This is a genomic window from Flavobacterium frigoris, from assembly GCF_900111075.1.
Lineage (GTDB): Bacteria > Bacteroidota > Bacteroidia > Flavobacteriales > Flavobacteriaceae > Flavobacterium > Flavobacterium frigoris.
In genome coordinates, this window is record NZ_FOFZ01000002.1 from 230,687 (window position 1) to 461,372 (window position 230,686).

The 230,686-nt window shown below is 34.4% G+C and carries 193 protein-coding genes, 5 tRNA genes and 1 riboswitch (2 of these 199 cut by a window edge); of the genes, 83 read left to right on the forward strand and 115 right to left on the reverse strand.

From position 1 onward, the window contains the following. The 11 genes in view from BMW63_RS04145 to BMW63_RS04195 are tightly spaced (at most 46 nt apart) and all read right to left on the reverse strand, a layout consistent with a single transcriptional unit that may run on beyond the window. Positions 1-135 carry the start of a cell division protein FtsQ/DivIB gene (locus BMW63_RS04145; protein WP_074721534.1) on the reverse strand. Its footprint begins 588 nt before the window's first position, so only the first 135 of its 723 coding nucleotides appear in the window; it begins with the start codon at positions 133-135; its stop codon lies off the left edge, out of view. Continuing rightward, on the reverse strand, positions 122-1,471 hold the full coding sequence (gene murC / locus BMW63_RS04150; protein WP_074721536.1) for a UDP-N-acetylmuramate--L-alanine ligase: 1,350 nt from the start codon (positions 1,469-1,471) through the stop codon (positions 122-124). Before murC ends, BMW63_RS04145 begins: the two co-directional genes overlap by 14 nt. A gap of 18 nt (positions 1,472-1,489) precedes the next feature. Beyond that, positions 1,490-2,584 carry an undecaprenyldiphospho-muramoylpentapeptide beta-N-acetylglucosaminyltransferase gene (gene murG / locus BMW63_RS04155; RefSeq protein WP_074721538.1) on the reverse strand — a complete coding sequence of 365 codons (1,095 nt, stop codon included), beginning with the start codon at positions 2,582-2,584 and terminating at the stop codon, positions 1,490-1,492. 46 nt (positions 2,585-2,630) lie between these two features. Further along, positions 2,631-3,920, reverse strand: a complete 1,290-nt coding sequence (locus BMW63_RS04160; protein ID WP_074721540.1) for an FtsW/RodA/SpoVE family cell cycle protein — start codon at positions 3,918-3,920, stop codon at positions 2,631-2,633. A 39-nt stretch (positions 3,921-3,959) separates the two neighbouring features. Then, positions 3,960-5,291, reverse strand: a complete 1,332-nt coding sequence (gene murD / locus BMW63_RS04165; RefSeq protein ID WP_074721542.1) for a UDP-N-acetylmuramoyl-L-alanine--D-glutamate ligase — start codon at positions 5,289-5,291, stop codon at positions 3,960-3,962. Between the two features lies 1 nt (position 5,292). Next, positions 5,293-6,522, reverse strand: coding sequence for a phospho-N-acetylmuramoyl-pentapeptide-transferase (gene mraY, locus BMW63_RS04170; protein WP_074721544.1), 1,230 nt, complete (start codon positions 6,520-6,522; stop codon positions 5,293-5,295). 7 nt (positions 6,523-6,529) lie between these two features. After that, positions 6,530-7,993 (reverse strand): UDP-N-acetylmuramoyl-L-alanyl-D-glutamate--2,6-diaminopimelate ligase, encoded by a 1,464-nt coding sequence (locus tag BMW63_RS04175; protein ID WP_074721546.1) that lies wholly within the window; start codon positions 7,991-7,993, stop codon positions 6,530-6,532. Beyond that, positions 7,990-9,996 carry a penicillin-binding transpeptidase domain-containing protein gene (locus BMW63_RS04180; RefSeq protein ID WP_074721548.1) on the reverse strand — a complete coding sequence of 669 codons (2,007 nt, stop codon included), beginning with the start codon at positions 9,994-9,996 and terminating at the stop codon, positions 7,990-7,992. Before BMW63_RS04180 ends, BMW63_RS04175 begins: the two co-directional genes overlap by 4 nt. Then, positions 9,987-10,334 carry an FtsL-like putative cell division protein gene (locus tag BMW63_RS04185; protein ID WP_074721550.1) on the reverse strand — a complete coding sequence of 116 codons (348 nt, stop codon included), beginning with the start codon at positions 10,332-10,334 and terminating at the stop codon, positions 9,987-9,989. Before BMW63_RS04185 ends, BMW63_RS04180 begins: the two co-directional genes overlap by 10 nt. Positions 10,335-10,340: 6 nt before the next feature. Beyond that, positions 10,341-11,249, reverse strand: a complete 909-nt coding sequence (gene rsmH, locus BMW63_RS04190) for a 16S rRNA (cytosine(1402)-N(4))-methyltransferase RsmH (RefSeq protein WP_175460255.1) — start codon at positions 11,247-11,249, stop codon at positions 10,341-10,343. Then, positions 11,224-11,697, reverse strand: coding sequence for a division/cell wall cluster transcriptional repressor MraZ (locus BMW63_RS04195; RefSeq protein WP_074722046.1), 474 nt, complete (start codon positions 11,695-11,697; stop codon positions 11,224-11,226). Before BMW63_RS04195 ends, rsmH begins: the two co-directional genes overlap by 26 nt. 396 nt (positions 11,698-12,093) lie before the next feature. Between BMW63_RS04195 and BMW63_RS04200 the strand changes: the two genes are divergently transcribed. After that, positions 12,094-12,858 (forward strand): alpha/beta fold hydrolase, encoded by a 765-nt coding sequence (locus BMW63_RS04200; protein ID WP_074721554.1) that lies wholly within the window; start codon positions 12,094-12,096, stop codon positions 12,856-12,858. A 39-nt stretch (positions 12,859-12,897) separates the two neighbouring features. Beyond that, positions 12,898-13,518, forward strand: coding sequence for a ribosome biogenesis GTP-binding protein YihA/YsxC (gene yihA / locus BMW63_RS04205; protein ID WP_074721556.1), 621 nt, complete (start codon positions 12,898-12,900; stop codon positions 13,516-13,518). Between the two features lie 91 nt (positions 13,519-13,609). Here yihA and gldC read toward each other — a convergent pair whose 3' ends face one another. Both gldC and gldB read right to left on the reverse strand, forming a co-directional pair. Continuing rightward, entirely contained in the window at positions 13,610-13,945 is a 336-nt protein-coding gene (gene gldC / locus BMW63_RS04210; RefSeq protein ID WP_074721558.1) for a gliding motility protein GldC, read from the reverse strand. After that, a complete protein-coding gene (gldB, locus tag BMW63_RS04215) occupies positions 13,945-14,901 on the reverse strand; it encodes a gliding motility lipoprotein GldB (protein ID WP_074722048.1) in 957 nt (318 codons plus the stop codon). Before gldB ends, gldC begins: the two co-directional genes overlap by 1 nt. A 101-nt stretch (positions 14,902-15,002) precedes the next feature. Here gldB and nadE point away from each other — a divergent pair, with 101 nt between their 5' ends. Then, the gene (gene nadE / locus BMW63_RS04220) at positions 15,003-15,803 is read left to right on the forward strand and encodes an NAD(+) synthase (RefSeq protein WP_074721560.1); all 801 of its coding nucleotides are present in this window, start codon (positions 15,003-15,005) and stop codon (positions 15,801-15,803) included. Between the two features lie 90 nt (positions 15,804-15,893). After that, positions 15,894-16,523, forward strand: a complete 630-nt coding sequence (locus BMW63_RS04225; protein WP_074721562.1) for a response regulator transcription factor — start codon at positions 15,894-15,896, stop codon at positions 16,521-16,523. Here the strand turns inward: BMW63_RS04225 and dnaG are convergent, their stop codons facing one another. From dnaG to BMW63_RS04250, 5 genes are all read right to left on the reverse strand, one after another. Next, entirely contained in the window at positions 16,524-18,491 is a 1,968-nt protein-coding gene (gene dnaG, locus BMW63_RS04230) for a DNA primase (protein ID WP_074721564.1), read from the reverse strand. It abuts the gene before it with no gap. Between the two features lie 111 nt (positions 18,492-18,602). After that, positions 18,603-19,706, reverse strand: a complete 1,104-nt coding sequence (locus BMW63_RS04235; protein ID WP_074721566.1) for a hypothetical protein — start codon at positions 19,704-19,706, stop codon at positions 18,603-18,605. Between the two features lie 30 nt (positions 19,707-19,736). Then, on the reverse strand, positions 19,737-20,438 hold the full coding sequence (locus BMW63_RS04240; protein WP_074721568.1) for a hypothetical protein: 702 nt from the start codon (positions 20,436-20,438) through the stop codon (positions 19,737-19,739). Further along, on the reverse strand, positions 20,425-20,985 hold the full coding sequence (locus BMW63_RS04245) for an RNA polymerase sigma factor (protein ID WP_074721570.1): 561 nt from the start codon (positions 20,983-20,985) through the stop codon (positions 20,425-20,427). The genes BMW63_RS04240 and BMW63_RS04245 overlap by 14 nt, the downstream gene beginning before the upstream one ends. A 208-nt stretch (positions 20,986-21,193) precedes the next feature. Continuing rightward, positions 21,194-22,171, reverse strand: a complete 978-nt coding sequence (locus BMW63_RS04250) for a polyprenyl synthetase family protein (RefSeq protein ID WP_074721572.1) — start codon at positions 22,169-22,171, stop codon at positions 21,194-21,196. Between the two features lie 219 nt (positions 22,172-22,390). Between BMW63_RS04250 and BMW63_RS04255 the strand changes: the two genes are divergently transcribed. From BMW63_RS04255 to BMW63_RS04265, 3 genes are read left to right on the forward strand one after another with little or no spacing between them, the layout of a single operon-like run. Further along, positions 22,391-25,480, forward strand: a complete 3,090-nt coding sequence (locus BMW63_RS04255) for a SusC/RagA family TonB-linked outer membrane protein (RefSeq protein WP_083380342.1) — start codon at positions 22,391-22,393, stop codon at positions 25,478-25,480. A gap of 10 nt (positions 25,481-25,490) precedes the next feature. Next, complete coding sequence (locus BMW63_RS04260) at positions 25,491-26,897, forward strand: SusD/RagB family nutrient-binding outer membrane lipoprotein (RefSeq protein ID WP_175460256.1); 1,407 nt, start codon at positions 25,491-25,493, stop codon at positions 26,895-26,897. 17 nt (positions 26,898-26,914) lie between these two features. Continuing rightward, the gene (locus BMW63_RS04265; RefSeq protein ID WP_074721576.1) at positions 26,915-27,997 is read left to right on the forward strand and encodes an alkaline phosphatase family protein; all 1,083 of its coding nucleotides are present in this window, start codon (positions 26,915-26,917) and stop codon (positions 27,995-27,997) included. Positions 27,998-28,079: 82 nt separating this feature from the next. Here the strand turns inward: BMW63_RS04265 and rlmN are convergent, their stop codons facing one another. Next, positions 28,080-29,123, reverse strand: coding sequence for a dual-specificity RNA methyltransferase RlmN (gene rlmN / locus BMW63_RS04270; protein WP_074721578.1), 1,044 nt, complete (start codon positions 29,121-29,123; stop codon positions 28,080-28,082). Between the two features lie 81 nt (positions 29,124-29,204). Between rlmN and BMW63_RS04275 the strand changes: the two genes are divergently transcribed. Continuing rightward, the gene (locus BMW63_RS04275; protein ID WP_074722052.1) at positions 29,205-29,846 is read left to right on the forward strand and encodes an O-methyltransferase; all 642 of its coding nucleotides are present in this window, start codon (positions 29,205-29,207) and stop codon (positions 29,844-29,846) included. A 158-nt stretch (positions 29,847-30,004) separates the two neighbouring features. Here the strand turns inward: BMW63_RS04275 and BMW63_RS04280 are convergent, their stop codons facing one another. The 7 genes from BMW63_RS04280 to BMW63_RS04310 form a co-directional block, all read right to left on the reverse strand. Further along, the gene (locus BMW63_RS04280) at positions 30,005-30,568 is read right to left on the reverse strand and encodes a phosphatase PAP2 family protein (RefSeq protein WP_074721580.1); all 564 of its coding nucleotides are present in this window, start codon (positions 30,566-30,568) and stop codon (positions 30,005-30,007) included. Further along, a complete protein-coding gene (locus BMW63_RS04285) occupies positions 30,568-30,894 on the reverse strand; it encodes a Sec-independent protein translocase subunit TatA/TatB (RefSeq protein WP_074721582.1) in 327 nt (108 codons plus the stop codon). Before BMW63_RS04285 ends, BMW63_RS04280 begins: the two co-directional genes overlap by 1 nt. A 108-nt stretch (positions 30,895-31,002) precedes the next feature. Then, entirely contained in the window at positions 31,003-33,243 is a 2,241-nt protein-coding gene (locus BMW63_RS04290) for a M1 family metallopeptidase (RefSeq protein WP_074721584.1), read from the reverse strand. 64 nt (positions 33,244-33,307) lie between these two features. Then, positions 33,308-33,811, reverse strand: a complete 504-nt coding sequence (locus BMW63_RS04295) for a DUF6702 family protein (protein ID WP_074721586.1) — start codon at positions 33,809-33,811, stop codon at positions 33,308-33,310. A 135-nt stretch (positions 33,812-33,946) separates the two neighbouring features. Then, the gene (locus tag BMW63_RS04300) at positions 33,947-34,696 is read right to left on the reverse strand and encodes a BamP family beta-barrel-assembly machinery protein (RefSeq protein ID WP_074721588.1); all 750 of its coding nucleotides are present in this window, start codon (positions 34,694-34,696) and stop codon (positions 33,947-33,949) included. Beyond that, on the reverse strand, positions 34,686-35,429 hold the full coding sequence (locus BMW63_RS04305; RefSeq protein WP_074721590.1) for a peptidase associated/transthyretin-like domain-containing protein: 744 nt from the start codon (positions 35,427-35,429) through the stop codon (positions 34,686-34,688). The genes BMW63_RS04300 and BMW63_RS04305 overlap by 11 nt, the downstream gene beginning before the upstream one ends. Continuing rightward, positions 35,401-36,138 (reverse strand): peptidase associated/transthyretin-like domain-containing protein, encoded by a 738-nt coding sequence (locus tag BMW63_RS04310; RefSeq protein ID WP_074721592.1) that lies wholly within the window; start codon positions 36,136-36,138, stop codon positions 35,401-35,403. The genes BMW63_RS04305 and BMW63_RS04310 overlap by 29 nt, the downstream gene beginning before the upstream one ends. A gap of 164 nt (positions 36,139-36,302) precedes the next feature. Between BMW63_RS04310 and pepE the strand changes: the two genes are divergently transcribed. Beyond that, positions 36,303-37,010: a dipeptidase PepE gene (pepE, locus tag BMW63_RS04315; RefSeq protein ID WP_074721594.1), complete on the forward strand. Its 708-nt coding sequence runs from the start codon at positions 36,303-36,305 to the stop codon at positions 37,008-37,010. 33 nt (positions 37,011-37,043) lie between these two features. Here pepE and BMW63_RS04320 read toward each other — a convergent pair. The 3 genes from BMW63_RS04320 to BMW63_RS04330 all read right to left on the reverse strand — a co-directional run bounded on the left by BMW63_RS04320 (position 37,044) and on the right by BMW63_RS04330 (position 38,566). Beyond that, positions 37,044-37,116 (reverse strand) — tRNA-Gly (locus BMW63_RS04320). A 186-nt stretch (positions 37,117-37,302) separates the two neighbouring features. Continuing rightward, positions 37,303-37,375, reverse strand: a tRNA-Gly gene (locus tag BMW63_RS04325). Positions 37,376-37,852: 477 nt separating this feature from the next. Beyond that, complete coding sequence (locus tag BMW63_RS04330; protein WP_074721596.1) at positions 37,853-38,566, reverse strand: murein L,D-transpeptidase catalytic domain family protein; 714 nt, start codon at positions 38,564-38,566, stop codon at positions 37,853-37,855. 191 nt (positions 38,567-38,757) lie between these two features. Here BMW63_RS04330 and BMW63_RS04335 point away from each other — a divergent pair, with 191 nt between their 5' ends. From BMW63_RS04335 to pruA, 15 genes are all read left to right on the forward strand, one after another. Continuing rightward, complete coding sequence (locus BMW63_RS04335; protein WP_074721598.1) at positions 38,758-41,154, forward strand: DUF5916 domain-containing protein; 2,397 nt, start codon at positions 38,758-38,760, stop codon at positions 41,152-41,154. A 137-nt stretch (positions 41,155-41,291) separates the two neighbouring features. Then, positions 41,292-43,706 (forward strand): DUF5916 domain-containing protein, encoded by a 2,415-nt coding sequence (locus BMW63_RS04340; protein ID WP_074722054.1) that lies wholly within the window; start codon positions 41,292-41,294, stop codon positions 43,704-43,706. Between the two features lie 140 nt (positions 43,707-43,846). Further along, positions 43,847-45,364, forward strand: coding sequence for a 2,3-bisphosphoglycerate-independent phosphoglycerate mutase (gene gpmI, locus BMW63_RS04345; RefSeq protein ID WP_074721600.1), 1,518 nt, complete (start codon positions 43,847-43,849; stop codon positions 45,362-45,364). Between the two features lie 136 nt (positions 45,365-45,500). Next, entirely contained in the window at positions 45,501-46,109 is a 609-nt protein-coding gene (locus tag BMW63_RS04350) for a leucine-rich repeat domain-containing protein (RefSeq protein ID WP_074722056.1), read from the forward strand. A gap of 15 nt (positions 46,110-46,124) precedes the next feature. Continuing rightward, entirely contained in the window at positions 46,125-46,808 is a 684-nt protein-coding gene (locus BMW63_RS04355; protein ID WP_074721602.1) for a TetR/AcrR family transcriptional regulator, read from the forward strand. After that, positions 46,805-48,463, forward strand: coding sequence for a peptidase domain-containing ABC transporter (locus BMW63_RS04360; protein WP_074721603.1), 1,659 nt, complete (start codon positions 46,805-46,807; stop codon positions 48,461-48,463). The genes BMW63_RS04355 and BMW63_RS04360 overlap by 4 nt, the downstream gene beginning before the upstream one ends. Before the next feature lie 4 nt (positions 48,464-48,467). After that, a complete protein-coding gene (locus tag BMW63_RS04365; protein ID WP_074721605.1) occupies positions 48,468-49,817 on the forward strand; it encodes an HlyD family secretion protein in 1,350 nt (449 codons plus the stop codon). Next, a complete protein-coding gene (locus tag BMW63_RS04370) occupies positions 49,817-51,205 on the forward strand; it encodes a TolC family protein (RefSeq protein ID WP_074721607.1) in 1,389 nt (462 codons plus the stop codon). The genes BMW63_RS04365 and BMW63_RS04370 overlap by 1 nt, the downstream gene beginning before the upstream one ends. A 43-nt stretch (positions 51,206-51,248) precedes the next feature. Beyond that, on the forward strand, positions 51,249-52,067 hold the full coding sequence (map, locus tag BMW63_RS04375; RefSeq protein ID WP_074721609.1) for a type I methionyl aminopeptidase: 819 nt from the start codon (positions 51,249-51,251) through the stop codon (positions 52,065-52,067). Positions 52,068-52,115: 48 nt separating this feature from the next. Further along, positions 52,116-52,373 carry a GxxExxY protein gene (locus BMW63_RS18595; RefSeq protein ID WP_317040258.1) on the forward strand — a complete coding sequence of 86 codons (258 nt, stop codon included), beginning with the start codon at positions 52,116-52,118 and terminating at the stop codon, positions 52,371-52,373. Continuing rightward, the gene (locus BMW63_RS18600; RefSeq protein ID WP_317040259.1) at positions 52,363-52,530 is read left to right on the forward strand and encodes a GxxExxY protein; all 168 of its coding nucleotides are present in this window, start codon (positions 52,363-52,365) and stop codon (positions 52,528-52,530) included. The genes BMW63_RS18595 and BMW63_RS18600 overlap by 11 nt, the downstream gene beginning before the upstream one ends. A 50-nt stretch (positions 52,531-52,580) precedes the next feature. Further along, positions 52,581-53,351, forward strand: coding sequence for a class I SAM-dependent methyltransferase (locus BMW63_RS04385; RefSeq protein ID WP_074721611.1), 771 nt, complete (start codon positions 52,581-52,583; stop codon positions 53,349-53,351). 82 nt (positions 53,352-53,433) lie between these two features. Then, positions 53,434-54,690, forward strand: a complete 1,257-nt coding sequence (locus tag BMW63_RS04390) for a type IX secretion system plug protein (protein ID WP_074721613.1) — start codon at positions 53,434-53,436, stop codon at positions 54,688-54,690. 81 nt (positions 54,691-54,771) lie between these two features. Beyond that, positions 54,772-55,158 carry a Co2+/Mg2+ efflux protein ApaG gene (gene apaG / locus BMW63_RS04395; protein WP_074721615.1) on the forward strand — a complete coding sequence of 129 codons (387 nt, stop codon included), beginning with the start codon at positions 54,772-54,774 and terminating at the stop codon, positions 55,156-55,158. A gap of 169 nt (positions 55,159-55,327) precedes the next feature. Continuing rightward, positions 55,328-56,956, forward strand: coding sequence for an L-glutamate gamma-semialdehyde dehydrogenase (gene pruA / locus BMW63_RS04400; protein ID WP_074721618.1), 1,629 nt, complete (start codon positions 55,328-55,330; stop codon positions 56,954-56,956). Between the two features lie 110 nt (positions 56,957-57,066). Here the strand turns inward: pruA and rsmG are convergent, their stop codons facing one another. Next, positions 57,067-57,696 (reverse strand): 16S rRNA (guanine(527)-N(7))-methyltransferase RsmG, encoded by a 630-nt coding sequence (gene rsmG / locus BMW63_RS04405; protein WP_074721620.1) that lies wholly within the window; start codon positions 57,694-57,696, stop codon positions 57,067-57,069. A gap of 108 nt (positions 57,697-57,804) precedes the next feature. Here rsmG and BMW63_RS04410 point away from each other — a divergent pair, with 108 nt between their 5' ends. The 12 genes from BMW63_RS04410 to BMW63_RS04465 all read left to right on the forward strand — a co-directional run bounded on the left by BMW63_RS04410 (position 57,805) and on the right by BMW63_RS04465 (position 66,489). Further along, positions 57,805-58,896, forward strand: coding sequence for a fatty acid desaturase family protein (locus tag BMW63_RS04410; protein WP_074721622.1), 1,092 nt, complete (start codon positions 57,805-57,807; stop codon positions 58,894-58,896). A gap of 91 nt (positions 58,897-58,987) precedes the next feature. After that, a complete protein-coding gene (locus BMW63_RS04415; RefSeq protein WP_074721624.1) occupies positions 58,988-60,175 on the forward strand; it encodes a pyridoxal phosphate-dependent aminotransferase in 1,188 nt (395 codons plus the stop codon). Between the two features lie 245 nt (positions 60,176-60,420). Beyond that, the gene (gene purT, locus BMW63_RS04420) at positions 60,421-61,581 is read left to right on the forward strand and encodes a formate-dependent phosphoribosylglycinamide formyltransferase (RefSeq protein ID WP_074721626.1); all 1,161 of its coding nucleotides are present in this window, start codon (positions 60,421-60,423) and stop codon (positions 61,579-61,581) included. 2 nt (positions 61,582-61,583) lie between these two features. Continuing rightward, complete coding sequence (locus BMW63_RS04425; RefSeq protein ID WP_074721628.1) at positions 61,584-61,919, forward strand: DUF6370 family protein; 336 nt, start codon at positions 61,584-61,586, stop codon at positions 61,917-61,919. Continuing rightward, positions 61,919-62,494: a Crp/Fnr family transcriptional regulator gene (locus tag BMW63_RS04430; protein WP_074721630.1), complete on the forward strand. Its 576-nt coding sequence runs from the start codon at positions 61,919-61,921 to the stop codon at positions 62,492-62,494. Before BMW63_RS04425 ends, BMW63_RS04430 begins: the two co-directional genes overlap by 1 nt. 210 nt (positions 62,495-62,704) lie before the next feature. Next, positions 62,705-63,421, forward strand: coding sequence for a pirin family protein (locus tag BMW63_RS04435; RefSeq protein WP_074721632.1), 717 nt, complete (start codon positions 62,705-62,707; stop codon positions 63,419-63,421). Between the two features lie 13 nt (positions 63,422-63,434). Beyond that, positions 63,435-63,719 carry a GNAT family N-acetyltransferase gene (locus BMW63_RS04440; protein ID WP_139174187.1) on the forward strand — a complete coding sequence of 95 codons (285 nt, stop codon included), beginning with the start codon at positions 63,435-63,437 and terminating at the stop codon, positions 63,717-63,719. A 35-nt stretch (positions 63,720-63,754) separates the two neighbouring features. Next, positions 63,755-64,162 (forward strand): OsmC family protein, encoded by a 408-nt coding sequence (locus BMW63_RS04445; RefSeq protein WP_074721634.1) that lies wholly within the window; start codon positions 63,755-63,757, stop codon positions 64,160-64,162. Between the two features lie 2 nt (positions 64,163-64,164). Further along, complete coding sequence (locus BMW63_RS04450; RefSeq protein ID WP_074721636.1) at positions 64,165-64,389, forward strand: (4Fe-4S)-binding protein; 225 nt, start codon at positions 64,165-64,167, stop codon at positions 64,387-64,389. Positions 64,390-64,391: 2 nt separating this feature from the next. Continuing rightward, positions 64,392-64,919 carry an NADPH-dependent FMN reductase gene (locus BMW63_RS04455; protein ID WP_074721638.1) on the forward strand — a complete coding sequence of 176 codons (528 nt, stop codon included), beginning with the start codon at positions 64,392-64,394 and terminating at the stop codon, positions 64,917-64,919. Positions 64,920-65,219: 300 nt separating this feature from the next. Next, entirely contained in the window at positions 65,220-66,095 is an 876-nt protein-coding gene (gene fabD, locus BMW63_RS04460; protein ID WP_074721640.1) for an ACP S-malonyltransferase, read from the forward strand. 139 nt (positions 66,096-66,234) lie between these two features. Then, positions 66,235-66,489, forward strand: a complete 255-nt coding sequence (locus BMW63_RS04465) for a hypothetical protein (RefSeq protein ID WP_074721642.1) — start codon at positions 66,235-66,237, stop codon at positions 66,487-66,489. A 42-nt stretch (positions 66,490-66,531) separates the two neighbouring features. Here BMW63_RS04465 and BMW63_RS04470 read toward each other — a convergent pair whose 3' ends face one another. The 3 genes from BMW63_RS04470 to BMW63_RS04480 form a co-directional block, all read right to left on the reverse strand. Beyond that, on the reverse strand, positions 66,532-67,731 hold the full coding sequence (locus tag BMW63_RS04470) for a glycerophosphodiester phosphodiesterase (protein WP_074721644.1): 1,200 nt from the start codon (positions 67,729-67,731) through the stop codon (positions 66,532-66,534). After that, positions 67,731-68,750: a UDP-glucose 4-epimerase GalE gene (gene galE, locus BMW63_RS04475; RefSeq protein WP_074721646.1), complete on the reverse strand. Its 1,020-nt coding sequence runs from the start codon at positions 68,748-68,750 to the stop codon at positions 67,731-67,733. The genes BMW63_RS04470 and galE overlap by 1 nt, the downstream gene beginning before the upstream one ends. 140 nt (positions 68,751-68,890) lie before the next feature. Continuing rightward, the gene (locus BMW63_RS04480; RefSeq protein ID WP_074721648.1) at positions 68,891-70,021 is read right to left on the reverse strand and encodes a DegT/DnrJ/EryC1/StrS family aminotransferase; all 1,131 of its coding nucleotides are present in this window, start codon (positions 70,019-70,021) and stop codon (positions 68,891-68,893) included. A 221-nt stretch (positions 70,022-70,242) separates the two neighbouring features. Between BMW63_RS04480 and BMW63_RS04485 the strand changes: the two genes are divergently transcribed. Further along, positions 70,243-71,475: a 3-deoxy-D-manno-octulosonic acid transferase gene (locus BMW63_RS04485; protein ID WP_074721650.1), complete on the forward strand. Its 1,233-nt coding sequence runs from the start codon at positions 70,243-70,245 to the stop codon at positions 71,473-71,475. Positions 71,476-71,948: 473 nt separating this feature from the next. Then, a complete protein-coding gene (locus tag BMW63_RS04490; RefSeq protein WP_074721652.1) occupies positions 71,949-72,140 on the forward strand; it encodes a hypothetical protein in 192 nt (63 codons plus the stop codon). 137 nt (positions 72,141-72,277) lie between these two features. Here BMW63_RS04490 and BMW63_RS04495 read toward each other — a convergent pair whose 3' ends face one another. The 4 genes from BMW63_RS04495 to mutS form a co-directional block, all read right to left on the reverse strand. Then, positions 72,278-72,625 (reverse strand): DUF1508 domain-containing protein, encoded by a 348-nt coding sequence (locus tag BMW63_RS04495; RefSeq protein ID WP_074721654.1) that lies wholly within the window; start codon positions 72,623-72,625, stop codon positions 72,278-72,280. Positions 72,626-72,806: 181 nt separating this feature from the next. Next, positions 72,807-72,892, reverse strand: a tRNA-Leu gene (locus tag BMW63_RS04500). Between the two features lie 14 nt (positions 72,893-72,906). Beyond that, a tRNA-Gly gene (locus BMW63_RS04505) sits at positions 72,907-72,979 on the reverse strand. Positions 72,980-73,128: 149 nt separating this feature from the next. Further along, on the reverse strand, positions 73,129-75,765 hold the full coding sequence (gene mutS / locus BMW63_RS04510; protein WP_074721656.1) for a DNA mismatch repair protein MutS: 2,637 nt from the start codon (positions 75,763-75,765) through the stop codon (positions 73,129-73,131). A 161-nt stretch (positions 75,766-75,926) separates the two neighbouring features. Here mutS and BMW63_RS04515 point away from each other — a divergent pair, with 161 nt between their 5' ends. Further along, on the forward strand, positions 75,927-76,370 hold the full coding sequence (locus BMW63_RS04515; protein ID WP_074721658.1) for a DUF1573 domain-containing protein: 444 nt from the start codon (positions 75,927-75,929) through the stop codon (positions 76,368-76,370). A 75-nt stretch (positions 76,371-76,445) separates the two neighbouring features. Next, positions 76,446-76,976: an RNA methyltransferase gene (locus tag BMW63_RS04520; protein WP_074721660.1), complete on the forward strand. Its 531-nt coding sequence runs from the start codon at positions 76,446-76,448 to the stop codon at positions 76,974-76,976. Positions 76,977-77,103: 127 nt separating this feature from the next. Here the strand turns inward: BMW63_RS04520 and folK are convergent, their stop codons facing one another. After that, a complete protein-coding gene (gene folK / locus BMW63_RS04525) occupies positions 77,104-78,240 on the reverse strand; it encodes a 2-amino-4-hydroxy-6-hydroxymethyldihydropteridine diphosphokinase (RefSeq protein WP_074721662.1) in 1,137 nt (378 codons plus the stop codon). Positions 78,241-78,377: 137 nt separating this feature from the next. Between folK and sppA the strand changes: the two genes are divergently transcribed. Continuing rightward, complete coding sequence (gene sppA, locus BMW63_RS04530) at positions 78,378-80,138, forward strand: signal peptide peptidase SppA (protein WP_074721664.1); 1,761 nt, start codon at positions 78,378-78,380, stop codon at positions 80,136-80,138. Positions 80,139-80,367: 229 nt separating this feature from the next. Further along, positions 80,368-83,007 (forward strand): AsmA-like C-terminal region-containing protein, encoded by a 2,640-nt coding sequence (locus BMW63_RS04535; protein ID WP_074721666.1) that lies wholly within the window; start codon positions 80,368-80,370, stop codon positions 83,005-83,007. A gap of 256 nt (positions 83,008-83,263) precedes the next feature. On the opposite strand, the gene BMW63_RS04540 is transcribed toward BMW63_RS04535, so the two are convergent. Further along, positions 83,264-84,058, reverse strand: a complete 795-nt coding sequence (locus tag BMW63_RS04540; RefSeq protein WP_074721668.1) for a DUF2797 domain-containing protein — start codon at positions 84,056-84,058, stop codon at positions 83,264-83,266. A 94-nt stretch (positions 84,059-84,152) separates the two neighbouring features. On the opposite strand from BMW63_RS04540, the gene BMW63_RS04545 reads away from it, so the two are divergent. The 6 genes from BMW63_RS04545 to BMW63_RS04570 all read left to right on the forward strand — a co-directional run bounded on the left by BMW63_RS04545 (position 84,153) and on the right by BMW63_RS04570 (position 90,498). Continuing rightward, positions 84,153-85,679: a GH3 auxin-responsive promoter family protein gene (locus BMW63_RS04545; protein WP_074721670.1), complete on the forward strand. Its 1,527-nt coding sequence runs from the start codon at positions 84,153-84,155 to the stop codon at positions 85,677-85,679. 140 nt (positions 85,680-85,819) lie between these two features. Continuing rightward, the gene (locus BMW63_RS04550) at positions 85,820-86,491 is read left to right on the forward strand and encodes a response regulator (RefSeq protein ID WP_083380344.1); all 672 of its coding nucleotides are present in this window, start codon (positions 85,820-85,822) and stop codon (positions 86,489-86,491) included. Positions 86,492-86,645: 154 nt separating this feature from the next. Then, positions 86,646-86,849: a hypothetical protein gene (locus tag BMW63_RS04555; protein ID WP_074721672.1), complete on the forward strand. Its 204-nt coding sequence runs from the start codon at positions 86,646-86,648 to the stop codon at positions 86,847-86,849. A 347-nt stretch (positions 86,850-87,196) separates the two neighbouring features. Then, the gene (locus BMW63_RS04560) at positions 87,197-87,736 is read left to right on the forward strand and encodes a hypothetical protein (RefSeq protein WP_175460257.1); all 540 of its coding nucleotides are present in this window, start codon (positions 87,197-87,199) and stop codon (positions 87,734-87,736) included. 9 nt (positions 87,737-87,745) lie between these two features. Beyond that, positions 87,746-88,261 carry a TlpA family protein disulfide reductase gene (locus BMW63_RS04565; RefSeq protein ID WP_074721674.1) on the forward strand — a complete coding sequence of 172 codons (516 nt, stop codon included), beginning with the start codon at positions 87,746-87,748 and terminating at the stop codon, positions 88,259-88,261. 86 nt (positions 88,262-88,347) lie between these two features. Next, a complete protein-coding gene (locus tag BMW63_RS04570) occupies positions 88,348-90,498 on the forward strand; it encodes a peptidase domain-containing ABC transporter (protein WP_074721676.1) in 2,151 nt (716 codons plus the stop codon). Between the two features lie 144 nt (positions 90,499-90,642). Here the strand turns inward: BMW63_RS04570 and serB are convergent, their stop codons facing one another. The 4 genes from serB to BMW63_RS04590 all read right to left on the reverse strand — a co-directional run bounded on the left by serB (position 90,643) and on the right by BMW63_RS04590 (position 95,660). Beyond that, positions 90,643-91,881 carry a phosphoserine phosphatase SerB gene (serB, locus tag BMW63_RS04575; protein WP_074721678.1) on the reverse strand — a complete coding sequence of 413 codons (1,239 nt, stop codon included), beginning with the start codon at positions 91,879-91,881 and terminating at the stop codon, positions 90,643-90,645. Between the two features lie 164 nt (positions 91,882-92,045). Beyond that, the gene (clpX, locus tag BMW63_RS04580; RefSeq protein ID WP_074721680.1) at positions 92,046-93,278 is read right to left on the reverse strand and encodes an ATP-dependent Clp protease ATP-binding subunit ClpX; all 1,233 of its coding nucleotides are present in this window, start codon (positions 93,276-93,278) and stop codon (positions 92,046-92,048) included. A gap of 71 nt (positions 93,279-93,349) precedes the next feature. Then, positions 93,350-94,024: an ATP-dependent Clp endopeptidase proteolytic subunit ClpP gene (clpP, locus tag BMW63_RS04585; protein WP_074721682.1), complete on the reverse strand. Its 675-nt coding sequence runs from the start codon at positions 94,022-94,024 to the stop codon at positions 93,350-93,352. 310 nt (positions 94,025-94,334) lie between these two features. Continuing rightward, positions 94,335-95,660: a trigger factor gene (locus BMW63_RS04590; RefSeq protein ID WP_074721684.1), complete on the reverse strand. Its 1,326-nt coding sequence runs from the start codon at positions 95,658-95,660 to the stop codon at positions 94,335-94,337. 419 nt (positions 95,661-96,079) lie between these two features. Between BMW63_RS04590 and BMW63_RS04600 the strand changes: the two genes are divergently transcribed. The 6 genes from BMW63_RS04600 to BMW63_RS04630 all read left to right on the forward strand — a co-directional run bounded on the left by BMW63_RS04600 (position 96,080) and on the right by BMW63_RS04630 (position 101,125). Further along, on the forward strand, positions 96,080-96,421 hold the full coding sequence (locus BMW63_RS04600) for a DUF3024 domain-containing protein (RefSeq protein WP_083380346.1): 342 nt from the start codon (positions 96,080-96,082) through the stop codon (positions 96,419-96,421). Between the two features lie 319 nt (positions 96,422-96,740). Further along, complete coding sequence (locus BMW63_RS04605) at positions 96,741-97,910, forward strand: MFS transporter (protein ID WP_074721688.1); 1,170 nt, start codon at positions 96,741-96,743, stop codon at positions 97,908-97,910. Positions 97,911-98,029: 119 nt separating this feature from the next. Then, positions 98,030-98,545, forward strand: coding sequence for a DUF2975 domain-containing protein (locus tag BMW63_RS04610; RefSeq protein WP_074722066.1), 516 nt, complete (start codon positions 98,030-98,032; stop codon positions 98,543-98,545). A gap of 2 nt (positions 98,546-98,547) precedes the next feature. Beyond that, a complete protein-coding gene (locus BMW63_RS04615) occupies positions 98,548-98,763 on the forward strand; it encodes a helix-turn-helix domain-containing protein (protein WP_074721690.1) in 216 nt (71 codons plus the stop codon). Between the two features lie 108 nt (positions 98,764-98,871). After that, positions 98,872-99,237: a hypothetical protein gene (locus tag BMW63_RS04620; RefSeq protein WP_139174188.1), complete on the forward strand. Its 366-nt coding sequence runs from the start codon at positions 98,872-98,874 to the stop codon at positions 99,235-99,237. Positions 99,238-99,517: 280 nt separating this feature from the next. After that, the gene (locus BMW63_RS04630; protein WP_245744858.1) at positions 99,518-101,125 is read left to right on the forward strand and encodes a flavin-containing monooxygenase; all 1,608 of its coding nucleotides are present in this window, start codon (positions 99,518-99,520) and stop codon (positions 101,123-101,125) included. A 237-nt stretch (positions 101,126-101,362) separates the two neighbouring features. Here BMW63_RS04630 and BMW63_RS04635 read toward each other — a convergent pair whose 3' ends face one another. The 17 genes from BMW63_RS04635 to BMW63_RS04710 all read right to left on the reverse strand — a co-directional run bounded on the left by BMW63_RS04635 (position 101,363) and on the right by BMW63_RS04710 (position 119,065). Next, on the reverse strand, positions 101,363-103,768 hold the full coding sequence (locus BMW63_RS04635) for a multicopper oxidase domain-containing protein (RefSeq protein WP_074721696.1): 2,406 nt from the start codon (positions 103,766-103,768) through the stop codon (positions 101,363-101,365). A 74-nt stretch (positions 103,769-103,842) separates the two neighbouring features. Further along, complete coding sequence (locus BMW63_RS04640) at positions 103,843-104,229, reverse strand: DUF302 domain-containing protein (protein WP_074721698.1); 387 nt, start codon at positions 104,227-104,229, stop codon at positions 103,843-103,845. Positions 104,230-104,252: 23 nt separating this feature from the next. Beyond that, positions 104,253-104,390: a hypothetical protein gene (locus BMW63_RS18085; RefSeq protein WP_175460258.1), complete on the reverse strand. Its 138-nt coding sequence runs from the start codon at positions 104,388-104,390 to the stop codon at positions 104,253-104,255. A gap of 45 nt (positions 104,391-104,435) precedes the next feature. Beyond that, a complete protein-coding gene (locus tag BMW63_RS04645; RefSeq protein ID WP_074721700.1) occupies positions 104,436-105,017 on the reverse strand; it encodes a membrane or secreted protein in 582 nt (193 codons plus the stop codon). Between the two features lie 52 nt (positions 105,018-105,069). Next, positions 105,070-107,871, reverse strand: coding sequence for a heavy metal translocating P-type ATPase (locus BMW63_RS04650; RefSeq protein ID WP_074721702.1), 2,802 nt, complete (start codon positions 107,869-107,871; stop codon positions 105,070-105,072). Positions 107,872-107,957: 86 nt separating this feature from the next. Beyond that, the gene (locus BMW63_RS04655) at positions 107,958-108,476 is read right to left on the reverse strand and encodes a helix-turn-helix domain-containing protein (RefSeq protein WP_083380348.1); all 519 of its coding nucleotides are present in this window, start codon (positions 108,474-108,476) and stop codon (positions 107,958-107,960) included. 46 nt (positions 108,477-108,522) lie between these two features. Next, positions 108,523-109,002, reverse strand: coding sequence for a DUF305 domain-containing protein (locus tag BMW63_RS04660; protein WP_074721706.1), 480 nt, complete (start codon positions 109,000-109,002; stop codon positions 108,523-108,525). A 164-nt stretch (positions 109,003-109,166) separates the two neighbouring features. Further along, complete coding sequence (locus tag BMW63_RS04665; RefSeq protein ID WP_074721708.1) at positions 109,167-110,381, reverse strand: efflux RND transporter periplasmic adaptor subunit; 1,215 nt, start codon at positions 110,379-110,381, stop codon at positions 109,167-109,169. A gap of 2 nt (positions 110,382-110,383) precedes the next feature. Further along, positions 110,384-111,631, reverse strand: a complete 1,248-nt coding sequence (locus tag BMW63_RS04670) for a heavy metal-binding domain-containing protein (protein WP_074721710.1) — start codon at positions 111,629-111,631, stop codon at positions 110,384-110,386. A gap of 2 nt (positions 111,632-111,633) precedes the next feature. Further along, positions 111,634-112,887: a TolC family protein gene (locus BMW63_RS04675; protein ID WP_074721712.1), complete on the reverse strand. Its 1,254-nt coding sequence runs from the start codon at positions 112,885-112,887 to the stop codon at positions 111,634-111,636. Further along, complete coding sequence (locus BMW63_RS18525) at positions 112,874-114,811, reverse strand: efflux RND transporter permease subunit (RefSeq protein ID WP_074722070.1); 1,938 nt, start codon at positions 114,809-114,811, stop codon at positions 112,874-112,876. Before BMW63_RS18525 ends, BMW63_RS04675 begins: the two co-directional genes overlap by 14 nt. A 7-nt stretch (positions 114,812-114,818) precedes the next feature. Further along, positions 114,819-116,099, reverse strand: coding sequence for an efflux RND transporter permease subunit (locus BMW63_RS18530; protein WP_074721714.1), 1,281 nt, complete (start codon positions 116,097-116,099; stop codon positions 114,819-114,821). A 50-nt stretch (positions 116,100-116,149) separates the two neighbouring features. Then, entirely contained in the window at positions 116,150-116,854 is a 705-nt protein-coding gene (locus tag BMW63_RS04690) for a DUF3347 domain-containing protein (protein ID WP_245744859.1), read from the reverse strand. A 72-nt stretch (positions 116,855-116,926) separates the two neighbouring features. Continuing rightward, the gene (locus BMW63_RS04695; RefSeq protein ID WP_074721716.1) at positions 116,927-117,289 is read right to left on the reverse strand and encodes a heavy-metal-associated domain-containing protein; all 363 of its coding nucleotides are present in this window, start codon (positions 117,287-117,289) and stop codon (positions 116,927-116,929) included. A 152-nt stretch (positions 117,290-117,441) separates the two neighbouring features. Next, positions 117,442-117,807 (reverse strand): hypothetical protein, encoded by a 366-nt coding sequence (locus BMW63_RS04700; RefSeq protein WP_074721718.1) that lies wholly within the window; start codon positions 117,805-117,807, stop codon positions 117,442-117,444. 96 nt (positions 117,808-117,903) lie between these two features. Continuing rightward, entirely contained in the window at positions 117,904-118,248 is a 345-nt protein-coding gene (locus BMW63_RS04705; RefSeq protein WP_074721720.1) for a phage holin family protein, read from the reverse strand. A 58-nt stretch (positions 118,249-118,306) separates the two neighbouring features. Beyond that, the gene (locus BMW63_RS04710; RefSeq protein ID WP_074721722.1) at positions 118,307-119,065 is read right to left on the reverse strand and encodes an alpha/beta fold hydrolase; all 759 of its coding nucleotides are present in this window, start codon (positions 119,063-119,065) and stop codon (positions 118,307-118,309) included. A 201-nt stretch (positions 119,066-119,266) separates the two neighbouring features. On the opposite strand from BMW63_RS04710, the gene BMW63_RS04715 reads away from it, so the two are divergent. Continuing rightward, the gene (locus BMW63_RS04715; protein ID WP_074721724.1) at positions 119,267-120,592 is read left to right on the forward strand and encodes a hypothetical protein; all 1,326 of its coding nucleotides are present in this window, start codon (positions 119,267-119,269) and stop codon (positions 120,590-120,592) included. A gap of 52 nt (positions 120,593-120,644) precedes the next feature. Here the strand turns inward: BMW63_RS04715 and BMW63_RS04720 are convergent, their stop codons facing one another. From BMW63_RS04720 to BMW63_RS04730, 3 genes are all read right to left on the reverse strand, one after another. After that, positions 120,645-121,499, reverse strand: a complete 855-nt coding sequence (locus BMW63_RS04720; RefSeq protein WP_074721726.1) for a DUF4249 domain-containing protein — start codon at positions 121,497-121,499, stop codon at positions 120,645-120,647. 6 nt (positions 121,500-121,505) lie between these two features. Continuing rightward, positions 121,506-123,797, reverse strand: a complete 2,292-nt coding sequence (locus BMW63_RS04725) for a TonB-dependent receptor (RefSeq protein WP_074721728.1) — start codon at positions 123,795-123,797, stop codon at positions 121,506-121,508. Positions 123,798-124,038: 241 nt separating this feature from the next. Next, the gene (locus BMW63_RS04730) at positions 124,039-124,752 is read right to left on the reverse strand and encodes a pyridoxine 5'-phosphate synthase (protein ID WP_074721730.1); all 714 of its coding nucleotides are present in this window, start codon (positions 124,750-124,752) and stop codon (positions 124,039-124,041) included. 116 nt (positions 124,753-124,868) lie between these two features. Between BMW63_RS04730 and BMW63_RS04735 the strand changes: the two genes are divergently transcribed. From BMW63_RS04735 to murI, 8 genes are all read left to right on the forward strand, one after another. Then, the gene (locus tag BMW63_RS04735; protein ID WP_074721732.1) at positions 124,869-125,525 is read left to right on the forward strand and encodes a CBS domain-containing protein; all 657 of its coding nucleotides are present in this window, start codon (positions 124,869-124,871) and stop codon (positions 125,523-125,525) included. 72 nt (positions 125,526-125,597) lie between these two features. Then, positions 125,598-126,482, forward strand: a complete 885-nt coding sequence (locus tag BMW63_RS04740; RefSeq protein ID WP_074721734.1) for an NAD kinase — start codon at positions 125,598-125,600, stop codon at positions 126,480-126,482. 171 nt (positions 126,483-126,653) lie between these two features. Further along, positions 126,654-127,337 (forward strand): type IX secretion system protein PorG, encoded by a 684-nt coding sequence (porG, locus tag BMW63_RS04745; RefSeq protein WP_074721736.1) that lies wholly within the window; start codon positions 126,654-126,656, stop codon positions 127,335-127,337. A 4-nt stretch (positions 127,338-127,341) separates the two neighbouring features. Further along, entirely contained in the window at positions 127,342-128,082 is a 741-nt protein-coding gene (locus BMW63_RS04750; RefSeq protein ID WP_074722074.1) for an isoprenyl transferase, read from the forward strand. Beyond that, a complete protein-coding gene (bamA, locus tag BMW63_RS04755; protein WP_074721738.1) occupies positions 128,015-130,762 on the forward strand; it encodes an outer membrane protein assembly factor BamA in 2,748 nt (915 codons plus the stop codon). Before BMW63_RS04750 ends, bamA begins: the two co-directional genes overlap by 68 nt. Before the next feature lie 37 nt (positions 130,763-130,799). Continuing rightward, positions 130,800-131,807 (forward strand): OmpH/Skp family outer membrane protein, encoded by a 1,008-nt coding sequence (locus BMW63_RS04760; RefSeq protein WP_074721740.1) that lies wholly within the window; start codon positions 130,800-130,802, stop codon positions 131,805-131,807. Between the two features lie 25 nt (positions 131,808-131,832). Next, a complete protein-coding gene (locus BMW63_RS04765; RefSeq protein WP_074721742.1) occupies positions 131,833-132,333 on the forward strand; it encodes an OmpH/Skp family outer membrane protein in 501 nt (166 codons plus the stop codon). Positions 132,334-132,445: 112 nt separating this feature from the next. Further along, positions 132,446-133,222 carry a glutamate racemase gene (murI, locus tag BMW63_RS04770; protein WP_074721744.1) on the forward strand — a complete coding sequence of 259 codons (777 nt, stop codon included), beginning with the start codon at positions 132,446-132,448 and terminating at the stop codon, positions 133,220-133,222. 10 nt (positions 133,223-133,232) lie between these two features. Here the strand turns inward: murI and BMW63_RS04775 are convergent, their stop codons facing one another. Both BMW63_RS04775 and BMW63_RS04780 read right to left on the reverse strand, forming a co-directional pair. Beyond that, a complete protein-coding gene (locus BMW63_RS04775) occupies positions 133,233-133,748 on the reverse strand; it encodes a gamma carbonic anhydrase family protein (RefSeq protein WP_074721746.1) in 516 nt (171 codons plus the stop codon). A 19-nt stretch (positions 133,749-133,767) separates the two neighbouring features. Beyond that, positions 133,768-134,766 (reverse strand): PorP/SprF family type IX secretion system membrane protein, encoded by a 999-nt coding sequence (locus tag BMW63_RS04780; RefSeq protein ID WP_074721748.1) that lies wholly within the window; start codon positions 134,764-134,766, stop codon positions 133,768-133,770. Positions 134,767-134,924: 158 nt separating this feature from the next. Here BMW63_RS04780 and BMW63_RS04785 point away from each other — a divergent pair, with 158 nt between their 5' ends. The 4 genes from BMW63_RS04785 (at position 134,925) to BMW63_RS04800 (ending at position 137,715) form a co-directional block, all read left to right on the forward strand. Then, on the forward strand, positions 134,925-135,824 hold the full coding sequence (locus BMW63_RS04785; RefSeq protein ID WP_074721750.1) for a NifU family protein: 900 nt from the start codon (positions 134,925-134,927) through the stop codon (positions 135,822-135,824). Positions 135,825-135,950: 126 nt separating this feature from the next. Continuing rightward, positions 135,951-136,151 carry a dodecin family protein gene (locus BMW63_RS04790; RefSeq protein ID WP_074721751.1) on the forward strand — a complete coding sequence of 67 codons (201 nt, stop codon included), beginning with the start codon at positions 135,951-135,953 and terminating at the stop codon, positions 136,149-136,151. Positions 136,152-136,375: 224 nt separating this feature from the next. After that, the gene (locus BMW63_RS04795) at positions 136,376-136,810 is read left to right on the forward strand and encodes a hypothetical protein (protein ID WP_074721753.1); all 435 of its coding nucleotides are present in this window, start codon (positions 136,376-136,378) and stop codon (positions 136,808-136,810) included. Positions 136,811-136,887: 77 nt separating this feature from the next. After that, entirely contained in the window at positions 136,888-137,715 is an 828-nt protein-coding gene (locus BMW63_RS04800; RefSeq protein ID WP_074721755.1) for a mechanosensitive ion channel family protein, read from the forward strand. Positions 137,716-137,724: 9 nt separating this feature from the next. Here the strand turns inward: BMW63_RS04800 and tsaB are convergent, their stop codons facing one another. The 3 genes from tsaB to BMW63_RS04815 are packed head-to-tail and all read right to left on the reverse strand — an operon-like array spanning position 137,725 to position 141,127. Continuing rightward, on the reverse strand, positions 137,725-138,393 hold the full coding sequence (gene tsaB / locus BMW63_RS04805) for a tRNA (adenosine(37)-N6)-threonylcarbamoyltransferase complex dimerization subunit type 1 TsaB (RefSeq protein ID WP_074721757.1): 669 nt from the start codon (positions 138,391-138,393) through the stop codon (positions 137,725-137,727). 58 nt (positions 138,394-138,451) lie between these two features. Further along, positions 138,452-139,750: an efflux RND transporter periplasmic adaptor subunit gene (locus BMW63_RS04810; RefSeq protein WP_074721759.1), complete on the reverse strand. Its 1,299-nt coding sequence runs from the start codon at positions 139,748-139,750 to the stop codon at positions 138,452-138,454. A 6-nt stretch (positions 139,751-139,756) separates the two neighbouring features. Then, entirely contained in the window at positions 139,757-141,127 is a 1,371-nt protein-coding gene (locus BMW63_RS04815; RefSeq protein ID WP_074721761.1) for a TolC family protein, read from the reverse strand. Between the two features lie 197 nt (positions 141,128-141,324). Between BMW63_RS04815 and BMW63_RS04820 the strand changes: the two genes are divergently transcribed. Beyond that, on the forward strand, positions 141,325-142,734 hold the full coding sequence (locus BMW63_RS04820; protein WP_074721763.1) for a DUF4403 family protein: 1,410 nt from the start codon (positions 141,325-141,327) through the stop codon (positions 142,732-142,734). A gap of 12 nt (positions 142,735-142,746) precedes the next feature. On the opposite strand, the gene BMW63_RS04825 is transcribed toward BMW63_RS04820, so the two are convergent. The 28 genes from BMW63_RS04825 to BMW63_RS04960 all read right to left on the reverse strand — a co-directional run bounded on the left by BMW63_RS04825 (position 142,747) and on the right by BMW63_RS04960 (position 186,244). Next, positions 142,747-142,974: a hypothetical protein gene (locus BMW63_RS04825; RefSeq protein WP_074722076.1), complete on the reverse strand. Its 228-nt coding sequence runs from the start codon at positions 142,972-142,974 to the stop codon at positions 142,747-142,749. 34 nt (positions 142,975-143,008) lie between these two features. Further along, positions 143,009-143,551, reverse strand: a complete 543-nt coding sequence (locus tag BMW63_RS04830) for a DUF420 domain-containing protein (protein WP_074721765.1) — start codon at positions 143,549-143,551, stop codon at positions 143,009-143,011. Positions 143,552-143,556: 5 nt separating this feature from the next. Continuing rightward, on the reverse strand, positions 143,557-144,243 hold the full coding sequence (locus BMW63_RS04835; RefSeq protein ID WP_074721767.1) for an SCO family protein: 687 nt from the start codon (positions 144,241-144,243) through the stop codon (positions 143,557-143,559). A gap of 11 nt (positions 144,244-144,254) precedes the next feature. Then, entirely contained in the window at positions 144,255-144,896 is a 642-nt protein-coding gene (locus tag BMW63_RS04840) for a hypothetical protein (protein ID WP_074722078.1), read from the reverse strand. 88 nt (positions 144,897-144,984) lie between these two features. Then, positions 144,985-145,341 carry a cytochrome C oxidase subunit IV family protein gene (locus tag BMW63_RS04845; protein WP_074721769.1) on the reverse strand — a complete coding sequence of 119 codons (357 nt, stop codon included), beginning with the start codon at positions 145,339-145,341 and terminating at the stop codon, positions 144,985-144,987. A gap of 18 nt (positions 145,342-145,359) precedes the next feature. Then, positions 145,360-146,388, reverse strand: a complete 1,029-nt coding sequence (locus tag BMW63_RS04850) for a cytochrome c oxidase subunit 3 (protein WP_074721771.1) — start codon at positions 146,386-146,388, stop codon at positions 145,360-145,362. Positions 146,389-146,430: 42 nt separating this feature from the next. Further along, positions 146,431-147,018, reverse strand: coding sequence for a cytochrome c oxidase subunit 3 (locus BMW63_RS04855; protein WP_074721773.1), 588 nt, complete (start codon positions 147,016-147,018; stop codon positions 146,431-146,433). Between the two features lie 2 nt (positions 147,019-147,020). Next, on the reverse strand, positions 147,021-147,923 hold the full coding sequence (gene cyoE / locus BMW63_RS04860; protein ID WP_175460261.1) for a heme o synthase: 903 nt from the start codon (positions 147,921-147,923) through the stop codon (positions 147,021-147,023). 175 nt (positions 147,924-148,098) lie between these two features. Then, a complete protein-coding gene (locus BMW63_RS04865; RefSeq protein WP_074722080.1) occupies positions 148,099-150,216 on the reverse strand; it encodes a capsule assembly Wzi family protein in 2,118 nt (705 codons plus the stop codon). A 19-nt stretch (positions 150,217-150,235) separates the two neighbouring features. Further along, positions 150,236-150,979 (reverse strand): deoxyribose-phosphate aldolase, encoded by a 744-nt coding sequence (deoC, locus tag BMW63_RS04870; RefSeq protein ID WP_074721780.1) that lies wholly within the window; start codon positions 150,977-150,979, stop codon positions 150,236-150,238. Positions 150,980-151,223: 244 nt separating this feature from the next. Continuing rightward, on the reverse strand, positions 151,224-151,607 hold the full coding sequence (locus BMW63_RS04875; RefSeq protein WP_074721785.1) for a VanZ family protein: 384 nt from the start codon (positions 151,605-151,607) through the stop codon (positions 151,224-151,226). Further along, a complete protein-coding gene (gene gcvH, locus BMW63_RS04880; RefSeq protein WP_074722082.1) occupies positions 151,600-151,980 on the reverse strand; it encodes a glycine cleavage system protein GcvH in 381 nt (126 codons plus the stop codon). Before gcvH ends, BMW63_RS04875 begins: the two co-directional genes overlap by 8 nt. 88 nt (positions 151,981-152,068) lie before the next feature. Continuing rightward, positions 152,069-159,226 carry a T9SS outer membrane translocon Sov/SprA gene (sov, locus tag BMW63_RS04885; protein ID WP_074721787.1) on the reverse strand — a complete coding sequence of 2,386 codons (7,158 nt, stop codon included), beginning with the start codon at positions 159,224-159,226 and terminating at the stop codon, positions 152,069-152,071. A gap of 25 nt (positions 159,227-159,251) precedes the next feature. Beyond that, a complete protein-coding gene (gene ruvA, locus BMW63_RS04890; protein WP_074721789.1) occupies positions 159,252-159,833 on the reverse strand; it encodes a Holliday junction branch migration protein RuvA in 582 nt (193 codons plus the stop codon). A gap of 93 nt (positions 159,834-159,926) precedes the next feature. Continuing rightward, positions 159,927-162,215: an NADP-dependent malic enzyme gene (locus BMW63_RS04895; RefSeq protein ID WP_074721791.1), complete on the reverse strand. Its 2,289-nt coding sequence runs from the start codon at positions 162,213-162,215 to the stop codon at positions 159,927-159,929. 155 nt (positions 162,216-162,370) lie between these two features. Next, on the reverse strand, positions 162,371-162,805 hold the full coding sequence (locus tag BMW63_RS04900; RefSeq protein WP_074721793.1) for a CBS domain-containing protein: 435 nt from the start codon (positions 162,803-162,805) through the stop codon (positions 162,371-162,373). 69 nt (positions 162,806-162,874) lie between these two features. Next, positions 162,875-164,743, reverse strand: coding sequence for a trehalase family glycosidase (locus tag BMW63_RS04905; protein ID WP_074721795.1), 1,869 nt, complete (start codon positions 164,741-164,743; stop codon positions 162,875-162,877). Beyond that, positions 164,740-165,954 carry an MFS transporter gene (locus BMW63_RS04910; RefSeq protein ID WP_074721797.1) on the reverse strand — a complete coding sequence of 405 codons (1,215 nt, stop codon included), beginning with the start codon at positions 165,952-165,954 and terminating at the stop codon, positions 164,740-164,742. The genes BMW63_RS04905 and BMW63_RS04910 overlap by 4 nt, the downstream gene beginning before the upstream one ends. Positions 165,955-166,060: 106 nt before the next feature. Beyond that, the gene (locus BMW63_RS04915) at positions 166,061-167,797 is read right to left on the reverse strand and encodes an alpha-amylase family protein (RefSeq protein ID WP_074721799.1); all 1,737 of its coding nucleotides are present in this window, start codon (positions 167,795-167,797) and stop codon (positions 166,061-166,063) included. A gap of 6 nt (positions 167,798-167,803) precedes the next feature. Continuing rightward, complete coding sequence (locus BMW63_RS04920; protein ID WP_074722084.1) at positions 167,804-168,730, reverse strand: carbohydrate kinase family protein; 927 nt, start codon at positions 168,728-168,730, stop codon at positions 167,804-167,806. A 16-nt stretch (positions 168,731-168,746) separates the two neighbouring features. Beyond that, positions 168,747-170,054 carry an MFS transporter gene (locus BMW63_RS04925; protein ID WP_074721801.1) on the reverse strand — a complete coding sequence of 436 codons (1,308 nt, stop codon included), beginning with the start codon at positions 170,052-170,054 and terminating at the stop codon, positions 168,747-168,749. Positions 170,055-170,204: 150 nt separating this feature from the next. Further along, entirely contained in the window at positions 170,205-171,122 is a 918-nt protein-coding gene (locus BMW63_RS04930) for a GyrI-like domain-containing protein (protein ID WP_074721803.1), read from the reverse strand. Further along, entirely contained in the window at positions 171,123-172,448 is a 1,326-nt protein-coding gene (locus BMW63_RS04935) for a vanadium-dependent haloperoxidase (protein ID WP_074721805.1), read from the reverse strand. 38 nt (positions 172,449-172,486) lie between these two features. Next, on the reverse strand, positions 172,487-175,753 hold the full coding sequence (locus BMW63_RS04940) for a VCBS repeat-containing protein (RefSeq protein ID WP_074722086.1): 3,267 nt from the start codon (positions 175,751-175,753) through the stop codon (positions 172,487-172,489). Then, the gene (locus BMW63_RS04945; RefSeq protein WP_074721807.1) at positions 175,746-179,063 is read right to left on the reverse strand and encodes a VCBS repeat-containing protein; all 3,318 of its coding nucleotides are present in this window, start codon (positions 179,061-179,063) and stop codon (positions 175,746-175,748) included. The genes BMW63_RS04940 and BMW63_RS04945 overlap by 8 nt, the downstream gene beginning before the upstream one ends. A 156-nt stretch (positions 179,064-179,219) precedes the next feature. After that, positions 179,220-180,761 (reverse strand): RagB/SusD family nutrient uptake outer membrane protein, encoded by a 1,542-nt coding sequence (locus tag BMW63_RS04950; RefSeq protein ID WP_074721809.1) that lies wholly within the window; start codon positions 180,759-180,761, stop codon positions 179,220-179,222. A gap of 11 nt (positions 180,762-180,772) precedes the next feature. Beyond that, positions 180,773-183,790, reverse strand: a complete 3,018-nt coding sequence (locus tag BMW63_RS04955) for a SusC/RagA family TonB-linked outer membrane protein (protein WP_245744862.1) — start codon at positions 183,788-183,790, stop codon at positions 180,773-180,775. 444 nt (positions 183,791-184,234) lie between these two features. Continuing rightward, complete coding sequence (locus BMW63_RS04960; protein WP_083380357.1) at positions 184,235-186,244, reverse strand: kojibiose hydrolase; 2,010 nt, start codon at positions 186,242-186,244, stop codon at positions 184,235-184,237. Between the two features lie 248 nt (positions 186,245-186,492). Between BMW63_RS04960 and BMW63_RS04965 the strand changes: the two genes are divergently transcribed. The 3 genes from BMW63_RS04965 to BMW63_RS04975 all read left to right on the forward strand — a co-directional run bounded on the left by BMW63_RS04965 (position 186,493) and on the right by BMW63_RS04975 (position 190,853). After that, positions 186,493-188,262, forward strand: coding sequence for a glycoside hydrolase family 13 protein (locus tag BMW63_RS04965; RefSeq protein WP_083380349.1), 1,770 nt, complete (start codon positions 186,493-186,495; stop codon positions 188,260-188,262). Between the two features lie 291 nt (positions 188,263-188,553). Further along, positions 188,554-189,573 (forward strand): LacI family DNA-binding transcriptional regulator, encoded by a 1,020-nt coding sequence (locus BMW63_RS04970; RefSeq protein WP_074721813.1) that lies wholly within the window; start codon positions 188,554-188,556, stop codon positions 189,571-189,573. A 245-nt stretch (positions 189,574-189,818) separates the two neighbouring features. Next, positions 189,819-190,853, forward strand: a complete 1,035-nt coding sequence (locus BMW63_RS04975) for a LacI family DNA-binding transcriptional regulator (protein ID WP_074721815.1) — start codon at positions 189,819-189,821, stop codon at positions 190,851-190,853. Here BMW63_RS04975 and queG read toward each other — a convergent pair whose 3' ends face one another. The 10 genes from queG to BMW63_RS05025 all read right to left on the reverse strand — a co-directional run bounded on the left by queG (position 190,854) and on the right by BMW63_RS05025 (position 204,380). Beyond that, entirely contained in the window at positions 190,854-191,774 is a 921-nt protein-coding gene (gene queG / locus BMW63_RS04980; protein WP_074721817.1) for a tRNA epoxyqueuosine(34) reductase QueG, read from the reverse strand. A gap of 34 nt (positions 191,775-191,808) precedes the next feature. Beyond that, positions 191,809-192,831, reverse strand: a complete 1,023-nt coding sequence (ruvB, locus tag BMW63_RS04985) for a Holliday junction branch migration DNA helicase RuvB (protein WP_074721819.1) — start codon at positions 192,829-192,831, stop codon at positions 191,809-191,811. Between the two features lie 156 nt (positions 192,832-192,987). Further along, positions 192,988-194,784: a cytochrome c oxidase subunit I gene (locus BMW63_RS04990; RefSeq protein ID WP_074721821.1), complete on the reverse strand. Its 1,797-nt coding sequence runs from the start codon at positions 194,782-194,784 to the stop codon at positions 192,988-192,990. A gap of 28 nt (positions 194,785-194,812) precedes the next feature. After that, positions 194,813-195,967 (reverse strand): cytochrome c oxidase subunit II, encoded by a 1,155-nt coding sequence (locus BMW63_RS04995; protein WP_074721823.1) that lies wholly within the window; start codon positions 195,965-195,967, stop codon positions 194,813-194,815. A 19-nt stretch (positions 195,968-195,986) separates the two neighbouring features. After that, positions 195,987-197,438: a cation-translocating P-type ATPase gene (locus BMW63_RS05000; protein ID WP_074721825.1), complete on the reverse strand. Its 1,452-nt coding sequence runs from the start codon at positions 197,436-197,438 to the stop codon at positions 195,987-195,989. Positions 197,439-197,465: 27 nt separating this feature from the next. After that, complete coding sequence (locus BMW63_RS05005; RefSeq protein WP_074721827.1) at positions 197,466-198,011, reverse strand: c-type cytochrome; 546 nt, start codon at positions 198,009-198,011, stop codon at positions 197,466-197,468. 7 nt (positions 198,012-198,018) lie between these two features. Continuing rightward, positions 198,019-198,543 (reverse strand): DUF3341 domain-containing protein, encoded by a 525-nt coding sequence (locus BMW63_RS05010; protein ID WP_074721829.1) that lies wholly within the window; start codon positions 198,541-198,543, stop codon positions 198,019-198,021. Continuing rightward, complete coding sequence (nrfD, locus tag BMW63_RS05015; protein ID WP_074721831.1) at positions 198,536-199,939, reverse strand: NrfD/PsrC family molybdoenzyme membrane anchor subunit; 1,404 nt, start codon at positions 199,937-199,939, stop codon at positions 198,536-198,538. Before nrfD ends, BMW63_RS05010 begins: the two co-directional genes overlap by 8 nt. A gap of 38 nt (positions 199,940-199,977) precedes the next feature. Then, positions 199,978-203,028, reverse strand: a complete 3,051-nt coding sequence (locus BMW63_RS05020; protein ID WP_074721833.1) for a TAT-variant-translocated molybdopterin oxidoreductase — start codon at positions 203,026-203,028, stop codon at positions 199,978-199,980. Positions 203,029-203,060: 32 nt separating this feature from the next. Next, the gene (locus BMW63_RS05025; RefSeq protein WP_074721835.1) at positions 203,061-204,380 is read right to left on the reverse strand and encodes a c-type cytochrome; all 1,320 of its coding nucleotides are present in this window, start codon (positions 204,378-204,380) and stop codon (positions 203,061-203,063) included. Between the two features lie 217 nt (positions 204,381-204,597). Between BMW63_RS05025 and BMW63_RS05030 the strand changes: the two genes are divergently transcribed. Beyond that, positions 204,598-204,987: an SPOR domain-containing protein gene (locus BMW63_RS05030; protein ID WP_074721837.1), complete on the forward strand. Its 390-nt coding sequence runs from the start codon at positions 204,598-204,600 to the stop codon at positions 204,985-204,987. A gap of 1,391 nt (positions 204,988-206,378) precedes the next feature. On the opposite strand, the gene BMW63_RS05035 is transcribed toward BMW63_RS05030, so the two are convergent. The 4 genes from BMW63_RS05035 to rimP form a co-directional block, all read right to left on the reverse strand. Next, entirely contained in the window at positions 206,379-207,467 is a 1,089-nt protein-coding gene (locus BMW63_RS05035; RefSeq protein ID WP_074721839.1) for a hypothetical protein, read from the reverse strand. 75 nt (positions 207,468-207,542) lie between these two features. After that, the gene (gene infB / locus BMW63_RS05040; protein WP_074721841.1) at positions 207,543-210,422 is read right to left on the reverse strand and encodes a translation initiation factor IF-2; all 2,880 of its coding nucleotides are present in this window, start codon (positions 210,420-210,422) and stop codon (positions 207,543-207,545) included. A 112-nt stretch (positions 210,423-210,534) separates the two neighbouring features. Continuing rightward, positions 210,535-211,788: a transcription termination factor NusA gene (gene nusA, locus BMW63_RS05045; protein WP_074721843.1), complete on the reverse strand. Its 1,254-nt coding sequence runs from the start codon at positions 211,786-211,788 to the stop codon at positions 210,535-210,537. A 13-nt stretch (positions 211,789-211,801) separates the two neighbouring features. Continuing rightward, positions 211,802-212,266 carry a ribosome assembly cofactor RimP gene (gene rimP, locus BMW63_RS05050; RefSeq protein WP_074721845.1) on the reverse strand — a complete coding sequence of 155 codons (465 nt, stop codon included), beginning with the start codon at positions 212,264-212,266 and terminating at the stop codon, positions 211,802-211,804. A gap of 175 nt (positions 212,267-212,441) precedes the next feature. Between rimP and BMW63_RS05055 the strand changes: the two genes are divergently transcribed. Then, the gene (locus BMW63_RS05055; RefSeq protein ID WP_074721847.1) at positions 212,442-213,266 is read left to right on the forward strand and encodes a universal stress protein; all 825 of its coding nucleotides are present in this window, start codon (positions 212,442-212,444) and stop codon (positions 213,264-213,266) included. Positions 213,267-213,367: 101 nt separating this feature from the next. Here the strand turns inward: BMW63_RS05055 and BMW63_RS05060 are convergent. After that, positions 213,368-213,438 (reverse strand) — tRNA-Gln (locus BMW63_RS05060). A 237-nt stretch (positions 213,439-213,675) separates the two neighbouring features. On the opposite strand from BMW63_RS05060, the gene BMW63_RS05065 reads away from it, so the two are divergent. Both BMW63_RS05065 and BMW63_RS05070 read left to right on the forward strand, forming a co-directional pair. Further along, the gene (locus BMW63_RS05065) at positions 213,676-216,987 is read left to right on the forward strand and encodes a glycosyltransferase family 117 protein (RefSeq protein WP_074721849.1); all 3,312 of its coding nucleotides are present in this window, start codon (positions 213,676-213,678) and stop codon (positions 216,985-216,987) included. 90 nt (positions 216,988-217,077) lie between these two features. Then, complete coding sequence (locus tag BMW63_RS05070) at positions 217,078-217,725, forward strand: polysaccharide deacetylase family protein (RefSeq protein ID WP_074722092.1); 648 nt, start codon at positions 217,078-217,080, stop codon at positions 217,723-217,725. A 17-nt stretch (positions 217,726-217,742) separates the two neighbouring features. On the opposite strand, the gene BMW63_RS05075 is transcribed toward BMW63_RS05070, so the two are convergent. The 3 genes from BMW63_RS05075 to BMW63_RS05085 all read right to left on the reverse strand — a co-directional run bounded on the left by BMW63_RS05075 (position 217,743) and on the right by BMW63_RS05085 (position 221,003). Further along, on the reverse strand, positions 217,743-218,039 hold the full coding sequence (locus tag BMW63_RS05075; RefSeq protein WP_074721851.1) for a thioredoxin family protein: 297 nt from the start codon (positions 218,037-218,039) through the stop codon (positions 217,743-217,745). Between the two features lie 75 nt (positions 218,040-218,114). Beyond that, positions 218,115-219,350 (reverse strand): metallophosphoesterase, encoded by a 1,236-nt coding sequence (locus tag BMW63_RS05080; RefSeq protein WP_074721853.1) that lies wholly within the window; start codon positions 219,348-219,350, stop codon positions 218,115-218,117. Positions 219,351-219,515: 165 nt separating this feature from the next. After that, complete coding sequence (locus tag BMW63_RS05085) at positions 219,516-221,003, reverse strand: hypothetical protein (protein WP_074722094.1); 1,488 nt, start codon at positions 221,001-221,003, stop codon at positions 219,516-219,518. A gap of 348 nt (positions 221,004-221,351) precedes the next feature. Between BMW63_RS05085 and polA the strand changes: the two genes are divergently transcribed. Continuing rightward, entirely contained in the window at positions 221,352-224,192 is a 2,841-nt protein-coding gene (polA, locus tag BMW63_RS05090; RefSeq protein WP_074721855.1) for a DNA polymerase I, read from the forward strand. 105 nt (positions 224,193-224,297) lie between these two features. On the opposite strand, the gene BMW63_RS05095 is transcribed toward polA, so the two are convergent. Further along, positions 224,298-225,323, reverse strand: coding sequence for a LacI family DNA-binding transcriptional regulator (locus BMW63_RS05095; protein WP_074721857.1), 1,026 nt, complete (start codon positions 225,321-225,323; stop codon positions 224,298-224,300). A 344-nt stretch (positions 225,324-225,667) separates the two neighbouring features. On the opposite strand from BMW63_RS05095, the gene rplM reads away from it, so the two are divergent. From rplM to thiC, 7 genes are all read left to right on the forward strand, one after another. Next, a complete protein-coding gene (gene rplM / locus BMW63_RS05100) occupies positions 225,668-226,123 on the forward strand; it encodes a 50S ribosomal protein L13 (RefSeq protein ID WP_074721859.1) in 456 nt (151 codons plus the stop codon). After that, a complete protein-coding gene (rpsI, locus tag BMW63_RS05105; protein WP_074721861.1) occupies positions 226,123-226,509 on the forward strand; it encodes a 30S ribosomal protein S9 in 387 nt (128 codons plus the stop codon). Before rplM ends, rpsI begins: the two co-directional genes overlap by 1 nt. A gap of 171 nt (positions 226,510-226,680) precedes the next feature. Next, positions 226,681-227,514 carry a 30S ribosomal protein S2 gene (gene rpsB / locus BMW63_RS05110; protein ID WP_074721863.1) on the forward strand — a complete coding sequence of 278 codons (834 nt, stop codon included), beginning with the start codon at positions 226,681-226,683 and terminating at the stop codon, positions 227,512-227,514. Between the two features lie 138 nt (positions 227,515-227,652). After that, entirely contained in the window at positions 227,653-228,477 is an 825-nt protein-coding gene (tsf, locus tag BMW63_RS05115; protein ID WP_074721865.1) for a translation elongation factor Ts, read from the forward strand. A gap of 87 nt (positions 228,478-228,564) precedes the next feature. Further along, positions 228,565-229,125 carry a DNA-3-methyladenine glycosylase I gene (locus BMW63_RS05120; RefSeq protein ID WP_074721867.1) on the forward strand — a complete coding sequence of 187 codons (561 nt, stop codon included), beginning with the start codon at positions 228,565-228,567 and terminating at the stop codon, positions 229,123-229,125. A gap of 114 nt (positions 229,126-229,239) precedes the next feature. Then, positions 229,240-229,336, forward strand: a riboswitch (TPP riboswitch). A gap of 65 nt (positions 229,337-229,401) precedes the next feature. Next, positions 229,402-229,608 (forward strand): sulfur carrier protein ThiS, encoded by a 207-nt coding sequence (gene thiS, locus BMW63_RS05125; protein ID WP_074721869.1) that lies wholly within the window; start codon positions 229,402-229,404, stop codon positions 229,606-229,608. 223 nt (positions 229,609-229,831) lie between these two features. Continuing rightward, positions 229,832-230,686 carry the start of a phosphomethylpyrimidine synthase ThiC gene (gene thiC, locus BMW63_RS05130; RefSeq protein ID WP_074721871.1) on the forward strand. 969 nt of this gene lie beyond the right edge of the window, so only the first 855 of its 1,824 coding nucleotides appear in the window; the start codon lies at positions 229,832-229,834; the stop codon falls past the right edge of the window.

Here is a 230,686-nt window from a genome sequence, read left to right on the forward strand (position 1 = left end):
ATTATCTCCAACAAAAACAACTACAGATTTAGTGAGTTTTCTTTTTTCATTTCGATTTGAAGTAAATGAAAAAAGGAAAATCACAACCCCAATCATGAGCACTAATCTCGTATTTGTCCAGTTAAATATTTTCATTGAGCACTTTTTTAATTGACCCTACTAATTCTCCAATATCTCCTGCTCCTATCGTCACGATTATTTGAGCATCACTCTCCAGAATAGTTCCTATCACGTTCTCTTTTGAAACTAATTTCTTATTTTTATTATCTACCTTACCCAATAACCATTCCGATGTTATTCCTTCCATCGGTAATTCACGAGCAGGATAAATATCCATCAACAAAAGCTCGTCAAATTGAGATAGACTCTTGGCAAAATCATCCGCAAAATCTTTTGTTCTGCTGAACAAATGGGGCTGAAATACCGCAAGAATCTTCTTATCGGGATATAATTCTCTAACCGCTTGATAGACAGCATTAATCTCAGTAGGATGATGTGCATAATCATCGATATACACTAAATCATCCGTTTTTATTTGATAAGAAAATCGTCTTCTTATCCCTTTAAATGAAGCTAAAGCTATTGCAATAGCATCGGTTGGGGTGCCGAAATTTATTGCCATTGCTATAGCCATTAGAGCGTTCATTAAATTATGTTTTCCCGGCAATCCAAAACGAAAATCTTTTAAAATTCCATTTGGCGTTTTTACATCAAAGATGTAACTCCCATTATCAATTCTAACATTTATAGCACTATAAACAGCATCTTCATTGACCGCCACAGTAACTCCTTCTAGAGGCAACTCTTTAGTTATAAATAATCTGCTTTTATCTTCTACTTTGTTTGCAAACTCCACAAATGATTCTTCTATCGCATCACTAGTCCCATAAATATCTAAATGATCTGCATCCATTGATGTAATACAAGCAATATTGGGGTGCAAATGCAAAAATGAACGGTCAAATTCATCAGCCTCAACTACGGTAACTGTTTTTCCGTCTCCTACCAAATTCGAATTATAATTTTCAACTATTCCTCCTATAAAAGCAGTAACATCTGCGCCGCTGTCATATAAAATATGACCTAAAATACTGGATGTAGTTGTTTTCCCGTGCGTTCCCGCAACCGCAAAACAAAACGTATCCTTAGTTACTATCCCTAGAACTTCTGCTCTTTTCTTAATATGATATTCACGCTCTTTAAAATAGTTCCATTCTGAATGTGTTCCAGGAACAGCAGGCGTAATAATAACTAAAGTATTTTCGACAAAATAATCTTTGGGAACCAAATCAATACTGTCTTCAAAATGAATTGCAATACCACTCTCTATCAATTCTTTTGTCAAAGTCGTAGGGGTTTTATCATAACCCGCAACTTGTTTCCCAATATTTTTAAAATACCGAGCCAAAGCACTCATTCCGATGCCACCGATGCCGATGAAGTAGACGTTATGTATTTGGTTTAAGTTCATATTGATTTAACTATGTTTTTATTTGTTTTTAATTAGTTTCACAATTTCGTCAACAATTTGTTTTGTCGCTTTCGGCATTGCTAACTGTTTAATATTTTCACTTAATTGATTTTGCTTTCCTTTATCTTTTAATAATGCTTCAAAAACCAAGCTAAACTCTGCATCAAGCTCAGATTCTTTCAATAAAAGTGCCCCTTTTTTATCAACAATAGCTTTTGCATTTTTAGTTTGATGATCTTCAGCTACATTAGGCGAAGGGATAAATAATACTGGCTTCCCTACAATACATAACTCTGACACTGACGATGCTCCCGCTCTGGAAATAATAACATCTGCAGCTGCGTACACAAAATCCATTCTTTCGATAAAAGCGACAACCTGAACAGTATTTGAATTGTATTTTTTATAATCCTCAAAATACAATTTCCCACATTGCCAGATTATCTGCACCTCTTGGTTTTGAATATTTTCTAATTCTTTTTCGATCAACTGATTTACTCTTCTTGCGCCAAGGCTTCCGCCAAGAACCAATAGTGTTTTTTTAGTAGCATCTAAATTAAAGTACTCAATAGCAGCTACTCTTTTACTTTCAATGTCAATTAAATCCTCACGAACAGGATTCCCTGTCAAGACCATTTTATCTTTGGGAAAAAATCGTTCTAAATTTTCATATGCAACACAGATTGCATCCGCTTTTTTACTTAATAACTTATTCGTAATTCCCGGAAATGAATTTTGTTCTTGAATCACCGTAGGAATTTCCATCATACTAGCCATTTTCAATAATGGTCCGCTAGCAAAACCACCGGTTCCAATCACTACATCCGGTTTAAACTCTTTTATGATTTGTTTTGCTTTCCATAAACTATCTACTAATTTCAATGGAAACATCATGTTTTCTAAAGTTATTCTTCTTTGTAAACCCGCAATCCACAATCCTTTAATTTGGAAACCGGCTTGAGGTACTTTTTGCATTTCCATTTTATCTTTGGCACCCACAAAAAGAAATTCAGCATCAGGAAAGCGTAATTTTAATTCATTGGCAATAGCAATCGCAGGATAGATATGACCACCTGTTCCTCCACCACTTAATATGAATTTATATTGCCTCATTATATTGAAATTATTTAATTTTAAATTATTTTATCCCTTAAAAATATTATCTATTCAAAACTGCGCTCATTGGGTTTGCCGCTTTGTCTGTAATCGAATAATCCTCTATGACTTCCTTTTCTGAATCTAATTCGGCATCGATTAGTTTTTGAAGCGCTTCTTCACGCTTAGCGGCAGTCTTCAGTTCTTCCTCAATTTCTTCGTCTTTCTTCGTCACACTTATAATGATTCCCAGCGCAAAACAAGTCATCCAAATCGAACTACCTCCACTACTTATCAATGGCAACGTCTGACCCGTTACCGGCAACAACTCTACCGCGACGGCCATATTAACCATAGCTTGAAAAATCATCGGAAAACCGAGACCCACAACAACTAACTTTCCAAAAAGTGTATTGGCCTTATGCGAAGCAATCACGAATCGAAACAACAATAATAAATATAAAATAAGAACTAGAAAACCACCTACAAGACCATATTCTTCTACTATAATGGCATAAATAAAATCAGACGAGGATTGCGGTAAAAAATTCTTCTGAACACTTTTACCAGGACCCAGTCCATATATTTTACCCGATGCTATAGCAATTTTTGCTTTCTCAATTTGGTAATCATCTTCATCAGGTTTGTCTGAACTGAAATTTTCGATTCTGCTTTCCCAAGTTGTTACTCTACTAAAAAATCGCGAGTCAGGAAAAGCTTTAGCTACAAGAACAAAAAAAGCAAGAAATAGAATTCCAGAACCTATAATAGCTCCAATATATTTTAATGGGTATTTTCCAATAAACACCAACATGAGTATCATTGCAAAAATTAATGCGGTAGTCGAGAAATTGGCCGGTAAAATTAGAATCAAAGTAATAAACACAGGCAACCAAAGCTCCCATAACGAGACCTTAAAAGTAATTGGCTCTTCTCTAGTTTTAGACAAATATCTAGCGACAAATATGAATAAGACAACAGATGCCAAAGTGGAAGTCTGGAATGATATTCCTATAAAAGGAACTTGAATCCATCTACTGGCATTTGCTCCAGCGATCACGGTTCCTTTGACTAATGTATAAAGCAACAAAATCCAAACAACTGGCAATGCCACTTTAGATATTGCTCTAAAATAATGATATGGCACTCGGTGTACAAGAAAAATAATTAGAAAACCAATACATATATGTGCTAAATGCTTTACCAAATAACCCAAGGTATTTCCTGTTCCATGTCCTAAATAAGCCAAATTACTACTCGCACTAAAAACAGGCATAAACGAAAACAAAGCTAATAAAGCCACGAATGACCATATTACTTTATCTCCTTTTAGATTGCTTATTAGTTGTTTCATTTTTATTATTTTATTTCCAAAAAAGACATTGTCATTCGACTATAGATTATGAACCGCTTGTTTAAATTGATTTCCTCTATCTTCATAATTCTCAAACAAATCAAAACTAGCACAGGCAGGTGACAATAAAACGGCATCCCCTTTTTCTGTTAATCGTTGTGCCATTCTAACAGCATCATTCATATTCGTAACTTCAACCATCATATCAACAACGTTACCAAAAGCATCAATTATTTTTTTATTATCAACTCCAAGACAAATGATAGCTTTCACTTTTTCACGTACTAATGACATTAATTCATTGTAATCATTTCCTTTATCAACACCTCCAACAATCCAAACTGTTGGCATGTTCATACTGTCCAATGCAAAAAAAGTAGCGTTTACATTAGTCGCTTTGGAATCATTGATATATTGTACATTCTGGATCTTCAATACTTTCTCAAGACGGTGCTCCACTCCTTGAAAATTAGATAAACTTTCACGGATTGTTGCTTTTCTTATTTGCATCAATTTTGCCACAGAGGTTGCTGCCATTGCATTTTTCATATTATGTTTTCCTTCTAATGCAATAGATTCTGTTTCCATTAAAAATTCATCTTGATTGATTTTTACTTCCATTTTATTGTTTTGTATAAAGGCTCCTTCGTTGAATGTTTTTGTCAATGAAAAAGGGATTAGTTTTGCTTTCGTTTTATTGTTTTCTAACCATGTTGTTATGGCTTCATCATCTGCGTCATAAATGAGGTAATCATCCTCGGTTTGATTCATTGTGATTCTGAACTTTGAATTAATATAATTTTGATAATTATATTCGTATCGATCTAAATGATCCGGACTAATATTCGTAATAATAGCAATGTGCGGTTTGTAATCCACGATTCCGTCCAACTGGAAACTACTCAATTCAAGTACGTACGAATCGTAGGTGTCATCTACAACTTGCTCAGCAAAACTTTTACCTATATTTCCGCCTAATCCTACATTTAATCCTGCCGATTTAAGCAAGTGATAGATTAACATAGTTGTTGTCGTCTTTCCGTTGCTTCCCGTAATTCCAATTGTAACTGCTTTTGTGAAAGGAGCCGCAAACTCTATTTCAGAAATTACCGGAATTCCTTTTTCAATCAATTTTTTAACAATCGGAGCTTTCTCTGGAATCCCTGGACTTTTCATGACTACATCAGCATTTAGAATTAAATCCTCTGTATGTCTTTCCTCTTCCCAATCAATACCGTTACTTATAAGAACTTCCTTGTAATTGTTTTTTATTTTTCCAAAATCAGATACAAAAACATCATATCCTTTTTTCTTACCTAAAATGGCAGTACCTACTCCACTTTCTCCTCCTCCTAAAACTACTAGTCTCATACTATCTTAATTTTAGAGTAATAATCGAAAGTATCGCTAACAATATCGCTACAATCCAAAATCGGGTTACAATCTTACTTTCATGATATCCCTTCTTTTGATAGTGATGATGCAACGGCGCCATCAGGAAAATCCTTCGGCCTTCGCCAAAGCGTTTTTTGGTATATTTAAAATAACTAACCTGCAATACCACAGATAAATTTTCGACTAAAAAAACACCACATAATAGCGGAATTAATAATTCTTTACGAACCGCAATTGCCAGCACCGCGATAATCCCACCGATAGTCAGACTTCCAGTATCACCCATAAACACCGATGCCGGATAGGAATTGTACCAAAGAAACCCAATAAGCGATCCCACAAATGCCGCAATAAACACCGTCATTTCTCCTGAATTAGGGATATACATGATATTTAAATAATTAGAGAAAATAATATTTCCGGAAACGAAGGTGAAAATCCCCAATGCTAAAACCGATATCGCCGAGGTGCCCGCAGCGAGTCCATCGATTCCGTCTGTTAAGTTTGCTCCGTTTGAAACCGCTGTGATGATAAAAATAACAACTGGGATAAAAATTGCCCAGGCCCATTTTTCATATCCTTCACCCGTCCAAGCCAATAATTCCGCATAGTCGAATTCATTATTTTTAAAAAACGGAATTGTAGTGGCTGTAGATTTTTCTTCAACTGGACTTTCGGTGATAACCGTTTCTGTTGTGGTTCTAAAAACATCTCCTTTTCCTGTATCCGTTCTCACGGTTACTGCAGGACTAAAATAAAGAACAGTCCCAACAATAAGACCTAACCCCACTTGTCCAAAAACTTTAAAAATCCCTTTTAATCCTTGCTTGTCTTTTTTAAATATTTTGATATAGTCATCTACAAACCCAATTGTTCCCATCCACAAAGTTGTTACAATCAGCAACAAAATGTAAATGTTTTGTAGTTTTGCAAACAGCATAACAGGCACCAGAATAGCAAATATGATGATTAAACCTCCCATAGTTGGCGTCCCCGCTTTTTCATTTTGACCCGCTAATCCCAATTCACGAACCGTCTCCCCCACTTGCTGATTTTGCAAAAAACGGATGATTCTTTTTCCATAAACTGTAGACAATAGCAAAGAAAGTATAAAGGCTAATGCCGATCTAAATGTTATGTATTGAAACACTCCAGTCCCTGGAATATTTAATGTTTTGTCTAAGTATTCAAATAAATAATACAGCATATTTTTACTATTTATGAAGTTGTTCTAATATCTCTTTCACTATTTTCATGTCGTCAAAATCATGACGCACACCATTGATTTCCTGATAGGTTTCATGTCCTTTTCCTGCAATCAAAATAATATCGTTTGGCTGCGCCAATTGACAAGCTGTTTTTATAGCTTGCTTTCTGTCCGTTATCGCCAATACTTTTTTATAATTCTCTGCCGCAACACCTACTTCCATCTCCTGGATAATCGTATCTGGATTTTCATTTCTTGGATTATCAGACGTAAGAATTACTTTATCACTCAATTCAGAGGCGATAGTCGCCATAATTGGTCGTTTGGTTTTATCTCTGTTTCCACCGCAACCTACAACAGTAATCAACTGCTCATTTTTAGTTCGAATATCATTAGTTGTTTTCAAAACATTCTCCAGCGCATCAGGAGTATGAGCATAATCGACAATTACTGTGATATTTGTAGTAGAAACAATGTATTGAAATCTTCCTGAAACACTTTCTAGCTCAGACAATAAACGAAGTGTTTCTAAACTGTCCATTCCTAATTCAACTGCAGTTCCATAAATTGCCAAAACATTATAGGCATTAAAAGTTCCTATTAGTTTAACCCAAATTTCATTCCCATCAATCTTCAAAAGCAAACCTGACAATTGATTTTCGAGAATCTGAGCTTTATAATCTGCGTATGATTTTAAAGCATAAGTTCGTTTATTCGCTACTGTATTTTGCAACATTACAGCACCATTTTTATCATCAACATTAGTTAAGACAAAAGCATTTTTTGGAAGGTTGTCAAAAAATGATTTTTTCACATCTCTATATTCAGCAAAAGTGGGATGGTAATCCAAATGATCATGTGATAAATTAGTAAAAACTCCACCTACGAAATGCAATGCTTCTGTTCGCTTTTGATGAATCCCGTGAGAACTCACTTCCATAAAACAATACTCAACACCTGCATTTCTCATTTCTGCTAAATAATGATTAATAGTGATTGAATCTGGCGTAGTATGTGTGGCTTTGTATTCGATTTCATCAACCAATATCTTAACAGTAGAAATCAATCCTACTTTAAAACCTGCTTTTTTGAATAATTGATATAATAAAGAAGCGATAGTAGTCTTCCCGTTTGTTCCGGTAATACCAACCAACTTTAAATTTTCAGATGGATTTCCAAAATAATTAGCCGCCATGAAGGCCAATGCTTTATTGGTGTCTTTCACCTGTATGTATGTGATTCCTTTTTCGAAATTTTCTGGAAAAGTATCACAAACGATTGCTATAGCCCCTAATTCGATTGCTTTTTGAATGAACTCATGTCCATCTGAAACAGAACCACGTATAGCTACAAAAATGTCGTTCTTTTCAATTTTTCTTGAATCAAATTCGATTTTACCTACAGCAACTTCAGCCGAACCATGTACGGCTTCGATTGTAACTTTGTATAATATGTCTTTTAGTATAATCACAGTAATTCTAATGTTATAGTTGTGTTATTTATTATATTGTGACCCGCTTGAAGCGATTGTGTCGTAACCTTCCCTTTACCAACTACTTTTACTTTTAAATGCAAATTTTCTAATAAAGCAATTGCATCCATTGCAGGCATACCTTTTACATTTGGAATTAGCTGCTGTGGCTTTTGTAATTTAGCAAAATAGTTGTTGTAATTATTTTCTTGTTTTGGGACTTTTCTGTTTATGTTTTTTATTTCATTTGTCGATGGCACATCTGTAAAAATCTTTTGTGCAATTCTTTTAAAAACAGGCCCCGCAACATCGGCTCCATAATAATTATTTTTTGCTGTATTAGGTTTATGTACTACTACAATACATGAATATTTAGGATGATCTGCTGGAAAATATCCAACAAAAGAAGACGCATAATACAAGGCAGACTTTCCTTCTTTCCCACCATAATTCATCTGAACTGTTCCTGTTTTTCCTGCCATAGAAAAATCTTTCGAATATAATTTAGAACCCGTTCCTTTTTTAACAACATTCTGCAAGACAGCCTTTAATTTTCTAATTGTCTCTGGCGAACAAACCTTTGCATTAATCACTTCTGTATCGAATTTCTTAATTGTTTTGTTCCATTCTTTAATTTCGGAAACAAACTGCGGCTTTACCATTACTCCATTATTTGCTACAGAGTTATAAAATGCCAATGTCTGCATTGGAGTAACTGAAACTTCGTATCCAAATGCCATCCACGGAAGTGAAATTCCTGACCAGCTTTTATCGCCAGGATGTGGAATAATCGGTTTTCCTTCTCCTTTAAGATCCAATCCTAAAGTTTTATCCAAACCAAAATTTCTAATATGATTTACAAATTTTGATGGATTGCTTTTGTAATTCTCATAAACCGCCTGAACCATAACTGTATTTGATGAAAGTTCAAATCCACGAGCTAACGAAATTTTCCCATAACCACCCGTATGTGAATCGCGTACAGATCTTCCATAATACTTAACTATACCTCCATGACTATCATAAACCGTACTCGTATCAGCTACCTTGTCTTCTAGAATTGCCATTAAATCAACTAATTTAAACGTCGACCCTGGTTCGTGGGATTCAGCAACGGCATAATTAGTAGTTTCATAATAAGTTCCATCATCGGCTCTGCCTAAATTAGAAATAGCTCGTACTTTTCCAGTTTCGGTTTCCATTACCACGACACAACCATGATCTGCCTCATACTCTTGCAATTGTTTTAATAAAGCATGATGTGCAATATCTTGTATGTAAACATCTATAGTTGAGATTACATCGTAGCCGTCTTGCGGATCCACTTCGTTAACATCACGAATGGGTTTCCACTGTCCTTTTGCTATTTTTTGTTTCAGAATTTTACCGTCTTTACCATTCAAATATTTTCTATACGCCCATTCGATTCCTTTACCGTCATAAGTCCCTGCAGGAGTCATTCTTTCATAGCCAATTGTACGTTCGGCAATTTTACCTATTGGATGTTCCCTAACCGTTTTTTGTTCGATGATAATTCCACCTTTATATGCACCTAATTTAAACAAGGGAAATCCTTTAATTTTTATATAATCTGTATAACTCAAATCCCGGGCAATTAAGTAATAACGATTATTATTTGCTCTCGCTCTTCTCAGTTCATTTTGATAAAAACTACTTGATTTACCCAAAACGAATGCCAGCGAATCAGATAGTGACTGAACATTCTTCTCAAATATTTCCATTTTTGGCGCTAAAGCATCGAAACGTATTTCATAATTAGGAATTGAAGTTGCCAATAAGCTTCCATCCGAGGAATAAATATTTCCTTTATTTGAAGGAATAACAAAATTTTTAACCGTTCTCTCTTTGGCTAATTTCCTATAATAATCCCCTTCAACCCACTGAATATTAGTTAATTTAATAGCAATAGCGATCGCTACCAAAAAGATAGCAAATGCAACGAGATAGATTCTATATGATATGTGTTTATCTTCTACTGCCATATTTTTTTTAGAAAAGTTTTCTCTTCTTCTTTTTTTACTTTTATTTTAATTGGAGGAACAGTCGATGGGAAAATTTGTTTTTCCATCATTTTTTCAGAAACAGTAGATTCCATTTTCAACTTCATCAACTGAGAACGTCTATCAACAAATTCGGATCTTAATTCTTTCACTTCGGTTGTTAATTTGGCAATTTTAAAAACTTTTTGTTCAAAACGCTGCGTATTAGCAATCATGATTATCGCTAAAAGAATAAGAAAAACGATAAAACGCCAATTTTTCATCGCGTCATCATCGATTAGAAATCTCGCTTTTAATATGTTATAAACACCGTTTTTCATTCTGAATTATATCTTTTCTGCTATTCTTAATTTAGCACTACGAGCTCTATTATTTAACTTTATCTCTTCTTTGTCTGGCACTATTAGCTTCCCGATCGTCTTAAACGGCACAGAAAAATTACCATAAAAGTCGCGCTCAGGCTCGCCTTCAAACATCCCGTTTTTTACATATCGCTTCACCAATCTATCTTCTAATGAGTGATATGAAATAACGCTTAATCGACCTCCTGGTTTTAACACTTCTAATGACTGCTCCAAGAATTCTTTTAGAACATCCATTTCTTGATTTACCTCAATTCGAATAGCTTGATAGATTTGAGCTAGTATTTTATTTCTTACTCTCTCTGGTAAATATTTTGCCAAAACCTCCTTTAACTCATCGGTAGTCTTAATAAGCTGTACTTCTCTAGCCTCAACAATGGTCCTTGCCAAAACAGGAGCATTTTTCAATTCTCCATAATCCAAAAACACTCTCTTTAAGTCTGCCTCGTCATATTCATTAACTACTTTGTAAGCATTTAAGTCATTTTTTTGACTCATTCTCATATCCAATCCAGCATCAAAACGAGTAGAAAAACCCCTTTCTGCAACATCAAATTGGTGAGAGGAAACTCCCAAATCAGCTAAAATTCCATCCACACTTTTCAAACCGTAAAAACGCAAGAAACGTTTGATGAATCTAAAATTCTCGTTAATAAGCGTAAATCGCTCATCTGGTAAAGCATTTGCCAAAGCGTCCTCATCCTGATCAAAAGCAAACAATTTCCCGTTTGGCCCTAACCTACTTAATATTTCTTTCGAATGCCCTCCTCCACCGAAGGTTACATCTACATACACGCCATCAGGCTTGATATTTAAACCATCTACTGATGCTTGAAGCAAAACCGGATTATGATATTCCATTGTCGTCGTCATTTATATTTCCCATTACCTCTTCTGCTAAATCTGCAAAATCTACGTCTTCACCATTTATCGATGTCTCGTATAAATCTTTGTCCCAAATCTCCACTATGTTAACAGCGGAAGAAAACACAACCTCTTTAGTAATACTACCAAAAGCCACTAAATCTTTAGGGATCAGCAGTCTCCCTAAAGAATCTATTTCTACCACTTTTACACCCGCGGTGAATCTTCGAATAAAATCATTATTCTTCTTTACAAAGCGATTTAACTTATTGATTTTTGCCATCATCACATTCCATTCTTCCATAGGATATAATTCCAAACAAGGCTGAAAAACAGAACGCTTCAAAACGAAACCGCTTTGAAGGGAAAGTGTCAATTGCTTTTTCAAAGGCGCCGGCAACAGCACCCTTCCTTTAGCATCGACCTTACATTCATATGTTCCAACAATTGTATTCAAAAGAATAGTTTTAAAATGATATAGAGCAAAAATATGAAAAATATCACCACTATCTACCACTATCTACCACTTTGTTAATAAGTTTAACCACATCCAAGCAAAATACCTTAGAGGCAAGACTCACAGACTGTCAGACTATTAGCTATTTTATAAGTTATTCACAACAAAGTTTAAACTATGTAAATTCCGACCTGATTATTTTCAAAATTTTAACTAAAACACCTTTTTACTTACAATAGAAAAACACCTTAAAAAGAACTTTTTTTATATAATATTCACGCTCTTAATGACAAATAAGTTCAAAAGGCATTAATAGGAGCAAAAAATGTTTTCAAAAATTCTTTTTAATTTTTTAAATACTATATTTGTGAAAATTGAAAATCCGTATTCAAAAACATGGAAAAAAACTATAAGAAGGAAGGTAAATACAGCTATTATGAAGCTGGAGAAGGAACGCCAATTGTAATCTTACACGGGCTAATGGGGGGATTGAGTAATTTTGATGCCGTAGCCAGTCATTTTTCTGAAAAAGGATACAAAATTGTTATTCCGGATCTACCTATCTATACCCAAAATATTTTAAAAACAAACGTAAAAAGTTTCGCTAAATACGTTAAGGATTTTATCACTTTTAAAGGATTTGACAGAGTAATTCTTCTTGGGAATTCACTTGGAGGACATATTGCTTTATACCATACAAAAATGTACCCTGAAAAAGTGGCAGGACTTGTAATAACAGGAAGTTCCGGATTGTATGAAAGCGCCATGGGCGATAGTTATCCAAAAAGAGGTGACTATGAGTATATCAAGAAAAAAGCTGAAGACGTATTCTACGACCCTGCAATTGCTACACCAGAATTAATTGACGAAGTTTACGCAACAGTTAACGACAGAATAAAACTGATCAAAACATTAACAATTGCCAAAAGTGCTATTCGTCATAATATGGCGAAAGATCTTCCAAAGATGCATGTACGAACTTGTATTATTTGGGGTAAAAACGACAAAGTAACCCCTCCGGATGTTGCTGAAGAATTTAATAAATTATTACCCAACTCAAGCTTATACTGGATTGACAAATGTGGTCACGCAGCAATGATGGAACATCCAGAAGAGTTCAATCGTTTGCTTGAAGAATGGCTAACTAAATCCAATTTATAAGTACCTCTCTTCCATAAAAGAAGTTTTATACAAAAAAATATGAAAATCAATACCGCCGAATTTGTAATTAGCAACTCCGATGTGAGCAAATGTCCAAAAGACCGTTTGCCAGAATACGCTTTTATAGGCAGGTCTAATGTTGGAAAGTCCTCATTAATCAATATGCTGACCAACCAAAAAAAATTAGCTAAAACATCTGGAAGACCCGGAAAAACACAGCTAATTAATCATTTCCTAATCAACAACAATTGGTTCTTAGTTGATTTACCTGGATATGGTTATGCTAAAGTATCCAAAAAAACAAAATCAGTTTTCCAACAGTTTATAACCGATTATTTTGAAACAAGAGAACAGTTGGTTTGTGCTTTTGTTTTAATCGATATCCGTCATGAAGCTCAAACAATCGATATTGAATTCATGTCTTATATGGGAGAGAGCGAAATTCCTTTTTGTATAATTTTTACTAAAGCAGACAAGATCAGTAAAGTAAAAATTGATTCGCATATTGCGGCATATAAGAAAAGTATGTTTGCTAATAATTGGGCCGAAATGCCACAATATTTCGTAACCTCTGCAACAGAATCGTTAGGAAAAGAAGATGTTTTAAACTATATCGACGAAGTAAATCAAGAAATTTTCAAGAGCGGTGGTCAGTTTTAAAAAATAGAGCACGTTCACTTCCAAATAAAAAAAACATCCCAAAACTTAAATTTAAGCTTTGGGATGTTTTGCTTTACAGAAGAATTTGATCTTACTTCTTCAATTCTAGTTTTTCTGCAAAATACTCGCAAAAATCCCTCATAGTATCCGCCATTTTTTCATCATTTGTGGCACGTTGAAAAGTATCTGACATTGCCACCAAGGTTTGATGGAAGAAAATTTTCATTTCATCTACAGGCATCTCTTTTGTCCATAAATCAATACGCATACTTTCTTTGGCTTTACCATCCCACACAGACAACATAATTGCCTTTGCCTCTTCCAACTCTACTCCTCCGTCTTTTGCCGACCACAATAGTTTTTCCGGAACACGGTTTTCATCTAATTCTACAAGAAATTTAATTTCTGATCTGTTTTTATCTGACATTACTTTTTAGGTTTGTATTTTGATTTTTCAAATATTTCTTTAGCATTTGTATCTAATAATTGCTGCAAAGATACTTCATTGTTTTTCATATAGGAGCGAACTATTTGCCATCCTATCCAACCACCAACTTGGCCCGGTGTTTCATTATCGATTTCTAAATAAAATTTAGAAAAAGGTGCTGGACTTATAAAACGCGGAATCAGTTTTTGATCATCACTATAGAGCATTTCTTTTTCGATAAAATAGCGCCACATATAACTCTCATTTTGATTACACCACTCTATCTGCTCGTTTGTATATCCCATCTTATCGGCATCGCTATAATCAGGCAGCAACACATCCTTCATGTACAATTCCTTTCCTGAATTTATCATTTTAGACAATAAATTTTTAGAAGTATCTGGCGCTACTTTTCGTTTGTAAAAACTCGCAACTACGTCAGGCATAATTTGGCTTTCCTCGAAGTTCTGCTTTATATACTTAGGAAACTGATAGAACTTATGCTCTTTTCCCAAGTACATTTCGAGCGAAATAATTACAAGACTATCCGCATAAATGACTTTATTATTATAATCCATTTCAGAAATTACAGTAATCACTTTTGGCGTCTTCGTTTCAGGAAAATAATATTTCATATGCTTAAAAAGCTCTTCCAGGTCCTTTTTGACAGGTTCGAAATTCGCATATTTTTTCTGAACTTCTGAATATAATTCTCTCCAAAGAGGATCCTGCATTTTATTTAACCACACGGCGTCATCATTTCCTGGAGGAAAGAAAAAAGGAAACTGTTTTCTTACTTTATATAGGTCTTTTGGTTCCGTTTCAAAAAACACTTTATCGAATCGCTCTACCTTTATTTCTACAGCAACATCATTGATTGCATTCTCTGTTTTGCTTTTTTTACCACATGATAGTAAAAAAAGACATATAAGCATCAAAATGTGAGATTTTTTCATTATTTTTTTTTTAAATTTGCACTCTATAGAATGAGAAAAAGAAGCGCGCACTTGAATGATTTTGCAAATATACATTCCTGCTTGTTAAAACGTAAACTATTATGATTAAAAAAAACACGCTTCAAGTTGAAAGTGCGAACACCCATATTGTCAATTGGCTAAAAACATATGCTGAAAACGCAAAAGTAAATGGCTTTGTTGTTGGGATATCCGGCGGAGTAGATTCAGCGGTAACCTCAACTTTGTGTGCACAAACGGGACTAAAGGTTTTATGTATTGAAATGCCTATTCATCAACATGAAAGCCATGTTAGCCGCGGACGTGAGCATATTCAACAATTGAAAGATAGATTTTCAAATGTTTCAGATACACTGGCAGATCTAACATCTGTTTTTGAAACTTTCAAAAATGAGGTTCCTACTGACTTTGAAGAACATAAGCTAAATCTAACACTTGCAAATACACGTGCTCGTTTGCGAATGACCACTTTATATTATTTTGCAGGAGTGCATGGATTATTAGTAGCGGGGACAGGAAATAAAGTAGAAGATTTTGGCGTTGGCTTTTTTACAAAATATGGAGATGGTGGCGTAGACCTTAGTCCAATTGCCGATTTAATGAAATCGGAAGTATTTATGTTAGCCGAATACTTAAAAGTTCCTGCTTCCATTTTAAACGCGGCTCCATCTGACGGACTGTTTGGTGACGAAAAAACGGATGAAGCACAGTTAGGTGCTACTTATGATGAATTAGAATGGGCTATGATTCAAGACCAAGAAGGAAAAGCGATCACTGACTTCTCTGCAAGAGAAAAAATAGTGTTTGAAATATACAAACGCTTGAATAAAATTAACCAACACAAAATGAAAGAAATACCTGTTTGTTTAGTTAATCGGTATTAATAGTCTTTTTATCCATATAATTAGGAATAATACCTAAATTTTTTTATATTTAATAACAATTTGTGACAAAAAACTCTAAAACTAAAAATCATGATAAAAGTATGCGTAGCAGATAACTACCCGGTAGTTCATTTCGGAGTGAAATCGTATTTTAAAGATCACGCCGAAATATCATTAGTTGCCAATGTTGGTAATTTTTTAATGATTCGTGATATTCTTCTAACCAAAGAAATTGATGTTTTAATTTTAGACTTAGAATTAGAAGGTCTTTCCAGTATTTTTGAAGTCAAATCTATTTTGAAAAACTTTCCGAAGACGAAAATTATTATATTCAGCGGTCTTTCAGAACAGATTTATGCACCAAATGCAATTAAAGCAGGTGTTTCAGGATTTGTTCACAAAACAGAAAAATTGGAGACCTTAGGTCAATCAATTATTAAAGTGAATCAAGGAAAGATCATCATGAATGAAACCGTGAAGAAAAACCTAGCCTTAATTGCGAAACAAAGCAAAAGCGAACGTTTGTATCGAAAACTTTCCAATCGTGAGGTTGAAGTGTTGCGTTATTTAAGTGGAGGTAAAAAGAATCACGAAATTGCTGAAATTCTAGGCCTTAACGAGAAAACGATAAGTACCTACAAATTGCGTTTGTTAACGAAACTCAATGTTACTAATCTAGTTGATTTAGTAAACAAAGCAAAAACATTAGAAATAGTATAATTAAAATCGAGACATAACCCGTCCTAATTTTTTCGAAAAAGCAGAAGTTAGACCGAGATAATCTCTAATCATAGTCATAGGCTCCGTATTATCTGATTCAGATGTTATGGAGCTTTTTATTTCTTCAATAATTTTACCCACTAAATACCAGCGCAGCGTTAAAATAGTCTCTGAGACATTTTGACCTATCGTGTCCTTTTTATATTTTGGAAAAATATTTTGTCCCTCCCAATTGTGCAAAACAACTCTTTCATCTTCCATTAAAATATCAGTAACCTCTTGGGCAAACTCTGGCTGCAAATGCATCAAATATTGTTCTAAACTGAATCCATCATTTTGAAGAAAATAGTTAATCAGATCATTGAATATATCCCGAAACAACGGATTTGCTAATTCAACCTCATCTTCTTGTAGGCTCAAATAGATTCTATGAAATACTTTGTATTCCTTTTTTTCAATCACATGTTCAATCTCACCTTCTCCATTTGATTTTAAAAGTACATCTTCAAATTCTTCCGTTTTATCACCATAGAGAAGCAATATCTCTATTATTTTTCGTTCTAAACGATAAAGAATATCCACCTTTTCAGCATCGGTAGGATTTTCATTTTTCACAACTTCTAACGCCTTGTATTCTTGCTTTTGTTTTTTACCAACCTCAGCATTGTCTTTCTGAACTAACTGTGCCAAAGTACTGATTAGCACCTGCTCTGAAATATCCATTATTCGGGAACATTCCTGGATGTATATTTCACGTTGGATTCTATCTGGTATTTTAGAAATACTAACTACCATATCCCGAATCAAATCGGCTTTCTTTATTGGATCATTCTTTGCTTCATTCATCAAAAGCGATGCTTTAAACTGAATGAAATCTTTTGCATTGTTTTCGAGATAAGCGACTAAATCATCATGAGATGTTTTCTTGGCAAAACTGTCTGGATCTTCTCCATCTGGAAAAGTACAAACCTTTACATTCATCCCCTCTTCCAGAATCAAATCGATTCCTCGAACGGAAGCACGCAATCCAGCAGCATCACCATCAAAAAGGACAGTAATATTTTTTGTTAGCCTATTAATTAAACGAATTTGATCTGGTGTCAATGCTGTCCCAGAAGATGCAACTACGTTCTCAATTCCAGATTGATTAAACTGAATAACGTCAGTATAACCTTCGACCAAAAAACAATTATTAAGTTTGGCAATAGACTGTTTGGCTTGAAAGATCCCGTACAATACCTTACTCTTATGGTAAATATCGCTTTCTGGTGAGTTTAAATATTTGGCTGCCTTTTTATCATTGGTCAATATTCTTCCTCCAAAACCAAGTACCCTTCCTGACATACTTTGTATCGGAAACATAACGCGGCTTTTGAAACGGTCAAAGGGTCTGTCTTCTCTAGCAATTGTTAAACCTGTACTTTCCAGAAACTCTAATTTATAACCTTTTCCAAGTGCTTCTTTCGTAAAGGCATCCCAAGTATCCGGAGAATATCCAAGACTAAACTTTTCAATGGTTTCATTAGTAAACCCTCTTTCTTTAAAATAAGAAAGACCAATAGCTTTTCCTTCTTCAGATTTTAAAAGTGTTTTATGAAAATAGTCTTTTGCAAATTCAGAAACTAAGTACATACTCTCTCGAATATCTGTATTTGCCTTTTCTTCGTTTGTCTGCTCTGTTTCCTCTATTTCTATATTGTATTTCCAGGCTAAGTACCGAATGGCTTCTGGGTAGGTAAAATGTTCGTGTTCCATCAAGAAAGCAACTGAATTACCCCCTTTTCCAGAACTAAAATCTTTCCAAATTCCTTTGGCTGGGGAAACCATAAAGGATGGAGAACGCTCGTCAGAGAACGGACTTAGTCCTTTAAAATTACTTCCTGCCCTTTTTAATTGGACAAAATCACCAATAACCTCCTCTACTCGAGCAGTTTCAAAAACAGTATCTATAGTCGCTTTAGAAATCAATTTAATTTAGGGTAAAAGTTATAAAGGCTCAAAGTTACAAAGTTTTTAAATAGCAAAAACCCTTTCCTGATTCAATATCTGAAAGGGTTTTTTAACTAACTCAAACTAAACCTAATTAAAATCAAATCGAACGCCTAACGACACATTATTTTGCTTAACAGCATTGTCTTTGAACAGAGGATTTAAATCATATTTTAAATACAAACTGGTCGCTCCATAACCCACATAACCGCTTAATCCATATATAAAACTATCCACATTAAAATCACCTTTAGTTATTTCTCTCGACTTGTATTCATCACTGTCATACTTGATATATTGCTTCGATTTCAGGTTTGTTCCAACATATCCTCCTAAACCGAATCTAAAACTGTCATGTGTTTTAAAATAAGTCTTCCCATCTCTTAATTTCGGCTTGGTGAAGTCAAATTCTAAATGCAACGGAAAAACTAAATTCACATTCTTAAAACGAGAATCCTCTTGGCGAATTGGATTTACCTCCAAATTTGTTTGCTTGCCATCTATTACAAAACGCCTATTATCAGTAACTCGTAAATTATTGTACATTAACGAAAATCCATATTTGGCATGTAACAAATTGTTGTTTTTAAAAATCCTTGTATTGTATGTCAATCCCCATTCGTAGAAATGAGAACCCCAATATCTAAAATCTGATTTAGCTGCAGTACCATCTATAACAACATTATTTAAACCCGTTGCAAGAACCACTTGAGTTGTCGTTCTTTTTGACTGACGATCTTCTTTTTCACTTTGCCCTTTATAAACCTTCATAGAAGTAAAATTAATCTCCGTTTTATTTTCCCCAATGGAATCAGTGCTACCTCCTATAATAATCATTGTCCCGCCGGACCGATCTCCATCTGATTCCATATTGCTAATTTTACCCTCCACTTGCGCTTGCACTAAATCTTTTAGTTCCTCCTGAGAAACAGCGACTTTGTTTTCAATGATTGTTGCTCTTGCCTGCGCCAATTGTTGCTTTTTTAAATCAGCCTGTTCTTGTGAAATGCTTCCTTTTTCTAATTGGAGATTTACTTCCTCTACTTCGACTTTTAAGGCTTCTTTTTGCTCCTTAGTAACATTTTCAATTTTTAAAGCAATTTTTTTCGCTTGCTTTTCAAAGGTCTCTTGCCCTAGCATTTTACTCGCCATAAGGCATAAAAAAATTGCTAAGTAAATGGTGAAATTTCTCATGATGATTTAATTTTAAAATTGATTGATGATTTATTCTAGATTACGATTGGCAAAGGCCAATTTTACAGTTTGGTAATTTTTACTCACTTTACTAATTACTTTCTCCCTGAAAGAAAGTTCTAATTCAGTATCAACTTGCGACAATAAATACGATGCATCCACAGTTACCTTGTTACTTTTCATAACGACATCGCTACTTGCTGCAACTTGAGCAATTATTTCTTCAACAGTAGGCGTTGATTTCTCTGCAATTAACACAGACTTGTTTTTATTGTTTTGCCAATGTGGTGTATTGACTTGATTGATGATTGAACGCTCCGTTTTATTATTACTATTATTAGTTACTACTCTTTCTTTCTTTATGGTTTTATCAAGTCGCTTTTCTGATACTACCACTGCTTTTTCGTCAGGGATTGAAGCTGTATTCATCAATTCTCCTTCTTCTATCACTTTCTCCTCAAGACCTCTTTTTTCATTCTCTTTATGATGTATAACTACTCCATTTCCCTGCTCTATACTTTTCGTTTCTGTTAGATAACTAAAAACTGTCCCAATCAGTAAAAACCCAAATATACTGGCTGCTATATAAATCCAAGAGAAGTTCTTCTTCCTTTTTGTGTTTTGATCTTCATCTAACATCAGATCCAGTTTTCCCCAGGCTGCGCTCGAAGGCTGAATAGTGCTACTTTCCAGCTTCTGTTTTATTTGGCTTTCCAAGTTACTTAGTTCCATACTCGTAATTTTTTATTGTATTAATCTGCTGCTGCAAAATCTTTCTAGCGTGCGACAATTGCGATTTTGATGTGCCTTCATTAATCCCTAACATCGTGGCAATTTCCTTATGCTTAAACCCTTCGATGGCATATAAATTAAAAACCATTTTACAACCATCCGGCAGACTATCGATTAAAAGTTGAATGTCCGCTGTTGAAAATTCACATTCGATTGGATTAAAACTTTCTTCAACATAAATTTCATCTTCGATAAACTTAACCTTCTTATGAGCTCTAATATAAGAAATGCATTCATTGACCATTATTCGTCTAACCCATCCTTCAAAGCTTCCCTTATGCTGGAACGCTTTTAAATTTGTAAAAACTTTCATAAAAGCAGCAATCATGACATCTTCTGCTTGTTGCAAGTCTTTAATGTATTGCCTACAAATGCCTAACATTTTAGGAGAAAACCGACTATAAATAAACTGCTGTGCCTTTCGATTATTCTCGATGGCCAACCGAATCATTTCAGTTTCTTCTTGATGTAAGTTGATTACTTTCATTGTTAGTGTTCAGTGTACAGTTTTTAGTGTTCAGTTAAAACACTAATAATAGGCTTCTATATACATAGACGAGAATGGATGCAAAAAGGTTGCATGGAAAAATATAAATTAAAAAAATTAGACGGTCACACACTTGTAATAACAACATTATCAGTCATTTAAATCGATTTAAATAATTTTACAATTATCTTATTTTCTGACTAACTAATTATTTTTTTCTTTCGATTACATAATTCACCATCAAGATTAAGGCATCTTTGAAATCTGAATTAGGATAATTATCCAATAATAAAAGTGCTTCCTGCTGAAATTCAATCATTTTATTTTCGGCATAAAGCAATCCGTCATTATTTTTCACAAAAGCAATAACTTCTTTAACGCGTTTTTTGTCTTTGTTGTGATTTTTAATCGAATTAATCAACCATGACTTTTCTTTAGAAGTACAGGTATTTAGAACATGGATTAGTGGCAAAGTCATTTTTTGTTCCTTAATGTCGATACCTGTGGGTTTCCCAATAGCATCTTCAGTATAATCAAACAAATCATCTTTAATTTGAAAAGCCATTCCAATGAGCTCGCCAAACTTTCTCATATTCTCTACCTGAATCTCATCCTCAATAACTGATTTTGCTCCAAGAGCGCAACAGGCGGCAATAAGTGTAGCCGTTTTTTTTCGAATAATTTCGTAATAAATATCTTCTGTGATATCAAGCCTTCTCGCTTTTTCTATTTGGAGTAATTCGCCTTCGCTCATTTCACGAACAGCGATTGAAATTATCTTCAACAAATCAAAATCACCGTTGTCTATAGAAAGTAACAATCCTTTGGATAATAAATAGTCGCCAACAAGTACTGCAATTTTATTTTTCCAAAGCGCATTGATAGAGAAAAAACCTCTACGACGATTACTGTCGTCCACTACGTCATCATGAACTAAGGTTGCGGTATGAATTAGTTCAATAACACAAGCACCACGATAGGTTCTTTCATTAACTATTCCTGCAGAAACCATCTTAGCGGTTAGAAAAACAAACATCGGGCGCATTTGCTTGCCCTTTCGATTCACTATATAGTATGTGATTCTGTTCAACAACGCCACTTGCGAAGTCATCGATTCATAGAACTTTTTTTCAAAAAGTTCCATTTCTTTAAAGATGGGCTGTTTTATTTGTGAAGTAACATTCATTTAGAATTCAAAGTTACACCTTTTAACAAATATATATAGCCTTACCATTAATTTTAATACAATCTGTGTTAAATAATACACATCTTACAAAGCGTCCAAATCAGAAAATTTACACAGCTAACCTATTCTTAATTGTACTGAATACTTTGTTAAACTTAACTTAATCTAACCCGACAATCGGAATTTTAAGTTTGCCCAACAAAACAAAACAACAAAAAAATGAAGATTTCAAGAAAAAATTTACTCTTTCTTTTACTTTTATTCTGTGTGCATTTAGTGAATGCCCAAACAAAATCAATATCAGGAAAAGTAACAGATTCGTCAGGTTTCCCACTTACCGGTACAACTATTTTAGTCAAAGGCACGAAAACTGCAACCATTGCAGACGGAAATGGTAATTACAACATTAAAACTGAAAAAGGAAAAACATTAGTCTTCTCATTTATGGGCTTTACTTCTAAAGAAGTATTAATTAACAATGAAGAAAACCAAAATATAGTACTTGATGACAATTCAGTATCTCTAGGAGAAGTTGTTGTAACTGCTCTTGGAATTAAAAGAGATAAACGTGCGTTAGGATATGCGTCACAAGAGTTAAAATCAGATGATATTAATAAAGTGAACTCAGCTAATTTTGTTTCAAATCTAACAGGTAAAATATCAGGGGTGCAAATTTCTGGCTCTGGTAATGGAATCGCGAGTTCGTCAAGAATTACGATTCGCGGGGACAAATCATTAAACATTAATAACAATGGCCCCTTATTTATTGTAGATGGAATTCCTATTAACAATAACGTCTATGGCGTGGGAGGCTCTTCAACAAGTCAAGCTGATTTACCTACAGATTATGGAAATGGTGCGTCAGAAATTAATCAAGAAAATATTGAAAGTGTAAATGTACTAAAAGGGGCAGCAGCATCTGCTTTATATGGTTCTCGCGCTGCTAACGGTGTTATTGTAATTACAACTAAATCAGGCAAGAAAAGCAAAGGTTTAGGGGTTTCAATTTCCTCTTCTTTTATGACAAGCGAAGCATTAAGATTACCTGAAATTCAAGGTGTGTATGGCGCTGGTTCTAAACAAATTTACGATGCAGGTGCAGATACAAATTTAGGCCCTCGTTTTGACTCTGGCATTTCATTATTACAAAACGGAAGTCCAGGATATTCTGTAGGACAAGGGCAAGTATTACCCTTTGAATTTAGATACAACCTAAATGATTTTTTTAGAAAAGGAAGTTCTATTTCAAATTCAGTTTCTGTTTCTGGTTCTGATGAAAAAACGAATTTCAGATTGAGTTACGGAAAAACAACCAGCGAAGACATTGTTCCTAACTCTAATTTAAAAAGAGAAAACATCAGTTTGAATCTTAATTATAACATTTCAAATAAGTGGAAACTGGCTACTGTAGCTACATATACTAAAAGTTCCAGTGACAATACTCCGGTTACTGGCTACGGAAGCCAAGGTATCATGTATAATTTACTTTGGAACCATACCAATGTTGACTTAGACTGGCTGAAAGATTATTGGATTGTAAAAGATGTAAAACAAAATAGCATGTTTGGCTGGGGAGACAATCCATTCAAGATTGCTTATGAAAACATCAATGCCTTTAAAAAAGGGCGCATTTTTGGAAACATTTCCTCTACTTATGAAATCAGCAATGATTTCTCATTCATGGCGAGAATAGGTATGGATAATTCAAATGATTTTAGATGGTCACGCAGACCTATTGGATCGTCACGATACACACAAGGAATGTACCGCGAGCAAACCATTGCATTTACAGAATACAATGCTGATATGTTGCTTTCTTATGATCATACTTTTGGCGATTTCTCCTTTAAAATTTCTTACGGAGCAAATAGCATGAATCAATACACGTCTGAAAGTAAAATTGAAGGACAAGGAATTAGTATTCCCGGCATTTACAATTTGCAAAATATCAATGTGATGCCTATACAATCTCGAAACATTTACAAAAAGCGCATTAATAGTATGTATAGTTTGGTAAATATAGGATATAAAGATTACTTGTATTTAGACTTAACAGCTAGAAATGACTGGTCATCAACCCTACCTGCAGACAACAACTCTTATTTTTATCCTTCTGCTTCATTAAGTTTTATTCCAACATCATTATTTGAAATGAATGAGAATATTGACTTCTTAAAATTAAGAGTAAATGCTGCCTCTGTAGGGAATGATACTGATCCGTATCGATTAGTAAAAACTTATGATAACGGCTCTTTGCCAGGAACATTAACTAATCCTAATACTATTTTAAACAGTAATCTAAAACCTGAAATTGCCACCTCATACGAAGCGGGAATTGAAGCACAATTTTTTAAAAAGAGAATAACATTAGATGCAAGTTACTATATCACCAACTCTAAAAACCAAATTGTAGGTTTAGATATTTCTCAGGCTGCAGGTTTTAATTCTAATGTGATTAATGCAGGTAAAATTCAAAACAAAGGAATCGAAATCGGTTTAGGACTTACTCCAGTTAGAACCAAAAATTTTGAATGGTCGCTTAACGCCAATTTTACTCAAAACCGAGGTACTGTAAAAGAACTAACTCCAGGAATTGATAATTATATTATCGCCCAAGGCCCCAATGGAGGTACTATTGAAGCTCGTGTAGGAGAACGAATGGGAGATTTATATGGTCGTGGTTATTTAAGAAGTCCAGACAACCAAATTGTGTATGACAATACAGGATCACCAATATTAGATACTAAAATAAAAAAAATAGGAAACTATAATCCAGATTGGATGTTAGGACTTGCTACTAATTTAAGATATAAAAACATCAGTTTAAATGCGCTGTTTGACGTAAGACATGGCGGAAAAATCTATTCAATGACAAATGCTATAGGAATGGAAAGTGGCATACTTGCCGTTTCATTACCAGGCAGAGAAACAGGAATAATAGGCGAAGGTGTTGTACAAAATACCGACGGATCTTACAGTCCTAATACTACTTCAATAAGCGCTGAAAACTGGTATTACTCTAATGCGTTTCGTAGAGACAACATAGAGGCTAATTCATTTGATGCGTCTTATGTCAAATTAAGAGAAGTGAGTTTGAATTATAGATTTTCTGAAAAATGGACTAAAGCCGTAAAAATGCAAAATGTAAGCATTGGTCTAGTAGGGAATAATTTAGCGCTTTGGACGAAAGTACCTAACATTGATCCAGAAACTCAAGCAATAAGCGGCGGTACATTACTACCTGGATTTGAAGTATTGCAACTGCCTTCATCCAGAAACTACGGAATCAAATTAAATGCTTCATTCTAAAAAAATTATCATGAAAAAAATCATATTATTTACATTATTATTAAGCGTCAGTATTTCTTGTACTGATGGTTTTGAAGAAATAAACACTAATAAAAATCAACCTACTACCTCACAATCTAAGCAGTTACTACCTAACGTTATTTTTAACTTAGCAAACACTAACGTTACAAATTCATTCAACTTTGGTGACATTCTTGCTCAATATGGCGGTAACTACGAGTACAACGAACTAGACGTTTACAACTGGGGCGCTGACAATCGTTTTTGGGGAATGTACAAATGGCTTAATGATATTTATGACATTAAAAAACAAGCAATCGCATTAAATGATAAGAACTACGAGGCTATAAGTCTTATTCTTGAAACGTATACTATGAGCATTATTACTGATTCTTATGGTTATGCGCCTTATCTTGAAGCATCAAAAGGAGAAGAAGGAATTTTGAAACCAAAATACGATTCGCAAGAAGCAATTTACACACAGCTGCTCTTAAATTTAGATCAGGCAAATGCTATCATTGATACCAAAACAAAGGTTGAAGGCGACTTATTATTTGGTGGAGACATGTTGAAATGGAAAAAATTTGCCAATTCACTTCATTTAAGACTTTTGATGCGCATTTCTAATAAAGTAAACGTGAGTACTAAACTAAACGAAATCATTTCTAAACCTGCTCAATATCCTGTATTTGCATCTAATGCTGATAATGCTACTTATTTTTATTCAGGAAGTTATCCTAATATTTCTCCAATGAGTGATGGTATAAATAGATTGTATGGGTACAATATTGTTATTCCATCTACTAATTTGGTAAACACATTGTTTGCAAATAATGACCCAAGACTTGAAGAGTGGATTGATCCAATTGTAGGAACTACAAATCATTTAGGACTTGAGCCAGGACTTACTTTAGACCAAATAGGTGAGCCAAAAAAATATTCAAGAAGAGCCGAAGATTATTTCTATACCAAAACAAAAATAACGGCAATATTCATGACGTATAGCGAGCTGAATTTCTTGTTAGCAGAAGCAAGCCAGCGCAATCTTATTACAACGGGATCTGCTCAAGCGTATTACAATACTGCGGTAGAAGCTTCTTTTAAACAATGGAATGTGCTTATTCCTACAGATTACTTGACTACTACTGCTCCATATAACGCTACTACTGAAGTTTTATATACTCAAAAATGGTTAGCTTTATATCATACCGGAGTAGAATCATGGTTTGACTGGAAGAGAACTGGAAAACCTAGTTTTATTAAAGCGGGTCCTGGAGCAAAAAATAATGGCAAAGTTCCAAGACGCATTATGTATCCTAGCTTAGAACAGTCTGTAAATGCCGAAAACAATAGTGCCGCTTTACAAAAAATGGGTGGCGATGATATTAACGCAAAAGTATGGTGGGATAATTTTTAATTTTAAAAACAACAAACATGAAAAAAATATTTTTAATTTTGATTCTTTTTAGTGCTATTGTTACAAAAGCACAACAAGCTGAAAACATAATTATCATTACAACCGATGGTTTTAGATGGCAAGAGGCCTTCAAGGGAATGGATGAAACATTGGCTAGAGATAAAAAGTTTAATCAAAATGACAGCAGCTATATCTATAAAAAATACTGGGCTGAAAACATTAATGAACGCAGGGAAAAACTAATGCCTTTTATGTGGTCTGTATTAGCAAAAAAAGGACAAATTTATGGCAATAGAAGCCTTGGAAACAAGGTTAATAATGCCAATCCATACTGGTTTAGCTATCCTGGGTACAACGAAATAATGACTGGTTATGCCGATACATTAATCAATTCTAATCACTATCCTGTAAATCCTAATGTTACTATTTTAGAATATTTAAACAAGCAAGCAAAAATAAAAGGAAAAATAGCCGCTTTTGGCGCTTGGGATGCTTTTGATAATATTTTGAATGAAAAACGAGCTGGTTTTCCTGTAATCTCAGCATTTGACAATGTAGGTGGTAAAAATCCCACAGAGAAACAAAAACTAATTAATGCCATGCTAGCCGATTCTTTTAAACCTTTCCACGAAGAAGAATGCCTAGATGTTTACACACATTATGGTGCATTGGAAGAATTAAAAACAACTAAACCACGTGTCCTCTATATTTCTTATGGAGAAACAGACGAATGGGCGCATGCTGGTTTTTACCGTTCCTATCTAGATGCGGCACATCAAGTGGATGCGTGGATAAGAGAAATTTGGAATTTTGTTCAAAATGACCCACAATACAAAGACAAAACGGCTTTAGTTTTCACTACTGATCATGGTCGTGGTGATAAAGTAAAAGCAGAATGGACGAGTCATGGTAATAAGTTTCAAGGATCTGATGAAATATGGTTTGCAGCTATGGGACCAAAAATTGAAGCTAAAGGAGAAATGAAAACAGAATCTCAATTGTACCAAAATCAATTTGCACAAACAATGGCAAAAATTATGGGATATACCTTTGAAGCGGAGCACCCAATTGCAAAAGAGATTATAGGAGTAGTGCAATAAAAAAAACACTTATCAAAAAAAAGGGTTTGACTAATCAGTCAAACCCTTTTTTATTTCGATTCCCATCCTATATTTGATAAAACTAAGCTTGTTTATTCGCTAGTTGTCCGCAGGCAGCGTCAATATCTTTTCCTCTACTTCTGCGCACTTTTACCACAATTCCGCTTGCTTCTAATGCTTTAATATAAGCATTTGTCGCTTCCTCTGAAGCTTGCTGAAATTCGCCGTCATCAATAGGGTTATACTCTATCAAGTTCACTTTACAAGGAACGTATTTACAAAATTTAACTAAGGCATCAATGGACTCTTTATTATCATTAATATCCTTCCAAACCACATATTCATAGGAAATTTTGCTTTTGGTTTTTCTGTACCAATATTCCAATGATTCGCGTAAATCAGCCAAAGGGAAATTTTTACTGAAAGGCATAATTTTAGAACGGATCTCATCAATTGCAGAATGCAGTGACACGGCCAACTTGACTTTCACATCGTCATCTGCTAATTTTTTAATCATTTTAGGCACTCCTGAGGTGGAAACCATAATTCGTTTTGGAGACATTCCTAAACCTTCTGATGAAGTAATCATTTCGATTGCTTTCATCATATTATTATAGTTCATGAGCGGTTCTCCCATTCCCATAAAAACAATATTTGACAAAGGGTGATTGTAATACAAACGACTCTCTTTATCTATCGCCAATACCTGATCGTAAATCTCATCTGGCTCTAAATTTCTCATTCTTTTTAATCGTGCTGTAGCACAAAAATTACAATCTAAACTACAACCCACCTGGCTAGAAACACAGGCTGTTGTTCTGGTATTAGTAGGAATCAAAACAGACTCTACTACTAAACCATCATGCAAACGAACTGCATTTTTTATGGTTCCGTCGTCAGAACGTTGAATTGTATCCACCTTAATGTGATTGATAACAAAGTTACTTTCTAACATGGCTCGTGTTTCCTTAGAAATATTAGTCATATCCTCAAAACTGTGAGCCCCCTTGCTCCACAACCATTCGTATACTTGATTCCCGCGAAAAGCTTTGTCCCCATGGGTAACAAAAAATTCACGTAATAATTCTTTAGATACGGCTCGAATGTCTTTTTTCTCAATTTGCATGCTGCAAATTTAATGACTATTTCTTGATTTGTTGTTTTGATAATTTAATAACTTTACACCAAATTGAAAAAACCAGTACAAATGCACTTCATTTCCCAAGACTTAGAAGATTATATTGAGCAACACTCTGAAAAAGAGCCTGAATTATTAGCCGCTTTAAATAAAGAAACCTACCAAAAAATTTTATTGCCTCGCATGTTAAGCGGGCATTTTCAGGGACGCGTTTTGAGCATGCTAGCTAAATTGATTCGCCCAGTGAATATTCTCGAAATCGGAACGTATACGGGCTATTCTGCTTTGTGTTTGTGCGAGGGAATGCAAGAAAACGGCATACTACATACCATTGACATCAAAGAAGAACTAATTGATTTCCAAAGAAAGCATTTTGACAAGTCGCCTTGGGGAAAACAAATAGTTCAGCATCTAGGTGAAGCAGTGGACATTATACCTACATTGGATGTGAAATTTGATTTGGTTTTTATTGACGCTGATAAGGAAAACTACATTAATTATTTCAATATCATTTTGCCAAAAATGAATAAAGGAGGGATTATCCTTTCGGACAATGTTTTATGGAGCGGAAAGGTTCTAGAACCAATTCATCCAAATGATCTGAGCACAAAAATACTGGTAGAATACAATGTATTATTAAAAAATGACCCAAGGGTTGAAACTGTTTTGTTGCCTATTCGTGATGGATTGACGGTAAGTCGAGTATTGTAATTTTTATTTTTAGCCCAGATGGAAATAAAAATCCTTAGGGATAAAAATGAATTTTTTCTAAACAAAAAAGAGCGACCAACGGAAGCTCCTTTATTGTTATTGAAAAAACCATTTTCATCCCTAAGATTGAAATGAACAGCTGGAATTGCTCCTGAAAATTAAAGCGGAAAATATCTTTTTTGGACTACTTGATATATTTTAAAGACTGAATACCCTGAAAATATCCCGAATAAATATCCACAAATAATATCTATCGGATAATGCAAGCCTAGGTAAATCCTACTATAAGCGAAGACTAGTGGCCATAAAAACAGTAAGTAGCCATATTTGTAATGACGGTATATAACACTATAAATAAATGTGGCAACTGCCATACTATTTGCAGCGTGACCTGAGAAAAAACTAAAGGAAGTACGACTTTGAACTACTCGTATTATGGCATTAATTTCAGGGTTACTGCAGGGACGCAGTCTTTGAAATCCATTTTTAAACAAGTTAGTTACTTGGTCCGTGAATGCAATTAAAACGGCGATAGCTAAAATAAAATAGAGCGTTTGTTTTGCTCCTAATTTATTATAAATAAAGTATAAAAGCACGAGAAAAAAAGGAGTCCAATAGAGTTGTTGGGTAATTATTAGCCATAAACCATCATACCTTTCTGAACCTAAACTATTCAAGTAGATGAGTAATTCAGTATCCAGAGACAGAATTTTATCGAGCATTATTTACTGCGTTTTACAGGTCCAGTAATCTCTTCTATATCTTCCTTAACTTTAGTAGCCTGAGTAATGGAATCACCCATAAGGTCATTCTTAACTTTATCAATCTGGGTATTAAAGTTACCCGTCATATCTGACAAGGATTTTGCATCAAGACCATTAGCCTCAACCCCTTTTTGAATTTCACTTTTTATGTCGTTAGTCGCATGTTTTAATTGCGCCATAGCCTTACCCATAGTTCGAGCCATTTCTGGTACTTTATCTGAACCAAAAAGCATTAGCACAATAAACAGTATAAAAACTAACTCTCCTCCTCCTATACCAAACATAACTATTAATTTTAATTGCTGCAAAGATACCAAATTTAGAATCCCTGACTTTTAAATTTTTCATAAAAAAAAGACTCAAAATTGAGTCTTTTTTTTTAAGCTTATTACTTAGTCAAATTTACTTTTTACTTCTCCTTTTGGCCAAGTATTATTAGTCACATCAATATCTGCTGTTTCTAATTTAGGATCAATTTGAATTTTTTTGATTGCTTTCTCAGTAGCATACACCTTTTTAGCACTCTCGTTATTCTTTCTCCAAATTTGAGCTGGATATTTGAAGTTTTCAATTGTACCATCCTCATATGTGATTTCAACTAGTATAGGCATAATCATTCCGCCTGGTTTATTGAACTCTACTTCATAAAAGTATTTTGGAGATTTAAGACTTCCTTTTTCTTCAGCTGTAAGTGTACTTACATAATCCGAAAGCAATTTTACATCCTCAATTTTAAGCGCTTTCTTTTGATTTGGTTTTAACTCTGCATTGTTCTCTGCAACTAAATAAACAAATGGTCCTTTATCCAAACCAAAACGACCTTTTCTTACCTTGGCGTCTTTTAATTCTTTTGTAGCCGTTTCAGAAACATAATATTGTTTTACTTCTTTAATACCAATATCTACAAAGTCAGTGGAGTAAAACCACCCTCTAAAGAACCAGTCCAGATCAACAGCAGAAGCGTCTTCCATTGTTCTAAAGAAGTCTTCTGGAGTAGGATGCTTGAATTTCCAACGGTTTGCATATACTTTAAAAGCATAATCAAACAATTCTCTACCCATTATCGTTTCTCTTAGAATATTCAATCCTGTCGCAGGTTTTCCGTATGCATTGTTTCCAAACTGTATGATAGTTTCTGAATTTGACATTATAGGTTCCAAGAAATTTTGATCCCCACTCATATACGGTACAATATTTTTTGCAGGACCACGTCTTGAAGGAAAGTTAGTTCCTAATTCCTGCTCTGCCATGAACTCCATAAAAGAGTTTAATCCTTCATCCATCCATGTCCATTGACGCTCGTCTGAATTCACAATCATTGGAAAAAAGTTGTGCCCTACTTCGTGAATCACAACACCCATCATCCCATTTTTAATTTGCTCGCTTGTCACTCCATTTTCATCAGGACGACCAAAATTCCAACAAATCATTGGGTATTCCATTCCTTGATCTTCTGCAGAAACTGAAACTGCTTTCGGATAAGGGTAATCAAAAGTATGTGAAGAATAGCTTTTTAATGTGTGCGCTACTGTTACTGTTGACGTTTCTCCCCAAAGCGGATTTGCTTCTTTAGGATAAATTGAAACAGCCATCGTAGTTGAATTACTTAATTGTACAGCCATTGCATCAAGAATAAATTTTCTTGAAGTTGCTATACCAAAATCTCTAACGTTTTTAGCGCTGAACTTCCATGTTTTTTTCTTGTCAGAAAACCCTTTTTCAGCTGCTTCAGCTTCCGCCTGCGTAACAATTACTACAGGTTTATCGAATGTTTTTTGAGCTAACTCATATCTTTTTACTTGAGCCGGTGTAAACACTTCGCTTCTGTTCATCAATTCTCCTGTTGCCTCCATAACGTGATCTGCAGGAACAGTTATGTTAACGTCAAAATTTCCAAAAGGCACAGCGAATTCACCACTTCCCCAGAATTGCATATTTTGCCAACCCTCAACATCATTGTAAACTGCCATTCTAGGATAGAATTGTGCAATTACATAAATCTTGTTTCCTTCTTTTTCGAATAGTTCATATCCAGAACGACCCCCTTCTTTTTGGTAATCATTGATATTATACCACCATTTAACTGAAAATGAAATTGAAGTACCCGGTTTCAATGGAGAAGCCAAATCTATCCTCATCATCGTATGATTGATAGTATAAGTCATTAGAGCTCCTTTGACATCTTTAACGTACTCAATATTAAACCCACGATCTAAATCTTTCTTTAAAAATTTATCAGCAAAACCAGAAGCTGGAAAAGTTTGTGTAATTCTCTCGCTTTCAGCTAGAGGAGATTCAGAATCTTTAGCCGCTTGATTTTGATCCAATTGAACCCATAAATAATCTAGATTATCTGGCGAATTGTTATAATAAGTAACCGTTTCAGAACCACTTAATTTAGCGTTTTTATCATCTAACTCAATGTCTATTTTATAATCTGCTTGTTGTTGGTAATAAGCTGGACCGGGAGCACCTGCAGCATTACGAAACATATTAGGCGTGGCTAATAAATCGTACATCTGACTGAACTTATTTGTATCGTACTTACCTGATTGCTTTGGAGTTACCGTTGTTGCTTTTTCTTGAGCAAATAACATTGCCGGAAGAATAAAAAATAATGTGATTTTTTTCATGGATAGAATTCGAATTATTTAAGTGCGTGAAAATACTGTTTTTTACCAAATAACGGTTATTTAATCAGAATTTTAACATTCGTTTAGTTGAAGAAGCGGTGAAAAGAAAACTCTGTTTCGTCCCTAAAACAGTGAAGTGAGCAATGTTTTGCTGCTCTGAATCCCAATCAACTAAAATAGCGTTATACACTTCTAGTGATTTTAATTTAGGAATGTCTTTTATACTTGAATAGCAAATAAGAACATCCCCTTCTAATTCTTTACTTAAGAAATTAACAGGCCTAGATTGCCCGTTGACTTTTACTGTAAAGTATTCAGATAAATACTTTTTGAGCAAAACCAGATCTTCAGGAGATTCTTTGTCTGTACCGATATAAAGCTTCTTCTTGTACTTTTTTTCCAGGGCTTTATTCAAGTCATCTACAAAAATTCTGGAGGTAATTTGTAACATTTCCTTTTCAGGCGCATAATTAATTTGATACACCGCTACATAAAATTTATGAAATCCAAAAGAAGTTAAGCTCAGGAAGAAGATTCCGAAAAAGAGATATAATATTGTTTTTTTCATTTTACAAAAATAGCAATTCTTTTGTACCCCTAGTTTACTGTAGCAAGAAAATCAATAAGTTGAAATGAATTCCCCTTACTAAAAGCAAAATCTGATTTGGAAGTACACATAAAAAAGTATATCCTCTACATTTACCTAAAAAGTGGTGATTTTTTTATATTCTTTATTTTTTGTGATTAGAAAATCCATAAGTTGAAATTCTTCACTGGGTTGCATTAACATTCTTGATTTAGGGTCGTTCTCACAAAAAACAAGAAAGAGTTTAATCTCATCATCTTTTAAATTCAACGTATTAGCAAAAAAAGAATAATTAACTTTTTTCAAAACAAGCTCTGAGAAGCTTGTATCTTTGTAAAAGTCGATTTTTTCAGGATTGTTTCTTCGCAGTATTTTTACAACATCTTTGTATATTCTAACAAAGTCCGTCCCGTACTCAATACTTCCATCTCGCGGCATCGCTGTATTTTTTAGCGCAGACTTCTCATCACCAAAATACATCAAATCGACATATTTTTGAGAGCCTCCATTAACTGGATTAAGTTCTTTTTTGGCTGCGATTAACACTTCCTTCAATTCATTTGTAAACACTTCAAGTGTTACAACAAATTGAGGGGTAATGAAATCTTTTTCAGAAAGCACAATTTTTTTTGATTTAAATGTCAAACTCGAAAAAACCAGTGTGTCATTCACTTTAGCCATAACAGTAAAAAAACCGTATTGATTGACAACGGCACCCGTTTTTGAATTAGCATCAAAAACAATTACATTTTCGACTGGCGCCAAATCATTTCTAACCTGACCTTTCAATGTTTTTCTAGATTCATTCTGCCCAAAGCAAAACTGGCAAAACAAAGAGAATAATAAGATTCCAATTTTAGTTTTCATTTGATATAATTTTATTGTATTTCTTGGCTAAAGTAATAATTAGGAATTGAGATAATGTTTTATTCCTTGAATTCAAAGACGCAACTAAATCGCTATCCTCAACACAATAATATTGAAATCCCCGGATGTACTCTTCAGGGATATTTAATGTTTCCGTATAATATTCAGCTAAAAAAAGGTAGTCTAACTTGACTAACATTTGTTCTTTATATTCCACTGCAACTTCTTTTTTAAGCATGGCTTTTCGTCCTGAAATCGCATTCAAAAGTCCGTCGATACCTCCACCAGAGGTCGCAGTATAATACTTTCTTTCGGCAGCAGTGTATTTTTTTTGTCCAAAAGGGATAATCCCTAAATTCTCTGCGCTTATCTGAGTATTTTTATCAACGACAACCTCTTTTAAGTCAATACTTTCAACAATCATTTGAAATTGAACAATCTCAGCGGACAAATCTAGTTTACTAACTCGTCTACGTAAAGTTACGAGATTTACAGCAGAAAAAACTAAAATATCCCCTTCTTTTACAAAAAGAAAAAACAATCCTTCTTTATCAGAAGCTGTCGACCGCTCTGTCGTTAAGTTTAAAATATTCACACCTTCTACAGCAATTGAAACAAAACTAATTTTTCCATGAATTCTTTTAGAATCCACACCTTGCCCTGAAACAACTTGAACAAGTAAAATCAGAAAGAAGATAAAAGTATTATTCGTTTTCACAGGCAATGATTTCATTATATTTTACAGCTAATTCCCCTAATAAGAATTCAGTGATTACTTTGTTTTTTGATTCTAAAATTACGGTGAATCTATCGTTATCTACAGCATAATATTCAAACCCTTTAACGTAGTCTGCTGGAATCTTCAGCTTATCTACAAAATGACTCCTGTCAAACATAGATTCTAGCTCCTTTATAAAAAACTCCTTCTTCTCCACCTTCATTTCTTTTTTTAGCATCGCCGTCCTGCCGCTCAGAAAATTAATCAATGGATCAAATCCCATCGGATTCATTTTACCGGAACTTGCAGTTGCATATTTACGTTCCGCAGGCGTATAGGATATTTGGTTTTCCGGAATAATACCTAGTGAAACTGCATTGATGTTATCATATCGCCGAATTACCACTTCATTTAACTGATTCATTATTGGCGTCATTTTTACAAAAAAAAGTCCTTTTGCAAAATCCTCTTCCATTAATACAATTCGTCTGCTTTTATACTGCACCGACGAAAACAACAATGTATCCCCAGCTAACCCAGGTATCACAAAATACCCTTCTCCATCTGTAATTGCTGCTTTTTCAGTGGCTAGATTAATAATATAAATTCCGTCGACGTTAAATCCATCCCCATTTACCATCCCCTTTAATTCAGGAGAAACAGATCCGTGTGCCACAGCAGCAGTCGTAAAAACTAGTAAAAAAAGAAACCTCAACCTTACCATAATAATTATTTATATCACCCAACTATTGTTAAGCAGTAAAAGTATCTTAATCCGTTCCAAATTAATTACTAAGGACTTGGTAAAAAAAAGTTAATAAAAAACGAAAAATACAAAAATAAGAAACCCGATTTTATACCTTTAGCCGGAATAAAACAACACAAAAAATGAAAAACATTATCATTGCAAGCACATCTACACTGCACGGAAGTGACTATTTAGAATACCTATTACCCGAGTTAAAAATCCATTTTAAACATTGTACAACGGTACTTTTTATTCCATACGCAAGACCTAGTGGCATTTCGCATGAAGAATACACTGCAAAGGCTGCTTCGGCTTTCGCCAAAATAAATATAGCGATAAAAGGAATTCATGAATATGATGATGCCGCATCAGCCGTCGAAAGCGCAGAAGGGATTTTTACAGGCGGAGGAAATACTTTTGTATTGGTATCTCAATTGTACAAAAACAACATCATGATCGCTCTTGCAGAAACCGTAAAAAAAGGAACTCCTTATCTAGGGACCAGCGCGGGAAGCGTTATTTGCGGGCTAAGTATGCAAACTACTAATGACATGCCTATTGTTTATCCACCAAGTTTTAAAACCTTAGGACTAATTCCTTTTGACATTAACGCACATTTTTTAGACGCAGACTTACAATCTAAACATATGGGCGAAACACGCGACACCAGAATAAAAGAATTTCATGCCTACAACAACATTCCTGTTTTAGGATTGCGAGAAGGAAGTTGGCTAAAAGTAGATGGCGATAAAATAATAGTAAAAGGAGAACTGTCAGCCAAACTTTTTATACAAAATCAGATGCCTGAAGAACTTCAAACCGGAACTGACATCAGTTATGTCAAATAAAAAAGCCGAAACAATTAAGTTTCGGCTTTAAAGAGCGAAAGACGAGGCTCGAACTCGCGACAACCAGCTTGGAAGGCTGGAGCTCTACCAACTGAGCTACTTTCGCATTAACAGGGTGCAAATATACAAACTAATTCGAACCAACGCAAGTTTTATTTAAAAAAAATTAAAAACCTTTATTTTGCGAAATTAAGAATGATCCAGTACTATTTTCAACCCTCTTCGAAATGTATAAAAACAGGGCTATTGTACCAATAAAAAAAGCCGAAACAATTAAGTTTCGGCTTTGAAGAGCGAAAGACGAGGCTCGAACTCGCGACAACCAGCTTGGAAGGCTGGAGCTCTACCAACTGAGCTACTTTCGCATTACTATGGTGCAAATATAAATAATAAGTTGGCTTTGAAACAAGTTTTTTGATGAAAATTTTACAAAAAAAATACAGTTAAATTATAACCGTTTTAAAATTAAATTGTTACAACTTATATTTTTTTACGACAGGATGCCTTTTCTTAAAAAAGTAACATTCACAACCCTATTTTTAGTCCCATAAGAAGTGTTAAGACATAGCAAGCTCATCTAAAATGGTACATTCCATCGTGATGATTTAGAAACAACGTCCCGTTTTTCGCCTGTTGTTCAATCAAGATTCAACAGAAATACTTCTTAACACACAAAAAAACTATTTATTCGAAGAAAATAATCAATCTCAAATTTAAGGAATGACCATTTTAGAAACGTGAAGGAATAAAAATTTAATACTCACTCCCCTCCAAATCTTGTTATAAAAAAAGACGCCGTTTGTAGCTTTACAAACGGCGTCTTTTTTTGTGCTTAAACAAGTTTACGAAACTAACTTGGAAGCTATTTTATAGCTATCTGAAGGATAATAAATAAACAAACAGGACTTGTCTTTAATTGTTTGTATTATATCGGAAGCAAGATTCAAGGGAATTGCAGGGCAACCCAAACTTCTCCCTAGTCGTTTATTGTTTTGTATAAAAGAACTAGAAACATAATCAGCGCCATGAATAACAACTGCTCTGTCTCTGGCATTACTATTAATTCCTTTTTCTAAGCCATCTAATCTTAGTGATTTACCGTGCTTTCCACTATATATTTCACCTGTTGCATAAAACCCTAGACTGCTTTTAAAAGATTCAGCTGAATTTGAAAAACTAGTAGCAAATTCATCTCCAGTATTTCTACCGTGAGCGACTAAAGAATTATATAAAATTGTATTAGTGGTCAGGTCAATCACCCAAAGTCTTTTAGAATTGGACGACATACTAAAGTCAATAAGAGTCAGTATATTTTTACTAACTAATCCTTTCTCTTTTAATAAGTAGAACCCTTTAAGTGCTTCTGTGAAACTTTCTTTTTGTGGTAAAGGATATTGGTCAGAGTGTAGGTTGCTGTAAACGGTCTCTTCATTGGTGTCTGAACTCGATTTGACTACTTCAATTCGGGCGACCTTTTTGGCTTCCGGAAAGAATAATTTACTTGAGGTTAATGAAATAAACAATAATAATAGAGCTGGGGAAATTTTATAAATCATTGATTTTTATTACGTTATAAACTTAAATTCTAAGATTGCAAATATAGAACTAAAAACAAGTTTTTTTAAAAAAAGAACGCTAAAAAGCTAATATTTAAGACCTTTGTAATTTTATTACTACATTAAAAACCTTGATTATATTTGCTTTAGATGTTAATTATATTATTTTTGCTTAAACATACTACTAAATTATGCATAAATCAACCTATTTACCAATATTATTTTTATTTATTTTCAATTTTACTGCCAATAGTCAAAAAAAGAGCCTTATAGCGAAATCTACTACAGAAATTATTACTATCGATGGTAAATTTAGTGAGAATTCTTGGATAACAAATACTGAAGTAGCCACTGATTTTGTGATGTTTGAACCCGACAATGGTAAGCAAATAAGCGCTGACAAAAAAACAGATATAAAAGTACTTTATGACAATGAAGCACTTTACATTCTGGCAGTAATGCATGACAATGCTCCTGAAAAAATACAAAAAGAAGTTACCAAGCGAGATGTCTTTGGGGTATCTGATCACTTTTCAGTTTCTATAAATGGATTTAATGACGGGCAACAAGATTTTAGATTTTATGTGAGTGCCGCGGGAGTACAAATGGATTGTTTAGCAACCGAAGACAATGAAGATTTTTCCTGGGATGGCATTTGGGAAAGTAAAGTGGGCTTGACGGACTTTGGATGGGTAGTAGAAATGAAAATTCCATACGCCGCTCTACGTTTTTCCAATGCACAAAAACAAACTTGGGGTTTGAATTTCATGCGGGAAATAAAACGCGATGTTCAAAAGTACACTTGGAATCGTGTTGACACAAAAATTGGAGCCGTAATTGCGCAAGAAGGAACGCTCGAAGGAATTGAGAATATAAAACCACCCATACGTCTTTTCTTTATACCTTATACTTCTGCCTATTACCAAGAAGATGATTTTACAGCCGACAGAACTGTTAAAGCTGGACTTGACATAAAGTATGGTATTAGTGACTCTTTTACACTAGACGCGATTTTAGTGCCGGATTTTGGACAAACAAAATTCGACAATGCTATTTTAAACTTAGAACCATTCGAACAAAAACTAGCGGAAAATAGACCTTTTTTTACAGAAGGAACAAATCTATTTAATATTGGAAATATATTCTATTCGAGAAGAATAGGAGGTTCACCTAGCACCGAACCGACAATAGCAGCCAATGAGGAAATTACTAAATACCCAAGCTCAGTCGATTTAATCAATGCTGTAAAAGTATCTGGCCGAACCGAGAACGGCTTAGGGATTGGGTTCTTGAATGGAATTACCGAAAAAACATATGCCACAATTCTTAACAATGACACCAAACAGACTAGAAAAGAAGTAATACAACCTTTGACTAATTATAATGTCCTCGTTTTTGATCAACGTTTCAGACAAAATTCATCAATCTCATTTGTAAACACAAACACAACCCAAAATGGTAGTTTTAGAGATGCAAATGTCTCTGCTTTATTATTTGATCTTAGCACTAAGGCAAATTCATATAATTTGTATGGAGACTTTAAATACAGTGCAATAAACGATATAGAGGATTACAATGGTTTTAAATCCTCATTAAATTTTGCCAAAACGATTGGGAAATATCGCTACGCATTTTCTGGAAGATACACCTCTAAAGAATACGATAACAACGACTTAGGTATAAATTTTTATACAAATTACTACAATTTTTACACCAATCTAAGTTACCGAATACTAAACCCAACAAAAACTTTCAATACTTTCAAGTTTTTTAATGAATTCAGTGTACTATATGACATTACTACTGGCAAACTTCAAGAGGGATACTATAAACCAACGATTAAAGCGACCTCAAAGCGAAATCATTATTATGAACTAAGTTTTAATATAAGTCCATTTGAAACATTTGATTTTTATGAACCCAGAAGCTACGGTCGATATTTACAAGTACCTAAAAGTATAGGTGGCTACTTAGGTGTCGAATTTAATCGAAACAACGCCTTTACTTTCGATTTTACGCCAAGTTTTACAAAATATGACCAAGGAGGAAGAATTAATTACGGACTTGCAATTGGCCCAAAATACAGAGTAAATGACAAGTTCTCTGTCCTTTTAGTAATCGACTATCTTCATAAAAAAAATGATATTGGATGGGTTGATTTTAAAAATTCGGATATCATAATCGCTAACCGAAATAGAGAAATTTTACAAAATGATCTTACAGGTAAATATGCCATCAATAATAAAATGACTCTTAATCTAACGGCTCGTTATTACTGGTCGTACTCTGATAACCAAGCTTTTTTTACTCTGCAAGACAATGGTGATTTATCACAAAATGACACCTACACTTTAAATCGAAACAGAAATTTTAACTCATGGAATTTTGATTTATCCTACTCCTGGTGGTTTGCACCAGGAAGTGAATTATCTGTCTTATACCGCAATTATGCACAAGAAGGCAGTCGTAATGTCGAAAAAAGATTGAACACCAACCTGAAAAATGTGTTTGATAGTAATATGACTAATATACTGTCAGTAAGCGTTCGCTATTTCATCGATTATAATGTTATAAAAAACAAATTTTGATTTTTTTCACAATAAACTGTAACAATCTGTTTTGGAATTAGTCTATTATCTAAAGTCATTTATAGTACAATTTTGGCAGCATGCTAAACATAAAAAAATGGCTTTCGACTACCTTCATTTCATCAACAGATAATTACATGAAAAACCTTTTTTTGATCTTATGCGTTTTAGTATACACTTTTGGCTACAGCCAAAAAAAAGTTTTACAAACTAAGTTCATAACTGACAACATTACAATAGACGGAAAAATAGATGAAGAAATATGGAAGTCAGCACCTATCGCCACTGATTTCATTATGTATCAACCCGATAATGGCAAAGTTATCCCTGAAAATAAAAGAACCGAAGTAAAGGTTTTATATGACAATGACGCGATTTATATCGCTGCTTTACTGTATGACAATGAGCCTACTAAAATCTTACGCGAAATCACAAAAAGAGATGACTTTGGTACATCAGATTTTTTCGGAATTTTTATTAATGGATATAATGATGGACAACAGAATTTTCAATTTTTTGTTTCAGCATCAGATGGACAAGCGGATTGTATCTCAACTGAAAGTACTGGGGAAGACTATTCATGGGATGCAATCTGGAAAAGTAAAGCGATAATAACTGATTTTGGTTGGGTTGTAGAAATGAGGATTCCTTATGCTGCATTGCGTTTCTCAGCTGAAGACAAACAAACTTGGGGGCTTAACTTTTTTAGAGAAATTAGACGTGACCGTCAAAAATATACTTGGAATTTCATTGATTCAAAAGTAGGTAGCTTTATACAGCAATCTGGAGTTCTTGAAGGAATTAAAAACATCAAGCCTCCTACTCGATTATTTCTTTTGCCCTATACTTCCTTTTATCTAAATTCAAATTCTAGCCAAAAAACAACAGGCACCTTGAAAGGAGGATTAGATATAAAATATGGAATTAATGATGCTTTCACCTTAGATGCTATGCTAATACCTGATTTTGGACAAACAAAATATGATGATAAACTATTAATTCTAGGTCCATTTGAACAGCAATTTAATGAGAATCGATCGTTTTTTACTGAAGGCACCGACTTATTTAGTAAAGGGAATTTATTGTATTCAAGAAGAATTGGCGGAAGACCTTCAATATACCCAACGACTACTGATAAGGAAACAATCACCGACAACCCATCAAGTGTGAACCTAATCAACGCTTTAAAAATTTCAGGGAGAACAAAAGGAGGGTTAGGAATTGGAATTTTAAATGCAGTAACCGAAAAAACCTATGCCACTATTGAGAATACAATAACAAAAGAAACTCGTAGGGAAGAAGTCGCGCCTTTAACTAATTATAATGTACTAGTTTTAGATCAACGCTTTAGAAAGAACTCCTCCATATCCTTTATTAATACCAATGTCACTAGAAACGCGCAATTTCGCGATGCAAATGTATCAGCCTTAGTTTGGGATTTAAACACAAAGAAAAATACTTATAACCTTTCTGGTAATTTTAAATATAGTTATATCAATGCTTTGGAAGAAAAAAAAGGTTTTTCCACCACAATGAATTTTGCGGAAACTAGCGGAAAATACAGATATAGTTTTGGTGCTGATCTAGTCACTAAAAAGTATGACAACAACGACTTGGGTATCAATTTCGAGACTAACTACTACTCAATTTATGGAAATGCGAATTATAGGATTTTAAACCCAACAAAACACTTTAACACGTTTAGAGTTAACTACAATTTATATACACAGTTTCATAAGGAAACGGGTAAAACTCAAGGAAACAACATCAACATAAACGTAAATATTGACACCAAAAAAAATCATTATGTAGGATTTGGAACCAATATAAGTCCAATTAAATCTTACGATTTCTACGAAGCCAGAGATAATAATAGATACGTAATTCTCCCTGAAAGATATAATGCTTGGCTTTATATCTCGACTAATTATAATAACAAATTCGCATTTGACTTTAATCCTTATTATGCCATCTTTAATGAAACGAATAGAAACACTTTTGAAATTTCACTAGGGCCTAGATATCGTTTTAATAACAAGTTTTCTTTAAACTACAATTTTTATTTCGAAAGAAAAAACAACGATAAAGGATTTGTAGATCGCATTGCTGATCTAAACACAACTAATCCACAAATAATAATTTTCGCTAATAGAAAAGTAGCCACCTACTCCAATACTCTTTCAGGGAAATACTCCATTAGCAGCCGAATGAATTTTGATTTAGCTATTCGTCAATATTGGTCTTATGCCGAAAATAAAAACTACTTATCATTAGAACAAAACGGAAAACTAGTCGATTATACCAATTACGCTACTAATAAAAACTCTAATTTTTATTCTTGGAATTTTGATTTATCATACTCTTGGTGGTTTGCCCCCGGTAGTCAAATTTCTGTTTTATATCGAAATAATGGAGCTAATTTTGAAAGAGAAATCAATAAAAAATTTGGCGAAAAATTCACTAATTTACTGAACAATGAGGCCTTGAATCATACCTTTTCAATAAGTGTCAAATACTTCATTGATTATAATACCATAAAAAACAAATTCTAAGGTGCATTAATTTTAAAAAAAGACACATTAAGTAGCAAAATTAACATTATTTGGGTACGTTCTTTCCTGAATGTATAATAGTGATTTTGTTCGCTTCGAAGATTTTAGAAATACTTTATCTTTGTTTAAAATAAATTATAATGAACAAAAAAGTAATACTTATGATATTAGATGGTTGGGGAAAATCCCCTGACCCTAAAGTATCTGCAATCGACAATGCTAATATTCCGTTTATAAATAGTCTTTATAAAAATTACCCAAGCGCCCAACTTCGCACCGATGGCTTAAATGTAGGTTTGCCAGATGGACAAATGGGAAATAGTGAAGTAGGACACATGAACCTTGGTGCGGGAAGAATCGTTTATCAGGATTTAGCCAAAATAAATCTGGCTGTTGCCAATAAAACATTGGCCAAAGAGCAAGTCCTTAAGGATGCCTTCCAATATGCAAAAGACAATCATAAAAAAGTGCATTTTTTAGGATTGGTTTCAGATGGAGGAGTGCATTCTCATACCTCCCATTTAAGAGGATTGATTGACGCAACCCAAGATTACGGATTGAAAGAAGTTTTTGTACATGCTTTCACTGATGGTCGTGATGTTGATCCAAAATCAGGAAAAAAATACATCCAAGATCTTGAAAATTATATCGCAAACACTACTGTAAAAATAGCCTCCATAATAGGTAGATATTACGCCATGGATCGTGATAAGCGCTGGGAAAGAGTAAAACTAGCCTACGACCTATTGGTAAACGGAAAAGGAACACCATCAAAAAACGCAGTGGTGAGTATCGAAGAAAGCTATGCAAACAATGTGACAGATGAATTTATTCATCCCATTGTAGTGACCGATTCAAATGATGAACCATTGGCGACTATTGAAGAAGATGATGTTGTTATTTTCTTTAACTTTAGAACTGACAGAGGTAGAGAATTGACAGAAGCCCTTTCTCAGCAAGATTTTCACGAAGAGAACATGCACAAATTAAATTTGTATTATGTAACCTTGACTAATTATGATGAATCGTATAACAATGTAAAAGTTGTCTATAACAAAGACAATATTACCGAAACTTTGGGAGAAGTTTTAGAAAAGGCAAACAAGACTCAAATTAGAATTGCTGAAACAGAGAAATATCCTCACGTTACATTTTTCTTTTCAGGTGGTAGAGAAATTCCATTTAGAGGCGAAAAAAGGATATTGAAAAATTCTCCAAAAGTGGCTACTTACGATTTACAGCCAGAGATGAGTGCTTTTGAATTAACTGATGCCTTAGTTCCAGAACTTGAAAAAGGAGATGTCGATTTTGTATGCCTTAATTTTGCTAATGGCGACATGGTGGGTCATACCGGAATTATGAGTGCAGCAATCAAAGCATGTGAAGCAGTTGACAAATGTGTCGAAAGAGTAGTTACAGCGGCATTAGCTAATGATTACACCACAATCGTAATTGCAGATCACGGAAACTGTGAAACGATGATCAACCCTGACGGTAGCCCAAATACGGCACATACTACCAACCCTGTCCCTATTATTTTAGTAGACAAAGAATTAAAACAAATTCAAAATGGAGTTCTAGGTGATATTGCTCCAACTATTTTAGAATTAATGGGAATTGAAAAACCCGCAGTGATGACGCAACATTCGTTGATTTAAGCCATTATTATAACTACCTGGTTTTAAGGGCTATTCATATCGAATAGCCTTTTTTATAAAAATAATCTAGGTATTACTATTATTTTCGATAGTAATACTATTATATTTGCGCTTATTAATCTCAAAAAAAAATGCTGTGAAAAATTTACTTCTTCAATGTTTGATTATAACGCTACTATTTAATAGCAATAGTAATGCTCAAAATACTACTTCACTCTCAAACCCTGAGACGATTATTCGTCTTGATTTAAGCAACAACAAAATTGATTTAGAAAAAGTAGACTTCTCTAAGTTTGTTAATTTAGAATATCTAAGTTTAAAGGATGATCATTTAAAAGAACTACCTAAAGAATTGTTCTTGCTGAAAAAATTAAAAACATTAGATTTAAGTGGAAACGATTTTAAGGTGCTACCTAAAGACTTTTCAAGACTTAAAACCCTAGAAAATTTGTATTTAAATGATGAGGAAAACTTAGACTTACCTCAATCATTAAACATTTTAGCAAAGTTGCCAAATCTAAAATCGTTATATCTCGATAATGATCGAATCAATTATATGCCTAGTGAAATGTTAAAACTTCAAAATTTAGAGTATTTGAGTTTGCGTCAAAATGAATTAAAGGAATTCCCGAAAAACATTAATTCTTTATCTCACTTAAAGCATTTATATTTGAATGAAAATAGCGTACCGCTTGACAACGTCGAACTTAAAAATATTAATTTTGGTTTTGAAATCGATTTTTAAACGTAAACAATTCAAATGCATAGTTTAATCACAAATATAAAAATTCAAATTTCAGATAAAATCTTTGTAAAAGATCCTGAAACATCAGTTCTTGGAAAAAAGATAATTAAAGAAAGTATCATTTTAATAGATGAGATAGGGTTTGATAACTTTACTTTTAAAAAATTAGGTGCAAAAATTAATTCTAACGAAAGTTCAATCTATCGATACTTTGAAAACAAACATAAATTATTGTTGTATCTTTCTTCATGGTATTGGAGTTGGATTGAGTACAAATTATTTTTTGCCACAACCAACGTTGACGATTCATTTGAAAAATTAAAAAAAGCGATAACTGTAGTAACAGAGAAAATTGAAGATGATCTGGCTACAGAACATATAAACGAATCCGTTTTAAATAAAATAGTCATTACCGAATTCACAAAAACGCTCCATACTAAAGAGGTTGACGAAGAAAACAAGGAAGGATTCTTTTTAATTTACAAACGAGTAATTACTCGATTAGTAGAATTAATAACTGAAGTAAATCCTGAATATCAATATGCTAGAAGTCTTGCGTCTTCGATCATTGAAGGGGCACTTCATCAGCATTTTTTAAGAGATCATTTAAAAACAATTACTAATTGTAACGAGGAAATCAGTCCAACTGCATTTTACCTTAACCTTATTTTAACTTTACTAAAAAAAAATAGATCATGACCCCTCTAAAACGACTTTACAACTTATTAGAGCTCGATAAGAAAGATTTAACCCAATTGTTCTTTTATGCTATCATAGCAGGATTAATAAGCTTATCATTACCTCTAGGAATTCAAGCAATTATTAATTTTATTCAATCAGGCAGAGTGAGTGTTTCATGGATTGTCCTTGTCATTCTTGTGGTTGTTGGGGTTGCTTTAGTAGGCCTACTATCCTTAATGCAATTAAGAATTACTGAAAATCTACAACAAAAAATATTTGTACGTTCTTCCTTTGAGTTTGCAGCACGGTTACCCAAAATAAAATTTGAAGAGCTATACAACCACTATCCCCCAGAATTAGCAAATCGCTTTTTTGATACGCTTACAATTCAAAAAGGGGCTTCAAAATTATTATTAGATTTTCCTGCAGCAATACTGCAAATAGCTTTCGGAATCATTCTATTATCTTTATATCACCCCTTTTTCCTTGCATTAGGAGCGCTTTTATTTTTTCTTTTATATTTTATTTTTAAATTTTCATTCAATCCAGGAGTACAAACCAGCCTAAATGAATCTAAATACAAATATAAAGTGGCAAGCTGGCTTCAAGAAATAGGCCGTAATAATTATAGTTTTAGAGACGAGCTGAATTTTAAATACGCCTTACAAAAAAATGATAATCTAGTGGGTATTTATCTAAACAACAGAGAACAGCATTTTAATATTATAAAGAGACAATTTACACAGTTAATTTTTTTCAAAATAATTATTACAGCGAGTTTATTGTCGGTGGGAGGGTATTTAGTGCTCAACCAATTAATGAATATTGGACAATTTGTTGCCTCTGAAATCATTATTTTGTTACTGATCAATTCAGTTGAAAAAATAATTATTGGGCTAGAAACCTTTTATGATGTTTTAACTGCTGTTGAAAAAATTGGACAAATCACAGACCTAGAGTTAGAAGAAGAATCAAAAACTAATGTTTTAAATTGTTTAACGAGTATCACCTTAGCGACAAATAATCTGCGATTCAAATTTCCAGATTCGAAAGACAACATTTTGAAAAACTTAAACTTGAAAATTGAACAAGGGGAAAAAATACTTCTTGAAGGAGAGAACGCTTCTGGCAAAACAACCCTAATTAGATTGTTATCCGGGTTGATACAGCCTACTTCTGGTTCTTTTTATATCAATGACGAGACCTTTCAAAAACTTGATTTACAACACTATAGATCCCATACAGGAACAATTATTAAAGGTGAAACGCCCTTTGAAGGAACGATTCTAGAAAACATTACTTTCAATGATAGTTCCATAAGTCAAGAAGATTTAAAATGGGCTTTAGATGGTGTCCAGTTAACCTCCTTTATTAAAACGTTGCCTAATGGATTAAACACCTTATTATTTCCAGAAGGCAGACAACTGTCATCGTCAAATGCACAAAAAATACTATTAGCCCGCAGTATTATTCACAAACCAAAGATCTTGTTTTATGAAGATCCTACAGATGCAATGGATGAAAAAGTCGCTAATGAAATAATTGATTTTATAACCTCTGATAAAAATAAGTGGACCATTATTACTTCGTCGAAAAATCCATATTGGAATGTGAATTGCACCCGAAAAATAATCATGCACGAAGGACAAGTACTTTTAGACACTAAAAAATAGAAAAATGCTTAATATATCTGACAATAATAAAACTCAGCTTCAATCTTTGGATAAATACAAAACCATCCAAAATTTGAGTAATAAAGTACCGTATAAAATCCTAAATCGAATAATTACGCTAATTTCAATACTTGGATTTGCTATACTTTTCTTGCCTTGGACACAAAATATCTCTGGTACTGGTGCCGTTACAACTTTGAAGCCCAACCAAAGACCGCAATCAATTCAAAGTGTAATATCTGGTCGTTTAGAAAAATGGTATGTTCAAGAAGGAGACTTTGTAAATAAAGGGGACACAATCCTTTATATCTCTGAAATTAAAGAGGATTATATGGATCCAAATTTAGTAGAAAATACCAAAAACCAAGTGAATGCAAAAAAGCAATCTTTAGAGTCTTACGGTTTTAAAGTAACTACCCTTTCTAATCAAATTCAATCTATTAAAAATGAACAAAAATTAAAAATCGAACAGGCTCAAAATAAAATTAAACAATCTGTTCTAAAAATAAAAAGCGACAGTATCGACCTAGTAGCTGTAAAAACAACCGTGAAAATTGCAAACACGCAATACAATAGATCGCTTCAACTCAATAATGAAGGTCTTAAACCCTTATCTGATGTAGAGGAAAAACGTTTAAAGCTTCAAGAAGCTGATGCAAAAATCATAACCCAAGAAAATAAGCTACTCACAAGTAAAAACGAGTACATCAATTCTAAAGTCGAAATCAATAGAATTAATGCCGAGTATGCCGAAAAGATTGCCAAAACACAAAGTGATCAATACACGGCATTAAGCAATCAGTTCGATACTGAGGCGCAGGTAAGTAAACTGGAAAACCAATACGTAAATTATAGTATTCGAAATGGTCTCTATTACATTAAAGCAGCACAAAGTGGCTATATCAATAGAGCATTGCAATCTGGTATAGGAGAAACTATTAAGGAGGGAACTCCCATTGTAACGATAATGCCCGCTGAGTATGACATCGCTGTTGAAACCTATGTCAACCCTATCGATCTTCCTTTACTGAGCACAGGCACAAAAGTTAGAGTGTGGTTTGATGGATGGCCAACGATCGTGTTTTCAGGATGGCCTGACATTTCATACGGTACCTTTGGTGGAAAAATTGTCGCAATAGGTAATTTTATAAGCCCGAACGGCCGATACAGAGTGTTGATTGCGCCAGATCAAAGCGAGGCAAAATGGCCAAAACAACTTAGCATTGGTTCAGGAGCACAAACAATTGCCTTGTTAAAAACTGTTCCTATCTGGTTTGAAGTTTGGAGAAATTTAAATGGATTCCCCCCTAATTATTACACAACAACAACTACAGAAACTAACCCAAAGAAATAATGAAATACGTACTTCTCCTTTTTCTGTTGGTAGGATTTTCTGTCTTCGGACAAAAAAACAACGCAAGTGAATTCACCTATAATGAATATCTTGCCTATGTGAAAAAATACCATCCACTAGTAAAAAATGCCAATTTAGAAATTAGTAAAGCACAGGCGAACCTCCTGATGGCTCGTGGTGGTTTTGACCCTAAAATCGAAGTTGATTTTAATAAAAAACAATTTAAAGGCACCGAGTATTATTCGATTTTGAACAGCAGCTTTAAGATCCCCACCTGGTATGGAATTGAGATTAAAGCTGGTTTTGACAATAACGAAGGGATTTACTTGAACCCTGAAAATACAGTTCCGAATAAAGGATTAACATCACTAGGAATAAGTGTTCCATTAGGACAAGGTTTGCTAATCAACCAAAGAATGGCTGATGTAAGAAAAGCCAAAATACAAATCCAACTGAGCCAAGCAGAGCGAAAACTACAAGCTATTGCTGTTTTATATGATGCTTCTCTATCTTATTTTAATTGGAAAAAAGCCCACAATGAAGTTAAATTGTATGAAAATTATAAAGTAAATGCAGAAACTCGATATAAAGGAATTCAATCTTTAATTAAACAAGGTGACAAACCGGCAATTGACAGTATAGAAGCTGGAATCATTGTGAAAAATAGATTGCTTAGTTTAGAAGATGCCCAACTTAAATTAAACAAAGCAAAACTGGAATTATCTAATTTTCTTTGGTTAGAGAACAATATTCCGCTAGAACTTTCAGATGCGCTAATTCCAGAAAGCCAATTGGAATTCACTATTCAAGAAACTTTAAAAACAAATGATTTAGTAAATCAGGACTTTGACATTGCTAATCATCCAAAAATAAACGCTCTTACTTCCAAAATCGATATTTTAACTATTGAAAAGAAATTAAAAGCGAATATGTTATTGCCCAAAATTGATATTGGTTATACTTATTTGTCTGAACCAAGCTATATTGACAACTATCAATTTCAAGATTACAAAATTGGTTTGGATTTTTATTTTCCTCTGTTTTTAAGAAAAGAGCGTGGAAGTTTAAAATTGGCCAAGTACAAAATACAGGAAACTGAGTTCGTTTTGAATTTAGAGAAAGTTCAGTTAACCAATAAAATCAATGCTCAAAAATTTGAAATCGAATCACTTTCGAAACAGAAAGCATTAATTAAGGCTCTGGTTAAAGACAATGGTACCATGCTTAATGCCGAAGAACGCTTGTTTTCTATTGGCGAAAGCTCGCTTTTTTTAATCAACACTCGCGAAAACAATTTGGTTAGCGCACAGCTTGCACAAATAATATTAGAGAATCGTTTTTACGTTTCCAATTCGGAACTTTTTAAAATCATGGCCAATCCTGATTAAATAATTTTAAAATCGTACTTTTGCCAACTGAAAATAAGAAAGTATGATTATAGTTAAATCTCGTGAAGAAATAGAATTAATGCGCGAAAGTGCTTTAATAGTATCGAAAACATTAGGAATGATTGCTTCTGAAATTAAAGAAGGAGTTACTACATTACATTTAGATAAATTAGCAGAAGAATTCATTCGTGACCATGGTGCTGTTCCTAGTTTCCTTGGTTTATATGGGTTCCCAAACTCTTTATGCATGAGTCCAAATGCGCAAGTGGTACACGGAATTCCAAACAATACGCCTCTTAAGAGTGGTGATGTTATATCAGTAGATTGTGGCGCTTACAAAAATGGATACCATGGAGATCATGCCTATTCATTCGAAATTGGCGAAGTAGATCCGGAAACAAAAAAACTATTGCAAATTACCAAAGAATCCTTGTACGTAGGTATCCGCGAATTTAAAGCTGGAAATCGCGTAGAAGATGTTGGTAATGCCATTCAAAAATATACAGAATCGTACGGATACGGAGTAGTTCGCGAATTAGTTGGACATGGACTTGGGCAAAAAATGCACGAAGATCCAGAGATGCCTAATTACGGAAAGCGCGGTCGTGGTAAACTTTTTGTCGAGGGTATGGTTGTAGCTATAGAGCCTATGATCAATCTGGGAACTAAAAACATCAAACAGCACAAGGACGGCTGGACAATAACCACCGCTGATAATAAACCAAGTGCTCATTTTGAACACGACGTAGCACTTATTAACGGCAAACCGGAAATATTATCCACATTTGCTTATGTGTATCAAGCCTTAGGAATTGTGAGTACTGAAGAGGATGAATTTAGAAAAGTGCCGTTAGTTTTATAGAATTTCGCAAAGCAGCACTAAGATTCGCTAAGTTTTAAAAGTGATTTTATGGAAAATAGCCCTCTAGAATTAAGCGAAGAGTTAAATGCGCTTTCCTATAAAGTTATAGGATTAGCTATTGAAGTACATCGCACTTTAGGGCAAGGACTTTTAGAATCAGCTTATCAAGCGTGTTTGATTTATGAACTTCAAAAAGCCGGATTAAAGGTTGAAAAAGAAATACCACTTCCTATCAACTATAAACAAATCAAACTAGAACAAGGCTATCGAATCGACTTACTGCATAGAAGGCAAGTTGGTTATTGAATTAAAAACTGTTGAAGAATTTACTTCAGTTCATTTTGCACAAATACTCACATATTTAAAATTAGGCAATTATTCATTAGGGTTATTGATTAATTTTAATTCTAAAACATTAAAAAATAACATAAAACGATTCATTAATTCACAAAATAATTTTTAATTACTTTGTGAATTTCTGTGAATCCTTAGCGAATCTCTGTGTAACAACTTATGAAAAAACTGTTTAAATTAATACTCAATACCATCCCACGCCCATTGCTTATTCGTTTAAGTTATGTCGCTAGACCTGTTTTAGCTTTAGCTTTAAAAGGAGATAAATTTACCGATCCTATTGACGGAAAAAGTTTTAAAACGTTCTTGCCTTATGGCTACGGAACGCAAAGAAACAATGTACTATCACCAAGTACACTTTCTTTAGAAAGACATCGTTTACTTTGGCTGTTTCTAAATAACGAATCTGATTTTTTTACTTCCAATGTAAAAAAGAAAGTACTTCACTTCGCTCCTGAGCAGGCATTCTATAAATTATTTAGAACCCAGAAAAATCTGGATTACACGACCACTGATTTATTCTCTCCGTTAGCAGATGTAAAAGCAGATATTTGCGATTTACCATTTGAAGACAATCAGTACGACGTTATTTTGTGTAATCATGTTTTAGAGCACATCCCAGATGACACTAAAGCAATGCAAGAACTATATCGTGTTTTAAAACCTGGCGGAATGGCGATTTTACAAATTCCACAAGACCTATCAAGAGCGACTACTTTTTCTGATGACACCATTACGGATCAAAAAGAACGCGCTAAAATATTTGGACAATACGATCATGTTCGCATATATGGCCGTGATTATTTTGATAAACTAAGAAGCATCGGATTTAAAGTAATCGAAGAAGATTATACTAATAAAATTGCTCCAGAATTAGTCGAAAAGTACTGTTTGGCAAAAGGGGAAGTCATCCCTGTTTGTTTTAAATAGCACATTTAAAACTCGGCAAGTAATTGGCATAATAATGGTGTTGCATAATTCGTTATATTTACCATTCCGCAATTTAATAATTATGCTTCATTCCTTTTTTCGAAAAATAATACTGCTATTCATTATCACTTCAGCTTCTGCACAAGTAGAAAATGAAATTGCACCTCCATTTAACATCAAGACCGTTTCGTTTATTCAGAACAATCAAAATGTTGTTCCGATATTTCAATTAGGCAGCGGATTCCAATTGCAATTTGATGATTTATATGGAAATGAAGCAGATTATTATTACGAAATCATTCATTGTGACTACAACTGGAAACATTCTGAAATCCCTAAAAACGAATACTTGCAAGGTTTTGACAACCAAAGAATTCAGAATTACACCAACTCCTTTAATACGTTACAGATTTATTCGCATTATACCTTATCTATCCCAAATCAATTTACACAACAGCTACGTTTGAGTGGGAATTACATCCTGAAAATTTTAAACAACGATAAAGAAGTTGTGTTTACAAGAAAATTCATTTTGTATGAAGACTTGGTCACGGTTCCCATTCAAGTAAAACGAGCAAGAACGGTAAGCAATTTAGAATACAAACACAACCTAGATTTTTCTATAAAATCGAATACCATTACTTTTCAAAACCCTTTAAAAAATGTAAAAGTGGTATTGCTACAAAATGGAAAGTTCAATAGTGAAATAAAAAATATTCCACCGCAATACACTATTGGTAATGATTTAATATACAAATACGATACTGAAACTCAATACTGGGCAGGCAATGAATTTTTGTATTTTGAAAATAAAGATGTTAGAGCCGCCAATAATAACATATCACGAGTTGATTCAAGTACAGAAATCTATAATTCCTCTTTATACACAAATAATGCTCGTGCAAATTTCCCTTATTCCGTTTACGAAGATGTAAATGGTAATTTTGTCGTTCGCAATTTAAACGCTGCTAATAGTGCCATTGAAGCTGATTACGCTTGGGTTTATTTTAGCCTCTCTGCTCCTGCTTTTAATAACGACAACGAAATCTACATTAACGGGATGTTTAATAATTACAGTCTGACTCCTGAATTCAAGATGGATTATAATCCAAAAAAAGGGATTTATGAAAAAGCCCTTTTGATAAAACAAGGATTTACAAATTTTGAATACGTAGTTGTTGACCGTAAAGGAGCTATCGATAATGAAAACGCAATAGACGGCAATTTTTATCAAACTGAAAATGATTATTCAATTTTAGTCTACTATCGCGAAAATACAGATCGATATGACAGAGTAGTTGGAAAAGGAAACGCTAACTCCTTAAACATCATCAATTAAAAAAATAGTTCGAAAAGCCTCGATACAAAGTCAAAATTTTGTAAATTTGTTATCTAATAGACACTTAACTACTATTTTATAATGGTATCTCAAATAACAAGAGGAATAAAAATTTCGGTATTGACTAGTTTTGAAGGCACATACTTCAAGAACTATAAGATCCACTTTGCCTTTAGTTATCAGGTAACAATAGAGAACCATAGTAAAGATTCTGTTCAACTAACTTCTCGTCATTGGGAAATTTATGATTCTTTAAACAATATCGAAGTAGTTGATGGTGAAGGGATTATTGGAAAAAAACCAGTTTTAAAACCTGGTGAACTTCATACTTATAGTTCTGGATGTCTTTTATCTTCTCCTTATGGCGCTATGAAAGGTTATTTTAATATGATTAACTTCACGAGTACAAAAAACTTTAAAGTTTTTATACCCACATTTAAATTATGTGCTCCGTTTGCATTGAATTAATCTTTGCTCTGCTGAATATATTTCTCTTTCTTATCCTTTATTTACCATATTTTTAAATTATCCTTTGTACTTTTGTTGTGAAATAAATTATTCGTAATATTTCGAATAATATATTTATTCAATTGTCTAATCTTATCTGTAAACTAACAGATTAACAAATTACAATATCATGCTAAAAGGATTTTTTCACGTACCAAAAGCGGTAAACGAACCAGTAAAAGGGTATGCACCAAATTCACCTGAAAAAGCAGCCGTTCAAGCAGCTTATACTAAAATGTGGAATTCTAAAATTGACGTACCTCTATATATTGGAAGCGAAGAAATTAGAACTGGAAACACTAAAAACATGTCGGCACCACACGACCATAAACATATCGTAGGGACTTATCATCTTGCTGAAAAATCGCATGTTGAGAAAGCCATTGCAAATGCATTGGAATCTAGAACTGCATGGGCTAATATGGCTTGGGAACAACGCGCAGCTATTTTCTTAAAAGCAGCTGAATTGATCGCAGGGCCTTACAGAGCTAGAATAAATGCTGCAACAATGATTGCACAATCTAAAAATGTACACCAAGCAGAAATTGACGCTTCTTGTGAGCTAATTGATTTTTTACGTTTTAACGTAGAATTCATGACACAAATTTATGGTGATCAACCAACGTCTACTTCAGATATGTGGAACCGTTTAGAGTACAGACCTCTTGAAGGATTTGTATATGCGATCACTCCATTTAACTTTACAGCAATTGCTGCTAATCTTCCTGCAAGTGCAGCGATGATGGGTAACGTTGTAATTTGGAAACCAAGTGATAGCCAAGTATTCTCAGCACAAATTATTATTGAAGTATTCAAAGAAGCAGGTGTTCCTGATGGAGTTATCAATGTGGTTTTTGGAGATGCTCAAATGATTACTGACACTGTTTTGGCAAGTCGTGATTTTGCCGGATTGCACTTTACAGGATCAACTCATGTATTTAAAGATATCTGGGCTAAAATAGGAACAAACATCCATCACTATAAAACATACCCAAGAATCGTAGGAGAAACTGGAGGAAAAGATTTTATTATCGCTCACTCTAGCGCTAATCCAAAACAAGTTTCTACAGGAATTGTGCGTGGTGCTTTTGAATTTCAAGGTCAAAAATGTTCAGCAGCTTCAAGAGCTTACGTACCAAAAAGTATATGGCCAGCTGTAAAAGAGCAAATTATTACTGATGTAAAATCAATGAAAATGGGATCTCCTGAAGACTTTGGTAATTTTATTACTGCAGTGATTCACGAAGGTTCATTTGATAAACTAGTTAGTTTTATTGACCAAGCTAAAAAAGATACTGACGCTGAAATCATCGTTGGAGGAAACTACGACAAATCAGTAGGATACTTTATTGAGCCTACAGTTATCGTAACTACAAACCCTCATTACTCTACAATGGAAACTGAATTATTCGGACCAGTAATGACTATTTTTGTTTACGAAGATGCTAAATGGGAAGAAACATTAGAATTGCTTGACGCTACTTCACCATATGCATTAACAGGAGCTGTTTTCAGTCAAGATCGTTATGCTATTGAAGTAGCAACTGTAAAATTACAAAACGCCGCTGGTAACTTCTATATCAATGATAAACCAACAGGTGCTGTGGTAGGACAACAACCATTTGGTGGGGCAAGAGCTTCTGGAACGAATGACAAAGCAGGTTCACCATTGAACTTATTGCGTTGGGCTTCACCTAGAACTATTAAAGAAACTTTTGTAACTCCAGTTGATTACAGATACCCATTTTTGGGAGAATAGTTTTTTAAGTACCAAGTTAGTTTACGAAGTACGTCAAATATAAAAACCCACAAGATTCAAATTAGTTTGAAATCTTGTGGGTTTTTTCTATAAATAGGAATTCTAATTCCCTAACTCGTAAACTTCAACGGTACATGCACCACTTTTTTCGTTTCAAAGAATTCATCTTCGAAGAAATCAGCCAAATCATATTGTGTCGCTTTTGGAAAATCTTTCAACTCTTCCGTTAAATCACCTCCTTTTAAATATAGAATACCATTTCTTAGCTCGTGCTTGCTTTTCTTCTTGACTTTGTCTTTTATCCAAGACACAAAATCCGGCATATTAGTCACCGCGCGACTTACAATAAAATCAAAATCACCTTTCACTAATTCTGCTCTTAACTGATCTGCCTTAACATTTTCAAGTCCTAATCCATCAACTACAGCCTGAACTACTTTAATTTTTTTAGCAATGATATCGATCAGATGAAAACGCGTTTCTGGAAAAAGAATCGCCAATGGAATTCCAGGAAATCCACCACCAGTTCCCACGTCAAGAACATACGTACCTGGCACAAAATCTATGATTTTTGCAATCCCCAACGAATGCAAAATATGCTTTGTATATAAAGCGTCAATATCTTTTCTCGAAATAACATTTATTTTTTCGTTCCAATCGTGATATAAAAAGTCTAATTTTTTGAATTGCTCCTTTTGGACATCAGTCAAATTAGGAAAATACTTAAGAATCTCGTCCATCGTTCAAATTTTTTAACAAAAGTACTGTTTTTAACTCTGAAATATTTAACTCAATTTGGCATACTTAAAATTTATAATAATTATCTTTGGAACTTATTACATTTTTATATGACCAAAACACCTCCTACATTTGCAAAGCAAGATAAATTAAAGTTCTTTAGAACACTTAACTCTCGCGTAAACAATTACTTCAAGGAAAATAATATCAAGAAAACCGGAAACTGGAAACTCCATTTGAAAACCGTTATTTTGATAACCGTTTTTCTTGCGCCTTACTTTTTAATTCTAACTCTTGATATGCCTTTCTGGGCTCACCTTCTGCTGACAATCGTTATGGGTATAGGTATGGCTGGAGTAGGTATGAATGTAATGCATGATGGAAATCATGGTTCGTATTCTAATAAAAACTGGGTAAACAAATTCATGGGCGGTACCATATACATTCTTGCTGGAAACGTACATAACTGGCAAGTACAACATAATGTATTGCACCACACTTACACGAATATCCCTGGCCATGATGAAGATCTGGATGCTGGACGTATCATACGATTTACAAAAGATGCAAAATGGCATTCTTTCCATCGCTTTCAACAATATTATTCTGTGTTTTTATATGGTTTATTAACTTTCAATTGGGCTATCACAACCGATTTTAAGCAAATGAAAAACTACCTAAAAAGAAAATTATCCTACGGTGAAGCTAAAAGTCCAAAGATACTTTGGACGACTTTGATAATCACTAAAGTAATTTACGTTTCTATTTGGATCGTATTACCAATAGTTATTGGTATCGCTTGGTGGAAAGTATTAATCGGTTTCTTTATCATGCACTACACTGCAGGATTGATTCTGAGTATCGTATTTCAATTGGCACACGTTGTCGAAGAAACAGATAACCCATCTCCAAACGAATTAGGAGAAATGGGCAACACTTGGGCAATTCACCAACTATTTACCACGACTAATTTTGCTCCAAAAAACAAAATAGTAAACTGGTACACCGGTGGTTTGAATCACCAAATTGAACATCATATTTTTCCAAATATCAGCCATATACATTATGGTAATATTGCGAAAATCGTTAAGGAAACTGCAGCTGAATGTAATTTGCCTTATTACGAATACAAAACAATGCGAAGCGCCGTTATTGCTCATTTTAAACATTTGAAAGAATTAGGAATGAAACCGGCAATGTAAGAACACAGTTACAATGCATCAACACATAAACAACTAAATAATTAACCTCCCTTATTTTCTATTACAAATTAGGGCAATCAACACTTTTTTAATGAATCATTTACTTTCAGACAGAATCAACAACCTTGCTACATCACAAACATTAGCAATGGCAGCTTTGGCTAGAGAACTAAAAGCACAAGGGAAAGACATCATCAGCTTAAGTTTAGGAGAACCTGATTTCAATACTCCTGACTTTATCAAAGAAGCGGCTAAAAAAGCGATCGATGAAAATTACAGCACCTATTCTCCAGTAGATGGATATGTTGAATTAAAAGAAGCTATTTGCAGAAAATTCAAAAGAGATAATGATTTAGATTATAAACCATCACAAATTGTAGTTTCTACAGGAGCAAAACAATCTTTATACAACATTGCACAAGTAATGTTAAACGATGGTGACGAAGTGATTTTACCAGCTCCTTACTGGGTTTCTTATTTCGAAATCGTAAAACTTTCAGGTGGAGTTCCAGTTGAAGTTCCTACTTCTATTGACACTGATTTTAAAATCACGCCAGCACAATTAGAAGCAGCGATCACACCAAAAACAAAAATGATGTGGTTCAGTTCTCCTTGTAATCCAAGTGGTTCTGTTTACAACAGAGAAGAACTAACAGCATTAGCTAAAGTATTAGAAAAATATCCTAACATAATTGTGGTTGCAGATGAAATCTACGAACACATCAATTTCTCTGGAACTTTTTGCAGTATTGCATCTATCCCAGGAATGTTAGAAAAAACAATTACCGTAAACGGAGTTGCAAAAGCATTTGCAATGACAGGATGGAGAATTGGCTATATCGGAGCACCCGAATTTATCACTAAAGCGTGTACAAAAATCCAAGGTCAAGTAACTTCTGGTGCAAATAGTATTGCGCAACGTGCTACTATCACCGCCGTAGATGCTGACCCATCAGTATTAAACGAAATGGTTCAAGCTTTCCACAGCCGTAGAGATTTAGTAGTAGGATTAATCAAAGAAATTCCAGGAATGAAAATCAACGTTCCAGAAGGTGCATTTTATGTATTTCCTGACGTATCTTCTTTCTTCGGAAAAACGCTAAGAGGAACCTTAATTAAAGACGCTAACGATTTCTCAATGTATCTTTTAGGCGAAGCAAATGTAGCAACCGTAACTGGTGACGCTTTTGGAAATCCAAATTGCATCCGTTTCTCTTACGCAACTAGCGAAGACATCTTGAAAGAAGCTTTAAAAAGAATAAAAGAAGCGGTGGCTTAATTAACACACCCTTTCCATTTTTTAAAATAGTTTAAGGTTCAGAGTTTCATAACTTTGAATTTTAAACTATTTTTGTTTTTGGGCGTGACCACAAGGGTCGGGCTATACGTTGCAATCTTTTATTCATTCCGCTAGCGCTACATGATAAAAGGATTTCCACTACCATCCCTCACGCAAAAAACATCATATACATACAATCATATGTACGGACAGGTCATCTCTTGTCCCTACGAAAAACATAACAAATGAAAATACTCTTACTAGGCTCAGGCGAATTAGGGAAAGAATTTACAATTGCCGCACAACGCATTGGTCAAACTATAATTGCGGTAGACAGTTATGAAAATGCTCCGGCTATGCAAGTCGCTCACGGTTTTGAAGTGATCAACATGCTTGATGGAGAAGCTTTGGATCGCATTGTAGCCAAGCACAATCCTGATTTTATAGTGCCTGAAATAGAAGCTATTCGAACTGAACGTTTTTATGATTATGAAAAACAAGGCATTACTGTCGTTCCCTCTGCAAAAGCAGCAAACTTTACGATGAATAGAAAAGCAATCCGTGATTTGGCTGCCAAAGAATTAGGTCTAAAAACGGCCGCTTATCGATACGCCACCACTGCCGATGAATTACGAAAAGGAGTTGAAGCCGTGGGAATGCCTTGCGTAGTAAAACCATTAATGAGTTCGTCAGGAAAAGGACAATCAACCATAAAAACAGCAGCCGATATCGAGAAAGCATGGAATTATGCCGTAGAAGGTTCTCGCGGTGATGTCGTGGAAGTGATTGTAGAAGCCTTTGTCAAATTCAATTCGGAGATTACATTGTTGACCGTTGTTCAAAATAACAATCCTACTTTATTTTGTGCGCCTATTGGTCACCGACAAGAGCGAGGCGATTATCAGGAAAGCTGGCAACCTGCCCGAATTTCAGACAAAGAATTATACGAAGCACAAGACATGGCCGAAAAAGTGACCGAAGCCCTTGGCGGCGCCGGACTTTTCGGAGTCGAATTTTTCCTTGCTGATGATGGTGTTTATTTCTCAGAACTCTCCCCTCGCCCACATGATACCGGAATGGTAACTTTGGCTGGAACACAAAACTTTAACGAGTTTGAACTGCATTTGCGCGCCATCTTAAGTCTGCCTATATTTGAAATTACCTTAGAAAAAGCGGGGGCCAGTGCCGTAATTGCGGCTTTTGAAAACTCCGCAAATCCAAGTTTTTCGGGAATAGAAAAAATCGCGTCTCTCCCTAAAACCGATTTCAGAATCTTTGGTAAACCCACTTCAAGACCGTACCGAAGAATGGGAGTTGCATTAGTCAATGATACACTAGAAACGCCAATCGAAGAAATTGTAGAAAGAGCTAAAGCAGCTGCTGCCTTAATTAAAGTAAATTCGTAATCATGAAAAAAATAATTTTAGCAACATTTTTATTCGTTACAGCCATAGTAAGTGCGCAAGACAAAAAAGAACAATCAAAATCTCAAATAGTAGAGGCTGCCTGTGGACAATGCCAGTTTGCAATGGAAGGGTACGGTTGCGAATTAGCAGTACGCATAGACGGAAAATCGTATTTTGTAGATGGTACTAGCCTCGATTCTCATGGTGATGCTCATGCCAGCGATGGCTTTTGCGCCGCTATTAGAAAAGCAGCAGTTGTAGGTGAAATAAAAAACAATCGTTTTGTAGTTTCATCATTCAAATTACTTCCTGAGGAAAAGAAAACACCGCAGAAATAGTGTCACTAATCATTCAAAATATCACAAAACATATAACACTTACTCCAGAAGAACAACTATTGTTTCTATCTAAAACTGAAACGCATACTTTTAAAGCCAAAACTATTTTATTAAATTCCGGACAAATTTGCAAACATTCCTATTTCATTAATTCGGGGATCTTAAGAAGTTTTAATATCAATGATAATATCGTCGAATATGTTTTAAGTTTCGCCTGTGAAGGTTGGTGGATTGGTGACATGTACAGCTTAATTTCGCAAAAGCCAGGCAATCTTTTTATCGAAGTTTTAGAAGATGCCGAAATTGTTACACTTTCCAAAGAAAATCAAGAGTATCTCTATGCAGCGATACCAAAACTGGAACGTTTTTTTAGAATTCTAACCGAAAATTCCTTGGTTGCAAACCAAGAACGGCTTATGGATAATTTAAGTTTATCCGCAGAAGAACGCTTTGAAAAATTTCGCAGAAAATATCCTACGCTACTTCAAAAAATACCTCAAAAACAAATTGCTTCTTATATTGGTGTTACACCAGAATTTTTTAGTAAGATGAAATCGAAGTTACTCAGAAAGTAGTAGACAGTGATCAGTTTGAATTAGTGATTAGAATTGTCTCAACGATCAAAAATCCCGAAATAAATTACGATTTAAAAAATATGCACCAAACCAAACTGAATACTAAAAAACTATAAACTGATCACTGAGTACTTTCTTAATCTACATTAAGTGCCCTCTTCATTCAATGGTTGTAAATTTGCATTATAATAATCATTAAATAATTTCAACATGTCAACTACAGTTTTACATAAAGCAGATACAAGAGGACACGCAGATCACGGCTGGTTGAATGCGTATCATAGTTTTAGTTTTGCCAGCTGGTACAATCCAGAAAGAGTTCAATTTGGCGCTTTGCGCGTATTGAATGATGATACCGTTGCTGCCGGAATGGGTTTTGGTACGCATCCACATGATAACATGGAAATTATCACCATTCCGCTGGAAGGAGATTTGGCTCACAAAGACAGCATGGGAAATACGGAAATTATCAAAAATGGTGACGTACAAGTCATGAGTGCTGGAACTGGAGTAAAGCATAGCGAATTCAATCCAAACGAAGACCAAAGAACGAAATTGTTGCAAATTTGGGTTTTCCCAAATAAAAGAGACGTAGAACCGAGATACCAACAAGTCACTTTAAACCCCGAAGAAAGAAAAAACAAACTACAACAAATTCTTTCGCCAAACGCAGAAGATGAAGGCGTTTGGATTCATCAGGATGCTTGGTTTCATTTGGGTAAATTCGATAAAGGAGTAACAGCAACTTACGATTTAAAAAAAGAAGGCAATGGTGTTTATGCATTTATACTTTCTGGGAACCTAACGATTAACGGACAAGAATTAGAAACTAGAGATGGCTTCGGAATTTGGGATGTTACTGCTCTGGATATTGAAGCAACTTCAGATGCTGAGTTTTTATTAATGGAAATCCCAATGAAACACTAATAAAAATCCAATTATGGCTGAAACAATAGAATTAGAACACAATAATCAAAAGGGGACGTTTTATTTTAAAGTAGATAATAAAACCGAAGCAAAAATGACATTTGTCTTTGCGGGTGCAACTCAAATTATCATTGACCACACTGAAGTAAATCCGGGGAACAACGGCAAAGGTTTTGGAAAGAAAATGATTCTGAAAGCAGTTGAATTTGCCCGAGAAAATGGAATTACAATTCTGCCCTTATGTCCATTTGCGAAGAGCATTTTTGACAAAACCCCTGAATACAAAGACGTTTTGTAATCTAGCCCGAAAGACCTAATTTTAAAAATTAAAGTATGGAAAATGTATTAGAAAAAGATATTACGGGACACATAGGCACTCAAAAGTATTTGTGTACTATCACTTGGAGAAACGGCCAACTTATTATGGATGAACCAGAGAGTATTGAAGGAAAAGACCTTGGCCCAGATCCTTTTTCTACACTCCTAGCCTCTTTGGCGGCGTGTACGCTCTCTACTTTGAGAATGTATATTGATCGAAAAGGATGGGATATTCCTGAAATAAACATTTCTTTGAATTTTTACCAAGAAAGCGATCCTGAACTCACTACAACAATTTCGAGATCAATTAGTTTTCCAGCAGAAATTGAAGACGACATAAAGAAGCGATTATTAATTATTGCCGAAAAATGTCCGGTGTCAAAACTATTAAAAAATAATATTGTAATTAACACAATGCTATAATTATGGACGCTAAAGACATTAAAAAGGAATATACCAATGGTGAAGTTACCGTAATATGGCAATCTGCCAAATGCGTTCATTCAGGAAACTGTGTTCGCAACAATCCTGATGTGTTCCAACCCAAAGAAAAGCCTTGGATAAAAATTGATGCTTCTTCGACGGAAAAAATTATAGATACCGTAAATAAATGCCCTTCGGGTGCATTAACCTATTTTAAAAATAAATAAAAATGAAAAAAATTATCGCTTTTGGTGCTTCATCCAGTACAGACTCTATCAATAAACAATTAGCAACTTATGCTGCCGGACAATTTGAAAATGCGTCAGTAGAAGTTTTAGACTTGAATGATTATGAAATGCCAATTTTCTCAACAGACAAAGAAACAGCAACTGGAATTCCAACATTAGCCACTGATTTTTATGCTAAATTAGGAACTGCAGACTTACTTGTGATCTCTTTTGCTGAACATAACGGTGCCTATTCTACTGCTTTTAAAAATATATTTGACTGGATTTCGAGAATTCACGCTAAAACATTCCAAGAAAAACAAACCCTCATATTAGCCACATCACCAGGGCCAAGAGGAGGAAGTTCTGTTTTAGAAATTGCAAAAAATCGTTTTCCTTTTCAAGGTGCTGTAGTCAAAGGAAGCTTCTCGTTACCGAGCTTCAATGAAAATTTTGATGCAAAGAATGGAATCACTAATGTCGATTTAAACAATCAGTTATTAGAAATCATCAATTCCATCGAATTGTAATTGACAACTACATACCTAGGATTTATTCCAATTTTATAGACAAAAGTGTTGTTATAAGCACAACGCTTTTTTTATTTATTGAAAACCCTACTGTTTCTCTCTAGCCCTGATGGAAGTGAAAATCCTTTTTATCCTGTCTCGTTTTAAAACGAGACAGGATAAAAAGATTGTAGCGCACAGCAGGACGACTGTTGATTAGAAGAACAAAAGTTGCTGCTCCTAAAAAAAATAGTATTTTTGCAGACGGTTTTATTTCAATCATCAGATAAACTTGAAACCTTAAACTTTAAACAACTTTTTATGAAAGCATATGTATTTCCAGGTCAAGGCGCGCAATTCACAGGAATGGGTAAAGACTTATACGAAAGCTCTGCATTAGCAAAGGACTTATTTGAAAAAGCAAACGAAATATTAGGTTTCCGCATCACAGACATCATGTTTGAAGGTACTGCCGAAGAATTGAAAGAAACCAAAGTAACGCAACCAGCGGTATTTTTACATTCGGTGATTTTAGCTAAAACTTTAGGTGATGATTTCAAACCAGAAATGGTAGCGGGACATTCATTAGGAGAATTTTCGGCATTAGTTGCCAACGGTGCTTTATCGTTTGAAGACGGATTGAAATTAGTTTCGCAACGTGCTCTTGCAATGCAAAAAGCGTGCGAAATAACACCTTCCACAATGGCGGCCGTTTTAGGACTTGCTGACACTATTGTAGAAGAAGTTTGTGCTTCGATCGACGGTATTGTTGTGGCTGCAAACTACAACTGTCCTGGACAATTAGTGATTTCAGGAGAAACTACAGCTGTTGAAGCGGCTTGTGTTGCTATGAAGGAAGCGGGTGCAAAACGTGCTTTGTTATTACCGGTAGGTGGCGCATTTCACTCACCAATGATGGAGCCGGCAAGAGAAGAACTAGCAGCAGCTATTGAAGCAACTACTTTCTCTACTCCTATTTGCCCAGTATATCAAAATGTAACGGCAACTGCAGTATCCTCTCCAGAAGAGATTAAGAAAAACCTAATTATCCAATTGACAGCTCCTGTAAAATGGACACAATCTGTACAGCAAATGATTGCTGATGGTGCGACTTTGTTTACTGAAGTTGGCCCAGGAAAAGTATTAGCTGGATTGATTGGAAAAATTGACAGAGAAGCAGTCACTGCAAATGCATAATTAGTATTCAGTCGCAGTTTTTAGTATTCAGTTTCAAAGATAAAAATAATCCTCACAACGAAAATTTGTGGGGATTTTTCATTTATCTTTATACAAGGAATGAATACACTCCAATCAATAATTTATAAAATACACAAACATGAAAAAAACACTTTTAGGATTAGCAGTTGTTGCAACTTTAACATTAGTTTCTTGTAAGCAGGAAACTAAAGATCAAGTGGGTGAAGCTACTGATGCAATAGGAACAGAAATGGGTGACGCAGTAGACACAGCAGCCGTTAAAGTTGATGCAGCAGTGGACTCAACCAAAGTAAAAATGGGTGAATCTCTAAAAAAAGGCGCTGAAAAAATGAGTGCTGCAGGCGAAAAAATGAAAGAAGCTGCAGAAAATTAATATTCTTAGAATAGACTGTCAATTGGCAGTCTATTTTTTTAGCTAAAAGTTTCTATTTCTTGCTTTTACCGCTGTATCAGTAAAGTCAGAGAAAACTCCATCGATTCCTAATTTATAAAAAGCTTGGTATTCTAAAATTGGGTCATTATTGTAATCGCTGAGCAAACGGTGGCTTTCGTTTCTAAAAGTATAGGTATGTACTTGCAATCCTCTTTTATGCGCTTCTGATATTAAATTTGTAGGTGATAAAGCTGTTTTATCTGCGTCATCTACTTTTCCATCCTTATTGACATCGTCTGCCTTGCCATCCTTATCTGCATCCATTCCTTTGTACGGAATAATAAAGGGTTTCCATGGAGAAATTCCTGTTGCATAGGTTTTAGCAAAATCTAATCCCGCTGCTGTTCTAAAAAAACCAAAATCTCTTTTATCGCCTTTTAAATACCAATCATAAGGCATTCCGTCCGAAATAAATTCGCCTTCAGGAACGGTGAAAATCAAATCCCCGTTTAGCGCCGCATCATAACAACTCAATAACTGGATGGTTTTTACGGTAGATTTAGACCGAATGTATTGCAAGTTTGTAACCTCAAAAGATTGTACAAAAACAGGTGCCTCTTGATTATTCCAGCCAGCAGCTGTTAATTCTTCTAATAATTTATCGGTAATGTGTAAATTTTGCGCTTCATGAAAAGAAGGATGCTTTGTTTCGGGGTAAATCCCGATGGTGCGTCTTAGTTCTTCTGATTTTTGTTTTGCCAAAGCAATCACTTCTCCAAAAGTCACTATTGCATATTGGTTGTTGTATTGTTGCGGCCTTTCGGCGAAAGCCTGTTTTGCTCGCAACTGCTTTATTTCTACTAACGTAAAATCAGACACAAACCAATCTGTAACTGCTTTACCATCTAGATTTTTGGTTGTTTTTTTTGCCGCAAATTCAGGAATCTCAGAAACATTAGTCGTGCCAGACAACATAGGCTCATGCCGCACTACTAGAAAACCATCATTTGTCATCACCAAATCAGGTTCAATGAAATCAGCGCCCATTTTTATGGCGTTAGCGTAACTTTCAATCGTATGCTCAGGCAAATAGCCTGGCGTACCGCGGTGTCCAATAATTAGGGGTTGCTCACCACTTAAAGTACGCTGTTTTTGAGTTGTAGCTATTGTTCTATTCACATCATAACTTTTGCACGACACTATTAAAATCAGACTCAAAAACAGCACACTTTTCTTTATCATTATTTTGCTTTTCTAACTTTTTGCTCCCATTTCCAGGCACTCGCTATAGCTTCTTCAAGTGTAGATTGCGCTTTCCAACCTAAAACCGTATTGGCTTTATATGTATTAGCATAAGCCGAAGTAACATCTCCTTCTCTGCGCGTTACAATTTTATAAGGTAATTTTTGTTCGCTTACTTTTTCAAAAGCTTTAATCACTTCCAATACTGAACTTCCTGTTCCTGTACCTAAGTTGAACGTTTCCACTTTAGCAACATTCTTTTTATTTAACAATCTTTGCAAAGCGATGACATGGGCTTTCGCCAAATCAACTACGTGAATATAATCCCGTACTGCTGTTCCGTCAGGCGTACGATAATCATCTCCGTAAACTGAAAGTTCTTTTCGCAATCCAAAACCAGTTTGCGTAATAAACGGAACCAAGTTTTGAGGTACGCCAATAGGCAATTCACCAATTTCGGCTGAAGGATGCGCTCCTATCGGGTTGAAATAACGCAATAAAATAGCGTTTATATTAGATACTTTAGCAACGTCAGTAATGATTTCCTCCCCTATTTGCTTGGTATTTCCATAAGGGGACATCGCAATTTGAATCGATGCATCTTCAGTAATCGGCATTTTTTCGGCTTGACCATAAACAGTGCAGGAAGAACTAAAAATAAAGTTAGCTTCTGTCATTTTCTGCAACTCTTTCAGCACATAGACCAAGGCATTGATATTGTTTTCATAATACAACAACGGATTCTCAACACTTTCACCTACCGCTTTAGAAGCTGCAAAATGGATTACGCCTGAAATATCGTGGTGTCTTTTGAAAAAATCCTGTACTTTATCTTTATCCCGTAAATCCAGTTTCTCGAATGCAGGAATTTTTCCCGTAATAGCATCGATACCGTCTAATACTTTTAATGACGTATTAGAAAGATCGTCTACAATTATCACCTCAAAGCCTTCGTTTTGCAATTCGACAACCGTGTGAGATCCTATAAAACCTAAACCTCCTGTTACTAGTATTTTCATTTTAATTTTTTATTAATCGGACTCGTTTTTATAGCCCTGATTGAAACGGCATCCTTTTTATCCTGAACTTGTTTCCAGATTCTGAAACAAGTTCAGTATAAAAAGATATAGTGGAAAGCAGGAAATAGCTCCTGGAAAAATTATTTAAAAAACTCTAAAACGCTATCCGTTATAAATTTTATTTGTTCATCATCCAATTCTGTATGCATAGGAAGCGAAATCACTTCTTTTACCAACTGATTTGTTACTGGAAAATCCTCCTCTTTGTATCTGGTATCCAAATATGCTTTTTGTGAGTGTAACGGAATTGGGTAATAAATCGCACATGGAATATCTTTACTCAACAGGTGTTTCATCAAACCATCTCTGTCTGCATCTAAAATACGCAAGGTATATTGATGAAAGACATGGCAGTCGCAGATGTCACAAATAGTTGGCGCTACGATATTTTTATGTCCTTCAAATGCTGCTGAATATTTGCGTGCTGCATCCTGTCTGGCTTTGCCATATTGATCCAACAAAGGTAATTTAGCGTTCAAAACTGCTGCTTGAATACTATCCAAACGAGAGTTTACTCCTACCACATCATGATGGTAGCGCTCATACATTCCGTGATTTACAATTCCGCGAAGTTTGTGAGCCAATGCATCATCATTAGTAAAAATGGCTCCACCATCTCCATAACATCCTAAATTTTTAGAAGGAAAAAAGGAAGTTGACCCTACATGACCAATAGTCCCGGCTTTCTTTTTGGTTCCATCAGAAAATTTACAATTGGCTCCAATGGCTTGCGCATTATCTTCGATTACATATAAATTATACTCTTTGGCAATTGCCATAATCGCCTCCATATTAGCCGCACGACCAAATAAGTGAACGGGGACGATTGCTTTTGTTTTTGGTGTAATTGCTTTCCTAATTGCATCAATGGAAATATTCATATTGTACAGATCTACATCGACCAAAACGGGAGTCAATTGCAATAAAGCAATTACCTCAACTGTTGCAGCAAAAGTAAAATCAGCAGTAATTACTTCGTCGCCTGGTTTTAAATCTAATCCCATCATCGCAATTTGCAAGGCATCCGTTCCGTTTGCACAAGGAATCACATGCTTAACATCAAGATACTCTTCTAAAGATTTTTGGAATTGGTGAACCTTTGGCCCATTGATATACGTATTGGTATCTAAAACTTCTTGAATTGAAACATTAACCGTTTCTTTTATTTTTTCGTATTGACTTTTTAGGTCAACCATTTGGATTTTTTTCATTTATATTTAATTTAAACCAATTAACCTACTTGTTCAAAAAAGATACAAAACACGCAAAAGAGGCAGATTGCTGTTTTACGATTCAGTTGTAGCGCTTTTAAAAATCGAAGTAATTTTTTTAGACTTTATTAAAACTCTTACTTGCAAAAATATGAATTTAAGCACTAAGATTTAAATGATAAACAAAAGAAACTGTATTTTAGCGAAATAAAAATTCCGGTATGTATTTTCTTTATAACATAGTAATTCAAATTACTGGTTCATTACTCAACTTCATTGCGCTGTTCAATTCAAAAATCAAGCTTTTTGTCGATGGTCGAAAAATTGTTTTCACCACTTTAGAACAAAAAATAAAGTCTTCAGATAAAACGATTTGGTTTCACGCCGCTTCATTAGGGGAATACGAGCAAGGTTTACCTGTAATAGAGAAAATCAAAGAAGAATATCCGCTGCACAAAATAGTAATCACTTTTTTCTCACCGTCTGGATATGAAGTCCGCAAAAACAACACCGCTGCAGACGCGACAGTGTATTTACCGTTAGACACCAAAAAAAATGCAAAACGATTCCTAGAACTAGTCCATCCTGATATGGTATTTTTTATCAAGTATGAATTCTGGTTGAATTATTTAAATGAACTGAGTAAACTAAACACACCTACCTATTTAATCTCTGGGATTTTTAGAGAAAAACAAATGTTCTTTAAATGGTACGGAGGCTTTTACAGAAAAGCATTAGATACTTTCAGCTACTTTTTTGTTCAAAATGAAGGCTCCAAAAAATTACTACAGCAGTTAGGAAAAACGAATGTGGCCGTTTCTGGTGACACCCGTTTTGACCGCGTTGCTGCTATTTTAGAGAAAGACAATGATTTAGATTATATTTCCCAATTCAAAAATAACACCCTAACCATTGTTGTAGGGAGTTCTTGGCCCAAAGACGAAGCCCTATTGTTGGACTTTATAAATACCAATACATTAAAGGCGAAATTTATTATCGCTCCTCACAACATCAAGGGCGACCAAATTGAACAGTTAAAAAACAGCATCACAAAAAAAACAGTCTTGTTCTCAGAAAAACAGCATAAAAATCTGGCTGATTATGATGTTTTTATCATTGACACCGTTGGTATCCTTACCAAAATATATAGTTATGCCGATATCGCGTATGTAGGCGGCGGATTCGGGAATCCTGGCGTCCACAACTTACTGGAACCGGCTACTTTTGGAGTTCCAATCGTAATTGGTCCAAATTATTCTCATTTTGCAGAAGCAACTGCTTTGGTCAATATGGGAGGATGCATCTCTGTTTCCGAAAAAACAGAATTAATTGCCGCTTTTAAAGATTTAATTGTAGATGCCAACTTCCGCAGCGAAAAAGGTCATATCTGCAGCACTTTTGTTCAGATGAATAAAGGGGCAACAAATATCATCATGAAAAATATTGCTCAATAGCTTTCAAATGCCCCCTATTCTTAATTAAATAAACGATTATTAGGAGCTTAATTTTCTTACAATTCGAGACGAGTAGTTACTCTTTTTGTGAGAGCAATAATTTTAACCATTCAACATTGAAAAATTACCATTTCTAAAATGAAAACAATCTATTAAAAAAGACACACCGGACTAATACCACTTTGTTCACTAGTAATATAATTTACTAACAATCAAATAATTAAAAAAACAAATACTTTTCAATCCTAAGAAAAAGCCTTTTATTAAATGAAAAAACAAATCGCTAAAAAAATAATATCATAATTGAAAATAACTTAACATATGGTCCTTATCACTCAGTACTACGACTGTGAAAATGACCCCTCCAAAAAAAAAGTGAAAAAAAAGTAAAAAAAAAACGAAAATATATTTTACATATCAAATATTTTATATCTTTGCGACGAATTAATAATTAACCTTTATATTAAATTAAGATGAAAAAAGTATTTTTAAGTTTAGCTGTTGTTGCTGTTTTAACTGTTGTATCTTGTAAAAAATCTGACGCTGCTGCTGAAGAAACTGTTGCTGTTGACACTACTGCTGTAGCTGTTGATTCAGTAGCTGTTGATACTACTGCATTAGCTGTTGATTCTGCTGCTGTTGTTACAGAAACTCCTGCTGAGTAATTTTAAATTACATCAAAAAAATCAAAGCCATCCGCGTAAGCGAGATGGCTTTTTTCATTTTTGATAATTTCTAAAAAAAGGTCTTTGAATTAATTAATTCAAAGACCTTTTTTTATCACGCTATTAAAACATCATAGTCAATCTTCAAAAAGAAAATTATTATTCGAAAAATCTAATATCTCTGCTTTTGAGCCATATTTAGTGATTTCAAGAATCCCTTTTTGAACCATCAACTCCGTACTATATTTTCTACTTGTCGCTACCACCTCATTTTCGACCACTACCCTAAAGAAAAACTTCCCCTTAGTGGTTTTAAACTTTACGTAAGAACACGTCTCTAAAACCGATCGTATATGCTCTACCGCTGCTTCACAATCCATACGTAGCTCATATGCATTACTCGTGAAAATTGTCTTTCCCTTTCTGGAAGTAAATTCAAACTTATAATCACCACTAAATCTTTTACTAATTACAAAAGTCGCCATAAATAATTATTAAAATAACAAACACCATCAGAGTTAAAGACTAGCTAGACTTCCCTTTGCAAAAAAACTAATCACAGAAAAATCAATTTCTCTAAAATACAATCTTAAATTAACGCCACCCTAAAGAAAGTTCAGTTTTAGACAAAAAAAAAGCTCCAAACATAGTTTGAAGCTTTCTTAGTACTCAGAGCGGGACTTGAACCCGCACGAACATTGCTGTTCACTGGATTTTAAGTCCAGCGTGTCTACCAATTTCACCATCCGAGCATTATATGGTGTCGAGCGAAAAACGGGGCTCGAACCCGCGACCTCGACCTTGGCAAGGTCGCGCTCTACCAACTGAGCTATTTTCGCATTTTCAATCCTTAAAAAGAACCGCGATACTTGTTCTGTATTGCGAGTGCAAATTTAAGACATTTATTGAATTACACAAGCCTTTTTTACAAAAAAATTCAATAAAAAAGCTAACCTTTTGATAACCTAAACTTTAAAAACAGAAAAAATTACTTTCGAGTCAACATTCTCTTTATTTCATTAAGCTTCATCAGTGCTTCTACGGGAGTTATTGTATTTATATCTAAATTTAGTATTTCTTCTTTGATTTCTTCCAGTAACGGATCGTCTAAATTAAAGAAACTCATCTGCATTCGCTCCGCCTGTTCGCCTTTCAGGCTCGAGCCGTCTTTTTCAGATTTGATTCCGTTTAACATATCGCTAGAATGATTCTTCTCTAATTTTTTCAAGAGCTTTTGCGCTTTCAAAATCACGATTTGTGGCATCCCGGCCATTTTTGCTACATGAATTCCGAAGCTGTGAGCACTTCCTCCTTTTACCAGTTTTCTAATAAAAAGAACAGTGTCCTTTAACTCCTTTACCGCTACATTATAATTCTGGATCCTAGGTAATGATTCACTCATCTCATTTAATTCATGGTAATGCGTTGCAAATAGGGTTTTAGGTTTTGATGGATGCTCATGCAAGAACTCCGCAATTGCCCAAGCAATGGATATTCCATCGTAAGTACTAGTCCCTCTTCCTATCTCGTCTAACAATACTAAACTCCTATCTGAAATATTATTCAAGATAGAAGCTGTTTCATTCATTTCGACCATAAAGGTAGACTCTCCCATCGAAATATTATCACTGGCTCCTACTCTAGTAAAAATTTTATCAACTACTCCCATTCTAACACTCTCCGCAGGAACAAAGCTCCCCATTTGAGCCAAGAGTACAATTAAAGCCGTTTGTCGTAAAATAGCTGACTTCCCAGACATATTGGGTCCAGTAATCATAATCAGTTGCTGTGTTTCTCTGTCTAAAAAAACATCATTGGCAATATAAGGCATTCCTACTGCTAGTTGTTTTTCAATAACCGGATGCCTTCCGTTCTGTATTTCCAGTTCGAACGTTTCATCTAGTTCAGGGCAGACGTATCTATTCTCGATTGCCAGCTGGGTAAAAGAACACAAACAATCCAACTGCGCCACTAAATTAGCATTTAGCTGAACCGGTTTAATATAAGTTGCAATCCAAGCAACTAATTGCTCAAACAACTCTGCTTCTATTTTTTGTATTTTCTCCTCAGCACCTAGAATCTTAGTTTCATATTCCTTTAACTCCTCGGTAATATAGCGCTCCGCATTCACTAAGGTTTGTTTTCGGATCCAGTCCGCAGGAACTTTATCTTTATGCAAGTTTCTAACTTCAATATAGTACCCAAAAACATTATTAAAGGAAATTTTTAAAGAAGAAATCCCTGTCAATTGAGACTCTCGCTTTTCGATTCCATCCAAGAATTCTTTCCCAGACGTTGAAATAGCACGCAAATCATCTAATTCAGCATTAACACCCTTTGCAATGGCATTCCCTTTAACAATAGCAACTGGCGCATCTTGATTTAAGGTAGTTTTGATTTTTTCTCTCAATAAATCGCAGCTATGCAAACTATCACCAATAATCTTCACTGCCTCTTGCGGACTTTCTAACGCCAATGTTTTTATGGGAATAATAGCGTCTAATGACTCTTTCAGATAAACCACTTCGCGTGGCGACACTTTTCCGGCTGCTATTTTGGAAATAAGCCGCTCTAAGTCAGAAATTTGCTTAATTTGATATTGCATTTTTTGCAACACTTCTTGATTTTCTTGTAAATAAGAAACAACCTGATGGCGGCTTCGTATTTTGTTGCTGTCTTTTAAAGGCAATGCAAGCCAGCGTTTCAGTAAACGACCACCCATTGGCGAAAGCGTTTTATCGATCACATCCAGCAGCGTAACTGCATTTGGATTATAACTGTGGTACAATTCAAGATTCCGAATCGTAAATCGATCCATCCATACATAAGCGTCTTCTGCTATTCGTTGAATCGCTGTGATATGTTGGACTCTATTGTGTTGTGTTTCGGACAGATAATATAAAATAGCTCCTGATGCTATAATTCCTTCTTTCAAATCAGCAATACCAAATCCCTTTAAAGAGACTGTTTGAAAATGCTTAGTTAGGATTTCGAGTGCGTAATCTTCTTTATAAATCCAGTCTTCTAAATAGAAGCAATGATAGTCGTGTCCGAAGTTTTCTTTGAAATCATTTTTATTGTTTTTCTGAATCAAAACCTCGCTAGGGCTAAAGTTTTGCAATAACTTGTCTATGTATTCCGCATTTCCCTGAGCAGTAAGAAACTCACCGGTTGAAACGTCTAAAAAAGAAATCCCGATTGATTTATTAGCAAAAAAAACGGAAGCTAAAAAATTATTTGTCTTTGATTGTAAAACCTCATCATTCATAGAAACTCCCGGCGTCACAAGCTCAGTCACTCCTCTTTTTACAATTGTTTTAGTCATTTTAGGATCTTCGAGCTGGTCACAAATTGCAACACGAAGTCCTGCTTTTACTAATTTTGGCAGATAAGTATTTATCGAATGATGTGGAAAACCAGCTAAGGCGGTCTCAGTAGCCGAACCTGCACCGCGTTTTGTAAGCGTTATCCCCAATATTTTTGAAGCCCTCACGGCATCGTCTCCAAATGTCTCGTAAAAATCACCCACTCTGAACAACAAACAAGCATCAGGATACTTCCTTTTGATTTCATTATACTGCTTCATTAATGGTGTTTCCTTAACCTCTTTATCTTTAGATGCCAACTTATATTGTGTTTAATTAATGTAAAATGTGACAGCGAATTTAAATATTTTATAGCGAATAAACATCACTTCAAAAATTAAAACCTTTTTTAAGGAAAATTTAAGTAATTGGCACGATTTTTTCTTTAAGTTTGTTGTACTAATCATAAAAAACGAATAAAATGAAGAAAATATTTTTGCTTGCGATGCTAACTGTTCTTGGAGCAGCTACTTCTAATGCACAAGAAACAACAAAAAAAATGAAAGCAACGGCTGCTAAAGTTGCTAAAGTAAACGGAGCCGGAATAGTTTTTGCTTCCGAAACAATTGATTACGGGACAATTGCACACAATGCAGACGGAAAACGCGAATTTGTTTTTACTAACAATGGTACCAAACCATTAATTATTACAAATACTCAAGGTTCATGCGGTTGTACTGTTCCTACTTCTCCAAAAGAGCCAATTGCTCCGGGAGCAAAAGGAATTATTGGTGTCAAATATGCAACTGACAGAATTGGAGCGTTCACTAAAACAGTGACAGTAACTTCAAATGCGGAAGGACAACCAACTAAGATCCTTACTATAAAAGGTACTGTTTTAGGTGATGATGCTCCAAAAAGCTAAATTTTAATTACAGTATTATAAAAAAAGCTTCCCTAATTTCGGAAGCTTTTTTTTATTTGAATAAACCCCGAAGAAATGAGAAAGTTAGAAAACAGCGAATTAGAAAGAAAATCTGTTGAAGATTTTAAAAACTCAGAAAAGACCTCGATTATTATCGTCTTAGATGATGTTCGTAGTTTACACAACATTGGTTCCGTATTTAGAACTGCCGACGCCTTTTTAATTGAAAAAATATATTTGTGCGGCATTACTGCAACACCTCCAAATAAAGAAATCCATAAAACAGCACTTGGAGCGACCGAAACCGTAACGTGGGAGCATAATGAAAATGTTCTTGAAGTAATTGAAAAATTAAAAAAAGAAGCTGTTACTACACTCGCAATCGAGCAAGTAGAAAGTGCCATCTTTCTCCAGGATTTTAAAGTCGATAAAAATAAAAAATATGCTTTGGTGTTTGGGAACGAAGTTCATGGCGTTTCTCAGGAAGCAGTTGCATTATGTGACGGTTGCATCGAAATCCCACAGTTAGGAACTAAGCATTCTTTAAACATCTCTGTGAGTGCAGGAATTGTAATTTGGGATTTGTTTGTCAAAATTAGAAAATAGGATAATAGCAATTACAGATACAATACAGATTGCTCAATTTTAATACTATATCAGTATTACAGCAGGAAGATTCTTAATTGATATAATTAGCTGAATCTCTTTTTTAATTGACTAATTGAACCATTTTCTAATTGTTAATTTTTTTTCTAATCTCCTCTAAAACAAAAAGATAATCTTCTTGATTTTTTACGAAATCTTTATCAGAAACATCAATAATTAAAACGTTCAAATCTGTTTGTGATTTAATATAATCCAAGTAGCCGCTGTTGATTTTGTCCAAATAATCCGCTGGAATTTTTTGTTCATAGTTTCTGCCCCTTTTCTTTATATTCTGTAAAAGACGTTCTGAATTTTGGTACAAATAAATATACAAGTCCGGCTTAGGCATTTCTCTATACACAATATCAAACAGATTGCGGTATAACCTGTATTCATCTTCTGCTAAAGTTATTTTAGCAAAAATTAAGGATTTAAAAATATGATAATCTGCCACCAAAAAATCTTTAAATAAATCAAATTGTGCCAAATCATCTGATAATTGCTGATACCTATCAGCCAGAAAAGACATTTCAAGCGGAAAAGCATATCGATTTTGATCTTTATAGAATTTTGGTAAAAACGGATTATCCGCAAAGCGCTCTAACACGGTTTTAGCATTAAAATCTTCCGCAATTTTGATTGCTAAAGTTGTTTTCCCTGCTCCAATATTTCCTTCTAAAGCAACATAATTGAATTGTTCCAATGCAATACTTTGCAATGGACTTTCTACCGTTTCTATCGCTTCGCACTCACTATGATCTGAAGAAACCTCTAATAACTCAGAAATATTTTTTTTTATAACAGGATGCTTCCAATCCAAATTTAAATCTTGGATCGGCAACAGCACGAATTTTCTGTCTTGCATCAATGGATGCGGAACTTGCAGCTTTTCGGAATCAATTATTTCTTCATCAAAAGCAATCAGGTCAATATCTATAATTCGAGATTGGTATCCTTTTTTGTCACTGCGAATACGCCCTAATTCCTTTTCAACCTTCAAGGCTTGAGTAAGAATCTTGTGTGGCGCACTAAAGGTGTGTAAAACTAACGCACAATTATAGAAGGCGTCACTATCAAAACCCCAAGAGGGAGTTTCAAATATCCGAGAAACTTTAATTACCGTACCAATTTTTTGATGGATTAATTCTATACAATGCTTCACGTTTTCAAGCCGATTCCCTTGATTACTGCCTATCGATAAAATAACCTGATGTTGTGATTTCATATTAAGCACAAATTAACTAAAAGAATTTTAGAATTAGCGATATATTTGTACAAAGTGTCAGCAACTAAATTCAGTTTTTTCAAATGTAAATCTGTAACATTCCACACTTTTCACTACTAATAAATAAAAATATAATTATGAAGTTTTTAGGAAATGTATTGGCGACCATCATTGGTCTATTTATTTTTTTCATGCTGTTCTTTTTTGGAGTACTAATTATCGGGGCAATCTTTGGAGGCGATAGCGAAGCAATAACAGTCAAAAATAATTCTGTAATCGAATTAAATCTCGAAGACATAAAATACGACTATGCTGGAAAATACGAAGACCCATGGATCACTATTTTTACAGATAAAAAAAGCGTCGGACTCACTGATGTTATCAAAGCGATAGAAGAAGCTAAAACGGACAATGATATCAAAGGGATATCCATCTTGAATAACGAATCTACACTAGGGATGGCGCAAAGTAAAGCCTTGAGAGATGAATTAGAAAGTTTTAAGAAGTCAGGGAAGTTTGTAATGGCCTACGCCAATTCCTACACCCAGAAAGAATACTACCTGAATTCAGTTGCCAATCCTATCTATATAAATCCTGTAGGAGATATGGATTTCAAAGGATTATCTGCTGAACTCATGTTTTTTAAGGACTTTCAGGAAAAAACTGGAGTAAAAATGGAAGTAATACGCCACGGAAAATACAAAAGTGCGGTAGAACCTTTTCTTGAAAATGAAATGAGTGACGCTAACAGAGAGCAGGTCACTGCACTGTTAAATTCAGTTTGGAATTCAGTGACAGCAGATATTTCAAAAAGTAGAAATATCTCCATTGCTAAACTAAATGAAATTGCAAACGGTCTGCTTGCCCGAACTCCAGAAATGGCAAAAGAGCAAAAACTCGTTGACATTATAGCCTATGAAGATGTCTATCATGATGCCATCAGAAAAGCGTTAAAAGTAGAAAAAGACGAAGACTACAACAAAGTCAGCATCTTTGATTACACTAAAAAGATGACAACTACCAGCGTAAGTACAGATTCTAAAAATCAAATTGCCGTTATCTATGCACAAGGAGAAATTCAAAGTGGCGAAGGAGATGTTAACACTATTGGGGAAGGATCAATGAGACGTTCTTTACAAGAAGCAAGAAAAAACAAAGATGTAAAAGCGATTGTACTTCGTATTGATAGTCCGGGTGGAAGCGCACTTACATCCGATTTAATTTGGAGAGAAATAGAATTAACTAAAAAAGTAAAACCTATCGTTGTTTCTATGGGTAATTATGCCGCTTCTGGAGGGTATTACATTGCTTGTAATGCTAATACTATTTTTGCCCAAAACAATACCATAACTGGCTCGATAGGCGTTTTTGGAATACTACCTAATTTTAGTCAACTAACAACTAAACTTGGTATCCACACAGAGCAAGTAAATACACATGAGAATTCTGCTCGATATAGCCCATTTGTACCACTAGACGAAAAATTTAAGGCAGTGACTCTGGAAGGCGTAGAACATATTTACAAAACGTTCGTAACCCATGTCGCCGAAGGACGAAAAATGACTTTCGCACAAGTAGACTCTATTGCTCAAGGAAGAGTTTGGGCAGGTTCAGAAGCCATAAAGATTGGTCTTATTGATAAAATTGGAGGTCTGGACGATGCAATAAAGGAAGCAGCCGCTTTAGCAAAAGTAAAAACCTACAAAACACAAAACTATCCTGAATATAAAAAAGATTTAAATGATCTTTTGGCCAACTTCCCTTTTGCACAGTCTAAAGAAGCTTTTATAAAAGAGGAAATAGGAGAAGAAAACTACAAATTATTGCAAGAAATAAAAAAAATAAAATCTCAAAAAGGAGTCCAAATGGCGATGCCATTTGAAATAAATATACAATAGATAAAGACACTTTAAAAATTAAATCCGTTTGATCTCTTTTTCAAACGGATTTTTTATGCTTTTTAAAATCGGAAGTACAAGGGAATTTATCTCTATATTCGATAAAAAAATAAGCAATCTATCATTTATGAAAACTTTAGAGTCTGACTAATTCATTAAAATGGTATTTTTGTAATAAATTACGGCAACATATTTGCTATATAACCAGTAAACAAAACATCTAAAACATATGTTAAGTAAAATTTTAAAAATAGTTGGAAGTATACTTATTCTACTAGCAGTAACCTTATTTGCAGTTCCTTATTTTTTCAAAGATCAAATAAAAGCAAAAATTACAGAGGCGATAAATAAAAAAGTAGATGCCAACGTCAGTTTTATAGATGCTGATTTGAGTCTCTTTAAAAACTTCCCCAATGCTAATGTTACTTTATACCAGTTGAACATTATAAATAAAGCACCTTTTAAAGGTGACACTTTAGTATCAATCGAAGAAATAGATTTGAAAATGTCTATTAAAGAACTTTTTAAAGGGAAAGACGAAGCCATGGACATTCAAGGAATAGCCACAAAAAACGGTATGATAAATATTCTTTTCAATAAAGACGGAATAGGAAATTATGACATTGCTATAAAAAACGAAGAGACTAGTGCAGGCAAACCCTTAAAATTAAATATTCAAAAGTATGAAATTGAGAACTTCAAGTTCAAGTACTTTGACGAAAGTTCAAAAATAAAAATGGTGATTGACAGTATAAACCATGAAGGAACTGGCGACTTTGCAGCATCAAAATTAGATTTGGTCACAAAATCAACTGCAAAAATCACCCTTGACATGGATAAAGTCAACTACATGAAAAATGTTCCGGTAACATTAGACGCCGTTTTAGGTATTGATTTAGACAAAAGCAAATATACTTTCAAAGAAAACAAAGCATTAATCAATCAATTACCGCTAGAATTTGATGGGTTTATTCAACTTGTTGAGGCTGGTCAGGAATATGATTTAAAATTTAAAACACCTACATCGTCCTTTAAAAATTTCCTTGGAATTATCCCGGCAGTTTACGCCGCAAATTTAGATAACGTAAAGACAACAGGTGATTTTACCGTTGTTGGTTTCGCAAAAGGATTGTATTCAGATACAACGGTACCAAAATTCAATATCGACATCGCTTCAAACAATGCTTCGGTTCAGTATCCTGATTTACCAAAATCAATTCAAAATATAATAATCGATAGTAAAATTATAAATGAAACCGGAATTTTAAACGACACTTATATCAATCTTGACAAACTTTCTTTTAGAATAGATCAAGATGTTTTTAATGCCAAAGCAAACATTAGAAATATTACTGAAAATGCACTTGTCGATGCTGTATTAAAGGGAACAATCAATTTAGCAAATGTATCAAAAGCTTATCCTATAAAATTAGAAAAGCCATTAACTGGAGTTTTAAAAGCGGATGTAACCACTAAATTTGACATGTTATCTGTGGAAAAAAGCCAATATGACAAAATCAATAATGCCGGAACTATGAGTTTATCTGGTTTTAAATATGCAGATGAAAATGGCAAAACAATGAACATCAGCAACGCCTTGATTCAGTTTAATCCTAGTCAGGTGAATTTAAAACAATTTGACGCTACAACAGGAAAAAGTGACTTAAGTGTTACTGGAATTTTAGAAAATTTTTATGGCTTTATTTTTAAGAACCAAGAGTTGAAAGGAAATTTCAATCTGAATTCAAATCAGTTGGACGTTAGCGATTTCATGACTACAGCAGAAGCTGGTAAAACAAATGAGAAAACAGAAGCGATGAAAATCCCTGCCTTTTTAAACTGTTCTCTTACCGCCAAAGCAAATACTGTACTGTATGATAATTTAACATTGAAAGACGTATCCGGAAAATTGATTGTTAAGGACGAGAAGCTGACAATGGAAAACATAAAAACTACTGTTTTTGATGGAAACATTGGTTTGAACGGAGCCGTTTCCACAAAAGGAAAAGTACCGACTTTTAACATGGATCTCTCGCTGAAGCAAGTGGACATCGCACAGTCATTTACCCAATTGGATCTATTGAAAAAACTGGCTCCTATTGCAGGAATTATTAATGGTAAATTGAATTCAACAATCAAACTGAACGGAAATCTTGACGCTACTGCCATGAGACCTGATTTAAAAACATTAACTGGAGATTTATTAGGGCAATTACTTTCGACCACCCTAAATTCTAATAACTCCACTTTGTTAACTGCATTAGGCTCTAATTTGAAATTCATTGACGTCAGTAAAATTAATTTAAACGATTTAAAGGCAGCTATTACTTTTAAAGACGGAATGGTAAGCGTAAAACCTTTTAACATCAATTACAAAGATATCAAAGCAACTATTGGTGGAACACATGGTTTTGACCAAAGCATGAAGTACAATATCAAATTTGATGTACCTGCCAAATATTTAGGATCAGAAGCCAATGCGTTAATCGCAAGACTGACTCCGGCAGAAGCCGCTAAACTAGAAAGTATCCCCGTTAATGCTTCATTGACAGGCAATTTTACGAGTCCAAAAATATCCACTGATATCGCAACTGCAGTAACTAATCTGACTAATCAATTGGTGCAGCAACAAAAAGAACGATTGGTAAAACAAGGAACATCTTCATTGACTGATTTAATCAATAAAAACAAAAAAACGGGTGACACGACTAAAACAGTGATTCCAGCAAAAAAGGAAGAAGTGAAAGCAGCCGTTCAAACAAAAGCTAAAGAAGAGGTAAAAGCTAAAGCGACCGATTTAATCAATGGTTTGTTTAAGAAAAAGAAAACTGCTGAGCCAAAACCAGCAGAACCTGAAACGACACCATAAATTTTAAGGTTTATTTCAGTGAAATAAAAAAGGAGTACTCCATACAAGTTTGTGAGTACTCCTTTTTACTTATAAAAAAAGTGTTTACAATTCTTTTGAGTGTGTGTTATTTTCAATAATTATATTTTTTCACTCGGTTTTAAATGAGGTCTATTATCAAAAATATACGATTCATACAGCTAATTATTGTGCTATATTTTGAAGAAAAATATTTTTCTTGTTTTTTCAAAATGGTCACGCCCAAATCCTAGAAATATTAAACTGAAATCTTGACTACATAACCCTCAGAACTGCGAACGTTAAACACCGTGCCATCTTCAAATAAAAGATACTGCCCTTTTATCCCTGTGAGTTTTCCTTGAAAACTGGGAGTCTTATCCAGGCTTAAGCTTTTTACTTTGATAGGGTATTGTAAAACCGGATAATGCATTTCGTATAAATCATTTTTATTCAAAAAGAAATACTCTTTAACTTCCTCTGGAATAAGGTTTTCTAGCTTTAATCTTTCGGCAACTAAATCAACATGTTCCACAGTATTGGTTAACATTTTTCTCCAATTAGTTTTATCAGCATAGTGATTTTTAAGGGCTACCTCAGTGATTCCAGCCAAATAACGATTCGGCACTTCCACAATTGAAATGGCTTCATTTGCTCCTTGATCAATCCATCGTGTAGGCATTTGAGTTTTTCGGGTTACCCCTACTTTTACCTCACTAGACAAGGCTAAATAAACAATATGGGGTTGCAATTGCACTTTTTCCTCATATGCCAAATCTCTATCCTGAATCCCGAGATGTGCGGTACTCAATTCCGGTCTCATAATCCAATCTCCCACTGCAGCGCTCGAATAAAAACAATCGTAACAACAACCTTGACGAAATATTTTTTTCTTCTTTTTACAATTTAAACATTGGTATCCCACAAAATTAATTTCAAGGCTTTTATCCAATAATTGATTCACATTTAAAAAACTATCTTCAAACACTAAATAATATTGAATTGGATTCCCAAATTCAGTTTGCATTTTAGTAAGTACACCTTCGTATTGCATTAAGTTTGATTTTTAAAGTTTGATGTATGACAAATTTTGTTATTTTTGGTAAAGTTATAATTCATAACTCATAATTCATAACTCCCATCAAATAATGCCTATTCAATTAATAAATTCATTTGCGTCCTGGGTTCTAAAACAACGAATCCATCAGATCGAACTTTTCCTGAAATACCCAAATGAGGTGCAGGATGAGCTGCTTATGAATTTAATTCAATCAGCAAAAAATACGGAGTTAGGTAAAAAATACGATTTTGATTCCACTAATTCTTATACCACTTTTGTAGATAGAGTTCCGATCAGCAGCTATGAAGAATTTCAACCTTTGATAGAACGAACCCGAAGCGGTGAACAAAATCTATTTTGGGAAACCCCTATAAAATGGTTTGCAAAATCAAGCGGAACAACTAATGCTAAAAGTAAATTTATTCCAGTAAGTCCTGAAGCATTAGAAGATTGTCATTATAAAGGAAGTAAGGATTTGCTGTGCATGTATTTAAACAACAATGAAAACTCCGAACTTTTTACAGGAAAAAGTCTCCGTTTAGGAGGGAGTTCTCAAATATACGAGGACAACAACTCCTTTTTTGGTGATTTGTCTGCCATTCTGATTGAGAACATGCCTATTTGGGCTGAATTCAGTAGTACACCGAGCAATAAAATTTCACTTATGAGTGAATGGGAAGCAAAAATTGCCGCTATCATTAATGAAACTAAAAAAGAAAATGTAACTAGTTTTGCAGGTGTTCCGTCCTGGATGTTAGTTTTAATGAATAAAATGCTCGAAAAAACCGGAAAAGGAAATCTACTTGAAATTTGGCCCAACCTAGAAGTTTATTTCCATGGCGGTGTCAATTTTGAGCCTTACCGCGATCAATACCGAAAAATACTCCCTAAAAAGGATTTTAAATATTACGAAATATACAACGCTTCCGAAGGCTTTTTTGCGATTCAGGATCTCAACAATTCCAGTGATTTATTGTTAATGCTCGATTACGGAATCTTCTATGAATTTATTCCAATGGATACTTTTGGAACTCCAAATCAAAAGGTAGTCCGTTTAGCCGATGTAGAAATTTTTAAAAATTACGCCATTGTAATAACTACAAACTCCGGTTTATGGCGTTATTTGATTGGTGACACGGTTCGTTTTACCTCTTTAAGCCCGTACCGTATTCGAGTGACAGGGAGAACAAAACACCACATCAACGTATTTGGAGAAGAATTGATGGTCGAAAACACAGATATGGCTATTGCCAAAGCTTGTAAAATGACCCAGAACGAAGTGGTAGATTACACCGTTGCCCCAGTTTTTATGATTGACAAAGAAAAAGGAGCGCATGAATGGATGATCGAATTTAAAGAAACTCCAAAATGCATTGACACGTTCCGAAATATATTAGACGAAACATTACAATCTCTTAATTCAGATTACGAGGCCAAACGCCGTAACAACATGACTCTAAACCCACTGATTATTAATGTCGCCCGCAAAAACTTGTTTTATGACTGGCTAAAAGACAGAGATAAGCTAGGTGGCCAACATAAAATCCCTAGACTGTCTAATCAAAGAGATTATTTAGAACAATTGAAAAGTATGCAAATGGAGTTAATTGGATAAGCAATTTTTATAAGATATTTAGCTAGATTGAGTAAGTATAGGAATATACTAAAGCAATTTAAACGAAAGGTGAAATTGATGTATTTTTTTTGTAAGCTAATTCTATTATTATATCTTGTGGATTATTTAAAATTCACTTCATGATTACATCCAACGTATTTCTAGTTGACGACCATCCTATGACTGTCGATAGCTATAGAAGTCTAATTTCACAAATAAAAACTAAAGCTACAGATGATAATTTTGTAACAGCATTTTCTTGTGAACAAGCATATAATAGGATTATTGAAAAACACAACGATCAAGAAAACTTTGATGTTGCCCTTGTAGATATAAGTTTGCCTGCCTATCCAGCTAAAAATCTACTTACAGGTATTGATGTAGCTAAACTCATTAGGAATTATTTCCCCGCGTGTAAAATAATATTACTCACTATGCACAGTGAACCTGCAATTGTCACAACTGCCAAACACGAAGTTAATCCAGAAGGCTTCATTTTAAAGAGTGATATAGATGCAACAAGTTTTGTAACGGCGTATCAATCTATAACGCTAGGTGCCACCTTTTACAGCGATACCATTAGTAAAACACAAAACAACACCATCATAAAGAAACTAAATTTTGATGCTATTGATTTACAAATCTTAGTTTTAATTGACAAAAAAATTAAAACCAAAGACATGCCAAATCATATAGACCTTTCCTTGAGTGCTATTGAGAAAAGGAAAGCGTGTATAAAAAACACACTATTAAAAGAAAAAAGCAGTAACAAAGAACTAATCGTAGAAGCAAAAAAATTACGACTAACTTAATTTATAGTAAAAAACCGTACTATTTTAACATAATAACCGTAAAATAGATAGCAATAAAATAATACATTTGAAAAACGCTAGTAATCCAAAATTAAGTGCACGTAATTAGCGGACTACCTAGTAAACTATTATTAACCAATTAAATTATTATTTTATGAAAACATTAGAATTAAATCAGATGGAAAATCTGGAAGGCGGAAAGTGGGCTTGTGCTGCAGGTATTGCAGGTGGATTCATGGTGGGTATGGCTTCTGCTACTGGTAACGGTATAGCGTTTGCTCTAGGGCCTGTAGGGGTTACATGGGGACTGATTGGAGGTATAGGCGGTGCCTTATTAGGTGGCTCAGCTGTATGCTAGAAAAAAAAAAACTAATTTGGTTTTGTATAAAACCAAATTAGTTATTTATAATTACAAACCATTTATAAACTTTCTTTTAAACAATAATACATAGCTATGCAAAAGATAACTCGTTTTTCAATTATAGGAATTTTAATTTCGCTAATTGTGTTAATATTTAAAGATTCTAATGTTTCTAAGGTTTTAGCACTTTGTGCTTTAATCATTTTTACGATTATGTTTTTTTCTAACGTAAAAAAAGAAAAAAAAACTAAACAATGAAAATTAAATGGTCTTTCATACTTCTTACATTTTTAACTGTATTTATAAGTTTTTTTTTAATAAAATTACTTCATATTAATCAACTTTTGAATCTTAGTTTAACAAATACTTTAAAAAGTGATGATCTTGAAAAATACCTAAATCTTAGAGAAAAATGGGCTTTTGTAAGTTACTTGTTAATTCCAGTAATTATTCTCATTAAATTGGTACTCATAAGTTCCATCTTGAATATTAGCATGTTCATGTTTAGTGAAAAAAAAATTAAATTTAAACAACTATTTCATATTATCATTAAAGCAGAATTCATTTTCTTACTAGTTCCAATATTTAAAATCATCTGGTTTTACTTTTTTAAAACAAATTACACGCTTGAAGATATACAATTTTTCTATCCATTGTCTGCATTGAGTATTGTTGGTTATAAAGGATTAGAACCATGGTTAATATATCCTTTTCAAGTAATTAATTTATTTGAGCTAGCCTACTGGCTACTTCTCGCTTATTTTATTGGTAAAATTACCGAAACGAATATGGATCACGGATTAAAAATTGTTTCGTCTAGTTATGGTAGTGCACTGTTACTTTGGGTAGTGGTCATTATGTTTTTTACTTTGAACTACTCTTAAACAATCTAAATGAAAAAAATATTTAAAATCGTACTTCCTCTGGTTTTTGTAAGCTTAATATCTTTAATGGGTTACAAGATAGTTACTAAAATCAAACATAAAAAAGAGATCGCAGCAAACATAAAAACCATTCCTGCTTTTATATACCAAAATTTAAACGGAGAGTCTTTTTCTAATAAAAATTTAAAAACGGACACCCCTACTCTTTTTATTTATTTTAATAGTGAATGCGAATACTGTAATGAAGAAGCTCACATGATTGAGGAAAGTGTAGATAAATTTAGACCGTACCAACTTGTTTTTGTTTCATTTGAGAAACCAGAACTGATAAAAACATTTGCTCAAAAACATAATCTTTTAAATTATGGTAACATTCATTTTGTATGTGACTCTAAAGTTACTTTCGCTACTACCTTTGATGTTCAATCTTTGCCTTGTTTAGTTATATATGATAAACACCAACAACTCATTGAGAAGTTGAAAGGGCAAACTAAAGTAGAAACTATCTTAAAAAAACTACAATAAAAATGATGAGATTCCTATTGGGTCGGTCTCGAGCAAAGCGAACAGGCGAAGCAATGACAAAATGAAGCAATAGCAAACTAAGAATAATGACTACAAAACATATCGAAAAAACCCATACACTACAGCTAGACCAATCTGATTGTGGTGTAGCCTGTTTATTGTCTCTTATAAAATTATATGGCGGTTTACAATCTATCGAAAAATTACGTGAATTAAGCGGAACGACTAAACAAGGCACAACCTTATTGGGCTTATATCAAGTTGCCAATGAATTAGGATTTAATGCCGAGGGCTGCGAAGCAGATATACAAGCTTTAATTGATCACAAACAACCAGTAATTCTTCACGTAGTAATAGAAGATAAACTACAACATTACGTGGTTTGTTATCACTATGATGACCAAAAAGGTTTCTTAATTGGCGATCCTGGTAAAGGAATTCATTATTTATCGACAAATGAATTAGATGAAATTTGGGTTTCAAAAAGCTGTTTAACACTAGAACCCAATGATAACTTTGTAAAAGAAACTGAAGTCAAAAATGCGCAACAGAAGTGGTTTTTAGCATTACTAGAACCAGACTATAAATTACTGTGGATTAGTGTGCTACTTGGTGTGTTTGTGGCAGGTTTAGGAATGTCCATGTCTTTGTTTTCTCAAAAACTAATTGATGATATTTTACCGTCGCATAATATCAATAAACTAATCTCTGGAATTGTATTATTGGCTATATTGCTATTGGCACGAGTTGGAATATCGGTATTACGAGAGTTTTTCCTGCTACAACAGTCTAAAGATTTCAATAATCGCATCAACAATCAGTTTTTTTCCTCTTTGCTTCATCTTCCAAAACCTTTTTTTGATACTCGAAAAATAGGAGAATTAGTTGCTCGACTAAATGACACACAAAGAGTTCAGAGAGTCATTAAAATGCTGGCAAGCAGCTTAGTAATTGATGTATTAGTTTCTATCATTTCGTTAGTTTTCTTGTTCGGTTACTCATGGAAATTAGGTTTAATTTCATTATTGACCATGCCTGTTTATTTTTATATTATTTATAGAAGTAACAAAGCCATAATTGAAGCACAAAAATCAGTCATGCAAAGTTATGCATTTAACGAAAGCAATTATATCAATACGATTCAGGGAATTGCAACTATAAAGAACGATAACAAACAAGCCGTTTTTAGCAAAACCAATGAAATGATTTTCGAGAACTTTCAAGAAAAACTATTTCATTTAGGGAAAATAAATATTCGTCTTTCCTGGCAATCAGGACTGGCCAGTGTTTTCTTTTTGACAGGAGTTTTAATTTACACCTCTAGTCAAGTTTTCAACAAAGAAATTAAATTAGGGGAATTAATGGCAATTTTAGGGATCGTAGGTTCCTTATTACCATCAATTGCAAATCTAGCATTGATATCAATACCTATTAATGAAGCCAAAATTGCATTCAATAGAATGTTTGAATTTGCTTCTATCGAAAAAGAAAAAGAAGCAGGTTTTTCAATCGATGAAATCAAAAGTGTTTCATTAACAAATCTATCTTTTCGATTCGCGGGACGAAGTGAATTATTTTCGAACGTTAATATTAAAATAGAAAAAGGAAAACTAACGGCAATTGTAGGAGAAAGCGGTAGTGGAAAAAGTACAATTGGTCAAATACTACAGCGGTTTTATAATTTTGAAAAAGGAACTATTACAGTTAATAATACATACCAACTGTCAGAAATTGAATTACACAGCTATCGCAAATTGATAGGCGTAGTTCCGCAAGAAATAATCATTTTCAATGGCAATGTAATTGATAATATTTTACTTGGAGCAACTGAAACGCCAGAAAACATAATTTCATTCCTTACCGAATATGGTTTTGACACTTATTTTAACCAATTGCCACAGGGATTCGCAACGATAGTGGGAGAAGAAGGAATTAATTTATCAGGTGGACAAAAACAAATTATAGCTTTAGCTAGAGTATTATATAAAAAACCTCAGTTTCTAATTTTAGATGAAGCGACATCGGCAATGGATAGAAACACAGAGAATTTCTCTATGGCTTTATTAGACAAAATAAAACCCAACTGTGCTATTTTCTTCATTTCACATCGCTTGAATACCTTGAAAAAAATTGCAGACACTATATACGTTCTCGAAAATGGCACATTATCAACCACTGGGAATCATGAAGAGCTGATGGAAACTACTAATTTTTATAGTGAATATTGGCAAGAATAGAATAACAAGTTGTGTATTCTAAAAAATGCTGTTAAACTTGGCATTAAACATAATATAATGAGATATTCAAATCAACACGATCAATTGAGCAGTTGAAAGAAATGCACTTGGAGTCGATTTAAAAGCTATTATGAAGTATTGCTCTTATTCTATCTCCATCATATCAATATGCCTATCGTGGTATCCTAATAAGTACAAAACACCATCTAAGCCTAAGCTGGAAATAGAACTTTCTGCGCTTTCTTTTACGGTTAGTTTTGCATGAAAAGCAATTCCTAAACCGGCTAAATTTAGCATAGGTAAATCGTTGGCACCATCACCAACAGCAATCGTTTGATTAATGTGTATCCCTTCTCTTTCAGCTATCTCTTGCAAGTATTCGGCCTTCTTAGCGCCATCAACGATTTCGCCAAGATACTTACCGGTTAATTTACCATCTATAATTTCTAATTCATTGGCATGAACATAATCAATCCCCAATTCTTTTTGCAGGTATTTACCAAAGAAGGTAAATCCTCCTGATAAAATAGCGGTTTTATATCCGTAATATTTTAGCGCTTTCATCAAACGATGCGCTCCTTTGGTGATGGGTAAATTTTCAGCCACACCTTGCAGTACTTCCTCACTTAAACCTTCTAACAAGGCCATGCGTTGTTTAAAGCTTTCTTTAAAATCAATTTCGCCATTCATCGCCGCTTCTGTAATCGCTCTTACCTGCTCTCCTACACCAGCTAGATCAGCTAATTCATCAATTACTTCGGTTTGAATCAGAGTCGAATCCATATCAAAACAAACCAAACGTCTGTTTCTTCTAAACATATTGTCCTCTTGAAAAGAAATATCCACATCCATAGTTCTGGAGATTTCCATAAAACTAGCCGTCATTAAGGCCTTGTTTTCCATAATACCTGACACAGATAACTGCACACAAGAACGAGGATATTCTTCTTTAACAACAATAGAAGCTCTACTGGTTAATCTTTTTATGGAATCAATATTTAAATGTTGGTCGGACATTATTTTAGTCACCGCAGCAATTTGTTTAGCAGCTAATTTTTCGCCTAGAATATTAATGATATAGCGTTGTTTGGATTGTGTTTTTACCCAGCTTTCGTAATCTTCAATAGTAATAGGAACGAACTTTACTTTAATTCCTAATTCATATCCTTTAAACAACAAGTCTTTTAAGACTGGGGCAGAAGTAGAACCTGCTTCAATTTCGAACAAAATCCCCAAAGAAAGTGTTTCGTGAATATCAGCCTGGCCAATGTCTAAAACAATCGCATTATAGTTAGCCAATACCGCTGTTAAGCCAGCTGTAACACCTGGTTTATCCTGCCCAGAAACTTTTAATAAAATAATCTCTTTGTCTTCTGTTGCCATTATATATCGATATTGATTTAGAAGTAACAAAAATCGGTAATCTATTTGTTTATAAAAAAGAATCTTCTTTGTTTTTTATAACAATAACAAATACCTCAAAATACCCACAAAAAAACCCGCTCAATTGAATGAACGGGCTAATGTTTTTGAGAAAAACGCAATTTCTATGATGCTATCTCTAATCGCTTCAACAAATTCTTATTTAAAGTTTCTGTTGCATAGTTCTTATCAATTTCTAATACTTTAGTATCTGAACTTGGTAATTCATACATAGCATCTGTTAAGACCGCCTCGCATAACGAACGCAATCCACGAGCTCCTAATTTGTATTCTAATGCTTTATCAACAATAAAATCCAAAGCTTCGTCAGTGATTGAAAATTCAACCTCATCCATTAAAAACAATTTTTGATATTGTTTGATTAACGCATTTTTAGGTTGAGTCAAAATCGCACGAAGCGTTTCTCTGTCTAAAGGATCCATGTGTGTCAATACCGGCAAACGGCCAATAATTTCTGGAATCAATCCGAAATCTTTGATGTCTTTAGGTATAATGTATTGTAGTAAATTCTCTTTGTCAATATTGTCCACATTTTTTGATGTAGAATATCCAACAGCTTGACGATTCAATCTTTTAGAAATAATTCTTTCGATTCCGTCAAAAGCACCACCGGCGATAAACAAGATATTCTGAGTATTTACCTCAACAAATTTTTGGTCTGGGTGCTTACGTCCTCCTTTAGGTGGCACGTTTACAACTGTTCCTTCTAATAGTTTCAACAATGCTTGTTGTACTCCTTCACCAGAAACGTCACGTGTAATAGACGGGTTGTCACTCTTACGGGCGATTTTGTCTATTTCATCAATAAAAACGATTCCGCGCTCTGCTTTGGCAACATCATAATCAGCAGCTTGTAGCAAACGTGTCAAGATACTCTCAACGTCTTCTCCTACATAACCTGCTTCTGTCAATACAGTCGCATCAACAATGGCCAAAGGAACGTCAAGCATTTTTGCAATTGTTTTTGCAACCAATGTTTTACCAGTTCCAGTTTGTCCTACCATGATGATATTACTTTTTTCAATCTCTACCTCATCGTCTTGCTGCTGTTGCATTAAACGTTTGTAGTGATTGTAAACCGCAACCGACATTACTTTTTTAGTTTGATCTTGCCCGATTACATATTGATCTAAGAACGCTCTAATTTCCTTTGGTTTCTTTAAAATAAGATCCCCAGCTAATTTTGAACTTCCACTAGATTTCAATTCTTCTAAAACAATTCCATGTGCCTGCTCAATACATTTATCGCATATGTGCGCATCAATTCCAGCAATCAATAAATTGGTGTCTGGTTTTTTCCTTCCGCAAAATGAGCATTCTAATTTTTCTTTCGCCATCTTTTATAGTTTTCAGTCTCGGCCAACAGTCACAGTACTCAATACTGCGACTGCAAACTGCCTACTGATTTTTATCCTCTTCTTAAAACTTCATCAATCATTCCGTATTCTTTTGCTTCATCAGCAATCATCCAATAGTCACGTTCGCTATCGTTATGCACTTTGTCAAATGTTTGTCCTGAGTGGTGAGAGATAATTTTATACAACTCATCTTTCAGTTTCAACATTTCTCTTAAGTTGATCTCCATATCAGTCGCAACACCTTGTGCTCCTCCTGATGGTTGGTGAATCATTACTCTTGAATGTGGCAATGCTGAACGTTTTCCCTCTGCACCTGCACATAACAGTACTGCTCCCATAGAAGCTGCCATACCTGTACAAATTGTAGCAACGTCTGGCTTGATGTATTGCATCGTGTCATAAATTCCTAATCCTGCATAAACACTTCCTCCAGGAGAATTCAAATAAATTTGAATGTCCTTAGAAGCATCAGCGCTTTCTAAGAATAATAATTGTGCTTGAACGATATTTGCAATTTGGTCATCGATTCCTGTTCCTAGGAAAATAATTCTGTCCATCATTAATCTCGAGAAAACATCTAATTGAGAGATATTCAATTGACGCTCTTCGATGATATATGGAGTCATATTAGTAGGGTTCATTGCTGCAACGATTTTATCGTAGTACATAGCATTTACTCCTTGGTGCTTTGTAGCAAACTTTTTAAATTCTTTACCGTAGTTCATATTTTATTTGTTCTAAGTTTTACGTTATATCTGTAGCCTTCTTTAATGCAAAGGTCATACCTCTTTATAAATGATGTCAAACTGTCTTATTTTTAGCCCAGGTAGCAGTGAAAAGCTTTTTGAATTCCGGTTTTTAGTTTTTTTATTCTTGTAAAGCGACCAAAGGAAGCTCTTGCAAGAATTTTAAAAAACTAAAGCGGAAGAAAAAACTTGTAACGCATAACTGGATTAGCTCCTCAAATTAATTGAAACAAAAGAGCGCCAAAAAGAATTTTCCTTTGACGCTCAAATATACTTAATTTTTTAGAAATTATTCTCCGTAAGACGCAGCAATAAATTCGTCGTAAGTAACTTCTTTAGTTGTTGGATTTGCTTTTTCTTTAAACAATTCTAACAATTTCTCAGCTACAACTTGATCAGAAAGTCTTTTTACTTCGTCTTGGTTAGACAATACTCTTGCAACAATTCCTTGAACTTCTTCGTCCGTAGGATTTGTTTGTCCGTATTGTGCCATTTGTTGACGGATATTTTTTGTAGTGAAAGTTTTCAAGTCTTCAAAAGTGATTTTGATATCAGATTGAGCCATTGCTCTACCTTCGATCAATTGAAAACGCAATCCTTTTTCAGAACGTGCATATTCAACCTCAGCTTCTTCAGGAGACAATTTTTTCTCTCCTACAGTTTGCAACCATTTTTTAAGAAATTCAGCTGGTAAATCGAATTTTGTGCTATCGATTAAAAACTCAGTAACATCTCCTAATAATTTTTGGTCTGCTTGCGTTGCAAATTGAGCTTCAGCATCTTCTTTGATCTTCGCTTTCAATTCGTCAAGAGAAGCTACTGCTCCTTCTCCGAAAAGCTTATCAAACAACTCTTGGTTTAATTCAGCCAATTCCGTTGTATTGATCGCTTCGATTCTAAAATCTACATCTACAGCAAGTGTGTGAACGTCATCATGACCTACTTTCATCACGTCCATCAATTGATGAGCATCTTCAAATAAACCGTTAGTGTTTACAGTAACAACGTCACCTACTTTTTTACCGATGAATTTATCAGCAGTCGCTTTGTCTTTGAAAATATCCAAAGAAACAGTCGTTCCACTATTGATTCCTTTTTCTTCGTTTAAGAAAGTTCCAGTTAAATCAGAACCTGCTACAACCACTTCTTGAGGAACTGCAGTACCAAATTGTTTTTGGATACGCTCCACTTGACCGTCGATTAATTTAGCATCCGCAGAAACTACATATTTCACGATGTCGTTTTTAGCCTCTAAGTCTAAAGTGAAATCAGGAACTAATCCAATTTCGTACTCAAAAACCAATTCTTCCCCATCCCAAGAAAAATCTTCGTTTACTTTAGGAAGCGGAGTCCCTAGAAGGTTTAATCTTTCAGCTTGTAAAAAACGCTCTAAAGCTAAATCAACCACTTTAGTCACTTCTTCTACTTTTATCGCTTTACCGTATTGTTTTTCAACAAGATCTTTAGGCACAGCCCCTTTTCTAAATCCTTTAACGGTAGCCAAAGGCATTTTTTCGTTTATTCTTTTTGCTACTTGACCTTTGTAATCCATGTGCACAACTGTTATTACAATCGTCTCGTTTACAGCGTCTGTTGCTACTCTTTTGATATCCATCTTGTTCTTTACTTTACATTATAAATTCAGAGTGCAAAATTATAAAATTTTTTGAAGCCAAACAAGCTTTTTACCGCCGAACCTTCAGTGCGAATTTTCATGGTGTTTTACCCTTTAAAACCAAGGGTGTTTTGCTTGTTTTGGGCGTGCCCTCGTTGCAGTACGACTAGCGGTAACGACAAGTTTATAATGCAACGAGGTCAGGCTGTTCGTTGCAATCTTTTTTATCATTCTGCTATCGCTCCATGCTATAAAAGGATTTCCACTGCCATCCTTCACGCGACACAAAATTGAAAATATTAAACGAAAGAGCTTTTTTTTGAAATACAATATTTTATACATTTGGAGTAAAAATCAGCAACCACAAAACCAACTGTACAACTAACAAAAGGGTAAGTGAAATTTATAAAACAATAAATATGAAATACGAAATAGCTAGTATCGAGATAGAAGAAATTGAAAATTACTTATCCTACATTCGTCCTAACGAAGAAATGAGATCTCAAATCGATATTGGATACCGAATTGAAAAACAAAGTGTGTTCATCTTCGAAATTAGACCCGATTGGATGGATCCTAAAAAGAAAATTGAAAGAGACATTGCCAAAGCCACCTATGTCCAAAAAGATGACCAATGGAAAGTGTTTTGGCAGAAATCCGATTTAAAATGGCATGCCTATAAACCGCAACCAATCACAAAACATTTATTAGACTTCATTCGATTAATCGAGAAAGATGAGTATAGTTGTTTTTGGGGATAGCTCCTTTCTCAAATACGAAGCTAATGCAATCATTAAGATTGATTAACAACTTTGATATATTGAACCTCACGTGATGCAGCAGCCGTGATTGCGTCCTGCGTCGCAATGACAACAACCACAAACAAAGTCATTGCGAGGAACGAAGCAAACACACAATACAAAGCTACTTAACAAGTCGTGACACAGCAGCCGTGATGGCGCACGTTCGTCGCAATGACCTACTAAACACCAAAAGAATATTAAATAAAAGTTTCAATCCTAAATAATGCTTTAATTTTGCGATCCACAGCTACAAAGTAGCTGCCAAAATAAAAACACAATGAAACCTTCAAAAACTATCCTTCCTATAATTGTCATCGCTCAGTTTTGCTGTACTTCGCTTTGGTTTGCCAGCAATGCCGTCATGAGTGATTTAGTATTGCATTTCAACCTCAACCCGAGTGTTGTGAGCTACTTAACTTCGGCGGTGCAATTTGGTTTTATCCTAGGAACATTAGTCTTTGCATTATTAGCGATAGCCGATCGGTTTTCGCCTTCAAAAGTGTTTTTAATTAGTGCTTTACTTGGCGCTGCATGCAACCTTGGAATTTTATGGGATGGCAATAATCTAGCAAGCATGTTAAGTATTCGGTTTCTAACAGGTTTCTTCCTTGCCGGAATCTATCCTGTGGGCATGAAAATTGCCGCTGATTATTTCGAAAAAGGACTAGGGAAATCACTAGGGCTTTTAGTTGGCGCGCTCGTTTTAGGAACTGCTTTTCCGCATTTCCTAAAGGGTATGACTTCTGGATTGCCTTGGGAACTTGTTATTCTTTGCACTGCTGGACTCGCTATTTTGGGTGGTTTAATGATGGTGTTTTTTGTTCCTGACGGTCCTTTTAGAAAACCAAGTCAAGGAGTCAACATCAAAGCCTTCTTTGGAATTTTCGAAAATAAAAATTTACGCACCGCTGCCTTTGGTTACTTTGGTCACATGTGGGAACTTTATGCTTTTTGGGCTTTCACACCGTTTATGCTTGCCGCTTACTCCAACCTACATCCCCAAGCACAATTCAACATTCCTATTCTATCTTTTATTATCATTGGTATTGGCGGACTCGCTTGTATTTTAAGTGGTTATTTATCAGAAAGTTTTGGAACCAAAAAAATAGCGACCATTGCTTTGTTACTGTCTTGTATTTGCTGCCTTATTTCGCCACTATTATTCATCCAACCTTCAGCTACACTATTTATTGCTTTCCTACTATTTTGGGGCATGGCCGTAGTTGCCGATTCACCCTTGCTTTCTACACTGGTAGCACAAAACGCACCCGCCGAAGTAAAAGGCACAGCACTTACCTTAGTCAACAGTATTGGCTTTGCCATTACAATAGTTAGCATCCAATTAATTAGTTGGTTGCAACTGTCGACTAACAGTAGTTTGATTTATTCATTTTTGGCAATTGGTCCTATTTTTGGATTATTGGCTTTACGCCAAAAAAACAAATGAAAGTGATTTTAAAATTCATCATAAAATAAAAAAATATTGTTTTGTATTATTTTATTATTGTTTATCGATAATTAATTGTTATGTTTGTCATGAATTATAAAAACCTAAAAGACATAATCATGAAAAAATTAACCTATTTAAAATTCTTTATTAATTTATTTTTCTTCGCATCAATCGTTTCCTCTATTTCACTTTTATTTAATTTAAGTAAAGTACTATTTGATTATAAAATTCAAAGGCCTTTTCAAATAGAAAATATAGATTTATTACTTAGTGGTGTAAATTTAAAAATCGTTTTAAGTTTTATCACAATAAGTTCTTTTGTTCTTATCTATGGTATTTATTTACTTAAAAAAGTCGTGCTTCTATTTATGGAAAACAAAATTTTTGATGATCAAGTTATTTTGCTTCTAAATAAAATCGGAAAGGTTCTAATTTTATCAACAATATTAAAAGAAATACCCATTCTATGCTTTAAAATATTCTCTTTTCAAGAGATAGGAATCGGTTCTAAAAACGTCAATTATATAGGTTTCCATTTTCCTATAATTACTTTAGCTTTGTTTTTTATGGTATTAAGTGAAGTATTTAAAATCGCAAAAAATCTTAAAGACGAAAACGAACTAACAGTATAATTATGGCTATAGTAATAAACGTTGATGTGATGCTTGCAAAAAGAAAAATGCGCTCTAATGAGCTTGCTGAAAGAATTGGCATCACCACCGCAAACCTCTCTATTTTAAAAACAGGAAAAGCCAAAGCAATTCGTTTTTCTACACTCGAATTAATTTGCGAAATTTTAGAATGTCAACCAGGAGACATTATGGAATATGTAAAAGAATCTACCTCTTAATTGAGGTAGATTCTTTTTTTTTTGAATAATCATAAACCTATTATCTTGTAGGTCGTTAATATTTAAACACAAAAATACCTACCTTCGCTCTAACTTTAGAACCATCAATTGATCAAACAACTAAAATATCTTATTGCGCTCTTTCTTGCTTTTGGCTTGATGGTAAACGATGGTGCTTTAGATTCTCAATCTAATACAGCAGCTTACGATCAAGTTTCCTCCGCTCAGGAGAGAAAAGATTTTAAAAACTCCAGAGTATACGTTTTCAATCAGATAACTTCGTCTGAGAAAACTTCATTGCCAATTCCTTTTGCACAGCTGCAATTGCAAGATATATACAGCCTTAAAACACAAGTGCTTCTAAAATCCCGAATTGCATTGTATCAAAATATCAGCGCAATCAAGGCACAACAGGTTTTTTTACGCCAAACAATCACTTCAAGCAATTCTTATTCCAGTTTATACATAGCTTAGAACAGCACTGCTTTTCTAAGCATTTATGCAATTTATTGCATACCGATGATAAAAAAATGTCTAATCATTTGTCATTTACACCATGTATAAACACAACAATACAACACGTTTAGAGTCCTCTAAACGACCAACTCTTTGGATAAAAAGAAAACTAATGCTATTTATTACTGCCTTTATGATAGGAATGTCAAACGGCATGAACGTTGAAGACGAATCTGCTCTCAGAAAACAACACCACACAGAACAACAAGATAAAAAAGATTGACTTGATGATTTGCAAATGGATTATGAAATACCAGCCCGATCAAAGCCAGCCGACTTTGCGCTTTCAACAAATCACCTCATCTATTACAAACCCATTAAGCTTGAAAATTTAATGATGTTTTTTGTTGATTCTATTTTGTATTTTGCAACAGCATTTAAATTTACAAACAACAACATGAATACGAATCATACCGATATCATTATCATAGGAGCAGGATTATCTGGTATAGGCGCCGCCTGTCATTTGTCCCGTAAAAATCCCAATAAAACCTATATTATTCTAGAAGCAAGAACGGAAGTTGGGGGCACTTGGAGTTTGTTTAAATACCCAGGAATTCGTTCTGATTCTGACATGTACACCTTTGGTTATTCCTTTAAAACCTGGGATGAGCAAAAGTCTTTCGCTGACGGGCCTTCTATCTTGAAATATATAAATGAAGCCGCTGACGAATATAAGGTACGCGATCATATCATCTACCAACAGCGTGCGCTTTCTTATAACTTCGATACAAAAGAGAAATTATGGACGGTAACTACCACAAATACGGAAACGGCAGAAGAAACAATCTATACCTGCCAGTTTATCTTTAGCTGTAGTGGCTATTACAATTATACCAAAGGCTATACCCCCGAGTTTAAGGATCAAACCAGCTTTGAAGGAGAAATAATCCATCCTCAAAAATGGCCTAAAAACTTAGATGTTACTGACAAAAAAATCATTGTAATTGGTAGCGGAGCGACTGCCGTCACCATTGTCCCCGAGCTTACCGCTGAAGCCGCAAAGGTCACTATGCTGCAACGATCGCCAACCTATATTGCTGCTTTGCCCAATAAAGATAAGGTTGCTGCACGACTGAAACGCCTATTCCCTAAAAAAGTAGCTTATCGATTAATTCGTTATAAGAATATTTTATACACTATTGTCTTTTTCAATCTCTGTAAGTACTATCCAGAAAGAATGAAAAACTTCATCATAAACGGAGCTAAAAAAGGTCTGGGAGACTTTCCCGTTGACCCTCATTTTATACCTAATTACAACCCATGGGAACAGCGTTTTTGCATCGCCCCAAACGGAGATTTTTTTAGAGCCATCAGGAAAGGGAAAGCATTAGTAGTTACAGATCATATCGATCGTTTTTTAAGCAATGGAATTTTATTAAAATCGGGGAAGACACTAAATGCTGATATTATCATCACGGCAACTGGACTTGAATTAGTGGCGTTTGGAGGGGTGAAAATTCAACTAGATTCAAAACCATTTGATGTTTCTAAATCTTTTGTCTATAAAGGCCTTATGTTAAGCGATCTGCCTAACTTCTTTATTTTTGTTGGTTATACCAATGCTTCGTGGACGTTGAAAAGTGACTTGACCAGCGAGTATATTTCTCGGGTACTGAAATATTTAGAAAAACATAATTACAAAGCAGTACAAGCAAAAGTAATTGAGACCGATTTAAAACCCGTTCCGCTACTTAACCTGAACTCTGGATACATAAACAGGGCAGCAAATACACTTCCTAGTCAAGGGAATAAAGCCCCTTGGCGCATTTATCAAAATTATATTCTGGATTATAAAATGCTTCGTGTGGACTCTGTTAAAGACAAACGTCTACGCTTTTTTTAAAATATGATAAATAAACAGTACCACAATACCGCTTGATTTCATACCGAAAGGTAGTGCGGAATTGCATACTGTGCCCACAACAGCAAGACACAAAACAAAAAAGCTATGAAACCACATCATAGCTTTTTCTTGTTTTTACAATAAGTAATGAGCACTTATTCCATTTGCTTGAAGTTTACTAAAAGACATCATTCTTGCTTTTAAATAAATCAATTTCCTTACTTAGGACAATCGCTTTTAAAACCTGACAGATAACCCGCCGCCTCCACCAAAACGGTTATCATAGCTTCCCATTACTGAAAAGTTTTTTGAGAACATATACTCGACACCCGCGCTCCAAACAGTATCTGAGGTGTAGTCTTTCGCTACCGGAAGATCATTCACCAAGCCTAAATCCAGTTTGTATTCATAATATCCAAACACTGAAAATTTAGGAAATACCATAACACTTCTTCCTAACGCAATTCGGGGTCTCAATTCATTATCAATTCTCGCATCAAGATTAAATAAATACGGAGTCAAATATCGAATCCCAACGACTGCCGTGGTCTTGAACGTATCAAAACTATCTTCCTTTTCATTTTCTATGTTTATACCACCAAAAACCCTCAAGTAATCATGTAAATATCTTTCATAGGTAATTTCTCCCTCTAGATTTTTGTTCCATCCATATTCCATAGACACGTTAAATTGGTTTCTCAGGTTGGAAGCCGTTAATTGCAAAGCCGTAAAATGAGATGCTGCATCTACCATTCCCCATGAATAATATCTGTTGGTTTCAGCTACTAACTTAGCTACAGGAAACCCTTTCATACGCGTATCTCTTAGTGTATCATAGCTAAAAACTCTTGCCATACCGCCCATCATATGGTACAATATATGACAATGGAAAAACCAGTCTCCATATTCATTTCCGTAAAATTCTATTGTGACATTCCCCATTGGTGGCACATTTACGGTATGTTTTAAAGGCGAATATTCTCCGTTTTTATTGATAACCCTAAAGAAATGACCGTGCAAGTGCATCGGGTGATGCATCATGGTCAGATTATTCAATGTTATTCTTGTCACCTGCCCTCCTTCAATTTTTATTTTATCAGTTTCAGCCAATGGAACACCGTTCATACTCCAGATATAGCGCTGCATATTTCCCGTTAGGTTCAACAGGATTTCTTTCACAGGCGCATCAGCAGAATAGTTCGTTTTTACCGGTGATCTTAGGTAATCATAATTGTATTCTGAAAACAGATCCATTCCTTCCATTTTCATTTCGCTTTCCATGCCGCTTCCCTTCTTAGAATCCGCTGCCACCGCATGGTTTTCTTGCATACCGTCCATTTTCATTTTCGAATGATCCATTTTCGAATGATCCATTTCCATTCCATTCATTTTAGAATCCTTGGACATATCCATTTGCTTTTGCTTCATGTCATCCATTTTCATCCCTTTCATTTTCGAATGATCCATTTCCATTCCTTTCATTTTAGAATCCTTGGACATATCCATTTGCATGCCATACTCTTCCTTAATTTTGAAGCGTTCGTCTTTCTTCGGACGGTACTTTATTGCATGAGCTCCCATTTTCATGTCCATCTTCGCCATCTTTTGCATCATGCCAATTTTGTCTGGTCTTGGAATAACTGGAGCCGCTAAGATTTTACCACTTCCCAGAAATGCCGAAGCGCTCCCTGAACCATCTTGTGCCGTAATTCTATATTCAATTTTACCGTTTTGTGGAATGGTAACAATAAAATCATAGGCTTCTGCGATACCAATAAATGTTTTGTTTTTTACAACTGGCACTACATCTTGACCGTCTGCTGAAACAAGTATTGGATCTTCTCCACCAAAAGTCATCCAAAAAGAAGTAGAAGCACCGCCATCAATAATCCGCACTCTTATCTTTTCTCCAGGTTTAAAATCGGGATAGTCAACGGACTGTTTTCCATTAATCAAAAATGCAGGATAGTAGATGTCGGCAATATCTGCCCCCACCATACGCTGTCTCCAAAAGTTTAACTGTGCTCCGAAGGCACCTCTTGCAATAACTCTATTAAGCGGAGTCGCAGTCCCTTTTTTTATTTGATACCACTCTGAACCCCGTTTTAAAGTCCGGAGTACGTTTAGTGGTTTCTCATTAGTCCAATCCGACAACATGAGTACCAATTCTTTATCGTACACTAATGTTTCTTTTTTGGGATGAATAACGATAGACCCATACACACCACTCTGCTCTTGCAGCATAGTATGTGAATGATACCAATACGTTCCCGCTTGTTTTATAGCAAATTCATACTTCAGCATTTGTCCCGGCTTGATAGGCGGAGTAGTCAAATAGGGAACTCCGTCATAAAAATTAGGCAGTATTATCCCGTGCCAATGAACAGATGTTTCCACAGACATTTCATTTTTCACATAAATAACAGCATATTCCCCTTCAGTAAAATCCAATACTGGACCTGGTATACGTCCATTTACAGTCATTCCTTTTACGGCTACCCCTGCTTTATTAACCATCTCCTCCTTAATAGTCAATGTATATTCTTTGACCGTAAGATTATCGACGTTACCTTCTACCTTCTGGCTAAAAATAGATTGGGATACAATCAAAACTAACAACGCTGTATATTTTAAAGTATTCATTTTATTATTTTTAATTACTAATCTTCAATGCTATTTTACTTGCTTGATACGTTTTACCGTTACAAAAAAAACGTTTACAAATTATTGATTATTTTTTTTAGGCTATCTCTGATTTCTGTTGCGATTCCCACAAGTTCAGTATTTTCTACCGCTTGCATAGAAGCAGCTGGATCAACCGCCGAAACTTCTATCTGACCTTTTACTTTTTCCTGAACAATCACATTACATGGCAACATCGTTCCTATTTTATCTTCGGCCAATAATGCTTTATATGCAAATGGCGGATTGCAGGCACCCAAAATGGTGTAATTGTAAAAGTCCACATCCAGTTTCTTCTTTAGTGTTGCTTTTAAGTCAATTTCTGTTAATATTCCAAATCCTTCCGCCTTAAGCGCTTCCGTAACTTTTTGAATTGCATTTTCGAAACTGTCGTTAATTGTTTTACTGAAATAATATTCCATGCTATTTATTTTTAACATTAAATTTATTTGTTTTTTCTGTATCGGTGAGCTACTGCTAATAATATCAATGCAAAAATCAATATTGAGCCCCACCAAAACCAATGCATTCCCATAAATGAGTAGCCATCCATATGCATTCCTCCATGTCCTGTATTATCCATAATTGTATAGTTTTAGCGTTAAATACCACTACTGTGTTTAAAATGTTATTTGGATTTTTTATCCATTTCCTTCATCTTACTCATGTCCATTTTTTCTACCTTCATTTTCTCCATCATTTTCATCATTTCTGGGCTATCCATCATTGATTTACACATATCGGACATCATAGCATCATCATTTTTGGCTTTTTCCATCATGCCCTTCATCATACCTTTCATCATATCTGGATTATCCTTCATCATTTTCATCATTTCAGGCATCATGCTTCCCATCATTTCAGGATTTTCTTTCATCTTCTCCATCATTTTAGCATGGCTTTCTTTCATCATTTCTGGATTATCCTTCATCATTTTCATCATTTCAGGCATCATGCTTTTCATCATTTCCGGATTTTCTTTCATCTTCTCCATCATTGTGACATGATGTTCTTTCATCATCATCATTTTACCGCTTTTACTTTTCATCAACGCGCCCATCATCTCTTTTGACATCATTTCGTCATTAGCGATAGTGTTCATGATTTCGGTTCTCTTCTCTGATTTTGACAGTACCTGATTCGTTGACTGACAAGAATACAATAGTCCAACTAAACCGAATGCGAATGCAAATTTCTGTAGTGTTTTCATGGTATTTTATTTAGAGATTAAAAATTTTATATTAAAAATGCACCTTAGTGTATTACAGTTTCAAATTTCGCAGTCGCAGTGCATTTGCAATAACAGAAACCGAACTAAAGCTCATCGCAAGTGCAGCAATCATTGGCGAAAGCAAAAGACCGAAAAAAGGATATAAAACCCCTGCTGCGATTGGGATTCCAAGTACATTATAAAAGAACGCAAAAAATAAATTTTGATTGATGTTTTTCATCACAGCATGGCTCAGTTCTTTAGCCTTGACAATCCCTTGCAAATCTCCTTTGACCAAAGTTATTTTGGCGCTTTCTATTGCTACATCAGTTCCGGTACCCATCGCAATTCCAATATCGGCTTGTGCCAATGCCGGTGCATCATTAATTCCGTCTCCTGCCATAGCTACAATTTTGCCTTGGTCTTGCAACCTTTTGATCTCCTTTAATTTATCCTCCGGCAGACAACCTGCTATAAACGAACTCAAATGCAATTCGTCAGCAACTGCTTTTGCGGTGTTCTCATTGTCACCAGTAAGCATAATCACTTCGACTCCTTGACTCATTAATTCCTTAATTGCAGCCACACTCGTGCTTTTAATCGCATCCGTTATCGTTACATAACCCAAAACCTGATTGTCAACCGAAATATAAGACACTGTTTTTCCTAGTTTCTGTTCGGCTATTATTTTAGCGGCTAAATCATCTGTAGTTTTCGAATTATTTTGCTCCATTAATTTTGAATTTCCAAGTGCGACTTTTTTACCATTTACGGTTCCAACCACTCCTTTTCCGGTAAAGGATTCAAAATCTTTCGCTTCTAATAAAGTTACCTTTTTAGCTTTCGCAAAATTGACTACGGCTTCCGCCAAAGGATGTTCGCTATATTGATTCAACGAAGCAATCATTTGCAACAAATCTTCCTCTTCATTTTCAGTCGAAAACACTTTTTCTACAGATGGCTTACCCTCGGTGATCGTTCCTGTTTTATCGGTAATTAGAACATTTACCTTATTCATATTTTCTAAGGCTTCCGCATTTTTTATCAAAACCCCCGATTGCGCTCCTTTACCCACTCCTACCATAACTGACATGGGTGTTGCTAATCCCAAAGCACAAGGACAAGCGATAATCAAAACAGCAATAGCATTTATGAATCCGTAAACGATTGCTGGCTCGGGGCCAAATTTTGCCCAAACAAAAAAGGTGATTACTGAAACGGCCACTACTATTGGCACAAAATACTTCGCAATTCTGTCGGCCAGTTTTTGTATCGGCGCTCTCGAACGGCTGGCTGAATTTACCATTTGCACAATTTGCGAAAGCAAGGTTTCTGAACCAATTTTTTCAGCAACCATAACAAAAGATTTGTTGCCGTTAATTGTTCCTGCAATAACAGAATCGTCTGCTTTTTTATCTACAGGAATGGGTTCCCCCGAAATCATAGATTCATCGATAGTAGTTTCCCCTTCGGTAATTTTTCCGTCAACAGGAATTTTTTCACCTGGTTTCACCCGAAGCAAATCATCCTTTTTGATATCATGAACAGAAATCACCTTATCGCTTCCATCAATGACCAAAGTAGCCACCGTGGGCGCTAATTTCAATAATTCTTTTATGGCACCACTGGTTCTGCTATGCGCTTTGGCCTCTAACAACTGACCTAGCAAAACCAAGGTTAGTATCACCGTTGTTGCCTCAAAATACAAATGTACCGTTCCGCTTGCTGTTTTAAATTCATTTGGAAAAAGTTCTGGAAAGAACAAGCCAAATAGGCTAAATAGAAAAGCAACCCCAGAACCAATTCCGATCAGGGTAAACATATTTAAGTTCCATGTAATAACCGACTTCCAGGCACGTACAAAAAACATCCAGGCAGCATAAAAAACGACCGGAAGCGACAAGGCAAACTGCACCCAATTCCAACTCGAGGTGTCCATTATTTTTTGTAGCGGATTATTGGGTATCATATCTGACATTGCAATTATAAAAATAGGCAGCGTAAAAACAACGGCTATTTTCATTTTACGCACTAAGTCAAGATACGTCTTGTTGTCTTCGCTTTCGCTAGGCTCCATAGGTACCAAATCCATTCCGCATATCGGACAAGAACCCGGACCTTCCTGGATTATTTCAGGATGCATGGGACAAGTAAACATTGTTTTCGTCGGAAGTAAATCGGGTGCTTTTACTAAATCCATTCCACAAACAGGACAATCTCCCGCTTGGTCATATACTTTATCGCCTTCGCAATGCATGGGACAATAATATTTTCCTGCCGCATTAGAAGGAATGCTTGTTTCCTCTTTATGATGTTGATGACCGCCTTTTTCATGTTCATGTGATTGAGTACCACAGCACGATTTCGCTACTGGCTCTTCCACTTTTTCATCAGCTGCAGCATTGGTTGAACTCAATTCAGGTTCTTTTAAAAAATGCATTCCGCAAACGGGACAATCTCCCGCTTTGTCATATACTTTTTCCCCTTCGCAATGCATAGGACAATAATATTTCCCTACCGCATTCTCGGATATGCCAGCTACGTCTTTATGATGTTGGTGACTGTCTTTGTCTTGTTGATTTTTTGGAGTACCGCAGCAAGATTTCGCAGCTGGTTCCTCTGTAGTTTTTTCTGCAGCAACCACCGGCTTGCTCATTTCTATTGTATAATTCCCTGCAGCAGCTAAAGCTTCCTGCAACTGTGAAGTAGGAATGTGTTTTTCCATTGTGATTGTGGCCACTGCCGGCTCCAACGAAACAACAGACTCAACCCCTTCAATAGCATTCAGTGTTTTCTCCACTTTGCCGCGACAACCATCGCAACTCATTCCGGTAATGGTATAGGTATGTTTCATTTCTTTACAGTTTTAAATTAACATTACAAATATCCGTATGAGACTACTTTATTGTGTTACACAATTCTGGGTATGCTTTGTATAATTTATAATCCATCAATCTGTTTTCTCATTTTATCTTTCAATTGCTTGAAATGGGTCGGGGTAAAACCAGTAGTTTTTTTGAATTGATTGCTTAAATGCGCTACGTTACTATAATTCAGCTGAAATGCAATTTCACTTAACGTCATTTCATTATAGATTAATAGTTCTTTTGCCCGTTCAATTTTTTGTGCAATAAAATAATGCTCAATTGTTGCTCCTTCTTTTTCTGAAAAAAGCTTACTCAAAATACTGTAATCCTGCCTTAAATCAGTGGCTAAATAATTTGACAAATTACTTTTCAGTTGCTCCTTTTTATAATGTACTAAATCGATTATTAAATTTTTAATCCTTTCGACAGTCTTATTTTCCTTATCATCTAACAATTCAAAACCAAGCAAGCTCAGGTTTTTTGATAACAGCTGCATTTGACTTTCGTCCAAATCAGTTGCAATTTCTACTTCCCCTAATTGCATTGCAATAATAGAAAGCTCCATTTTTTCCAACTCTGCCGACACCGCCATTTCGCAACGGCCACAAACCATGTTTTTTATATAAATTTTCACTTTATTATTTTTTGCTTTCGAGACGAATAATCATTTCATTCATTTGCTTAATTTCTCTTTCTTGAGCCGCAATTATATCTTCAGCTAATTTTTTAGCTTCTGGATCTTTAAAATCTACATTACTACTAGTCATAATGGCTGATGAATGATGAGGAATCATCGCTTTCATATATTGTATATCTCCAATAAAGGTTTGTGTCCTTAATAGAAAAAGTGTTCCTAGAAATGTAGTAGCGGCAAAGACTATTATCATTATATTGACTTTATTGTTTGGATACATTTTCCACATTAATAGTAACATTGTAATTGCCATTGCTGCAATCATTAAAGTAGTCATGTAAAAGCGAGTTATACTATTATAGATGTGACTGAATTCAGCAACATTTAAAAACATAACTAAATACATAACGACAAATGAAACCGCCATTATTAAGGCAAATTTTACATAAGGATTAGTTTTTAAGTGTGTGTTATTTTCTTCCATGATTCTATTTTAATTAGAGTTTTTGATCGTTAATCAATTTAACTTTCGGGTAACGTCCTTTTTATAATTATTTTATTATCAAAAATGCTTTTAAAGCCCATCATAACAGAACTAAGTTAGCTTTTTTTAACATTTTAACCTATTAATAAACAGTTTATTACACATTACATCTTCATCCCCGCCATGGGATCACTTCCTTTGCGGAATATATACTCACTGTTAATGGCATAAGCACCGCTAACAACGACTTTCTTCGTACTATCTAAATCCGACTTGATTTCGATCATTCCATTGACTTCCACCCCGGTTTCAACCATCACGTTTTCAAAAATACCATGACTTTTTTCAACCCAGATATACGTCGCATTTTCATCCCTAATCACAGCATCTGTTGGAATAAATAATCCTTTCTTATTAGATTGAGCTAATTTAGCCACGGCTTGCATTCCCGGTTTTAAAAATAAATTCGCGTTGGCAATTTCCATTCGAATTAATAGCAATCTGGAATCTGGATTAATCTCCGGATTAATAAATGAAATTTTAGCTTTTATCTCTTTAGCAGGATAATCAGTAAAAGAAACTGTAGCGCTTTGTCCAATTTTCAATGATTTTGCATAGTTCACGTTTACTTGCGTTTCAAGCCAAAGCGTACTTAAAGCAGCCAACTTAATTATTGCGCCGCCTTCCATGATATAACTACCTTCTGTAGCCGCTATCTCCGAAATATATCCGCTATATGTACTATAAAAAGTAGTGTATGGCGAAATTTGGGAATTGCCCTTAATACTCTCAATTTGCGCATTAGACAAACCATAGAACAACAATTTTTGCTTTGCAGCTTGCAGCATGTTTTTGGCGTTTTTGCCAAAATCACCAGGCATAGTCAATTGTTTAGATGCTGCAAAATAATCTTGTTTAGCAATGGCTATATCTTCGCTGTATAATTGATAAATGGCTTGATTTTTTTTAACATAATCACCTTCGGTTTTAAAGTATAATTTCTCAATTCGCCCCATCGCTCTTGCTGAAATAGTTTTGATTTGTTCCTGATTAATTGTTAAAACTCCTGTATAGTTTTCTTCCAGACTACTATTGCTTTCTTCTATATTTTGGGTCGTTATGTTTCCCAATTTTATTTGCTGGTCACTAAGGGCAATTTCATTAGAGGCAGAATTATCCTTTTTCATTGGGGTTAATTCCATATGGCAAATAGGACACTTCCCAGGCTTATCCTCTTTTATTTGGGGATCCATAGAACAGGTGTAATACGTACTTTCCACGTCCTGATGGGCGCTATGATCTTCCTTGTTCTTATCGTTACAGCCCATTAAGACAACAAATGCCACTAATAGCAAACTGAATTTCTTTATCTTTTGCATGATTATTCTGTTTTTATAAAGCTTTCGCTGTCCATTAAATATTGTGCATTGTCAGCAATTGCATCTTTTACAGACAGCCCTTCGATGACCTGAACAAAATCATTGATTTCAATTCCTGTTTTTATTTCTTTTGCTTTAAAACCATTCTCCATTTTAATAAAAACCACTTTTTTACTACCGATGCTAACTAATGCTTGCTTACGAACCCAAATTCCTTGTATAGGATTTGTTTCGACAATACCTTGAAGTCTCAAGCCAATCGGGAATTTCAGACTGCTATTATTTAAATACACTCGAACCCTATTTGTCTTATCGGTTTCGCTGAACTGAGTTTCTATAAAATTAACTTTGGCATTTATAAAATCATTTTCATCTAATTCTGATGAAAACCGAATGGGTTGATTGATTTTTATCAAACTACCTTGTCCTTGCATCACATTGAAAACACCCCATACTTTATCGGTATTTACTAATTTAAAGACCACTTCATTCTGTTTAATATAATCCCCTTCCTTCAATGTTAAAGAAGTTGTTGTGGCGGTACTGTTTTGCATAGATCCTTCGGCAGCAGTCGTCATACTTTCTGTTCCTTGAACTATTCCATTAGTAGGACTATAAATAGTGATCACTGGATTTGTTCTTTTGGCTACAGCCAAAGAATTAATCTGATTTAAAGTCATTCCATAAAGCAGTAATTTCTGTTTCGAAGCCTTTATAATGGATGTGTTTTCAGCATCATTGGTAATTAAATAAATAAAATTTTGCTGTGCTGTCAATAATTCCGGACTATACAAATCAAAAAGTCTTTGTCCCTTATTTACTTTTTGGTATTTATAATTCACATACATTTTTTCGATTCGGCCACTTATCCTTGCTGCAATATTTACCGATGAATTAGGATCATAAGCTACAATTCCAGGCAGCTTTATTTCACTACTAATAGCGGTGTCTTTTGCTGTTGTAGTTTGAAAGTCTCCCACCACGAAGCTATCCGTTGGCCGTAATAGATGGTCAATCGATTGGCTTTCCGTCGGTTGCGCTTCAGTTACTTTTTTAATCAACGTCATTCCGCAAATTGGGCATTTTCCAGGCTCGTCCCTAATAATTTCAGGATGCATCGAACAAGTATATACCTCCGCCTGATGCTCGTGATCTGCTTGACTATTGAATTTATTTACGCCATAATAGACTCCAAATCCAACCACTAAAACCGCAATAGCCAGCAAACTATATTTTATGTATTTATTCATAATTATTTCGTTTCCAGTTGTTTTTCAATTTCTACCTGAGTGCTCAATATGGCCTGCAACTTGTCTAACTTTTCTATTTGTGCCATATTCAATGCTTCCCAGGCATCCAACACCACAAATAGATCTCCTGTATTGTTTTGCCAAGCTATAATTGAAGTGTCATAATTTCTTCGCAAGGCCGGAATGATACTTTTATCGGCAATTTCATATTGTCTCTTTAAGTTGGTCAGCTCCGCTTGCATCCCTGAAATCATTCCTGTTGCTTCGTTGAGAATCATTTGCTTTTGCCAATCTAAACTTTCGTTTTTTAGTTTAAAACTGTTGATGTTAGCCTTATTCATTTTTGATGACCAAGGCATGGGAATTGTAATCATTCCCATCAAGGAAAATTGTTGCGGACGATTCCCAAAAGCAAACATGTGATCATATTTTACTCCAAACTCGGGCAACAATTTTGCTTTCTCGGTTTCTATTTTCAACTGATTTAAAGCAATTGTTTTTTCAATAGCTCTGACATCGCTTCGGTTTTCAGAAAGCGATACCGTATCCAATTTCATAAAATTATACTCCTTTAAAGTAAAATCAGGATCGATTTCAAAAACAGTATTTTTGTCTCTTGCCATCAAAGTATTCAGCGTAATTTTCTTTTGCGAAATCTCATTTTGCAGCATTACGACCATACTTTCTAAAGCGCTATATTGTGACTTTGCCTTATAATAAGTAGGCAATTTGTCCATGTTATATTGATAGCGTATCTCCATGCTTTTGATCATGTACTCTAAAAGCAATAAATTGTCATTGGCTATTTTTATTTTTTTATCCAATACAATCCATTGGTAATAATTCGTTTTTACCAACGCATTCAACTGATTCACGGTATAATTTTTATTTTCTACCTCAACTGAAGACATGGCATTCATGTAATTAGAATCGGCTTTTAGCCTTGAAGCATTTGGAATCATTTGAGTAACACCTATCATATAAGCCCCCATACCAGGATTCATTTCGTCTCCCTTCCACATTTTAGTGTTATAAGGAGTCATAAACAAGCCCGTGTTCACTTGAGGTGCCATCCAACTGCGTGCCCCTTTTGCCGCTGCATCCATGCTCTCTATATCGGCATCGTACATTTTTAATTGCGGATTATTCGTTTTAACGGTGGTCAAAACAGCATCCAACGAAAGTGTTTGCGCTACTGCAGAAGCGGCGTTTAACAGCAAACAACTGATTATGATGTAATATTTAATGTGTCGCATCGATAAGATCTATTTTTCCCTTTGTCTTTAATTCACGTTGTTTTGTCATTTCAAAAACAATAGGGGTTACTAATAATACATATATGACAGAGGTGATTGTTCCTCCAATAAGCGGAACTGTAATGGGAATCATCACATCAGCGCCCGTTCCAGTCGCCCAAAGAATGGGTACTAATCCAAATAGAGAAACTGATACCGTCATTAATTTTGGTCTCAGTCTTTTTGCCGAACCATCAATAATGTATTCTCTTAAAATATCCGTAGTGATTGCCTCACTGCTATTACCATATTTTGCAACCATTTTATTCATGGCCTCATTCAGGTAAATAGTCATTATCATGGCCGTTTCTATCGCCATCCCAAACAGTGCGATGAAACCTACTGCCACGGCAACGGATAAATTAATTCCATAAAAATAAACCATAAAAATCCCGCCTATTAAAGCAAAAGGAACCGTTATCATCGTTATCAAAGCTTCCTTCATCGAGTTATAGGTGAAATACAAAATCAGGAATATGATAAGAACAACGATAGGCAATATCAGTGATAATGTTTTGTTGGCTCTGATTTGATTTTCCCATTGTCCACTCCATTCGACATAATAGCCTTTTGGCAATTTCGTCATCATGGTATTGAGTTTATCTTGTGCTTCCTCTACCGTACTTCCTAAATCGCGCTCCCGAACATTAAACAAAACACTCCCACGAAGCATGGCGTTTTCGCTGTTTATCATTGGAGGCCCATCACTTATTTTTATATCAGCAACAGCATCTAATGGTATTGGTCCGTATTCCATAGTTTGCACCTGCAATTTTTTTAAGGACTCAATACTATTTCTGTATTCCTGCGCATATCTCGCATTCACAGAAAAGCGTTGTCTGCCTTCGATAGTGGTCGTCAATGTCATTCCTCCAATTGCCGCTTCAACAACATTGTTCACATCATCAATCGTCAGACCGTATCTACCAATTGCTTCTCGCTTTGCTTCAATGTCGATATACTTCCCACCGGTTATTGGTTCGGCATACAAATCTTTCACTCCTTCGGTTCCTTCTAATGTCTTTTTAATTTTTTGTGCCAAAGCTTCTATGGTATCCAAACTAGCTCCATAAATTTTCACCCCAACGTCTGTTCTGATTCCCGTCGAAAGCATATTTATTCGATTAATAATAGGCTGTGTAAAACCATTGGTTACCCCAGGTATTTGCAGTTTATTATTTATTTCATCGATGATATCACTTTTCGTTTTACCCGCTCTCCATTCGTTATGAGGTTTAAGCAAAATAATCGTTTCAATCATACTTATAGGACTATTGTCCGTTGCCGTATTGGCTCTTCCCGCTTTTCCCAAAACATGAGTGACCTCGGGAATTGATTTTATTATTTTGTCCTGAACCTGTAATATTCTTTTCACTTCAGAATTAGAAACATCGGGTAAGGTTACAGGCATAAACAAAATCGAACCTTCATCTAAAGGAGGCATAAACTCGGAGCCGAGCTGCGTAAACATCAACCCTCCTATTACTAAAGCAATGCAGTTTACCACCAAAACACTTTTTCTCCATTTTAAACAAAAAACGAGAATTGGAGTATACCAACTTTCCAGTTTTCTATTGATTGGATTTTTATTCTCTGGACGTAATTTTCCCTTTAGCAAGTAACTAATCAAAACCGGAGTAAGCGTAATGGCTAAAAACGCATCTACGATCAGTATAAATGATTTTGTCCAAGCCAATGGACTGAATAATTTCCCTTCCATTCCCGTTAGCAGAAAAACAGGCAAAAAAGAAGCAATCACAATAAGTGTCGAATAAAAAACTCCAGGTCCAACGAGCTTAGAGGAAGATTCAATTAACTTCATTCGTTCATCAGCCGACAATGGATCGTGTTCTTTTTTAAATATATTTTTAAATAACTTTTTCATCGGTTGATTATTGATTATTATCCATTTCTTCTTGTTTCTCAGAGATGGTTCTATAGGCATTTTCGACCATAACTATTCCATCATCAACCACAACACCAATAGCTAAGGCTATCCCCGTGAGCGACATAATATTGGATGAAATCCCAAAAGCTTGGAGCAAAATAAATCCTATAGCAACAGATATTGGTAACTGTATCAGAATAATCACTGCACTTCTCCAATGAAAAAGAAAAAGAAGAATCACTATTGACACCGCAATCATTTCTTCGATTAAAGTTCCTTTAACTGATTCAATCGCCTTCTCAATTAGTTCGCTTCTGTCATAAGACGTTTTGAAGGAGACCCCTTCCGGCAATCCTTTTTCGACTTCTTTCATTTTCAGTTTTACTGCTTTGATAACCTTATCAGCATTTTCGCCGTAACGCATTACCACAATTCCTCCCACTACTTCACCTTCTCCATTTGCATCAAAAATCCCGAGACGTAAATCTCCGCCCATTTGAACGGAACCGATATCTTTTACCCTTACTGGAACGGAATTATAATTTTTGATGGCAATTTCTTCCACATCTTTGCTGTTTTTTATGTAGCCAAGTCCTCTAACGATATAAGCCATGTTGCTCATTTCAAATTTCCGCCCTCCAACATCATTATTGCTTGTCTTTACGGCTTTCATCACTTCCATCATGCTAACATTATAGTACTGCATTTTCAAAGGATCTAAAACCAATTGATATTGTTTTTCAAAACCTCCAAAGGAAGCGACCTCAGCTACACCCGGAACTGTTTGTAAAGCAAATTTCACATACCAATCCTGCAGCGCTCTTTGCTCACCTAAATCCATTCCATTGGTTTCCAAATGATACCAAAATATATGTCCTACTCCGGTACCATCAGGCCCTAAAGTGGGAACTACATTTTGCGGCAACAATCGTTGTGCATAATTTAATCGTTCCAGCACTCGGGTTCTTGCCCAATAAGGATCTACGTTATCTTCAAAAATGATGTAGATAAAACTCATTCCAAACATGGAAGAAGCACGAATATTCTTGATTTTTGGAATTCCCTGTAAATTGGAAACCAAAGGATAGGTTACCTGATCTTCAATTACCTGCGGACTTCTGCCCATCCACTCCGTGAAAACAATAACCTGATTTTCTGATAAATCAGGAATGGCATCGATGGGATTTTGCTGCACACTATAAATCCCCCAACCAAATAAGCAGGCGGAAACGAGCAATACAATCGCTCGATTTTTCAAGGAAAATGATATTAGTTTTTCGACCATAATAACTTAATTAATGAAAATGTTTTTCATTTAAAGCTTGAAAGTGCTTGTTAAAATTCTTTTGTTATTCCTCCACAAGTCAACATTTCAGCTCCGTAATATGGATTTTTTATGTCTTTAATTTCACTTATCCAGTAACCATTTTTACCTTGATTGTACATTGGGCAATAGTCTTGATACAGTTTTTTATCTGTATTAAACATTTTAATAAAGTTATGCATGTCTGTACTTAATAAGGCAAACGCATTTCTTTGTGCAGCAATTTTACCTGCATTCTCTGTAATTGCTGCCGTATGTTGTTTTGCAGCATTAACAATAGTATTGTATTGAGTAATTAAATCAGCTTCAATTTTGTCAGATGTCGTTTTTTGTAAAGTTGTTTCTAAAGCTTTACTTGATGCAGTAGCTAATGCCCCGTCATCACTGGCCAAAGCATTTTTCAATTTTAAGTAATCATTTAAAATCATATCGATTGAAAATGCCGCTTTACTTTTTGTAACATCCATTTCTGTTACTTCTTCAACCACTTCACTATTAGTTACTGGTTCCGTTAATTCCATACCGCATTTAGAACATTCCTCACCTTGTTTTCCAGTAACTTCAGGATGCATTGGACAGGAATACAATTGCCCTTCAGCGTGACTTTCATTACTTTCCATAGTAGTTGTTTCGGCTCCATTTTCTATTTTAGCATCCTTACAAGACGCGAATGCAACCATTAAAACAAGGACACTTAATTTAGATATATTTTTCATTTTGATTTATTTTTATTATTTTACTTTTAATTTTGTTGTGCTACTACTGTCTTATTTTTTATCAACAGTGTTTTATTTTTCCTCTTTGGTAGCTTCTGCCCTGTCATACTGGCAACAGCCAGGAAGTGCATTGTAGGCAGCTTCTGTAGCATGGAATTTCTCGCTGTCATAACCTACCGCAGCAATACGTTTTAAAATTTCTTCCCTAGTCGTTTTTAAGGAATCATAAGTAAGTGTAGCCATTTTAGAGTCCTTATCCCAATCTACCGAGGTGATGTTCTTTTGCGTTCCTGCTTTTTCTATTTTTGATTCGCACATACCGCAGTTTCCATATATTTTTACGGTTTCAGTTTTAGTGTTTTTAATTTGCGCAGTAACTGCTGTGACTGATAACAATAGAGCTATTGCCATCAATCCTGTTTTAATTGAGTTCATATAATAAATAAATTAGAAGTGAATACGCTAGACCAATGGGTAAACAATAGCATTAAAGCTTTGATTCACAGATTTGGTAATAGCCGATAAATAAATGATTTAAAGCAATATTTGCTTCGAATTTGACACACTATTGGCTGTCATTAAAGAATTTAGCCTATTTTAGGAATAAGCCAAAGTGAAGAATATCCTGCAGAAGTGAAGGATATCGTTTGATAAAATTTTTGCTTTTCAGCTGAAAAATTAAAATTAGCACTCTGCATTTCAAATTGAAAAGCCGAGGGTATTGCTGTATTTACGGAAGGAGTGCTACATAAAGCCTTTCCACATTTTCCATTACAACCGTTATGCTTGTTGTTTTTAGATTGAGAATCCTCACTGCAACAATCTTTGGTTTTGTTCTTAGAAGACATTTCCATGGTACAAGAACCACTATCTGAATTTCCACACGCAAAAGTTGTATTTGGCATCATAACGAAGCCAAACAAAACGATTAGTAAAATGTGAAATTTTTTCATTTTCCTGTAATTAGGACAAAATTAGTAAAACTATATTAATTGCAATCAAAATTTAATGTTAATATAGTTTTACTAATCATTATTATATAAATCGCTTTATTTAGTATCACCAAAAATAGCGTACATAAGCGACTGAGAAACAGATAGAATAACACTAAACAACAATGCAGTAAAAAAAGTATCTACACTAAATCCTCCAACTATATTATCACACAAAATAATGATAAGTGCATTGATGACTAATAAGAATAAGCCCAAGGTTATAAATGTGATAGGTAGCGTTAGAATTACTAAAAGAGGTTTGATAAATACATTTAATAGTCCTAAAACAACCGCAACTATTAGAGATGTTGTAAAATTATCTACGTGTACCCCTGTCATTAAATGAGATATAATAAGAACCAAAGCCGATGTAATAAGAATTCTGATGATTAATTTCATTATTTCTATTTTAAATTTTCATTAAAAGTACTACTTTTTTTAAATTATTTAAATTTCCTTAAAAAAAAGAAATTGCTAACTCATGAAACAAGGCAGGATTTTCTGCATGAAGCCAATGCCCTGCATTTGGGATTGTTTCTACCGTTGCTTTTGGAAAATGCGCTCTTATATTTTCAACATCACTATCTGAAATATAATTGGAATTTCCGCCACGGATAAAAAGCGTTGGTTTCTCAAAAACGGAAGTTGCCGGCAACGCCAACCCTATCTCCTCCATTTTTTTATTAAAAACCGCGAGGTTAAAACGGAAAGCCAATTGTCCTGGCTCTTGCCAATACAAGCTTTTCATTAAAAATTGTCTGGTACCAAAGTCAGTAATATATTCTGAAAGCGTATGTTCTACTTCAGATCGGCTTGGTTTTTTAGCAAAATCGACTGCATTCAAACCTCCCAATATAGATTGATGGTGTTGCGGATAAAATTTAGGTCCTATATCGGCGATAATAAGTTTGTCTACCATTTCTGGATGCAAGGTTGCAAAAAGCATCGCCGTTTTCCCGCCCATGGAATGTCCTATCATATCGACATTTGTTATATTATGGCCTTTGCAATAGTCTAGAATATCTTGAGCCATCAATTCATAACTAAACTCCTCAGAATGTAAACTTCGTCCGTGATTGCGAAGGTCTAACATATGAACTTCGAATCCCTCGGTTGCAAATTGCACGCCAAGTGTTTTCCAATTGTCTGACATCCCCAGAAATCCATGAAGAATTAAAAGTGGTTTTCCTGAACCTTCTATTTTTGAATATAACATATTGGAATTTTAATAAAGTTGAGAGACAAAGATAAGAAATGAAATTGCATTAGACGATAATAGTACTTCAAGTAATTCATATAAATATCACTAAAAGTGGGTATTGTAAACCATTATTAATCACCTAATTTTGCAGGGTTATTTTGATTAAACAAAACTTGTTAAATAACATTAATAGCAACAATCTTTAAATAAAAAAAAATGATTAAAAAATTCCTTTTATTGGGTCTTATTGTCGCTCAACTTACCACTTCATGTAGTAGTGACAACTCTGAAGACACAGCGGTAACTTCAGAAAACCTAAGTGAGCAAATTGCAAATTTGATAAAACAGCCTTATTCTAAATTAACTCCAGCAGAACAAAAGGTAAAACTTGAAGCGGAAGCAAATGCAATGTTAGTTGAAATGGATAAATCTAAAACTTCTGGAGCTGTTGAAGCAATTCAAAATTTAGGGAATTTATTAGATGTTAATTCAGTTGATATTTTTAATGGTAAAAATGATAATGAAATAGCAGACATCCTTAACGTCTCTGGTGTTTATGGTATTTATACATGGAACAACACAGACAATACTTGGGTTAAAACAGCTTCAACTACTGAGTTAAAGTTTGTTTTCCCTGCAAAAGCAACGCAAACAGTAAACAATGCTACTTTATCATCCACAGCTGTTTCATCTGATATAAAAGTGAAACTTGAAGATTCTTACAACTGGCAAACAGGAACTACAGTAAATGATGAGTTTTACTTGCCAACATCTGTTGACGCTACTTTGACTATTGACAAAGTACAAGCTGCGACTTTTGTAACTAAAGCTAAATATTCAAATGGCAAAGAAACTCCAGATGATTCTAGTTTTAAAATGGTTTTAAATGACGGTTATACTTATGAAATTAGCGGTAAAAAGGGAGATCCGAACTCAGCTGAATCACTGTTCACATACAAAGACAAGAATCTGGTAAAATTCACTGCTGGTAGTACTGCACAAATTGATGCATTATTAGGAGACAATGTATTAGTTTCTTACAGAGGAAAAGCGAATGGACTTGTTGAGATTATGGACAATTTTGTTATTGTTGCTGACATTGACATTACTGGATTAGCAAATGACGAAGCTGCTTTAGAAAAAGTTTTAACAGAGCCTAATTATAATACTAGCACCTACTATACTAAAATCAACGAGTACAACAAAGCCTATTCTGAAGCAATAGCAAATTCTCAAAACAAAAATACCAAATTGATTTTAGTATCTAAAAAAGACGGAACAAAAATTGCTGATGTGATTCAGAAATCTGAAAAAGGATCTAGCTATACTAATTATTCTGTTTGGGTTAAAGACAATAGCATCAATGGTGGATATTGGAATTGGAATGGTAACACAACTGGAACCCTTGTTCAATATTACGACGAGGTACTTTTCCTAAAATTCAACGACAATACCGAAGTTGAAATGAGCGCTTATTTCTCAACTGGATTTGATGCTTTAGAAAAAAAATTCGAAGATTTTTTAAAGTCTTTTGAAAGATAGATAGCTTCAATAACTAACTGAAAGCCGAACTGAAAACTTATTCAGTTCGGCTTTATTTTTTTGCGGGAGTTCTTACTACAATTGTACTTTGACCATAGCCTGCCCAAAGTCCTAAGGCACCTGTTAAATTTGATTTTAAACTTGTATTTGAAGGGTAAATAGGATTTCTACCGTTTACTATTTCGTTTTGCCAACTATTCCAAAAATCAAAAGTATCTTTGTTTAAAGTTCTCAATTTGACATAAATCAAATCTCCATCAGTGAAATAAGGCTTGAATTTTGTTTTAGGAAAAATTAAAATCCCCCTATTAATTTGTATAGAAACTGAGCTCGAAGTAAAACTATTGTCATTAAGGTTTCCATAAAAAGCAGGCACAAAAATAGGCTCTTCTTTTTCGATTCTTGTTGTCACTTGATAGTAATTCTTCTCTAAAACAGGGTCGTCAAATGTTATAAACACATAACCCGTCGTATCTTGCGGATTCTCTTTAATATAAGTTGCGGTCTTCAAAATAACAGTTTTAGGAATTGTTGTCTTCGCTTCAATTTTTCGATCTAAATATTCGATTTTTAAAGAATACTCCTTTCCGGATTGGCCAATTAATTCACTTCCATAGTAAACAAATGGGGGAATTCGATCACTATTCCTTTTTAACCTTAGAACCTCTTCTTGTTCTCCGTCAGAAACGGTGATTTTAGCTGACCTAATTACATGGTTTAGAATAGTAGTTGAGTCAACTGGAGTCGCAATAGGGATACTTGTAGATAATATCACTTGTGCATAATCACCGGCTTCAATCCATCCTTCTACCACAATCTTAGACTCTGCAAGGGCACTTTTATCAAAATCATCTTGATTGCAACTTAAAAAAAGCACACAAAAAAACAATAAAATGAACTGTTTCATAATTATCTAAAATTTAAATCTCCAACTAATAGAAGGCAGAATGGAATATAATGTTTTTCTCTCGGGAGTTACCTCTATTTTTTGTTTGTCTTTATCAATGGCAACATTCAAAACGGTATATATTGGATTTTCTATATTGAAAGTATTGAAAATAGAAAAATTAAGAGCACTTTCCTTATCTCTTGTTTTGATAAAATAATAATTGACAGATAAGTCAGTGCGAACATAACTTGGCATTTGTGCATTGTTATATTTACCATATTCCTTTACTGGATTATTATTAAAAAAATACCATGATGTAGGGGTTGTAAAACGATTCCCAGAGCTAAAGATTTGTGTTAATCCAAAATTCCATTTTTGATTTAAATCATAAGTTCCTACTAACGCTAAATTATGTCTGCGGTCATATTTAGCAAAATAGCGCTCTCCATCATTTATTTCATCAAATTGACGGTTTGCCCAACTTAAAGTATAACTCAGCCAACCTTTAAATTTTCCGACATCTTTTTTTAGCATCCATTCTAAACCATAAGACTCCCCTTTTCCCACTAAAATATCATTTTTAAAACTCGTGATTTCATTAAATTGAGTTACCCCATATGGATATTCAATCAAATTATTCATTGTGCGATAAAAGGTGTTTAACGAAAAATCAAACGGCTTTTTTAATTTTTGATTATATCCAATAGAAAATTCATTAGAAAATTGTGCCGGAATACCATCCGAACTGGCTACCCAAAAATCAGTTGGAATCCCAACGCTGGATGTTGTAATCAGATTCAAATATTGATTCTGACGAGTATAAGAAGCAAAAAAAGATTTTTTTTCATGAGGAGTATAATTTAAAAGTACTCTTGGTTCAGCACGTAAATAAGACGTTCTCCCTTTATCTGACGAATAATAATTGATGCGTAACCCGAGTTCTGCAGAAAGCGTATTAGACAATCTTGGCTTTGAAGCTGTATATAAAGCTAGATTATTTGCTCTATTGATTGTTGATTGCTGGTTATTCGAATTAGCACTTAGATTACTTACCTCTATTTTTTGAGGTTGCAACTCATAAATACTGTATTGCAAACCGGTTTCAAATGGAATACCGTTTATAGAATACTTAACGGCATTAGAAAATCCAAAATCTTTAACATACGACGTTATGTCCATTTCTACCGTTGCCTGCTCCATGTGCAGGCTGTTTTCATATTTAGTAACGTAAACTGAATTAGTCATTACAGTTCCTTCGGATAATTGGTACTGCCAAGTAGGCGAAATAGCCGTATTACTCCATTTTAAATTTGCGTTAAGTGCTAGATTAGAATCCGTAATTCTAAGAACATCTCCACTTATAAAAGCATCCACGGTAAACAAGTGCTTCTTTGTAAGGGAAGCAATAAACGTCAAATTACTATCTCCAAAACTATATTTTAAATCCTTAACATCACTATTTTCATTCTTATTAGAAGAATCAAATAAAGGCGCAATAATTTCATCTATATATGTTTTTCTTCCCGAAATATACAATCCCATTTTTGCATTTATAGGTAATGCAAAGGTAGCTTGAGAAGCCAACAAACCTAAATTACCTTTTACCGAAAATTTATTCGGTATTTTTTTATTCGGCAATACGGTAACTGTAGCACTCAATCTTCCTCCGTTTCTTGCGTTTGAATTAGACTTATCAAATTGAACTTCTTGAATATGGTCAGCATTATAAAACGGAAAAACGCCCAATAAATGCGCCATTCCGTAGATAGGAGTAGCTGCATATAGCATTAAATTGTGACCTGGCTCACTACCTCTGACATATAAATAACCATTTGCATCACCCGAATTTTGCACTCCAGGGGTAAGTTGTAATAATTTAATAACATCTGGAACTCCCATTATAGAAGGTACTGAGGTTAGCTTTTCAGGAATAAATGAAAAACTGTTTCCTGACGAGACAGAAAGCATTTTTTTTGAGTTTGACAATACAACCACTTCTTTTAACGCACTGCTTTCTTTTTCTAAAGTAAAGTTAAGCGATGTATTGACATGAAAATTATTATTTAAATTTTGCGAAATAGAACCAACATAACGAATTTCGATAGCATAAAAATCAGTGGGTAATTTAATGACATATGCACCTGTGACATCTGTTGTAGTGACATACCTATTTGCATTAGAAACAAATATTAAATTAGCCCCAACAATAGCTTGCTGTTCTTTGTTTGTTACAAAACCATCTACGGTAATTGTAGACTGAGCTGTAATTGTAAAACCAAATAATAATAAAAAAGAAGAGAGTATAAATGCTTTCAATAGCTCATATTTAAGAAAGCGCTAAAGTAAGCATTTTCAGTATAAATTATTTTTTTTAAGCGAACTAGATAAAACTAAATAATAATATAAATCGCATTAAAACTACCTTTACTATTTTGATTTTTTGTGCGTGAGGGATAGCAGCGGAAATCCTTATCTAGTATGGAGCGATAGCGAAATACTAGAGAAGATTGCAGCGCATAGCCCGACCCGCTTTTTCGCGGGTCACGCCCTAATTATCTTATTTTAATTTTTGCAAATACATATTCACCACATTCTCTAAACCTAGATACAATGCCTCTGCAATTAAGGCATGACCTATAGAGACCTCCAGTAATCCGGGAATGTTTTGTTTAAAAAACTGAATGTTCTCCAAGCTCAAATCATGTCCTGCATTGATTCCTAATCCCAATTCATTTGCCAAAACAGCCGCTTTTACGTAGGGGTCAATTCCGCTTTTGTTCCCCAGACCATATTGATGTGCAAAGGCTTCGGTATATAATTCGATGCGGTCTGTTCCTGTTTGTTTAGCACCCTCAATCATATCTAATCGTGGATCTACAAAAATAGAGGTACGAATGCCATTGCGCTGAAATTCTTGAATCATTTCCGTTAAATACGCTTGGTTTTTTACTGTATCCCAACCTGCCGAAGAGGTTATAGCCCCAATCGCATCAGGGACCAAAGTTACTTGCTCGGGTTTGCACTCTAAAACCAAATCAATAAAATTATGTTGTGGATTTCCTTCTATATTGAACTCGGTATAAACGACTGCTTTTAAATCACGAGCATCCTGATAGCGAATGTGACGCTCATCTGGACGTGGATGTATGGTGATTCCCTGGGCACCAAATTTTTGAATGTCAGTAGCCACTTTTAATAAGTCAGGTACATTTCCTCCACGCGCATTACGTAAAGTAGCTATTTTGTTGATATTTACACTTAACTTTGTCATTGGAATACTTTTTGATTATGAAATAACTGTATAATGGATACAAAAATACAAAGTAAAAGGTAGGAGATTTTGCCTTTTTTTGATTATTTTGCATAAAAATTGAGGATTTAATTAAGATGGAAATTACAAACTACATAACCACTGACTTTAAAGCGATTGACAGCCAAGACACTATCTCGTCTGTTAAAGACTTTTTTGATGATTTGACTTTTTCACATTTTCCTGTTGTTGAAGAAGGCGTTTACATTGGTAGTATATCATCTGAAGACATTGAAACTTTTGATAATGACAAAAAAGTAATTGATTACAGATATACGCTTGCCAGTTTTTTCACCAGAACAGATTCAATTTGGCTCGAAGTATTAGAAGTCTTTGCAAAAAACCACACGAATCTCATTCCTGTTTTGGATGAAAACAATAGCTATATTGGCTATTATGAAATAGACGACATTATGAGCTTTTTTCACCAAACTCCTTTTTTGAAAGAACAAGGAAGAATTATAAAGGTAAAAAAAGGAGTGCTAGATTATTCTATGAGTCAGATTACGCAAATCGTAGAGAGCAATGACGGAAAACTTTTAGGCCTATTTATTTCAGAATCTGATGTCGATAGTGTTGAAGTGACAATGAAAATAAGCCTGGGTGCCATTAATGAAATAATCCAGTCTTTTAGAAGGTACAATTATGAAATAATATCAGAACACCAAGAAGACAATTACATTAATAATTTAAAAGAACGCTCAGAATACTTAGACAAATACCTTAACATGTAATGGTTTAATAAGTTACAAATCTAAGCTCCCCATCAACTCAAAGATTTTACAAACAAACGATTCAGCAAAATAATGAAAGTAGCCATATACGGTCAATATTATCAAAATAGTACAGAACCCATTATAAAAGACATCTTCATTTTTTTTAATAAAAATAATGTAGAATTAGTCATTGAAGCTTCTTTTTTAGAACTGCTTTATGAAAAGGAAATTGTAAAAAAAGAATACAATACTTTCTCTTCACATACCGAATTAGACCAAAGTTTTGACATGTTAATCAGCATAGGTGGCGACGGAACTATATTAAGAGCAGCAACGTTGATAAGAGATTCCGGAGTTCCTATTTTAGGAATCAATGCTGGAAGACTTGGTTTTCTGGCTACTGTTCAAAAAGAAAACATCGCTGAGTTTCTACAAATTGTAATTGACAAAAAATATACCTTGAGTAAAAGAACACTGTTGAGTTTGTCCTGCACTCCTACAAACGAGGCACTACAAGACATAAATTTTGCTATGAATGAAATTTCAGTGAGCCGAAAGGACACCACTTCAATGATAACAATTGATACCTACCTGAATGGTGAATTTTTAAACTCCTACTGGGCCGATGGCTTAATCGTATCCACACCTACAGGATCAACAGGATATTCCTTAAGTTGTGGAGGCCCCATATTAACTCCAGACGTAAAAAGTCTGGTAATAACGCCGATTGCTCCTCATAACCTGAATGCAAGACCGCTAGTTATCCCCGATGAAACAGAAATCAGATTAAAAGTTTCAGGAAGAGAAGAGCATTATCTGGTTTCATTAGATTCTAGAATTACTTCTGTAAAAAATGAATCCATACTGACCATTAGTAAAACTCCCTTTCAAATCAACATGGTCGAAATCCCTGAAGAAACGTTTCTAAAAACACTACGCACCAAATTATTGTGGGGTGAAGACAAAAGGAATTAATTTTATTTATTTCTAAATTATACTATTATCGCCCCTTTTTTCGTTTCGCCTTTAACAAATCCTTATCCAATATCGATTATAGTGCTAATTATTTAAATAATGGGCACATTTAAGGTAATCGGTATTGATTCGAAACGATAATTATTATATTTGCACGCAATTTTAATCAAAATGAACAAAATTTTTAACTTATTTATATGCTTATTCCTAAGTATGACGATGTATTCACAAATACATGAAGTTGGAGTTTTTCTAGGTGGAAGTAACTACGTAGGCGACATTGGCCCTACTACCTATATTTCCCCAAACGAACCCGCTTTTGGAATACTTTATAAATGGAACAAAAGCCCAAGACATGCTTACCGTTTTTCTTATACCCAATCAAAAATCACTTCAAATGATCTTGATTCAAAAGAACGCAGTAGAAGTCAAAGAGGCTATAATTTTGAAAATAGTATAAAAGAAGTATCTTTAGGCCTTGAATTCAATTTTTTTGATTTTAATCTTCATCAATTAGAGCGCAAAATCACTCCTTATATCTATTCTGGAATCAGCTATTTTAGATATGATGAGTTATATATAGTCTCTGGAGAAACGAAAAAAGATAAAAGTGCAAATTCATTTGCGATACCCATGATTTTAGGACTAAAATCAAATATCACGCCTAGTTTAATACTAGGATTAGAAATGGGCGCTCGTTATACTCTTACTGACAATCTAGACGGAAGCAATCCGAAGAATGAAAGTTTGAAACCATTACAATTTGGAAATATAAATAATAATGACTGGTATGTTTTTTCAGGGTTAACGTTAACCTATACCTTTGGAGAAAAACCATGCTATTGTGCTTACTAAGAAAATGGATTTATTAGAAAATATAGATAAGAATAATTTACCCCAACATTTAGCCATTATTATGGATGGAAATGGACGATGGGCAAAACAACAGGGACTACTAAGAGCCTTCGGACATGAGAGCGGAACAAAATCCGTAAAAACAATTATAAAAACTTGCGCCAAACTAGGCATAGAGAATCTAACTCTTTACGCCTTTTCCACAGAAAACTGGAACCGACCGAAACTGGAAGTTGATACTTTAATGAAGATTCTAATAAAATCATTAAAAAAAGAACTCCCAACACTACAGGAGAACAACATCAAATTGAACACTATAGGTAACATAGAAAAATTACCACAATCAGCTCAAAAGGAGCTTCTTGATGTAATAGATAAAACTAAGGATAATACTCACATGACCTTAACATTAGCATTGAGTTATGGTTCGAGAGAAGAAATCGTAAATGCCGTAAAAAACATCAGTAATAAAGTTAAAAATAATATAATTTCAGTAGACTCTATTGACGATTCAATTATAAATGAGCATCTTTACACGCAAAATTTACCCGATGTAGATTTATTAATAAGAACAAGTGGAGAACATAGAATAAGTAATTTTCTGCTATGGCAAATCGCCTATGCAGAATTATATTTTACTGATGTATTGTGGCCAGACTTTAAAGAACAAAATTTATATGAGGCTATCATTAGTTATCAAAAAAGAGAACGTAGATTTGGAAAAACAAGTGAACAAATTAAATAATTTTTTAGTGTTGAATAAAAGTATAAAAGCAGTCCTTACCCTATTAATATTGGGAAGTTTTTCACAAATTAAAGCTCAAGAAAGAGTTCCTTTCGATCAAGGTAAAAAATACATATTAGCCGATGTTATCCTTACTAACAAAATCAGTTTCAACGATCAAACAGTTGTCACTTTTGCTGGTCTTGAAAAAGGACAGGAAATTACTGTCCCCGGAGAAGAGATTAGCAGCGCTATTAAAAAACTAGGAAAACTGGGGCTTTTTGACGAAATTTCATTTTACATCAACAGAATCGAAAATGACAGCATTTATCTTGATTTAGAAATCAAAGAATTGCCTAAGTTAAATAACGTGAAATTTGTTGGGATTAAGAAAAATAAAACGGAAGCTCTAATAAAAGATAACGGCCTGACAAAAAGTAAAGTAGTCAACGAAAACTTAATCACTACGACAAAAAACTACATAGAGAATAAATACAAGAAAGATGGATATTACAACACTAAGGTAAACATAAATGTTGTACCAGATACATCAACAGTTAACCAGGTAAATATGGTTGTAAACGTTGATAAAGGTGATAAAATAAAAATCGCAGAAATTGATTTTATTGGTAACGAAAAGTTATCAGACAAAACATTACGCAAAGCGATGAAAGACACCAAACAAAAAAGCTTCTTTCGTGTATTAAAAGCATCTAAATTTATAAAAGCAAAATACAAAACCGATTTAGAAAAAGTAATTGCTTCTTATAAAGAAAAAGGATATAGAGATGCTAGAATAATTTCCGATTCTATTACTTATCTTAAAGACAAAAACGCACTTTCTATAAAAATTAATGTAGAAGAAGGAAATAAATATTATTTTGGAAACATCAAGTTTTTAGGAAACACAGTTTATTCAGATCAATTACTAAGCAGAATAATAGGTGTTAAAAAAGGAGAGACTTATAATGGAGTTCTACTACAAAAAAGAATTGCTGACGCATCAAAACCTGACGGGGAAGACATTGACAATTTATATAAGAATAATGGCTATCTATTTTCAAACATAAATGCAGTTGAAGTAAAAACAGTTAACGATACGATTGATTTCGAAATAAGAATTAACGAAGGTCCATTAGCCTACTTCAATAAAATTACGGTCACTGGAAATGACAAAACAAACGACCGTGTAATTTATAGAGAATTGCGAACTAAGCCAGGAGAAATATACAGTAAGGAATTGCTAGTTAGAACAATTCGTGAAATTGGACAATTAGGCTTCTTTGACCCTGAAGCGATTAATCCTGCTTTTAAAAATGTTGACGCAGCTGCCGGTACAGTTGATATCGAATACCAACTTGTTGAAAAAGGATCCAGCCAAATAGAACTTCAAGGAGGTTATGGTGGCGGTGGATTTATTGGGACATTAGGACTGTCGTTCAACAACTTTTCAGCAAGAAACCTGCTAAATAAAAAGGCATATAAACCTTTACCTATGGGTGATGGGCAAAAGGTATCTTTAAGACTACAGGCAAGTACCTATTTTCAAACCTATAGCGTTTCGTTTTCTGAACCATGGTTTGGACAAAAAAAACCAGTTTCATTTAGCTCTTCAATCTCATACAGTAAACAATTTTTAAATAATTTCGCTACACAAAGAGTAGACAAAACAAAAAGTTTTAATATCCTAACACTATCGGTTGGATTAGCTAAAAGATTAACTGTGCCAGATGATTTCTTTGTTTTATCACAATCAGTAAGTTACCAACATTATGATTTGAACAACTATAACACGGGACTATTTACTTTTGGGAATGGTGCTTCAAGAAACTTCGCTTATACAGTAGGTCTATCTAGAAGCAATAAAGGCGTAAATCCTATATTTCCCACTTATGGCTCAGAGTTTAGTATCTCAGCAAAACTAACACCACCATACTCGCTGTTAAACGGAATCGATTATGCGACACTAGGAGATAAGGAAGAGTATAAATTAAAAAACACAGTAGATAGATCAAACACGGTAGATGAAAACGGTAACACAGTTGCAATTGGCGATTATATCGATGCTGCTGGAAACAAAGTTTTTAACTATCAAGATGCTGCTGCGGATCCTGCAAAAGTGGACCAAAAGAAATTTAATTGGTTAGAATATTACAAAATAAAATTTAAAGCAGATTGGTACACAAAAATTTATGGTAAATTAGTATTAAGAACTTTAGGTGAATTTGGATTCCTAGGAACATACAATCAAGATCGAGGAGCAGTACCATTTGAAAGATTCTATTTAGGCGGTAGTGGAATGGCTAATTACTCGATGGATGGTAGAGAAACAATAGGATTAAGAGGGTATAAGGACAATACCTTGACGCCAATAATCGAAGATAGAAACGACCCTAGATTTGGACAACAAATTGGAGCTACTGTTTACAATAAGTTTTCAATGGAGTTGCGTTATCCTATCACCTTAAAATCATCTGCATCTATATATGTTTTAGGATTTCTAGAAGCAGGTTCGGCATACAAGGACTTTAAAAGCTACAATCCATTTGACTTACAACGATCTGCCGGAGTTGGATTACGTGTATTTATGCCAGCATTTGGACTACTAGGTATCGATTTCGGACATGGGTTCGATGCTGCTCCAGGGGAGACTACAGCACATGGATGGGAAACCCATTTTATTATTGGACAACAATTTTAAACAAAATTGAATCACGATTTTCTAATACTATAAAGTTATGAGAAAACATTTTTTAATACTATTTTTAGCCTTGATTGTATTAAATACAATTAATGCTCAAACGAGAGGTACTAAAGTAGGTTACATTGACATGGAGTATATTCTACAGAATGTACCCAATTATGCCGAAGCAACTATCCAATTAGAGCAAAAAGCACAAAAATGGAAACAAGAAATTGAGGCCAAAAAAATCGAAATCAACAAAACAAAAGATGCTCTCACCGCTGAGAAACCTTTACTAACAAAAGGATTAATCGAAGAGAGAGAATTAGAAATTAAGTTCCTTGAAAATGAGATGCTGGATTTTCAGCAAAAAAGATTTGGTGCTAATGGTGATTTGATAATCCAAAAATCTGTTTTGGTTAAACCAATTCAGGACCAAGTATTCACAGCGGTCCAAGACATAGCAGAAGCAAAAAAATACGACTTTATTTTCGACAAATCTTCTGATTTGACTATGCTATTTGCCGCAAAAAGGTTTGACATAAGCGATCAAGTATTACGTGTACTGAACAGATCTGAAAAAAGAGAACAGTTAACAAAAAAGCAATTGGAAGCTCAGCAGGCCAAAGAAAGTAAAGAAGATGCTATTGAAGACAATCCTTTTTTATCGGAAAGACAAAAAATATTGGACGAGAAAAAAGCCGCAAGAGATTCAATTTTAGCAAATCGTAAGTTAGAACAGGAAAAAAAGAAAGCAGACTTTGAGGAAAGAAGACAAAAAATACTTTCAGATAGAGAAGCTAAAAAAAACGGCACGGTTTCTGATTTATCTAAAAAAGAAGACACAAAAGAAACTAATATTAACACTAATAAAGAAGCCGCAAAATCAGTAACCGATGATGCAAAACAAAAACAACTTGACGCTAAAGCCAAAACACTAGAAGATCGCAAAAAAACAATTGAAGATCGAAAGAAAGCTTTAGAAGAAAAAAGAATAAAAATACTCCAAGAAAGAGACTCAATTAAGAAGGCCAGAGAAGAACAATTAAAACTAAAACAATAAATTAATACTTAATATTTTAAAAACGATGAAACAGATTAAAACTTTATTAATTGCTGCAATATTCATGTTAGGAGCAAATCAAACAATTAGCGCACAAGCAAAAACAGCTCACGTAGACGTAAGTGAAATCATGGCTAAAATGCCAGCTATGTTAGATGCTCAAAAGCAATTAGAGAAACTAAGCGGAACTTATGATGCCGATTACAAAAAAATGGTTGAAGAGTATCAAGCAAAATTAAAAAAATACGAAGCTGAGTCTGCTACTGTTACTGATGCAATAAACGGAGATCGTTCTAAAGAAGTTCAGGATATGCAAAAAAGAATTGTAGATTTTAGAGATAATGCTCAAAAAGAATTACAACAAAAAGAATCTGATATTGTAAAACCATTAATGGAAAAAGTAAGAGCATCAATCCAAAAAGTGGGAAAAGCTAAAGGGTTCCAATATGTGTTAGACGGTTCTACACTTTTACTTGCTGACGGTACAAATTTGACTGCCGACGTGAAAAAAGATTTAGGCTTCTAGAAAATAAAAATCTTAATATAAAATACCGCTCACCTCTAAAGGATTGAGCGGTATTTTTTTTGCTCAATAAATTATCTAGGAATTTTAATCCATACCACTTAACTTTGTTTTAATGGACAACAACCAACCAATAGGCATTTTTGACTCAGGCATTGGCGGTACTTCAATATGGAGAGAGATACACCATTTGCTTCCAAATGAAAAAACAATATATCTTGCCGACAGCAAGAACGCTCCTTATGGCCAGAAATCAAAAGAAGAGATTATTGCACTAAGCATGAAAAACACTGACTTACTACTCAAAATGAATTGTAAACTAATTGTAGTAGCCTGTAATACCGCAACCACAAATGCAATAAGAGAACTAAGAGCAAAATATGATATTCCTTTTATTGGTATAGAACCTGCTATAAAACCTGCTGCCACAAATTCAAAAACACAAACGATAGGCATTTTAGCTACCCAAGGAACCCTTATCAGCGAACTTTTTAATAAAACCGCAAAACAGTTTCAAAGCACTAAAATTATTGATCAGATAGGTCATGGCTTAGTCCCACTTATCGAAAGTGGGAAAATGATTTCCCCAGAAATGACGCAATTGCTTCACTCCTATTTAACTCCTATGATTAACGCAAATATTGATTACTTAGTATTGGGTTGTAGTCATTATCCTTATCTGATTCCACAAATAAAAGAAATACTACCCGAGCATATTCAAATCATAGATTCAGGCGAAGCTGTGGCTAAGCAAACGCGAAATCTTTTAAAAGAAAAAGTGGGCTTCACAACAGAAAAAAACGGAAAAGCTATTTTTTATACTAATGCAAATCCAACAGTATTACGGGGAATTTTACAAAATAAATATGACGTGATAGAAAAAGACTTTTAAGTCAAGGATCTTACTCTTCTTTAAACCAACTGGAATACATTACATAATTATTAGAAATCCGTTCAATCTCGCCTGCAAAATCCGATTGATCGATATCTTTCACTTTTCTGGCAGGAACCCCAGCCCAGATTGACCCAGATTCAACCGTTGTATTCTGGGTTATCACGGCACCAGCAGCTACAATGGAATTGCTCTCAATAACACAATTGTCCATTACTATTGCTCCCATCCCTATTAACACGTTGTCTTTAACGACACAACCATGAACGATTGCATTGTGTCCAATTGATACATTATTACCTATAATTGTAGGATGTTTTTTATAGGTACAATGAATAACTGCTCCGTCCTGGATATTCACTTTATTACCTATTTTAATAAAGTTTACATCTCCTCTAATGACGGCATTAAACCAAACACTACAAGATTCCCCAAAACTTACATCACCCACAATAGTAGCATTTTCAGCCACATAACAATCCTCAGGTATACGAGGCGACTTTCCGTTGACAGATTTTATTAACATTATATGACTAAATTAAATTTTAATTAATGGCAGGGCAGTTGCAATCATATTTTACAGGCTTACAAAACAAGTTGATACCTAAGGTAATTTGGTGATAACCACCATTATCAAATTTCACAGCACCAGACACATGTGAATACGTATATGCAAACATAAAATTATTGTAATTAACTCCAATGATTGGAGTGAAGTATTGTAATTTTTGACTAGAAACACCACTATTATTAGAATATTGTGCACCGTCAAAACTACGTCTATAGGATAAACCGCCCCAAAGTGTTCCAAAATCCATGTTTTTATAGGCTTTCAAATTTACATCAAGTGTTTTTTCTTGTGTTTTTTCAACAAGCTGAAATAAAACAGAAGGTTCAAATAATACCCTGTCCCTATCTCCAAAAATATAACCTACACTCAATAAATATTTTCGTAAATTATCACTTTCGTACTCACTATAAATATCTCTTCTTGTTTCAATAACATTTTTAACAGTTCCATGAGCATAAAAATCCAAATAATTATACGACGCTCCAAAATCGACATTGAAATAAGAATCTTTCTGCACTATAGTACCGTCAATAAGTGGATCCCATGCTCCCGATTGCATAAAACTAGTTTCATCTAATTGACTCTGAATCAAACCTGCACTAATACCAAAAGACAATTGATTCAAATCGATTTCGTCCCTAGAAAACATAAGGTGATAAGCATACGTAAGCTTAACCCCTTTTTGAGAATGATACCCATTCTTATCATTGAAAAGGATAATACCTGCACCTGCTTTTTCGCTAACTCTTCCATTAAAACTTATAGTTTGAAGTTCTGGTGCATCCTCTTGACCAAACCATTGTTTTCGTGCTGTTAATCTTATTTTAGCGCAATTAGCTGCCCCCGCCATAGACGGATGAATCAAATAGTAATTGTCTGACAAGTAATCGGAATAGACTGCTATTCCTTCTTGAGAGTAGGCATAAGACGAAACCAAGAAAAGAAAAGTTAAAAATTTAATTTTGAAATACATTGAGACAATATTAATTGAAAAATGGATGCTAAAAAACTTAAAAAGTGAAATTAAACTACTCTAAATAATTAAACTAAAGTTAATTTATTCATTAATAAATCAAATATAGCTAATCGTAGAAAATAACTTTAGTAAATTTGTAAAAATTTATAAATATCATGACAAACGTTACCATAAAAGAAACACAAAACCCAAGTATACTTAAATTTGAATTTGAAGATTTCATTACTCAAAACGAAAGTTTTGAATTCAAAAACATAGATGAGGCGAAATCATCACCACTTGCACAGCAACTATTTTACTTACCTTTTGTAAAAACAATATATATATCTGGTAATTTCATAGCCATCGAAAAATATAACATCGTAGAATGGGAAGATGTTAAAGATGCTGTAGCAGAGCAAATCAATACTTTTGCTAATAATGGAGGAACAATTATAACAATCGAAGAAAACAAAACAAAAAAACAGCCCATAACAGTTTATGGAGAAACAACTCCAAACCCAGCTGCACTAAAATTTGTTGTAAGTCGAATGTTGACAAAAAACGCAATAGAGTTTAAAAATATCGATGACACCGCTGCCTCTCCTCTAGCAAAAGAATTGTTTAAATTTTCTTATGTGAAAGAAATTTTCATCGATGAGAACTATATTTCTGTTACCAAATATGAAATCAACAACTGGGAAGAAATAACATTAGAACTTAGAAGTTTCATTAAACAATTTATTGAAAACGGAGGCATAGTCCTTGATGAATCTATGCGTGTTTCTACTGATAAACAAGAAAAATCTAAAACTGCTGAGTTTGACAAACTAGATGTCACTTCACAACAAATCATCAATATACTTGAAGAATATGTAAAGCCTGCTGTTGCAGCTGATGGAGGAAATATTATTTTTGATTCTTACAATGAAAAAGATAAAATTGTAAAAGTAATACTTCAAGGTGCATGTAGTGGTTGTCCATCTTCAACATTTACATTAAAATCTGGTATTGAAAACATGTTAAAAAGCATGCTTAACGATGAGAAAATTCAAGTAGAAGCAGTAAATGCATAAATAATTTAGCTCATAAAAAACAATACAACTAATTGACATTGTGTTATTTAATAAAATTAATACGCTTTTTGATTCGTTTTTTAGAAAATAATTACTAAATTTAAGTTCACCTTAAAAATAGAAATTATGTCAGTATTAAAAGTTATTGAATTACTTGCCAGTTCAACGGTCAGTTGGGAAGATGCCGCACACAAAGCGATTGCTAAAGCTTCGAAATCGGTAAAAAACATAAGATCAGTCTATATTAAAGATCAAAGTGCAGCTGTAGTTGAAGGTAAAATTTCCGAATACAGAGCTACACTCAAAGTGACATTTGAACTTGAATAATTCAAATTGAAAGAGTCAATTAAGCGTCTCGTCAGGGACGCTTTTTTTATTTACGGTGCCTTTATAAAAGAATTTCCTTAAGGCACATAAAACCTTCCTTTTATTCATCAAATATAAAAAAACACATCACTTAATCTCTGACTATCAGCAAACTATTATTGAATTAATATCTTTCCGCGTTAAAAAAATGATTACTATTGTACTCTAATGTAACACTAGGAACTATGGGAGTAACATCATTTTTAAAAAGATTATTTGGCTCTGCCAAAGAAGCCACAAATGAATTGGCCGACAAAGCGGAATTAGCTTTAAAACAAGTAAAAGAAAATGCCACACCATATATAGAGAAAGCAGAATCATTCGTAGAAGAATCCATAGAAAAAACTAAAGAGACTGCTACTCCACTTATTGAAAAAGCTAATGATTATGCACACCAAACAAAAGAAGTCATTGGTGAATATGCTCACGAAGCAGGCGATATGCTAGGAAACATTGCTAAGACAGTAAAAGGAAGTGCCACAGAAGCATTAAAAGAAACAGAAGCCGCGATCAAAGAAACTAAAGAATCACACGCTGAAATGACGGAAAACGAAGGCACTTTAACTAACGATAATACTTCAAAGGAATTCGGAAATAGAGTTGAAGAAGACGCCGATTAGTATTTAAATAATAATTCGTATTTTTGCAACATAAACATAAACCTTCTCTTTTGAGAGGGTTTTTTATTACCTTAAAAATGTATCTAGACCAAAAATACGTTACTGATTACGCCAGCACCTTCGTAAAAGTTTTTATTGACTACTCCCCAAAAATGATCTCTGCATTTCTTATATTATTTGTAGGGCTTTATGCAGTACGAATCATAAATAGGTTAATTAGAAAAGTTATGGTCAAGAGGGAATTAGACCCCACTTTGACTAATTTCCTAGGAGATATTCTACTTTGGGTTTTACGAGTACTACTATTTGTGACATTCATATCAAAATTAGGAATAGAGACCTCCTCTTTTGTAGCCATTTTAGGAGCAATGGGACTCGCCGTAGGACTGTCGCTTCAAGGCTCGCTTTCTAATTTTGCAGGAGGAATGTTAATTATTCTTTTTAAACCCTTTAAAGTAGGACACACAATAGAAGCACAAGGTGTGTTTGCTACAGTTAGTGAAATTCAAATTTTTGTAACCAAACTAACTACTCCAAACCATCAAACAGTATTTGTTCCAAACGGTATATTATCTAATGGGACAATTACCAATTACTCTCTGGAAAAATTTAGAAGAGCTGATTTAACCTTCGCAATTTCTTATGATTCTGATATCAAGAAAGCGAAAGATTTGATTCTGTCAATTTTAAACGAAAATCCAAAAGTCCTGCAAACACCAGAACCAGAAGTTTTTGTAAAAAACCTAACCGATAGCGCAATTGAACTTGCAGTGCGCCCTTGGGCAAACAGTGCAGACTTCGGAGCTGTTTTTACTGAAACTTTAGAAAATTGCAAAACCGCTTTTGATGCTGCAGGAATAATAATCCAACCGTATGTAAAAGAAATGTCTAAAGTTGCAAACTAACTATTTTACTTATTTTTTTGAAGTAGTTAACATAAAATCTTTTAGATAAAAAGGTTCAAAATAAGCGACATCAACTGTGTCATTTATTTTATACTTTTCAAAACTAAGAGCACTCATTTGATTTGCCGAAGGGTATTTTATTTCTTCCAAGAATATAAAATTTTCCTTCATCAACACAGTTTGCGCTTTCTCAGCACAATCCCCAACAAAGTAAACTAATCCCTCTAACTCTTCAAATGAGTTATCTGCTATAATTTGCGCCTGAGTTTCCCTTTTACTTTCTAATTCTGGCGTAAATATCGCGCTATACACTTCCATTCTTCTGGCATCAATCATTGGTACAATCAGCCCATCAAAAACAGACGCCTGAGCTGCCAATATTTGCAAAGTATCAACTGCTATTAAAGGAATACTTAATGCATAACATAAGCCTTTAGCAGCAGAAACACCAATGCGAAGACCAGTATAAGATCCCGGTCCCTTACTCACCGCAATCGCAGATAAGTCTTTATATACAATACCCGCTTCTTTTAGACTTTCTTCAATAAAAACATGCAAGCGTTCAGCATGTGAATACCCTTCTTCTGCAATTTCATTACATATAACGGTTTCTCCATTTTTAGCAATTGTTACTGAACAATTTTTCGTTGAAGTTTCGATGTTAAGAATATAGGCCACTACTTTTATATTTAGGATCCAAATTATTTATCGGCAAAAGTACAAATCTAAAAATAAACTATTTGCTTTTTTCTTTGACGTTTTCTGATTTAATAAACACCATATCACCCGAATTCAAATCTTTAGAAACAGTAGTATACGGCCCTACAATCACGACATCTCCTTTTTTAAGACCCATTTTTACCTCTATATTTGTATCGTCTTGAATTCCAGTTTTGATAACGCGTATTTTAGCTTTATCCCCTACTTTTACAAAAACGCATTCGAATTTTTTATCGCTTTTTGGCACTTCTTTTTTATCATCAGCAGGATCCAATACTTTACTATCGCTAACCGCCGCTGTATCCGATTTAACAACTACAGCACTTATTGGCACTGCCAATACATCCTTCTTTGTTTTAGTTATAATATCAACAGTTGCTGTCATTCCTGGTCTAAAAGGAGAATAAGCTGCTGGCTTTCCTTCTAATAAATCTAAATATGATTCTTTAAGTATTCTTACTTTTACTTTAAAATTAGTTACTTGATCTGCTGTTAAAGCTGAACTAGCCGAATTAGAAATACTCGTAACGGTGCCTTTAAATTGTTTTTTTAAATAAGCATCAACTTCTACCTTAGCGGCATCACCTACTTTAATTTTTACAATATCATTTTCGTTTACATCTACTTCAACTTCCATGTTATTCAAGTTCGCTACTCTTAAAATTTCAGTACCTGTCATTTGTTGCGTCCCTAATACTCTTTCACCCAACTCCACATTAAGCATCGAAATAGTACCGTCAGCAGGAGCATAAATTACAGTTCGCCCTAAGTTATCCTGAGCCTCGCTTACCGAAGCTGAAGCACTTTTTACATTAAAGTATGCGGATTCTTTTGTAGCTCTAGCAACTTCAAAGGAAGCGATTGCTTTATCCCAATCTGATTTAGAAATAATCCCTTTTTGAAACAACACTTTGTTTCTTTCGTAGCCTGATTTCGCTTCTTTAAACTGGGCTTCAGCCTGAGTCAATCCGGCTTTCGATCCCGATAAACCTGCTATCGTTCTGTTTAAACTTGATGTATATAAATCTGGATTTATCTTAACTAATAAATCCCCTTTTTTAACTACTTGCCCTTCTATAACAGGTAAGGAAATGATTTCCCCAGAAACCATAGAGGAAATCTTAACCTCAATTTCGGGTTGAATTTTACCGGTAGCAGAAACAGTTTCAACGATAGTTGTAGCATTGACTATAGCTGTTTCGACTTCCTTGCCTTTATCTTTGCTTCCAATAACTCCAGTTTTTGAAAGTATTATTAATAAAGCGATAACACCAATGGCACCACCTATTAAGACATAAATCGTTTTCTTTGACATAATCTATTAGTTTTTAATGATAGGAATTCCAAAATAGAATTCTAATATTTTAATTTTGAAAATATAATCGTATTTAGTCCTAAGCACATCAGACTGTGCATTAGACAATAAGGTTTGAGATTGATTTAAATCGAAAGAATTCATTAAGCCAACATCAAATTTTTCTTTTGCATAATAATAGGCTTCCTGTCTCGACTCTAATGCCACTATGGACGATTCATGGGCATTTAAAGCCCCTTTTGCATCAGTAAACGCTGTATAGACATTTCTTTGCAAATCTAAACTTTGCTGCTCAACGGCAATTTTGGATTTCTCCAAGTTTACTTTAGAACGCTCTACATTATTTCTGGCTGAAAATCCATTAAACACAGGAATCGATAATTGCGCTCCAAACGATTGCCCTTTGTTATCTCCGAATTGAGTAAAAAATGGAGGCGGAGCTTGTGTTCCTATAACTTTTCCAGTATTGTCACGCAATGCAACATCAGCATACGAAATCCGAGTATTGAAGTTATAGAATCCTATTAAAGTCGGTAGCAAACCTCCTTTTGCGATAGCCACACTTTTTTCCGCTATTTCCAGATTAGTTTGGGCTATTTTCAATTCTGTTCTTTGTTCCTTCGCCTTATCATATATAGCTGTTGGTGTCTGCAACAATATACTATTTACATCTTTTGCCTCTGTATCATCTACAACATCAAAATCTTGAAAACTGTCCAATTGTAGTAATTGCGCTAAACTAAGTTTAGAAATCAACAAAGAATTTTCGGCAGTAATCACTTTTTGATTATCAGATGCTAATGTAGCTTTAACATCTAGCAGGTCTCCTTTAGGTATTGTCCCAGCATTTACTAATTCCTGCGAACGCACTAACTGCTTTTCATTAATACTCCTTTGATCTACTTGAACTTTTAAATTTTCCTTATTAAAAAGTACTTGTAAAAAGGCATTTGCTACATTAAGGGCAATATCCTCTTGCATTTTTACCAATTGATATTTAGCTCCAACAATAGAAAGATTGGCTCTTCTAAGTGAGTTTTGGTTCTGTAAACCTTTGTAAATATCGATCCCCACATTAGCTCCAGCTGAAGTAAACTGCGTCGTTTGATTTTGCAAAAGTCCCGTCGTTATATCTTGGTTTAAACCAATATTCCACGAATGAGATGCATTAGCGTTTAGCGATGGAAGAAAACTCCCTATTGCTCCTCTTTTATCAATGGTAGACGTTTTAATATCTAACTCCGTCTGTTTGATTGAAATATTATGCTCCAACGCATAATTGACGCACTCCTTTAATGTCCACTTTTTGGTTTGAGCATTTGAGGTTAGACTGTACAGTAGTAATAGAATTAAACTAAAATAAATTTTATTTGACATATCTCTTTAAATAAATTGTAATGTAACGGCTACGCGAAAGTAACATTTTCATTCCTTGAATTTCGAATAAAAATACAAAATCTTGATGAACGTAGCCTATCATATAAAATTAATTAGACATTAAAAATATGCTTTTGTTACAAAAAAACAAAAAAATATATTTGTTTCACTAATTTTGCAGCCTCAAATCACTACAAATGCTAAAACGTACTTCATTCCTATTTTCCGCATTCACATTCATGCTTTTCTTTAGCTGCTCTCCCTCGCAAAAAATAAGCTCCTTAAAACCGGAACCAGACGATGCAAGTCCTTTGGTGTATGAAAATACTCCCTCTTTTATTACTTTGCCAATTACCGTTAAGCTTAAAGACATTGAAAACCAAAGTAACGCACTTTTAAACGGATTAATCTACGAAGATAGCAACATTGAAGATGACAATATAGAAATAAAAGTATGGAAGTTAGCCCCCATAACCATCGAAAATACCAATGAAAAGTCAGGAGACAGAATAAAAACTACGTTACCCCTAAAAGTTTTAGTTAAATACAGAATAGGCACAAAGACACTAGGTACCGAATTCTACAAAACCCAAGAGTTCAACCTTAACGGAGTGGTGATATTAACAAGTGAGGTTAGCTTGACTAATTGGAAATTAAACACCAAAACAGAACTGAGTTCTTTAGACTGGAATGAAAGTCCTACCACAACTGTTTTTGGAAAAAACATTCCTGTTACCTATCTAATCAACCCAGCAATAAAACTATTCAAGTCTAAAATAGAGCGCAAAATTGATGAAGCAGTGGGAAAATCAATGGATTTCAAACCAAATGTACTAACCGCCTTAGAAAAAATTTGTATGCCATTTCAAATGAATGAGGACTATGAAAGTTGGCTACGAATAGTTCCTTTGGAAATCTATACTACCACCTCGAAACTACAGAATGATCAATTTTCACTACAAATGGGTATGAAATGCAATATAGAAACTATAATAGGTCAACAACCCGCATCAAAATTTGATTTGAACAAAATAACTTTAAAACCTGTTACTAAAATTCCAAATCAGATTACAGCTAATATTGTTACCGTATCTACCTACAACGATGCTTCTAAAATAATGAAGAAAAATTTTGCCGGGCAAGAATTTGAATCAGGTGGCAAAAAAGTAAAAGTACAGGATGTTACAATTTGGCACAAAAACGGCAAAATGGTTATTGCTCTAGATCTATCAGGGTCTGTAAACGGAAAAATTTACTTAGCCGGTTTTCCTCAGTACGACGACAAGTCTAAAGAAATATCTTTTAACGACTTGGATTACGTTTTAGATACTAAAAATAAATTAATGCGAACGGCGAACTGGCTTGCCCAAGGATTAGTTCTTCGCAAAATAAAAGAGAGCTGTCGCTATTCTATCCAAAGTAATCTAGACGCTGGTAAAAACACAATAACAAGCTATCTGAAAAATTACTCTCCAATGCCTGGTGTGTTTGTAAACGGAAAGGTCGAAGACCTACGATTCCAAAAAGTGCAATTAACAAACAATGCTATAATCGCTTTGATCAAAGTAAATGGGGAAATAAATATTTCGATTGATGGACTAAAATAGAAACAATCTGACTTAGTCCGTTTTTTTATTTTTTCTCATGCGATACACAGCATAACCAATACCCACAACCAGAACATAAGGAATCGCCATCAGGTAAACGATACCGTCATTCACTGCCTGCGCCTGCACATTATTCTCTTTACCTCCTAATGCAGCTCTACACATGGCACATTGTGCCTCAACATTAAGAGAAAAAAATAAAGAAACGATAAAAATTAGTATTGTAACTTTCTTTTTCATAACTCTTTTTTCCAGTTTTTTATTTCCTGTTATTCTATCTGACATAGTAAGGCGAAATCATTAAATAAACGACAACACCAGTAACAGCCACATACAGCCAGATAGGAAAAGTAATGCGAGCTATTTTTTTATGCTTGTTGAACACTTGAGCCCAAGCTCGAACATACGTAATCAAAACTAAAGGAATAATTATAATTGACAATATGACGTGTGTCACTAGTATAAAATAATATACATACTTTATAATGCCTTCTCCACCAAATTTGGTAGAATCAGAAGTCATATGATAAGCAACATACATTACAAGAAAAGCCACAGACAAAGCAATAGCGCTTGTCATCAATGATTTGTGAAGCCTTCTATTACCGTTCTTAATTGCAATAACAGCAGCTATTAATAAAATAGCCGTAACACCATTTGTAGTGGCATAAATACGAGGTAAAAAAGAAAGAGGTTCCACATTGTAACCAAAATCTTTTAGTTTCACTCCAAAAAGAAACGCAACTGCAACCGGTATGATGATGGATACTGCTATTATCCACTTATTATATTTCTGCTCTAAATTTTGTTCTTTCATCTTATTTATTCTTCTAATAAAACACTAATATCTTGTTGAATATCTCTAACTCCTTTTTTGTCCAAACCATCATAATACAAGATAGGATTCCCAAAGTCGTCTTTTCTGCACCGGATATTTCCGTTTTTATCAATCAAAGCAAACAGACCTGAATGCTCGAAGCCTCCATTTACCTTACTATTTTCTCCTGCATAAAGATTAAAACCTTTATTAGCCAAATCATAAATATAATCTCTATCACCGGTCAAGAAGTTCCAATTTGATGATCTAACACCCAAAAATTTGGCGTGTTCTTTCAAAACTTCGGGTGTGTCATGCTTAGGATCAATACTGATCGATACTATACCAAAATTTGGATTACCAAAAAATTTCTTCTCAATCAATAACATGCTTTGATTCATTTTTGGACAAATAGAAGGACAACTCGTGAAGAAAAACTCTAAAACATAAACCTTGCCCTTATAGCTATCATTTGTAATCTTCATGTTTTCTTGATTCATTAATTCAAATTTTGGTGCCGGACCTATTTTGATTAACTTCTCATCTGTTGCGTTTGTCATTTCAACCTTGTCTAAACGGTCTCCTTTTACAACTTCATTATTTTGTATTCGCGATATTATTTTAGGAACTGCATATATTCCAAAAACAAGAATAATAAACGAAATCCCGATGTATGATTTATTTTTAAACATATAACCTAAATTTAAAGTTGCTTTGTAGCATTGTGATTTTTCTTAAGTGCTGCTCGATATTCGTAAAGGATCACTTTAAAATCATCTAACATCTCATTACTAAGTTCCGAAGGATGAAAAGTATTGTAGCCTTCTTTATATTCTTTCACCTTCTTTCTTCCCCTAAGGTTTCTCGCTTTGTCTAAGATATAAACGTCTGGAGTTCCAGAATGCGCGTCTAACTCTCCAACTAATTTTAATTGACTATAATAAGAGTTAATCTCTTGAGGAGTGGTAAACAAAAAATGCCATTGAGATACATCTGTAAATTCGTCTAAAGCATCCAAAATGCTTTTAACGTCATCTTCTGTACCCAAAGGACAAAGCATGACAAACTGAAGATCTTTAAAAGTATGATAGCGCTGGTATATCTTTTCATTAAGATTGAAGAGATTACCTCGGTTTTCCAAAAGATTAGATCCGCCAAAACCTAAAATTGTTATTTTATTATCTAAAGAAACTTTTTTTCCATCTAAAGATTGCCAATTTCCAAAATCATTCACCTTAGGGGTAATAATGGGTAATTTAGTAAAACCATTTACACCAGAAGCAAAAAAAAGATAAGCCACTATAGGCAATATAAAAAGAACAAAAAGAACGATATTTTTTTTCATTATAATGAAGGTGTCATTTAAGGTACAAAAATAAAATAAAAAAGGGCATCCGCCGCGACGGATACCCTTTTTTTGAATTAATATATTGTTAAAAATTCCATTTAATGGTCGAATCTTTAAAAACCCCATAAATATAATTACCTTCCGTCAATAGAATGAAGAGTAAATATAAAACTAAAAATATTACTGGTAGCACAACTGAATATCTTAGAGCGCCTTTTTCACCCTCCATATGCATAAAAGCGTAAACGATATAATATGCTTTGTATAATGTAAGGCCATAAAAAATCCAGTTAAGCAAACTTAACCCTAAAAGATAACTCAAGTGTAATGCATCTGGCTTAAGAATACCTAAGATAACTTCTACGATAGTAACCATAGATAATATTCCGAAAACTTTCCAGATTCTACTGGTATTTGAAACATATTCGTGTTCGTGTGACATAATAATAATTTTTGAAAATTAAACTAGATAGAAAACCGTAAATACAAATACCCAAACTAAATCGACGAAGTGCCAGTACAAACCAACTTTTTCGACCATTTCATAACTCCCTCTTTTCTCGTAAGTTCCAAGAAGTACATTAAAAAATATAATGATATTTATAATTACACCAGAAAAAACGTGAAATCCATGAAATCCTGTTATAAAGAAAAAGAAATCAGCAAATAACTTACTACCGTATTCATTCCTAACCAAGTTAGCCCCTTCAACAACATAAGACGCTTGAGTCAACCTTAACTCAGACTCTTCTCTTGTTAAAACCGTCTTTTGTTTAAATTTACTTAAGTCGTGATTTATTTTTGCATCAACCTTAGTTTCTGGAGTTGCTTCATAAATAACTTCCGTTCTAATAAGAAGTCCAGGATGCGCTTTAAACCCTGCTTGAACTTCTGCAATAGAGTAAGTAGGCAAAGCAGGCTCACTCATGAACCACTTTCCTTTATTTCTTGTCAATTGTTCTCTTTCTACTGGCAAAGTTGCAGCAAAATCAGCTAGCGCAACACGATGCCCATCTTTATCAACAAACTGAAGTAAACTACCTCCTTTTGTTTCGATAGCACCATATTCCCCTTTGATAAAGTTTTTCCACTCCCAAGCTTGCGACCCTACAAAGATCCCTCCACCTAAGATTGTTAAAAACATATAAAGAACAACCTTGTTTTTTTTCATTTGATGACCTGCATCAACAGCCAAAACCATTGTTACAGATGAAAAAATCAAAATAAAAGTCATCAATGCCACATAATACATCGGTGCAGAAACACCGTGCATAAATGGAAAGTGAGTAAACACTTCATCGGCCAACGGCCATGTCTCAATAAATTTAAATCTAGAAAAACCATAAGCGGCTAAAAATCCAGAGAACGTTAAGGCATCTGACACGATAAAAAACCACATCATTAATTTACCATAACTTGCTCCCATTGGCTCATTGCCGCCTCCCCAAGTTTTTTCTTCGCTATTCCCAGCAGTAACTGTCGATTCCATAAAAGTTATTCGTTAAAAAGTTCCCAAATTTACGTTTTTTTCTTATTTAAAGAAATATAAAAATACAAATAAATAAATCCACAAGAAATCAAGAAAGTGCCAATACATTGCACCTAGTTCTATTCCAAGAGTTTGACTCGAATTGTATTTTTGTTTAAAATGATTATAAATTATAATTAGCAATGAAATTAACCCCCCTGCAAGGTGAATTAAGTGCACCACGGTCACAACATAAAGAAATGTAGTTGTAATTGAGCTCTCACTTCCTGTAAAATAGTACCCTTGTTGTACTATCTGATCAAAACCTACAAATTGCAAAATTATAAACAAAATTCCCAATGCTAAAGTAGCAAAAAGAAATGTAGTAGTCGCACTTTTATTGTCTTTTTGAATCGATTTTTTAGCCAAGTGAAACGTGACACTACACCCAATTATCACAATAGTACTAAAATAAAAGGCTGTTGGCAATTCAAAATCTTTCAACCAATCTACTCTTGATTTACTTACCACAAACGCACTAGTAAGACCAGCGAACATCATGGTCATACTGACCATAGCAAACAGCAATATCAATTTGTATGATCTTGCCGTTCTAGATTTATACTCTTCTGTTGTCATTGTAACTTCCATAACTATCTCAAAAATTTATCAATTATATATACGAATTGTAACAAAGTAATATACGCAACACTAACCAGCATCAACGTTTTAGCTGCTTTTGCTGTTCTTAACTTATAGAGTTTCACTGCATAAAACAACATCCAAACACCCAATAAAAAAACTGCTACTGCTGCCACAGGAGATATAAACAACTTCCCGGTATATCCTAACGAAGGCAACAATGAAGCTATAACAAGCCATATCGTATATAAAATAACTTGCAAAGCAGTACCCTTGTCTTTCTTTCCTGTTGGTAACATAAAAAAACCAGCTTTTTCATAATCTTCATACAAAAACCAACCAATTGCCCAAAAATGAGGAAATTGCCAAAAAAACTGAATTAAGAACAACGTTCCCGCTTCTATTCCAAAATCACCCGTTGCCGCAACCCATCCTAACATGAACGGTATAGCACCAGGGAAAGCGCCCACGAAAACGGATAACGACGTCATTGTCTTTAACGGTGTATAGACACTAGTATATAAAAATATAGAAATCGCGCCAAACATTGCTGTTTTAGGATTGATCATATATAGTAATGTAATTCCTATTATGGTAAGCAAACTCGCAACAACTAAAGCAGAAAAAGTAGACATTCTTCCTGCAGGAACAGGGCGATTTTTAGTTCTGTCCATCAACGCATCCAAATCTTTTTCAATCACTTGATTAAATGCATTTGAAGCTCCCACCATACAATATCCTCCTATGGCAAGCATTATCAATACAGACCACTGAAAAGGATGTTCACTATTAAAACCCAAAAAATATCCTGCGATAGAGGAAAATAAGACACTTATAGCCAATCCCGCTTTCGTGATTTCTTTAAAATCAAGAAAAACTCTTTTAAGGGAAAATGTATTTGACGTACTATTCAATGCGGTTTTCATTTGGTTTTTTAAAACTGCTGCAAAGGTACAACTTACAGATAGAAATTAGAATGAAGAATTTAGATTTTTTTTAAAGTAATATTGATATAAAAAAAATACTTCCGAATAATTACTAAACAAAAGCTCCTTTTTTGAATTTAAACACCGTTAATTCAAACCTTTTCTAATAATCAAAATACCAATTAAAAACGTCTGCGCGTAGTCCTAAGGTGAACCAATTAGTACTCTCACGGAATGTAGCTGCGGTATTCTTTGTAGGATCAAAACTTCTATAAATATAACTACCAAAAATCTTTAAATTAGTTGTCGGATTTACTAAATATCCTCCTTGAATATCCGCTATAAAAAGCGACGTTTTATTCCCCTGCCCCACTTTCACACCGCTATCAAATGGTCGTTTTTCATCATAATCTTTATAAATATTTCCACCATAATTAAAACTGTCGTCAGCATTGTCAAAATCCAAGCCACGGGTACCCGCAGTGATTTTTGCATCAGCAAAATACCTACCTTTGTGGTAGCGGGCAATTGCAATAAATTCTTTGAAATTTCCACCCCACTGATGGCCGATGCTTTGATTATTATGTCCATAATTTGTAATTGGCACACTATGAGAATACACATAGGGCCGCACATGATTGTATTCAAACTGCAGTAATAAATTATCAACATGGAATGCATTATAGTATTTGACTCCCAACTGATACCCGTATTTATTTTTCCAACTGTTATCTCGCTTTTTTATATCTCCTAAAGAAAATTCGTCTAACAAAAACTGACCATAAACATTAACTTTATCGCTCCACTTATACTTATATGTAAGCCCTAATAACGCATTTCCAGTTCTGGCAGAAGAGGCAAACTCAACTGACCTGTAAAATATAATCGGATTAACAAAACTAGCATCGAAGCCCCTGTCATTTGTATTGGTCCAAATAACTGATTCGAAGAAACCAAGATTCAATCTATTGGAAATATTCCAACTCAAATAATGGTTTGCCATAAACTTAGTCGCGTAGGTTCTCTCCAGAGTAACTTCGGGACGCACATCTTTCAGCCACATATACGTATTAGTGTATTTAATTTTCCAAAAATTAGTGTTTATTTTAAAATAAGGATACGGACTTGCTCCGTCACTCTCCATCAACGAGCGGTACCCGTCTCCGATAAAATTCCTTCCATAACCCAATTGCAAATCGACATGCCTGCTTGCCGAAAATGTTAAATTAGCTTCCGCCAAAGGGAAATCATAGGAATCAGTTTTAAAATCCTTTGCAATTCCCATTCCAGGAATAATTGCAGGGTTACCACCGGCAGGCTTTATCGATTCAGCATACCGATTAAAATAATCTGCAAAACGTCCCTGACTTTCAAATACAGTGGTAGAAAAATTTAGTTTATCCCCAAGCCCTCCTCTAAAATTAATCGCGCGTGTATTGACATACGTATAAGAAACATCGCTACCAGAAGCTTTACCTACTTGCAAATCCAATATCGGGTTTAAGGACAACCAATAGCCGTCTCCCTGGATTTCAACTGCATTTTCATTCCACAACTTTTTCGCCCACCAACCAACAACATTTTTCTTGAGTTTTTCATTTACCTCTTTAATATCATAGTACTTTGAAACCTCAGCATAAGTATACGGCTTTGAAGCAGTGTGGTTATTACTTCCTACTCGATTTAACGCCCCATCAAATTGTGCGTAGTAACTATGTGAGAATGGAATATTTAAATGACTATCATACTCCGGATTATTGTATTTCTTATAAACAATACTATCTAATTCCGTTAGTTGCTTTGTATTACTTTGTGATATTTCGGCACGAGCCAATGCCTCTGAAGCTCTTGATTCAGCACTTTTTAATGGAATTGAAATCGTGATATTGTATTTTGAATAAACTGACTTGCCATTATAAGTTGACGGACTAATTTTAGGAAACTTGGCAAAAACTCTCTTCGCTTCCTTAATTAATTCTTCATCAATTGCATTTACATAGATTACTTTGAAAATACCTGTTGCATCTACCTCAAAAAGCACTTTTACATTTCCCTGAAAATTATTTGCCACAAGCTCTTCAGGAATAACAAAATTTTGAAAGACAAACTCTTGAACCTCATCATAAAAACAGCTTTCCAGTTCTTTATTCTCCAGATTCTTACAAATTGAAAAAACAGGAAAACGCTCAGGAGAACGATTCGACTCTAATAAATCTAGATCTTGTGCATAGGTAAAAAAAGAAAGAAATGATGCAATTAAAGTTAACAAACCCTTTTCCATATTTATTTTGATTGTATAATTAGTATCCAATGTTGGTGTTTTCTCCGTTAGCAATTGTTTTTGCTCCTGACGTTCCTATTCGCTTCACTCCTAACTTAATCATTTCAACCGCCTCTTCGTAGGTTCTAACTCCCCCAGCGGCTTTCACAGATAGTGGTATCGCATTTTCTAACATCAAAATAATCGACGGTATTGTCGCCCCATTAGGCAAATTATTATCCGTTTTAAAAAATCCAGTTGAAGACTTAACAAATACCGAGGAAAAACTAGTTTCCTTAAAATTAGAAACTACAACCTTTTTTATCAAATCCGTCAATTGTACAATCTGCTCATCATTCAATGCAGCAACCTCAATAATCCATTTTACCACTTTATTGTTTTCGATACCAAGTTGAGTTCCTTTCAAAATCTCTTCTTTAATCAAATCAATATTACCATTCTTAAACGCTTCATAATTACAGACAAAATCTAAATCATCTGCTCCGTCCTGAATTGCCTTTTCTGCTTCAACTAATTTAACGGCAATAGCTGACTTCCCTTCCGGAAAATCGATAACCGTTCCAATTTGTAAATTCGAACCAGCCTCAGAAACCATTTGTTTAGCTGATAAAACCATATTAGGACGAATCATGATCAATTTAAAATGCTCATTAATAGCTTCCTGAATAAACCCTTCGACTATTTTTACATTATCTTCTTGATTAAGCCCTGCCTGCTCCGCCGTTTTTAAATAAGTCGAATCTAAATATTTTTTGATGTTCATTTTTCTACTGATTTAACTATAATTGATATCTTCATAAATTACAAAAATACATATTAAATTGGCATAAGTTTTATAGTTACAAATACTTTTAAAAGCGACCACCATAGCTATCTACCCAAATTTTAGACCAGCAAAATGACTGTCCAATAAAACTAATCAAATCTGAGGGAAATTAAATTGTAAAGCAAAAAGAAATACCTCTTTAAAACAAACAAATCCCACCGAAGTGGGATTACTATTTGTATCAGATTTTATTTAAACGCCTATTTCTAAAATATAAAAAAATTAAAAACACAGCTAAAACTGCTCCAACCATATTTGCTACTACATCTAGTGCGTCCTCTTTTCTGGTTGTAGTATATTGACCTTGCATGATTTCAATTGTAATTCCGAAAAGGACAGAAAACAAAAATGAAATAATATATGGCTTATAACTATCCGGATCTTTTATTTGTGTTTTAAAGAACAAAATCCAAAGTGATGTAAATACGAAATGAAAGAAAGCGTGAACTATTTTATCTAAGTTTTCAATATTTACGACAGGCATCTTATTCGACTGAACTAAACACAGAAAAAGAACCAACCCTGTCCATAATAAAGCAATCCAGAATACTATTTGTTTAAGCACATATAAGTTCTTTGTATGCCTCACTTGAAAGTAAAGAATCATAATCTGCAACATTTGAAACTTTAATTTTTATCATCCAACCAGCACCATAAGGATCTGCGTTTACTGCTTCCGGAGTACTTTCTAAAGCGTCATTGAATTCAATAATTTCTCCGGATAAAGGCAAGAACAAATCCGATACTGTTTTAACAGCCTCTACAGTACCAAAAACCTCATCTTTTTCTAAAGTCTGGTCCAAAGTTTCCACTTCAACATAAACGATATCCCCTAATTCTTTTTGAGCGAAATGTGTGATTCCTACAGTTGCAACATCACCTTCTAAACTAACCCATTCGTGATCTTTAGTGTACTTTAAATCTGCTGGTATATTCATAATAAATACGTATTGATAATTGATAATTGAATTATTGTTGTGCAAATGTAACAATCTTCTATTTAAATATAGTTTAGATTTTAATAAATTAATTCCCAAAATTATATCGAAGCGTAAATCCGGATCGAATATTCGTAAGAGGGAACGAGGTCGAAATTACCGCTTTTGAAAAAGAGTGGTCATAATAGAAAATAGCGGTCAGGTTTTTACTGAAAGCATAATCAGCTGTCAATTTTAAAGACCAAATATTTTGTCCTCCAGCTAACTGATTGTTATCATAATCTAAATACCTAACTATGGTTTGATTATTACGATAAGAGAAATCTGCCTTCATATTAATATCTCCTTTGATGATGCCCGAAGGATTATCTGCTAATCTAGAAGAAAAGATAACATCCTTAAATCGATATCCTAAACCAACCACGTACTCTACCCCTTTTACTTCTGTCAATAAATTATTATCAAAACTCATTGATAACGCTCTGTCTTTCTTGATCTCAGTTAGTATTTTCAACGAACTCTTTAGTTCGAAATCCATTCGAATTAGCGGACTAAATTGCTCCACTAAATTGACATTAGACATGATTGTTTTATTAAAAAAGTTTCCGCTCGCATCAACTCCGTCAGGTGTTTTATCATATTCGAAATTTGAACGATACTGATTAATAGTATAAGATGCCCTGTAATTATGTTGCAGAGAGAAACGTTTAAAATTCCTTTTGAATAAATCATAACGCATCAATCCATTATATTTTACTGCCCAGTTAGGAATAGGTACGCTTCTAAAAATCCCCAAAGAGACCCCTGATGCATCACTTCCTGAATAGGCCGCCATAAAAGCAGGCAATAATACCGCTTGATTATTTTTACCATATCCTAATGGATACCCATCTGCATCACGATTACTAGGATTATTTATATCTATTCCACGTTCAGAAGCTAGTCGGTTTGCAATTACAAGCCTGTTAGTTCTAAAATCATCAAATGCTGCAGAAGATTTTTCGTCGCTTGTAGAAAACGATGTTTTTATCAAGACCGTTGAAACAGAAAAAAGTCCGTATGTATAAGGCGAAAGCGAGTAATACTGACCGTCCAACACATTATATTGTTCCGAATAATTCTGCGAATAAGACCTGTCAGCTGCTAAATCAATTTTTAAATCCGGAAACAAATCTACATTTGCAGTTGCCTTAAACATCTTATTCGTTACCTGAGTAAAATTTTGATTAAACTCCTGATAACTGGTCAGCCAACCATTTTTTGCAGCTTCATATCGCACATCATCTTGACTTCCGAACGTAAAACCTAGTGATGGTCTCGAAGATCCTAAAAACCCAACGCTTGGTGTGTAACCCGGTAAAACGGTACCGCTATTCTCAGTATAATTAATCTGAATATTTTTTACACTAGTCAATACTCCCATTAAACCATCAACAAATTGATTGTTTTGAGCTTGAGATTTCACATTAGTATTCACCACTTTCTGTCCTGGTTTAGGAGCAGCCGCTTTCTGCTTATTTGCTGTCTTAGCCGAATTTCTCGTCAATCCCAAATACTTATAAAGCATGTCCATATTAAAACTTGTATTCAAGTTATTAGAACGTGCGTTCTGAACTGTATTCCCTAAATCTGGAATACCAACATCCTCTAACTGAGAGAATGCATTTGATGATTTTTGCCAGCTATAGTCACCAGTATAAGAATAATTAGCTTTCACAAAACTAAATAACGGAATTTTATTAATTGGAATCTCATAATTTAAGACCAATTGCTGCATGTGTTGATTTGGATTTCCAATATCCCAATAACTATCCCAGATTGTAAAACTATCAATAGGTTCGTTGTCTGCATTCAAATAATTTTTCACAATATTATTCGACGAAGCTGTATAGTTTAATTTCAAAGATTTTGTCAGATTATAATTAAATCCATATTGATAGTTGAATGCAAAATTTCTTCGATACAAAGGATCAATACCAATTCCCTGTACATCTACCTGTCTAAATTGCTGACGGTTGTATTGTCGATTAATGTTAGTATTAAAGGATATGTTAGAAGGCAAATAATTAAAATTAAAATCACTTAGCATTTTCCAATAGTTGCTCTTTTTCAAAAATTCAGTCTTTTTAAACGGCTCAATTGGTTTGGGTTGAAAACTGTAAGCATAATCAACTGATGAGTTCACTTGCTGATCTACATAATCTTCAATTTCAAAATCATGTCGCTCTACTTTGTTATACGATTGAGAGAAGGTGAAATTTTCTGGATCGTAAACATGTTGTTTTTGTTCAGGACTTCTTTGTTTTCTTACTCCAATAAAATTAATACTCATTCGTTTTGTATAATCGATGGCTCTACTTGAAATATTATTTCTTTCAGCAGAGTCTGTAGTATTATCCAACAACTGTTTTAGTTTTATATCTTGATTAAAAGGATCGTATTCCGGAGTAATCGTTTCTTCGCCGATAGCGTAATTAAATGGTAAATTAACGCCCCATTTTGGAGGTAGTAATTTCCCCAAATTAACATTCGTCACAATGTTATATTGTTGAATATCTTCCCGACTTCTTTCGTTTGGCCCTTGTTCCAATGCACCAAAACCAATCGTACTTTTCTTTCCTGTAGCTGAAATTGTGGCAAAATCAGCTAGATTAGAATCGACGTTTAGCACTGCTGCCATCCCTCCTTGGTTATCCATGTCTGCTAAGCGAAGTTCATTGAACCAAACTTCTCCTTTAATATCCTGGTGTGTTTCATTGCTTTTTACACCCACCATCAAAGTTCTAACTAATCCAAAATTAGGATTTCCTTTGATCCCTAATCTTAATTTACTAGTACCATCTCCTTCAGGCCTGCTAGCGTCATCATCTGAGTAATAAATACCGTCTAAAGGCAAGGTACTTAAATCAACACTCATCGCCAATATTTTTAATTGGGTCAATAGTGCCAATGATAAATCGATTTCATTTTCTTCCGGCCATACTGCCTCAGCACTCAACGGAGAACAATTTAACGTCGCCGATGCCGAAGGTACTGTCACTTTCAAAGGAATCTCGATTTGATAAAAATTCTGAGTAAAATCATTTCCAAAACGAATAAACCCTACCATTTGATCATCTCTAAGCGTAGTTTCATTTGGTAATGACTCCGCATGCAAAAACATTTTCAATTTTTTAAATTGACGCATGTCAATACTTACATTTTTAAAAACTGCTCTTGAATCATTAATTTCTAATCCGTCACCTGCAACTCTTAACGACAATGATTGTTCGTTTTGATTGATAATAGTATTATTATTAAACAATTGTTCTCGTTGCACCCCTGGAGGTGTTATATAATTTATAGGACATCTCTGATTGTTTTCCTGAACATTTACTGCTGATACGTCAAATTCTGTTCCATCATCTGCTACATTTGTATCGTTGAAGTCAAGCGTATTGGTATACCTTCTCCATTCTCCTCTTACTAAATCTAAAGCTCCAAAACGGACTGTTACTGCTTGATCAAAGCCAGTCATAAACATTCGCATAAAACGAATCGATCTGAAATCTGAAATATTTCCTATCGTATTCTCCGGTTGCGTAACAGGAATTTTAAACTGAATCCATCTCGAATCAGTTACTTCGCCATTCGCTAATGTTACCTGAGTATCTCTAATATCCGTTATATAATTCTGACCAATAACAGGATTAGATTTCACATCGATGCTATATTCATAATAAGCATTGATCGTATTCATTGTATTATCCCTGTTGATGTCCTCAACATCAGGAACGGTTGACGATCCTCTATTTGGATTATTAATATCTACCACAGAATTCCCGTCAACTCCATTATAATTTTTATAGCGATCGAGTACACTTCCAGAACTATTCAAATAGTAGGTGTAATCATCCGCAGCTGGATCTGGTTCAGAAGCAAAGTTGTTATACACAGCCCCTTCATTGGCATTAGCCAAACCATCTAATCCTACATCCTGATTGGATCGATTATTTACATTGGTATCGAATGCGTAGATTAAAGATTGCGAAGCAGGAACATCTCCCCAGATCGGTCTTGGATTGACCAATATTTGATCTGGCCCAAGTCCGTTTTCATACTGTTTTCTTCCGTCCTTTAAAACATCTTCTGAAATTTCCCCTAAATTGAAATATAGTTTCCCTGAATTAGTTTGAGGAATCGCCCCTTTTCCAACATAAGGATCCATTACCCAAAACTGAATGTATTCCACATTTCCTTGCTCAAAATTAGTAGAATTTAAAGATCGCATGATTCCTCCAAAATTGCCTGCAGGATCTGCCGCAAAATTTGCATTATTATTATATGCTCCTCTTTCAGACGGATAATAACTTAAATCTAAGGTGTTCACAATTTGTGATTGTCCTTGTGCAATATCTGTTAAAGGGTACAGCTCTTGACTGTAGATTCTCCTAGTGGAATTAAATGATAAGTCATCATTTGAAACTCCAGCAGGTTTTTGAGTATAAAATATAGGATCAATTGAATACCAGGACAGTTTTGATCTTTTAAAACCATAACTTAAATCATTGGCATTCGCATTAAAATCATAGGTGCTTCTAGTATTTCTGTCCGGAGTGGACGACAAGCTCCAAGCGTACGCTGAACGCATATCGATCGTTGTTTGAGACCCTTCGAAATCATCCACATAAATAGTTGATTCTCCTTCAAACTGATCCGCTTTTGGTGAATCTGGTTTTAAAAATGCAACTTCTCCTCTTATAGATAGGCTTGACGGTACATCAGTATCTAGATTTGGCAACTTATTCACTAACCTAGTTAAAAAAGGAACTTCTGTAGAAAAATTAGTATTGAAACCAAAAATAGTATTGTTCACAGATTCCTGACCAAAACTTGATTTCTGAGTAAATGGTCTTTCAGACATTTTTAAAAAAGTTCCACCAACCAAAAAGTTATCTGAAATTTTATGCTCCACATTTACACCCATAAACCGTCTGGTTTGCTGACCGAAAATAGAATTGTTTTCTAAAGAGACATTAATTGGCGTATTTGAAGCTTGTAGTGAAGCATCTAAAATTTGCACTCGCCCTAATTGATAATTTACGCTATAATCAACCCCCTCCACTAAAATTCTACCGCCTGCGGTAACAACAACAGAACCTCTTGGTACATTAAACGCTCCAATTGGTATTCCGTCACCTCCCGAGGATTTATACTTTCCTCTTAAGAGAAATTTATTTTTATCACTATCCTGCAAGGCGCCTGATTGTGTATTGCGATACATGTTTCTAAAAACATATTTCTTTTGGTTTGGATTATAAGTGCTGGCATCATCATAATTTTCTCCTGAACCCGTATTGGATAATTTAGAAAACAATAATTCTCCAAATGGTTCTTTGGTTGTAAATATTAATCGCCCATTTTGAGAATCGATTGTAATGCCTTGCATAAAGTCAAAAAAACCGTCCCCACCAGTTTGAGGATCATTATTGTAATTCAATTTATCTAAATTGAATACTTTCAATAATGGTGTTTCTGCAACTCGATTGTCAGGTGTTGGACTAGAAGGAAAGGGAACCAGATTTCCGGCTGCATCTTTTGCTTCAGTGATATAATTTAATGGAGACGGATCTGTATAAAGAATATTGAACCTGAAATCCTCTTGTTTTACCTGATAGGCTCCAGGAATCTGATAAATATTCTTCATCATCAAATTCCAAACTGGGTTTTTAACATTGGTTAAATTGCTCTTCAGCATTTTCAAAATTAAACTTTGAGTAACAATAGCCTGATTGGAAGGAGTAGTACCCGTCACAACCGTTGCATCCACACCATCATTCCCAAACTCTCCAACCTGATACACTTTATCACCAATAGTATATTGATATGCTACCGCTAAAACCTCATCATTGGCTAATCTCTGTTGTAAGGAAATATAACCCAATTGAGCATTAAAAGTATACTCATTAGCATTCAGTTTTCTGGCATTTTCTAACTTTGAATAATCTTGCCCTTCACTTACAGTAACATTAAACCCCGAGCTTGAAGTTACAATTTCTCGAATATTATTGTTCAGCAAACCAGTTCCTGTTAAAATTTGCGCAGGATCGTAATCATTATTTGCGTTGTCCGAAGGAGTGTCAAAAGGATTATTAAATATACCCGTTGAAGGATCTAAAACCACCACCTCGTTATCAGCAATTCCAGATAATTGCCCTTCTCCTAAATCTTGAAGCGCAATAATATTTCTTAAATTATTAGAAGTAGTATTCACTCGGGTTTGTTTGTTGGTCACCCAAATTTCCAACCTTGATATTTGAACTCTACTGTCAATAAACGGGTAATTTTTTAATGAAGAATCGTATTTATTTCTGAAATACTGGGATAAGAAAAAGTGTCTATCATTATCATAGTCCAAAGCAAACATATCAAAATCTTGGATTGTACCTCCACCTTGAGCTACCACACTTTTCGTCTGTGATTTTTGCTCTGAAAAAACACCGGTAACCGTTGTTTTTCCAAATTGGAGTTGAGTTTTCACCCCAAACAAACTTTGGGCTCCTCTAATCAATGAGCTATTTAAAGGCATACTTACATTTCCAACTTCAATTTTCTGAATTATATCATCCTCAGAAGGGGCGTATTCTAATTTAATTAAATTTTGAAATGCAAAAGTAGACTGTGTGTCGTAATTCGCATTTACATTAAGTCTTGTTCCTACTTTACCCATTAAACTCATACTAATCCTTTGATTGAAATCAAAAGATAAATTAGATCTGTTTCTTGGAGAAAAGGAAGGATTATCCTGTTTTGTGTAGCGCATACCTAAGTCCATTTCTACGGATCCTGTCGGTTTAACATCAATCGTGTTACTACCAAAAATAGATTCAAAAAGACTAGAATTAATATAGTATTTTGGCAACAAATCTTTTTTAGCTTCTTCACTACCTTCTTTTTTGCCGTCGATAGCATCAGTTTTTTTCTTGAAATAATCTCTCATAGATTCTTTCAATACTAAATTTTCATACTGTTTTGGCGTTAAAATGATCGGATAATTAATGGAAAACCCATCAACAGAGTTGGTGTAAATATACCTATCTGTAACTGGATCATATGTATAAGCTGACAGGATACTTTGAGGATCTTTTATTTGGACTTTTCCTAAAGAAAAACCTGTTTTTGTAGTGTCTTGAGCTTGCTCTTTTACTTGTGCTAACGACACGGAACCACAAAATAAAACAATCAAAAAAGTACAAATTTTATGCATACAATTCGGGTTTATAACTTTGATTTTATAAGCTTTTTAAAGCTTTCTTAATAATAGATTCCACGGAAGCATCGGGATCTTCTTTTACTATTTTCTCGATAATTTTTTCTGAGGTTTTCCTAACAAAACCTAAAACCTCCAAAGCTGATAACGCCTCATCTCGATTTGTATTGCTTTGTGACATTGAAACTTCATCTAAATCATACAATTTTAGTACTTTATCTTTCAAATCAAGGATTACCCTTTGAGCTGTTTTACTACCAATTCCTTTAATAGATTGTATGGTAACAACATCGCCAGATGCAATTGCATTTGTAATTTGTTTTGGATCTAATGAAGACAACATTGTTCTGGCTATACTGGCTCCAATTCCTGAAACCGAAAGTAACATCTTAAAAATCTCTCGCTCTGATTTTTCAACAAATCCAAACAAAGTGTGTGCGTCTTCTTTAATTTGAAGGTGGGTAAACAATTTTATAAAATCAGCATTTGGGAGCAAAGAATAGGTATGTAACGAGATGTTTACGTGATAACCAACACCGCCACAATCAATAACTACTTCTGTTGGTGTTTTTTCTACTAATTTACCTTGTAAATGTGTTATCATTAAAATGTTTTGTATTTAATATAAATATAGTTGTTTCGAATTAAAAAAAACACTCCGTAATGAAGACGGAGTGCTTTTCAATATCTATTTGACCTATTTATTTTTTTTCTTCTGTTTTTCTTGTGCATCAATAACAGCAATAGTAGCCATATTAACCATTTCTTCAACACTTGCTCCTAATTGAAATATATGCACTGGTTTTCCCATACCTAACATAATTGGACCAATAGAATCTACCTGATTTAATTCTTTTAATAATTTATAAGTGATATTGGCAGAATCAAGGTTTGGAAAAATCAAGGTATTCACTTTTTTACCAGCTAGTTTAGAAAACGGAAACTTTTCTTTTAACATTTCAGGGTTCAAAGCAAAATCAGCTTGAACTTCTCCGTCAATAACCATATCTGGATGATTCTTATGTAAATAAGCTACAGCCTCCCTTACTTTTGCTGCACTAGTATCTGTTGACGACCCAAAGTTTGAAAATGAAACCATCGCAATAACGGGCTCTACACCAAACATTTTAGCAGTTTTAGCAGTCATAATAGCAATTTTGGCCAGATCATCAGCAGATGGATCAATATTGATGGCTGTATCTGACAAGAACATCGGCCCACGTTTTGTTATCATCATATTTGTAGTTGCAGCAATAGATGCACCTGGTGCTTTCTCAATTAGTTGCAACATAGGCTTCACCACTGAAGAATAACTTCTGGTATATCCGGTAACTAAGCCATCGGCTTCTCCCTCATTCACCATCATCGCGGCAAAATAGTTTCTTTCACGCATTAATTTTTGAGCATCCAGCAAAGAGATCCCTCTTCTTTTTCTGGCTTCCCAATACGTATTTGCGAATCTATTTCTTCTTTCGTTCTCTTCATCAATTTTAGTATCGATAATTTCAACTTCGGTTTCAAAACCTAATTCTTTTTTCAGCTCTAGTATTATTTCCATATTACCCAATAGAATGGGCTGCCCTATTCCCTCTTCTAAAACAATTTGGGCTGCTTTTAGCACATCTAGATGATCTGCTTCTGCAAATATGATTTTTTTAGGATCCATTTTAGCTCTATTGGTAATCAATCGAACCATTTTATTATCATTCCCCAATCGGTCTAAAAGCTCTTCTTCATATTTATTCCAATCTGTAATCGGATTTAAGGCAACTCCGGAGTCCATTGCAGCTTTTGCCACAGCTGGAGCAACGACTCTTATCAGTCTTGGATCAAAAGGAGAAGGAATAATATAATCACGTCCAAAAATTAATTTGGTCGCACCATAAGCGATATTCACTTGTTCAGGGACATATTCTTTTGCTAAGGCCGCCAGCGCTCTAACCGCCGCCATTTTCATTGCTTCGTTTATTTTTGTAGCACGAACATCTAATGCACCACGGAATATATAAGGAAACCCTAATACGTTATTTACTTGGTTTGGATAATCTGATCTTCCCGTAGCCATAATAATATCGGTACGTGTGGCTATCGCTAAATGATAATCGATTTCGGGGACAGGATTTGCCATTGCAAAAACAACAGGATTGTCTGCCATTGTCAACAACATCTCCGCCGAAAGAACATTTCCTGCAGAAAGCCCTAAGAAAACATCTGCTCCCTTTATAGCTTCTGTTAGTGTAAATCCTTTTTTATCAGTTGCATACCGTTGTTGTAATAAAGAAATATCCGTTCTATCTTTAGACAAAACTCCGTCTTTATCAAACATAGTAATATTAGCCGGATTAACTCCCAACAGCACGTATAAATTAGCACACGCTAATGCTGCAGAACCTGCACCTGAAATTACAACTTTTGCATTTTCAATTTTTTTACCTGCTAATTCAAGTGCATTTAACAAAGCTGCAGATGATATAATTGCAGTTCCATGCTGATCATCATGCATTACAGGTATGTCAAGCTCTTCAACTAAACGCCTTTCAATTTCGAATGATTCAGGCGCTTTAATATCCTCTAGATTTATTCCTCCGAAAGTAGGAGCTATCGCCTTTACTGTCTCAATGAATTTATCAATATCCTTAACATCTACTTCTATATCAAAAACATCGATGTCAGCAAAAATTTTAAACAACAAAGCTTTCCCTTCCATAACTGGTTTTGAAGCTTCAGGACCAATATCCCCAAGACCTAAAACTGCTGTTCCATTTGTAATAACCGCAACTAAATTCCCTTTAGCTGTATATTTATATACATTATTTACATCTTTCGCTATTTCCAAACAAGGCTCTGCTACACCTGGAGTATAGGCCAAAGACAAATCTCTTTGTGTTGCATATTTCTTTGTAGGGATTACTTGTATCTTACCGGGAGTCGGTTTTGCATGATATAATAATGCTTCTCTTCTCTTACTATTGCTATTGCTATTCATTTACTTAGGTTTTATTCTAGCTTACAAAGATATAAGAGTTGCTTTAAAAAGCAGACTATTCTCCTATTCTTTTACAAAAAAACGACTGTCATTTTGCAGCAAAAAAAATAGCCGCACTAATTTGCAGCTATTTAAATTGGTAATTGTATTTTTAATTATGCTTTTGTCCCACTGATATAAGAATCCAAATGCTGAATTGTTTCTTTTTGTATCTCTATAATAGACTTCACTACATCTCCTATCGAAATAACGCCTAAGACCGCATTATTTTCAACAACCGGTAAATGTCTGATCCGTTTTGTACTCATCAATTCCATACAATAATCGAGATTATCTGTTGGTTTCACCGTAATAACATTTCGCTCCATGATTTCATGTACAAGAGTGTCTTTGGAAGCTTTGTTTTTCAAGACAATTTTTCTAGCATAATCCCTTTCTGACAAAACCCCTCTAAGTAAATTATCTTCAATTACTAAAACAGCTCCAACGTTTTTCTCGCCCATTACTTTTAAGGCTTCATAAACCGTAATGGAAGAAACTATAGAGTGAACATCATTCCCTTTAATGCTTAATATTTGATTTACAGTCATATTGAAAAATTTTAGTTGACTATAAAGTTAAAAAAAATAGTATACAAATGACAGCTTTTTTATAAAAAACTATACTTTAAATAAATCTTCAGGTAAAGTTAGGGAGTTCAATTGAGTTTTAAAATCATCATTCAAAATTTGTAAACCGTATTGATACGATGCATTTACCCACCCAAATCCTTCTTTAGAAATATAATCGAATTCAATCCCTACATTGCCATATTCTGCAAAAACTTTATGTGAACTAGTTTCCAGATTAAATTTTTCAGGAATGGTTCCGTTATATTCTACTGCATTTTTTGTAATCAACCAAAGCCAACGATAAATCATTTCCTGGGCTTTATCCAGATATCCATAATTGATTAAGCCTTCCCATAACAACATTTGATGAGGCGCCCAACCAAAAGGGTAATCCCATTGTCGTTGCGGAACATCTTCAGGAACCCCAGCAATACTCGCTTTTGTACTTCCTGTAATTCCTCCTGATTGAATGAATTGCGGCAAGGCTATTTCTACTAATTTTTTGGCCTGATTTTCATCACATAATCCAGCCCATAGTGGAAAAAAAGTAGTTGCCGCCTCAAACGTAAATTGTTTTTTATTTACAAAATCATAATCAAAGTACATGCCCGCTGCTTCATTCCAACACAATTCATTGATTTTATTTTTACGAAAAGTCGCTTTATTTCCCCAGTCTTGTGATGTGTACGTTGTTCCCTCGGCTTGAAAAGAATCCTCAAAGTAATTTTTGATAAGATAACTGATATCCTTTTCGTATTTATAAAGAAAACTATTGATATCAACTGAATTCAGATTGGCACAGGTATTTATCAAACGGTTTGTAGTGTCATGCCCACTCTCTCTCATGCTACGATCATGAACAAAATAAAGATCAAGTTCATCATCAACAATAGATCTGCTTAAATATTGTTTTTCAAATTCTCTAATAGGCAAATTATACTTTGTGGCATAAGGCGCTAAGATATCGTCAAAATGACCAGGCTCCACCTCAAAAGGCATTCCTACTCCATCTGCTTTGTACCTATTTAACCCTGTAGGTGTCAATCGATTTCCCTGCACCATCCAAACGGTATTGTATTCCAAAATGACAGTTTCAAGATGCTTTTTCAACCACTCCCGACTTACTTTCCTGTCTTTCATTACACTAACTAACAACGAGGAATACAAAGGAGGCTGCGTTCTCGTCAAATAATAGCTTCGGTTTGCATTTAATATTTTACCATAATGAATTATTTGGTATTTGAAGTTTTCGGCAATAGCCATAGCCTTCTCCATTTGACCATCAATCAACAAGCCAACACCTATAAAATAACTATCCCAACCATACATTTCATTAAATCTTCCGCCGGGCACCACAAAAGGAACGCCTTGTAGACTATATACTTTTTGCTCCAGCGCTAATGCTAAAATTCCTGGTTTTGTATTCAAGGTATCCACATAATCGACACTATAATCCTTCGGCAAAACAGCAACTTTAAAATTTTTAAAATCTTTTTCCAAGTCTTTAAAATAAGAAACCCCTACCTCATCCTTTGCAGAAACATAAAGCGTAGGCACTTCATTAGCTGTTTTTTCATCTTCAAGAATTTGGGCAAGCCCTTTCTTGTCGATGGTACGTGTCAATTCATCCCAATAATCCTCACGGATTTTTCTAGAGATTCTCTCAACAGGAGCTTCTTCAACATGAGATAAATCCAACTCATTAACCTTCTGTTCTCGTAGCAAAGCCAGCTCTTGAAGCAAATTTGACAAATGATACGTTCCAGTAATTACCTTTTCTACTTTAGTTTTTTCATCTATCAGCACAAAACGCTTAGGCCCTTTATCCTCTTTGGTAATTTTTTTATCTTGATCAGTATCTTCTTGAAATAATAGTTCCTGAAATACTTTTTCTATATTATTTAGCGTGATTTTCATGATTTAGAAGTAAGTTTTTTTAGAATAAAAAAGGAGACCAATAATAATGACATTGGAATCAAGGTATAATAAAAAGCATTTTCTGGCCCTTCATTTTTAAACAAATAACCAATAACCCTTGACCCTACTGTGCCACCAAGAGCCGAAAAAACAACTATTAACCCTGTCATCGAACTGTGTAATTTATTAGGCAAAGCACTCAAAACAACTGAATTCAAAAGTGGGTAAATAGGCGCTATAAACAATCCCACTAATGGAAATGCAAATCCCATCAAAGGAATATCACTCAATGAATTAATATCTTTTACTTCTAAACCAACTGTTCTTGGAAGCACAAAAACCACCAATAGCATTGCCATGATTATACAAAAAGTCAATACCCAAATCCAATTGATAGACTTAGTAATCACACCAGCAAGAAGCCTTCCTACAGCCAATGAAATTGCTAGAATACTTGCCATCATAATACTGATATTCTCTGGCAGATGAAGCACTTTATCATTAAACGTAGGCAACCATGTCATAATTCCTTGCTCAATCATTACAAATAGAAAAGCACTAATTACAAAAACGATTGTCAATAGTTTAGCAAACAGTTTGAACATTTGTTTAAAATCATCTAATAAGTCTACCCCAGGTATTTCTGTTTGCTTTTCGAATTTGGTAAAAAACAAAAAACTAAACGACAATAGCGAAATAGCAGCTAAAAGCCAGTATACATTAAGCCAAGCATTAGGATCGGTTTCAGAATTAAAAGCGGGGAATAAAAAATAAGCCAAGGCGATTCCTATCATAAAAACACCCTCAATACTACTCATTAAACTATTGTGCTCTTTTTGATTCTCCGTCACAGTTCCTATCAGAGAATAAACAGATACTTTTATCAATGCAAAAGACACCCCGACAGTGGCAAAAAGTACTTTGGCAGCGCTAAATGAATTCCCGAAATACATGGTAACACAAGCAGCTGAGACTAATGCCAAACCAATTAACATTGCCTTTTTATACCCAATTCTAGGCAAGAAAGAGGCAATTAGAAAAGATACAATAGCTATAGGTAAATCTTTAAAAGCTTCCAAAATACTAGCTTGTAATTCATCAACACCATAATTTTTTTGCGCCTTTAGAATAACAATCCCTACACTATTGAGTAGAATGGCAAAAACAAAGTAATTGAGATACATTGCGAGCTTAATGGTACTTTTTTTCATTTATTTAATTTTTTAAGTATTAGGTATTCATGGATATCAATCCCTCCTGGAGTCTAAATACATCTTGATGTTTTACGACTGCAAATTTTTAGATTACATTCTGATATTAAAAACTCATTTTTTTGGTAGTTCCCTTATCTATTTGATCTATCGTAAAATGACAGGTTTTAAGGTCAGCTATTAAATGCGCTACTGATTTATTGTTTGTCCATTTAATGTCAAGGGCATCATCAAGGGCATCATTAATTTCTACTTTTCCTAAAAATGCATCTGAGGTATTTCTTAAACGAATTATCTCTAGCTGTTTCTTTACCACATCTGTTTTTAAGCCTTGCTCTATGTCTTGCATAGTTAATGCTGTACGATTGATTTCCTTATGACCTGCGCTACCACCATTATCGGCTGCTTCATAATTATTTTTCCCAGCAAAAACATCTAAATACCACACTTGAGGTATTCCTGGCATAAACATTTGTATCGCTCTAGCTAAAAGTAACTTTTGCTCGTCTTCACCTAATGCACTAAAAAATGTAGCGTTTACTTGATAATAAGAAATCTTTTTTCCTGAAGGATCATAAAGATTTTTCACGCGACCACCGCGCTCCATGATTGTATTCATAATCCCTTCTATCTCGTCATCTTCTAACAAGCCCTGGTTATAAACCCCATTTACGTCTTTACCTTTTAAATCTAAAACAGGTATTCCGTCATGACAACCAAGCATGTTTACTGTTTTATATCCTTTGGCGATAATTTCTTTTGCCCAACTTAATAAAGCTTTACTCGTTTTATTCTCAATAGTATGAATCGTTAAACCTGGCAAGAAAAAGTCATAAATAGTATAGCCCTCGTTAGCTACTTCATCGTGCAAATGCAAGCCATACTCCGCATGAATTTCAGGCAAGAGTATCAAATCGTTTCTTTGCGCTATTTGTTTAATTCGTTCTAAATATTCCCAAGTACCCGGTTTATTGAAGAAATTTGATTCCCCTACTTGTTTATGTAAATAGGCGAAAGCATCTAAGCGAAGAATGTTGCAACCATAACCACGTAGTTTTTTTAGTGTCTCTTCGTAGAAATCCCAAACTAAAGGCGATGCTGCATTCACATCCATTTGTCCTAAATAAGAACGCTTCTGTTCTATTACTTGTAGAATATCTGCTTTAAAAAGACTCACCTCTTTAAAATCAACAGTTGTAAAATCTTGATCTTTAGCAATAGCTTCATTAATTTTTGCAGTTATAAATAGACTTTGCTCTTCTGATAAACCACTTATATTTTGTAAATCTAAAACTGTTATAGGATTATATGTTATTTGCTGGTAAAAGGTATTCCAATACGGTTGTTCTGTACCATCCGGAAAACGAACTTTTAATACTGGCAAACCAGACTTGCGCATGAATAATTTATGGAGATATTCAGCTTTTGGAATTATAACACCATCCTCATTTTTTACTCCGTTTCCTTCCCAGAACTCATTCCAATTGATAAAGAAATCTTTATATTTAGATTCGTTACCGTATTTAAGTAAATCTTTAAATTGTGGTGAAGCGACAGAAAGATGATTTAAGACAATATCAAATTTAAGTTTAACATTGAGTTCTTCTAATTCAAGTAAGTCGTTTGTGTCTACTAACTCTTTATTAAGATTATAATCAATAATAGAAAACCCCCTATCTAAGTCACTATTAAAAAAAGTAGGCAATACATATAGCAAAGAAAAAACATCCTTAAATTCTGTCATTTTAAGCATGTCTACTGTATCACTGAATTTTCCTCCAATGCTATCTGGATACGCATTAAGCATCACACCATTAGCGATTGTTTTATTATTTTCTTGCATCGTGCTTTATAAAAGTTTAGATAGAATATTAATGTTATCTGGTAAACGCCCAACATTTTGCAGTTTTAAAGCCGCTAATTTTAAAGCGATATCCAAACACTCATCGATAGTTTTTTCCTTAATATAGGCAAATAAAAATCCAGACCAAAAAGCATCACCCGCTCCAGTTGAGTCCATTACTTTGTCAATTTTTATCGCTGGCATTTCTATGACTTCTTTTCCTTTTTGAGATAATTTCACTCCTTTGCCTCCCAATGTTAAGCATACAATTTCTGCACCTTGATCATGAAAAAATTGAAATATAACTTCATGAGGTAGTTCTTTCTCAAAAAGGCGAAGCATATCATCCTCACTTATTTTTATTAACGGGTTGAACTGACAATAGGTTTTGATCACCTTAAGAGCTTTCTTTTGACTTTTCCAGAGTTTTTTAGCATAATTAACATCTATACTTAGTTTACATCCTAAATCATAAGCTTCTTGTGCCTTTTTTAAAATTGTTTTCTGTGCAGGGTTTTTGCTTAATGCAAAACAGGTAGTATGAAATATTTTAGTTTTAGATAATATTTCACTTGAAATTTGCTCTTCATAAATGCAACAATCTGCTTCACGAAAAGGGATAAAATCTGGTGTACCTTCAGACCTAGAAACAAAAATAACACTTGTTGATTTATTATCCAATGTATTAATGTGGCTTGTATTGACGCCAACTTCCGATAACTTTTCAAAAATATAGGATCCAAAACCATCTTTACCAACTGTAGCGACCATTGTAGCATTCAAACCTAATCTTGTTGAGTTCATAGCAACATTAGTAGGAGAACCTCCTAAATACCTATGGTAATCTCTAGTTTCATTAATAAGAACACCTTCTTGATGCCCAATAAAATCTATAAGAACTTCGCCAACACAAAGGATATCTATATTATCCATCTTATTATTTATTGAATTATTCACTTAATTTTTTATTTTCTGTTTTTATAAATAAGGTACAGATTGCACCAATGAGCAATAAAACTCCCGCAAAAGTTATAGCCAATCGAGGATCATTATTTAAGAAATGCTTCAAAATAAATCCAAATGATACATTTTGAAAAATCATTGGTATAACAATCATCATATTAATGATTCCCATATACACTCCATAGCGTTCTTTTGGGATATTGGCAACAACCATTAAATATGGAATCCCCATCATACTTGCCCATGCGATTCCATACCCAATAATTACAACAAAGAATAAATATTGATTTTGTATTACAGGGAAGAATAAAAGAGAAACAGCTCCTAATAAGAGGCATCCAAAATGAACCATTTTAGCGCCATGCTTTTGCGCTAACTTTGCCAAATAGAATGCGATCGAAAAAGTAACTACGAACCCAAATGCCCCGACTAATCCATTCCAGCGAACTGCTTCACCATATCCAATTTTGTCCGAAGGTGTTGTATCCCAAACCGACAAAGCAATACTTTTAGAATTATTCTGCCAATAACACATCATAGCATACCATTGGAATAAGTAGACTAAAAACAGCTGCCACATTACCTTTGGCATTTCTAAAACGGCCTTATAAATATCTACAAAAGGCGAAATAATATTTAATGGATTGGCTTTTATATATTCAATTTCTTCAGCTGTTGGCGGGATTTCAGTAGTTTTACTCATACTCCACCATATAGATGTGATGGACAAGATTGCCCCTATAAAGAAAGAAGCATACATCCAATTGGGTAATTCGCCGGTGTAACCAACAATTATTAACGGGAAAACCCCAATGGATATATATGCTAAAAACTGACCAAAACCTGTAAAAAAACTTTGGGCTTGAAATCCTATTGGTTGCTGTTCTTCATCAAGTGTATCTGCAATAAAAGCGCGATAAGGCTCCATAGCAGTATTGTTCCCAACATCTAATATCCATAATAATCCAGCTGCCATCCATAGTGAACTGCTAAAGGGAAACAAAAATAAAGCAATACTACAAACCATTGCTCCTATGAAAAAATAAGGCTTACGTCTTCCCCATCGTGGATGCCAGGTTTTATCACTCATAGCTCCTATTATAGGTTGAACTAATAAACCCGTTAAAGGTCCCGCAAGGTTTAATAAAGGAATTTCATCTGGGCTTGCATGCAAAAAATCATAAATAGGATTAACGGCACTTTGTTGTAATCCAAAACTATATTGGATCCCGAAAAAACCAACATTCATATTAATTATCTGCCAAAAAGTAAGTTTTATTTTCGGTATATTCATTGCACTTAACTGGTTAATTCGTTTTTTTTCTGGTTATAATATTTAAATTTAATTTTAAAATTGCCAAATAATTGAATTATTAAAACAAAAACGTTTTCGGCAGTACCGAAAACGTTTTCGAATTCATGAAATAATATCGAATTTTCTTTTTTACATTTTTAAAATAGGAATAATTATTTTTGTCTCCCAGCTCAGCTCATTCCCTCCGTTAAAAGGGTTTGCTAGGAAATGTTCCAGTGGTTGGTGGGCTAAGTCGATTCCCTGCTTTTGTGCATAATCTAACAAGGTAAACCAAGCTCGGTCTGAGGTCCTGAAATTACCGTAATAAGTTGCCTGTAATCCTTTAATGGCTTTTAAGGTTTTAAACTTTACAAATTCATTTTCAACAAACTTAGTGCCCTTGGCAATGGGAAAGCAATAATTGAAATCAAGCGTTTCTTTATCCAAATCCCAATTTTGAATTTCGACATATGGTTTCCCTATGATTTTGATATTATTTTGTTGCAAATAGCCTGTTATAATTGCATCATTTGCAATCATTGTCTGTGCTTTTTCCTGCATCATACTTTTTAAATTGATAAAAGCAACAAACGTTTCCTCAGAAGTTTTAATTCCAGCAATTTTAATTCTAAAGCTTTCCAAATGTTTATTTAACCCATTTCTAAAATTAGTAATCTTTTCAATTTGTTGTTTTCTAAAATCAGTTTCAACAAACGGAACAGTCAATCGGTTGTAAATACTATTATTAAAATCCTTTATACAAGCATTAACTTGAGTAACAGAATCATTGATAGAATTAATTTCCCAAGTATATTCCATTTTTATCTTCCCTTTTGTCATCGATTGCTTGATGAAACTAAAGTTTTTCTTTTCTAGCGTATGATATTCTTCTTTTTCCGTAGATTGTCGCAAAGCTGACCATTCCTGAACTCCTTGAAATACGGTCCCGGTTGCTGTTTTTACCTTAAATGAAATACAGTAATCACTTTTTTTAATAAAAAGATACCACACTAAAAAAAGCGAAATTAAAACGCTAAAAAACAATACTACTTTTTTATTAGTCTTCATTTACTTCGTCATTTTCAATTTATTCACAACAAAACCAGCAATTTCATTCCCTTGTACAATTCCGTTTTCAATTGCTGCTCTGTAATGAATACCTCCATAAAAACGACTCATGGCAGCCTCTTTTGAAGCAGCGTTAAAAGATTTAAAAGATCTGTTTGGCAGACCAAAAGGCAACTCTGAATTATCCACAAAAGCAAAATTATCTCCAAATATCGACGTTAAAATTGCAGCCGAAACAGTAGAAACCACAGAATGTCCACTAGTGTATTCTGGAAATGGAGGTGTTTGCAAAGCTGGTTTCCAGTTTTCATCAATTTCCTGATTGATCACCGTTTCTGGCCTTATAACATTACTCCTAAACTTTTCATCCCAACAGCTGATAAATGCTTCAAACATTCCGATAGATGTTTCTGTATAAGCAAAAACTGTTTTCTCAAAATTAGCACTTGATTTTTTACAAGCAATTTTGGTAATTCCCATCCAATGCGCGCCTGGAGTTATTTTCTTTTTGGCAAACATCATATGTCCTTGACTCACCGAAACGTAAGGATTACAGTCCCAGAACTGAGCCATCTTAACCTCATCACAACTATCACCCTTCTTTTTCATATCTAAGCTAATATCATAAACCTCTTGTACTTGTTTAAAAAAAGCTGAATTTTTATTTAATGAAAAAGGGAGTGCTGGTATAGGTTTAAATTGAGAGGCAGAATCTAATACAAGTGTTCTAATTTCGCTCCAATGTGGTTCTATTGCATCCATATAAGCCGGTGGAGTTGGTTGCCATCTACCGGCAACATTAGGCAAAACAGAAAACTTAGACATCGTTCGCGTTTGCTTGTAATTGTCTTTATCCATCCATTTCTTGATATGATCTGCTACTTTAAGTCCATATTCTTTAGAAGCTTCAAATTCTTTTTCATTAGTCTCGCTCCATTTTTTATATAAGCTATCTCTAAATTTCTCTACTAATTCTTCTGAAAAAACCAACTGCTTGCTCACTTCCATATGAGCAACCAAAGCCGCAACCTCAACATTCACTCCGCTTTTAGGATCTAATTTAGGAGTAGTTCCTAATCCTTTTAACTGAGTTCCTAGAGTGAAATAAGTCTTACTATTTTGAGCAATAACTTCATACGCAGCAATGTTAGGATAAACAAAAATCCTACTAGCAACTGGCGGTGAAAAAATATCATGAATCATTATTTCTGTCACATTTTCTATCGCAGCATGATATTCATCTGTTGTAACTTCAATCGGTTTGTCCTTTTGACATGATATAAATAGTGCAACAATTGCAACTATAAAATATTTTCTTAATCTCATTTCTCTTTCTATTTAAATTTGAATATCCTTTTAACCTATTACTTATTTTCCTTGATCATAGGTAATTCATATACCTCCGCTTTGTTGTTGTTTACAGTCACAAGTAAATATTTTTTCCCTTTTAGAGTAATCATATCTAAATGCCTTACTGCTTTTTGAGACAAGTCAATTCCTAATGTATTACCCAATACAATTGTTTTTGCATCTTTGATTAAAGCACCCGAAAAACCATCAAAACGACTGTGATAAGGAGTTACTCCAAAATAATTACCTGCTGCAAAAACAGCTTCTTTTTTACTGGAATCAAAGTTAGATTTCACAAAACAATTAATTGGAGCGACTTGCAATTCACTTGAAAAAGCAACAAAAGTGAATTTTCCGTTCTGATTTTTAAGGTATCCCGATTTTAAATTATGTACTTCAAAATGCTTTGCGTCCGAAAGCATTTTTGGACTAAAGACTTCTTCAACCGTTTTTCCTGCAAATACCTTATAGCTTTTGAATTTCTTTTTTAACATCCCACTAAACTGCTCTGCTAATTCATCAAGTCCCATGGTAGTGTAATAGCTTCCATTTTTTTCAGTAGCTACAATCGTTTCATAAGATCCGTTGTGATCAAAATCATCATAATACATTCTCATCGGAAATTCCTGAGACGCCTTGAACTTGGAGTTCATCCCCCAGTTCCCTACTATATAGTCAAGGTCCCCATCATTATCAATATCAAAAGGTATAATTGCTTGCCACAAACCATTACTTTTTTCTGGCAACACAGTAGCTGTTACGTCTTTGAATTTTCCGTTTGTATTGGCAAAAAAAGTAGGTTTCATCCATTCCCCTATTACAATTAAATCGATTGTACCGTCTTTATTGAAATCTGAAAATACAGCATCCGTCACCATTCCAATTTTTGAAAAGGTTTTATTTTGAACAATAGAGAAAACACCGTCTGCATTATTTAATAAATAGGAATCTGGAATGCTTCCGAAACGGTTATTAACCGAATTATTTCCAACAAAAATATCTAAATCTCCATCATTGTCATAATCAAACATTTTAACTACAGAAGCATTTTTGGTCAACTCCACTAAGTTTGATTTTACTAATTGTTTTTTTTCTGATAGATACAAGCGGTCCTGTAAATCAGAGGCGTTTTCACCACCTCCAGAAGCTACAAACAAATCATTGACTTTGTCATTATTAAAATCCCCAATTACAGCCCCTGCATCTTCATATACGGAATCATTGGCTATAGTTGTAAACGTTTTTTTCGAAAATCCATTTCCATTTTGAACATATACCGTTGCCTTTTTATTCTTGGATCCACCAAAGAAAATATCGTCTTTACCATCATTATTTAAATCTCCTATGGCAGTAGCTGGTCCACGATCTGAACGTTGGTAAGGAATTAATTTTTGAAAGATAAAATCAACGTAGTCGTTTTCCTGATGCGTGAAGTCTATTCCCAAATTACCTTCTACCTTTTTAAATACCGGTACAATAGAAGGATGTAATTTTTGGTAATTAAATGCTTTTCTTCTTTTCGCAGCTTTTACTACAATTGTCTGATTGGCCTTTATATTCTTTAAAGTTTGATATGTTTTGTCAGGCCAAATAACCACTAAGGAATCAATCGTTTTTATCTTTCCATAGCCAAAATGTAGCATTGGCTCAGAAGAAGATTGAAATCCTCTTGTCGTTTGTAATTCCTTAAACTGTCTTTTCCCTTTTGCATAAGAAATCACTTTAGCTCCTATTCCGAAGGTGTTTTTTCCTTGAAACTGCAGTTTCAACTTTAAGTAATTAGAAGCAGTATCAGTTCTATTGATGTAAACAGATGCGACACTATTCAAATTATTAGTAATAATATCAAGATCTCCATCATTATCAATATCTGCATAACCACTTCCGTTAGAAATTATAGAGTCATTTTCTATCCAGTCCTTAGATCTATTTTTAAAATGTAAATCGGCAGCTCCTTGAAACATGTAGTTCGTACAATTCCCTTTTGGCATTTTGTTTAAAGCCTCTTTGTCTAATAATTTAGTGGTTGTTATTTTCGTTTTAATCTGGTCATTAGAATAATACTTGACATAATCTAAATCGTTAGGGCGGTTTGGGATTCCATTACCTACAAAAATATCCTGTTCCCCATCTTGATCATAATCAGCAAACAAAGCACTCCAACTCCAGTCAGTAGCAGCTACACCATTAAGAAGCGCGGTTTCAGTAAAATTATTTCCTGCATTATTTAATTGCAACATGTTTCTTGTGTACTGATAATGATACCCTAATTTTTCGGTTCTCATTTTTAGCATCTGTACATTATCATCTCCTAATGACGATTTTAAAACTTTTTCATTCTCAGGAAGCATGTCGAGCGTTAGAATATCTGGGAATCCATCATGATTGATATCCGCAACATCAACTCCCATCGAAAATCGGCTGGTATGTCCAAAATGTTGTTTTAAACTTTCTGTGAAAGTACCATCGCCATTATTTAAGTAGTAATAATCATCTTCGTGAAAATCATTCCCAACATAAATATCAGGATAACCATCAAGATTAAAATCGGAAACAGCAAGGCCTAATCCATATCCGTTTGCTCCTCCAAAAATACCTGCTTGCTCACTTACATCAACAAATTTACCATTGTCATTTCTAAATAATTTATCACCACATTCATAGCTTCTTTTATTTCTTACATCGGCATTCCCGAACGATTCTTCCGAATGTACCGCATGATTCAACAAATACATATCTAAATCACCATCTAAATCATAATCAAAAAATGCAGCCGAAGAGCTGTAATTATCTAAATCCAAACCATATTCTGCCGCACTTTCTGTAAAAGTATTGTCCTTATTATTAATGAATAATTCATTATGTCCTTCAAAACCATTTATCCCTACTACAGCACAAACATAAATATCTAAATATCCATCCCCATTTACATCTGCCATAACCGTTCCTGCAGTCCAGTCACTTTGACCCTCAACTCCAGCCTTAGTGCTTATATCTTCAAATTTATTATTGCCTTTATTCAGATACAATTTATTTTTACCCTGGTTTGATGTAAAATAGATATCAACCAAACCATCATTATTGATGTCTCCAAGTGCTACACCACCTCCATTATAATAATAGAGGTAATCTAAAATAGAAATATTTTTAGAAGGGTCTAATTGGTTATTGAAAGTAATATTACTTTTATCTGAGGCTAGTTTTTCAAATAAATAATGTTCTTTTTTTGAGCAACTTACCATTAGCACAGAAAGCAGTGCTATTCGAAAAAAATTATTCATTGCTTTTAAATATTTTAGGTGCATTATCATTAATTACGGCAATTATAGAAATGGCGTTTGCCTTGTTTTTTATTGTTTTAAGATGCTTCACTTCGCCTTTCATATAAAATCCAGATCGAGCATAAGGAACCCATGTATAGCTGCCGTTCTTATGCCCTAAAAGAACACTTCCATAATTAGAATCAAGTCTTGAAAACTGTGGTTTAAACTCGTATTGATTACCTCCTAAAACAAGGTCGAGAATTCCATCTTTATTAATATCTACCACGCAAATGGTGTTCACAGAAGAAAACTGAACTTCTTTTGGCAAAGCTTCTATTTCAAATGTTCCATTTCCTTTATTCATGGCAACCACGCTTTCCTGAATGGTAGCCGTTCTTTGAATTGAATTATTTGTGACATCAGCAACAAAGAGTTCCTGAAAGCTTTTCTTAGCGTAATCCGCATAACTTAAATTTTTCTTCTTAATCAATGGTATTTGTTTCGCAACATCCTGTTTTAGGTTCAAAGGCATATCTTTCCCATCTATAGATCGGGTTGCAATCTGTTCGATAGTTCCATTATTGTCAAAATCATTTACAAATAATCGCATCGGATTTTTTACAGAAGCTTTGTAAGTGGTATTCGTTCCCTTATTCCCCAAAACCAAATCTTTTTTACCGTCATTATTCAAATCTACACAGCTTACTGCATTCCAAAAACCTGAAAATTCTGTTAGATTTGATTTATATTCAACAAGTCTCCTTCCTGTATTTTTAAATATTTTTGGAGCCATCCAGTCCCCTACGATTATCAGATCTTTTTTAGAATCATTATCTATATCTTCCCATATTGCATCAGTAATCATCCCTACAGTATTGAGTTTAAAAGCTTTTTTATCAGTAGCATTAGTAAAATTACCTTTCCCATCATTCTCTAATAATAAATGTTTAGGGTCAATTCCATAAACACCAGGAACACTTCGGCTTCCTATAAAAACATCCATATCGCCATCATTATCAAAATCATTTGATACGATCACGGCAACATTATTATTTGTAGTTGGCATAGCCGTTGTACTTTTCACAAACACGCCTTTACCATTGTTTAAATACAAACGATTTTTATAATTGTTTTGATCGGCTTTTTCATTTCCTCCTGAGCCTACTAATAAATCAATATCGCCATCATTATCTGCATCAAAGAAATTAGCTGCAGTATCTTCATAATTAGCATCTGAATCAAGGCTGATTTGATTCGTCAAACTATAATTATTGTTTCCTTTATTCAAATAAATTTTCCCAGAAACTCCTTTTGCTCCGCCAATAAAAATATCTTCATTATCATCTCCATTAATATCTGCAACTGAAAGCGCTGGTCCTTCTTGAGAGAGTTCTTTTGAAATTAAACCTTCATAGTCAAAATCGATATAATCATTTTCTTTATGAGCTAAAAATCCAGATTTAGTTTCAACAAAAAGTGGCTTAGCTTTATTTCCTTTAGAAATATAATCCACTTTCGCGTCAGCAATTTTCAAATTAATTGTGCTGTTATTAGTGATTTTTTTAAGCGTTTGAAACTTCCCATTAGGCCAAATAACCTGTAAAGAATCTATTTTTTTTGTTCCAATACCAAAAGTCATCACATAATCAATAGAAGACTGAAAACCTCTAGAAGGAATAAGTTCTTGTCTCAAAATTTCTTTGCCTGAAAATAATTCTACAACACTTCCTACTCCAAAAATATTTTGATTATCCCCTTTTAACTTGACTTTAATAAAATGACTGTCTTTCTTTTTTTCTGAATTATTTTGATAAACAAAAGCCTCCATATTTACATTATTAACAACTAAATCTAAATCCCCATCGTTATCTAAATCTCCATAAGCAGCTCCATTTGAAAAACTAGGAGTACCTAAGCCCCAATTTTGCGCTTCATTTGTAAAAGTCAGGTTTTTATTATTTTTAAAGGCATAATTAGGAATAGGAGAACTTGGCATGCGATTTATTATCGTCTCAATTTGTTCCTTCTTTCCTGTCACGACCATCTTTTGCATAAATTCATTCGCAAAAAAGTCAACAAAATCTTGATTCGTCAAATCGTGATAAATTCCATTACAAACATAAATATCCTTGTAGCCGTCATTATCCATATCAAATAGTAAGGCGCCCCAACTCCAATCTGTTTTAGCAACGCCGGCGTAATTGGCAATTTCCACAAACTGATTATTTCCGTTGTTAACCTGTAAGGTGTTTTGCATGTATTGATTGAAAAAATCGAGATTTATTTTTCGTAGAAATAAATCATAATTTTCAAAACTAGTTGTGTTTTTTAATCGTTCGTCACCTTCTGGCAACATGTCTGTAACAAATACATCTGCTTTTCCGTCATTGTTAACGTCAGCCATATCTGCTCCCATAGAAGACTGACTGATATGAGAAGCCCAACCTTGAATTTGCTCCGTAAAAGTTCCGTTTTTATTATTTATGTACAGATAATCTCTTTCATAAAAGTCATTAGAAACATAGATATCAGGATACAAATCCCCATTGACATCTCCTACGGTAACACCTAATCCAAAACCGATTAAACTACCATAAATTCCTGCTTCCTTACTTACATCAACAAATTTTCCGTTATCATTACGAAGCAGACGGTCTCCGCCACCTTTTAAAATATCAGCTACGTCCCAATCTTTGTCCCTCAATTCTCTCTTATTCGAATAATTAAGACTACTCACCGGTATAAAACTATTATTTAAAATATAAGCATCTAAATCTCCGTCTTTATCATAATCAAAAAATGCTGTATGTGTAGTTATTCCAGTATCTGCTAGGTTATAATCTGCTGCTTTTTCGGTAAAAGTAAGATTCCCGTTATTGATAAAAAGTTCATTCTTTTGATTGTCGCCTTGTATGTTTCCAGCATTACAAACATAGATATCCAGTAATCCATCTGCATTAATATCAACCATAACAACTCCGGTTGACCAGGACTTAGAACCTTCTACTCCTGCTTTTTTAGAAATATCTTCAAATTGAAAATTCCCTTTATTTAAATACAATTTATTAGCCCCCAGGTTAGAGGTAAAATAAATATCTGAAAGCCCATCATTATTAACATCTGCAATAGCTACTCCACCACCATTATAAAAATTTCTATATTTAAAAATATTCATATCAGCTCCATTTTTCACATCATTAACAAAGTTAATTCCGGTTGCTGAGGCATCTAATTTAGTAAATAAAGCATCTTTATTTACAGTATTTTCTTTAGAACAATTAGAAAAAAAAAGAATGAAAATTGAAAAAAAAAGGTAACGATTAAACATACAACTGCTGGGATTTGGTTTCAAAAAAAAGAGTGATTTATTTGTCTAATTTATAAAATAATCATTAAATAAAATAATCAAAATAGAGTAAATAATAAAGAGGGTAACAAGTACCCTCTCTATAACTAACTCAAAACATAAAATTGTAAATAATCCTTAGTAACCGGGGTTTTGCTTTAAGTTTGCATTAAACAAAGCATCTGCTGGAATTGGAAATAATATATATTTATTATCAGAAACGTAAGGCTTCAACTCTCTGGCTGCAAGGAATTTTCCAAAACGCACCATATCATTTCTTCTCCATCCTTCCCACCATAATTCTTTAGATCTTTCTAGGTAGATTCCATCAAGAGTAGTTGGAAAAACTGCTACTTGTCCAGATCTTGAAACAATTTGCGCCAATTTAGCAACGTCATTTGTTCCTGACCCTCCTCTAGCAATCGCTTCCGCTTTCATCATCAAAGCATCTGAATATCTCATAAATACATAATCATTATCAGGCGCTCCTAAATTTTGAACATCTGGAATATATTTTTGACCTCTTACACCTGCAGATTCCAATGTAGCTCCACTCGTAATTAAAGTCAAAGCTTTAGTGAAAATTAATGGCTGACCAAGTGGGTTAACATCATTTTTAATTCTATCACGAGCGATTTCAGTCCCTCCAGGCTTATATATTTGACCAATTTGAAATCCAGTTGGATTACCAAATGCAGTAATTATCGCAGCATCATTGTTTTTAATACGTCTATCATTAGGATTAAATTTATCGTAGTATTCTGCTACAGTAGCAAAACCATTCCATCCATCTGGTGTTTGATTGTAATGCATTCCCATTCTCCAATGGAATTGAATTCCGCCTCCAGCACCACCTCTAACATTTTTGGAAGAGAATAATATTTCAGGAGAAGTATCATTACCTGGCTTGAAATTATCCCAATAATCAACAGCTAATGAACTATTAATTGCATCTATATTAGTAACTACTTTTGTCATATCGGCAGGATCAAAAGTATACGGTCCTGCAGGAGCTGCAGCTTTAAAGACACTTTTATTTAAATACAACTTAGCCAATAAAAAATGTGCTGCATCAGCATTCGCTACCCCAGTATTACCAACAACTCTTGCTGGCAACTGTGAGATTACCGCTTCCAATTCACTTATTACAAAGTCTGTAGCTTCAACTCGAGACCAAACTTTAGGGTCATCCTCCAAAGCAGAACCAGCTTCTCTGTAAGGCGCTTGTCCAAACAAATCAATTACATTGTAATAATAGAATGCTCTAAGGAAACGCGCTTGAGTTACTTCAGTTCCTGAACCATTTTCAATAACTAAATTACAATTGTATACTTGAGACAATAAAGCATTCCATGCATTTCTTACCTCAACGTGATCTGGAGCCCATGTATGCACGTGAATCTGTCTCCATGTTGCATTGTCATCCCAGTCACCTCCACGGGTAGGTCCAACTAATGCATCTGTTGACATTTCATCCAATGCAAACATTTGTCCTTGTGTCTCAAAACCTCTCAATCCTTCATAAGCACTAGTCAATAAGGATGAAGTATTTACTGTTCCTCCGCCAGTATTAGAGACAACAACACCGTCTAATACTTCTTCGTCTAGATTTGTACAACTCACCCCTAGTACAATCGTACTAGTTAGTAAGATGCCTTTTATAATATTAATTCTTTTCATCGTTTTTTTAATTAAAATGTTACGTTAAGACCGACAGATACACTTTTGTCTCTTGGATAAGATAGATATTCTATACCTGCTGAAGGCACACCATTCAGAGATTTATCAGTATCGACTTCTGGATCTGTTCCTGAATAACTTGTGATGACAAATAGATTTGCAGCATTTATAAAGACGCGAGCCGATTTAACTTTGATTCTTTCTAAATAATTTCCTGTAAGAGTATATCCAAAACTAAGATTACCCATTCTTAAGAAATCCCCTTTTTCTAAATACTTTGTAGAAGGAGAGTTAGGATCCCCAGCAGCTTGAGGAGATGTAGCAACTTCTTGAGTTACGTTTCTACCTCCAAGGAATGCTCCTTTAAAGAAATAAGCATTCGATGTATTATTATAGATATAATGTCCAAAAGCACCATAGAAAGATGCGCTTGCATCAAATCCTTTGTAGTTTAGACCTGTCGAGAATCCAACATTAATTTTTGGTAAAGGTTGCTTGTCTAGTAATTTTTTAGCAGCAGTACCTAAACCCGTATCATTTCCTGCAGCATCCGCATAAATAGAATTACCGCTTGCATCATACCCTCTCCATTCATACATATAATAAGAATAAGTTGGTTTACCATTAGTAATTACTTGTGCATACGCTCCAGACAATCCTTGACCATTTAATCCACCCGTAGAGATGAATCCAGCAAAATTTGTCATTTCATTTTTCAAGAAAGAGACATTCCCAGAAATATCCCAATTAAGATCCTCACTATTAATAATTTTATAGCTTAAAGCTACCTCAATTCCCTTATTAATTAAATTACCCGGTAAGTTTTTAAAACGAGGTGATGGAGGTCCAGGTTGAGTAGCAGCAGCAGGTACTGGAAAAATTAAATCTTTAGTATCTCTTTGGAAGTAATCAAGAGAACCTGTCAACCTATTATTAAGAAATTCGAAATCAGCTCCTATTCCATAGGATTTAGTAGTTTCCCACTTTAAATCAGCATTTGAATTACTATCTAAATTTAAAGAACCATTATTACCATAAGAAGCTCTCGCAATAGCCGAATTTGGTGCAAATTCCTGATTTCCAGTAATACCATAATTCCCTCTAATTTTGAAATCATTAACTAAACCCTCTTTATTATCTACAACTTTGTAAGCGATACCAACAGAAGGGAAATAATCGTATTTATTATTTAATCCAAGTTTAGTTGAACCATCAGCTCTCACTGTTCCTGTAAGGATTAATTTTTTATATAAAGTCGCATTAATTCTTCCAAAATAAGATTGTAATTCCACTCTATTTCTATAAGAAGATACTCTGTATTCATTTTGTAAACCTCCTTCAATATTATCAATTAAATTAGTTTGTACACTATCGTAACCTATTCCTGAAGATTGATTACCATCAGCAGTATAGTCATAGTAAGAATATCCAGCTAAAGCATCTAAATTAAAATTATCACTAATGTCATTATTGTAATTTAAAGTGTGCTCAAAAGTTTTATTGAATTTATTTTGATTCGCAATAGCCGCTTGACCATATTTAGTAATAGCAGGATTCGTTACAGGATCTGTTCCAGTACCTGGAACAACAGCTTGCGCAGTATTCAAGATTTGGATAGATGGAAGCAACTGTGTTTTTCTAGCCGATGTAGAACTCTCAATACCAAATAAAAATTGATATTTCAAATGACTATTAATTTTCCAAGTTGTATTGATACTTCCCAATAACTTGCTAGTGTTCGTGAAATCTTTATAAGAATTCAATAATTGAACTGGATTCAAATAAGAGGTACTGATTACATTATATGTACCATCCGCATTATAAATAGGAGAAGTTGGATTCCAGTACAATGCCGTACCAATTAAATTACCAATGTAACCTGCATTATTAGACAATAATGTAGTTTCATCTTTCAATGAGGTGTAAATAATTCTTGATTCCACTTTCAAAGCTCCTTCAAAGAAATCATTAGAGTTGTAAAACGAAGCTGAATACTTATCTAAACCTGAATTTTTAACAATTCCATCCGTGTTAGATGCTCCAAAAGACAATCTTGTATTCGAATTATCCGTAGTTTTACTAAACGATAAATCATGATTCATAGAAAAACCATTTCTTAATACAGCGTCTTCCCAGTTATAAGATCTTGACCCTTTGTCATCACCACCTGCAGCAACAAAATCATCAGCGCTCATCACACCAAAATTACCTGCCTTCTTACTAAAAGTAACAGAAGTACTATAAGTAAGTTGTGGCACGCTAGACTTTCCTTTTTTAGTAGTAATAACAATTACACCGTTAGCTCCACGAGAACCGTAGATAGCCGTAGAAGAAGCATCTTTCAATACACTGATACTTTCGATATCATTTTGATTAATAAAGTTCAATGGGTTTCTTGCAGAAGATGACCCCAAATCCTGAGCACCATTATTAGCCGTAAGTCCACCGCCAGCGGAAACATTACCACCATCTAACGGCACACCGTCAATAACATACAACGGTCCATTTCCAGAACGAATAGAGGAATTTCCGCGAACTCTTACTGCAACTCCACTTCCTGGTTCTCCACTAGATTGTGTTACTTGTACACCTGCTACTTTACCTCTTAATAGTTGCGCTGGTGAAGGCGCAGCTACATTATCAAAATCTTTAGCCCCTATTTGATCAACTGCACCAGTCGCATCTTTCTTTCTAACAGTACCGTAACCGATAACGACTACTTCTTTCAACTCTGCTGAGTCTTCTTTTAGTATAACATTCACCGAAGTTTTCCCAGCTACATTTACTTCTTGTGTTTTAAGACCAATATAACTAAAAACTAAAATAGCATTTGGTCCGACATTTCCGATGGTGAATTTTCCATCGAAATCTGTTTGTGCTCCATTTGTTGTTCCTTTAACTAATATTGAAGCCCCAGGAAGAGGCCCACTAGAATCGGATACTGTACCGGACACACTTTGCGAATATGTGAAACTTGTACATAATACCGTTAGAAACACCATCAAGCCTTTGGTTAGACTATTTTTCATACGTAATAAATAAGTTGGTTAATAATTTGTTTGAATGGTTTTGTTTAAATTGAATATCAAACTTAGCTAAAATTTATGATAACTTTAAGAAAATCAACAACTACAACGTTTTCGAAGCGCCGAAAACGTTTTCGATTTTAAAATCAATCCTTTAAAAATTTAGCTTTAAAATTATGTAAAACGTAAAAATTATACCAAATTTAAATCATTATGTTATTTTAACGTGAATAAAGCGGAATAAACAATCCGTTTTTATCAAAAAAAGTATATTGTATGAGAAACTATTGCTAAATACGCAATAAAAATGCGGTTTTCCCGAACATTTCATAATATGAGCCAAACACTCAAAATCAAATCTAATTTTTTAAATACTACTAAAAATAAAATTGCCTCAATTTTACTCGAAAGAATATAATTGAGGCAACCAATACAAAAAGGTAAAAACTATTTCTCGATCGTAATTGTCTTATCGTCTGGACCTAACCCTATAATTTTTAGTGATTTCCATTGCTTTGGTAAAAGTCCTTTATTGTATTTCAAACCTGCATCAGTTTGCTCTACCCCTCCAAATCCATAAATAACTGCTTGAAGCATTGCACCTGCTCCTGTTGCGAAATAAGGATTACTACTATTTGCCGACTCCGAAAAAACACCAAAAGGTGGTCTACTGTTTGGTAAATACGATTTGACAAAATAATTATAGGCTTTGTCTCTATCACCCAGACGCGCATACAATACAGACAAAACTCCCGACGCCATTGCAGGCCCATCTTTGGGATCAATCTTTGCTGCATAATACTCTAGATCCATTTCAATTTGCTTTTTATCAGTAATCACGTGCAATGGGTAGGCCAGTAAATTAACATCCGCTTGTTTTATCATTTCTCCGTTATACCCTTTGTAATTTTGGGTGATTCCATTTTTAGAATGTATCGTTAACTTTTCAGATAATGCGACCCATTTTGGATTTATCGGTTCATTTAATATCGTAGCTGCTTTAATTGTATTTTTCAAAGATTCAATTGCTGATGCATTTGTAAAAGCATTATCATCTACATGCTGTGCGTACTCATCTGCTCCCACAACATTCAGGATAGAATAACTGCCATCTTGATTTTCAACCACCCTACTTACCCAGAAATCAGCTGTTTCTTTTAACACACTCCATTCTTTTTTAAGCCATGACTTATCTTGCGTATAAGCATAGTAATTCCAGAATGCTATAGAAACATCAGCTGTGATGTGTTGTTCAAAAATTCCTGTTAAAGCCCAGGTTGGTGTTGCCTCTTCACCTGTATCATCAGATTCCCATGGAAACATGGCTCCTTTATAACCATAAACAGTAGCTTTTTGCTTAGCTTTTCCAAGTCGATCGGATCTATAATCCAAGCATGATTTAGCCATTTCAGGCTGCAACGCCAACAGCGTTGGATACATCCATAGTTCAGAATCCCAAAAAATATGCCCATTATACCCTTGAGACGATAATCCCATTGGTGCAATACTTTGTCTTGTTTCTGGACGTATATAAGAATACAGATTATACAAGGCAAATCGAACTCGCTGTTGCGAATCTAAATCTCCTTCAATTTCAATATCCCCGGTTCTCCACAACTCAGCCCACGCTTTTTTATGTCGGTTCAATAAATTATCAATCCCTTCTTGCAAAGCAAAAATGGGCTGCCTTTCAGATTCATTTAAAGGATCTGTAAAATCTTTGGAAGTACAGATTCCACCAGCAATGGCAAATCGGTATTTCTTACCCTTGAGCAGTCGTTTAGAAAATCCCACTTCATTTCCTGTTTGGTTCAAAACTTCTTTATCAGCATCAAAGAGAAAGGTTGTCGCTGCCGAAACAGTGTGTTTTCCATTTAGTGTTTTTGCTGTAGTTCTAAAAACAGGCATTAAGTATTGATTATCCTTTAAAACTCTAAACTGGCTTTTAGCTTCCTTTAATTCATCAGGAACCGTCATATAATTATTAGCATTGATTTCAATATCTTTTTTAGGTGTGATTTCAATAATGGCCATAGCCGAATAAGGTATGGCTCTGTTGGCTAAAATAGTATAATCAATAACCGCGAGATCTTTGAAGCTAAAAGAAGTTGTACTAGTCCCTTCTTTCATTGAAACCACCTGACTCCAATGATCGATATTGTCCGAGTTTATTTCTTGATTATTTATGCTCAAATGAAGGTTAAGGAATTCTATTCCTCTAACAATTCTACTAATCCCATTTTCTGGACTTGCTTCATAGACTCCATTTAAAATAATTTCTTTTGTTTTTAATGGTATATCATCTGTAACGATGCCAATTTGACCATTTGCCATAGCTACACCAAAATAATTTTCTCTTGAAGAGGCTTGTAGATTCCATTCATCTGACTTTGTTTGACTAAATACGGATGCACTAAACAAAATCAGTATTACAAGATGTCTAAAATTTAAATTCATAATTTTCATTTTGATTAATAATTTCAAACTTAAATCATTTATTCCTTAAAAATTTAAATATTCCTTTAAGATCCTTAATTTTAGTATCGATAACGTTTTCGATATTTCGATAACGTTATCGATTTACAAGAAAGCCGAAATACTAAAAAAAATATGCAAATTGCTATCCTCTATACAAGTCAATAACATCTAGAAAAATAAAATTAACTATACAAACTACTTTATAATTACAATTAAATCCATACCGTATGAAACCAAAAAAAATCTTACTCGCCTTACTATTACTCCTTACTTGTTTGACCTACAAATCAACCATTGCTCAACAAAAAGAGGCTCCAATTGAAAAAAAATGGTGGAAAGAAGCTGTAGTTTACCAAATTTATCCTCGCAGTTTTAAAGATACTAACGGTGATGGCGTAGGTGATTTGAAAGGAATTATCTCTCAATTAGATTATATTAAAAGTTTGGGAATAGATGTCGTTTGGCTAAATCCTATCTACGGTTCCCCGAATGCTGATAACGGATATGATATTTCAGATTATCAATCCATAATGAAGGAATTTGGCACTATGGAAGATTTTGATACTTTGCTAAAAGGAATGCATGAAAGAGGCTTGAAATTAGTGATGGATTTAGTAGTCAATCATAGCAGCGACGAACATAAATGGTTTCAAGAAAGTAAAAAATCCAGAGACAATCCATACAGAGATTATTACCATTGGTGGCCTGCTGAAAAAGGCAAGCCAGCCTTTCGCCCCGGAGCTTTCGAAGCCGATGGTAGTGGATGGAGATATGACAAAACGACGGATTCTTATTATTTACATTATTTCAATTATAAACAACCAGATTTGAATTGGGAGAATCCAAAATTGCGTCAAGAAATTTACAGTATGATGAATTGGTGGTTTAAAAAAGGGATTGATGGTTTTAGAATGGATGTAATCCCCTTCATAGCAAAAGACACTACTTTCCCAGTAATTACTCAAGAAGAATTAAATAAAAACTACGAGGGAAGATGGGATGTATATATGGCTAGCGGTCCGCATTTACATGATTATTTACAAGAAATGAATAAAGAAGTCTTAAGCAAATATGATATTATGTCACTAGCTGAAGGTGCGGGCATGCTAAAATCAACCGCTTTAAATTTTGTTGATCCAGCGCGGAATGAATTAAATATGGGTTATCACTTTGACGGTACAAACTTGGGCTATATTCCTGGTTATTTCAAAAAAATGAGCCCTACATGGAGTTTATTAGACTTCAAAAAAATATACTCTGATTGGGACGATGTCTACAAAGAAAAAGGCTGGGGAACTATCTATTTAGGGAATCATGATCAACCTAGAATGACTTCTCGCTGGGGAAATGATTCTCCTCAATATAGAGCATTGTCATCTAAAATGTTATCTACCTTTTTACTCTCAATGAGAGGTACACCCTACTACTATAATGGAGATGAGATAGGAATGGTAAATGCTAAATTTGATAAAATTGAAGATTACCGCGATATTGAAACATTATCAGAATATGAAAAAGTACAAAATGCGGGAGGTGATTTGAAACAATTCATCGAAGACCAAAAAACAGGAGGAGCAAGAGACAATGGCCGTACTCCTTTTCAATGGAATAACTCCAAGAACGGAGGCTTTACGACTGCCGAACCTTGGCTAAAAGTAAATGAAAATTATAGTACTTTAAATGCATCGTCCCAAGAAAAAGATCCCAATTCTGTTTTGAATTATTTTAGAAAAATGGTAAAACTACGCAAAGACAATCAGGTGTTAGTTTATGGAAAATACACTTTAATTGATGCCAAAAATCCAAATATTTACGCTTATACTAGAGAATTAGACGGGAAGAAATTATTGGTAATGCTCAATTTCAGAAGCAAGAAGGCAAAATTAAACTCAAAAATAAGCCTCAAAAATGCAAAATTACTAATTGGGAATTACGCAAAACATTCTAAAGGTCTTGACCTAAAGCCATATGAAGCTGTCATTTTCGAAATAAAATAAAATCACAACTCCTTTTTTAAAATGTATAAAATCAAAAAGAGCATCCTAACAATAGCGTCCCTTAATTTTAGTAACAAATCCAATTAAATTGACCTAAATAAATTGAAAAACAACACATTGCGTCCTTACGAATCATTAGCGCTTTCAATCAAATAAACTAATTGGCCTTTAATTCTATAAATTTATCATTTTAACCGAAACTGTTTTTTGAAAATTGATTTACAATAAATAAATTGTAAGTTTGTTTTCAAAAAACAGTTTTTTTTATTTTTAAAACAGGGTAATCCTACTATGAAAGATGCAACATTAAAACAAATTGCCGCTCAGCTAGGAGTTTCTATCACTACCGTTTCTAAAGCCTTAAAAGACTATCCTGATGTTAGTAAAAAAACTAAGAATGCAGTAATTGCCCTAGCAAAAAAATTAAATTACACCCCCAATAGTTTTGCTGTAAACCTAAGAACAAAAGAATCTAGAACTATAGGACTTATAGTCCCTACCGTAGATTACAATTTCTTTTCAAAGGTTTTCGAAGGAGTCCTCAAGGAAGCCGAGAAAAGAAAATACTTGGTGATTATTTTACGCTCTAATGAAAAATTAGAAATAGAGAAAAAACAAATTGATCTTTTGCTAAAAAAAAGAGTAGATGGTATTTTAATGTCTCTTTCGAATGAAACAGGTGATTTTGATCACATTAATAATATTATCGCCTATAAAACTCCCCTAGTCCTTTTTGATAAAATTGCTAAATTAGTGAACTGTTCAAAAGTAATGATCAATGATCGAAAGGCAGCTTATGATGCTGTCACCTATCTTATAAGCAAAGGGCACAAAAAAATCGCACATTTTAGAGGTTCGTACATACCCCAAAATTCCATTGATCGTTTTTTAGGATATAAAAGAGCGCTAGAAGACAACAATATCTTCTATGATTCTAGTTTGGTATATGTATGTGACAACAATACTGATTTTGAAGATGGGTACAATAATGCAAAAAAAATAGTTAATGATCATCCCGATATTAGTGCCATTTTTGCCGTGACAGACTTAGTCGCTGTTGGAATCATTAAATACTTAAATGATATTGGTGTTCAAGTACCACAACAAATAGCAGTCTTTGGGTTCTGTAACTCCTTCATGTCTGAAATAATCACTCCTAAATTAACTACGATCGATCAACCAGGATTTGAAATAGGCAAAAAAGCGGCTTCCATATTATTTGATGAAATAGAATTAATCAAAAGTAACAAAGCTTTTGAATTTCAATCAGTCGAATTAGAAACTAGTATTATAGAACGCGAATCTGCTTAAATTTGCGCTTTATTAGAATTCTAATTTTAAAGACACATTGTTTACAGTTACTTTTCGAAGATAGCAAATAATTATCTCCATTTGATAAATATCATAAAACCATAATTCTTAAAATAAAAATGAATACCTTAGTTGCTATTATTTGTGTACTGAAATTTCATTTAAACATATTAAGAACTAAATAACACTCTTAAAAAACTGCAAGAAAACGTAATTCTAAGCCTTAAACTCAAGAAAAATAGTTCATGAAAGACATCACTCTTAAAGAAATTGCGATCAAATTAGGCATTTCGATTACTACGGTATCTAAAGCCTTAAAGAACTATTCTGATGTTAGCCAGAAAACAAAAAATGCCGTAATTGAACTTGCACAAGAATTACGTTATACCCCTAATAGTTTTGCAGTTAATCTCAGAACTAAAGAATCAAAAACAATTGGTTTAATTATTCCAGAAGTGATGCATCATTTTTTCTCCAATATTATCAATGCCATCATTGACGAAGCAGAGAAAAATGGTTATCTAGTCATTATCTTACAGTCAAATGAATCCCTGACTTTAGAAAAAAAACAAGTTGAATTACTTATCAATAAAAGAGTCGATGGTATTTTAATGTCCCTTTCTAATGAGTCCAATAATGATGATCACATAAAACAAATTGTTGAAAGAAATATACCCTTTGTCATGTTTGACAAAATCTCCAAGCTCTGCAATTGTTCAAAAGTTATTATTGATGATCAAAAAGCAGCGTTTAATGCAGTACAACATCTTATAGATAATGGATGCAAAAAAATAGCACACATAAGAGGACCTTTAAATCCACAAAATGCAATTGATCGCTACATTGGATACAAAAAAGCATTAGAAAAAAATAATATCCCATTTGACTCAAAACTGATATACACTTGTGAAAATGTTACTTTTCAAGAAGGAATTGATTTTGCGGAGCAAATTATTAATGAGCATCCTGATGTAGACGGAATCTTTGCAATTACAGATCTTGTTGCTGTAGGAGTGCTTTCCTATTTTAACGACAGAGGAATTAAAATCCCAGAACAAGTAGCCGTGATTGGTTTCAGCAATTGGTTTATGTCTCAAGTACTAACGCCAAAACTAAGCACAGTAGATCAACCAAGTCACCAAATGGGCATAGAATCATTTAATCTGTTATTAGAAGAAATGAATTATCATAAACTGAATCTACCCTTTGTACCGAGAACAATTTTACTAGAAACTGCCATAATTGCTAGGGAATCATCTCTAAAAAAAAACAACAACTAATTACTTCAGAAAATCGATATTTCGTTTCAATCCCGAAAATTTCGTTCGCTTTAGCGGGGAATCCTTGAACACCACCTTAAAAGTATCTTCCGTGATTTCCTCCCAATCTTTCTTAGACATAGATAACAACTCTGGATTCGCATTAAATAAAGGCTCATTGTGTGGTTTAGAGAATTTATTCCACGGGCAAACATCCTGACAGATATCACAACCAAAAGCCCAATCATCAAACTTCCCCTTCATCTCCTGCGGGATATGCTCTTTAAGTTCTATTGTAAAATAAGATATGCACTTACTACCATCAACTATATAAGGAGCGACTATAGCTTCTGTAGGACAGGAATCGATACAAGCAGTGCAAGTACCACAATGATCTGTTGTTGCATTATCATAGTCCAAATCTAAATCGATAATTAGTTCGGCTATAAAATAGAACGAGCCTACTTTTTGAGTTAATAGATTACTATTTTTTCCTATCCAACCCAAACCACTTTTGGCTGCCCACGCTTTATCTAAAACTGGGGCCGAATCTACAAAAGCCCGACCAGAAACTTCTCCAATAGTTTCTTGAATTGATAACAACAACTCTTTAAGCTTATCTTTAATTACCAAATGATAATCCGTACCGTACGCATACTTAGAAATCTTATACGAATCCTCTAATTGTGTGTTTTCAGGATAATAATTCAACAACAACGAAATGACACTTTTAGAATCTTCTACCAATAAAGTAGGATCTAAACGCTTATCAAAATGATTTTCCATATAAGACATTTGTCCATTCCGATTATTATTCAACCAGTTTTCAAGCCTTGGTGCCTCTTGTTCAAGAAACCCAGCTTGGGATATACCACAAGACAAAAATCCGAGGCGTTTGGCTTCGGATTTAATAAATTGTGTGTATTTTGATTTCGAATTAATAGTACTTTATTTATAAAAGAGAATGTATTTAATCCTAAAATAATCCTCCTTGAATATTAGTATTGAGTCTCCCTAAATGCTTGTACGCTTTATCAGTTACTTCCCTACCTCGAGGTGTTCTCATAATAAAACCTTCCTGAATCAGGAATGGCTCATATACCTCTTCAATAGTTTCACTACTCTCTGATACGGCTGTCGCCAAAGTAGATAACCCAACAGGACCACCTTTGAACTTATCAATAATGGTAGTCAATATTTTATTATCCATTTCATCAAGACCATGAGCATCTACATTTAAAGCCTTTAATGCATATCGGGCAATTTCAATATCTATTGTACCATTTCCCTTTATTTGGGCAAAATCACGAACACGGCGCAATAAAGCGTTTGCAATACGTGGAGTACCACGACTTCTGCCGGCAATTTCAATTGCGGCTTCTATTGAAATTGGCATTTTGAGTATTGACGCACTTCTTTCGACAATGGTAGTCAATAATTCTGCTGTGTAATACTGTAATCTTGATGAAATCCCAAAACGAGCACGCATTGGTGCCGTAAGCAGTCCAGATCGTGTTGTAGCACCAATTAAAGTAAATGGATTAAGATTGATTTGCACCGTTCTAGCGTTTGGTCCTGATTCAATCATAATATCAATCTTGAAATCTTCCATTGCAGAATACAAGTACTCTTCAACAATAGGGCTTAAACGATGAATTTCGTCTATAAATAATACATCTCTTTCTTCTAAGTTTGTTAATAGCCCCGCTAAATCACCAGGTTTATCCAAAACAGGACCCGAAGTAATTTTTATACCTACTTGCAGCTCATTAGCCAAAATATTTGCCAAGGTTGTCTTTCCTAATCCTGGAGGCCCATGAAATAGTGTATGATCTAAAGCTTCATTTCTCTGATTAGCTGCTTCAACAAAAACTTTAAGGTTTTCCAATATTTGATCTTGACCTGCAAAATCGTCAAAAGATAATGGCCTCAGTTTTTTTTCGAGATCAAATTCTTCTGAATTATACCCGTTAGTTGTTGGATCTAAATTTTCATTCATGTAACAAAGATAAAATAAAGTATCAGTAAAATACAGCACTGATAAAAGAGTTTAAAAAAATACATTATAATTCAATATACAAGTAAATCTAAGTAAAATCCCGTATGAACAATCCATAAAAAAAGCCCTTACTTTCGTAAAGGCTTCTTGAATATTTTAGTGATGTAAAACTTCTTCTCCTGGTTTCATTGGAACATTTTGAGGAACAAAATCTTCGTCGTGATTAGGGTTACTATAGTCATACGGCCAACGATGAACTTCTGGAATTTCTCCTGGCCAGTTCCCATGTATGTGTTCCATAGGTGCTGTCCATTCAAGTGTATTTGATTTCCATGGATTTTGAACAGATTTCTTTCCGTAAAAGATACTACTAAAGAAATTGTATAAAAACACCAATTGAAATGCTCCACCAATTAAAGCAAAAGTCGTTATAAGAACGTTTACATTTTGCAAATCATCAAATAAAGGAAAGTTTGTGTTTGTGTAATAACGTCTAGGTAAACCAGCTAATCCGATAAAGTGCATTGGAAAAAACACACCATAAGCACATATTGCAGTAACCCAAAAGTGAACATAACCTAAATTTTTATTAAGCATTCTTCCAAACATTCTAGGAAACCAATGATAAATACCAGCAAACATTCCGTAAAGTGCAGATATTCCCATCACCAAGTGAAAGTGAGCAACTACAAAATAAGTATCATGTACATTAATATCTAGTGTACTATCTCCAAGAATAATTCCTGTTAAACCTCCCGTTATGAAAGTAGAAACTAGTCCAATAGAAAATAACATTGCTGGATTTAACTGTAAGTTACCTTTCCAAAGCGTCGTTATGTAATTAAATGCTTTTACTGCTGAAGGTATCGCGATCAATAAGGTTGTAAAAGTAAACACGGAACCCAAAAATGGATTCATTCCAGATACAAACATGTGGTGACCCCAAACAATAGTTGATAAAAACGCAATCGCTATAATTGACATAATCATCGCCCTGTAACCAAAAATTGGTTTACGTGAATTTGTTGCTATAACCTCAGAAGTAATTCCCAATGCTGGTAGTAAAACAATATAAACTTCAGGATGTCCTAAGAACCAAAACAAGTGCTCAAACAAAACAGGTGATCCACCTTGATAATGCAAAACCTCACCCGCAATATAAATATCAGAAAGGAAGAAAGAAGTACCAAAACTTCTGTCAAAAATCAATAACAATGCCGCAGACAATAAAACTGGAAATGAAACAACTCCTATAATTGCAGTAACAAAGAAAGCCCAAATTGTAAGTGGCAATCTAGTCATCGACATTCCTTTTGTTCTTAAATTAATTACAGTAACTATATAATTTAAAGAACCCATTAAAGAAGACGCAATAAAAATTGCCATTGATATCAACCAAAGTGTCATACCCATTCCTGACCCACCAATAGCTTGTGGCAACGCACTTAATGGAGGATAAATTGTCCAACCGGAATTTGCAGGCCCTGATTCAACAAACAGAGACGAAACCATGATTATACTTGACAAAAAGAATAACCAGTAAGATACCATATTCATAAAACCGGAAGCCATATCACGAGCTCCAATTTGGAGTGGAATCAGTAAATTACTAAATGTACCGCTCAAAGCTGCCGTTAAAACAAAGAACACCATTATGGTACCATGTATCGTGACTAACGAAAGATAAATATCATTTGTCATAACACCATTTGGCGCCCATTTATCCCCTAATAGGACGTTGAAAATCTTAAAAGATTCCTCTGGCCATGCTAATTGCATTCTAAAAAGCAAAGACATACTAACACCAATAATACCCATTACAATACCTGAAATAAGGTACTGCTTAGCAATCATTTTATGATCAATACTAAAAATATATTTAGTAATGAAAGTTTCTTTATGATGGTGTTCGTGTTCGTGATCGTGTCCGTGATCGTGACCTTCTGCTGACATATATGTATACTTTAAATATTCTTAATAATTATTTCATAGCTATTTTAACAACAGCCATTGTATCTTTTGCTTTTAAACTATCAGCTGCAGATGCTCCATCCTCACTAGACGGAGAGGCAGCAGCTTTCATTTGATCTGCCAAAACAGTTTGTTGTTTCAACCACGCTTTATAATCTTCTGGTGTATCTACTATAATTTTCATTTGCATATTATAGTGAGATGCCCCACATATTTTATTACAAAGAAGCAAAAAATCGAAAGCATAAGGATCCAATGCAGCCTTACCATTAGCAACTAATTCAATAGATTTCTTAGAACGTATTGCATTAATATTAGCAACTTTCTCAATCATATAAGGTAACTCTCTATATTCAGAAGTTGTATAAATTGGCTCAAAAGCAAATTCAGTAACCATTCCTGGAACACAGTTCATTTGCGCTCTAAAATACGGCATGTAAGCCGAATGCAGCACATCCTGAGATCTCATCTTAAAATGTATTTTCTTTCCTTTCGGAATATGCAATTCCTTAACTACAATGTCATCCTGCGCATAAGGATCAGCAAGATCAACTCCTAAAATATTAACGCCCTCGATGTATCTAACATTTGCTTTTCCCAAAACATTATCTTCTCCTGATACTCTCGCCGTCCAATTAAACTGTTGCGCATACAATTCAATTACAATAGTATCCTCATCCTCATCGATAAACATAATATTTGTCCAAGCATAAAGACCATATAGAATCAAACCAGCCAATACAACCGCCGGAATTACACTCCATATTGCTTCTAATTTATTATTATCAGCAAAATACAATGCTTTTTGATCTTTTTTACCTCTATATTTAAAAGCAAAATAATGTAACAAAACTTGCGTTATCGCTTGAACAATAAAAATAAGAACCCAGGTAATATTCATCAAGTTATCTACCTGACCTCCATGCGCTGACGCTGGAGTATGGAGAACAAGAGGACCCCAAGTAAACAAACCATATATTGAAAATATATATATAAACGCTAAAAACCCAAACATTAAATAACCCTGTACATTATTATCATTATCAGAAGCTACTTGAGAACTGTCTGACTCCGAACCTACTTGAGTAAGGTCAAATATTTTAGTCAATTGCCATAAAGCAACAGCTAATAAAACCAAAACTATAATTACCAACAAACTTGTCATCTGTTTCTTTCTTTAAATATTAATAATGAAAATGTTTACTCTCTTCGATGTACGGATTTCTTTTTGGTAACAAAGGAGATTTTGCCAATGCCGTAAAAACAACATAGATAAATAACCCCATAAAGAAAAGAACAGAAGCTATTTCTGATATTCCAATAAACCAGCTGTCCCCCACCGTACCTGGCATAATCATATTAAAGAAATCAATATAATGTCCAGCTAATATTACAACACCTGCCATAACCAATATCCAAGTGATTCTTTTAAAATCAGTATTTACTAAAATCAATATAGGAAAAACAAAATTCATAACAACCGCACCAAAAAATGGTAAGTTATACAATTCTATTCTAGTTATGAAGTATGTAATCTCTTCAGGTATATTTGCGTACCATATTAACATGAATTGTGAAAACCAAAGGTAGGTCCAGAAAACACTAAAACCAAACATAAATTTAGCTAAATCATGAATATGACTTGTATTTACATGTTCTAAATACCCTTTTGATTTCAAATATAAAGTAACCATTGCAATCATAGTAATTCCACTTACAAAGAAACTTGCAAAGACATACCATCCAAACAAAGTACTAAACCAGTGAGGATCTATAGACATAATCCAATCCCATGACATGATAGATTCTGTAACTATAAAGAATACTAAAAATCCAGCTGAAATATTAAAATTCTTTTTATAGAAACTATCATCATTAGATTCATCTTGCGCTAAACAGTTTTTAGCAGAATAATATCTATATAAATTCCAACCGATTAAGAATATTGCAGCTCTAGCAATCCAAAAAGGAAAATTTAAGTAACCTGTTTTTGTAGCTATAAGCTTATCATGAGCAACCACTTCAGGATCTAACCAGATAAACAAATGATTAAAATGAAGACCACACAAAATTAAAAACACGAAGAAAATTACAGAGCCCCATGGCAAATAAGCCGTAATTCCTTGCATTACTCTAAACAATACAGGAGACCAACCAGCAGATGCAACTTGCTGTATAGCATAGAACGCTAAAACACCCATAGAAATTAGCAAAAAGAAAATACAAGCCACATATAAAGCCGCCCATGGTTTATTTTGCATTTGATGCAAAACATGAGTCAAATGCTCTTCATGCTCAGCAGCTTCATTAACTTCATTATGATTATCAACTACTGCTACATGAGTCTCAGTAGCTGCTGCAACCTCATTATGACCTTCTAACGCTGTTGTAGCTTCAGTACCCTCGACAGCCAAGTCAACTTCTTTATGATCCGCTACCACTGCATGAGCTGCAACCGACTCACTAGAAACTTCATGCTTAACTTCAACATGTCCTCCATGGCTATCAGCAGCAAGAATTTTTTCAACTTCTTGAATATCTTTTGGTGCAGTTAAAAAACCATATCCAATTCCTAAAAGACCTAATGCCATTAAGATGAAAGAAAAAGTTTTTAATTTACTTGAAAATGTATACATATCTATTACGATCAGTTTGTTCAACAATTATAATTGGCTTTTCAGTTTTAGAACATAGTCAGCAACTAACCAACGTTCATGGACACTTAATTGATTAGCATGAGATCCCATTGCATTTAAACCATAAGTCACAACATGAAAAATACTTCCTTCAGTGATAACTCTGTCTTTATAGCTAGGAACTCCAAGAAATTTCTCTCTTTCAACTAATTTCCCTTTTCCATTACCAGAAGTTCCGTGACAACTTATGCAATAAATTTCAAAAAGCGCCTGTCCTTCTCCAGAATTTCTACCCAAAGAATCCAGGGGCGATTTAAGATTAGCTTTCGCTAAGTCGTAACCTTCAGGTGTGTTCTCATACTCATACGGTTCAAAACCTCTATTGATCGTACCAGTAACAGGAAGCTGTCCTTCTTTACCATTCTTAAATGCACTAGACTCTGAATATGTTTCGTAGCCAATTGATTGATACATATTAGGAAAGTACTGATAATTCGGTGCTGAATTATTATGGCAAGATGCTATTGATATAGTAATGCCTAATAATAGTGTTATTTTATATACCCTTTTCATATCTAAATTAATGCTTTTCTATTACTTTAACTTCTATAGCTCCTGTATTCGTGAAAAAAGAAACTAATTCTTCTTCATTATTATTAACGGCTACCTCCATCAAGAAGTGATCATCTGTTGTTCTAACATCAGGATTTTCAGCTTGTTTAAAAGGCCATAACTTACTTCTCATATAAAAAGTAATTACCATTAAATGCGCCGCAAAAAACACAGTCATCTCAAACATAATAGGCACAAATGCCGGCATGTTTTCAATGTAACTAAAACTTGGCTTTCCACCAATATCCTGCGGCCAATCTTGAATCATAATAAAATTCATCATCCAAGTAGCAAATGAAATACCAATACAACCGTATATGAATGAACAAATAGCTAGTCTAGTAGGCGCAAGCCCCATTGCTTTATCCAAACCGTGAACTGGAAATGGTGTAAAAACTTCTTCGATATGATGATGAGCTGCCCTGGTTTGTTTAACCGCATCCATCAATATATCATCGTCATTATAAATGGCGTATATTACTTTATTACTCATGATGTACATCTTTATTAGCTGCTCTTTCTCTTATATAATTATCTCCTGTTCCTTTCAAAATAGTTTTAATCTCCGCTTGTGCAATTACAGGAAAAGTTCTAGAGTATAATAAAAATAATACAAAGAAGAAACCAATTGTTCCTATAAAAATTCCTATGTCAACAAACGTTGGTGAAAACATTGTCCATGATGAAGGCAAATAATCCCTATGTAAAGAAGTAACAATAATTACAAACCTTTCAAACCACATCCCTATATTTACTACAATAGATAGACAAAAAGAAAACATAATACTTGTTCTTAATTTTTTAAACCACATAAACTGCGGAGATAATACATTACAAGACATCATCATCAAATATGCCCACCAATATGGCCCAGTCGCTCTGTTCAAGAAAGCATATTGCTCATATTCAACTCCAGAATACCATGCTATAAAAAGTTCTGTTATGTAGGCTACCCCTACAATAGAACCAGTTATCATTATTACAATATTCATCAATTCAATATGCTGAATAGTAATATAAGCCTCAAGATTAGATACTTTCCTCATAATAATAAGTAAAGTATTCACCATTGCAAAACCAGAGAATACCGCACCCGCTACAAAATAAGGAGGAAAAATAGTAGTATGCCATCCAGGTATTACAGAGGTAGCAAAATCCATTGATACAATAGTATGCACAGAAAGTACCAAAGGTGTTGCTAATCCGGCGAGTACTAAAGATACTTCTTCAAAACGTTGCCAATCTTTCGCTCTCCCACTCCATCCAAAACTTAAAATAGAATAAACTCTTTTATTAAAAGGAGTTACTGCTCTATCTCTTAACATTGCAAAATCAGGCAACAACCCTGTCCACCAGAATACCAATGAAACTGATAAATATGTGGATATTGCAAATACATCCCAAAGTAATGGTGAATTGAAATTCACCCATAAAGACCCAAACTGATTTGGTATTGGTAATACCCAATACGCTAACCATGGACGACCCATATGTATAATTGGAAATAAACCCGCTTGGATAACGGAGAAAATTGTCATTGCTTCTGCAGAACGGTTAATCGCCATTCTCCATCGTTGACGGAATAATAATAATACCGCGGAAATCAATGTTCCAGCATGACCAATACCAACCCACCAAACGAAGTTTGTGATATCCCATGCCCAACCAACTGTTTTATTTAATCCCCATGTTCCAATTCCTGTAGATACGGTGTAAATTATACAGCCTATTCCCCAAAGGAAAGCTGTTAATGCGATTGAAAATACAATCCACCAATGTTTGTTTGCTTTACCTTCAACAGGCGCAGCTACATCAACAGTTACGTCGTGATAAGATTTATCACCTATAACTAAAGGTTTTCTAATGGTTGCTTCGTAGTGAGACGACATAATCCTTTATCTTGTTTCTTAATTAATAATTTTTTGTACTAAGTATTTCTAACTTTAACGTGATAAATCACATTAGGCTTTGTTCCAACATGTTCCAGCAAATGATACATTCTTTCATCCTCTGCTAATTTTGTGATCTGACTTTCTTTATCATTAACATCCCCAAAGGCCATTGCTCCGTTAGAACAAGCATTTGAACATGCAGTTTGAAATTCTCCATCAACTACTTCTCTTCCTTCTCTTTTAGCATTTAAAATTGTAGCTTGTGTCATTTGAATACACATAGAACATTTTTCCATAACTCCACGAGAACGAACATTCACATCAGGATTTAAGACCATACGACCTAAATCATCATTCATATGATAATCAAATTCACTGTTTTTGTTATACAAGAACCAGTTAAAACGACGTACTTTATACGGACAGTTGTTAGCACAGTAACGCGTACCAACACATCTGTTATAAGCCATATGATTTTGCCCTTGACGGCTATGTGATGTTGCCGCTACTGGACAAACAGTTTCACAAGGTGCGTGATTACAGTGCTGACACATTACAGGCTGAAATGAAACTTGAGGATTATCACCTGCTTTTTCCATCTCATTAAATGTAGACAATGAACTAGACAAACCAGAAATGTTTTCTTTTCTTTCGTTATCACCTTCAAACGTACTTTCAGAAGAATAATATCTATCGATACGCAACCAGTGCATATCACGACTTCTTCTAATTTCTGACTTACCTACTACAGGCACATTATTTTCGGCATGACAAGCGATTACACAAGCCCCGCAACCAGTACAAGCATTCAAGTCAATAGAAAGATTAAAGTGATGCCCAACAGAACGATCAAACGAATCCCATAAATCTACTGTAGTCCCTTCTACTTCTTCATGGTTCAAAGAGACCATTGGAACTTCATTCCAATACTTAGCATCTTTAGTATTGAATATCTCCAAAGAAGTCTCTTTGATAATATCCCCTCTACCCATTAATGTTTTTTGACCTTGAACACAAGCAAACTCGTGATCTCCGTCAGCTTTTACTAATGTAACAGATTGCACATCATTAAAATCTTTATATAAAGTGTAAGCATTTAAACCTACTTGCATTTCTTCTTTTAAAGCCGCTTTACGACCATAACCTAAAGCCAAACCAATCGTACCAACAGCCTGACCTGGTTGAACAATTACTGGCACATTGTCTAGTTTTAAACCATCTGCCGTAGTAATTGTAGCATAACTTCCGTTAAGACCACCATTAGCAACGATTTCATTAGACATCAATAACGCTTTAGCATCTGCATTTGAAACAGTAACATAATTATCCCAAGAAACTCTTGTAATAGGATCTGGAAATTCCTGCAACCAAGGATTATTAGCTTGTTGACCGTCACCCATGCCTGTTTTAGTATACAACACTAATTCAAAACCTGCGGCAGCTTTAGATTTTGCTAATGCACTTGCAGCAGCACTAAAATCTGCAGAACCACCAGAAACCGATTGAGCAGCACCAACATAAACACCATCATGCAATATTTTATTCCAAGAAGCACCCGCAATAATTAAAGATGAATTTGCTTTTATATAATCATAATATGTTCCCGACATTCCATTTAAAGACATTAACACATCTTGAAATTGTTTTGTATCGAACAAAGGACGAATTGTAGGTTGAGTTAAACTATACGTGCCTTTAGTAAGACTTAAATCACCCCAAGCTTCCAAATAATGAGGAACTGGAGCAGCAATCGTACTAAGTAAAGCCGTTTCATCTTCTTTTAAAGTTAAAGATACAGATGTAGTAACTTTTTTAAGACCTTCAGCAAAAGAAGCCGAATCTGCTAATGTATAAACAGGATTAACACCACTCATTATCAAAGTATGAACACTTCCTGATTTCATATCCTTAACCAATTGAGCTAATTTCTCGTTTGATCCTTTTCTTATTTGTCGTGTTCCAAAAGTGCTAAAAGCCTCACTGGCTAAAACTTGATTAATAGCCAAAACTAATAACTGAGCATTTTTATCCTGAATACCAGAAACCAATACTCCTTTTGAACCAGCTAACTTTAATTGCTGCGCCGCTTTTGTTACTTCAGATTTAAACTTCTCTTCTAAACTAACAGCAACAGCAGAACCAGTTACTATATTATATATATGTACTAAAGCCTGTTTTTGATTTGCAGTAGACATCGGTAAACGTTTATCAGCAGCAGCACCAGACAAAGTCATATTTGCTTCTAATTGAAAATGACGTGACATTTTTCCGTTTTTAGGAACTCTACCTTGAGTATAACCTGAATCATACCCGCCACCTTGCCAATCTCCAAGGAAATCTGCCCCTACAGAAACTATTAGCGAAGCTTTTGAAAAATCATAATCAACTAAAGCTCTTTCACCATAAACAGTTTCAAAAGCATCTAAAGCTTCAGATGAAGAAACAGCATCATAAATAATATGTTTCCCATTTGGGTTTGAAGCAATAAATTGACTAATCAACTTTTCAGTAGATGGACTAGCTAAAGTATTAGTCAACAATACTACTTGTCCGCCTTTTGCCTTAGCATCAACTATACTTGATTTAATTTTTGAATCTACAGCAGACCACGTTGAATCTTTACCACCAATTTTAGGTTCTTTCAAACGCATATTATCGTACAACGACAATATCGATGCATGAATTCTAGCATTAGCAGTAAATTTAGCTCCTGAAATAGTATTATTGTCTATTTTAATAGGACGCCCCTCACGAGTTTTAACAAGTAGGTTTGCAAAATCAAAACCATCAAAAACAGAAGTAGCATAATAATCAGCTACTCCAGGAATGATTTGCTCTGGCTGCAACACATAAGGAATCGACTTGTTAACCGGACCCTCACACGCAGCAAGTGTAGCTGCTGCAGTACTAAATCCAACGTACTTTAAAAAGTCACGACGTGATGTTGAAGAAGACATTGCCTCTTTACTTCCTAAAAATTCATCAGTAGGAATTGCTTCAACAAATTCGTTATTTCTAAGCGCCTCAACAATAGAACCGTTTTCTAGTTCTTCAACACTTTTCCAGTATTTTTTGTTTGATGACATTGTATATAAATATTAAAATCTTAATAATTTGATTAATAGTGACATTTACCACACTCTAATCCACCCATTTGCGCTGCAGTCAGCTTGTCAACACCGTATTTTTTAGAAAGTTCATCATGAATTTTTGTGTAATATTCATTTCCTTTCATCTTAACATCAGTTACTCTATGACAGTTAATACACCAACCCATTGTCAAAGGAGCAAATTGCTTTTGAATCTCATAAGTCTGAACCGGACCGTGACATGTCTGACATTCGATCCCGGCAACAGTAACGTGTTGAGAGTGATTGAAATAAACGAAATCAGGTAAGTTATGAATACGAACCCATTTTACAGGTTGTGTTTTTCCAGTATAAGACTGAGTTGATTTATCCCAACCCACTGCCGTATATAATTTTTGGATTTGCTCATCGTAAAATGCCTTGCTGTATTCTGGCGTAGCAGTACTTTCAGCAACTTCAGCAATGTTTTTATGACAGTTCATACAAACATTCAAAGAAGGAATTCCTGCATTTTTACTAACTCTAGCCGCAGAGTGACAGTATTTACAATTAATCTCATTATCACCAGCGTGAATTCTATGAGAATAATGTATCGGCTGAATTGGTTCGTAGTTTTGATCTACCCCCACCTGCATTAAAAAACCATAAACAAAATACGCACTAGCCAACAATAAAAATATAGCAGTAACTAATACTAAGAATTGATTTTTGGCAAACGCTTTCCAAATAGGAGTAGTAGGCGTTTTTGACGCTACCTCTATACCATTTACTTTAGCTACTTTTCTTAAAACGTTATTCACCAAGAATAACATGACCACTAACATAGCCATAACAAGAGCAAGAGCACCTAAAATTATATTATTAGACACAGCTCCTTGATCAGAACCGCCAGCAACAACAGCGCCAGGAACTGCAGCAGGAGCTTCAGCCTTCACTTCAGAAGTGTAAGCGATAATGTTATCAATATCACCTTCCGACAGCGTAGGAAAAGCAGTCATAGCGACCTTATTATTCTCTTCATAGACTTTTACAGCCTTTGCATCCCCTGACTTAATAAGCTCAGCACTATTATTAATCCACTTGTACAACCAAGGCATATCATACTTAGCAGCAATACCCCTAAGAGCCGGACCAGTTGCCTTAACATCAAGCTTATGACATGCAGCACAATTTGAATTAAAAAGTTCTTTACCCTTTACCGGGTCACCACCTTGAGCGGCTACTGGAGCTTCAGTTGCGGCAGCTGGAACAGCATCTTGCGCAAATGAAGTTAAGGAAACAGTTAGCATCAAAGCTAAGCTTAAAAATAGTTTCCTTGAGTTCGAATTATGGTTACCCACCTTTTTCATAAAGTATAATGATTATCTACTAAAAATTGGCACAGTTTTTTCTATAAACACATATATAAAAACTGTTCCTTTATTTTAAACTTCGACAAAAATACGACTTAGAAACTATTCTCAAAACCTTAAAATAATCTTAATTTCAATTTATAACTATTCTAAATAATAATTATGCTTTCCATTCATCCATTAAATACTATTTTTGCCTAAAAACCACAACGTTATGAGAATTATTACAATAAAAAATATCTTTTATTACTCCTTTATACTGAGTGTACTATCCAGTAATTTAAAAGCACAAGACCGAAACCTTACCATTTCTCAAGATCCTAAATTTGAGCAACTATTAAATGAAAAAAGAAAAATAAATGCTTCAATAGCTGTAAATGAGCGCTATAAAATTCAAGTCTTCAGTGGCGATAATGATAAAGCAAAAAAGACATTAAACGATTGCAAACAAGATTTTGCAGATCTCGATGGCACAATAGTATTCAACACTCCTAATTATAAAGTTTGGATCGGCAACTTTAGAACTAAGATCGAAGCAGAACGCAATTTAATCGAAATTCGTAGAAAGTACGAAAACGCTTATTTAATAAAACCGCAGAAATAAAAAGAATAGATAAACGTTCTGCTTACGAAAGTCACAACAACTAAATAAAACACTAAAACCACTTCGAAATGAAGTGGTTTCTTCTTTTTAATCCGCTTGTACTGCGTCGTGTGATCCCTCGAATTGCAAATTTGAACTACCGTTGTCGACATATTCGAGTCACCGTGAAATTTCCTTATGGCAGGCATTAACAAATCAATGACAACAACAAAAATCATTATTATTCTTGGCATATTTCACAACTCAATTAGTTCTTAAAAACAAAAATCCAGTTTGAGCAGCTCCTTATTTTATATGCTTTGTTTGTTAGTTGTTAAGAGCACCAAGCCTATGACATTCGCATAATACACCATCTTTAATAAAGTCTTGTATTAATTAGAAACCATTTCCTATCAGAATACCAGATTTACAAACCAGCCACAAAAGTTATATATACTATCTAAGGACTTCAGACTTTCTTTAAAAGATTTAAAATTATAAATAAAAGCACTAAAGCCACTTCGTAATGAAGTGGCTTCTACTTTAAGAAAGCTCTCAATATCCTTGTCTGTGGGCACAGATTGTAAATCTGCACTAAAATTGTCGACATATCGAACTGGCCCGCCCTATTTATGCTATCTATTCAATAGTTAGATTTACATATCAAATCACTACTATAATAAGGCCCATAAATAATTATCAAGGTTATTTCGTAAACATTTTTATAAAGGAAAAAAGCCATCCAATAAATTATTAATTACTACTAGTTTAGTATTTAATAAATCCGTTTTTGATCAGTAATTTGAAAACCCTACCTATGAAATAACTGCTTTCTATCTAATTTTTTGTACTCCTTTTCAAATTTATTTTTAAAAAAAAAAATAAATATGATCCTTTAAAAAAACATTAATTGCTACTTTTTAACCTAAAGTATGATTAAAAAATAGATTATATTCTTTAATATTGCTACTTTTTCTATAAGAATGGAAAATCTAAAATGACTTCATTAAACATATTTCCTGCTTAAAATTTTTTGAGAATAAAATATAATGATTTGTTTATATCGGATCATTTTTCTCCTTTTTTATACCACATAATATATAAGAATTAACTTACTTTTGTTTTGAACAAGAAACAACTAACATTATAAAATTAAAACTTGATCTAGATTAACCGGTAAAACACCTTATGTTATTCTCTCTAGCAAATTGATTAATTTCCTACCTCTATTTTTAAAATATACATCTCGTCTACTGAATGTGATTAATCACTAAAATCATCTTGACTAAAGTATGAACCGTTTAGCATAAAAATTATGAGCGGCACTAAGTAAAACACGTAATATCATTCGAATATATTCTTTGATAAAAAACAAACACTAATAATTCTCTAAAAACAACTCACTAAAAAATTTATATAACATTAAAATACTTTTTATAAATACGTTTTTTATCCACGACTGTTCGTTCTGATTTTCTATATTCTTTTAGCAATTCTTTATCGGAAGAAAGCATGTTAATAATATATTTATTAGTCAAAAAAATCGGGTTACCCGTTATCCTATCAAGAAGTAAAGGAACGGATAATTCAGATGGATCAAGAGTTAACAACATCCCTAATAATCCAAAGGAACTTCTTATTGCAGCAAAATCGACCGTATTACAACTAACTTCATTAATAAAATAATAATCCCCCATTATTTCAGTTTTAAAATAAAATCTCACAGTTGAAAATCTAGATGAATTTATATAAAAACTAAGCCCATCACTGAAACCAAAGAATTTAGTTTCGACTCTTCCGTTACGACTATTCAAAAGACAATTCCCCTCCTTATATTTAGTTATCCGATAATCATCTAAATCTAAAACCTCCCCAGTATTAAGGTCATTAAAATTTACATAAACCCCCTTTTTACTTAAATCAAAATTATCTGTAGAATCAAGTGCTGCACTGGAATCGAATTCAACGGGTATTTTATAAGTTTCATTTGACTTTTTATAATCATCAAAACAGTTTTTAATAGCCAAAATGACACATTCATCATGTTTAGCAGTAACATCAAAACCTACCTCTGAAATTGTTGAAGTATATGTTCCGATAATATAATCCTTATTCTCTTTTCTATCAATTATATCCAAAACAACAGTCGCATAACCAGTCTCTTGATTGGACGTGGTTACTTCAGAAACAAAAATTTCATTGACTCGAATAGATATTGGTTTCTTACCCTGTTTTTTTGGATAAATCACTGCTAAGAAACTAGCCAACTCATCTACAAAAGGCCTTTTAAAGTTTACCGGAACTTTAGAATTCGTAATAGATTTTTGCGCAATTCCAATATCTTCTTTGAATTGTCTCCCATCGTAAATATTGTTAATATAAAAATCGCTTTCAATTTCCTTATTACTGTCCTTCTCAAGAGATATTAAATAATGACTATCATTTTGCGCATTAATCGATAAACAAAACAACAAACAAAGAGACATCAAAAGTGCTTTCATAAATAAATAATTTAAGTCTAAAATAAAAAAAATCCCGAAGAATCGGGATTTTTAAATTATATAAGTAATTGAGTTTTATTTCAATTTCTTTTTGATTGCTACTTCATGGTACGCTTCAATAACATCTCTTTCTTCAATGTCATTATACCCTTTAATTTGGATACCACAATCGTAACCTTTAGCTACTTCTTTAACATCATCCTTGAAACGTTTCAAAGCACTAAGCTCACCTGAGTGGACTACAACACCATCACGAATAATTCTAATTTTAGCATTTCTAGCTATTTTGCCATCCATAACCATACAACCTGCGATTGATCCCACTTTAGAGATTTTAAATATCTCTCTAATTTCGGCAGTACCTAGAATTTCTTCCTTCATCTCAGGAGCTAGCATTCCTTCCATTGCATCTTTCAAGTCATCGATTGCTGCATAGATAATAGAATAGTAACGGATATCGATTTCTTCTTTATCAGCAAGCTGTCTTGCATTACCTGCAGGACGAACATTAAATCCGATAATGATCGCATCTGAAGCAGAAGCCAACATAACGTCAGTTTCAGTAATCGCTCCAACACCTTTATGTATAATGTTAATTTGAATTTCTTCAGTAGATAATTTAGAAAACGAATCAGATAATGCTTCAACAGAACCATCAACATCTCCTTTAAGGATCACGTTCAATTCTTTAAATTGACCTAAAGCAATACGACGACCAATTTCATCCAATGTAATATGACGCTGTGTACGAACAGATTGTTCACGCATTAATTGAGAACGTTTAGATGCAATTTGTTTTGCTTCTTTTTCGTCTTCGAATACATTGAACTTGTCACCCGCTGTTGCTGCACCATCAAGACCTAACACCGATACTGGAGTAGAAGGACCTGCAATGGTAACAATATTACCTCTTTCATCATGCATGGCTTTAATTTTACCATGATGTTTACCAGCCAACATATAATCTCCAACTTTAAGAGTACCATGTTGAACTAATATAGTAGAAACATATCCTTTACCTTTATCTAAAAAGGCTTCAACTACTGTTCCTTGTGCCTCTTTATTAGGATTCGATTTTAAATCTAAAATTTCTGCTTCTAATAAAACTTTTTCCAACAATTCTTTTACACCTGTACCCACTTTTGCTGAGATATCATGAGATTGGAATTTACCACCCCAGTCTTCTACAAGTAAATTCATACCTGCTAATTTCTCTTTAATTTTTTCAGGATTTGAATTTGGTTTATCTATTTTATTGATAGCGAATATAATTGGCACTCCTGCTGCCTGAGCATGACTTATAGCCTCTTTAGTTTGCGGCATGATATCATCATCTGCAGCAATTACAATAATAGCAATATCTGTTACTTGAGCACCACGTGCACGCATCGCAGTAAACGCCTCGTGACCTGGTGTATCTAAGAAAGCAATTTTTTGACCATTATCTAAAGTTACTCCGTATGCACCGATGTGCTGCGTAATACCTCCTGATTCACCAGCGATAACATTTTCCTTACGGATATAATCCAGCAAAGATGTTTTACCGTGATCGACGTGACCCATTACAGTAACAATAGGCGCTCTAAAAACTAAATCTTCCTCCCTATCTTCAACAACAGTTATAGAATCCTCAATATCTACAGTGATAAATTCAACTTCATACCCAAATTCATCCGCTACAATTGTTAACGTTTCTGCATCAAGACGTTGATTCATGGTTACCATGATTCCAAGAGACATACAAGTACCTATCACTTTTGTAATAGGCACATCCATCATGATGGCAATTTCACCAACAGTTACGAACTCTGTAACCTTAATGGTTTTACTTCCTTCTTCTATTGCTCTTTGCTCATCATCAGATTTCTGACGGTGCGTATCTCTTTTGTCTCTTCTGTATTTAGCTGCCTTAGATTTACCTCCTTTTTTACCTTGAAGTTTTTCTAAAGTTTCACGAATTTGGTTTTTTACTTCCTCTTCCGTAGGCTCCACTTTTGCTACAATTGCAGGTCTATTTCCTCTTACGAATCCAGGTCTTGAACTTCTATTCGCGTTAAAACCACCGCCTCCGCCAGTATTTGGCGTAATCTTATTAGGATTTGGAGCACCTGGAACTCTAGGTGTACCTGGTTTAGGAGCAATTCTCTTGCGTTTATTTTTATTAGCCGCTCCAGCAGCACCGGCAGCGCCTGGCTTATTTGGAGTGATTTTTGGCTCTTCTTTTTTCTTCTTCGGCTTATTAAACTGAGACAAATCAATAGTTTGACCAGTTAATTTAGTACCCGATAATTTCTGATATTGAGTTGTAATAGCTTCCTCAACCGGAGCTTCATCCGTTTTTGGAGCTGCCTTTTCTTCCGAAACAACAACTTTTTTATCTCCTTTTACTGGTTCCTTTACTGGCTCCTTAGTTTCGACAACGGCTTTCACCTCTTTTTTGTCAGAAACAACTTTTTCCTCAACCGTTTCTTTTACAACTGGTTTTTCTGTCGAAGTTTTAGCTTTAGGCACTTCAATTTTTTCAGCAACAACAGGACGGGCCTCAGGAGTTCGCGTAACTGGTACTGGAGCAGCAGCCGCTTTTTTAGGATTAAGATCAATTTTCCCTACTTGAACAGGTCCCGCTATAACAGCTCTCGCTTTTACAACTTCTTGTTGTTTTTTAAGAATCTCTTCGTCGTGCTTACGCTTGTCTTCGATTTCTTTTTCTCTCTCAACACGTAAAGCCTCTTTCTCTTTCTTTTTCTCTTCTCCTACTTCTTTTGAAGCCTCTTTTTTACCTCTGTCACCCGCAAATTGACCGCACAAGACATTGTATACATCATTAGAAATTTTTGTGTTTGGGTTTGCTTCAATAGCAATCCCTTTATCTTTTAGATAATCCACAGCTCTTTCCAAAGAAATATTCAATTCCCTTAAAACTTTGTTTATTCTAATAATTCTCTCTTCAGACATAAAACCTTTTTATTATTACCTTTTTTGTTATTCCTCGCTTTACTCCTAACTCGATATCTATCGAGCAAGAATTAATTGTAAAGCGGCATGTTTATCGTTGAAGATTCATTGACTAACTATCAAACTCTTCTTTCAATATTCTCATTACATCTAGAATCGTTTCCTCTTCTAGGTCTGTTCTTCTTACTAAATCCTCTACGTCTTGTTTTAAGATACTTTTTGCAGTATCTAAACCAATTTTCGCAAATTCCTCAATAACCCAGCTTTCGATTTCATCTGAAAATTCTGTTAATTCAACATCATCTTCATCGGCAGTTGCGCCAGCAACATCTCCTTCACGAATAACATCTAACTCATAACCTGTCAAAAGACCAGCTAATCTAATGTTGTGTCCACCTCTACCAATCGCTTTTGAAACTTCTTCTAATTTCAAGAAAACCTCTGCTCTTTTAGTTTCTTCATTTATCTTAATTGAAGATACTTTTGCAGGACTTAGCGCTCTTGTAATATATAATTGAATGTTACTTGTATAATTAATAACATCTATATTTTCATTTCCTAATTCACGAACAATTCCGTGAATACGCGATCCCTTCATACCTACACAGGCACCTACTGGATCAATTCTATCGTCATAAGTTTCTACAGCTACTTTTGCTTTTTCACCTGGGATTCTCACTACATTTTTAACCATAATTAAACCGTCAAAAACTTCAGGAATTTCTTGTTCAAACAATTTCTCTAAAAACTTCTCAGAAGTTCTAGACATAATAATTTGAGGTTTGTTTCCTTTTAATTCAACGCTTTCAATTATCCCACGAACGTTATCTCCTTTACGGAAAAAATCAGATTGAATTTGCTTTTCTTTTGGTAAAACAATTTCATTTCCTTCATCATCCACCAAAATTACAACTCTAGGTCTCACGTGATGCACCTCAGCAGTATAAATCTCTCCAATTAAATCCTTGAATTGTTTGTAAAGATTTGTATTGTCGTGTTCATGTATTTTAGAAATAAGGTTTTGGCGTAAAGCCAAAATAGCTCTTCTTCCTAAATCTATTAATTTTACTTCTTCAGAAACTTCTTCACCAATTTCAAAATCGGCTTCAATTTTTCTTGCCTCTGTTAAAGTAATTTCTTCGTTTTCAAAATCTAAATCTTCGTCCGCAACAATAACTCTTCGTCTCCAAATTTCCATATCTCCTTTATCAGGATTTATAATAATATCGAAATTATCATCTGAACCGTATTTTTTCTTCAATGCATTTCTAAATACATCTTCCAAAATTGCCATAAGCGTTACACGATCAATAAGTTTATCATCTTTAAACTCTGAGAATGAATCGATTAATGCTAAATTTTCCATGCGAATCCTTTAATTAAAATGTTACTGTAACAATTGCTTCTTTTATATCTGCGTAAGGGATTTGTAGCGTCTTTTCAACTGTCTCTTTACCTTTACCTATCTTTTTAGGTTCTCTTGCTTTCCACGACAAAATTACAAAATCATCATTAGCTTCCACTAATTCTGCTTCAATATTTTCTGTATTAGTTTTCACAATCAATGTTCTACCTATATTTTTCTTGTATTGTCTGATCTTTTTCAATGGAGAAGAAACCCCTGCTGAGGCCACTTCCATAGAATAATCCTGCTCTTCTCTGTCTAAACTAGCATCTATCATGCGACTGATATCGATACAGTCCTGTAATACCACACCATTGTCATCGTCTAAAGTTATAATAACCTTAAAAGCATCAGTGATGGTAAGGTCTATCAAGAAAAGCGATGGCTTTTCTACAAGAGCTTCAGTCAACAATAAATTTACTTTTTCTTTAAATGTCATATTTTTTATAAAAAGAGGGGACATTTAGTCCCCTCATTATCTAGATTTTAATAAATAACGGTGCAAATATAGTGTTTTTTTTATAAATTTAATTGATTGAATGCTGTTAAAATAATTCTTATCTTTATACAAGCAAGAAAATCAAGAATTTTCTCCTAATTTAATCCATTTATTCATGAAACGAATTTTAGTCCCAACCGATTTTTCAGCACATGCAGAAAACGCATTAAAAGTCGCCGCACAAATTGCAAAAAAAAGCAATTCTGAAATACTTCTACTCCATATGTTAGAAATTCCAAATCAAATGAATGACGCTATAACAGGAGCCGCAAGCATCCCTGAAGTGATGCTATTCATTAAGAAAGCAAACGAAACGCTCCTAAAATTAAAAGACAATGACTATCTAAAAGGAATACAAGTAACTGAATTTGTGAAATTTGAAAAAGCATTTGACGGAATCCTATCCTTTAGTAGTGAGCACAAAACAGATTTAATAGTCATGGGGTCTCATGGAGTTTCTGGTATCGAAGAAATATTAATTGGCTCAAATACAGAAAAAGTAGTTCGACTCTCAGAAGTTCCGGTGCTGGTAATTAAAAAAGACTCCACCGAATTGAAAGGAACCAACTTTGTTTTCGCATCGGATTTTTCCAAAGAAATAAAAAAACCATTCGAAAAAATGATTGCCTTTAGCAAAATATTTGATGCAAAATTAAACTTAGTAATGATTTGCACCCCCAATAGTTTCAAATCAACTGCCCTTTCAGAAAAAATAATGAATGATTTCATAGCCGATTTTAAAATTACTAACTACTCCACTCATATTTATAATGACGTAAATATCGAAAAAGGAATCATTAACTTCTCTAAAACTATAAATGCTGATTTGATAGGACTATGCACCCACGGAAGAACAGGCTTAGCTCACTTTTTCACAGGAAGCATTGGCGAAGACTTAGTAAACCATGCGATAAGACCCGTAGTCACTTTCAAAATATAAAGTCACTTTATTTTAGACAGCGCTTTCAAACTGGACAAAATGTGATTTCCGGAGTTTAAAATTACTCCAAAAAAAAAGCCTCTCATATTGAGAGGCTTTTGTTGGTCTACAAGGACTCGAACCTTGAACGACTGCACCAAAAACAGTTGTGTTACCATTACACCATAGACCATCAGTGCTGCTTAGCGAGTGCAAATTTATAATAAAATTCAGGTTGTGCAAACTTTTTTGAACTTTTTATTCAAAAAATACACAAAAAAAATCAAATCAAATCACCTTCAAATTGAAAATTACTAAAAACCAATATGTTACCAAAATAAATAGTTTGACAGAAATTTTCGATAATCTTTCCTGCCTTAAATAAAAAAACATTTTCTTTGTAACTTAAAATATAACTAAATTTCAATACATGAATAAGGCGCCATTCAATTTCAATAAATGGAATACGATCATAGGTTGGTTTACATTTGTCATCGCATTAATAACTTATACCCTTACGGTTGAACCCACAATGAGTTTCTGGGATTGCGGAGAATATATCGCTACCGCAGCAAAACTTGAAGTAGGCCATCCTCCAGGAGCACCATTGTTCCAAATGATTGGTGCCTTCTTTGCAATGTTTGCTTCTGACAACGAACATATCGCCTTAATGGTGAATATGACTTCTGTCGTTTCAAGTGCCTTTACTATTTTATTCTTATTTTGGTCTTCATCGATGATCTTGAAAAAATTAATTTCGAGAACAACGGAACCAAATCTAAAAGAAGACGAGACAACACAATTAAACACAAGTAACGCTATTGTAATTCTAGGGAGCTCCTTTGTTGGCGCTTTGGCCTATACTTATTCTGATAGTTTTTGGTACAATGCTGTAGAAGCTGAAGTTTACGCTATGGCCTCTCTTTTAATATCCTTACTTTTTTGGCTGGGTTTACGCTGGGAACAAGACATGGATTCACCAAGAGGAAATCGATGGTTATTGATCATTTCACTAGTAATTGGACTGTCATTTGGAGTGCACTTTATGGCCCTTTTAACAATTCCTTCAATCGGACTATTGTATTTCTTTAAGCATTACAAAACAGTTACTATAAAAAACTTCATCATTGCTAATGTTGTAGTTATTTCCATACTGTTATTTATATTCAAACTACTTCTACCATTAACGATGTCTTTCTTTGCGTCAACAGAGGTTTTTACGGTTAATGCCTTAGGAATGCCTTTTGACTCTGGAACTATTCTAGTTACTGTCCTTCTTGCGGCCGCATTTTATTTCGGCCTGAAATACACTAACAACAAAGGTCTTGTAACCTACAATACGTTGATTTTATGTATTCTGTTCGTCTTAATTGGATTTTCAACCTGGACGATGTTACCTATTCGTGCTAATGCCAATGTGAACATCAATGAAAACAAACCGTCAGATGCACGTGAGGTACTCGCTTATTACAATAGAGAACAATATGGGTCTAACCCTTTGTTTTACGGCCCTCAGTACACCGAAGTTTTTGCAGGTTTAGACAAAAACAACCCATATCTTGACAAAGCTCCCAACTACGAAAGAAATTATAAAACTGGGAAATATGAAATTGTAAATAATTTTAAAAATGCTGTGCAAAATAGCGATGACAATCACAAAACGATTTTGCCTAGAATGTGGAGTACCGATCATATAGCTAATTATATGAACTTTACAGATGCTCCTGAATTCGAACTAAATCCTGATTACCCTTATGAAGAAGACTTAGCCAAATACGGAATTGATGTAAATCAATTGTCTGAAGAAGACTATAATAAAGCGATTGGGCAATTAAAGAATGAAATCAGAAAAACGGTTACAGAGTTTAGAACTGCCTACGCTCAAAAGCAGATCGACAATGATGGCTATGTAAAATTCCTAAAAAGTTACGGAGACTATTTGATAATAGAAAAACCAACAACAGTAGACAATTTGAGTTTTATGTTCGAATACCAGTTTGGCTATATGTATTGGAGGTACTTGATGTGGAACTTTGTTGGACGTCAAAATGACAACCAAGGAAGATACGATAGTCTAGACGGAAACTGGATTAGCGGCATAAAATTTATGGATGAGTTACACCTAGGCTCACAAGATAATTTACCCGCTGATGTCCTACAGAACAAAGGACGTAATACCTATTACTTTCTCCCATTCCTTTTGGGACTTATCGGATTAATGTATCATGCCACTAAAGACCGCAAAAGCTTCTACGTCTTATTGACTTTATTCTTATTCACTGGTATTGCTTTAAAAATCTATCTAAATGAAAGACCTTTTGAACCACGAGAGCGCGATTATGCCTTAGTGGGTTCTTTTTATGTTTTCGCGATTTGGATAGGATTTGGAGTGTATGCGCTTTATGAAAGTGCCCAAAAATATTTAGCCCCAAAAATAGCAGGGCCAATAATTATTGCTGCAAGCATATTAGCAGCTCCTGTGCTTATGGCGTCCCAAAATTGGGACGATCATGACCGTTCAGGAAAATATACGGCAACTGCAATGGCAAAAGCATATCTTAACTCCTGTGATCCTAATGCAATTCTATTTACCATAGGTGACAATGACACTTTCCCATTGTGGTACGCACAGGAAATAGAACACGTAAGGACTGACGTTAAAATTGTAAATACTAGTCTTTTTATGACCGATTGGTATATCGACCAAATGAAAATGAAAACATACGAAGCTGAACCATTACCAATCTCTTTTACCCATGATCAGTATGTAGGGGACAAATTGGATTACGTTGCGCACATTCCAAAAACAGAAAGCAGATGGGACGTCAAAGATTTAATGGACTTCATTAAAAATCCAAAATCTACTGTTGGTATGCAAAACGGACAAACGATTCATTTTTATCCAACTAATAAAATCAGAATTCCTGTTGATAAAAATGCAATCATACAAAACAAGGTAGTTGCACCTAAATATTATGACTCAATTGTACCTTATATTGACATCGACATCAAAGGGAACGCTTTGTATAAAAACCGATTAATGATGCTTGATATCGTAGCCAACAACGATTGGAAAAGACCCATCTACTTTAGCGCTGGTTCTTTTGATGATGATGACTACATCTGGATGAAAAACTACCTGCAACTCGACGGAATGGTCTATAAATTAGTTCCTGTAAAAAATGCAATCCCTAAAGATGGTAGCCCATTAGACATGGGACAAATTGATTCTGACAAAATGTACAACAATGTTATGAAATGGGATTGGGGTAATAGCGATAGCGACAAAATTTACCATGACCCTGAAACGAGACGCGAGAGTATTACATACAGAACAAATCTTGCTCGATTAATGGATCAATTGATTGTAGAAAGAAAATTCGATAAGGCAAAAAAGATTATTGAATTGTCTATGACAAAAATGCCATTGGATAAATTTGGCTATTACTCCTTAGTAGAACCTTTTACAAAAGGGTATTACCAAGTGGGTGAAAAAGCCAAAGCACAAGATCTCTTAGAAAAATTAATGGCAAAATACAAAGACAACCTTAATTACTACAGTAAATTAAGCTCTTCAGAACAATCAAGCTTAGCTGTTGATATTATCACAGACCTTGAACGCTACAGAAGCTTATTGCAAGTAATGAAAGAAAATGGAGACTTGAATTTCTATAATAAAAATAGAACTGTATTTAATACTTATATTCAAATGTTCGAACGTTTCGGACGAGAAAGAGAATAAAGTAGCCCCATAAATATCTTTTAAAAAATGCAGCAAAATTTAGAAATTTTGCTGCATTTTTTTTTAATTTTGATACAAACAAATACCAAGATGAGTTTTTACTGGATTAAAACACATTCACTAATCAAGAAATTATTCTCTCACTATATATGGGACTTGCCAAATACTGAAAATAAAGTTTACTTGACATTTGATGACGGCCCCACTCCAGAAATTACGGAATGGGTTATGGAACAGCTAGATTTGTACAACGCCAAAGCAACTTTTTTCTGCATTGGAAAAAACATTGAAGCCCACCGCTCTATTTTTGAAAAATTAATACAGAAGAAACATGCTATAGGCAATCACACTTTCAATCATTTAAACGGATGGCAAACTTCCTCAGATGACTATAGCGCCAATGTTTCACTTTGTGCTAATTCGATTAAAAACCACACAATTGGAACCAGTAACTCAGCCTCTAAACTCTTTCGCCCTCCCTATGGAAAAATTAAATCCATACAAGCAAAAAAATTAAAAAACAAAGGGTACAAAATAATTATGTGGGATGTTCTAAGTGCTGATTTTGATCAAACAATCACAAAAGAAAGATGTTTAAAAAATGTCACATCGAATATAAAACCAGGAAGTATAATTGTATTTCATGACAGTGTAAAAGCATTCAAAAACCTAGAATATACACTGCCAAAAGTCTTAGATTATTTAGATAAAAACAACTTCAGATGTGAAGTTATATGACAACAGAAGAAAAAGTATTACAATTGCTCTTGTACTATACTGATAAGAGTATTAGCATCTAGCTCACCTGATTGTCTCCAAATCATTTGACCTTCCTTATAAATCATTAAAGTAGGAAGCCCTTTAATTCTTAAAGCATCAGCTAATTGCTGATTTTTATCGACATCAATCTTAATAACCTTTGCCTTGTCGCCAAGGGCTGCTGCCACATCTCTTATTACAGGATGCATAGAAACAGATGACTCATTCCAATCTGTGTAAAAATCTAACAACACAGGCACTTGTGCGCTTATAAGTTCTCCAAATTTTGACATAAAACCAACGAATTTAATTTTTAAATCTACTTAAAAAAACAGACATTAAAGTACAAATGTAGCATTTTTAACTAATTATGCTACATTCTTACCTTTTTTTAGTTCAATGACCGTAATTTCGGGCATTATTCCAACCCTGCCAGGATAAGCGTGAAAGCCAAATCCTCTATTTACATAAACATATCTTCCTAGGTTTTCATACAAACCAGCCCATTGCGTATAAACGTATTGAGCTAAACTCCACTTAAAATAACCTGGAATTTCAATTCCAAATTGCATACCGTGCGTATGACCAGAGAGTGTTAAGTGAAAATTCTTTTCATGGTTTTTGATTTCGTAATCCCAATGACTTGGATCATGGCTCATTAAGATTTTAAAATCATCTTGATGCACCCCTTGTGAAGCCAAATTAATATCACCCGCTTTTTTAAAATTTTGCCCCCAATTCTCCACTCCTATTAATGCAATTTTATCATTGCCTTTCTCTATATAGGTATGCTCATTCAATAATAACTTAAAATCAATTTGTCCATAAAGATTTTTTATCGCCTGAAAATTGTCTTCTTTAGCCGCCTCTGTCGGCCAAGTAACATACTCACCATAATCGTGATTTCCAAGAACAGAATACTTACCGTACTCGTGTTTTTTAATTCTATTGAAGGTTTCTAACCAAGGATGCATTTCCTTAGCATCTGTGTTGACAATATCACCGGTAAACAAAATCATATCAGAATTTTGTTCATTTACCAAATCGATTGCATAATTAATCTTCTCTGGATTATCAAAACTACCACTGTGAACATCTGATATTTGTGTAATGGTAAAACCATCAAAAGCATCTGGCAAATCTGGGAAAAAGATGCGTTGTTTTATTACTTTATAATTATACCTCCCAATGGTTATTCCATATATTAAAGACATAAATGGGACTGCTGCTAATCCTAGCCCAACCTGACTTACAAATTTTCTTCTCGAGGCAAAAAAGGCTGCTTTATCATTATTTTCTATAAAATAATTTATGGATCCGGTACCTAATCTAAATAGATCTTCTCCAAGTAATACTAGAGTCAATACCATTTTAGGAACATAAACTAAAAGCACTAAACCCATTGTAAACATCGTCTGCTTCGTTTGGCCCACAGAGCGATCAAATTGCATAACAGAATAAACAATAAATATAAAAACCAATACACTAATAATCTGATAAGATACTAAAACCCATTTTAGCTTAATTAATGTTCTTAATGCTTGAAATGCATAAAGCTCTATTATAATAAGGACGAGACTTAAAAACACGATACGAAAAATCATTATAATTATTTTTATTGACAAAATAACAAATTAAGAACATAGGATCTCTTGATATTAATCAAAATTTAACTAAAAACAATAAAGTCATAATTTAATAACAGGAAAAACAAAAAAGGTTAGTATGTTCAACCACACTAACCTTTCTTGCTAACTAAACCAAGTACTTCAATTTACTATAAGATTCATAGATACTGTCAATATATTACCAGTACCATTAAATCGTTGCGCAAAAACCTCGACATAGTCATTAGGGGCCAGCTCAACAATTGATTGAAAAGGTACCGCAAGCACGTCAGACGTTGAATTAGAACTTACATAAACCTTCGATTGATTGATTACTACCCCATTTTTTGCAATGTAAAATATATATATTGTTGAATTTGCACTAGCCTGAAAAGAGGAAGCTCCACTTATTTTAAAATATCTTTTTTTATTACCAAAGTATTGTAATCTATTATCAACACCTCCCCTAGAAAACCGATACAAGTTGTTTGATACTGTTGCCCCTGTTAATTTGGTTGCAGTACTTGTGTTTAGTGTAGTTGAAGAACCGGTACCTACTCCCAAATCGTTACTAGCATCCCCTACTGCTACCGCATCCCCTTCAACAGGTATCCCCGGACAAGTAATAACCCATTTATTATTAAAATTATAACCTACATAACTTCCAGTTGTATATCCTTTTACATATTGTCCGGTAGTTAAAGTTCCTGTAAAAACTACTTCACTCATCATTCCATCACCTGAAATTGTAGGATTTGAAGAAACATCAACACCAATTTTCGCACCTACTACTTCACTAAACCCTCCTGTTTTTGCTAATAGTCCAAAAGTTCCTTGGAACGTCTCGTAGGTCCCACTATTATTCCCGAACCAACCCATATTACTCAATAACAACTTACTGATGTCCTTATAAACAATTCCAGTTGTATTACCAGCAAACTGTACAATACTAACAAATACTAAGGCAAAATTTTCGATTTTACCTACATTTGAGGAACTTGCAATAATACCATCTCTTAAAATTAAGTTTTGAGTCTGCGTGCCTGCACCAATTGAACCTGTACCTATAATATTAAAAACATTACCTGCAGTAGCAACCAAAGTTAATACTCTTATAGAACCTCCTGTTGTACCTACAAATAAATCTCCTGATGATTTAACTAATTTATCATCACTAGAATCTAATCCTACCACATAAGCATTATTTAACTCAATAGGTAAATCAACCATGACCGTACCATTTATTTCGTATAAAGTTTGAGAGTCTAAAACGTATTTTGTGCCGCCTCCAGCTGTTTTTTCGGCAGCAAGAACAGTTGCTAAAACGTCTGTGGATTTTATTCTTTTAAATTTACTTCTCCCTTGCGCACTATTAATCCATGTAGCTGCTGGCAGATCATAGTAAGAGAAAAGTTTTAAATCAGTATCATAAACCATTAATCCATTAGAAGGAGAAGCAATTGCAATTTTCTGTACGGTTGTCATTCTTGGCGTCAACAATCCTTGTGTTGTAGATGTTATATCTAACATAGAAGATGCACTTGGACTTGTTGTTCCAATACCTACTTGACCAAACATATTTGTAGTTATTACAATAAAAAATAACATTGAGGCTAGTAATACCTTTTTAGCAGAGTAATTGTTTTTCATAACATGCATCTTATAATTTATATCTAAGCCCGACGAGGCATAAAACCACTTTACAAACATATACAATATATCGACCAAATACACATTACGTCGACAAAACGCATATTTATTTAACTCAAAACGTTAAAATTAATTAATTTATAATCTAAGTACTACAAAAAATAACTGTCTGATTTTAAACCAAATCTGTTTCAAGAATGAAAGTAAAAAACGCCCTACAAATATTATTTGCTTGCTAAAAAATTTCAAAATCATGAAATTACCATATCGATTTTTAGAAATATTAAAATCCGTTCCATCTTTATCTTTTAAGTTTTGTACTTTTGAAATCTTTACAAAATCACAATTATGTCAGAACAAAAACGTCTCTTTCTACTCGATGCTTATGCTTTAATTTTCCGCGGGTACTACGCTTTTATAAAAAACCCAAGAATCAATTCTAAAGGAATGGATACTTCGGCCATTATGGGTTTTATGAACTCCTTGATGGATGTTATCAAAAGAGAAAAACCAGATCATTTGGCAGTTGCTTTTGATAATGGCGGAAGCCAATTAAGAAATGAGATATTCCCAGAATATAAAGCAAATCGTGATGCAACCCCTGAAGCCATTAAGATTGCCGTTCCATACATTCAATCCTTATTGAAAGCTATGCACATTCCTATTATAGAAGTCAAAGGCTATGAAGCCGATGATTTGATAGGAACTATTGCAAAACAAGCAGAAAAAGAGAACTATAAAGTCTTTATGGTCACTCCTGACAAGGATTTTGCGCAACTAGTTTCTGAAAATATATTCATGTACAAACCAGCCCGAATGGGTAATGGTATAGAAATATGGGGGGTTCCAGAAGTATTGGAAAAATTCCAAATTGAGAGACCGGAACAAGTAATTGACTTTCTAGGAATGATGGGCGACGCAGCAGACAACATTCCCGGATTACCTGGTGTGGGAGAAGTTACCGCTAAGAAATTCTTGAAAGAATACGGATCAATGGAAAACCTTTTGGCTAATACAGACAAGCTAAAAGGAAAAATGAAGGAGAATATTGAGGCCAATAAAGAGAAAGGTATTTTATCGAAAACTTTAGCGACTATTCTTCTTGATTGCCCAGTTGTTTTTGACGAAAAGGATTATGAGTTATCAACTCCAGATGTCGAAAAAACAGACGCGCTTTTTAATGAGCTAGAATTTAGAAGAATGGCAGAACAATTTGACGCTATATTTAAAAAAGGAGGAACAGCAACTGCAAGCAAGCCTACTGATGATTCCGACCAACCCAAAAAAGCCCAACAAAACAACGATGACCAGTTTGATCTTTTTGGTAGTGCAATTTCTGATGAATCTTCTGAAGAAACCCACCATAAATACTACAACACCTTAGCCGATACCGAACATTCTTATCAGATTATTCAAGGAGATTTAGGGCTAAAATTATTGTTGCAAAATTTATTAAAACAAACTTCTGTTTGCTTTGACACGGAAACTACCGGACTAGATGCCTTGCATGCTGAATTAGTGGGAATTTCTTTCTCCTTCGAAAAAGGAAAAGGATTTTATGTTCCATTTCCAGAAAATCAGGATGAGGCAAAAGCGCTGATAGAAAAGTTTATTCCTTTTTTCGAAAATGAGAACATTGAGAAAATTGGACAAAATCTAAAATATGATTTAAAAATACTTTCCAACTATGACATTACTGTAGAAGGAAAATTATTCGACACCATGATTGCTCATTATCTGATCAATCCAGATATGCGCCATAATATGGATATTCTGGCCGAAACTTATTTGAAATATTCCCCAAAGCCTATTGAAGACTTAATTGGAAAAAAAGGAAAAAACCAAAAGTCGATGCGCGAAGTCGCATTAGAGGAAATAAAAGAATACGCTGCTGAAGATGCAGATGTAACACTCCAATTAAAAGAAATATTTACCGCTGAGTTAGACAAAACAGAAACCAAAAAGCTTTTTGACGAAATTGAGATTCCGTTAGTAAAAGTATTGGCCGATATGGAAAAGGAAGGTATCCGTGTGGACGTCGATTTTCTAAAATCACTTTCTAAAGAATTGGACAATGATATTAAATCATTGGAAAAAAACATTTACGAAACCGCCGGCCATTCCTTTAATTTAGCTTCACCAAAACAACTGGGTGAAGTTTTATTTGACAAACTAAAAATTGGCGGAGCCAAACAAAAGAAAACCAAAACTGGCCAATACGCCACAGGTGAAGAAGTACTGAGTTATTTAGCCAATGATAATCCAATTGTGAAAGACATCTTGAATTGGCGACAACTAATAAAACTGCAAAACACGTATGTTGATGCTTTACCCAACCAAGTAGACAAAATCACCGGTCGCATTCATACGGATTATATGCAAACTGTAGCCGCAACGGGTCGTTTGAGTTCTAATAATCCAAATCTTCAAAATATCCCCATTCGTACAGAAAGAGGAAGGCAAATTAGAAAAGCATTTGTAGCCAGAGACGAAAATTACACTTTAATCTCTGCCGATTACTCTCAAATTGAATTGCGCATCATTGCTGCACTGAGTGGAGAGGAAAACATGATAAAAGCTTTTCTAAATAACGAAGACATTCATAAATCTACAGCTTCAAAAGTATTTGATGTTCCTTTAGAAGAAGTCACTCGTGAGCAACGAAGTCACGCAAAAACAGTAAACTTCGGAATTATATACGGGGTTTCGGCTTTTGGACTGAGCAATCAAACTTCATTGTCAAGAAGCGAAAGTGCCGCCTTGATAGAAGCCTATTACAAAACCTATCCCCGATTGAAATCTTATATTCAAGAGCAAATTGAATTTGCACGCGAAAACGGCTATGTACAAACAATCCTGGGACGTCGTCGCTATTTAAAAGACATTAATTCTCAAAACGCCATGGTGCGTGGCGGCGCAGAACGAAATGCAGTAAATGCCCCGATACAAGGAAGCGCAGCTGATATTATTAAGATTGCCATGATCAACATCCATAAAAAACTAACTTCAGAAAACTGGAAAAGTAAGATACTACTACAGGTTCATGATGAACTTGTGTTTGATGCACACAACAGTGAATTAGAAAAAATCCAACCGATGATTAAGCACGAAATGGAAAATGCATTTAAACTTGACGTACCTTTAACTGTAGAATTAGGAATGGGTAAAGATTGGCTAGAAGCGCATTAGACGTTAAAAATTAAAACTCAATAGCGTTTAAAATAAAAAAGTCCATCTGAAAATTAAACTTTCAAATGGACTTTTTTTTTATGTTTTAAATATCCTTACTTATAACTACCCTTTTCTGGTAGACTCTCTTTCTTTAAGTTTCGTTTTTATCACCACCGTTTCATAAGGAATGTGTTCCTCTTTCGATTCTAATCTGTCAATAAGTAATTTAGCAGCTACTTCTCCAATTTCTACACCGTGCTGACTTATGGTCGTTAAACTTGGCGTCAATCGTCTTGAAGCTAATATCCCGTCAGCAAAACCAATTATAGAAAGTTCTTCAGGGATTTTGTATCCCTTTTTTAAGCCCATTTTTAAAGCCGCGACAGAGTCATTTTCCTCTAAGGCAAAAACACCATCAATGGCATTATTATCAAAAACAGCATCAATTTTACTTTTCAAATCTTCTTCTGAATCTGTACGAAGAATTATATATTCATTTATTGGCATATTATTATCCTTTAAAGCTTTCAAATACCCCTCAGCTCTTAATTTTCCCACACTCAAATTATCTACCGAGGACAACAAAGCAATATTTTTGCATCCCAAATCGATTAATCGCTGCGTAGAATTTAACGCCGAATCAAAGTCGTCAACAATCACTTTGTCACATTCAATACCATCCGCAGTTCTATCAAACATAACGATAGGAGTGCCATCATTGATAATTGCCGAAAAGTGATTGTATTCATGCAGTTTTTGCGCTTCTTCAGACACTGATAAAATAAATCCGTCTATCGTACCATTACTCAACATTTCTAAAGTATGCGCTTCCTTGTCCATGGATTCATTAGAAATACACATAATAACGTTGTATCCTTTTTCATCTGCTACTTTTTCAATACCGCTAAATACTTTGGCAAAAAAAGAATTAAGAATATTGGGTATAATAACCCCTATTGTTTTTGTTTTTCGATTTTTAAGATTTAAACCAATCACATTGGGCTTATAGTTTTTTAACTTTGCATATTCCTTAATTTTAATTTTTGTCTGATCACTAATTTCAGGACTATCATTAAGTGCTTTTGAAACTGTAGAAACAGAAACGTTAAGTTCTTTCGCTATTTGTTTTAGAGTTGCTTTGACTTTCATAATTAAGTAGTTGTTAACTTTACAAGCAATTTAAGAGAAATCCATCTTAACCTGCTAAATAATAGTTTTTTTTATTGCGAATAGCTGTTTTTTTTAGCTGATGAACTTTCATTACCACTTCGCAATATAAAAATTATTTCGATAACAAAAGTAATATAAAAATAGAAAGTCGCCACAATGTATAATTGCAAAAGAGAACTAATACATGCCGCATCAAATATACGATTGATAATCAGTGGCAAAACGAGTGAAAATTATTCTTTTAAGGTATTTGTATTTAAAATAATTAATTGTACTTTTGCATCCCCTTTAATGGGGATGGAATGTTTAATTAAAATAATATTATGGACGCATTAAGCTACAAAACAAAATCAGCAAGCAAAGCCACCGTTACAAAGGAGTGGATTGTTGTAGATGCTGATGGGCATAACTTAGGTCGTCTTGCTTCAAAAGTCGCTATGATTTTAAGAGGTAAGTACAAACCAAGTTACACACCGCACGTTGACTGTGGAGATAACGTAATTGTTATCAACTCAGAGAAAATCAACCTTACAGGTAACAAAATGGACGAGAAAATTTACATGCGTCACACAGGTTACCCAGGAGGTCAAAGAACTTTAACTGCTAAAGTATTGCAATCAAAAAACCCTGCATTACTAGTAGAAAAAGCTGTAAAAGGAATGTTACCAAAGAATAAAATTGGTGCTGAACTTTTTAGAAATTTAAATGTTGTTGTTGGTTCAGAGCACAAACAAGGTGCGCAAAAACCGAGAACAGTTAACCTTAACGATCTTAAGTAATGGGAGTTATTCACAAAATCGGTAGAAGAAAAACCGCTGTTGCACGTGTTTATGTTTCGGAAGGAACAGGAGTAATCACTGTAAACAAAAAAGAATTCGCAACTTACTTCCCAACAGCTACTTTACAGTACAAAGTTATGCAACCAATGTCTATGACAGAAAATGCAACTAACTTTGATGTAAAAGTAAATGTTTATGGAGGAGGTTCAACTGGACAAGCAGAAGCTGTAAGAATGGCATTAGCACGTGTTATGTGTGAAGTGAATCCTGAAAACAGACTTATCTTGAAACCAGAAGGTTTATTGACAAGAGATCCAAGAATGGTTGAACGTAAGAAATTCGGTCAGAAGAAAGCTCGTAAGAAATTTCAATTCTCGAAACGTTAATATTGCCTGTCTTGAATACATTTATTCAAGACTTATTGAGTTTATTATTGAATTTAAAACAATGTTGTTGTTGCCTACCGAGGTAGGAATTAGTTTAGCATCTAAATGTATTTAGCCGAGAAATCGCCATTCATACATTGCTAATCAACAGAACGTAAACTAGTACAAAAAATGTCAAACAAAGTAGAAGTAAAAGAATTACTAGAAGCAGGTGTTCACTTCGGACACATGACTAGAAAATGGGATCCAAACATGGCTCCTTACATTTATATGGAACGTAATGGTATTCACATTATCAATCTATATAAAACTGCAGCAAAAATTGAAGAAGCTAATGAAGCTTTGAAAAAAATCGCTGCATCAGGTAGAAAAATATTATTTGTTGCTACCAAAAAACAAGCAAAAGACATCGTTGCTGAAAAAGCAAAAGCTGCAAACATGCCTTACATCACTGAAAGATGGCCTGGTGGAATGCTAACTAACTTCGTGACTATCCGTAAAGCTGTTAAAAAAATGGCTACTATTGATAAAATGAAGAAAGATGGTACATTCATGACCCTTTCTAAGAAAGAGCGTTTACAAGTTGATCGTCTTCGTGCTAAATTAGAGAAAAATTTAGGTTCAATTTCTGATATGTCAAGATTACCAGCTGCATTATTTGTAGTAGATATCAAAGCAGAACACATCGCAATAAAAGAAGCTCAAAAATTAAACATTCCAGTTTTTGCAATGGTTGATACTAACTCTGATCCTCGTGAAGTAGAGTTCGTAATTCCATCAAATGATGATGCTTCTAAATCAATCGATAAAATTTTAACTTTAGTAACAGCTGCAATTGTTGAAGGACTTTCTGATAGAGGTTCTGATAAAGACGCAGATGCAACTGAAAAAGCGGCTCCAGCAGCTGAAAAAGTAGCTCCAGTAGCAACTGAAACAGCAGCTCCAGCAGTAACTGAGACTGTAGCTCCGGCTGCTGATACAGTAGCTCCAGCAACTGAAGAATAAAACAATATTTAAATTCCAAATTTTAAATTCCAAATTCCAGAATAAAAATTAGAAACAATAAGTTGATAATTTGATAAAATTGGAATTTGGGATTTAGGAATTGGAATTTTTACTTTTAACCTTATAAAAAAATACAACATGGCAACAATAACTGCTGCAGACGTAAATAAATTAAGAACAGCTACAGGTGCTGGAATGATGGATTGTAAAAAAGCATTAGTAGAAGCTGATGGTGATTTTGAATTAGCAATCGAAAACCTACGTAAAAAAGGACAAAAAGTAGCTGCAAACCGTTCAGATAGAGAATCTACTGAAGGTGCTGCAATTGCTGTTGTAAATGCTGACAAAACTGCTGGTGTTGTTATCACATTAAACTGTGAAACTGACTTCGTAGGTATGAATGAAAGTTTTGTAAAAATGGCTACTGAAATGGCTAATCAAGCATTGAACTTTGATACTAAAGAAGCATTTTTAGCTTCAGATTTCAACGGAATAACTGTTGCTGATAAATTGATCGAGCAAACTGGAGTTATCGGTGAAAAATTAGAAATTAGAACTTTCGAGAAATTAGAAGGTGCATTTGTAGGGTCTTACATCCACTCTGGTAACAAGATCGCTACTTTGGTAGCTTTATCTGCTGCTCCTGCTGGTGCTGAAGAAGTTTCAAGAAACGTTGCTATGCAAGCCGCTGCTATGTCTCCTATCGCGTTAAACGAAGAAGGTGTAGATGCTGCAATTATCGAAAAAGAAATCGAAATCGCAAAAGATCTTTTGCGTCAAGAAGGTAAGCCAGAAGCAATGTTAGACAATATCGCTAAAGGGAAACTAGCTCGTTTCTTTAAAGACAATACCTTGGTAAACCAAGATTATATTAAAGACAACAAATTGAGCGTGGCTAACTACGTAAAATCTTTAGATAAAGATCTTATCGTTACAGGTTTCAAAAGAGCTGCTTTAGGATAATTTATTCTATATTTCATATCAAATCCCATTTCGAAGCAATTTGAAATGGGATTTTTCTTTTATATTTGAATTTCTAAACTCTAAATTATGGAAACTAAATCAAGATGTGGCTGGTGTCAATCTAGTGCACTTTACAAAGAATACCACGATCAAGAATGGGGAACTCCAGTTTATGATGACGCTACCTTATTTGAGTTTTTAATTCTAGAGACCTTTCAAGCTGGACTGAGTTGGATTACCATTCTAAACAAAAGAGAAAATTTCCGCAAAGCTTTTGACCAATTCAATTATAAAAAAATCGCTCAATATAACGATGATAAAATTCTCGATTTATTACAAGACGCTGGGATTATTCGCAACAAACTAAAAGTCTATTCGGCTGTTACTAATGCGCAAGCTTTTATAAAAATCCAAGAAGAATTTGGCAGTTTTTCTAAATACATTTGGAATTTTACAGATGGAAAAACAATCATCAACAACCCAAAAACACTTAAAGACGTTCCTGCAACTACCCCACTTTCTGACGTAATAAGTAAAGATTTAAAAAAAAGAAGCTTTAAATTTGTAGGCTCCACTGTTATTTATGCACTCATGCAAGCAACGGGAATGGTCGACGACCACGTTGAAAATTGCTGGAAAAAAGCCTAATTTAAAAAGATAAAATCCACTACTTCAATTTGGCTATTTCACAAATAAAACGATAACACATCAAAAATTTAACTTTAAACCTTAAACTTTAAACCAAATAAACCCCTACATTTGTTTCAACTTTAGGGGTGTCTACAACATTGTAGGCTGAGAATTACCCTCTGAACCTGATCTAGTTCATACTAGCGTAGGGAAAAGTAAGATGACTTCCGTGGTCCCATTGTGGGCACTTTGTAGCCATTCCTAAAGTATAACTATATACTAAATTCAACAGGAATGGAACTAAAAATCAACAACCAAATCAAACAATTTCAAGCAAATGCCGTAAGCATTCAAGAGCTGCTCGATATTGAATTTCACCAAAAACAATCTGGCATTGCCGTTGCAATCAACAATACCGTTATTCCAAAATCCAACTGGAACGACTACCCCTTATCCCAATCTGACGAAATTTTAATTATTTCTGCAACCCAAGGAGGCTAATTAGGCTGCTCGCGCGGGCTATCCATTTCAAGTCCGCAGCTATACGCCGTAAAAACACAGTCGCAACAAGAGCTTCCTACGGTCGCTTTCTTACTCCTTGTTTTAAACAGCACATCACTTTACGGGCTTTCCATTGCTATCCCTAGCAGAAAAAAAATGGCGATTTCCATGGCAATACCAGATTCAAATACAAAGAAGCTTTATAACCTTAAGACTTACCAAAATGACAAACGAAGAAAAAATATCTAGAATCCCATTCCCCAATTCTAAAAAAGTCTATATCGATGGCACAATCCACCCGATAAAAGTAGCGATGCGCGAAATCTCACTTGCCGACACCAAAATGTCTAATGGACAAATAGAGAAAAACCCGCCAGTAACCATCTACGATACATCTGGTCCATTTACAGATTCTGATATCCAAATCGACATTCGAAAAGGATTGCCACGCATCCGAGAGCAATGGATACAGGACCGTAATGATGTAGAAGAACTAACAGAAATCAGTTCTGATTACGGAAAAGAACGCCTAAATAACAAAAAATTAGACGAATTGCGATTTGAATATTTACACAAACCAATGCGCGCCAAAAAAGGAGTTAATGTTTCGCAATTATTCTACGCAAAACAAGGCATCATCACTCCTGAAATGGAATATATTGCGATTCGTGAAAACCAACGCATTGAGCAATTAGACACCCAAACCAAAGCCATGCAATTTCAACATTCAGGCCACAGCTGGGGAGCCAACACACCAAAAAGCAAAATCACGCCAGAATTTGTGCGCTCTGAAGTAGCCATTGGTCGCGCTATAATCCCAAACAACATCAACCATCCCGAAAGCGAACCAATGATCGTAGGGCGTAACTTTTTAGTAAAAATAAATGCCAATATCGGGAACAGTGCCGTTACCTCGACAATTGAAGAAGAAGTAGAAAAATCAGTTTGGGCTTGCCGTTGGGGAGCCGACACGATTATGGATTTATCAACAGGAAAAAACATTCACGAAACAAGAGAATGGATTATCCGTAACTCGCCAGTACCTATTGGAACAGTACCTATCTACCAAGCTTTAGAA

Coding starts and splice junctions, on each gene's coding strand:
- serB (WP_074721678.1), bottom strand. CDS start 91,881: ATGGCAACAGAAGACAAAGAGATTATTTTATTAAAAGTTTCTGGGCAG.
- BMW63_RS04920 (WP_074722084.1), bottom strand. CDS start 168,730: ATGGATAATATAGATATCCTTTGTGTTGGCGAAGTTCTTATAGATTTT.
- BMW63_RS04735 (WP_074721732.1), top strand. CDS start 124,869: ATGGAAATTACAAACTACATAACCACTGACTTTAAAGCGATTGACAGC.
- nadE (WP_074721560.1), top strand. CDS start 15,003: ATGATTAAAAAAAACACGCTTCAAGTTGAAAGTGCGAACACCCATATT.
- BMW63_RS04330 (WP_074721596.1), bottom strand. CDS start 38,566: ATGATTTATAAAATTTCCCCAGCTCTATTATTATTGTTTATTTCATTA.
- BMW63_RS04730 (WP_074721730.1), bottom strand. CDS start 124,752: ATGACAAAGTTAAGTGTAAATATCAACAAAATAGCTACTTTACGTAAT.
- ruvA (WP_074721789.1), bottom strand. CDS start 159,833: ATGATAACACATTTACAAGGTAAATTAGTAGAAAAAACACCAACAGAA.
- BMW63_RS04710 (WP_074721722.1), bottom strand. CDS start 119,065: ATGTTATATTCAAAAATAGAAGGTTCAGGAAAACCACTTTTAATTCTT.
- BMW63_RS05055 (WP_074721847.1), top strand. CDS start 212,442: ATGAAACGAATTTTAGTCCCAACCGATTTTTCAGCACATGCAGAAAAC.
- BMW63_RS04800 (WP_074721755.1), top strand. CDS start 136,888: ATGTATCTAGACCAAAAATACGTTACTGATTACGCCAGCACCTTCGTA.
- BMW63_RS04650 (WP_074721702.1), bottom strand. CDS start 107,871: ATGAAACATACCTATACCATTACCGGAATGAGTTGCGATGGTTGTCGC.
- BMW63_RS04930 (WP_074721803.1), bottom strand. CDS start 171,122: ATGAAGACTAATAAAAAAGTAGTATTGTTTTTTAGCGTTTTAATTTCG.
- ruvB (WP_074721819.1), bottom strand. CDS start 192,831: ATGAATGAAAATTTAGATCCAACAACTAACGGGTATAATTCAGAAGAA.
- BMW63_RS04600 (WP_083380346.1), top strand. CDS start 96,080: ATGAAATACGAAATAGCTAGTATCGAGATAGAAGAAATTGAAAATTAC.
- bamA (WP_074721738.1), top strand. CDS start 128,015: ATGAGGCTATCATTAGTTATCAAAAAAGAGAACGTAGATTTGGAAAAA.
- BMW63_RS04305 (WP_074721590.1), bottom strand. CDS start 35,429: ATGAAATCATTGCCTGTGAAAACGAATAATACTTTTATCTTCTTTCTG.
- BMW63_RS04300 (WP_074721588.1), bottom strand. CDS start 34,696: ATGAAAACTAAAATTGGAATCTTATTATTCTCTTTGTTTTGCCAGTTT.
- BMW63_RS04810 (WP_074721759.1), bottom strand. CDS start 139,750: ATGTCAAAGAAAACGATTTATGTCTTAATAGGTGGTGCCATTGGTGTT.
- BMW63_RS04275 (WP_074722052.1), top strand. CDS start 29,205: ATGCACTTCATTTCCCAAGACTTAGAAGATTATATTGAGCAACACTCT.
- BMW63_RS04250 (WP_074721572.1), bottom strand. CDS start 22,171: ATGAATGTTACTTCACAAATAAAACAGCCCATCTTTAAAGAAATGGAA.
- gpmI (WP_074721600.1), top strand. CDS start 43,847: ATGAACAAAAAAGTAATACTTATGATATTAGATGGTTGGGGAAAATCC.
- BMW63_RS04605 (WP_074721688.1), top strand. CDS start 96,741: ATGAAACCTTCAAAAACTATCCTTCCTATAATTGTCATCGCTCAGTTT.
- mraY (WP_074721544.1), bottom strand. CDS start 6,522: ATGCTGTATTATTTATTTGAATACTTAGACAAAACATTAAATATTCCA.
- BMW63_RS04965 (WP_083380349.1), top strand. CDS start 186,493: ATGAAACCAAAAAAAATCTTACTCGCCTTACTATTACTCCTTACTTGT.
- BMW63_RS04970 (WP_074721813.1), top strand. CDS start 188,554: ATGAAAGATGCAACATTAAAACAAATTGCCGCTCAGCTAGGAGTTTCT.
- BMW63_RS04665 (WP_074721708.1), bottom strand. CDS start 110,381: ATGCAAAAGATAAAGAAATTCAGTTTGCTATTAGTGGCATTTGTTGTC.
- gldB (WP_074722048.1), bottom strand. CDS start 14,901: ATGAAAAAATCTCACATTTTGATGCTTATATGTCTTTTTTTACTATCA.
- BMW63_RS04955 (WP_245744862.1), bottom strand. CDS start 183,790: ATGAAAAATAGTCTAACCAAAGGCTTGATGGTGTTTCTAACGGTATTA.
- murC (WP_074721536.1), bottom strand. CDS start 1,471: ATGAACTTAAACCAAATACATAACGTCTACTTCATCGGCATCGGTGGC.
- BMW63_RS04825 (WP_074722076.1), bottom strand. CDS start 142,974: ATGAAAAAGAAAGTTACAATACTAATTTTTATCGTTTCTTTATTTTTT.
- BMW63_RS04840 (WP_074722078.1), bottom strand. CDS start 144,896: ATGAAAAAAAATATCGTTCTTTTTGTTCTTTTTATATTGCCTATAGTG.
- BMW63_RS04160 (WP_074721540.1), bottom strand. CDS start 3,920: ATGAAACAACTAATAAGCAATCTAAAAGGAGATAAAGTAATATGGTCA.
- BMW63_RS04845 (WP_074721769.1), bottom strand. CDS start 145,341: ATGTCACACGAACACGAATATGTTTCAAATACCAGTAGAATCTGGAAA.
- BMW63_RS04550 (WP_083380344.1), top strand. CDS start 85,820: ATGATTACATCCAACGTATTTCTAGTTGACGACCATCCTATGACTGTC.
- BMW63_RS04610 (WP_074722066.1), top strand. CDS start 98,030: ATGAAAAAATTAACCTATTTAAAATTCTTTATTAATTTATTTTTCTTC.
- yihA (WP_074721556.1), top strand. CDS start 12,898: ATGAAAATCAATACCGCCGAATTTGTAATTAGCAACTCCGATGTGAGC.
- BMW63_RS05000 (WP_074721825.1), bottom strand. CDS start 197,438: ATGTATACATTTTCAAGTAAATTAAAAACTTTTTCTTTCATCTTAATG.
- BMW63_RS04850 (WP_074721771.1), bottom strand. CDS start 146,388: ATGGAATCGACAGTTACTGCTGGGAATAGCGAAGAAAAAACTTGGGGA.
- pepE (WP_074721594.1), top strand. CDS start 36,303: ATGAAAAACATTATCATTGCAAGCACATCTACACTGCACGGAAGTGAC.
- BMW63_RS04910 (WP_074721797.1), bottom strand. CDS start 165,954: ATGAAAAAAAGTACCATTAAGCTCGCAATGTATCTCAATTACTTTGTT.
- tsf (WP_074721865.1), top strand. CDS start 227,653: ATGGCAACAATAACTGCTGCAGACGTAAATAAATTAAGAACAGCTACA.
- BMW63_RS04200 (WP_074721554.1), top strand. CDS start 12,094: ATGGAAAAAAACTATAAGAAGGAAGGTAAATACAGCTATTATGAAGCT.
- BMW63_RS04450 (WP_074721636.1), top strand. CDS start 64,165: ATGGACGCTAAAGACATTAAAAAGGAATATACCAATGGTGAAGTTACC.
- clpP (WP_074721682.1), bottom strand. CDS start 94,024: ATGAACTACGGTAAAGAATTTAAAAAGTTTGCTACAAAGCACCAAGGA.
- BMW63_RS04700 (WP_074721718.1), bottom strand. CDS start 117,807: ATGAAAAAATTTCACATTTTACTAATCGTTTTGTTTGGCTTCGTTATG.
- BMW63_RS04775 (WP_074721746.1), bottom strand. CDS start 133,748: ATGTTAATAAAATCTGTCAACGGAAAGTCGCCTCGTATACCTGAGGAT.
- BMW63_RS04455 (WP_074721638.1), top strand. CDS start 64,392: ATGAAAAAAATTATCGCTTTTGGTGCTTCATCCAGTACAGACTCTATC.
- BMW63_RS04675 (WP_074721712.1), bottom strand. CDS start 112,887: ATGCGACACATTAAATATTACATCATAATCAGTTGTTTGCTGTTAAAC.
- BMW63_RS04655 (WP_083380348.1), bottom strand. CDS start 108,476: ATGGCGGTGTCGGCAGAGTTGGAAAAAATGGAGCTTTCTATTATTGCA.
- polA (WP_074721855.1), top strand. CDS start 221,352: ATGTCAGAACAAAAACGTCTCTTTCTACTCGATGCTTATGCTTTAATT.
- BMW63_RS05085 (WP_074722094.1), bottom strand. CDS start 221,003: ATGAAAAACAATTACTCTGCTAAAAAGGTATTACTAGCCTCAATGTTA.
- BMW63_RS04950 (WP_074721809.1), bottom strand. CDS start 180,761: ATGAAAAGAATTAATATTATAAAAGGCATCTTACTAACTAGTACGATT.
- BMW63_RS04960 (WP_083380357.1), bottom strand. CDS start 186,244: ATGAATTTAAATTTTAGACATCTTGTAATACTGATTTTGTTTAGTGCA.
- BMW63_RS04635 (WP_074721696.1), bottom strand. CDS start 103,768: ATGAATACTTTAAAATATACAGCGTTGTTAGTTTTGATTGTATCCCAA.
- rplM (WP_074721859.1), top strand. CDS start 225,668: ATGGACGCATTAAGCTACAAAACAAAATCAGCAAGCAAAGCCACCGTT.
- apaG (WP_074721615.1), top strand. CDS start 54,772: ATGGTATCTCAAATAACAAGAGGAATAAAAATTTCGGTATTGACTAGT.
- BMW63_RS05030 (WP_074721837.1), top strand. CDS start 204,598: ATGAGAATTATTACAATAAAAAATATCTTTTATTACTCCTTTATACTG.
- BMW63_RS05065 (WP_074721849.1), top strand. CDS start 213,676: ATGAATAAGGCGCCATTCAATTTCAATAAATGGAATACGATCATAGGT.
- BMW63_RS04555 (WP_074721672.1), top strand. CDS start 86,646: ATGAAAACATTAGAATTAAATCAGATGGAAAATCTGGAAGGCGGAAAG.
- BMW63_RS04520 (WP_074721660.1), top strand. CDS start 76,446: ATGAGAAAGTTAGAAAACAGCGAATTAGAAAGAAAATCTGTTGAAGAT.
- BMW63_RS04565 (WP_074721674.1), top strand. CDS start 87,746: ATGAAAAAAATATTTAAAATCGTACTTCCTCTGGTTTTTGTAAGCTTA.
- infB (WP_074721841.1), bottom strand. CDS start 210,422: ATGTCTGAAGAGAGAATTATTAGAATAAACAAAGTTTTAAGGGAATTG.
- BMW63_RS18085 (WP_175460258.1), bottom strand. CDS start 104,390: ATGGATAATACAGGACATGGAGGAATGCATATGGATGGCTACTCATTT.
- BMW63_RS04590 (WP_074721684.1), bottom strand. CDS start 95,660: ATGGATATCAAAAGAGTAGCAACAGACGCTGTAAACGAGACGATTGTA.
- BMW63_RS04780 (WP_074721748.1), bottom strand. CDS start 134,766: ATGTATTTCAAAATTAAATTTTTAACTTTTCTTTTCTTGGTTTCGTCT.
- purT (WP_074721626.1), top strand. CDS start 60,421: ATGAAAATACTCTTACTAGGCTCAGGCGAATTAGGGAAAGAATTTACA.
- rsmH (WP_175460255.1), bottom strand. CDS start 11,249: ATGACGACGACAATGGAATATCATAATCCGGTTTTGCTTCAAGCATCA.
- BMW63_RS04740 (WP_074721734.1), top strand. CDS start 125,598: ATGAAAGTAGCCATATACGGTCAATATTATCAAAATAGTACAGAACCC.
- BMW63_RS04255 (WP_083380342.1), top strand. CDS start 22,391: ATGAAGATTTCAAGAAAAAATTTACTCTTTCTTTTACTTTTATTCTGT.
- BMW63_RS04265 (WP_074721576.1), top strand. CDS start 26,915: ATGAAAAAAATATTTTTAATTTTGATTCTTTTTAGTGCTATTGTTACA.
- BMW63_RS05075 (WP_074721851.1), bottom strand. CDS start 218,039: ATGTCAAAATTTGGAGAACTTATAAGCGCACAAGTGCCTGTGTTGTTA.
- clpX (WP_074721680.1), bottom strand. CDS start 93,278: ATGGCGAAAGAAAAATTAGAATGCTCATTTTGCGGAAGGAAAAAACCA.
- murG (WP_074721538.1), bottom strand. CDS start 2,584: ATGAGGCAATATAAATTCATATTAAGTGGTGGAGGAACAGGTGGTCAT.
- BMW63_RS04410 (WP_074721622.1), top strand. CDS start 57,805: ATGACCAAAACACCTCCTACATTTGCAAAGCAAGATAAATTAAAGTTC.
- BMW63_RS04785 (WP_074721750.1), top strand. CDS start 134,925: ATGACAAACGTTACCATAAAAGAAACACAAAACCCAAGTATACTTAAA.
- BMW63_RS04185 (WP_074721550.1), bottom strand. CDS start 10,334: ATGAAAAACGGTGTTTATAACATATTAAAAGCGAGATTTCTAATCGAT.
- BMW63_RS05025 (WP_074721835.1), bottom strand. CDS start 204,380: ATGAAAAAGGTGGGTAACCATAATTCGAACTCAAGGAAACTATTTTTA.
- BMW63_RS05095 (WP_074721857.1), bottom strand. CDS start 225,323: ATGAAAGTCAAAGCAACTCTAAAACAAATAGCGAAAGAACTTAACGTT.
- BMW63_RS04835 (WP_074721767.1), bottom strand. CDS start 144,243: ATGTTTAAAAATAAATCATACATCGGGATTTCGTTTATTATTCTTGTT.
- BMW63_RS05020 (WP_074721833.1), bottom strand. CDS start 203,028: ATGTCATCAAACAAAAAATACTGGAAAAGTGTTGAAGAACTAGAAAAC.
- BMW63_RS04990 (WP_074721821.1), bottom strand. CDS start 194,784: ATGTCAGCAGAAGGTCACGATCACGGACACGATCACGAACACGAACAC.
- sppA (WP_074721664.1), top strand. CDS start 78,378: ATGAAGTTTTTAGGAAATGTATTGGCGACCATCATTGGTCTATTTATT.
- BMW63_RS04630 (WP_245744858.1), top strand. CDS start 99,518: ATGGATTATGAAATACCAGCCCGATCAAAGCCAGCCGACTTTGCGCTT.
- BMW63_RS04490 (WP_074721652.1), top strand. CDS start 71,949: ATGAAAAAAGTATTTTTAAGTTTAGCTGTTGTTGCTGTTTTAACTGTT.
- BMW63_RS04545 (WP_074721670.1), top strand. CDS start 84,153: ATGCCTATTCAATTAATAAATTCATTTGCGTCCTGGGTTCTAAAACAA.
- rpsB (WP_074721863.1), top strand. CDS start 226,681: ATGTCAAACAAAGTAGAAGTAAAAGAATTACTAGAAGCAGGTGTTCAC.
- BMW63_RS04335 (WP_074721598.1), top strand. CDS start 38,758: ATGCATAAATCAACCTATTTACCAATATTATTTTTATTTATTTTCAAT.
- BMW63_RS18530 (WP_074721714.1), bottom strand. CDS start 116,099: ATGGTCGAAAAACTAATATCATTTTCCTTGAAAAATCGAGCGATTGTA.
- BMW63_RS04975 (WP_074721815.1), top strand. CDS start 189,819: ATGAAAGACATCACTCTTAAAGAAATTGCGATCAAATTAGGCATTTCG.
- BMW63_RS04180 (WP_074721548.1), bottom strand. CDS start 9,996: ATGGCAGTAGAAGATAAACACATATCATATAGAATCTATCTCGTTGCA.
- BMW63_RS04390 (WP_074721613.1), top strand. CDS start 53,434: ATGCTTCATTCCTTTTTTCGAAAAATAATACTGCTATTCATTATCACT.
- porG (WP_074721736.1), top strand. CDS start 126,654: ATGAACAAAATTTTTAACTTATTTATATGCTTATTCCTAAGTATGACG.
- BMW63_RS04415 (WP_074721624.1), top strand. CDS start 58,988: ATGAATCATTTACTTTCAGACAGAATCAACAACCTTGCTACATCACAA.
- gcvH (WP_074722082.1), bottom strand. CDS start 151,980: ATGAATATACCAGCAGATTTAAAGTACACTAAAGATCACGAATGGGTT.
- BMW63_RS04695 (WP_074721716.1), bottom strand. CDS start 117,289: ATGAACTCAATTAAAACAGGATTGATGGCAATAGCTCTATTGTTATCA.
- BMW63_RS04750 (WP_074722074.1), top strand. CDS start 127,342: ATGGATTTATTAGAAAATATAGATAAGAATAATTTACCCCAACATTTA.
- BMW63_RS04370 (WP_074721607.1), top strand. CDS start 49,817: ATGAAATACGTACTTCTCCTTTTTCTGTTGGTAGGATTTTCTGTCTTC.
- BMW63_RS04290 (WP_074721584.1), bottom strand. CDS start 33,243: ATGAAAAAAATCACATTATTTTTTATTCTTCCGGCAATGTTATTTGCT.
- BMW63_RS04470 (WP_074721644.1), bottom strand. CDS start 67,731: ATGATAAAGAAAAGTGTGCTGTTTTTGAGTCTGATTTTAATAGTGTCG.
- BMW63_RS04340 (WP_074722054.1), top strand. CDS start 41,292: ATGAAAAACCTTTTTTTGATCTTATGCGTTTTAGTATACACTTTTGGC.
- BMW63_RS04925 (WP_074721801.1), bottom strand. CDS start 170,054: ATGAATATACCGAAAATAAAACTTACTTTTTGGCAGATAATTAATATG.
- BMW63_RS04385 (WP_074721611.1), top strand. CDS start 52,581: ATGAAAAAACTGTTTAAATTAATACTCAATACCATCCCACGCCCATTG.
- folK (WP_074721662.1), bottom strand. CDS start 78,240: ATGAAATCACAACATCAGGTTATTTTATCGATAGGCAGTAATCAAGGG.
- rpsI (WP_074721861.1), top strand. CDS start 226,123: ATGGGAGTTATTCACAAAATCGGTAGAAGAAAAACCGCTGTTGCACGT.
- BMW63_RS04235 (WP_074721566.1), bottom strand. CDS start 19,706: ATGAGAAATTTCACCATTTACTTAGCAATTTTTTTATGCCTTATGGCG.
- BMW63_RS04820 (WP_074721763.1), top strand. CDS start 141,325: ATGCTAAAACGTACTTCATTCCTATTTTCCGCATTCACATTCATGCTT.
- BMW63_RS04480 (WP_074721648.1), bottom strand. CDS start 70,021: ATGAAAAAAATCCAAATGGTTGACCTAAAAAGTCAATACGAAAAAATA.
- BMW63_RS04465 (WP_074721642.1), top strand. CDS start 66,235: ATGAAAAAAACACTTTTAGGATTAGCAGTTGTTGCAACTTTAACATTA.
- BMW63_RS04240 (WP_074721568.1), bottom strand. CDS start 20,438: ATGGAACTAAGTAACTTGGAAAGCCAAATAAAACAGAAGCTGGAAAGT.
- BMW63_RS04715 (WP_074721724.1), top strand. CDS start 119,267: ATGATTAAAAAATTCCTTTTATTGGGTCTTATTGTCGCTCAACTTACC.
- BMW63_RS05005 (WP_074721827.1), bottom strand. CDS start 198,011: ATGAAAAGGGTATATAAAATAACACTATTATTAGGCATTACTATATCA.
- sov (WP_074721787.1), bottom strand. CDS start 159,226: ATGCATAAAATTTGTACTTTTTTGATTGTTTTATTTTGTGGTTCCGTG.
- BMW63_RS04365 (WP_074721605.1), top strand. CDS start 48,468: ATGCTTAATATATCTGACAATAATAAAACTCAGCTTCAATCTTTGGAT.
- deoC (WP_074721780.1), bottom strand. CDS start 150,979: ATGAACATCAAAAAATATTTAGATTCGACTTATTTAAAAACGGCGGAG.
- BMW63_RS04495 (WP_074721654.1), bottom strand. CDS start 72,625: ATGGCGACTTTTGTAATTAGTAAAAGATTTAGTGGTGATTATAAGTTT.
- BMW63_RS04660 (WP_074721706.1), bottom strand. CDS start 109,002: ATGGAAGAAAATAACACACACTTAAAAACTAATCCTTATGTAAAATTT.
- BMW63_RS04640 (WP_074721698.1), bottom strand. CDS start 104,229: ATGGAATATTATTTCAGTAAAACAATTAACGACAGTTTCGAAAATGCA.
- BMW63_RS18595 (WP_317040258.1), top strand. CDS start 52,116: ATGGAAAATAGCCCTCTAGAATTAAGCGAAGAGTTAAATGCGCTTTCC.
- BMW63_RS04940 (WP_074722086.1), bottom strand. CDS start 175,753: ATGAATAATTTTTTTCGAATAGCACTGCTTTCTGTGCTAATGGTAAGT.
- BMW63_RS04645 (WP_074721700.1), bottom strand. CDS start 105,017: ATGAAAACACTACAGAAATTTGCATTCGCATTCGGTTTAGTTGGACTA.
- BMW63_RS04245 (WP_074721570.1), bottom strand. CDS start 20,985: ATGAAAGTAATCAACTTACATCAAGAAGAAACTGAAATGATTCGGTTG.
- BMW63_RS05070 (WP_074722092.1), top strand. CDS start 217,078: ATGAGTTTTTACTGGATTAAAACACATTCACTAATCAAGAAATTATTC.
- fabD (WP_074721640.1), top strand. CDS start 65,220: ATGAAAGCATATGTATTTCCAGGTCAAGGCGCGCAATTCACAGGAATG.
- rsmG (WP_074721620.1), bottom strand. CDS start 57,696: ATGGACGAGATTCTTAAGTATTTTCCTAATTTGACTGATGTCCAAAAG.
- BMW63_RS04915 (WP_074721799.1), bottom strand. CDS start 167,797: ATGCAAGAAAATAATAAAACAATCGCTAATGGTGTGATGCTTAATGCG.
- BMW63_RS04355 (WP_074721602.1), top strand. CDS start 46,125: ATGCATAGTTTAATCACAAATATAAAAATTCAAATTTCAGATAAAATC.
- BMW63_RS18525 (WP_074722070.1), bottom strand. CDS start 114,811: ATGAAAAAGTTATTTAAAAATATATTTAAAAAAGAACACGATCCATTG.
- BMW63_RS04295 (WP_074721586.1), bottom strand. CDS start 33,811: ATGAAAAAAACAATATTATATCTCTTTTTCGGAATCTTCTTCCTGAGC.
- BMW63_RS05120 (WP_074721867.1), top strand. CDS start 228,565: ATGGAAACTAAATCAAGATGTGGCTGGTGTCAATCTAGTGCACTTTAC.
- BMW63_RS04830 (WP_074721765.1), bottom strand. CDS start 143,551: ATGAAAGAACAAAATTTAGAGCAGAAATATAATAAGTGGATAATAGCA.
- BMW63_RS04360 (WP_074721603.1), top strand. CDS start 46,805: ATGACCCCTCTAAAACGACTTTACAACTTATTAGAGCTCGATAAGAAA.
- pruA (WP_074721618.1), top strand. CDS start 55,328: ATGCTAAAAGGATTTTTTCACGTACCAAAAGCGGTAAACGAACCAGTA.
- BMW63_RS04865 (WP_074722080.1), bottom strand. CDS start 150,216: ATGGAAAAGGGTTTGTTAACTTTAATTGCATCATTTCTTTCTTTTTTT.
- BMW63_RS04435 (WP_074721632.1), top strand. CDS start 62,705: ATGTCAACTACAGTTTTACATAAAGCAGATACAAGAGGACACGCAGAT.
- BMW63_RS05035 (WP_074721839.1), bottom strand. CDS start 207,467: ATGAAAGCACTTTTGATGTCTCTTTGTTTGTTGTTTTGTTTATCGATT.
- BMW63_RS04765 (WP_074721742.1), top strand. CDS start 131,833: ATGAAACAGATTAAAACTTTATTAATTGCTGCAATATTCATGTTAGGA.
- BMW63_RS04690 (WP_245744859.1), bottom strand. CDS start 116,854: ATGAAAAATATATCTAAATTAAGTGTCCTTGTTTTAATGGTTGCATTC.
- rlmN (WP_074721578.1), bottom strand. CDS start 29,123: ATGCAAATTGAGAAAAAAGACATTCGAGCCGTATCTAAAGAATTATTA.
- BMW63_RS04705 (WP_074721720.1), bottom strand. CDS start 118,248: ATGAAATTAATCATCAGAATTCTTATTACATCGGCTTTGGTTCTTATT.
- BMW63_RS04515 (WP_074721658.1), top strand. CDS start 75,927: ATGAAGAAAATATTTTTGCTTGCGATGCTAACTGTTCTTGGAGCAGCT.
- BMW63_RS04790 (WP_074721751.1), top strand. CDS start 135,951: ATGTCAGTATTAAAAGTTATTGAATTACTTGCCAGTTCAACGGTCAGT.
- nrfD (WP_074721831.1), bottom strand. CDS start 199,939: ATGTCGTCTCACTACGAAGCAACCATTAGAAAACCTTTAGTTATAGGT.
- BMW63_RS04855 (WP_074721773.1), bottom strand. CDS start 147,018: ATGGAAGTTACAATGACAACAGAAGAGTATAAATCTAGAACGGCAAGA.
- BMW63_RS04815 (WP_074721761.1), bottom strand. CDS start 141,127: ATGTCAAATAAAATTTATTTTAGTTTAATTCTATTACTACTGTACAGT.
- murI (WP_074721744.1), top strand. CDS start 132,446: ATGGACAACAACCAACCAATAGGCATTTTTGACTCAGGCATTGGCGGT.
- BMW63_RS04935 (WP_074721805.1), bottom strand. CDS start 172,448: ATGAGATTAAGAAAATATTTTATAGTTGCAATTGTTGCACTATTTATA.
- BMW63_RS05080 (WP_074721853.1), bottom strand. CDS start 219,350: ATGATTTTTCGTATCGTGTTTTTAAGTCTCGTCCTTATTATAATAGAG.
- nusA (WP_074721843.1), bottom strand. CDS start 211,788: ATGGAAAATTTAGCATTAATCGATTCATTCTCAGAGTTTAAAGATGAT.
- gldC (WP_074721558.1), bottom strand. CDS start 13,945: ATGTCAGATAAAAACAGATCAGAAATTAAATTTCTTGTAGAATTAGAT.
- murD (WP_074721542.1), bottom strand. CDS start 5,291: ATGAGACTAGTAGTTTTAGGAGGAGGAGAAAGTGGAGTAGGTACTGCC.
- map (WP_074721609.1), top strand. CDS start 51,249: ATGATTATAGTTAAATCTCGTGAAGAAATAGAATTAATGCGCGAAAGT.
- BMW63_RS04280 (WP_074721580.1), bottom strand. CDS start 30,568: ATGCTCGATAAAATTCTGTCTCTGGATACTGAATTACTCATCTACTTG.
- BMW63_RS05010 (WP_074721829.1), bottom strand. CDS start 198,543: ATGAGTAATAAAGTAATATACGCCATTTATAATGACGATGATATATTG.
- BMW63_RS04285 (WP_074721582.1), bottom strand. CDS start 30,894: ATGTTTGGTATAGGAGGAGGAGAGTTAGTTTTTATACTGTTTATTGTG.
- BMW63_RS04260 (WP_175460256.1), top strand. CDS start 25,491: ATGAAAAAAATCATATTATTTACATTATTATTAAGCGTCAGTATTTCT.
- BMW63_RS04535 (WP_074721666.1), top strand. CDS start 80,368: ATGTTAAGTAAAATTTTAAAAATAGTTGGAAGTATACTTATTCTACTA.
- BMW63_RS04795 (WP_074721753.1), top strand. CDS start 136,376: ATGGGAGTAACATCATTTTTAAAAAGATTATTTGGCTCTGCCAAAGAA.
- BMW63_RS04570 (WP_074721676.1), top strand. CDS start 88,348: ATGACTACAAAACATATCGAAAAAACCCATACACTACAGCTAGACCAA.
- BMW63_RS04945 (WP_074721807.1), bottom strand. CDS start 179,063: ATGTTTAATCGTTACCTTTTTTTTTCAATTTTCATTCTTTTTTTTTCT.
- BMW63_RS04445 (WP_074721634.1), top strand. CDS start 63,755: ATGGAAAATGTATTAGAAAAAGATATTACGGGACACATAGGCACTCAA.
- galE (WP_074721646.1), bottom strand. CDS start 68,750: ATGAAAATACTAGTAACAGGAGGTTTAGGTTTTATAGGATCTCACACG.
- BMW63_RS04720 (WP_074721726.1), bottom strand. CDS start 121,499: ATGAAACAGTTCATTTTATTGTTTTTTTGTGTGCTTTTTTTAAGTTGC.
- BMW63_RS04905 (WP_074721795.1), bottom strand. CDS start 164,743: ATGAAAATCACGCTAAATAATATAGAAAAAGTATTTCAGGAACTATTA.
- thiS (WP_074721869.1), top strand. CDS start 229,402: ATGGAACTAAAAATCAACAACCAAATCAAACAATTTCAAGCAAATGCC.
- BMW63_RS04895 (WP_074721791.1), bottom strand. CDS start 162,215: ATGAATAGCAATAGCAATAGTAAGAGAAGAGAAGCATTATTATATCAT.
- BMW63_RS04440 (WP_139174187.1), top strand. CDS start 63,435: ATGGCTGAAACAATAGAATTAGAACACAATAATCAAAAGGGGACGTTT.
- BMW63_RS04310 (WP_074721592.1), bottom strand. CDS start 36,138: ATGGTAAGGTTGAGGTTTCTTTTTTTACTAGTTTTTACGACTGCTGCT.
- BMW63_RS04995 (WP_074721823.1), bottom strand. CDS start 195,967: ATGACAAGTTTGTTGGTAATTATAGTTTTGGTTTTATTAGCTGTTGCT.
- BMW63_RS04540 (WP_074721668.1), bottom strand. CDS start 84,058: ATGCAATACGAAGGTGTACTTACTAAAATGCAAACTGAATTTGGGAAT.
- rimP (WP_074721845.1), bottom strand. CDS start 212,266: ATGACATTTAAAGAAAAAGTAAATTTATTGTTGACTGAAGCTCTTGTA.
- BMW63_RS04485 (WP_074721650.1), top strand. CDS start 70,243: ATGTATTTTCTTTATAACATAGTAATTCAAATTACTGGTTCATTACTC.
- BMW63_RS04425 (WP_074721628.1), top strand. CDS start 61,584: ATGAAAAAAATAATTTTAGCAACATTTTTATTCGTTACAGCCATAGTA.
- BMW63_RS04670 (WP_074721710.1), bottom strand. CDS start 111,631: ATGAATAAATACATAAAATATAGTTTGCTGGCTATTGCGGTTTTAGTG.
- BMW63_RS04615 (WP_074721690.1), top strand. CDS start 98,548: ATGGCTATAGTAATAAACGTTGATGTGATGCTTGCAAAAAGAAAAATG.
- BMW63_RS04225 (WP_074721562.1), top strand. CDS start 15,894: ATGATAAAAGTATGCGTAGCAGATAACTACCCGGTAGTTCATTTCGGA.
- BMW63_RS04900 (WP_074721793.1), bottom strand. CDS start 162,805: ATGACTGTAAATCAAATATTAAGCATTAAAGGGAATGATGTTCACTCT.
- BMW63_RS04760 (WP_074721740.1), top strand. CDS start 130,800: ATGAGAAAACATTTTTTAATACTATTTTTAGCCTTGATTGTATTAAAT.